The 226,732-nt window shown below is 66.3% G+C and carries 200 protein-coding genes and 1 tRNA gene (2 of these 201 running past the window's edge); 87 read left to right on the top strand and 114 right to left on the bottom strand.

All coding sequences use genetic code 11. The annotated features are described in order from the left end of the window. The 3 genes from ccoN to IY145_RS06710 form a co-directional block, all read right to left on the bottom strand. Positions 1–1,249, bottom strand: the 5' portion of a protein-coding gene (gene ccoN / locus IY145_RS06720) for a cytochrome-c oxidase, cbb3-type subunit I (RefSeq protein WP_196407491.1). The gene continues 407 nt to the left of window position 1, outside the view; only the first 1,249 of its 1,656 coding nucleotides appear in the window; its start codon is at positions 1,247–1,249; the stop codon falls past the left edge of the window. Between the two features lie 342 nt (positions 1,250–1,591). Next, positions 1,592–2,062, bottom strand: a complete 471-nt coding sequence (locus IY145_RS06715) for an SH3 domain-containing protein (protein WP_196407490.1) — start codon at positions 2,060–2,062, stop codon at positions 1,592–1,594. A 132-nt stretch (positions 2,063–2,194) separates the two neighbouring features. Beyond that, positions 2,195–2,536: a hypothetical protein gene (locus IY145_RS06710; RefSeq protein WP_196407489.1), complete on the bottom strand. Its 342-nt coding sequence runs from the start codon at positions 2,534–2,536 to the stop codon at positions 2,195–2,197. Between the two features lie 316 nt (positions 2,537–2,852). Between IY145_RS06710 and IY145_RS06705 the strand changes: the two genes are divergently transcribed. The 4 genes from IY145_RS06705 to IY145_RS06690 all read left to right on the top strand — a co-directional run bounded on the left by IY145_RS06705 (position 2,853) and on the right by IY145_RS06690 (position 17,624). Further along, positions 2,853–8,000, top strand: coding sequence for a hypothetical protein (locus tag IY145_RS06705; RefSeq protein ID WP_196407488.1), 5,148 nt, complete (start codon positions 2,853–2,855; stop codon positions 7,998–8,000). A gap of 65 nt (positions 8,001–8,065) precedes the next feature. Continuing rightward, positions 8,066–14,023: an MG2 domain-containing protein gene (locus IY145_RS06700; RefSeq protein WP_196407487.1), complete on the top strand. Its 5,958-nt coding sequence runs from the start codon at positions 8,066–8,068 to the stop codon at positions 14,021–14,023. A gap of 257 nt (positions 14,024–14,280) precedes the next feature. Further along, complete coding sequence (locus tag IY145_RS06695) at positions 14,281–16,371, top strand: transglycosylase domain-containing protein (RefSeq protein WP_196410439.1); 2,091 nt, start codon at positions 14,281–14,283, stop codon at positions 16,369–16,371. A gap of 122 nt (positions 16,372–16,493) precedes the next feature. After that, positions 16,494–17,624 (top strand): aromatic ring-hydroxylating dioxygenase subunit alpha, encoded by a 1,131-nt coding sequence (locus IY145_RS06690; RefSeq protein ID WP_196407486.1) that lies wholly within the window; start codon positions 16,494–16,496, stop codon positions 17,622–17,624. A gap of 44 nt (positions 17,625–17,668) precedes the next feature. Here IY145_RS06690 and IY145_RS06685 read toward each other — a convergent pair whose 3' ends face one another. The 6 genes from IY145_RS06685 to IY145_RS06660 all read right to left on the bottom strand — a co-directional run bounded on the left by IY145_RS06685 (position 17,669) and on the right by IY145_RS06660 (position 24,828). After that, entirely contained in the window at positions 17,669–18,682 is a 1,014-nt protein-coding gene (locus IY145_RS06685) for a hypothetical protein (RefSeq protein WP_196407485.1), read from the bottom strand. A gap of 131 nt (positions 18,683–18,813) precedes the next feature. Continuing rightward, entirely contained in the window at positions 18,814–19,866 is a 1,053-nt protein-coding gene (locus IY145_RS06680; RefSeq protein WP_196407484.1) for a lipocalin-like domain-containing protein, read from the bottom strand. Beyond that, entirely contained in the window at positions 19,856–22,318 is a 2,463-nt protein-coding gene (locus tag IY145_RS06675) for an ABC transporter permease (RefSeq protein WP_196407483.1), read from the bottom strand. The genes IY145_RS06680 and IY145_RS06675 overlap by 11 nt, the downstream gene beginning before the upstream one ends. Then, entirely contained in the window at positions 22,315–22,974 is a 660-nt protein-coding gene (locus IY145_RS06670) for an ABC transporter ATP-binding protein (RefSeq protein ID WP_210332746.1), read from the bottom strand. Before IY145_RS06670 ends, IY145_RS06675 begins: the two co-directional genes overlap by 4 nt. 64 nt (positions 22,975–23,038) lie before the next feature. Next, positions 23,039–24,037: a TonB family protein gene (locus tag IY145_RS06665; RefSeq protein ID WP_196407482.1), complete on the bottom strand. Its 999-nt coding sequence runs from the start codon at positions 24,035–24,037 to the stop codon at positions 23,039–23,041. Between the two features lie 290 nt (positions 24,038–24,327). After that, positions 24,328–24,828 carry a helix-turn-helix domain-containing protein gene (locus tag IY145_RS06660; protein ID WP_196407481.1) on the bottom strand — a complete coding sequence of 167 codons (501 nt, stop codon included), beginning with the start codon at positions 24,826–24,828 and terminating at the stop codon, positions 24,328–24,330. Positions 24,829–24,908: 80 nt separating this feature from the next. Between IY145_RS06660 and IY145_RS06655 the strand changes: the two genes are divergently transcribed. Beyond that, a complete protein-coding gene (locus IY145_RS06655) occupies positions 24,909–25,406 on the top strand; it encodes a PaaI family thioesterase (RefSeq protein WP_196407480.1) in 498 nt (165 codons plus the stop codon). A 32-nt stretch (positions 25,407–25,438) separates the two neighbouring features. Here IY145_RS06655 and IY145_RS06650 read toward each other — a convergent pair whose 3' ends face one another. The 7 genes from IY145_RS06650 to kdpF form a co-directional block, all read right to left on the bottom strand. Continuing rightward, positions 25,439–26,533, bottom strand: coding sequence for a M91 family zinc metallopeptidase (locus tag IY145_RS06650; protein WP_196407479.1), 1,095 nt, complete (start codon positions 26,531–26,533; stop codon positions 25,439–25,441). A 190-nt stretch (positions 26,534–26,723) separates the two neighbouring features. Further along, a complete protein-coding gene (locus IY145_RS06645; protein WP_196407478.1) occupies positions 26,724–27,533 on the bottom strand; it encodes a class I SAM-dependent methyltransferase in 810 nt (269 codons plus the stop codon). A 128-nt stretch (positions 27,534–27,661) separates the two neighbouring features. Further along, the gene (gene purD, locus IY145_RS06640) at positions 27,662–28,924 is read right to left on the bottom strand and encodes a phosphoribosylamine--glycine ligase (protein ID WP_196407477.1); all 1,263 of its coding nucleotides are present in this window, start codon (positions 28,922–28,924) and stop codon (positions 27,662–27,664) included. Between the two features lie 69 nt (positions 28,925–28,993). Continuing rightward, on the bottom strand, positions 28,994–29,611 hold the full coding sequence (gene kdpC / locus IY145_RS06635) for a potassium-transporting ATPase subunit KdpC (protein WP_196407476.1): 618 nt from the start codon (positions 29,609–29,611) through the stop codon (positions 28,994–28,996). A gap of 11 nt (positions 29,612–29,622) precedes the next feature. After that, on the bottom strand, positions 29,623–31,734 hold the full coding sequence (gene kdpB, locus IY145_RS06630; protein WP_196407475.1) for a potassium-transporting ATPase subunit KdpB: 2,112 nt from the start codon (positions 31,732–31,734) through the stop codon (positions 29,623–29,625). A gap of 14 nt (positions 31,735–31,748) precedes the next feature. Then, positions 31,749–33,458, bottom strand: coding sequence for a potassium-transporting ATPase subunit KdpA (kdpA, locus tag IY145_RS06625; protein WP_196407474.1), 1,710 nt, complete (start codon positions 33,456–33,458; stop codon positions 31,749–31,751). A gap of 37 nt (positions 33,459–33,495) precedes the next feature. Continuing rightward, positions 33,496–33,582: a K(+)-transporting ATPase subunit F gene (gene kdpF / locus IY145_RS06620; RefSeq protein WP_196410437.1), complete on the bottom strand. Its 87-nt coding sequence runs from the start codon at positions 33,580–33,582 to the stop codon at positions 33,496–33,498. A 555-nt stretch (positions 33,583–34,137) separates the two neighbouring features. Between kdpF and IY145_RS06615 the strand changes: the two genes are divergently transcribed. The 3 genes from IY145_RS06615 to IY145_RS06605 all read left to right on the top strand — a co-directional run bounded on the left by IY145_RS06615 (position 34,138) and on the right by IY145_RS06605 (position 37,798). Beyond that, complete coding sequence (locus tag IY145_RS06615; RefSeq protein WP_196407473.1) at positions 34,138–36,840, top strand: sensor histidine kinase KdpD; 2,703 nt, start codon at positions 34,138–34,140, stop codon at positions 36,838–36,840. A 160-nt stretch (positions 36,841–37,000) separates the two neighbouring features. Continuing rightward, on the top strand, positions 37,001–37,327 hold the full coding sequence (locus IY145_RS06610; protein WP_246721826.1) for a hypothetical protein: 327 nt from the start codon (positions 37,001–37,003) through the stop codon (positions 37,325–37,327). A 150-nt stretch (positions 37,328–37,477) separates the two neighbouring features. After that, positions 37,478–37,798: a hypothetical protein gene (locus IY145_RS06605; protein WP_196407471.1), complete on the top strand. Its 321-nt coding sequence runs from the start codon at positions 37,478–37,480 to the stop codon at positions 37,796–37,798. Between the two features lie 7 nt (positions 37,799–37,805). Here the strand turns inward: IY145_RS06605 and IY145_RS06600 are convergent, their stop codons facing one another. From IY145_RS06600 to IY145_RS06585, 4 genes are all read right to left on the bottom strand, one after another. Continuing rightward, positions 37,806–39,038, bottom strand: coding sequence for a hypothetical protein (locus tag IY145_RS06600; protein ID WP_196407470.1), 1,233 nt, complete (start codon positions 39,036–39,038; stop codon positions 37,806–37,808). Between the two features lie 119 nt (positions 39,039–39,157). Continuing rightward, positions 39,158–40,270, bottom strand: a complete 1,113-nt coding sequence (gene queG, locus IY145_RS06595) for a tRNA epoxyqueuosine(34) reductase QueG (protein WP_246722222.1) — start codon at positions 40,268–40,270, stop codon at positions 39,158–39,160. 14 nt (positions 40,271–40,284) lie between these two features. Further along, positions 40,285–40,977 carry a glutathione S-transferase family protein gene (locus IY145_RS06590; protein WP_196407469.1) on the bottom strand — a complete coding sequence of 231 codons (693 nt, stop codon included), beginning with the start codon at positions 40,975–40,977 and terminating at the stop codon, positions 40,285–40,287. Positions 40,978–41,229: 252 nt separating this feature from the next. Continuing rightward, complete coding sequence (locus IY145_RS06585) at positions 41,230–41,856, bottom strand: L,D-transpeptidase (RefSeq protein WP_196407468.1); 627 nt, start codon at positions 41,854–41,856, stop codon at positions 41,230–41,232. Between the two features lie 183 nt (positions 41,857–42,039). On the opposite strand from IY145_RS06585, the gene IY145_RS06580 reads away from it, so the two are divergent. Then, a complete protein-coding gene (locus IY145_RS06580; protein ID WP_196407467.1) occupies positions 42,040–43,086 on the top strand; it encodes a hypothetical protein in 1,047 nt (348 codons plus the stop codon). Between the two features lie 18 nt (positions 43,087–43,104). Here the strand turns inward: IY145_RS06580 and nth are convergent, their stop codons facing one another. Next, entirely contained in the window at positions 43,105–43,794 is a 690-nt protein-coding gene (gene nth, locus IY145_RS06575) for an endonuclease III (protein WP_196407466.1), read from the bottom strand. 44 nt (positions 43,795–43,838) lie between these two features. On the opposite strand from nth, the gene IY145_RS06570 reads away from it, so the two are divergent. Both IY145_RS06570 and IY145_RS06565 read left to right on the top strand, forming a co-directional pair. Then, positions 43,839–44,351, top strand: a complete 513-nt coding sequence (locus IY145_RS06570; protein ID WP_196407465.1) for a DUF2244 domain-containing protein — start codon at positions 43,839–43,841, stop codon at positions 44,349–44,351. Between the two features lie 47 nt (positions 44,352–44,398). Then, positions 44,399–45,259 (top strand): methylated-DNA--[protein]-cysteine S-methyltransferase, encoded by an 861-nt coding sequence (locus tag IY145_RS06565; protein ID WP_196407464.1) that lies wholly within the window; start codon positions 44,399–44,401, stop codon positions 45,257–45,259. 2 nt (positions 45,260–45,261) lie between these two features. Here the strand turns inward: IY145_RS06565 and IY145_RS06560 are convergent, their stop codons facing one another. Next, positions 45,262–45,912, bottom strand: a complete 651-nt coding sequence (locus IY145_RS06560) for a DedA family protein (RefSeq protein ID WP_196407463.1) — start codon at positions 45,910–45,912, stop codon at positions 45,262–45,264. A 129-nt stretch (positions 45,913–46,041) separates the two neighbouring features. Further along, entirely contained in the window at positions 46,042–46,482 is a 441-nt protein-coding gene (locus IY145_RS06555; RefSeq protein ID WP_246721822.1) for a hypothetical protein, read from the bottom strand. 417 nt (positions 46,483–46,899) lie between these two features. Here IY145_RS06555 and IY145_RS06550 point away from each other — a divergent pair, with 417 nt between their 5' ends. After that, positions 46,900–47,169, top strand: a complete 270-nt coding sequence (locus IY145_RS06550; protein ID WP_196407462.1) for a hypothetical protein — start codon at positions 46,900–46,902, stop codon at positions 47,167–47,169. Between the two features lie 69 nt (positions 47,170–47,238). Here IY145_RS06550 and IY145_RS06545 read toward each other — a convergent pair whose 3' ends face one another. The 6 genes from IY145_RS06545 to IY145_RS06520 form a co-directional block, all read right to left on the bottom strand. Further along, a complete protein-coding gene (locus IY145_RS06545; protein WP_196407461.1) occupies positions 47,239–47,679 on the bottom strand; it encodes a VOC family protein in 441 nt (146 codons plus the stop codon). A gap of 141 nt (positions 47,680–47,820) precedes the next feature. Next, entirely contained in the window at positions 47,821–48,015 is a 195-nt protein-coding gene (locus tag IY145_RS06540; RefSeq protein ID WP_196407460.1) for a hypothetical protein, read from the bottom strand. 190 nt (positions 48,016–48,205) lie between these two features. After that, the gene (locus IY145_RS06535; RefSeq protein ID WP_196407459.1) at positions 48,206–49,102 is read right to left on the bottom strand and encodes a radical SAM protein; all 897 of its coding nucleotides are present in this window, start codon (positions 49,100–49,102) and stop codon (positions 48,206–48,208) included. Positions 49,103–49,261: 159 nt separating this feature from the next. Next, complete coding sequence (locus tag IY145_RS06530) at positions 49,262–49,744, bottom strand: hypothetical protein (RefSeq protein ID WP_196407458.1); 483 nt, start codon at positions 49,742–49,744, stop codon at positions 49,262–49,264. An 18-nt stretch (positions 49,745–49,762) separates the two neighbouring features. Then, positions 49,763–51,796 (bottom strand): sensor domain-containing diguanylate cyclase, encoded by a 2,034-nt coding sequence (locus IY145_RS06525; RefSeq protein ID WP_196407457.1) that lies wholly within the window; start codon positions 51,794–51,796, stop codon positions 49,763–49,765. A 201-nt stretch (positions 51,797–51,997) separates the two neighbouring features. Further along, the gene (locus IY145_RS06520; RefSeq protein WP_196410434.1) at positions 51,998–53,818 is read right to left on the bottom strand and encodes a putative bifunctional diguanylate cyclase/phosphodiesterase; all 1,821 of its coding nucleotides are present in this window, start codon (positions 53,816–53,818) and stop codon (positions 51,998–52,000) included. 509 nt (positions 53,819–54,327) lie between these two features. Here IY145_RS06520 and IY145_RS06515 point away from each other — a divergent pair. After that, positions 54,328–54,840 (top strand): hypothetical protein, encoded by a 513-nt coding sequence (locus IY145_RS06515; protein WP_246721813.1) that lies wholly within the window; start codon positions 54,328–54,330, stop codon positions 54,838–54,840. Positions 54,841–54,883: 43 nt separating this feature from the next. Here the strand turns inward: IY145_RS06515 and IY145_RS06510 are convergent, their stop codons facing one another. Both IY145_RS06510 and IY145_RS06505 read right to left on the bottom strand, forming a co-directional pair. Further along, positions 54,884–55,267: a cell division protein ZapA gene (locus IY145_RS06510; protein WP_196407456.1), complete on the bottom strand. Its 384-nt coding sequence runs from the start codon at positions 55,265–55,267 to the stop codon at positions 54,884–54,886. A 9-nt stretch (positions 55,268–55,276) separates the two neighbouring features. Continuing rightward, positions 55,277–55,570 carry a DUF4164 family protein gene (locus IY145_RS06505; protein ID WP_196407455.1) on the bottom strand — a complete coding sequence of 98 codons (294 nt, stop codon included), beginning with the start codon at positions 55,568–55,570 and terminating at the stop codon, positions 55,277–55,279. 341 nt (positions 55,571–55,911) lie between these two features. Between IY145_RS06505 and gap the strand changes: the two genes are divergently transcribed. After that, positions 55,912–56,919 (top strand): type I glyceraldehyde-3-phosphate dehydrogenase, encoded by a 1,008-nt coding sequence (gene gap, locus IY145_RS06500; RefSeq protein WP_196407454.1) that lies wholly within the window; start codon positions 55,912–55,914, stop codon positions 56,917–56,919. A gap of 34 nt (positions 56,920–56,953) precedes the next feature. Further along, entirely contained in the window at positions 56,954–58,147 is a 1,194-nt protein-coding gene (locus IY145_RS06495; RefSeq protein WP_196407453.1) for a phosphoglycerate kinase, read from the top strand. A 98-nt stretch (positions 58,148–58,245) separates the two neighbouring features. On the opposite strand, the gene IY145_RS06490 is transcribed toward IY145_RS06495, so the two are convergent. The 9 genes from IY145_RS06490 to IY145_RS06450 all read right to left on the bottom strand — a co-directional run bounded on the left by IY145_RS06490 (position 58,246) and on the right by IY145_RS06450 (position 70,659). Further along, the gene (locus IY145_RS06490) at positions 58,246–60,930 is read right to left on the bottom strand and encodes a nitrate reductase (protein ID WP_196407452.1); all 2,685 of its coding nucleotides are present in this window, start codon (positions 60,928–60,930) and stop codon (positions 58,246–58,248) included. Continuing rightward, on the bottom strand, positions 60,930–62,555 hold the full coding sequence (locus IY145_RS06485; protein WP_196407451.1) for a sulfite reductase subunit alpha: 1,626 nt from the start codon (positions 62,553–62,555) through the stop codon (positions 60,930–60,932). Before IY145_RS06485 ends, IY145_RS06490 begins: the two co-directional genes overlap by 1 nt. Then, complete coding sequence (locus IY145_RS06480; protein ID WP_196410432.1) at positions 62,552–64,306, bottom strand: NirA family protein; 1,755 nt, start codon at positions 64,304–64,306, stop codon at positions 62,552–62,554. Before IY145_RS06480 ends, IY145_RS06485 begins: the two co-directional genes overlap by 4 nt. Positions 64,307–64,308: 2 nt before the next feature. Next, positions 64,309–65,523: an NAD(P)/FAD-dependent oxidoreductase gene (locus IY145_RS06475; protein ID WP_196407450.1), complete on the bottom strand. Its 1,215-nt coding sequence runs from the start codon at positions 65,521–65,523 to the stop codon at positions 64,309–64,311. Between the two features lie 12 nt (positions 65,524–65,535). After that, the gene (locus IY145_RS06470; RefSeq protein ID WP_196407449.1) at positions 65,536–66,327 is read right to left on the bottom strand and encodes an ABC transporter ATP-binding protein; all 792 of its coding nucleotides are present in this window, start codon (positions 66,325–66,327) and stop codon (positions 65,536–65,538) included. A gap of 13 nt (positions 66,328–66,340) precedes the next feature. Next, complete coding sequence (gene ntrB, locus IY145_RS06465; protein ID WP_196407448.1) at positions 66,341–67,237, bottom strand: nitrate ABC transporter permease; 897 nt, start codon at positions 67,235–67,237, stop codon at positions 66,341–66,343. A 14-nt stretch (positions 67,238–67,251) separates the two neighbouring features. Then, a complete protein-coding gene (locus IY145_RS06460; protein ID WP_196407447.1) occupies positions 67,252–68,577 on the bottom strand; it encodes a CmpA/NrtA family ABC transporter substrate-binding protein in 1,326 nt (441 codons plus the stop codon). Between the two features lie 340 nt (positions 68,578–68,917). Beyond that, positions 68,918–70,090 (bottom strand): CmpA/NrtA family ABC transporter substrate-binding protein, encoded by a 1,173-nt coding sequence (locus tag IY145_RS06455; RefSeq protein ID WP_196407446.1) that lies wholly within the window; start codon positions 70,088–70,090, stop codon positions 68,918–68,920. Beyond that, positions 70,087–70,659: an ANTAR domain-containing response regulator gene (locus IY145_RS06450; RefSeq protein ID WP_196407445.1), complete on the bottom strand. Its 573-nt coding sequence runs from the start codon at positions 70,657–70,659 to the stop codon at positions 70,087–70,089. The genes IY145_RS06455 and IY145_RS06450 overlap by 4 nt, the downstream gene beginning before the upstream one ends. 634 nt (positions 70,660–71,293) lie before the next feature. Here IY145_RS06450 and IY145_RS06445 point away from each other — a divergent pair. Then, complete coding sequence (locus IY145_RS06445; protein ID WP_196407444.1) at positions 71,294–71,593, top strand: DUF6156 family protein; 300 nt, start codon at positions 71,294–71,296, stop codon at positions 71,591–71,593. A 95-nt stretch (positions 71,594–71,688) separates the two neighbouring features. Here the strand turns inward: IY145_RS06445 and purB are convergent, their stop codons facing one another. Then, positions 71,689–72,996 carry an adenylosuccinate lyase gene (purB, locus tag IY145_RS06440; RefSeq protein ID WP_024878632.1) on the bottom strand — a complete coding sequence of 436 codons (1,308 nt, stop codon included), beginning with the start codon at positions 72,994–72,996 and terminating at the stop codon, positions 71,689–71,691. Between the two features lie 212 nt (positions 72,997–73,208). Here purB and IY145_RS06435 point away from each other — a divergent pair, with 212 nt between their 5' ends. The 3 genes from IY145_RS06435 (at position 73,209) to IY145_RS06425 (ending at position 76,244) form a co-directional block, all read left to right on the top strand. Then, positions 73,209–74,177 (top strand): phosphodiester glycosidase family protein, encoded by a 969-nt coding sequence (locus IY145_RS06435; protein ID WP_196407443.1) that lies wholly within the window; start codon positions 73,209–73,211, stop codon positions 74,175–74,177. 355 nt (positions 74,178–74,532) lie between these two features. Beyond that, positions 74,533–75,783 carry an FAD-binding oxidoreductase gene (locus IY145_RS06430; protein ID WP_196407442.1) on the top strand — a complete coding sequence of 417 codons (1,251 nt, stop codon included), beginning with the start codon at positions 74,533–74,535 and terminating at the stop codon, positions 75,781–75,783. Between the two features lie 140 nt (positions 75,784–75,923). Continuing rightward, on the top strand, positions 75,924–76,244 hold the full coding sequence (locus IY145_RS06425; protein WP_196407441.1) for a hypothetical protein: 321 nt from the start codon (positions 75,924–75,926) through the stop codon (positions 76,242–76,244). Positions 76,245–76,247: 3 nt separating this feature from the next. Here IY145_RS06425 and IY145_RS06420 read toward each other — a convergent pair whose 3' ends face one another. Beyond that, the gene (locus tag IY145_RS06420) at positions 76,248–76,763 is read right to left on the bottom strand and encodes a DUF721 domain-containing protein (protein WP_196407440.1); all 516 of its coding nucleotides are present in this window, start codon (positions 76,761–76,763) and stop codon (positions 76,248–76,250) included. Positions 76,764–76,813: 50 nt separating this feature from the next. Between IY145_RS06420 and mutY the strand changes: the two genes are divergently transcribed. Together mutY and IY145_RS06410 are read left to right on the top strand one after the other, a co-directional pair. Next, entirely contained in the window at positions 76,814–77,896 is a 1,083-nt protein-coding gene (gene mutY / locus IY145_RS06415) for an A/G-specific adenine glycosylase (protein WP_196407439.1), read from the top strand. Between the two features lie 22 nt (positions 77,897–77,918). After that, positions 77,919–78,182, top strand: coding sequence for an Imm74 family immunity protein (locus tag IY145_RS06410; protein WP_196407438.1), 264 nt, complete (start codon positions 77,919–77,921; stop codon positions 78,180–78,182). Positions 78,183–78,185: 3 nt separating this feature from the next. Here IY145_RS06410 and IY145_RS06405 read toward each other — a convergent pair whose 3' ends face one another. From IY145_RS06405 to IY145_RS06390, 4 genes are all read right to left on the bottom strand, one after another. Continuing rightward, a complete protein-coding gene (locus IY145_RS06405) occupies positions 78,186–80,732 on the bottom strand; it encodes a TonB-dependent siderophore receptor (protein WP_409455296.1) in 2,547 nt (848 codons plus the stop codon). A 134-nt stretch (positions 80,733–80,866) separates the two neighbouring features. Beyond that, positions 80,867–81,814 (bottom strand): FecR domain-containing protein, encoded by a 948-nt coding sequence (locus tag IY145_RS06400; RefSeq protein WP_196407437.1) that lies wholly within the window; start codon positions 81,812–81,814, stop codon positions 80,867–80,869. Between the two features lie 93 nt (positions 81,815–81,907). Beyond that, positions 81,908–82,408, bottom strand: coding sequence for an RNA polymerase sigma factor (locus IY145_RS06395; protein WP_196407436.1), 501 nt, complete (start codon positions 82,406–82,408; stop codon positions 81,908–81,910). Positions 82,409–82,554: 146 nt separating this feature from the next. Further along, positions 82,555–82,971 (bottom strand): hypothetical protein, encoded by a 417-nt coding sequence (locus IY145_RS06390; protein ID WP_196407435.1) that lies wholly within the window; start codon positions 82,969–82,971, stop codon positions 82,555–82,557. A 214-nt stretch (positions 82,972–83,185) separates the two neighbouring features. Between IY145_RS06390 and IY145_RS06385 the strand changes: the two genes are divergently transcribed. After that, positions 83,186–83,650, top strand: coding sequence for a hypothetical protein (locus IY145_RS06385; RefSeq protein ID WP_196407434.1), 465 nt, complete (start codon positions 83,186–83,188; stop codon positions 83,648–83,650). Positions 83,651–83,689: 39 nt separating this feature from the next. Further along, positions 83,690–83,995 carry a hypothetical protein gene (locus IY145_RS06380; protein ID WP_196407433.1) on the top strand — a complete coding sequence of 102 codons (306 nt, stop codon included), beginning with the start codon at positions 83,690–83,692 and terminating at the stop codon, positions 83,993–83,995. Between the two features lie 530 nt (positions 83,996–84,525). Here IY145_RS06380 and IY145_RS06375 read toward each other — a convergent pair. Further along, positions 84,526–84,599, bottom strand: a tRNA-Gln gene (locus tag IY145_RS06375). Between the two features lie 307 nt (positions 84,600–84,906). Between IY145_RS06375 and IY145_RS06370 the strand changes: the two genes are divergently transcribed. After that, complete coding sequence (locus tag IY145_RS06370) at positions 84,907–86,001, top strand: Ppx/GppA phosphatase family protein (RefSeq protein WP_409455321.1); 1,095 nt, start codon at positions 84,907–84,909, stop codon at positions 85,999–86,001. A gap of 4 nt (positions 86,002–86,005) precedes the next feature. Here the strand turns inward: IY145_RS06370 and IY145_RS06365 are convergent, their stop codons facing one another. From IY145_RS06365 to IY145_RS06355, 3 genes are all read right to left on the bottom strand, one after another. Then, positions 86,006–87,676, bottom strand: a complete 1,671-nt coding sequence (locus IY145_RS06365; RefSeq protein ID WP_196407431.1) for a porin — start codon at positions 87,674–87,676, stop codon at positions 86,006–86,008. A gap of 234 nt (positions 87,677–87,910) precedes the next feature. Continuing rightward, a complete protein-coding gene (locus IY145_RS06360; RefSeq protein WP_196407430.1) occupies positions 87,911–89,572 on the bottom strand; it encodes an OprO/OprP family phosphate-selective porin in 1,662 nt (553 codons plus the stop codon). A gap of 224 nt (positions 89,573–89,796) precedes the next feature. Next, positions 89,797–91,467 carry an OprO/OprP family phosphate-selective porin gene (locus tag IY145_RS06355; RefSeq protein WP_196407429.1) on the bottom strand — a complete coding sequence of 557 codons (1,671 nt, stop codon included), beginning with the start codon at positions 91,465–91,467 and terminating at the stop codon, positions 89,797–89,799. 625 nt (positions 91,468–92,092) lie between these two features. On the opposite strand from IY145_RS06355, the gene IY145_RS06350 reads away from it, so the two are divergent. The 3 genes from IY145_RS06350 to IY145_RS06340 all read left to right on the top strand — a co-directional run bounded on the left by IY145_RS06350 (position 92,093) and on the right by IY145_RS06340 (position 95,958). Then, on the top strand, positions 92,093–93,751 hold the full coding sequence (locus IY145_RS06350; RefSeq protein ID WP_246721808.1) for an OprO/OprP family phosphate-selective porin: 1,659 nt from the start codon (positions 92,093–92,095) through the stop codon (positions 93,749–93,751). Positions 93,752–93,903: 152 nt separating this feature from the next. After that, positions 93,904–95,565: an OprO/OprP family phosphate-selective porin gene (locus IY145_RS06345; protein WP_196407428.1), complete on the top strand. Its 1,662-nt coding sequence runs from the start codon at positions 93,904–93,906 to the stop codon at positions 95,563–95,565. Positions 95,566–95,730: 165 nt separating this feature from the next. Further along, positions 95,731–95,958 carry a DUF2093 domain-containing protein gene (locus tag IY145_RS06340; RefSeq protein WP_196407427.1) on the top strand — a complete coding sequence of 76 codons (228 nt, stop codon included), beginning with the start codon at positions 95,731–95,733 and terminating at the stop codon, positions 95,956–95,958. Here the strand turns inward: IY145_RS06340 and lpxK are convergent. From lpxK to IY145_RS06320, 4 genes are all read right to left on the bottom strand, one after another. Next, the gene (gene lpxK, locus IY145_RS06335) at positions 95,955–96,941 is read right to left on the bottom strand and encodes a tetraacyldisaccharide 4'-kinase (RefSeq protein ID WP_196407426.1); all 987 of its coding nucleotides are present in this window, start codon (positions 96,939–96,941) and stop codon (positions 95,955–95,957) included. The two genes, IY145_RS06340 and lpxK, sit on opposite strands and share 4 nt — an antisense overlap. Before the next feature lie 21 nt (positions 96,942–96,962). Continuing rightward, positions 96,963–98,240 (bottom strand): 3-deoxy-D-manno-octulosonic acid transferase, encoded by a 1,278-nt coding sequence (locus tag IY145_RS06330; RefSeq protein ID WP_196410429.1) that lies wholly within the window; start codon positions 98,238–98,240, stop codon positions 96,963–96,965. Positions 98,241–98,394: 154 nt separating this feature from the next. Further along, on the bottom strand, positions 98,395–98,646 hold the full coding sequence (locus IY145_RS06325; protein ID WP_196407425.1) for a DUF4170 domain-containing protein: 252 nt from the start codon (positions 98,644–98,646) through the stop codon (positions 98,395–98,397). After that, positions 98,643–99,461 carry a 3'(2'),5'-bisphosphate nucleotidase CysQ gene (locus IY145_RS06320; protein ID WP_196407424.1) on the bottom strand — a complete coding sequence of 273 codons (819 nt, stop codon included), beginning with the start codon at positions 99,459–99,461 and terminating at the stop codon, positions 98,643–98,645. Before IY145_RS06320 ends, IY145_RS06325 begins: the two co-directional genes overlap by 4 nt. 240 nt (positions 99,462–99,701) lie before the next feature. Here IY145_RS06320 and IY145_RS06315 point away from each other — a divergent pair, with 240 nt between their 5' ends. Further along, the gene (locus IY145_RS06315) at positions 99,702–100,235 is read left to right on the top strand and encodes a DUF6101 family protein (protein WP_196407423.1); all 534 of its coding nucleotides are present in this window, start codon (positions 99,702–99,704) and stop codon (positions 100,233–100,235) included. Here the strand turns inward: IY145_RS06315 and ubiA are convergent. Further along, positions 100,226–101,179, bottom strand: coding sequence for a 4-hydroxybenzoate octaprenyltransferase (gene ubiA / locus IY145_RS06310; RefSeq protein WP_196407422.1), 954 nt, complete (start codon positions 101,177–101,179; stop codon positions 100,226–100,228). The two genes, IY145_RS06315 and ubiA, sit on opposite strands and share 10 nt — an antisense overlap. Continuing rightward, positions 101,176–101,592, bottom strand: a complete 417-nt coding sequence (locus IY145_RS06305) for a hypothetical protein (RefSeq protein WP_196407421.1) — start codon at positions 101,590–101,592, stop codon at positions 101,176–101,178. The genes ubiA and IY145_RS06305 overlap by 4 nt, the downstream gene beginning before the upstream one ends. Positions 101,593–101,787: 195 nt before the next feature. Between IY145_RS06305 and IY145_RS06300 the strand changes: the two genes are divergently transcribed. Both IY145_RS06300 and IY145_RS06295 read left to right on the top strand, forming a co-directional pair. Next, entirely contained in the window at positions 101,788–102,534 is a 747-nt protein-coding gene (locus IY145_RS06300) for a 16S rRNA (uracil(1498)-N(3))-methyltransferase (protein WP_196407420.1), read from the top strand. A gap of 194 nt (positions 102,535–102,728) precedes the next feature. Next, the gene (locus IY145_RS06295; protein WP_196407419.1) at positions 102,729–103,037 is read left to right on the top strand and encodes a hypothetical protein; all 309 of its coding nucleotides are present in this window, start codon (positions 102,729–102,731) and stop codon (positions 103,035–103,037) included. A gap of 39 nt (positions 103,038–103,076) precedes the next feature. Here IY145_RS06295 and IY145_RS06290 read toward each other — a convergent pair whose 3' ends face one another. Continuing rightward, positions 103,077–104,450, bottom strand: a complete 1,374-nt coding sequence (locus IY145_RS06290; protein WP_196407418.1) for a glutamate--cysteine ligase — start codon at positions 104,448–104,450, stop codon at positions 103,077–103,079. A gap of 427 nt (positions 104,451–104,877) precedes the next feature. Between IY145_RS06290 and IY145_RS06285 the strand changes: the two genes are divergently transcribed. After that, on the top strand, positions 104,878–105,045 hold the full coding sequence (locus IY145_RS06285) for a Flp family type IVb pilin (protein ID WP_196407417.1): 168 nt from the start codon (positions 104,878–104,880) through the stop codon (positions 105,043–105,045). 23 nt (positions 105,046–105,068) lie between these two features. Here IY145_RS06285 and IY145_RS06280 read toward each other — a convergent pair whose 3' ends face one another. Then, positions 105,069–105,749 carry a DUF937 domain-containing protein gene (locus IY145_RS06280; protein ID WP_196407416.1) on the bottom strand — a complete coding sequence of 227 codons (681 nt, stop codon included), beginning with the start codon at positions 105,747–105,749 and terminating at the stop codon, positions 105,069–105,071. Positions 105,750–105,941: 192 nt separating this feature from the next. Between IY145_RS06280 and ispH the strand changes: the two genes are divergently transcribed. From ispH to rnhA, 3 genes are read left to right on the top strand one after another with little or no spacing between them, the layout of a single operon-like run. Continuing rightward, positions 105,942–106,913 carry a 4-hydroxy-3-methylbut-2-enyl diphosphate reductase gene (gene ispH, locus IY145_RS06275; RefSeq protein ID WP_196407415.1) on the top strand — a complete coding sequence of 324 codons (972 nt, stop codon included), beginning with the start codon at positions 105,942–105,944 and terminating at the stop codon, positions 106,911–106,913. Between the two features lie 36 nt (positions 106,914–106,949). Then, a complete protein-coding gene (thrB, locus tag IY145_RS06270) occupies positions 106,950–107,915 on the top strand; it encodes a homoserine kinase (protein ID WP_196407414.1) in 966 nt (321 codons plus the stop codon). After that, entirely contained in the window at positions 107,912–108,367 is a 456-nt protein-coding gene (rnhA, locus tag IY145_RS06265) for a ribonuclease HI (RefSeq protein WP_196407413.1), read from the top strand. Before thrB ends, rnhA begins: the two co-directional genes overlap by 4 nt. 165 nt (positions 108,368–108,532) lie before the next feature. Here rnhA and IY145_RS06260 read toward each other — a convergent pair whose 3' ends face one another. Next, positions 108,533–109,333 (bottom strand): protein-disulfide reductase DsbD domain-containing protein, encoded by an 801-nt coding sequence (locus tag IY145_RS06260; RefSeq protein ID WP_196407412.1) that lies wholly within the window; start codon positions 109,331–109,333, stop codon positions 108,533–108,535. 83 nt (positions 109,334–109,416) lie between these two features. On the opposite strand from IY145_RS06260, the gene IY145_RS06255 reads away from it, so the two are divergent. Next, the gene (locus IY145_RS06255; protein WP_196407411.1) at positions 109,417–110,151 is read left to right on the top strand and encodes a YqgE/AlgH family protein; all 735 of its coding nucleotides are present in this window, start codon (positions 109,417–109,419) and stop codon (positions 110,149–110,151) included. Positions 110,152–110,206: 55 nt separating this feature from the next. Here the strand turns inward: IY145_RS06255 and IY145_RS06250 are convergent, their stop codons facing one another. Genes IY145_RS06250 through IY145_RS06220 form a run of 7 tightly spaced genes read right to left on the bottom strand, consistent with a single transcriptional unit; the run spans position 110,207 to position 115,838 of the window. Beyond that, on the bottom strand, positions 110,207–111,505 hold the full coding sequence (locus IY145_RS06250; protein WP_196407410.1) for a glycosyltransferase family 2 protein: 1,299 nt from the start codon (positions 111,503–111,505) through the stop codon (positions 110,207–110,209). Positions 111,506–111,511: 6 nt separating this feature from the next. Then, positions 111,512–112,693 carry a glycosyltransferase gene (locus IY145_RS06245; protein WP_196407409.1) on the bottom strand — a complete coding sequence of 394 codons (1,182 nt, stop codon included), beginning with the start codon at positions 112,691–112,693 and terminating at the stop codon, positions 111,512–111,514. Beyond that, positions 112,690–113,487, bottom strand: a complete 798-nt coding sequence (locus IY145_RS06240; RefSeq protein WP_196407408.1) for an SDR family NAD(P)-dependent oxidoreductase — start codon at positions 113,485–113,487, stop codon at positions 112,690–112,692. The genes IY145_RS06245 and IY145_RS06240 overlap by 4 nt, the downstream gene beginning before the upstream one ends. Further along, on the bottom strand, positions 113,484–113,903 hold the full coding sequence (locus IY145_RS06235; protein ID WP_196407407.1) for a MaoC family dehydratase: 420 nt from the start codon (positions 113,901–113,903) through the stop codon (positions 113,484–113,486). Before IY145_RS06235 ends, IY145_RS06240 begins: the two co-directional genes overlap by 4 nt. Beyond that, entirely contained in the window at positions 113,900–114,316 is a 417-nt protein-coding gene (locus IY145_RS06230; RefSeq protein WP_196407406.1) for a hypothetical protein, read from the bottom strand. Before IY145_RS06230 ends, IY145_RS06235 begins: the two co-directional genes overlap by 4 nt. Next, positions 114,317–115,561: a beta-ketoacyl synthase gene (locus IY145_RS06225; protein WP_196407405.1), complete on the bottom strand. Its 1,245-nt coding sequence runs from the start codon at positions 115,559–115,561 to the stop codon at positions 114,317–114,319. It lies immediately after the preceding gene. Between the two features lies 1 nt (position 115,562). Continuing rightward, a complete protein-coding gene (locus IY145_RS06220) occupies positions 115,563–115,838 on the bottom strand; it encodes an acyl carrier protein (RefSeq protein ID WP_159730402.1) in 276 nt (91 codons plus the stop codon). Between the two features lie 191 nt (positions 115,839–116,029). On the opposite strand from IY145_RS06220, the gene IY145_RS06215 reads away from it, so the two are divergent. Both IY145_RS06215 and IY145_RS06210 read left to right on the top strand, forming a co-directional pair. Continuing rightward, positions 116,030–117,889 carry a methylmalonyl-CoA mutase family protein gene (locus tag IY145_RS06215; protein WP_196407404.1) on the top strand — a complete coding sequence of 620 codons (1,860 nt, stop codon included), beginning with the start codon at positions 116,030–116,032 and terminating at the stop codon, positions 117,887–117,889. Further along, positions 117,889–118,329, top strand: a complete 441-nt coding sequence (locus tag IY145_RS06210; RefSeq protein WP_196407403.1) for a hypothetical protein — start codon at positions 117,889–117,891, stop codon at positions 118,327–118,329. The genes IY145_RS06215 and IY145_RS06210 overlap by 1 nt, the downstream gene beginning before the upstream one ends. A gap of 307 nt (positions 118,330–118,636) precedes the next feature. On the opposite strand, the gene IY145_RS06205 is transcribed toward IY145_RS06210, so the two are convergent. Further along, a complete protein-coding gene (locus tag IY145_RS06205) occupies positions 118,637–119,479 on the bottom strand; it encodes an FkbM family methyltransferase (protein WP_196407402.1) in 843 nt (280 codons plus the stop codon). Between the two features lie 538 nt (positions 119,480–120,017). Next, positions 120,018–121,343 (bottom strand): L,D-transpeptidase family protein, encoded by a 1,326-nt coding sequence (locus IY145_RS06200; RefSeq protein ID WP_196407401.1) that lies wholly within the window; start codon positions 121,341–121,343, stop codon positions 120,018–120,020. A gap of 204 nt (positions 121,344–121,547) precedes the next feature. Here IY145_RS06200 and IY145_RS06195 point away from each other — a divergent pair, with 204 nt between their 5' ends. Genes IY145_RS06195 through IY145_RS06180 form a run of 4 tightly spaced genes read left to right on the top strand, consistent with a single transcriptional unit; the run spans position 121,548 to position 124,739 of the window. Beyond that, complete coding sequence (locus IY145_RS06195; RefSeq protein WP_196407400.1) at positions 121,548–122,105, top strand: sigma-70 family RNA polymerase sigma factor; 558 nt, start codon at positions 121,548–121,550, stop codon at positions 122,103–122,105. Further along, complete coding sequence (locus tag IY145_RS06190) at positions 122,102–122,740, top strand: NrsF family protein (protein WP_196407399.1); 639 nt, start codon at positions 122,102–122,104, stop codon at positions 122,738–122,740. Before IY145_RS06195 ends, IY145_RS06190 begins: the two co-directional genes overlap by 4 nt. Next, positions 122,734–123,474 (top strand): TlyA family RNA methyltransferase, encoded by a 741-nt coding sequence (locus IY145_RS06185; protein WP_196407398.1) that lies wholly within the window; start codon positions 122,734–122,736, stop codon positions 123,472–123,474. The genes IY145_RS06190 and IY145_RS06185 overlap by 7 nt, the downstream gene beginning before the upstream one ends. Beyond that, positions 123,471–124,739 (top strand): methyltransferase, encoded by a 1,269-nt coding sequence (locus tag IY145_RS06180; RefSeq protein WP_196407397.1) that lies wholly within the window; start codon positions 123,471–123,473, stop codon positions 124,737–124,739. Before IY145_RS06185 ends, IY145_RS06180 begins: the two co-directional genes overlap by 4 nt. A gap of 241 nt (positions 124,740–124,980) precedes the next feature. Here IY145_RS06180 and IY145_RS06175 read toward each other — a convergent pair whose 3' ends face one another. After that, positions 124,981–125,310 (bottom strand): hypothetical protein, encoded by a 330-nt coding sequence (locus tag IY145_RS06175; protein WP_196407396.1) that lies wholly within the window; start codon positions 125,308–125,310, stop codon positions 124,981–124,983. Positions 125,311–125,399: 89 nt separating this feature from the next. Between IY145_RS06175 and IY145_RS06170 the strand changes: the two genes are divergently transcribed. Then, entirely contained in the window at positions 125,400–126,770 is a 1,371-nt protein-coding gene (locus tag IY145_RS06170; RefSeq protein WP_409455295.1) for an FAD-binding oxidoreductase, read from the top strand. On the opposite strand, the gene IY145_RS06165 is transcribed toward IY145_RS06170, so the two are convergent. Continuing rightward, on the bottom strand, positions 126,748–127,392 hold the full coding sequence (locus IY145_RS06165) for a hypothetical protein (protein ID WP_246721806.1): 645 nt from the start codon (positions 127,390–127,392) through the stop codon (positions 126,748–126,750). The two genes, IY145_RS06170 and IY145_RS06165, sit on opposite strands and share 23 nt — an antisense overlap. Before the next feature lie 134 nt (positions 127,393–127,526). Then, positions 127,527–128,060, bottom strand: coding sequence for an invasion associated locus B family protein (locus IY145_RS06160; RefSeq protein WP_196407394.1), 534 nt, complete (start codon positions 128,058–128,060; stop codon positions 127,527–127,529). Between the two features lie 345 nt (positions 128,061–128,405). On the opposite strand from IY145_RS06160, the gene coxB reads away from it, so the two are divergent. The 11 genes from coxB to IY145_RS06105 all read left to right on the top strand — a co-directional run bounded on the left by coxB (position 128,406) and on the right by IY145_RS06105 (position 138,341). Then, positions 128,406–129,284 (top strand): cytochrome c oxidase subunit II, encoded by an 879-nt coding sequence (gene coxB / locus IY145_RS06155; protein ID WP_196407393.1) that lies wholly within the window; start codon positions 128,406–128,408, stop codon positions 129,282–129,284. A gap of 62 nt (positions 129,285–129,346) precedes the next feature. Next, positions 129,347–131,017 carry a cytochrome c oxidase subunit I gene (ctaD, locus tag IY145_RS06150; protein ID WP_196407392.1) on the top strand — a complete coding sequence of 557 codons (1,671 nt, stop codon included), beginning with the start codon at positions 129,347–129,349 and terminating at the stop codon, positions 131,015–131,017. An 86-nt stretch (positions 131,018–131,103) separates the two neighbouring features. Further along, the gene (locus IY145_RS06145; RefSeq protein ID WP_196407391.1) at positions 131,104–132,042 is read left to right on the top strand and encodes a heme o synthase; all 939 of its coding nucleotides are present in this window, start codon (positions 131,104–131,106) and stop codon (positions 132,040–132,042) included. Positions 132,043–132,054: 12 nt separating this feature from the next. Beyond that, positions 132,055–132,240, top strand: coding sequence for a hypothetical protein (locus IY145_RS06140; RefSeq protein ID WP_196407390.1), 186 nt, complete (start codon positions 132,055–132,057; stop codon positions 132,238–132,240). 7 nt (positions 132,241–132,247) lie between these two features. Continuing rightward, a complete protein-coding gene (locus IY145_RS06135) occupies positions 132,248–132,841 on the top strand; it encodes a cytochrome c oxidase assembly protein (protein ID WP_196407389.1) in 594 nt (197 codons plus the stop codon). Between the two features lie 112 nt (positions 132,842–132,953). Next, positions 132,954–133,817, top strand: coding sequence for a cytochrome c oxidase subunit 3 (locus IY145_RS06130; RefSeq protein WP_196407388.1), 864 nt, complete (start codon positions 132,954–132,956; stop codon positions 133,815–133,817). 203 nt (positions 133,818–134,020) lie between these two features. After that, positions 134,021–134,401, top strand: a complete 381-nt coding sequence (locus tag IY145_RS06125; RefSeq protein WP_196407387.1) for a DUF983 domain-containing protein — start codon at positions 134,021–134,023, stop codon at positions 134,399–134,401. Then, positions 134,391–135,119, top strand: a complete 729-nt coding sequence (locus tag IY145_RS06120; RefSeq protein WP_196407386.1) for an SURF1 family protein — start codon at positions 134,391–134,393, stop codon at positions 135,117–135,119. The genes IY145_RS06125 and IY145_RS06120 overlap by 11 nt, the downstream gene beginning before the upstream one ends. 138 nt (positions 135,120–135,257) lie before the next feature. Further along, positions 135,258–136,670: a threonine synthase gene (gene thrC, locus IY145_RS06115; RefSeq protein WP_196407385.1), complete on the top strand. Its 1,413-nt coding sequence runs from the start codon at positions 135,258–135,260 to the stop codon at positions 136,668–136,670. Between the two features lie 10 nt (positions 136,671–136,680). Beyond that, entirely contained in the window at positions 136,681–137,280 is a 600-nt protein-coding gene (locus tag IY145_RS06110; RefSeq protein WP_196407384.1) for a GNAT family N-acetyltransferase, read from the top strand. 281 nt (positions 137,281–137,561) lie between these two features. Next, complete coding sequence (locus IY145_RS06105; protein WP_196407383.1) at positions 137,562–138,341, top strand: WecB/TagA/CpsF family glycosyltransferase; 780 nt, start codon at positions 137,562–137,564, stop codon at positions 138,339–138,341. A 185-nt stretch (positions 138,342–138,526) separates the two neighbouring features. On the opposite strand, the gene hisG is transcribed toward IY145_RS06105, so the two are convergent. The 5 genes from hisG to rpsO form a co-directional block, all read right to left on the bottom strand. Further along, entirely contained in the window at positions 138,527–139,498 is a 972-nt protein-coding gene (gene hisG / locus IY145_RS06100; protein ID WP_196407382.1) for an ATP phosphoribosyltransferase, read from the bottom strand. Further along, positions 139,495–140,682: an ATP phosphoribosyltransferase regulatory subunit gene (locus IY145_RS06095; RefSeq protein WP_210332628.1), complete on the bottom strand. Its 1,188-nt coding sequence runs from the start codon at positions 140,680–140,682 to the stop codon at positions 139,495–139,497. Before IY145_RS06095 ends, hisG begins: the two co-directional genes overlap by 4 nt. Positions 140,683–140,727: 45 nt before the next feature. Further along, the gene (locus tag IY145_RS06090; protein WP_196407381.1) at positions 140,728–141,297 is read right to left on the bottom strand and encodes a hypothetical protein; all 570 of its coding nucleotides are present in this window, start codon (positions 141,295–141,297) and stop codon (positions 140,728–140,730) included. Between the two features lie 228 nt (positions 141,298–141,525). Then, the gene (gene pnp, locus IY145_RS06085) at positions 141,526–143,667 is read right to left on the bottom strand and encodes a polyribonucleotide nucleotidyltransferase (protein ID WP_196407380.1); all 2,142 of its coding nucleotides are present in this window, start codon (positions 143,665–143,667) and stop codon (positions 141,526–141,528) included. Between the two features lie 377 nt (positions 143,668–144,044). Then, the gene (rpsO, locus tag IY145_RS06080; RefSeq protein WP_018266720.1) at positions 144,045–144,314 is read right to left on the bottom strand and encodes a 30S ribosomal protein S15; all 270 of its coding nucleotides are present in this window, start codon (positions 144,312–144,314) and stop codon (positions 144,045–144,047) included. A 369-nt stretch (positions 144,315–144,683) separates the two neighbouring features. On the opposite strand from rpsO, the gene IY145_RS06075 reads away from it, so the two are divergent. Next, positions 144,684–145,493, top strand: a complete 810-nt coding sequence (locus tag IY145_RS06075) for an AEC family transporter (RefSeq protein WP_246721800.1) — start codon at positions 144,684–144,686, stop codon at positions 145,491–145,493. Positions 145,494–145,615: 122 nt separating this feature from the next. Here the strand turns inward: IY145_RS06075 and IY145_RS06070 are convergent, their stop codons facing one another. After that, positions 145,616–147,391 carry a symporter-like protein gene (locus IY145_RS06070; RefSeq protein WP_196407379.1) on the bottom strand — a complete coding sequence of 592 codons (1,776 nt, stop codon included), beginning with the start codon at positions 147,389–147,391 and terminating at the stop codon, positions 145,616–145,618. 134 nt (positions 147,392–147,525) lie between these two features. Between IY145_RS06070 and glpE the strand changes: the two genes are divergently transcribed. Beyond that, a complete protein-coding gene (glpE, locus tag IY145_RS06065; RefSeq protein ID WP_196407378.1) occupies positions 147,526–148,323 on the top strand; it encodes a thiosulfate sulfurtransferase GlpE in 798 nt (265 codons plus the stop codon). A 3-nt stretch (positions 148,324–148,326) separates the two neighbouring features. Here glpE and cobT read toward each other — a convergent pair whose 3' ends face one another. From cobT to IY145_RS06050, 3 genes are all read right to left on the bottom strand, one after another. Next, positions 148,327–149,340, bottom strand: coding sequence for a nicotinate-nucleotide--dimethylbenzimidazole phosphoribosyltransferase (gene cobT, locus IY145_RS06060; RefSeq protein WP_196407377.1), 1,014 nt, complete (start codon positions 149,338–149,340; stop codon positions 148,327–148,329). Between the two features lie 243 nt (positions 149,341–149,583). Continuing rightward, on the bottom strand, positions 149,584–150,339 hold the full coding sequence (locus IY145_RS06055; RefSeq protein WP_196407376.1) for a hypothetical protein: 756 nt from the start codon (positions 150,337–150,339) through the stop codon (positions 149,584–149,586). Between the two features lie 204 nt (positions 150,340–150,543). Then, positions 150,544–150,945, bottom strand: coding sequence for a GFA family protein (locus IY145_RS06050; RefSeq protein ID WP_196407375.1), 402 nt, complete (start codon positions 150,943–150,945; stop codon positions 150,544–150,546). Positions 150,946–151,296: 351 nt separating this feature from the next. Here IY145_RS06050 and IY145_RS06045 point away from each other — a divergent pair, with 351 nt between their 5' ends. Further along, a complete protein-coding gene (locus IY145_RS06045) occupies positions 151,297–151,938 on the top strand; it encodes a PadR family transcriptional regulator (protein ID WP_196407374.1) in 642 nt (213 codons plus the stop codon). A gap of 181 nt (positions 151,939–152,119) precedes the next feature. Here IY145_RS06045 and glmS read toward each other — a convergent pair whose 3' ends face one another. From glmS to glmU, 4 genes are all read right to left on the bottom strand, one after another. Next, positions 152,120–153,946 carry a glutamine--fructose-6-phosphate transaminase (isomerizing) gene (gene glmS / locus IY145_RS06040; protein ID WP_196407373.1) on the bottom strand — a complete coding sequence of 609 codons (1,827 nt, stop codon included), beginning with the start codon at positions 153,944–153,946 and terminating at the stop codon, positions 152,120–152,122. 222 nt (positions 153,947–154,168) lie between these two features. Beyond that, on the bottom strand, positions 154,169–154,528 hold the full coding sequence (locus tag IY145_RS06035; protein ID WP_196407372.1) for a HigA family addiction module antitoxin: 360 nt from the start codon (positions 154,526–154,528) through the stop codon (positions 154,169–154,171). A 14-nt stretch (positions 154,529–154,542) separates the two neighbouring features. Beyond that, positions 154,543–154,824, bottom strand: a complete 282-nt coding sequence (locus tag IY145_RS06030; protein WP_196407371.1) for a type II toxin-antitoxin system RelE/ParE family toxin — start codon at positions 154,822–154,824, stop codon at positions 154,543–154,545. Positions 154,825–155,095: 271 nt separating this feature from the next. After that, positions 155,096–156,460, bottom strand: a complete 1,365-nt coding sequence (glmU, locus tag IY145_RS06025; protein ID WP_196407370.1) for a bifunctional UDP-N-acetylglucosamine diphosphorylase/glucosamine-1-phosphate N-acetyltransferase GlmU — start codon at positions 156,458–156,460, stop codon at positions 155,096–155,098. Positions 156,461–156,698: 238 nt separating this feature from the next. Here glmU and IY145_RS06020 point away from each other — a divergent pair, with 238 nt between their 5' ends. Further along, positions 156,699–158,234 carry a glucan biosynthesis protein gene (locus IY145_RS06020; protein ID WP_196407369.1) on the top strand — a complete coding sequence of 512 codons (1,536 nt, stop codon included), beginning with the start codon at positions 156,699–156,701 and terminating at the stop codon, positions 158,232–158,234. Then, the gene (mdoH, locus tag IY145_RS06015) at positions 158,222–160,462 is read left to right on the top strand and encodes a glucans biosynthesis glucosyltransferase MdoH (protein WP_196407368.1); all 2,241 of its coding nucleotides are present in this window, start codon (positions 158,222–158,224) and stop codon (positions 160,460–160,462) included. The genes IY145_RS06020 and mdoH overlap by 13 nt, the downstream gene beginning before the upstream one ends. 62 nt (positions 160,463–160,524) lie before the next feature. On the opposite strand, the gene IY145_RS06010 is transcribed toward mdoH, so the two are convergent. Beyond that, the gene (locus IY145_RS06010; RefSeq protein WP_196407367.1) at positions 160,525–161,769 is read right to left on the bottom strand and encodes a glycosyltransferase family 4 protein; all 1,245 of its coding nucleotides are present in this window, start codon (positions 161,767–161,769) and stop codon (positions 160,525–160,527) included. 299 nt (positions 161,770–162,068) lie between these two features. Here IY145_RS06010 and IY145_RS06005 point away from each other — a divergent pair, with 299 nt between their 5' ends. Beyond that, positions 162,069–162,518, top strand: a complete 450-nt coding sequence (locus tag IY145_RS06005) for an FKBP-type peptidyl-prolyl cis-trans isomerase (protein ID WP_196407366.1) — start codon at positions 162,069–162,071, stop codon at positions 162,516–162,518. A 129-nt stretch (positions 162,519–162,647) separates the two neighbouring features. Here the strand turns inward: IY145_RS06005 and ahpF are convergent, their stop codons facing one another. Next, entirely contained in the window at positions 162,648–164,201 is a 1,554-nt protein-coding gene (gene ahpF / locus IY145_RS06000; protein WP_196407365.1) for an alkyl hydroperoxide reductase subunit F, read from the bottom strand. A gap of 205 nt (positions 164,202–164,406) precedes the next feature. Beyond that, positions 164,407–164,970, bottom strand: coding sequence for an alkyl hydroperoxide reductase subunit C (gene ahpC, locus IY145_RS05995; protein WP_024881072.1), 564 nt, complete (start codon positions 164,968–164,970; stop codon positions 164,407–164,409). A 147-nt stretch (positions 164,971–165,117) separates the two neighbouring features. Here ahpC and IY145_RS05990 point away from each other — a divergent pair, with 147 nt between their 5' ends. After that, positions 165,118–166,104 (top strand): hydrogen peroxide-inducible genes activator, encoded by a 987-nt coding sequence (locus IY145_RS05990; protein ID WP_196407364.1) that lies wholly within the window; start codon positions 165,118–165,120, stop codon positions 166,102–166,104. Between the two features lie 305 nt (positions 166,105–166,409). On the opposite strand, the gene IY145_RS05985 is transcribed toward IY145_RS05990, so the two are convergent. The 4 genes from IY145_RS05985 to IY145_RS05970 all read right to left on the bottom strand — a co-directional run bounded on the left by IY145_RS05985 (position 166,410) and on the right by IY145_RS05970 (position 170,270). After that, complete coding sequence (locus IY145_RS05985) at positions 166,410–167,393, bottom strand: threonine/serine dehydratase (protein WP_196407363.1); 984 nt, start codon at positions 167,391–167,393, stop codon at positions 166,410–166,412. 1 nt (position 167,394) lies between these two features. Then, complete coding sequence (locus tag IY145_RS05980; RefSeq protein ID WP_196407362.1) at positions 167,395–168,189, bottom strand: enoyl-CoA hydratase; 795 nt, start codon at positions 168,187–168,189, stop codon at positions 167,395–167,397. Further along, on the bottom strand, positions 168,186–169,577 hold the full coding sequence (locus IY145_RS05975; RefSeq protein WP_196407361.1) for a DUF2252 domain-containing protein: 1,392 nt from the start codon (positions 169,575–169,577) through the stop codon (positions 168,186–168,188). Before IY145_RS05975 ends, IY145_RS05980 begins: the two co-directional genes overlap by 4 nt. Positions 169,578–169,640: 63 nt before the next feature. Continuing rightward, the gene (locus tag IY145_RS05970) at positions 169,641–170,270 is read right to left on the bottom strand and encodes a hypothetical protein (RefSeq protein ID WP_196407360.1); all 630 of its coding nucleotides are present in this window, start codon (positions 170,268–170,270) and stop codon (positions 169,641–169,643) included. A 139-nt stretch (positions 170,271–170,409) separates the two neighbouring features. On the opposite strand from IY145_RS05970, the gene IY145_RS05965 reads away from it, so the two are divergent. Genes IY145_RS05965 through IY145_RS05955 form a run of 3 tightly spaced genes read left to right on the top strand, consistent with a single transcriptional unit; the run spans position 170,410 to position 172,098 of the window. Further along, positions 170,410–170,880, top strand: coding sequence for a MarR family winged helix-turn-helix transcriptional regulator (locus IY145_RS05965; protein ID WP_210332627.1), 471 nt, complete (start codon positions 170,410–170,412; stop codon positions 170,878–170,880). Positions 170,881–170,939: 59 nt separating this feature from the next. Then, positions 170,940–171,344: a DUF1398 domain-containing protein gene (locus IY145_RS05960; RefSeq protein WP_196407359.1), complete on the top strand. Its 405-nt coding sequence runs from the start codon at positions 170,940–170,942 to the stop codon at positions 171,342–171,344. A 40-nt stretch (positions 171,345–171,384) separates the two neighbouring features. After that, a complete protein-coding gene (locus tag IY145_RS05955; protein WP_196407358.1) occupies positions 171,385–172,098 on the top strand; it encodes a HisA/HisF-related TIM barrel protein in 714 nt (237 codons plus the stop codon). Positions 172,099–172,157: 59 nt separating this feature from the next. Here IY145_RS05955 and fae (IY145_RS05950) read toward each other — a convergent pair whose 3' ends face one another. The 5 genes from fae (IY145_RS05950) to mch form a co-directional block, all read right to left on the bottom strand. Then, a complete protein-coding gene (gene fae / locus IY145_RS05950) occupies positions 172,158–172,724 on the bottom strand; it encodes a formaldehyde-activating enzyme (RefSeq protein ID WP_246721798.1) in 567 nt (188 codons plus the stop codon). 259 nt (positions 172,725–172,983) lie between these two features. Beyond that, positions 172,984–173,493 (bottom strand): formaldehyde-activating enzyme, encoded by a 510-nt coding sequence (gene fae, locus IY145_RS05945; protein ID WP_018266692.1) that lies wholly within the window; start codon positions 173,491–173,493, stop codon positions 172,984–172,986. A gap of 138 nt (positions 173,494–173,631) precedes the next feature. Beyond that, the gene (locus tag IY145_RS05940; RefSeq protein ID WP_196407357.1) at positions 173,632–174,501 is read right to left on the bottom strand and encodes a triphosphoribosyl-dephospho-CoA synthase; all 870 of its coding nucleotides are present in this window, start codon (positions 174,499–174,501) and stop codon (positions 173,632–173,634) included. Next, a complete protein-coding gene (locus IY145_RS05935) occupies positions 174,494–175,465 on the bottom strand; it encodes a RimK family alpha-L-glutamate ligase (RefSeq protein WP_196407356.1) in 972 nt (323 codons plus the stop codon). Before IY145_RS05935 ends, IY145_RS05940 begins: the two co-directional genes overlap by 8 nt. Then, the gene (gene mch, locus IY145_RS05930; protein ID WP_196407355.1) at positions 175,419–176,396 is read right to left on the bottom strand and encodes a methenyltetrahydromethanopterin cyclohydrolase; all 978 of its coding nucleotides are present in this window, start codon (positions 176,394–176,396) and stop codon (positions 175,419–175,421) included. Before mch ends, IY145_RS05935 begins: the two co-directional genes overlap by 47 nt. A gap of 210 nt (positions 176,397–176,606) precedes the next feature. Between mch and IY145_RS05925 the strand changes: the two genes are divergently transcribed. Continuing rightward, entirely contained in the window at positions 176,607–176,801 is a 195-nt protein-coding gene (locus tag IY145_RS05925; protein ID WP_024881060.1) for a hypothetical protein, read from the top strand. A gap of 118 nt (positions 176,802–176,919) precedes the next feature. Here IY145_RS05925 and IY145_RS05920 read toward each other — a convergent pair whose 3' ends face one another. Then, the gene (locus IY145_RS05920) at positions 176,920–177,537 is read right to left on the bottom strand and encodes an FMN-dependent NADH-azoreductase (protein ID WP_196407354.1); all 618 of its coding nucleotides are present in this window, start codon (positions 177,535–177,537) and stop codon (positions 176,920–176,922) included. A 77-nt stretch (positions 177,538–177,614) separates the two neighbouring features. On the opposite strand from IY145_RS05920, the gene IY145_RS05915 reads away from it, so the two are divergent. Further along, positions 177,615–178,025, top strand: a complete 411-nt coding sequence (locus IY145_RS05915; protein WP_196407353.1) for a winged helix-turn-helix transcriptional regulator — start codon at positions 177,615–177,617, stop codon at positions 178,023–178,025. Between the two features lie 87 nt (positions 178,026–178,112). After that, positions 178,113–180,395 carry a hypothetical protein gene (locus tag IY145_RS05910; RefSeq protein ID WP_196407352.1) on the top strand — a complete coding sequence of 761 codons (2,283 nt, stop codon included), beginning with the start codon at positions 178,113–178,115 and terminating at the stop codon, positions 180,393–180,395. A gap of 7 nt (positions 180,396–180,402) precedes the next feature. Here the strand turns inward: IY145_RS05910 and hemH are convergent, their stop codons facing one another. The 4 genes from hemH to IY145_RS05895 form a co-directional block, all read right to left on the bottom strand. After that, the gene (hemH, locus tag IY145_RS05905; RefSeq protein WP_196407351.1) at positions 180,403–181,392 is read right to left on the bottom strand and encodes a ferrochelatase; all 990 of its coding nucleotides are present in this window, start codon (positions 181,390–181,392) and stop codon (positions 180,403–180,405) included. Then, positions 181,389–182,198, bottom strand: a complete 810-nt coding sequence (panB, locus tag IY145_RS05900; protein ID WP_196407350.1) for a 3-methyl-2-oxobutanoate hydroxymethyltransferase — start codon at positions 182,196–182,198, stop codon at positions 181,389–181,391. The genes hemH and panB overlap by 4 nt, the downstream gene beginning before the upstream one ends. An 86-nt stretch (positions 182,199–182,284) precedes the next feature. Next, positions 182,285–182,410 carry a hypothetical protein gene (locus IY145_RS26135; protein ID WP_281433663.1) on the bottom strand — a complete coding sequence of 42 codons (126 nt, stop codon included), beginning with the start codon at positions 182,408–182,410 and terminating at the stop codon, positions 182,285–182,287. Between the two features lie 82 nt (positions 182,411–182,492). Beyond that, entirely contained in the window at positions 182,493–183,065 is a 573-nt protein-coding gene (locus tag IY145_RS05895; protein WP_196407349.1) for a L,D-transpeptidase, read from the bottom strand. 200 nt (positions 183,066–183,265) lie between these two features. On the opposite strand from IY145_RS05895, the gene IY145_RS05890 reads away from it, so the two are divergent. From IY145_RS05890 to IY145_RS05870, 5 genes are all read left to right on the top strand, one after another. Beyond that, the gene (locus IY145_RS05890) at positions 183,266–184,480 is read left to right on the top strand and encodes a S9 family peptidase (protein WP_196407348.1); all 1,215 of its coding nucleotides are present in this window, start codon (positions 183,266–183,268) and stop codon (positions 184,478–184,480) included. 241 nt (positions 184,481–184,721) lie between these two features. Next, on the top strand, positions 184,722–185,177 hold the full coding sequence (gene rpsF / locus IY145_RS05885; RefSeq protein WP_196407347.1) for a 30S ribosomal protein S6: 456 nt from the start codon (positions 184,722–184,724) through the stop codon (positions 185,175–185,177). After that, positions 185,177–185,413, top strand: coding sequence for a 30S ribosomal protein S18 (gene rpsR / locus IY145_RS05880; protein ID WP_018266677.1), 237 nt, complete (start codon positions 185,177–185,179; stop codon positions 185,411–185,413). Before rpsF ends, rpsR begins: the two co-directional genes overlap by 1 nt. Positions 185,414–185,581: 168 nt before the next feature. After that, positions 185,582–185,980 (top strand): hypothetical protein, encoded by a 399-nt coding sequence (locus tag IY145_RS05875; protein ID WP_196407346.1) that lies wholly within the window; start codon positions 185,582–185,584, stop codon positions 185,978–185,980. Positions 185,981–186,202: 222 nt separating this feature from the next. Continuing rightward, entirely contained in the window at positions 186,203–187,270 is a 1,068-nt protein-coding gene (locus IY145_RS05870) for a sensor histidine kinase (RefSeq protein WP_196407345.1), read from the top strand. 5 nt (positions 187,271–187,275) lie between these two features. On the opposite strand, the gene IY145_RS05865 is transcribed toward IY145_RS05870, so the two are convergent. Both IY145_RS05865 and IY145_RS05860 read right to left on the bottom strand, forming a co-directional pair. Then, positions 187,276–188,142 carry an ATP-binding protein gene (locus tag IY145_RS05865; protein ID WP_196407344.1) on the bottom strand — a complete coding sequence of 289 codons (867 nt, stop codon included), beginning with the start codon at positions 188,140–188,142 and terminating at the stop codon, positions 187,276–187,278. A 523-nt stretch (positions 188,143–188,665) separates the two neighbouring features. Next, positions 188,666–192,874: an SEL1-like repeat protein gene (locus tag IY145_RS05860; protein ID WP_196407343.1), complete on the bottom strand. Its 4,209-nt coding sequence runs from the start codon at positions 192,872–192,874 to the stop codon at positions 188,666–188,668. A 401-nt stretch (positions 192,875–193,275) separates the two neighbouring features. On the opposite strand from IY145_RS05860, the gene IY145_RS05855 reads away from it, so the two are divergent. The 7 genes from IY145_RS05855 (at position 193,276) to IY145_RS05825 (ending at position 202,613) form a co-directional block, all read left to right on the top strand. Then, entirely contained in the window at positions 193,276–195,069 is a 1,794-nt protein-coding gene (locus IY145_RS05855; RefSeq protein ID WP_196407342.1) for an acyl-CoA dehydrogenase C-terminal domain-containing protein, read from the top strand. 235 nt (positions 195,070–195,304) lie between these two features. After that, the gene (locus tag IY145_RS05850) at positions 195,305–196,513 is read left to right on the top strand and encodes an acetyl-CoA C-acetyltransferase (RefSeq protein ID WP_196407341.1); all 1,209 of its coding nucleotides are present in this window, start codon (positions 195,305–195,307) and stop codon (positions 196,511–196,513) included. A gap of 25 nt (positions 196,514–196,538) precedes the next feature. After that, the gene (locus IY145_RS05845; protein ID WP_196407340.1) at positions 196,539–198,746 is read left to right on the top strand and encodes a 3-hydroxyacyl-CoA dehydrogenase NAD-binding domain-containing protein; all 2,208 of its coding nucleotides are present in this window, start codon (positions 196,539–196,541) and stop codon (positions 198,744–198,746) included. Further along, positions 198,746–199,792: an aldo/keto reductase gene (locus tag IY145_RS05840; protein ID WP_196410423.1), complete on the top strand. Its 1,047-nt coding sequence runs from the start codon at positions 198,746–198,748 to the stop codon at positions 199,790–199,792. The genes IY145_RS05845 and IY145_RS05840 overlap by 1 nt, the downstream gene beginning before the upstream one ends. A gap of 138 nt (positions 199,793–199,930) precedes the next feature. Next, entirely contained in the window at positions 199,931–200,749 is an 819-nt protein-coding gene (lgt, locus tag IY145_RS05835; protein ID WP_196407339.1) for a prolipoprotein diacylglyceryl transferase, read from the top strand. After that, the gene (locus IY145_RS05830) at positions 200,746–201,828 is read left to right on the top strand and encodes a class I SAM-dependent methyltransferase (RefSeq protein ID WP_196407338.1); all 1,083 of its coding nucleotides are present in this window, start codon (positions 200,746–200,748) and stop codon (positions 201,826–201,828) included. The genes lgt and IY145_RS05830 overlap by 4 nt, the downstream gene beginning before the upstream one ends. Next, positions 201,825–202,613, top strand: a complete 789-nt coding sequence (locus tag IY145_RS05825; protein WP_196407337.1) for a polyphenol oxidase family protein — start codon at positions 201,825–201,827, stop codon at positions 202,611–202,613. The genes IY145_RS05830 and IY145_RS05825 overlap by 4 nt, the downstream gene beginning before the upstream one ends. 45 nt (positions 202,614–202,658) lie before the next feature. On the opposite strand, the gene IY145_RS05820 is transcribed toward IY145_RS05825, so the two are convergent. The 3 genes from IY145_RS05820 to carA are packed head-to-tail and all read right to left on the bottom strand — an operon-like array spanning position 202,659 to position 204,521. Then, complete coding sequence (locus IY145_RS05820; protein ID WP_196407336.1) at positions 202,659–203,021, bottom strand: DUF86 domain-containing protein; 363 nt, start codon at positions 203,019–203,021, stop codon at positions 202,659–202,661. Beyond that, positions 203,021–203,314 (bottom strand): nucleotidyltransferase family protein, encoded by a 294-nt coding sequence (locus tag IY145_RS05815; protein WP_196407335.1) that lies wholly within the window; start codon positions 203,312–203,314, stop codon positions 203,021–203,023. The genes IY145_RS05820 and IY145_RS05815 overlap by 1 nt, the downstream gene beginning before the upstream one ends. Positions 203,315–203,330: 16 nt before the next feature. Next, positions 203,331–204,521, bottom strand: coding sequence for a glutamine-hydrolyzing carbamoyl-phosphate synthase small subunit (gene carA, locus IY145_RS05810; protein WP_196407334.1), 1,191 nt, complete (start codon positions 204,519–204,521; stop codon positions 203,331–203,333). Between the two features lie 135 nt (positions 204,522–204,656). Between carA and IY145_RS05805 the strand changes: the two genes are divergently transcribed. Next, positions 204,657–205,106 (top strand): GatB/YqeY domain-containing protein, encoded by a 450-nt coding sequence (locus IY145_RS05805; protein ID WP_196407333.1) that lies wholly within the window; start codon positions 204,657–204,659, stop codon positions 205,104–205,106. Positions 205,107–205,157: 51 nt separating this feature from the next. Here the strand turns inward: IY145_RS05805 and metH are convergent, their stop codons facing one another. The 3 genes from metH to IY145_RS05790 are packed head-to-tail and all read right to left on the bottom strand — an operon-like array spanning position 205,158 to position 210,786. Beyond that, positions 205,158–208,880 (bottom strand): methionine synthase, encoded by a 3,723-nt coding sequence (gene metH, locus IY145_RS05800; protein ID WP_196407332.1) that lies wholly within the window; start codon positions 208,878–208,880, stop codon positions 205,158–205,160. Then, entirely contained in the window at positions 208,877–209,773 is an 897-nt protein-coding gene (gene metF, locus IY145_RS05795) for a methylenetetrahydrofolate reductase [NAD(P)H] (protein ID WP_196407331.1), read from the bottom strand. Before metF ends, metH begins: the two co-directional genes overlap by 4 nt. Beyond that, on the bottom strand, positions 209,773–210,786 hold the full coding sequence (locus IY145_RS05790; protein WP_196407330.1) for a metalloregulator ArsR/SmtB family transcription factor: 1,014 nt from the start codon (positions 210,784–210,786) through the stop codon (positions 209,773–209,775). Before IY145_RS05790 ends, metF begins: the two co-directional genes overlap by 1 nt. Positions 210,787–210,917: 131 nt before the next feature. Here IY145_RS05790 and IY145_RS05785 point away from each other — a divergent pair, with 131 nt between their 5' ends. The 4 genes from IY145_RS05785 to IY145_RS05770 all read left to right on the top strand — a co-directional run bounded on the left by IY145_RS05785 (position 210,918) and on the right by IY145_RS05770 (position 219,088). Next, positions 210,918–212,111 (top strand): GGDEF domain-containing protein, encoded by a 1,194-nt coding sequence (locus IY145_RS05785; protein WP_196407329.1) that lies wholly within the window; start codon positions 210,918–210,920, stop codon positions 212,109–212,111. A gap of 269 nt (positions 212,112–212,380) precedes the next feature. Then, positions 212,381–215,695 carry a DUF2126 domain-containing protein gene (locus IY145_RS05780; protein ID WP_196407328.1) on the top strand — a complete coding sequence of 1,105 codons (3,315 nt, stop codon included), beginning with the start codon at positions 212,381–212,383 and terminating at the stop codon, positions 215,693–215,695. Beyond that, positions 215,685–218,204 (top strand): circularly permuted type 2 ATP-grasp protein, encoded by a 2,520-nt coding sequence (locus IY145_RS05775; RefSeq protein WP_196407327.1) that lies wholly within the window; start codon positions 215,685–215,687, stop codon positions 218,202–218,204. Before IY145_RS05780 ends, IY145_RS05775 begins: the two co-directional genes overlap by 11 nt. Next, positions 218,201–219,088, top strand: a complete 888-nt coding sequence (locus IY145_RS05770; RefSeq protein ID WP_196407326.1) for a transglutaminase N-terminal domain-containing protein — start codon at positions 218,201–218,203, stop codon at positions 219,086–219,088. The genes IY145_RS05775 and IY145_RS05770 overlap by 4 nt, the downstream gene beginning before the upstream one ends. On the opposite strand, the gene IY145_RS05765 is transcribed toward IY145_RS05770, so the two are convergent. Beyond that, positions 219,063–219,593, bottom strand: coding sequence for a restriction endonuclease (locus IY145_RS05765; RefSeq protein WP_246721796.1), 531 nt, complete (start codon positions 219,591–219,593; stop codon positions 219,063–219,065). The two genes, IY145_RS05770 and IY145_RS05765, sit on opposite strands and share 26 nt — an antisense overlap. Positions 219,594–219,936: 343 nt before the next feature. On the opposite strand from IY145_RS05765, the gene IY145_RS05760 reads away from it, so the two are divergent. After that, positions 219,937–220,926, top strand: a complete 990-nt coding sequence (locus IY145_RS05760) for a bifunctional riboflavin kinase/FAD synthetase (protein ID WP_196407324.1) — start codon at positions 219,937–219,939, stop codon at positions 220,924–220,926. Between the two features lie 39 nt (positions 220,927–220,965). On the opposite strand, the gene IY145_RS05755 is transcribed toward IY145_RS05760, so the two are convergent. Both IY145_RS05755 and IY145_RS05750 read right to left on the bottom strand, forming a co-directional pair. Continuing rightward, positions 220,966–221,250 carry a hypothetical protein gene (locus IY145_RS05755; protein WP_196407323.1) on the bottom strand — a complete coding sequence of 95 codons (285 nt, stop codon included), beginning with the start codon at positions 221,248–221,250 and terminating at the stop codon, positions 220,966–220,968. A gap of 38 nt (positions 221,251–221,288) precedes the next feature. Then, a complete protein-coding gene (locus IY145_RS05750; RefSeq protein ID WP_196407322.1) occupies positions 221,289–221,933 on the bottom strand; it encodes a glutathione S-transferase family protein in 645 nt (214 codons plus the stop codon). 151 nt (positions 221,934–222,084) lie between these two features. Here IY145_RS05750 and IY145_RS05745 point away from each other — a divergent pair, with 151 nt between their 5' ends. From IY145_RS05745 to IY145_RS05735, 3 genes are all read left to right on the top strand, one after another. Beyond that, on the top strand, positions 222,085–222,429 hold the full coding sequence (locus IY145_RS05745) for a DUF952 domain-containing protein (protein ID WP_196407321.1): 345 nt from the start codon (positions 222,085–222,087) through the stop codon (positions 222,427–222,429). Further along, positions 222,426–223,487 (top strand): quinone-dependent dihydroorotate dehydrogenase, encoded by a 1,062-nt coding sequence (locus tag IY145_RS05740; protein ID WP_196407320.1) that lies wholly within the window; start codon positions 222,426–222,428, stop codon positions 223,485–223,487. The genes IY145_RS05745 and IY145_RS05740 overlap by 4 nt, the downstream gene beginning before the upstream one ends. Positions 223,488–223,612: 125 nt before the next feature. Then, on the top strand, positions 223,613–224,041 hold the full coding sequence (locus tag IY145_RS05735) for a DUF1810 domain-containing protein (protein WP_196407319.1): 429 nt from the start codon (positions 223,613–223,615) through the stop codon (positions 224,039–224,041). Here IY145_RS05735 and IY145_RS05730 read toward each other — a convergent pair. Continuing rightward, complete coding sequence (locus IY145_RS05730; RefSeq protein WP_312030559.1) at positions 224,035–225,075, bottom strand: AMP-dependent synthetase; 1,041 nt, start codon at positions 225,073–225,075, stop codon at positions 224,035–224,037. The two genes, IY145_RS05735 and IY145_RS05730, sit on opposite strands and share 7 nt — an antisense overlap. Then, on the bottom strand, positions 225,072–226,732 hold the 3' portion of the coding sequence (locus IY145_RS05725) for an extracellular solute-binding protein (protein WP_196407318.1). It continues 160 nt past the right edge of the window; only the last 1,661 of its 1,821 coding nucleotides appear in the window; its start codon lies beyond the right edge, outside the window; the stop codon is at positions 225,072–225,074. The genes IY145_RS05730 and IY145_RS05725 overlap by 4 nt, the downstream gene beginning before the upstream one ends.

Below are 226,732 nucleotides of genomic sequence, written 5' to 3'. Positions count from 1 at the left end.
TGCCCCAATCGGTGTAATGTGACAGCGCATTCACCGCCTTCACCGACATCAGCGGGCCTTCGAAGGTCGACATTCCGTAGAAGGCGACGGAGACGACGAGCATGCGCAGCACAGGATCGGTGCGCAGGCGGTCCCAGGCGCCGGACAATGTCATGAGGCCGTTGATCATGCCGCCCCAGGAGGGCATCCACAGCATGATGGAGAAGGTCATGCCGAGCGTCTGCGCCCAATCGGGCAGTGCGGTGTAGTGCAGATGATGCGGACCGGCCCAGATGTAGAGGAAGATCAGCGCCCAGAAATGAACGATGGACAGGCGATAGGAGTAGATCGGCCGCTCGGCGCGCTTGGGCACGAAATAATACATTATGCCGAGAAAGCCCGCGGTCAGGAAGAAGCCGACGGCGTTATGGCCATACCACCATTGGATCATCGCATCCTGCACGCCGGACCAGACGATCACCGATTTCGGCGAGAAGATCGAGATCGGGATCTCGGTGTTGTTGCCGAGCACGAGAACGGCGACCGTCACGATGAAGGCGAGATAGAACCAATTGGCGACATAGATGTGCGGCTCCTCGCGCTTGGCCAATGTCGCGAGGAAGACGATGAGATAGACGACCCAGACCACGACGAGCCAGAGGATCGCATACCATTCGGGCTCGGCGTATTCGTGCCCGCGGGTGACGCCGAGCAAATAGCCGGTGCCGGCGATGAGGATGAAGAAATTATAGCCGAGCACGACGAACCAGGGCGCGAGATCGCCGGCGAGGCGCGTGCGGCAGGTGCGCTGCACGACATAGAAGGAGGTGGCGAGCAGCACATTGCCGCCGAAGGCGAAGATCACCGCCGATGTGTGCAGTGGACGCAGACGACCGAAATTGATCCAGGGCAGATCGAGATTGAAGGCCGGGAATGCGAGCTCCAGCGCGATATAGAGCCCGACGGCGAAACCGGCGACGCCCCAGAACAATGCGGCGAGCGCGCAAAAGCGGATCGGCCCGTAATTGTAATTCGGGCGTCCGTCGACGAGGCGCGGCGGCGGCTCCGCCTCGCGCAGCTCGAAGCGCTTCAACAGCGCGAACACTGCGACGGTCGAACCTGCCGCGAACAATGCGGCGTGGAACGCATAGGCGGGCGTATGCGCGCGCGATGCGACGAAGCCCGTCAGTGCGGCGAAAGCGATGAATAGCAGCGTCAACGTGGCTTCGGGAAGAGTGACGGATTTTGTAGGAACGTCGGTCGGCGCCATGGGAGGGATCCTCGCAGACTGGCGGGAAGGCGAGCGGCGCTTCGCGTCGCGCCGCATGTCTTTCGTCTTTGATCACGAGGGAGAGTCTATCGCTCGCGCGGCGATGCGATTTGACATCGATCAAGAAAAGCGGCTCGCGTCCCGCGCTGCGCACAAATGTCACAGGCGAATGAAAAACAGGGGTTATTTTCCGCGGAATTCTGGGACTTTCGAACGAGGGCGCCGCAGCGCGCGAACGTCAAAAAACGAGACGCGCGCTTATTTGTCGCAACATGAAGCGTAAGGCGCGCGCGAAAATTCGACCGGCGAAACGGCGCATTCGCAGTGATGAAAGTCTTCGAGTCAGAACCAGCCGAAGCCCGGCCGCCAGATCGCATTGCGATACCAAGGCACATGTCCGCCAGGAAAGCCGTAGCGCCATTGCACGGCGCTCGTTCCTTCATATTCCCATGGGCCCGTGTACCAGGGGCCGGCGGAGACATAAGGATCATAGAGCGGCGGAATGTCGCGGCGCCATACATAGGCGCCGAGCGGCGGCAGGATCGGCGTCTCCACGGGCCGCGCCGCGATATAGGCGAGCGCTTCTCTCGCCACATATCCGTCGGAGCCTGCGTACGAAACACGGCACCAGGCGGAGCGGCACGGGCCGACCTCGACGACAGCGAGAGCTGGAATGGCGAGAAGGGGCGTGAAATTCAGGCCCGGGCCGGAGCGCAGATTGACGACATCGCCGACTTTGGCTGGGCGCGCGCAGGCCTGCGAGCCGGCGAAGAGAGGGGCGGAGAAAAGGAAAAGAATGAAAGAAAAGCGCATGGGGCCTCGATCGAAACGATTTTTCGAAAAGATTCGATGAAAAATTCTATCATCGAATCGTCGAGGCCGCATAGCGGACGGCGCGCGGAAGCGTGTTCCGCGCGCCTTCGTCTTCGGGCGCTCGCCCTTCGATCACTCGAAGATGCGCAGCGGCGCGGAGATGAGGCCGACCGGAGCGGGAGCCGGCGCCACGACGACCGAGGTGACGACCGGGGTGACGATCACGGGACGAGCGAGCAGCGAATTGGCGATGAAGCCGATCCTGCCCGCATAGGCCACGCGCGACCAGCTGCCGATATGTCCCTGCACCTCGACGACCGTCTGCGGCGGTATGGCGAGAATGGGCAGGAAGCCGACGCCCGGACCCGAGCGGAAGGCCGCCAGATCGGTGACGACGCGCGGGAAGGCCGCGGCCGAGCCGACCGAGCCGAGGAGCGCGGCGACGGCGAGGACGGATGCGATTTTCGATTTCATTCAAGACCTCCGTAATAGGCATGCCTTTCGGCAATCATGAGCCTCACGTCGGCGCAATTAGCGCGCGGCCGGGCGCCCGACACGGGCTCGGCGCAAATTCACTTCTTCTCGAGGTTAACGGCGATGCGCGCGATCTCTTAGCGAAACGTCACATTTCGATCGCATTGTGCGCGGGCGCACGGCGGCGCCTCGAAAAAGCGCGCTTTCTTGGGTCCATCGAAGGCGCGCCGCGAAAACGAGTCCGGCTCGACTCGAAGAGAAGCGGCGGCGTAAGCTCGAGCGCGGCGCCTTTCGACGCGGCGGAGCGGAGGGTGTCATGTTGCGCATGATCGGGGCCTTGATTTTGAAGATCGTGACCGCTTTCGCGATTTCCTGCCTTTCGCTCGGCGCCTTCGTCTCCTATGCGGCTTCGGAGCCCGCGCCTTCCGCCAAGGCGCGCGTCGAGCAGCGCGCCGCCCCTGGCCGATTTTCGGCGAGCGAGCTTCCGGCCGACCGTGACGGCTTCTCTCTTTTGACGATTCCGGCGCCTGGCCGTTACGCCATTTCCGCGCATAGCGCCGCGGGCGTGGCCATTGGGCTCGTCGATATGATTTCCGGTCCGGGCGAGACGTCCGGCGCCGCCGGCCAGCGCGACGGCCGGCTCGATCTGCTGCTCGACGCCGGCGTCTATAAGCTGCGCGTCTCCGGCGCGAAGGGCGCATCCGGCAAGGCGCGCCTCGCCGCGGAGGCGTTTCAGGAACAGGGCGCGCGGGAGGCGCTCGCTGCGGGCAAGACCTATTCCGCTGAGCTCGGCGATCTCGCCCAGCGCAGTTTCTCGCTCGAGGCAGGGCCCTTAGGCCGCATCGCCGTCGAGGCGCTGGGCCGCGGCCTGCGTGATCTGCGTCTGTGGAAGGCGAGCGGCGAGCTCGTCGATCTCGTTCCCCAGCGCGCGATGATCGAGACGAAGCCCGGCCGCCCGATGACTCGGCTGCGCCTCGAGGGCGCGGTCGAGCCCGGCCGCTATGTCGCGACCGCCTATGGCGGCGAGCCGATCGTCTGGCCGGAGGGCGGCGGCGCGCAGCCTTTTCTCTTGCGCCTTCTCGAGCCGGGCTCGCTGGCCGCGGGCGTGGCGAATGGCGTCATCGGCCCCTTCGGCTCTGTGCGCTTCGAGGCGCCGGCGAGCTATGACACATTCCGCCTGGAGCTGCCCAAGCCCGTCGCCGCCCGCCTCGAGGCGCGGCGTGGGGAAGGCGCGTCGGCTTCCGCTCTCATCGACAAGACCAGCCGCGAGCCGATCGTCGTCGTCTCGCTCGGCGGCGACGGCAAGACCTCGGGCCGTATCGAAGTGTCCGGCCTCGAGGGGCAGGCTTTCTCCTTGCGCGCGTTGCGCCGGGCGAGCCGCGCGCCGATCGAGACGGAGGGGCCCAATCTCGTCGCCTTGGACGTGGCCGGCGAGGGCGCAGACGAAGTTCCGGCGACCGCGCTGCTCGCGCGCACGGAGAATGGCAAGACGCGCGTGCTCGCCGCCGATCTGCCGAAGCTGGGGGGCGGCCGCGCCTATCGCGGCAAGTTCAATCTGCGCGGGCCGACCACTCTGTTGTTCGAGGCGACCGACAGCGGCCCCGTGGCGATCAATGTGAAAGGGCCGCGGGTCCGCGCCGTCATCGAGCCCGCTTTCGGCGCCGCCGCGCCGCGCGCCGATGGGCGTCTGCCGAGCCGCTATGATCTTCAGGCAGGCTTTTATGCTCTCTCCCTCGAGCCGCTCGAGGGCGCGGTCGGCATCGTCGATCTGACGCTCGGCCCTCCCGGCCTCACGCCCGATCTTCCGCCGCCTCCGCCGGCCCGCGCCGTCATTTCCTTCGGCGAGCGGAAGCTCGACAAGAGCGGCTCTTATTTCATTCTCGCCAATGTCGCGCCGGGCCTGCTGACGGGCCCGCGCGTCATCGCGCTGCCCGCCGATCTCGAAAAAGGCGCCGCGCCTTTGTGGCGGCCGGCGTCGACGGAATATCTCCTGCCGGTCCGCACGCCGCGCGGGGGCAAAATTCTCACCGTCGACGAGAAGGGCGCGAGCGCGCCCGCCGTGATCGCCGAAGAGAGAATCGAAAACGACAATCGCTTCGCGACCATCCGTCTCCCGGCGCGAGCGGAGCCGGGCGCGCTCGCTCTCATCTATGCGCGCGATGTCGAACCGGCGTCCGCCGAGGCCGCGCAGGAGCGTCCGGCGACGACGATCGCTTCCGCCAAGCCGGCCTGGTTCGATCTCTCGCGAGACGAGACGCGAGAGTTCCGTTTCGATGTTTCCGACGGCGGGCTCTATCGCGTCGAGACGCTCGGGCGGCTGCAGACGCGCCTCTCGCTCGGCGCCGCTCTCGCGCCGCGTCTCGGCGAAGGCGAGGACAATGGCCCCGGCCATAATGCGCTGGTGACGAGCTATCTGCGCGCCGGCGCCTATCGCGCCGCCGTCACCGCGCGCGAATCCGCCGGCCATCTCGGCCTTTCGGTGAAGAGCGTGGCGATGGCGACGACGGCGCCCATCGTCGGCGAAGGCGCTGCGCGCGCGGCGCTCGACAGCGGCCGCGGCGCCGTCGTGCCGATCGACATTGCCGAGGATGGCCTCTATCGGCTCGATCTCCAGGGGCTTAACAAGGCGTGGCGCGCGCGGCTCGAGGAAGCCGACGGCTGGCCGCTCACCACGCCCGGCCCGCTCACGCGCCTCACGCGGCGTTTCGAGAAGGGAAGCTATCGCCTCGTCGTGCTGCCGGAGGATGTCGAAGGCCGCTTCGTCGCGCGCTTGCGCAAAATCGCGACGCCGGCGCCGCTCGCGGGACACGGCCCGCATGCGCTGCCCTTCGATCAGGCGCAAAGACTGCAATGGCGCGAGCCCCTCGCCAAGAGCGCGCCGCGCGATCCGGATATTTGGACCTTCGCGCTCGCGGGAGACTCCGATGTCGATCTCGACATAGGCGACGGCATGGTCGCGGAGATTTTCGACGCCGCGCGCAAAAGCGTCGGCAAATTCGCCGCTGGCCGCAAATTTTCCGCCAAGCTCTCCGCCGGCGCCTATAGCGTCGAGGCGAGGAGCCTCGCGCATGACGATCGGCTCGATTACCGCATCACGCTCGCCTCGAAGCAATTGCAGCCGGGCGCGCCGCGTTTCGTCGCATTGCCGGCGACCTTGCCCTTCGCCATCGCGCGCGATCGCATCGTCGATATCGCGAGCTTCGGCGACAAGGAGCTGATCGGCGCGCTCGAGGACGAGAATGGCGTCGTCGTCGAGCGGCTCGAGGGCCGCACGGAGGATTGGAACGTCTCGCTCTCGCGCCATCTGCCCGCCGGCGCCTATCGCCTGCGGCTCGACGAGCTGAAGGGCGCGCCGCAGCCCGCGCGCGAGGCGGAGGAGCAGAACGAAAGCGAAAGCGAGAACGCCGCCACGGAAGGCGAGCCGGCCGCCGAGGAGTTGGACGAAGCCGCCGAGCCCGAGGGCGTCGAGATTCGCCTCGCGCTGCCCGCCTCGGCGCCGGCGGAGGGACTGACGCTTTCAGGCGTGAAGACCGTGCCCGGCTCCGGCGCGCATGAGTTCGCGCTGCCGGCCGCGCAGGAGGGGCGGCTGATGATCGTCGCCGCGCAATCGACGCGCGAGACGGCGCTGTCGATCGAGAAGCGCGAGGCCGACGGACATTGGCGCGTCATCGGGCGCGAGCGTGGGCTCGCCCCTGTCGCCGCCTGGCCGGCGCAAGCCGGCGAATGGCGCGCGACCGTCTGGACGATCGGCGGCGCCGACGCGCCCGTTACGCTCGCCGCGCGCAGCCTCGCGCGCACGCCGCGCGGCTTCGGCGACATAGCGCTGGAGCCGGAGCCGATCGAGGGGCTCGCGACCAAAATTTGCGTCGGCCTCGTCGCGGCGCCTGCTTCCGCCCTCGTCGCCATCGGCGCTTCGCCGGCGTCGCTCGCCGCGGGCGCATCGGCCGGACATTTGCTCGCGCCGACTGCGGCCGGCGCGTTGGCGCCGCAATCGGAAAGCCTGTGGCTGTTGTCGCGCGAGGATTGCGGGGCCAAGGCGCGCGTGGCCTCCTTCGCGCCGAATGGCGCCGAGATTCCGCTCACCCTCGGCGAAGGCGAGCGCGCCGTGTTGCCTTCTGCGCCGCCGCCGGCCGGCAAGGCGCGGCTGTGGCTCGCGCGCTCGGCCTTCGGCCAGCCGGGCGTTTCGGCCGGGCGCGGTTTCGCCGTCGCGCCGGGCGTGGCGCTGGCGCTCGCCGGCAAGGAGCCGCCGCGCCTGTGGAACGCCGCCGGCCCCGAGCCGCTGCGCCTCACCGCGCAGGCGATCGACGTCGCCCGCGCCGCGCCGATCCGCGCCGGCGCGCTGTTTGCGGGCGTCATCCCGCCCTTCACCGCGCAGCCTGTCGCCTTCGACGGCGCCGGAGCGCTGGCGCTCGATCTTTCGAGCGGACTTGCCGCCTTCTCCGCTCCGGAGGAGGCGCGCGTCTTCGCCGGCTTCGCCGATGGCGCGCCGCTCTCGCGCCGGCTGGAAGGCGTCCGCGCGCTCTGGCTCGTCAATCTCACAGATAGGCCCGTCCCGGCGCGCGCGGCGGCCTCGTTCGAGCGCTATGAGCCGCTCGTGGCGGGCAAGGCCGTCAAGCGCTTCTTCGGCGCCGCCGGGGAGGCGGCGCATCTCGTCGAGGCGCAGCCGGGCGATCGGCTCGTCGTCGCGGGCGGAGAGGCGGTTTTCGTCGGCGCGAGTGGGCGCGTGTCGCGGGGCCGTTCGCTCGCCCTCGACGGGCCGGGCGAAGCGACGATCGCCCATGCGCCCGGCCTCGTCGCCGCCTGGATCGAGCGCGCCGGAAAATCGCCTTGGCCAGCGGCGGCGCGGCGCGATGTGGCGGCGTCCTTCGCCGCGACGCTCGACGGCGAGGCGCAGGCTTTCGCGCTCGATGTGAGCGCGCCCGTCGTCGTCGATATTCGCACGAGCGCGCCGGCCATCGTCGCCGTCACGCAGAATGGCGCGCGCGAGGTCGCGACCTTCCCGGCCGGCGTTGAGCTGCATCGTTACGCCGCGCCCGGCCGCGCGCTCGTCGAGATCTATTCGCCGCATGAGGGCGCGCTGTCGGGAGCGCTGAATATTTCGACGACGCCGGTCATTTCGGTGAAAGACGGCGTCAATGATCCTATAGCGCTCGGACCTGCGGGCGGCGCGCTCTTCACCTTCGAGGTGGCGAAGGCCGGCGAGATCGGCCTCGGCCTGCGCGCCGAGCCGGATCGCGCCGAGCTGCGTCTCTTCGACGCCGCGGGCAAGACGCTCGGCGAGGGGGCCGCGCAGATTCTCCGCCTCGAGCCGGGCCGCTATTTCGTCGAAGCGCGCGCGCCCGCCGACGCGCCGGCGACGACATTGCGCCTCGCCCTGCGCGGCCTCGCGCCGCCGCCCTCCGGCCCGCCGCCGGACGTCGTGGCGGAATTTCTGGAGAAGGCGGGAAGAAAGAGCGGCAGATGAATCCGCTGCTCTCTCTCGGCTCTCCTCATTCGACAAACGCCCTCAGTCCCATTCGAGGCTCGGCGATGAAACGCATCCGTTGTTTGTTCTCCAATATCTCCGCCGTCATCGCGAGCGCAGCGAGGCGATCCAGAGTCGCGGGGCGGCCCATGGATCGCTTCGTCGCCACGCTTCTCGCGACGACGGCCTTTCTCTTTCTGGCTTGTCTTTCCGTCTCCGCGCCGCTGCGCGCCGAGCCTGCGTCCTTCGACCAATTGCGCCGCGCCGATGGCGCGCGAATCGTGCCGGATAAGTTTCTACGCAGCTTCGATCCGATCACCATCTTCTTCGATCGCGACATCGGCCCCAAGGCGGGCGGAGCCGAAGACGCGCATGAGAAATTCGTGAGGCTCTCGGGCGAGCCCGCCGGCGAATGGCGCTGGATCGGCGCGCGCGCGCTGCAATTTCGCCCGGCCGAGCCGTGGAAGCCGCTTCAGCGCGTCGACATAGAAGCGGGCGCCGCCGCGACGCGGCTCGTCGCGCTGCTGCCGACGCCCACCTCCACCAATCCGACGGAGAGCGCCGAGCCGGTCGCCGATCTCGAGCAGATCACGCTGACATTTCCGGAGCCGGTGGACATTGCCGCGCTCGCGCGGCTGCTGACGATCGAATTGCGTCCGGCGCCAGGAATTTCTCCGCTCGGCGGACAGTTGTTGACGATGAAGGATTACGACATTCGCCCGCTCGAGCGTGCGGAGCGCAGCGCCGCGCAGAGCGTCGCCGTCCGGCTGCGTGAAACGGTGCGCGACGGACGCGTCGCCATATTGCGCCTGAAGCTCGCCGACGAGCCGGGCCTCGACGACGAGATATTCGAATTGCGCGCGCGCTCCGCTGCGCCTTTCGCCGTCACCGAGGCGAGCTGCGGCCGCGGCTGGAGCGACGACAAGCAGGATGGCGTGCTGCGCTGCGCCTTCGGCTATGCGGTCGCGCCGTCGTCGACGTCGTCAGAGGGAGAGGAGGAGTCCGCGCCTGTCTCCAATTATCAGCCGGCCAACCGCCGAAGGTTGACGCTGACCTTCTCCGAACAGCCCGACGAGATCGACATTCTGCGCGCGCGAGAGGCGCTGCGCATCTCGCCGCCGGTCGACGATCTCTCCGTCGAGATCGATCGCAAGCGGCTCAATGTCTATGGCAAGTTTCTCTCCGATCGCGTCTATGATCTCGTTCTCGCGCCGGGCGCGCTGCGCGATATTCGCAAGCGCGCGCTCGCCTCGCGCTTTGCGCAGCGCTTCGCCTTCGATCGCGACCGACCGGCGCTGGCGTGGGACGCCGCGCAGGGTCTCGTCGAGCGTTTCGGCCCGCAATTGCTGCCGCTGCGTGGACGCGGCTATGACCGCGCCGATATTCGCATTCATGCGATCGATCCGCTGGCGCGCGACTTCTGGCCCTTCCCCAAGAGCGGCGTCGAGACGGAGGATTCTCTCGCTCCGCCGCTGCCCGGCAATGAGCCCGCGCATTGGGGCGAGACGGATGCGCCCGAGGCTTCCGCGATCGCCGAGCGCATAAAGGCGCTCGGCTCGCCCGCCGTTTCCGCGCTGCTCGATCTGCCGATCCGCCGCAATGGCGCGGACGCCAAATTCGGTCTCGATCTTTCGAGCGAATTCGCCAAGATCGCCGGCGCCGGACAGCCGGGAACTTATCTGATCGGCCTGCGCGCCGTGGACGAGAAGAAGCGCCATTGGTTGCGCGCGCAGGTGACCGATCTCTCGGTGAGCGCGATAGAGGAGCGCGCGCGCGTGCGCTTCGCCGTCACCTCGCTTTCGACTGCGCAGCCCGTGGCCGGCGCGGAGGTGAGGCTCGAGGGCGTGACGGGCGATAAATTCATCACGCTCGCACGTGGGACGACCGATAATTCCGGCTTCTTCGCCTATGATCCCGGCAAGCGCGCGGAAGCCGATGTGCGCCGCATCGTCGTGACCAAAGGTCTCGACACGCTCGCCATCGACGCCAATGACGCGCCGTCCGAATATGCCCGCGAGAATTGGACGAAGCCCGACGGCGCCTGGCTCGCATGGACGTCCAATCCGCAAGAGCCGCGCAGGCAAGAGCCGCGCACGCTCTGCCATGTCTTCGCCGAGCGGCCGATCTATCGGCCCGAGGAGCCGGTGCATATAAAGGGCTTCGTGCGTTCTTATCGAGACGGCGCGGCGAGCGTCGCCAAAGCGGGCGGAACGCTCGTCGTCTCTGGCCCCGGAAATCAGGAATGGCGCATTCCGGTGAAGCTCGACGCGGCAGGGAGCTTCTATCACAAATTCGACGCGCAGACGCCCGCGACGGGCGATTACGCGCTGCGTTTCGAGCCGGACGGCGCCAAGCCCAAAAAGAGCGAAGAGAAGAAGGACGAGAAAAGCGAGGACGCCGACACGCCGAGCGAGAACGCCGAGGCCGAGGGCGGGACAGAGACCGCGTCCTGCGGACAGTTTCCGTTCAAGAAGGAAGCCTATCGCCTGCCGACATTCGAGGTCGTGCTGAATGCGCCGCAGATCGTTCCGCTCGACGGCGAGTTCAATGTCGATCTCGTCGCGCGCTATTTCGCCGGCGGGCTCGTTTCGGAACGGCCGGTGAAATGGCGCGCCGTGCAATTCCCGCATCTGTTTCAGCCGCCGGGACGCGAGGGCTTTTTGTTCTCGACCGACGCGCGCTTCTCCGGCGAAGGCAAGTTCAAATCCTCGCCGGTGCTGGAGCGTGACGCGCGCACCGACGCCGGCGGCGCCTCGCGCATGACATTCGACACGACGATAGAGCCGACGGCGCAGCCGCGCCGCTACTCGATCGAGGCGACCGTCACGGGCGACGATGGGCTGGACGTGCGCAATGTGCAGAATGTCATCGCCGTGCCGCCTTTCGTGCTCGGCGTGAAGGTTCCGCGCTATGTCGAGCGGCCCGGCGTGGTGACGCCGGAATTTCTCGCGCTCGACGGCAAGGGCGAGGCGGTCGAAGGTTTGCCGGTGACCCTGCGCTTCGTCAAGCGCAATTGGGTCTCGACTCTGCAGGCTTCCGATTTCGCGCAGGGCGCGGCGAAATATGTGACGCAGGTGATCGAGGAGACGATCCTCGAGCGCAGGCTGACGAGCGCGAAGGACGCGCAAAGAATCGAGCTGGAGGCGCGCGAGGCCGGCGTCTATGTCGTGCAGCTCGAGGCTTATGATCGCATCGGCCGTCGCCAGCAGGTGAGCGTCGATTTCTTCGTCGGCGGCAATACGCCGGTCACCTTCCAGCGTCCGCCGGCCTCCACCGCGACCATCACGACCGACAAGCAATCCTATGCGCCGGGCGAGACCGCGACGCTCATCGTCCAATCGCCGTTCCAGAACGCCAAGGCGCTGGCGATCGTCGAGCAACCCAATGGCGTGTTCGACTATCAATTCATCGACATCGCCAATGGCTTTGGCCGTTACACGCTCAATCTGCGCAAGGAGCAGACGCCCAAGCTCGCTGTGCATTTCCTCATCATGCGCGGACGCTTGAAGGATAGCGCGCCGGCGGCCACGTCCAATATCGACCAGGGCAAGCCGGTGACGATCGCCGCGACGAAATGGATCGAGGTGACGCCGGTCAAGAATATCGTGACGGCGAAGCTCGACTATCCCGCCAAGGCGCGTCCGGGGCAGGAGGTGGAGGTCACGCTGCGTTTGTCCGATGATCTTGGCAAGCCGCTCGCGGGCGAAGCGACCTTCTGGATGGTGGATCAGGCCGTGCTGTCGCTCGCCAAGGAGCGGCCGCTCGATCCGCTGCCGGATTTCATCGTGGAGCGCGAGACGAAGCTCGCCGCGCGCGACACGCGCAATCTTGCTTTCGGCAAGATTCCGCTGGAGGAGATTCCCGGCGGCGACGCCGGTCTCGACGAATGGGGCGCGGAGACCAATGTCAGCGTGCGCAAGAATTTCACGCCCGTGCCGATCTATCTGCCGAGCGTGAAGATCGGCGCCGACGGCGTGGCGAAGATCAAGGTGAAGCTGCCCGATACGCTCACCGTCTTCAAGCTGCGGGCCAAGGCGGTGAGCGGCGCCGATCGCTTCGGCTTTGCGACCGGCGAGATGCTCATCCGCCAGGAGCTCGTCGCGCAACCACTGCTGCCGCGCTTCCTGCGCTCGGGCGATACGCTCGATGTGTCCTTCATCGCGCGCGTCGTCGAGGGGCCGGGCGGCGGCGGCAAGGCTTCGATCGCCGCGGAGGGGCTGACGCTCGCGAATAACACGCAGCAGGCCTTCTCTTGGCTCGCGAGCAAGCCGGCGCGCATCGACATCGCCGCGAGCGTGCCGGAGCCCGTCCCCGGCAAGGAGAGCGCGAAGCTGAATTTCCGCGTGGAGCGCGACGCCGACCGCGCGCGTGACGCGGTGGAGATCGAATTGCCGATCCGGCCCGATCGTCTCCCGGTGCGGCGCTATGAGATCGTCGAGATCGCGCCGGGCGAGACGAAGACGCTGGCCGGCGCTTCGGACGAGGTGCGATCGGGTTCGTTCCGGCGCGACGTGACTCTCGCCGGCGATCCGGCGCTGGTGAAGCTCGTGGCGGGGCTGAATGCGCTCGTCGAATATCCCTATGGCTGCACGGAGCAGCGGCTCTCGCTCGCGCGCTCGGCGCTGGCCTTGAAGAGTTTCACGCCTATCCTTTCGGCTGCGGGGCTCGAGAGTCGCCTTTCCGGCGATGTGCGCAATACGATTCGCGCGATCGATCAGTCCGTCGACGCGGATGGCCTCGTCGCCTTCTGGCCGCGCTCGCGTGGAAATGTGTCGCTAACGGCCTGGGCCTATTCCTTCCTCGCCAGCGCGGAGCGCGCCGGCGAGCCGATCGACAAGCCGCTCGCCGACCGCCTCGCCAATGTGCTGAAACTGTCGCTGCGCTCGGATTATCCGCGCCTGCTCTCGGGCGAGGAATTGCGCGAGCGCGTCGAGGCGCTGATCGCGCTCGCCGAAGGCGGCAAGCTCGACGAGTCTTATGTGGCCGAGCTCTCGCGCCACGCCGATTTCATGGCGAGCGCCAGTGTGGCGGAGCTGACCCGCGCCGCCGCGCGCGCGCAGGCGGGCGATCGGCGCATCGTCGACGCTCTGCTCGACTCGCTATGGAGCCGCGTGAAAATTCTCTCGCGCAATGGCGTGCAATATTATGCGGGCCAGGCTGCGGACGGCGGCAATCCGGTGATTTTGCCCTCCGAGACGCGCGCGCTCGCGGAGATGGTGCGCGCCATCGCCGTTGCTTCGCCGTCGGACCCGCGCGCAGGCCTGCTGCGCGACGCGCTGCTGCGCTTGGGCGAGGGTGACGGCTGGGGCTCGACCAACGCCACCGCCGCGGCGATTGACGCGCTGGCGGAAGTCTGGCGGCGTCCGCGATCGCCCTTGGTCGTCGCGCTTTCACAGGAAGGGGCCGCGCCGGAGACGGTGACTCTCGACGCAAATGCTCCGGTCCTGCGCAAGACCAGCGGCGCGCCGTCGGCGCTGACCATCGCCAATCGCGGAACGGCGCCGATCGTCGCGCTGGTCGAGACGCGTCACGAGCCGAAAGTGAGCGGCGCCGAGGCCGAGCCCGTGAGTGAAGGCTTCGCGCTGACGCGCGAGATGTCGCTAGTGCGCAAGGCGGATGCGCCGCTCGAAAAAATCGCGGCGGAAAAAGGCGTCGTGAAGCTCCGCTCGGGCGATGTGATCGAAGAGACGGCGGAGCTCGTCAATCCACAGGATCGCACCCATGTGGCGATCTCGCTGCCGCTGCCCGCTGGCTTCGAGCCTTTGAACCCAAATCTCGCGACATCGCCCGTCGAGGCGCAGCCGTCGAGCGCGCCGACGCTCGCGCCGACCAGCGTCTCCTTCGGCGACGATCGCGTGTTCTACGCTTATGATTCACTGCCCAAGGGAACTTATCGCTTCGCCTTCCGCGCCAAGGCGCAGACGGCGGGCGTGTTCACCGAGCCGCCGGGCGTCGTCGAGACGATGTACAAGAAGGGCCTGCAGGCGCAGAGCGCCGGCAAGCGCGTCGAGATCGTGAAATGAGGAAGGCTCGCGACCTCCTTCTCCCGCTCGGCGGGAGAAGGCAGCCCTCGCGTCGGAGAGGATCGGATGAGGGCGCAGGCGGTTTCGCGGACCCTCATCCGTCGCGCATTCGCACGGCTCCTTCTCCCGCGAGTGGAAGAAGGAGGAGGCCCGCTCTTTTGTTATTTTTCTTCATCATTGTGGCGCTCGTTCCTTCCGGGTTTTTGATTCACACCGCGCTTTCCCGCACTTTTCTCACCGCTCCGCGGCCGACGCCGATGGTCTATGATCGCAACGGCGTCTTTCTCACGCAGATCGGCGCGCGCGACGCCGCGCGGATCGATTACGGCTATTGGCCGCTGCGCGAGATTCCGCCGCGCGTCGCGCTGGCGACGCTCGCGCTCGAGGATCGGCGTTTCTCGTCGCATCCCGGCGTCGATGCGCGGGCCGTGTTGCGCGCCGCTTGGCGCAATCTCACGGCGCGCGGGCGGCGCGAGGGCGCCTCGACCATCGCCATGCAGGTGGCGCGCATGCAGAATCCGGCGCCGCGCGGGCTTTCGGCCAAGATCATGGAGGCGGCGACGGCGGCGGCGCTCGTCGCGCGGCACGGCCATGACGCCGTTCTCGCGCATTATCTGCGCCTCGCGCCCTATGGCAATGGCAGCCATGGAATCGCCCATGCCGCGCGCTTTTATTTCGACAAGCCGGTCGAAGATCTCTCTCTCGCCGAGATCGCGCTGCTCGCCGCGGTTCCGCAATCGCCCGGCCGCATGAATCTCTTTCGCGAGAGCGGGCTCGTTCTCGCTCGCGCGCGCGCCGCTCGCGCATTGAATTATCTCGCGCGTGAAAATTTCGTCGAGCCCGCGCAGATCGCCCTCGCGACAAAGCAGCTGGCGACGCTGCGCCCTGTCGGCGCGGCGCGGCGGCCGGATGCGCTGCATCTTTCGCTTCGCTATGAGAGGCTCGCGCGCGAGGGCCTCGTCGAGCCCGTTTCGCCGCATGATCCGCGCATTGCCGCGACGATCGATCTTTCGCTTCAGGAGAAGCTCGCGCATCTTGCGCGGCGCTATCTCGCGCTCTGGCGTTCGGCCGGCGCGCGGCAGGTGGCGGTGATGGTGGTCGAGCGCGGCGCGGGCGGCGTGCTCGCCGACATCGGCTCCTCCGATTATCGCGATTGGCGCGACGGCGCGATCGATTTCACGCGCGCGCTGCGTTCGCCGGGCTCGACGCTGAAGCCCTTCGTCTACGCGCTCGCTTTCGAGCGCGGCGCGCTCGAGGCGACGGACCTCCTCGCCGACGTTCCCGAGGGCGCATCCGGCGTCAACAACGCCGATGGCGTCTTTCTCGGCCCCATGCTGCCGCGCCAGGCGCTCGCCAATTCGCGCAATGTGCCGGCGACCAATCTCATGCGCCGCGTCGGGCTCGAGGCCAATTTCCAATTTCTGCACGATCTCGGCCTGCATGATCTCGAGGCGCCGGCGGAATCCTTCGGCCTCTCCATGGCGATCGGCGCGCTGCCGACGCGGCTCGAGCATTTGATGCGCGCTTATGGCGCGCTCGCCGACGATGGCGTGCTGTCCGATCTCGTCTTCGCGAAAGAGCAGAAGCGGCGTCGCTCCATTCGCGTCATGTCGAGCGACACGGCGCGGCTGGTCACCTCGATGCTCGCCGATCCGCTGGCGCGCCTGCCGAGCTTCCCGCGCTATGGGCCGCTGGAATATCCTTTCGCTGTGGCGGTCAAGACCGGCACCTCGCAGGCCTATCGCGACGCCTGGACCATCGCTTTTTCGCGCAAAGCCATCGTGGGCGTCTGGATCGGACGCGGCGACGCCGGCGTGATGAATCGGTTGAGCGGCGCGTCTTCCAGCGCGCGGCTCGCGCATGCGGCGCTGACGCTCATTCACGGCGCGAGACCCGGCGAGATCGAGCAGGATTCCTTCCCGCCGCCGCAGGGCCGCGTTCCGGTGGAAATGTGTCTCACCGGCGGACGCAGCGACGGCCGCTGCGGCGAGACATTGGTCGAATGGGCGAAGCCCGAGAAAGCGCCGGCGACGCGCGTCGCCACGGGCGGCGAGGCGCGTTCGGCGCCGATCGAGGAAGCCGTCGAGCTCGCCGTCACGACGCCCGAGCATCATACGCATGTCTGGCGCAATCCCGAGCAGCCGGCGGCGTCGAACCGCCTCGCTTTGCGCGCTTCCGCGCCGCCCTCGGCAGAGCAGATCCTCTGGTATGTCGACGGCAAGCCGTTCCTGCTCGCCGACGCCGACAAGCCGGCGTTCTGGCCCATGCAGCCGGGAACGCATCGCATTCAGGCGCGTCTGCCGCTGCGGCCCGGCGCCTCGCGCGTGGTGGAAGTGACGATCGAGTGACGCGACCTGCGGGCCGCGCCGCCGTCGTGCGTTATTCTTATCGATCGATCAGAGGTTTACCTCGACTGCGTTTTTCATTAAGAGCCGAACTGCGCGAAACGCGGGCGTAGGATCGGGCGTTCATGGAATCGAGTATCGGGGAAGTGGCGGAGGCGGCGACGGCGCTCGAAACCGGGGCCGCGCATCGGGACATTCGCAAGACCGCTCTCGATCCGAATTTCTGGTATCCGGTCGCCCGCAGCGCCGAGGTGCGGGCGGGCAAGGCCCATTCCTGCTCTTTCGCCGGCGCGCCGATCGTGCTCGCGCGCGGCAAGCAGGGCGCGGCTTTCGCGCTCGAGGACCGTTGCGCGCATCGTCAGGCGCCGCTGAGCGCCGGCGTCGTCGAGGGCGAGCGGATACGCTGCGGCTATCACGGCTGGGCCTATGACGCGAGCGGCGCCTGCGTCTTCGTGCCCTATGCGGCCGAGTGCAGCCGTGCGGCGCCCGGCGTCCGCAGCTATCCATGCCGGGAGGCCTATGGCCTCGTCTTCGTGTTTCCGGGCGATCCTGCGCTGGCGGCGCTGGCGCCTTTCCCGGATGTTCCTTCGGCGAACGACCGACGCTACAAAATCCGCTATCTGAACCGACGCGCGCAGTGTCACTACAGCTTCATGCACGAGAATCTGATGGATATGAACCATCAGTTCCTGCATCGGCGGCTGATGGGCGGGATCAAGACCTATTTCCTCGGCAATCGCAGCGGCGATGGTTGGGCCGAGGCGACCTATAGTTTCCGGCGCGTCAGCGGTCGGCAGCCGCTCGGGGAAAATTTCATTCTCAATCGCGGACAATGGCGGTGGAAGCGCGCGCCCTTGTCGGCCGAGGCGCTGGCGACGCCGCCGGGCGACCGAATGGTGATCCGCACCGACTATCCCTATCAGTCGCTGAAATTCTGGATCGCGGGCGCGAGCGAGCCGGCGCTCGATCTGTGGAATTGCTACATACCCGTGGATCGCGCGCAGCGGATCAACCACACCTTCGGCATGATCATGATCAAGAGGCCGAAGCATAGGTTTCTGCTCGACCTCCTCTGGCCCGCCATCGTCTGGTTCACGAACGGCATCTTCGCGGAAGATCGCTGGATCTGCGAATTGGAGCAGGCCGCCTTCGATGCGCAGGGCGAAGACCGCAATCAGGAGATTTTTCCTGCGATCCTCGACCTGCGTAGAGTGCTCGTCGAAAACGGGCTGCCGCTGGAGACGAGGCGCGGCTGAGCAGGCGTTCGGGACGGCCGCAGCCTGTCAGAAGCGCGTCGCCGTCACGAGCGCAGCGGCAGATGCGACAGGCGGAAAAAGGCGGAGACGAGCTTCACCACGAGGCCGACGAAGCCCGAGCCGCCATAGAAGCCGTCCTTATTGAGCTGAACATAGACATAGGCGGGCCGGTCGGATCGATTGGTCAATTCGCAGACCAGGAAGCCCTCGCGTGCTCGCATCGATTCGAACAATATGCGCGTCGCCGCGGCGAATTCGCGCAGCCGCGTTCGCACGGCGGGCTCCACGGTCGTGGCCGTCGGCGCATCGCCGAGCCGCGCGGGCGCCGGAGCCGGATCTTCATCGTTTGGATGGCATTGACTCGTCGGCCGCAGCTTGGAGGCGATATTCTCCGTCGCGGCGATGACATTGCCGAGCGCGAAATCGCGGCTCTCGCCGGGCGCGAGGCGTTCGCACCAGACCATGGTGCGGCCGGAGAGGCAGAGGACCGCTTGTCTCGCCGCGCTCTCCAGCTTGTCCGTGCGATAGACGTAAGGCGCGCGCGCCCAGCTCATGGTGGCGGCGTCGCATGGCGTGGAGCGTATCGCCACCTCGGCCGAGGAGCACAGATAGGACGGCTGCAGAAATTTCAGCGCCGGCGCGCCTTCACGCGCGAGCTCGGAAAGATCGATCTTCTCGACGACATTGCCGTCGCCGGCGGAGAGGAGAATCTGCCGTTGATCGCCGAGCGTGGAGACGCGGTTGAGGCGCACATCGCCGCCGCCGCAGAAAATCTGCAGAAAGGCCCGCCCCTCATTGGCGATGAAGGATCGGCGCGGAACCGTGTGCGGGCTCTGGCGCGGGACCGTCTTGACGCCCGGCCAGCGGCAGACGGAGCGATTGGGGCGATCGAAGAAGGCGCTGTTGGGCCCGAGCGTGACGACGAGTCCCTCCTGTCCCTCGAGCAGGCGAAAATCGCTCTCGCCCTCGGAGAGGATCAGACGGTCGCGGCTGAAGAAGGGATTGCGCGTGAAAGTGCGCAGGCCGAGGTCGAGAAAAAAGGTCGGCGACAGATACATGCGAAAAATCCCCTTGGCGGGCGACCGCCTAGCGGCGCCGGCGAGAGCGGTGCGTCAGAAGAATGCGACCCGACTATGGATAGAGCCGATGACATTCGGATCAAGCTTCGGCAGTCGAAAAAAGCCGAGCTTCAGTATCCGGTCATTTCGAGATAGCCCTCGCCGCTCTGTGAGCCGGCGAAGGAGATCGGCCCTTCGAAATAGCCGACGCTCGTCCCCATGAAGCTCTGCGAATTGAGAGGCTTCGTGTCTATGTCGAGACGAAGGCTCTTCACTTGCACGCGCCAGCGCGTCGGCAGCAGGCGGCCGGAGACGAGGCTCTGCTCGAGCGGCTCGAGGAAAATATCGTCGCGCGAGAGCGTTCGCGTCGCGCCATCCGCGGCGATGTAGCTGCCTGCGTGAAAGGCGAGCGACGCATCGCTGCGCAGGCGAAACAGCATGAGCTCGGCGCCGTTCTCGAGATGCAGCGAGAACCAGTCCCAGCCTTTCTGATCTGCGGCGAGCGGACGGCTGCTCCATTCATGGTCCATCCAGGCGCGGCCCGTGACCTTGCGCTCGACTCCGTCTATGGCCAGAGCGCCTTCGACGGAGAAGAAGGGCTGGCTGTAGTAATAGGAGGCCTGTCCGCTCTCGGATTTGCGACTGTAGCCGGCTTCGCCATGCAAAGCGAGCGGCTTCTCGGCGGACAGCGCGAGGGAATAGCGAAAGCGCGGCGCGACGGCGGTGATTTCGCCGCCGGAGAGATTCGGCTCTTTCGCGGAAAACGACCAATTATCGATAAAGGCGCGGAATGGCGCGGTCTCGACGCCCGCCTGTCCGACGCCGCCGCGCGCACGCGTCTCGGCGAAGAGATGCAGCGTCTGCGTCGTCACGGCGGCGTGCGCGACATAGGCTTGCGGCGTGTCCCAGCCCTCGCCGTCATGCGGCGCGCGCGCATGGCGGAACAAGGTCCATTGCGCGCCATAGGCGCGGCCGGACTCGTCCTTCAGATTGGCGGTGAGATACCACCATTCGATACGAAATTGCGGATGCGCGCCATGATCGCGCGGAAAGACGAGAGTGTGGCCCGGCGCGGGCTCGGCGAAGCCCTGAGCGTCATCGCCGAGGCCGGCGAATCCCGCCGCGCGGGCGGAGGCGCAGAGCGCCAGCGTGAGGAGCAGGGAGACGAATCGCTCAGCGTTCATTGGCGAAGACCGCGAGCAGTGTCGCCGGCGCGACGCGCGCGAGACGGCGAATGGGCAGGAGCGAAGCGAGCGCCGCGGTGAGCAGCGCCAGCGCGAAGACTTGGAGCCATTGCGCCGGAAACAGATGAAAGGGCAGGCGCCAGCCAAAGGCGCGAACATTGACGATGGCGACGAGATCATAGGCGAGCGCGAGGCCGAGCGGCACGGAGACGAGCGCCGTCGCCGCTGCGAAGAGAGTGACGCGCGCGAATTCGAGCAGCGCGAGGCTGCGTCGCGAGACTCCCGCAGCCCAGAGCGGCGCGAGCTGCGGCGCGCGCGCGGCGGCGAGAGTGGTGAGGCTCGCAAAGAGCGCGATGGCCGAGACGACCAGCGTCAGCGCGTCGAGCGCCGCTGTGACCGCGAAAGTGCGCTCGAATATCGTCATCGAGCGCTCCTTCAGCGCCGCCTGATCGATGATGCGCGCGACGCCCGCGCCGAATTCCGCCTGTAGTGCGAGCATGATGTCGGGCGCGTCCGCGGGCAGCGCGCGCAACATGTAATCGAGCCGGCGCGCGTCCGGCCAGCGCGCCGCGAGCGCCGCGTGATCGACGCGCGCCTGGCCCTTGGCGGCGCCGTAATCGGGGTAGATTCCGACGATCTCGACGCGCCAATCGCCTTTGGGCGTCGGTATCTCCAAATCGGAGCCGAGTGCGAGGCGAAGGCGTCGCGCGAGCTGCTCGCTGATCAGCGCGCCATCGCCGCGCGCGACGCGATCCCAAGCGTCGGCGCGCGCCTCGAGCAGTGGGAAATGCGCGCTGAAGGTCTCGTGCGGCGGCGCGCCGACGAGCTCGACGGGCCAGGAGCGCAAAGTCGTTCTCGCCTTGCACAGAGGCAGAATGGCGGCGACGTCTTTGCGCGCGGCGAGCCATGGCTCGATGCGATGCGCCTGCGTTTCGCTCGAGGCTTCGAAGTAGACTTCGGCGACGAGGCGCTCGTCGAGCCATTGCGCGAAGGTGCGACGAAAACCCTCGACCATGGAGCCGACGCCGACATTGGTGGAGAGCGCGAGCAGCAGCGCCATCAGCGCCAGAGAGAGGCCGGGAAGCTGTTGCAGCGCATCGGCGAAGAACCATTTGGCGAGCGGGCCGCGCGCGCGTCTTTCGCCGAGCCGCAGCAGAGCGGCGAGCGGCAGCGGCAAGGCGAGCGCCGCGCCGAGCAGCAGTCCCGCCATGGAGACGAATCCCGCCTCCAGCCCCTCGCCGAAGAGCAGCGCCGCCGCCGCGCCCGCGAGCGCCAGCGCGGCGAGCGCCCCTTGTCGGAGCAGCCAATGACGCTGCGCCTCGCGCCAGGCGAAAGGTTGCGCAATGGCGAGCACGGGCAGGCGCAATGTCTTGACGAGGCCGCTCGCCGCGGCGATCGCGGCGCCGACGAGCGCCATGCCGATTCCGGACGCCCACCAAGAGGGCGCGAGGCCGAGCGCGCCGTCGAGCTCGGCGCCATAGAGGCCCTCGAGGCTCGCGGCCATATCCGGCAGCAGAGCGGCGGCGATGAGATAGCCGCCGACCATTCCCGCGGCGCCGGCGAGAAAGGCGAGAAGCATCAGCTCCGCGACCAGCGCGAAGGCGAGCGCGCGCAAAGATGCGCCGATCGCGCGCAAAGTGCGAATGATGGGCAGTCGCTGCTCGAAGGCGAGGCCGAAAGAAGCGTGCGCGATGAACAGCCCCACCACATAGGCGAGAAGGCCGAAGGCGGTGAGATTGAGATGGAAGCTGTCGGTGAGCTTGGCGAGCTCCGGCGCCTCGTCGGCCTCGACGCGGCGCAGAGCCCCGCCGCTGAGACTTTCCAGCGATGGCGCGTCGGGCGCCGGCTCTTCGGCGAGAAGGAGGCGCGACAGACGCCCATGTCGATGCAGCAGGCGTTGCGCGACCCCTATGTCGACGACGATCATTCCCGGCGCGAGATCTTTTTCGATATGAAGCGGCGGCAAAAAATCCGCTTCGCCGAGCGTCGGAGCCGCGCCTTCGGCCAGCCCCAGCGCGCGCAATGTCTGTGGCGAGACCAGCGCGCGGCCTGGCGGGCCGAGGAAATCATTCAGATCCTCGCCGCCCGGCATTTTGTAGCGCGAAATCTGCGGCAGCGTCAGCGGCTCGACGCCCAGCAGGCGATAGCTCTTGTCGCCGAGGCGGATCGTTCCCTCGAGCACGGGCGAGACCTTCCAGCCCGCGCGCCGCAATGCGACGAACATATCCTGCGCAAAAAATCCGCTGCTCGCCGGAACGAGGCTCGGCGCGGCGCCGACGCCGAGCGCGCCGGCCGCGCGGTCGTAGCTGCGGCGCGCCTGATCGTTCAGCGCCGCGACTCCGCTCCACAGGGCAGTGGCGACGGCGAGCCCGACGAAGAGCGCGGCGAATTGGCCGGGCCGCCGCCGCCAATGACTCGCCAGCGTCGCGAGAGCGTAGAGGAATTGCCTCACGGCTCGACCAGCCTTCCGGCTGCGAGCGTGGCGCGGCGGTCGAGCCGCGCGGCGAGGCGCGCGCTATGGGTGACCATCAGCACCGCCGCGCCGGCCGTGGCGGCGAGCTCGAGCAGCAGATCGAGCACGGCGTCGCCGGTGGCTTCGTCGAGATTGCCGGTCGGCTCGTCGGCGAGCAGCAGCCGCGGGCGCGGCGCCAGCGCGCGGCCGACCGCGACGCGCTGCTGCTGGCCGCCCGACAATTGCTCGGGATAGCGGCCGAGCAGCCCCGCGAGGCCGAGGCGGCGGGCGAGCTCGTCGCGCCAGCTTTCGTCGAAGCGTCCCGCGAGCCGCGCCTGCAGAGCGAGATTGTCGCCGACGGTGAGGCTCGGCACGAGATTGAACTGCTGGAACACGACGCCGAGCGTCTTGCGGCGCAGCGCCGCGCGGCCTTCGTCGTCGAGCTTCGTCACCTCTATGTCGTCGACATGGATGGCGCCGTCGTCGGCGTGGTCGAGTCCGGCGACGAGATGCAGCAGCGTGCTCTTGCCGCTGCCCGACTCGCCCATCAGCGCGAGGCTCTCGCCGGCGTCGAGCGCGAGGTCCACGCCGCGCAGCACGGGCAGCGGCCCCTGCGGTCCGAGATAGGACTTGCAGAGGCCCGTCACTCGCAGCAGCGGCGATTGCGCGCCTTTTTCTGTCACGTCACGCGCCGGCGCCGACACTAGGCTCAAAACGACCTCATTTCGGATCGAAGTGGAACTGAATTCCGCGCGGATGGCCATAGGGCGGCGCGGGAAAAGGCGCGGCGCGGCGCACGGCGGCGAGCGCGGCGTTGTCGAGCTCGGGATAGCCGCTCGAGCGATAGACCGCCTGATGAGTGAGATGCCCCCCCTCGTCGATGAAGAACACGACGACGCCGTGATTGGGCGTCGTCTTGTTGCGCAAGGGCGGCGGCACATTCATATGCGGCATTATGAGTCCGAACAGCACCGAGAGATAAGTGGTCTTCGCCGTGCCGCCGCTCACCGGCGCAGTCTTGGAGGAGCCGGAGAGCTTGAAGTCCGGCAGCGGCTCCAGCGAGGCGAGCTGATCGGCGATGGATTTGGGCTTGGGCTCGGGCGAAGCCTTGATCTCGACCTCGCCCTGCTTGTCGTCGAGCCGCGCCTCCAATTGGGGCTGCGCCTGCTCGACGATCTCGGCGTCGGCTTTGTCCTCCTCGGCCTTGGGCGTGGCGGGCTCGGGCTTCGCCGCAGCGGCCTGCTGCTTTTGCGGATCGGCCGATTTCTCCGGCGCGGGCTTGGCGGCGCGCTGCTCGTTCGGCGGCTCGCGGCGGGCGGATTTGGTCTCCTGATCCGGCGCCTCGCGGTCGAGCTTCTCCTGATTCGGCGCGCGCGGCGCGTCGAAGGCCGGCTTTTCGTCGTCGACGAGCTTTTGCGGCGGCGGGGGCTTCTGCTTCTGCTTTTCCTCGGGCTTGGGCTGCTCTTTCTCGGGCTCCGGCTCGGGCTGCGGCTGCTCCTGCGGCGGAGGCTGCGGCGCCTCGGCGACCACCTCCAGCGGAATCTCCTGTTCTTGTGCCGGATTTTCGCGCGGCAGCAGCAATTGCTCGAGCAGAAGGGCGACCAGAACGACGAGGTGGATCAGGGCCGACAGGATGACGGGCGCGAGCGGGCGCCTCGCAGGCGCCTCGTTCTCGGGCTGCGTTGTCAGACGTTCGGCCGGGTCCGCTCTCAAGCTCATGTCAGAAGCGACATTCGAACGCCGCATTGCGGAAAAACGACGGCGAAAGCTTTGCGTTCGATCCGGCCCGGATGGACGCGCCGCCCGCCCCCATTCCGCGAGATGTTCCGGCGGCGCCGGACGCGACGTTCGAATATTTGCGCGTCATCGAGCCGGCGATCCGGAAAAGATGAGAGAGAGCATTCACACGAAACCGGCCGCAGGTTCAACCCCCGTTCGAGCCGCTTCGGCCGGCCCGGCGCGCGTGATTCGCTGCGCCGCAGCGACGATAGCCGGCCCCTGGAGGCGCGTCATCTCGGGAGTATTTCCGAAGCCGCGGCCGCCAAACGGCGCCGGACTCTTTCGTCCGCGCCCGCGCCCGGCTCGATCCGCACCTCCTCCGGCGCCAGTTTTTCGCCGCTCGCCGCGGTCACCCGCAGCGTGGCGATCTCCTCGCCGGTCGCGCGCTCCAGCAGGCGGAGCGGCGGGCCGGCCGCCGCGGCCCAACGATCGCCCCATTGCATCAGCGCGATCAACACCGGGAACAGGTCGCGCCCCTTTTCGGTCAGGCGATAGTCGCGCGGGTTGCCGCGTCCCGGCGCCTCCACGCGCTCCATGACCCCGCAGGCGACGAGCTTCGACAGCCGCTGGCTCAGCACATTTTTGGCGATGCCGAGATTGCGCTCGAATTCTCCGAAGCGGCTCGCGCCGAGAAAGGCCTCGCGGATGATCAGCAGCGTCCACCATTCGCCGACGATCTCCAGCGCGCGCGCCACGGAGCAGGTCTGAGATGGAAATAGATCGTTCTTCATCGTGCTCGCCGAGCGGATTTGGTCTCTTGACGAAACTAAATATATGACGCAGTTTTTGCCGGCCAGAGGGGAGCAGCCTCATGTCCGACGAAACGCAGTCCTATGTCGCCGGCGCATTGCCGCTGGAGCGCCTGCAATCGATGAGCGGATTGGAAGTCGTCAGAGCCATGGGCGAGGGCGCGCTGCCTGTCCCGCCCTTGATGCTCTATTTCGGCTTCCGTCCCGTCGAGATCGAGAGCGGGCGCGTCGTCTTCACGGCGACGACGGACGAGCGGCATTATAACCCGCTCGGAACGGTTCATGGAGGATATGTCGCCGCTCTGCTCGATTCGACGATGAGCTGCGCCGTGCATACGACGCTGCCGCCCGGGCAGTTCTATACGACGCTGGAGTTCAAGGTGAATTTCACCCGCGCGATCTCCGCCGCCGCCGAGATTCGCGCGGAAGGGAATGTGCTGCACCAAGGCCGCAGCGTCGCGACAGCGGAAGCGCGGCTCTATGATGCGCGCCAGCGGCTCCTCGCCCATGCGACGACGACTTGCATGATCTTCGCCGCAGTCCACGCGCCGAGCGCGTAGCGGCCCCGCGTCCGCCGCCCCGCGCACGGCGATCAAGGCTGGTGGCGACGCTCATATTCCCGGATTGGATTGAACTTGGGCCGGCTTTCGGGAAGCAGCGACAAATCGCGATAAAAGCCTCGTTGCGTGCTTTTGAATCGCGTGATCAGAGCCTCCGGAGACATGCTCGTCTTGCCCGGATTGCCATAGAACGCATCTGGATCCCTCATTATGTCCCAGTTCTTGGGCGGGGCCGCGATCACATAGAACATCGGCTCGCCATTCACCTCTATCTTGGTCGGTCGGCCGCCGGGGCCGTCATAGGCTCCACGCAGAGGCGCGCCTTTTTCGGACAGATAGAGATTGGTCAGCATCGTGGCGAGATATTCTTCCTCGTTTCCATAGCCGCCGCCTCCCTCGACCGGGAGCCGCGTCTGCAGGCCGCGCAGCTCCCGCGTCACATGGACGAGCTCATGAAACAGCACTTCGTCTGGTCGTGATCCAGCGAAGGAGGAGTCTTTCGCCAGCCAATCCGCGGGCGAATAGTAGAGCAGGACATCGGCGCCTCTGCCTGTGCCGACGCCGCCTTCTGGCTCATTGTCGTCGCTACGCACAGGCGCGCCTTTCGCATAGGAATCCGCATCATTGCCGCGCAAGCCGTCGCTCACATATCCGAGGTTCGTCTTGGGAAAAATCGGCCGCGGCGAGGCGTTGAGCGGGCCGGGTAGCAGCACATGCGCCCAATGGTCGTGCGGCATGATGGAGACGGAGCGACGCTTATTGGCGGCGATCTCCCCGAGCAGCGCCTGCCCGGTCTTGCCGCCGCGGATCGGCGCGAATGCTTCGACGACATCCTGCTGATATTCATGCGCCGCAAATCGGTATTCGTGAACGACTTGCTGGAATGGACGCTGGCGGATGGCCGTGCGTTTGAAATGTGGTTGCGACGAAGCGAGGAATCGCGAGGGGCCGGGCTGGCTGTAAGTGGCGAGCCAATCGGGCAAGGAGTAATAGCGCACGAAAATATTGGGATAATTCTTGTCGAGCGGCGTCGAGGCGGCGCGAAGCAGCTCCCGCGCCATGCCCGGCTGCGCGTTTTTCTGCACGAAATCGGCGGCTTCGTCATAATCCCAGCTGTCGTCGCTCATGACTTGGCTCCTTACGATATTCCGATCGACATGCGTCGCAGGGCGGCTTTTTCGATCGTCGAAATGGCGTTCAGGCAAATTTCGTCATGCTCGCCGAATGGCGTAGCTCATTGGAGCATTCCAGCTTCACCATGGCGATAATAGGGCCGATGCTCGATCGCGTTCTTTTTGGCTTCGCCGCGGCCTCTCGTCAGGCGAAGGTCACGCGCGTGATCGCGGGGACGCGCTCGCGCCAGAAAGCAAAGCGCGAGAGCCATCGAAACACGAGCCCGCGCCACCCGCGATAGAGTCGGTAATCGAAAGTCTCCACCGTCTCGATCACCGCCCAGCTTCGCATCGTCGGCTCGATCTCGCTGCGGTCAACTCCCCAGGGCATGGGCGGAATGGTGAAATTCGGCGTGAGCCTATGGCCTTTCAGCGTCGCTTTCGACAGCCAGCGCGGAACATGGTCGAACAGCAGCTGCGCTTTCGGAAAGCGCAGCGCCATATCGCGCAGCAGCGACGCGGTTTCCTCGGGCGGAAGATACATGAGCAGGCCTTGCGCCGTGACGAAGACAGGGCGCCCGCGCGGAACCTCGTCGAACCAGCGGCGGTCGAGCGCGCTCAGCGCCACATGGCGATGGCGGTCATCGGGCTTTATGAAGCGTTCGCGTATGGCGATGGATTCCGGCAGATCGACGGTGATCCACAGCGCTGCGCCATTGTCGGCGATGCGAAACCTGTGCGTCTCCAATCCTTCGCCGAGATTGACGATCACGCCATTCGGATGCGCTTTCAAAAAGGCGCGTATCTCAGTGTCGAAGACGACGGCGCGGCTGGCGTGCGAGGGCTGCGCCTTTCCGAAGCTCGCTTCATAATCGTAATCGAGCGCGCGATAGATTTCGACGAGCTTTTGGTCATGCAGCAGGCCATCCGCGCGCAACGCCTCGCCGGCGCGATTGTGCAGCGTCCACAACATGGTCTCCGGCACGCCGGTGAGATTGGGCTCGATCTTGTCCATGTGGCCTCCTCATAACGACCGCTCGCGTGCTAGCGTTTCCAGCCGAAGTGGACACCGGTTCGGCGTTGGAAACGCGTCAAAACAAAAGCATAGAGTCTTTCCGTGTTTCAATGAAACACGGAAAGACTCTAGATCGCGCGCCAGCCAATGTCGCGCCGACAAAAGCCCTCGGGCCAGTCGATCGCTTCGACGCCCTTATAGGCGAGCGCCTGCGCCTCGCGAACAGTGTCGCCGAGCCCGGTGACGTTCAGCACGCGCCCGCCGGCGGCGACGAGCTTGTCGGCGTCCCGCCGCGTGCCCGCATGGGTGACGACGACGCCCGCAATTTCGCTGGCGCGCGCGACCCCTTTTATTTCCGTGCCCGTCAGCGGCGTTCCCGGATAGAATTTCGCCGCCAGCACGACGGTGAGCGCGGTCTGCGGCGAGAAGCGCAGCGGCGCATCCGGCAGCGCGCCTTTCGCCGCGGCGAGCATGAGCTCGAGGAGATCGTCCTCGAGACGCGGCAGCATCGCCTGCGTCTCCGGATCGCCGAAGCGCACATTGAATTCGATCAGCTTCGGTCCCTGTTTCGTCAGCATCAGCCCGACGAAGAGCACGCCTTGGAAAGGCGCGCCCATTTCGCGCAGGGCGCGCAGCGTCGGCGCGACGATCTCGCTCATCACGCGCGCTTCGATCTCGGCGGTGAAGCAGGGCGCCGGCGAATAGGCGCCCATGCCGCCGGTGTTCGGCCCGGTGTCGCCGTCGCCCGCGCGCTTGTGATCCTGCGCCGAGGCGAAGGGCAATGCGCGCGTCCCGTCGCAGAGCACGAAGAAGGAGGCCTCTTCGCCCTCGAGCTTTTCTTCGATAACCACCTCCGCGCCCGATTTGCCGAAGGCGCCGGAGAACATGGAGTCGACAGCGCGCTCGGCCTCCTCGAGCGTCTCGGCGACGACGACGCCCTTGCCTGCGGCCAGGCCGTCGGCCTTCACCACGATCGGCGCGCCTTTTTCACGCAGATAGGCGAGCGCCTTCTTCTCATCGTCGAAGCGCTGGTAGTCGGCGGTCGGAATAGCGTTGGCTCGGCAGAGATCCTTGACGAAGCCTTTCGAGCCTTCGAGACGCGCGGCGGCCTTGGATGGGCCGAACACGGCGACGCCCTTTTCGCGCAGCGAATCGGCGAGACCTTCGACGAGCGGCTGCTCGGGCCCGATCACGACGAGCTCGATGGTCTTTTCCGCGCAGAAACGTGCGACGGCGGCGTGATCCGAGGCGTCGAGACGAGCGAGCTCCGCGACCTCCGCCATGCCCGGATTGCCGGGCGCCGCGTAGAGTCGCGAGAGAAGCGCGCTTTTCGAGAGAGCTCGGGCGATCGCATGTTCGCGGCCGCCGGAGCCGATGAGCAGGACATTCATCGCATGATCCGGATAAGGTGACGTCGCCCCTTCAATAGGGCTTCGCGCCTCCGGACGGAAGAGGGCGGCTCACCGCGACGCCTGCGCTCGCGCGAGCGTGTCCAGCGCCAGATTGAGCGCGAGCACATTGACGCGCGGCTCGCCGATGAAGCCCATGAGCCGCGCCTCGACATTCGCTTCGACGAGCGCGCGCACCCGCGCCTCCGGCAGGCCGCGCGCCGCCGCCACGGCCGCGGCTTGCGCCAGCGCGAAGCGCGGCGAGATATGCGGATCGAGACCCGAGGCGGAGGTCGTCACCGCGTCGGCCGCGACGACATCTATGCGTCCCGCCGCGAATTCCGCCTCTATCGCGGCGTCGACGCGATCGATGAGCTTTTTCGACGTCGGGCCCAGATTGGAGCCGCCGGAATTGGCGGCGTTATAGGGCGCGTCGACGGTCTTGCTCGAATCATTGGGGTCCGGCGCCGTGGTCGCCGAAGGGCGGCCGTGGAAATAGCGGTCGGACGCGAAATTCTGGCCGATCAGCGCGGAGCCGACGACGATGCCCTCGCGCTCGACGAGGCTGCCATTGGCCCGCTCCGGAAAGGCGAGCTGCGCTATGCCGGTTATCGCCAGCGGATAAGCGACGCCGGTGAGCAGGGTGAATAGGACGATCATCACGATCGCCGGACGAATATGCGACGACATGGGAGGTTTCCTCAAGCGAGATGAAGAGCGGTGACGATGAGATCGATGATCTTTATGCCGACGAAGGGGATGATGACTCCGCCGAGCCCATAGATCAGCAGGTTTCGCCGCAGCAGCGCCGCGGCGCCGACGGGCCGATAGGCGACGCCTTTCAGCGCGAGCGGAATGAGCGCGACGATGATCAGCGCGTTGAACACCACCGCCGACAGGATCGCCGATTGCGGCGAGGCGAGCTTCATCACATTGAGCGCGTCGAGCTCTGGATAGGTCACGACGAACAGCGCCGGGATGATAGCGAAATATTTGGCGACGTCATTGGCGATGGAGAAGGTCGTCAGCGAGCCGCGCGTCATCAACAGCTGCTTGCCGATGGCGACGATCTCGATGAGCTTGGTCGGATCGCTGTCGAGATCGACCATATTGCCCGCTTCGCGCGCCGCCTGGGTGCCGGTCTGCATGGCGACGCCGACATCGGCCTGCGCCAGCGCCGGCGCGTCATTGGTGCCGTCGCCGCACATCGCGATGAGGCGGCCGCCCTGCTGCTCCTTGCGTATATAAGTGAGCTTGTCCTCTGGAGTCGCTTGGGCGATGAAATCATCGACGCCGGCTTCCGAGGCGATGGCCGCCGCGGTGATGGGATTGTCGCCCGTCACCATCACCGTCTTTATGCCCATGGCGCGCAGCTCCGCGAAGCGCGCCTTTATGTCGGGCTTGATGATGTCCTTCAAATGCACGACGCCGAGCAGCCTTCCATTTTCGCTGACGGCGAGCGGCGTGCCGCCGGCGCGCGAGATGCGCTCCACGGCGCGGGTGAAATCTTCGGGCGCGCGGGTTTGCGAATGTCCGGCGCGCTCCAGAATTTCCGCGACGGCGCCGCTCATGCGCGCGGCCGCGGGGGCGTCGCGTTCGCCGCTCGCATCGGTCTGCGCGAGTATGGCGTCGACGGCGCCTTTGCGCAGGGAGCGGCCCGGCAGATCGACGCCGGACATGCGCAGATGCGCGGTGAAGGGCACGACGCGCGCGTCGGTCCCGAGCTCCGGCGCCGCGAGGCCGTAGCGGCTGCGCGCCAGCGCGACGATGGAACGTCCCTCCGGCGTCTCGTCGGCGAGCGACGCCAACAAGGTCGCCTCGGCGAGCTCGTGCTCGCCGACGCCGCCGACTGCGATGAATTCATCCGCCATGCGATTGCCGAATGTGATGGTTCCGGTCTTGTCGAGCAGCAGCGTGTCGACATCGCCCGCCGCCTCCACCGCGCGTCCCGATGTGGCGATGACATTGAAGCGGATGAGCCGATCCATGCCGGCGATGCCGATCGCCGACAGCAAGCCGCCGATCGTCGTCGGAATGAGGCAGACGAGTAGCGCCGCGAGCACGGTGAGCGACAGCACCGTTCCCGAGTAATTGGCGAGCGGCCACAGCGTCACGCAGACGATGAGGAAGATGATCGTCAGTCCCGACAGAAGGATCGACAGAGCGAGCTCGTTGGGCGTCTTCTGCCGCTCGGCGCCCTCGACGAGCGCGATCATGCGGTCGATGAAGGTCGCGCCTGGCGCCGCTGTGATCTTCACTTCGATCCAATCGGAGAGCACGCTCGTGCCGCCCGTGACGGCCGAGCGGTCGCCGCCGGCCTCGCGAATGACTGGCGCGGATTCGCCGGTGATGGCGGATTCGTTGACGGAAGCGACGCCGGCGACGATCTCGCCGTCGCCGGGGACGAGATCGCCCGCTTCGACGAGCACGACGTCGCCGATTCGCAAATCGAGCGCCGAGACCGTCTCGACAGCGCCGCCTTTGCGCAGCTTCGCCTTGGTGTCGCTGCGCGTGCGGCGAAGCGCGTCGGCCTGCGCCTTGCCGCGCCCTTCCGCCACCGCTTCCGCGAAATTGGCGAAGAGCACGGTGAACCATAGCCAAGCGGCGATCTGGCCGGAGAAGAGCGTATCTCCATCCTTCGCGACGAGATCGCGAATGAAGAGGATCGTCACCACGGCGGAGACGACCTCCGTGACGAAGATCACCGGATTGCGCGCGAGCGCGCGCGGATCGAGCTTGCGGAACGCGTCGATCGCGGCGCGGCGCAGTATGGCCCGATCGAATAGGCCGGGAGCCGATATTTTCGAAGACATTGTGCGAACTCCGTTCAGAAGAGCTTGCCGGCCTGCAGCAGGAAATGCTCGACGATCGGGCCGAGCGCGAGCGCAGGGAAATATTGCAGCAGATAGAGGATGATGATGACGCCGATCAGCAATCCGACGAACAGCGGACCATGCGTCGGGAAGGCGCCGCTCGACGCCGGCGCCCGTTTCTTCTGGGCGAGCGCGCCGGCGATGGCGAGCACGGGGATCACATAGGCGAAGCGGCCAAACGCCATGGCGAGGCCGAGCGTCGTATTGTACCAGAGCGTGTTGCCGGAGAGCCCCGCGAAGGCCGAGCCATTATTGTCGGTCGTCGAGGCGAAGGCGTAGAGAATCTCCGAGAGCCCGTGCGGGCCGGCGTTGCTCAGGCTGTCGAGCGCTGTCTTCAGCATCACCGAGGCCGCCGAAAAGCCCAGCACGCAGAGCGGATAGACGAGCACGGCGAGCATGGCGAGCTTCATCTCGCGCGTCTCGATCTTCTTGCCGAGATATTCCGGCGTGCGGCCGACCATGAGGCCGGCGACGAAGACGGCGACGATGACGAGAACGAGGAAGCCATAGAGACCCGCGCCGACGCCGCCGGGCGCGATCGAGCCCATCAGCATGTTGAATAGCGGCACGAGTCCGCCGAGCGGCATGAAGGAATCATGCATGGAATTGACCGCGCCCGTGCTTGTGCCGGTCGTCGCGGCGGCGAAGAGCGCGCTGGTGGCGACGCCGAAGCGCACTTCCTTGCCCTCCATATTGCCGGGCGACGGATCGACGCCGATCTCGGTGAGCAACGGATTGCCGCCAGCCTCGGCCCAATAGGCGACGGCGACGCCGGCGACGAGCACGATCAGCATGGTGATCGCGATCGCGCGCCCCTGGCGAATGTCGCCGACGACGCGGCCGAAGGCGAAAGCGAGCGAGAAGGGAATGACGAGCAGCGCGAAAATCTCGAGCGAATTGGTGATGGCGTCGGGGCTCTCGAAAGGATGCGCGGAATTGGCGTTGAAGAAGCCGCCGCCATTGGTGCCGAGCTCCTTGATCGCCTCCTGGCTGGCGACCGGGCCGATCGAGATGATCTGCTTGGCGCCCTCGAGCGTCGTCGCCTCGAGCGAGCCTGCGAGCGTCTGCGGAACGCCGAGCGCGGCGAGGGCGAGCGCGAAGACGATTGCGAGAGGCAGCAGCAGATAGAGAATGGAGCGCGTGAGATCGACCCAGAAATTGCCGACCGTCGGCGATTCCACGCGCGCGAATCCGCGCGCCAGCGCGAAAGCCATTGCGAGGCCGGTCGCGGCCGAGACGAAATTATGCACGGTCAGCCCGAGCATCTGCGTGAGATGGCTCATCGTCGTCTCGCCGGCGTAATTCTGCCAATTGGTGTTGGTGACGAAGCTGATCGAGGTGTTGAAGGCGAGATCGGGCGGAACCGGATCGAATCCCTGCGGATCGAGCGGCAGCAGATGCTGAAAGCGCTGCAACGCATAGAGCGAGGCGAAGCCGGCCACGCTGAAGGCGAGCATGGCGATCGCATAGGAGAGCCAGCTCTGCTCGCGCGCCGGATCGACGCCCGACAATTTGTAGAAAAGCCTCTCGACCGGCGAGAGTATCGGCGAGAGAAAATTGCGCTGGCCGGAGAGCACGCGCGCGACATAGGCGCCGAGCGGAACGGCTGCGGCCAGCACGGCTGCGAGCACGATCGCGATTTGCGCCAGACCGATGGCGTTCATTTGAGGATCCTCTGACAAAGTTCGTGACGAAGGCTCGTCAGAATTTTTCGGGATGAAGAAGCGTGTAGAGGAGATAGGCGCCGAGCAAGACGGCGACGCCCAAGCCGAGCGCGGGTTCGAACATGGGTTTGTCCTTTCACAATCTTCCGCAGAAACGCGCATAGGCTCCCATCAGCGCGAAGAAAATGGCGCTGAGGCCGAGATAGGCGAGATCGAGCATGGATCGGCTCCTGTGTGAGGTTCGAGAGTTACGCCTTCGCGAGATTCCTGTTTGCTGTCCGCCCCATGCCGGCGTATCGCGCCCTCATCTGGCGGCGACGGCGCAAAAGCAGAACGAGGGCTCGCGCGCGCGTCATTTTCGGTCTGCCTGGCTCTGCCGTCGGCGTTCGGTCCCAGGCGCTTCGATAGATGCGCCAAGCTGCGGCATAGGCTGCGACGAGCGACAGGGCGGCGATCGCCGCGCTGATGATTTGGAACATTCTCGCGTCTCCTGAAGGGTCGACGGCGCCAGCATGCGCCGCAAAGCCGTAAGGGAGCCATTCGCGATTCGACCGATCGTATAAGGGCTTCATAAAGACTGGGCGTAAGCGGGGAAATTTCGAGCTCGCGCGCTTGCGCGGCCGGCGCGCGTTGCGCATCTTGTTTCGTTGGAGCACGAGCGTTGCGAGAGCGGGGGAATATGGCGGAGGCGGGAAACGATTTCGAACGCCGGCCGGACCCGGATGCGCTGCTCGCGCTCGCGGATCGGGAGAAGCGCGGCAAGCTGCGCGTCTTTGTCGGCGCGGCGCCGGGCGTCGGCAAGACCTACGCCATGCTGGCCCGCGCCCGCGCGCTGAAGGCCGATGGCGTCGATGTCGTCATCGGCCTCGTCGAGACGCATGGGCGGCGCGAGACGGAGGCGTTGGCGGAAGGCCTCGAGACCTTGCCGCGCCGCAAGATCGACTATCGCGGCCGCACGCTCGAGGAATTCGACGTGGACGCGGCGCTCGCGCGTCATCCGGCGCTCATCGTCGTCGACGAGCTCGCGCACAGCAATGCGCCGGACAGCCGCCACCCCAAGCGCTGGCAGGATGTGGAGGAGCTGCTCGATTTGGGCGTGGACGTCTGGACCGCGCTCAACATTCAGCATCTCGAGAGTCTCGCCGATGTGGTTTCACGCATCACGGGCGTCGCCGTGCGCGAGACGGTTCCCGATCGCGTTTTGCAGGATGCGGCCGAGGTCGTGCTCGTCGATGTGACGCCGGACGAGCTGCTGCAGCGATTGAAAGAGGGCAAGGTCTATGTGCCCGATATGGCGCGGCGCGCCGTGCAGCATTTTTTCACGCCGCGCAATCTCACGGCGTTGCGCGAGCTGGCGCTGCGCCGCACGGCCGAGCGCGTCGACGATCAAATGGTCGACTATCTGCGGCAGAACGCCATAGAGGGCCCTTGGGCGACGTCGGAGCGGCTGCTCGTCTGCGTCGGCGGCGACAGTCTGGCGGAGCCTGTCGTGCGCGCCGGCGCGCGCCTCGCGACGGGACTCAATGCGCCCTGGATCGCGCTGCATGTCGAGCGTATCGGGGAGGAGGAGCAGGATGCAGAGCGCACGCGACGCATCGACGAGGCGCTACGTCTCGCCGAGCGTCTCGGCGGAGAGGTCGAGCGCGTCGCCGGGCGCGATCTCGCCGGCGAGGCGCTGCGTTTCGCGCGGCGAGAGAACATCACGCAGATCGTCGTCGGCCGCTCGCGCGCGGGGCTTTTCGCGCGGCTGAGACGCAAATCTTTGACCGACGAGATCGTGCGACGCTCCGCCGACATCGCCGTGCAAGTGATCACCGACGGCCACGAAAAAGCGGCCGAGCAGTCGCGGCGGCCAGCGTCGCATCCTGCGCATGGCGAGTTCTGGCGCGGCGTCGGCGCGACGCTCGCCTCCGTCGCTTTCGCCACTCTCGTCGCATGGCCGCTCGATGCTTGGTTGCGTCTTCCCAATCTCGGGATGATCTTTCTCGCCTCGGTCGTGTTCTGTGCGCTGGCGGCGGGCGTGTGGTCCGCGGTCGCGGCCTCGATCCTGTCTTTTTTCGCCTTTGATTTCTTCTTCGTCGATCCGCGCTATGAGCTGACCATTTCGCAGCCGCACGAATTCCTGTCGCTGCTGGTCTACACTTTGGTCGCCATAGTGACGGGCACGCTCGCCGGCCGTGTGCGCGAGCAGTCGCGCGCCATGCGCGCGCGGGCGGAGGCGGCGCAATCCTTGTTCGAATTCTCGCGCAAACTGTCGAGCGCGGCCTCGCTCGACGATGTGCTATGGGCCGCGGCCGTGCAGGCGCAAAAGGCGCTCGACGCGAAATGCGTGGTTCTGCTCGTTCCAGACGAAGGGGAATTGACGATCTCCGCCGCCTGGCCGCCCATCGACCAATTGGACGCCAAGGAGGCCGGCGCCGCGCGTTGGGCCTTCGAGCGCGCCGAGCCCGCGGGATTGCGCAGCGGCACGCTGCCCAACATACGCTTCGCGTTTCGCCCGCTGGCGACGACGCGCGGCGTGGTGGCGGTGATCGGGCTCGAGCCGAAGAATGCGGAGGAGACGCCCTCGGCGCAGAGCGAGAGAATGCTGACCGCCATTCTCGAGCAGACGGCGATCGCCGTGGATCGCTCGCTTCTCGTCGGGGAATCGGTGCGCGCCGCCGCGCTCGAGGAGAATGAGAAGCTGCGCACGACGCTCCTCGCCTCGCTCTCGCATGATTTGCGCACGCCGCTCGCCTCCATCACCGGAGCCGTCACCAGCCTGCGCCAGCTCGGCGATCGGCTCGCGGATGCGGATCGGCTCGACCTCCTCGCCTCGATCGAGGAAGAGGCGGCGCGTCTGTCCCGCTTCGTCGTCAATCTCCTCGACATGTCGCGCATCGAATCGGGCGCGCTCGCGCCCCGCCGGGAACTCGTCGACGTCGGCGATGCGGCGCGCGCGGCGGTCGAGCGCAGCCGGAAGGAATTTCCGCAGCTGAAAGTCTCGGTGAGTCTCGCGCCGGACTTGCCGGCGATTCGGGGCGACGCCGGCCTGCTCGGGCAGATTTTGTTCAACCTGCTCGACAATGCGAATAAATACGGAGGGGGCGCGGCCTCCGTCTATGCGCGCCGCGAGGGCGCCGATCTGCTGGTCACCGTGACCGACGAAGGGCCGGGCGTGAAGCCGGGCGATCTCGAGCGCATATTCGAGAAATTCTACCGCGGCGGGCGCGTCGACGGCCGCAAGGCGGGCACTGGCCTCGGCCTCTCCATCTGCCGCGGCCTCGTCGAGGCGATGGGCGGAACGATCGTCGCGCAGAGCCCGGCGATCCGCCGCAAAGGCACGCGCATCGTGCTGCGTTTTCCCGTTCCCGAGCAGCCGCGTCGCGGCGCTGTGGCGTGAGCGCATCGCCCGGCGAAAATCGCACGGGCGTGAGCGGCACGGCCACGTTTTCGCCGTTCATTTACGTTTTCTGGTTTTCATCGACGCGCTCGGCGCGCGCAAGGGAGCGACTCGGGGACACAGCCGTCCGAGCGAAGCCCCGGAGGTCATGGAGAAAGTGATGAAGGAGATTTCGGCACGGAAAATCGCGGGCGCCTTCGTCGCGCTCGGCCTCGCCGCGGCGCCGATCGTGACGGCCGCGCCGGCCGCAGCGGGAGATCCCGGCGCGGCCATTGCAGCGGGCATCGGCGGCTTTGCGCTCGGCGCGCTCGCCGGCGGCGCCGCGCGTCCGGTTCCGCCGCCGCCGCCCTATTATGGCGCGCCCGCCTATTATCCGGCGCCCGTCTATGAAGCGCCGCCGCCCTATCGCTGCTGGCGCGAGCGTCGCCCGTTGTTCGACGAATATGGCGTCGTCGTCGGCTATCGCCCGACCCGCGTCTGCGAGTGAGGCCGGGGCGAGGCTCCGCTCTCGCCTTTCGGATTCTACGGCTCCTGCAACCAATGCCGACGTCGCCGCGTTACAGCCCATGAGAGGCGCGGCCGACGCTTCGGGGAGATTTCTTCGCTCCCGTCGGCTCATCGCCGGGAGCGTCGAATCATGGCCGTATCGAGCAATCCCTCCACGACCCTCACGTCGCGAATCCTTCTCGGCGTGACCATCGCCGTCAACCTCGGCGCGGCCGTCGCCGCCACTCCCTCGCTCGGGGCGCGCTCCGAAGCTCCCGCCGTCCCGGCCCCGATCGAGAAAGCAGCTTTCGGCGACAGCGCGACGGCGCTGCGTCCCTTCGGCGAAGGGCCGGCCATTCTGGTCGGCCGCGCCTATGGCGCCGATGACGAGGATTGCGTGCTCGCGGTCACGCGCGTCGAAGGTTCGGACGGTCAGGTCAGCGTCGCCCGCGGAATCGCCTGTCCGCAGTGAGCGGGCGTCACCGCACGACGATGCGGCCCATGCCCCAATTGGGCTCGACGCGCGGACGCCGCGTGCGGAACTGCCCTTTCAGCACCAGAGCGAAGGCGATGGCGTCGAGGCCGGCGAGCGTCAGCCACCAGAGCTGCTCGGCCGCCGGACCCAGCACGCTGATCGTCAGCCCCGTCGCCAATCCGCCGAGCAGGAAGGGCGCGAGCACCGGCCGCGTCCGCCCGATGACATAAAAGGCGCGGGCGACGATGGCCGCGAGGCCGAGCGCGCCGAGAACGCCGAGATCGAACCAAACCTGGAACAACAGGCTGCGCGGCGTGTCCGGATAGAGATAATGGCCGGCCACGCCGAACACGGCCGCGCCGAAGCCATGGCCGATGAGCAGTCGCGGCCCGTCATTGGCGATGATCCGGCCCCAGGTCTCGAGCGGCGCGGCGAAGGCCGGCAGACGCTCGGGCGCGGCGAGATGCAGCAGCATCGGCGCGAGCGGCGCGAGCAGGATCAACGCCGCCGAGAGGATCGCCAGAATAGAGCCGGCGCGCCGCGCCTTGCCGAAGGACAGCGCCAGCACGAGCGCGCCGACGATGAGCGCCGGCAGCGCATTGGGCGCCCGCGCCAGCAGGCAGGCCGCGACGCTGACGAGAGCGACGACGGCGGCGGAAACCCAGCGGCCGCGCAGCGCCAGCGCGCCGAGCGCCGGCCAGATCGCCAAAGCGAGGCCGAGACCGGCGCGCTGCAAGGCGTTGCTGTCGAGATCGACCGGCTGATCGCCGCCCCCCGCCGAGAGAAGAGCGACCGCCGCGAGCGCCGCCGCGGCGGCTCCGGTGCCGATCGGCAGCAGATTGAGATTGGAGGTTTTTGTGCGCGTGGGCAGCAGCGCGCAAGCGGCCGCGACGAGCGCCAGAGTGGCGGCGCTCTTGGCGAATCGCTCGGCCGGTCCGGCGCTGAAGGGCGTCCAGGCGAGGGACAGCCCGGTCCAGCCGACGAAGAAGAAGGCGGCGAGGGCGGTCGGCGTCAGCGCCAGCACGGCGATCTCCCGCAACCGGCGCGTCCCCGGCGCGAGACTCGCGGAGAGCAGCAGCAGAGCGGCGCCGATCGGCAGCAGGATATAGATCGTCTGCCGCGTCAGGATCGGCGCGAGCTGGGAGATGATGAACAGCAGCATGATGCTGAGGCGCGCCAAGAGGCGCGCCGCCTCGGCGGCCGGATCGTCAATTGTGCGTCGCGATACATTGGACATGGCGGCGGCGTTCGGCATAGGGCGCGAGCCTGAAAGGCGGCGCGGAGAACTCTACTGTTTGTGGTTCGGCGAATCCATGGATTCGCCGGCGTTGCGCCGCGGCAATCTGCGTCGCGACGTCACTTTTTCGAGAAGTGTGTCTCTTTTGCCCACTCCTCGCGTACGGAGCCGTCGTCCTCGCCGGGGAGAGTCTTCCCGGCGATGGAGGAAAAATCTCCCGCCGGCAAGAGGCGCGCGAGCGCCCAGACGGCCGCCCCGCGCGCCAGCGGCGACGGGTCACCGAGCAGCGGCTCGACCGCGGCAGCGAGCGCCGGAATTTTCGAATTGCCGATCGCGATCGCCACATTGCGCCGAAAACGGGCGTGGCCGAGGCGCTTGACCGGCGTTCCCGCGAATAATGCGCGAAAGCCCGGATCGTCGAGCGCGGCGAGATCGGCGAGGGCGGGCTCGGATAGCTCCTCGCGCAGAGCGAGCTTGGCGTCGCGCGTCGCTTGCGCGAATTTGTTCCAGGGGCAGACGGCGAGACAATCGTCGCAGCCGAACACGCGATTGCCGACGGCCTCGCGAAACTCGCGCGGAATCTGGCCCTTGTGCTCGATGGTGAGATAGGCGACGCAGCGTCGCGCATCGAGCCGATAGGGCGCCGGAAAGGCCTTGGTCGGACAGATGTCGAGGCATTTGCGGCAGGAGCCGCAATGGTCCTGCTCCGGCGTGTCCGGCTCCAGCGCGAGGTCGGTGAAGATCGCGCCGAGCAGCAGCCAGGAGCCGAAGCGCCGCGAGACGAGATTTGTGTGCTTGCCCTGCCAGCCGAGCCCGGCGGCCTGGGCCAGCGGCTTCTCCATCACCGGCGCGGTGTCGACGAAGACCTTGACCTCGCCGCCGCCCGCCCGCGCCAGCAGGAAGGAGGCGAGCTGCTTCAGCCGGCCCTTGATGACCTCGTGATAATCGCGCCGGCGGGCGTAGAGAGAGATCGCGCCGCGATCGGGCTTCGCCAGAGTCGCCAGCGGATCGCCTCGCGCGCCATAATCGACGCCGAGCATGACGATGGAGCGGGCCTGCGGCCACAGCGCTTCGGGCGAAGCGCGCCGATCGGCGGTCTCCTCCATCCAGCTCATATCGCCATGGGCGCCGACGGCGAGCCATTCGGCGAGACGCTCGCCGGCCTTCGCCGGAGCGTCGGCGGGCGTGATGGCGCAAAGATCGAAGCCGAGCTCGAGCGAGCGGCGGCGCAGCGCCTCCTCGAGGGTCAGAAGTCCAGCTCGGCGTAGACCGGCCCCGGCGTCATGCCCGGCGTGCGATCGGCCAGCAGGGGACGGAAGGCCGGCCGCGACTTGATGCGCTGATACCAGTGCTTGACCGTCTCGTCTTCGTCCCATGGCACGTCGCCCAGATAGTCGACGCAGGAGAGATGGGCCGCCGCCGCGAAATCCGCATAGGTCAGGGATTCGCCCGCCAGCCAGCGCCGCGCCTCGGTCAGATAGCCGATATAGCGGATATGGGGACGCAGATTGGCCCGCGCGACCCGCAGCAGGTCCATATCCGGCGCGCCGCCGCCGATCTCCGCGGCGAGAAAGCGTTTGTAGACTTTCTCCGTGACCAGATAATTCGTCACCTCTTCGAAGAATTTGCCGTTGAACCAGTCGATCAGCCGGCGCGTCTCGATGCGCTCGCGCAATCCGTGCGGCATCAGCCGCAGGCCGGAGAAATCCGGCGGCAGGCAATCCTCGAGATATTCGACGATGACGCTCGCGCCCGGAACCACGGTTCCGTCGTCGTCGACGAGGACCGGCGTTCGGCCGGCCGGATCGAGCGTCAAAAACTCCCGCCGCCGCTCCGCCGCTCTCTCCTCGATCAGCGTCGTCTCGATTCCGTATTCGGCGAGAATCAGCCTCACGAAACGCGAATGGGGGCAGAGCGGATGATGATAGAGTGTGGGCATGGAGCCGTGAGGTGACGGCGAAACGCCGGAACATGGGACGGGCCGCGCCGAAGCGGAGCCGTCCGTATATGTCGGCGCGCGCGGCGCGACAAGCGCGGAGATTGTGCGCCGCACGCGTCGGATTTTGCTCCAATTGGTTGAAAATGATCCGCTTTGCGCCGGCCTGCCGGGGCGCCTCCGCCGTCTTCCGCAATCCGCCTTTTTTATGGGCGGTGTTAATGAAACGTTTCTGTTCCATGGCCGCCGGCGCGCTCACAGGACGATCACCTGCGCGCCGAGCTTCACGCGGTCGAAGAGATCGCTCACATCCTCGTTGAGCATGCGGATGCAGCCCGAGGAGACCGCCTGTCCGATCGACCAGGGCTCGTTGGAGCCGTGGATGCGGAACATGGTGTCGCGCTCGCCCGAATAGAGATAGAGCGCGCGGGCGCCGAGCGGATTGTTCTCGCCGCCCTCCATGTGGCGGGGCAGGTCGGGGCGTCGCTTCATCATGGCGGCGGGCGGCGTCCAATCGGGCCATTGCGCCATGCGGCCGATGCGGGTCTGGCCGTTCCAGGCGAAGCCCTCGCGGGCGACGCCGACGCCATAGCGCATCGCGCGGCCGTCCGGCAGCGAGAGATAGAGCTGGCGATTCTTGGTGTCGACGGTGATGGTTCCCGCCGGCTGGCCGGTCGGATCCTCGACCAGAGCGCGGGTCGAGGTCGGATATTCGCGGGCGACGCGAGCGTCCTGCGTCGGCGCTGCGACGGAGCGGCCCTCGAAGAGCGCGAGGAAAGGATTGCTCTCGGCGCGGGCGGCCGGAGCGACGACGATCGCCGTCGCGGCGACGGCGGCGAAACAAGCGGCCGCGGCGCCGCGGGTCGAGAATGCGAAGCTCATCACGTCCTCCCGTTTCGTTCGGATGTTCGATGGCTTCGATGTAGCCGGAGCCTGGCCGCTGAGACGTGCGGCCGCGCACATTGCGGCGCGCCGCGTGACCGCGGCGAGTGCGCGAATCTTGCGTGCGTGGGCGTCGCGTACTACGGTGACGATATCTGTTATTTTGTTTTCAGGAGCAAAATTATGCTCGATACGCCCGCTCCCAAGGGCAATGAACCCTTGGACTATCCCGATCCGATGCTCGCGCATTTCTTGAGCGCGCTCGATGTACGGATCAAATCTCTCGACTTCGAGATCGACGAGCGCGGCCAGCCCATTCTCGACGAGGTGCGCGATCGGCTCGCCAATTTTCCGATCATCGGCTCCGAGCACTCCACATGGAACGAGGCCTATCGGCTCGAGCGGCTCCTCGCTCTGATCGAGCCGCCGAGCCGCTTGTTCGCGGAGCTGACGCGCCGCACGCAGGAGGCGATTGAGGAAGGCGTGCCGACAGCGGTCCGATTGAAGGAGACCCTCGAGGATGCGAAGAGAACCCTCGTGGATACGGCGCAGCCTCCGAAGCTGAGAGGCGACGCCGTCGCCGCCGCGCGCCTGCTGCTGCTCGACGCATTGGAGGAGATTCACTGGTCGGCGCAGCGCAAATTCTATGGCCGGCCGCTGCAAAAGGCGGCGACGTCGCGCACGATCAATGTCGGCATTCTGACGTTCTTCCTGTTCCTCGCGCCTTATCTCTACATCTATTTCTATCATGTGCTGCCGGAGAAGAACGACGGCCCCTTCCTGCCTTTCTCCTGGTTCCCGGCCTATACGGCTTTGACCGCGGGTCTGTTCGGGGCCTTTTTCAGCCGGCTGATGTCCTTGCAGTCGAGCGGCAATAATCTCACGCTCGGCGTGCTGAAGGATGCGCGGAACTGGAGCTCGATCCTCTCGCGCGGCGTCGTCGGCATGTGCGGCGCGCTCATCGTTTTCTTCTTCCTGCAGTCGAAGCTTCTTGGCGGCACTTTGTTTCCAGATTTCGCCGAGCTCGGCCTCGCCATCACCAAATGGCCGCATGCGACCGCCAATGGCCAGCCGGTCGACGGCTTTCACTGGCTGCTGATCTTGCCGAATCAGCAGCTCGCTCTGCTCGTCGTCTGGAGCTTCCTCGCCGGCTTCTCGGAGCGGCTCGTTCCCAATGTCCTCGCCTCGACGGAGAAGACGCTGTCGGACGCGATCAACAAGACGAAATAGGCCGCGCCAGGGCCCGGCTCAGATCGTCTTGCCCTCGAAGCGGCAGAGATCGGCGATGATGCAGCGCGCGCATTCCGGCCGGCGCGCCTTGCACACATAGCGCCCGTGCAGGATCAGCCAGTGATGGGCATGCAGCTTGAAGCGCTCGGGCACGATTTTCTCGAGACCCGTCTCCACCTGCTCGACCGTCTTGCCCTTGACGAGCGGCAGGCGGTTGGAGACGCGGAAAATATGCGTGTCGACCGCGATCACCGGCACATGAAAGGCGATGTTGAGCACGACATTGGCGGTCTTGCGGCCGACGCCCGGCAGCGTCTGCAGCGCCTCCCGGTCGCAAGGAACCTCGCCGCCGTGCTTCTCGATCAGCTGCGCGCAGAGGGCGATGACATTCTTCGCCTTGGTGGGATAGAGGCCGATCGTCTTGATGTAGCCGCGGAGCCCTTCGACGCCGAGCGCGAGCATCTTCTGCGGCGTGTCGGCGATCGCGAACAGAGCGCGCGTCGCCTTGTTGACGCCGACGTCGGTGGCCTGCGCGGACAGCACCACGGCGACGAGCAGGGTGAAGATATTCACATGCTCGAGCTCGCCTTTGGGATGCGGATCGGCCGCCTCGAGACGCGCGAAAATCTCCTCGATACGGGCGGCGTCGCGGCTGCGCGGCGATGCGGGGCGCCGCGCCTTGGCGAGCGGGCTCTTTTCGTTCGGCATAAAGGCGTTATAACTCGACGAACCGGAGAACGAAAGGCGGCGGCGTGACGGCGAGCGCTCCTTCGGCGGAAGTCATTGCGGCGGAAGCCATTTATCAGACGCGGCTGATCCCGCATCGCTCGATGACGCTGCGACAGGCGCATGTGTTCATCCTGCTGTTCGGCGCGGGGACATGCGTGCTGTCGGTTCCCTTTTATATTCTCGGCGCCTGGCCGGTGGTCGGCTTCATGGGGCTCGACGTGCTGGCGCTCTATGTCGCGCTTCGCGTGAGCTTTCGTTCGGCCAAAGCCTTCGAAAGCCTCAGCCTCACCCCCTTCGAGCTCGTCATCGTCAAGAAGAGCGCCTATGGACTGCGGCAGGAGCGGCGCTTCGACACTTATTGGCTGCGGCTCGAGACGGAGGAGGACGAGGAGTTCGGCATGCAGCGCGTGCTCATCGTCTCGCGCGGCGAGCGCGTCGAGATCGGCGCTTTTCTCGCGCCGGAGCAGAAGGCGGCGCTCGCTGGGGAGCTGTCCCGCGCCTTGGCGACGGCGAGGCGGGGGCCGGTCTATTCTTGAAACCTTTTCGGGTGGCGGCGTCCGCCCGCGCGCGCCATGATGCGCGCATGACTCTGCGCTCCGCATCCTACTCCCCGACGCTTCCCGCTCCCGCCGATAGATGGCCGGAGGAGGATTATGCGACGGTCGTGGAGACGATCCGCTTCCTCGGCGAGACCGGGGGCCGGCCGCCCTCGGTCGCAGAGACGGCGCGGGCCGTGGGCCTCGCAGAACCGCAATTGCGCGTTCTGCTCCGGCGCTGGGCCGGGCTCTCGCCCGAGGCCTTTCTCGAGGCGTCGACGCCGGGCCACATTCGCGCGCTGCTCGACGCCTCCCCCGCGCTCGGCGCCGCGCGGGCGTCCGATCTCTTCATCGCCTGCGAGGCGCCTCCCGTCGGGGCGTTCGAGCGGGGTGGGGCGGGGCTCGCAATGGGTTATGGCTTCCATCCCTCGCCCTTCGGCGAGGCGGTGCTGATCGCGACGGAGCTGGGCCTGATGGGCCTCGGCTTCGTCGAGGGCGCGCGCGAGGCCGTGCTCGAGGATTTCCGCCGCCGCTGGCCGAAAGCGGGATTCTCGCAAGACCAGGAGGCGACCGCGCCTTTCGCGCTTCGGGTCTTCGATCCGGCGCAATGGCGGCCGGAGCGTCCCCTGCGCCTCGCCTTCCTCGGCTCGGCCTTCGACGTGGCCGTATGGGAGGCCCTGCTGTCGATCGAGATGCGCCGGGCGACCACTTATGGGGCCATCGCGGCGCAGCTCGGCAAGCCCCGCGCCGCGCGGGCGGTGGGGGCCGCCGTCGGGCGCAATCCCGTCTCCTTCGTCGCGCCCTGCCATCGCGTCTTCGGGGCGAGCGGCGCGCTCACCGGCTATCATTGGGGGCTCACGCGAAAGCAGGCGATCATCGCCTGGGAGGCGGGACTCCCCGCAGGATAGCGTCACGCGCGCCGGTCTATGCGCGCGAAATGCGCCTCCGCCTCTCTGGTCAGCCGCTCCTCGTGGATTTTCCAATAGCGCCACAGCACGAAGGCGCCGATGACGGCCCCGCCGAGGCCGATCCAGCCGACGGGCCCGGCGATCCGGTGGATGGCGGCGCCGAAAACATAGCCGCCGAGGCCGAAGACCAGCGACCAGCATATGCCGCCCGCGGCGTTGTAGAACAGGAACTTCAACGGATCGAAGCGATTGGCGCCGGCGAGCACGGCCGCCAATATGCGCAAAAGCGCGATGAAGCGGCCGAAAAACACAATGGAGCCGCCCCAGCGCATGAAGAGATATTGCCCGAGCCGCAATTGCGGCGGCCCGACGCCGATATGGGAGCCGTAGCGCATCAGCAGCTTCACGCCGAATTCACGGCCGATCCAAAAGCCGACATTGTCGCCGAGTATGGCGCCCGCCGCCGCGGCCGCTATGACGAGCCAAATATCTATATTGCCCGAGTGGCCGGCGTAGATCGCAGCGCCGACGAGCGTGGTCTCGCCGGGGAGGGGAATGCCGGAGCTCTCGAGCGCGACGACGATGAATATGGCCCAATAGCCATAGGTCGTCAGAATCGAGACAATCTGAGCTTCGTCGATCAGTCCTGACATCCGCCGCCTCTGTCTCTCCCGCGCAGGGGCGGCATTGTCGCTGCCGAAGGGGCCCCGGGCAAGAGCGCGCGGAGCAAGAGCGCGCGGGGCGATACACGCGGGGGGTGGGGCGAGGGCCGGGGGCCGCCGTCAGCGCGCGTCGAGACGCGCGGCGCGCTGCAGGCGGGCGACCCCGTCGAAGGAGAGGCCGCCGTCGCGCCGAACGAAAGGCAGCTCGAAGCCCTTCACGGCGTCGGCGAATTGCGCGCCGCCTTCCAGCGCCTTTTCGACGACCCGGCGCAATCCGCTCAGGATCGGCTGATCGGAGCCGATCATCTCGCGGGCGAGCTGCGCGCGCTCCATCTCATCGGCCCGCAGCGCGAAGTCGCGCACCACCACGGCCACCAAGCGCCCTTCGCTGACCCCATTCTCCAGCGCAACGGCGCGGACTCTCTCGGCGAAAACGCCTCCGATGCAGAATGTCGCGGCCTGCGCGACCTTGTCGTTCGAGCATGAATGGATGAGATCGGTGACGAGCATGACCTTTTCTCCGTCCTGCGAACGAAACTCTCCTGCTCCGTCGGAATGCATCTTCGGAATTCCCGTCTCTTTATGCGGAATCTGTGCGTCGTATTGTCGGCTTCCCTTCGAAACGCCGTCCCGCCGCATATCCTCAGGCGCCGACGCAAAAGCCGGACCAAATTTTCCGATATTTTTCGACGTCTTTCTCCGCATCGTTCCTCGCCGTTATATCGTCGCAAAACTGGATTTCATTTGAATCTGTTCGGTCATTCCGGCGTCCTACGCCTCGCCGCGTAAGCAAAACGTCGTAGAAGTGAAAAGGTTTCATCGCGCTCCGCCCGCGCGAGACGGATGAAGTGGCGGCGAAGGCCTTGCCGGCCGTCGAAGCGGCGCAATTTCTGAGGAGAGAGTCCGCGCGGATGGGGCGCGCCCTGCGCCCGTCACGTCGGCTCTCGAGGAGGAATGTCGATGGAACGTCGCGCTTTTATGAAATTTTTTGTCGCCGGCGCGGCGGCGGCGCTCGCCGCCGGCCCCTCGCAGGCGCTCACCTCGGTCGCGCCGCTCGACGCTCCGCGGGCGCAGGAGCCAGCCCCGCAGGCCGCCGTGGCCACGCAGGAGGATATCGATCGGGCGCAGGTCGAAAAGACCTATTGGTATTACCGCCGCCGTGTCTGGCGGCCGCGCTGGCGTCGCCGCTTCTACCGGCGCTATTACCGGCCGCGCTTCTGGCGTCGCCGCCGTTACTATTATTACTGAGCGCGCGCCCGAGCAGGCGTTCGTCGCTTGGTCGACGAACGCCTGCTCGATCGAAGCCTCGCTCGGCGATCACCAGGAGCCGGTGTTCGGCATGGAGCTCCAGGGCTCGGCCGGCGGCAGCGGCGCGCCCTTCTGCAGCAGCTCGATCGAAATCTGATCGGGCGAGCGGACGAAGGCCATAAAGCCGTCGCGCGGCGGGCGGTTGATGGTGACGCCGGCGGCCTGGAGCCGCGCGCAGACGGCGTAGATATCGTCGACGGCGAAGGCGAGATGGCCGAAATTGCGGCCGCCCGCATAATCATGCTCGTCCCAATTATAGGTGAGCTCGATCAGCGGCGCGCCCGCGCCCTTCGCCTGCGGAAGATCGTCCGGCGCGGCGAGATAGACGAGCGTGTAGCGGCCCTTCTCGCTCTCGGCGCGACGCACCTCGACGAGTCCGAGCTTGCCGCAGAAGAAGTCCAGCGAGCTGTCGAGATCGCCGACGCGGATCATGGTGTGGAGAAATTGCATGTTTGCGCGCCTTTGGTGCGGTGGGAGGAGGCGAGCATAGCCTCCCCGCCGCCCCGACGCACGCGCCGATCGGCGATCTAGAATCTTTTGTTTCGACGCGTTTCCAACGCCGAACGGGCGTCTGCTTCGGCTGGAGACGCTCTATTGGTGGGGCGGAATCTTCAGCGCCGTCTCGAGCGCGATGATCATCGGAATGATCGCTTCCTTCTCCTGCTCGATCGTGCCGAATTGGGCGGATTGCAGCCTCTGCTCGACCTCGTGGATAGTGAACAGGCGCCGCTCCAGGACAATCAAGAGCTCCTTCGCGATCTGCGGCTCGAGCTCGATCTTGATCATGCGCGCATCTTCCCCTCTCGGCTTTTGCTTTGACGCGTTTCCAACGCCGAACCGGTGTCCACTTCGGCTGGAAACGCTCTAATGGTCGACTCGCCGCGCCGAGGGCTTTCGCGTCTCGATTCTGGTCGACCGAGCGCATCATGACGGCGATCGTCGGGGGACGCTGTGCGCCAGCGCATATTGCGAAGCTTCAGAGACCGCGCGCCCAGGCCGGCCGCAGCGGCGCCGTCTCCGGCGCTGCGATGGCGGCGCGCAATTGCTCGAGCAGGCGCGGCTTGTCGGCGCCGAGCGTGCCGCGCAGGACCAGCCAATTGGAGGCGTGGTCGCTGCGGAAGACAGTCCGCTTCAATTCCAGCCGCGAGAGGAGAATTTCTATCTCGCGCAGTAGGCCCGCCACGTCGAGAGGCGCGAAATCGGGGAATTTGCCGCGAAACCGCGCTTCGCCCGCGGGGAAGCTGACGACGAGCGTGGCGAGGAACTCCGGCTGGGCGGCATTGAGCAGAGCTGCCGAATTGACAGCGTGCTGTTCGCTGAGCGACGCGCCGCCGAGGCCGTTGAGAATCATCACCGAGCGCTTGATTCCGGCCTCGCCGAGCTTCTCCAGCGCCTCTTTCGTCGAGGCGAAGGTCTCGCCCTTGTCGACCCGGGCGAGCACGTCGTCATCGCCCGATTCCGCGCCCACATAGACGAGCGACAGGCCGAGCTCGGCGAGTTGGCGCAGCTCGGCGACGGATTTGCGGCTCACATTGCGCGGCAGGCAATAGCTCGACACGCGGCGCACGCCGGGCAGCTCGCGGCGGATCGCCTCGAGAATGGCCGCGAGACGACGCGTGGACAATGTCATGGCGTCGCCATCCGCCAGAAACACGCGCGCCACCGAGGCGCCGTAGATCTCGCCGCAGCGCTTGATGCTCTCCATCACCTCCGCTTCGTCGCGGGGACGGAAGCGCTTCTGCGGCGCGGTGTACATCTCGCAGAAAGCGCAGCGGTTCCACGAGCAGCCGTCGGTCACCGGGAGGATCAGCGATTCCGCTTCGCTCGGCGGGCGAAAGACGGGCTCGACATAGCGGATGGGGGCGTCGGTCATCGCGCAAGTCTAGCGTCTTTCCATGTTTCATTGAAACATGGAAAGACGCTAGATTTTTGCTTTGACGCGTTTCCCACGCCGAACCGGCGTCCACTGCGGCCGGAAACGCTCTGACCCGAGGACGGCGAGAACGTAAAATATCCTCGCCGCCCCGCCGCCTCAGTGGCGGATGTCGAATTTGATCGGCGTGCGGCCGTCGGTCGCGCCGACTTGATCGGCCGAGGAGGAGGCCTCCGAGGCTTCCGCCGCCGCTGTCGCCTGCCGCTGGACCTTGCCCTCGGCGGCGGTCGGCTCGATGGCGTCGAGCGGGGGCCTGTGACGGAGCGAGCGCCGTCGCGGCGATGCGGGCCGCCCCGCGGGAGCCGTCCGCCGTTCCGCTCGTCGTGCGGGCGGCCGCTGCGGCGCGCGGGCGTGGGCCGTTTTTGTCTTTTTCGGTTTCGCCTGGCGCGAAACCACCGTCAGAGCGCCGATGTCGGTTTGTCCAAGCGCTTCGATCGGCGCAACCGCCGCGATGACGAAACCGATCGCGAGCGCCGCCGCCTGCGCATTCCAGATGTTTTTTGCTATTTCCCCGAATCCGAGCTCTAGCCTGTGACCGAGGCCGAGCGGTGACAGCTCCGACAAAAGATCGAAGTGCGACATATATGTCCTACCTCGGCCTCATGTTCCCGGGCCGGAGACGATGCGATATTGGTTTCTGCCGCTCTCCTTGGCGTGATAGAGCGCGCGGTCGGCGCGCGCCAGCATCGGGTCTGGCCCCTCCATCTTCGATGTGAACAGAGCGACGCCGACGCTGACCGTGGCGCGCAGCTCTCCGCCCGGCAGAGCGTAGGGGGTGGCCGCGAGCGCGCAGATTTTCGCAGCCATGGCGGCCGCGCTCGCTTCGTCGCGCGCTTTGGATTGGAGGATAGCGAATTCGTCGCCGCCGAGCCGCGCGACGACGTCGCCGGCGCGACAACGCCCTTTCAGCCGCCCGGCGAGCGCTTCGAGCAGCGCGTCGCCGCTCGCATGGCCCAGCCGGTCGTTGACCTCCTTGAAATGGTCGACGTCGATGTAGTGCAGCGCGAAGGGCTTGCCGCCGGCCTCGGCGTTCGCGAAGGCGCGGCGAAGCGCGTCGATGAAGCTTCTGCGATTGGCGAGGCCGGTCAGAGCGTCGGTCTGCGCGAGAATCGCGATCTGGTCCGCGACTTCCTTGCGCTCGGTCACGTCGAGCGCCACGCCTTCGATCAGTTGCGATCGCCCGGAGCGGTCGCGCGCGGCATAGCGGGCGTCGAGCCATCTATAACCGCCGTCGCGTCGCCGAAAGCGAAATTCCACCATTCCGCCGCGTTTTCCGTCCGCGGCCGCCCGCGCCAGCGAGGCGCCGACCTTTTCGAGATCGTCGGGATGAACGCAATTGGCGAGGCTGCTCGCGGGGTCGGTGAGCTCCCAAGGGTCGTAGCCGAACAGCGCGATGTTGTGGGACACATAGACCAGGCGCGGCGTGCGGCCGTCCATTCGCAGACGGAACAGCAGCGTCGGGCTGCGCTCGACCACCTCATTGGCGTCGCGGAGCCTGTCGACATAGCGCTGACGCGCGACCGAGCCGCCGATGATGTCGCCGAGTATGCGCAGCGCGTCGATCTCGGCCGCTTTCCACTGGCGTTCGGTCCGGCAGTCTTCGACCTCGACCCATCCCCATGCGGCGTCGTCGACGACGATTGGCGCGAACAGCGCGGAGCGCACGCCGGCGCGCTCGAGAAAGGCCTTGGCGGGGCCGGGGTCGAGCGCGCGCGTCGCGGCCGACACCGGCCGGCGCTCCGTCAGCGCGGCGAGTAGCGGATCGGACAAAAAGGCGCTGCGCGTCTTGTCGACCTCGAAAAACGTCGCGTCCAGGGTGAGCGGAGACTCGGGCCTCTGCCAGAAATGGAGCAGGGAAGGGGGGCCGGTCAGCGCCGAGCCGGATTCGAAGACGAGAATGCGGTCGGCGCCGATCGCCGCTCCGACGGATTCGAGCAGGTCGGGGATCGCGGCAGCGCTGGGGGTCGCGGTGGTCAGCTCGGTCGCCGCGGTCGAAACGGCGTGAAGCAGGGCGTTTCGCTGATGGAGCGCCTCTGACAGCGCTTCCTGCAGCAGTCTGCGTCGCGACACGGACACCAGCCAGCCATTGGCGCGCAAGCCGAGGATGATCAGCACGGCGGTGAAGGCGGTGAGCAGCGCGCCCATCGCCGCAGCCGTGGGTTCTCCCCGCGTGAAGAGCGCGATGATCGGCGGCGCGACATCCGGCGCGATGAAACCGAACATCGCCGGCAGATAGGACGAATTGGTGAGGACGGCGCCGGCCGCCATGCCGCCGGCGGCGAAGACGACGAAGGCGTGGTAACCCGCGTCGGGCGTCAGCCATAGCACCGACGAAGCGGCTCCCCAAAGGCAGCCCGTGAGCGTCGAGCCGAGCGCCCAGAGCGACAGAAAGCGCCGCACCTCGTCCGGGGAAGACTGTGAGGCGCGAAAGTGTCGCGCATGCGCGACGCGCGCCGTCACCACTGCGACGAAGGCGAGAAGCCAGGCGGCGATCTGCGCGCCCGAGTAGAACTCATGGAAAATACCCGCGACGATTACGGCGTTCACCGCATTGAAGACGAGAACGGACTGGCCCTCGGCGAGCATCTGCGCCTGATCCGCTCGGATCGAGGCGCCGAGGGTCTCCGGATCCAAGATTTCTTGCTCTTCGGAACGCGAACCGCGCCCAATACGATACATGGTTCGAACTCCGACGCGCCGCGGACAGAGGAAACGCAATTTTTGCCGAAATGTCCCGAATAGCTTTTCGGCAGCGAGGGAAATGTCTCTGCTCGGTCGTTCTCGCCTGCATATAGCGCGCTCTTCGGCGACGTCTGCGCGACCCTTGTCGCCCGCTCACGCGAGCGACAAGGGCGGATGCGCGTCGCCGCCGATTGCTTCGACGCCTCCGAGAAAGGCGTTCAGCGGTTTCGGCGAGCTGATCACGAAGCCTTGAATCTCATCGCAGCCGAATTGGCGGAGCATGCGTAGCTGCGCGTCGGTCTCGACGCCCTCGGCCGTCGTCGTTATCCCGAGATCATGCGCGAGAGCGATGATCGTCTTCACGATCGTCGCGGCGCGCGGACTGGTCTCCGCGTCCTGCGCCAGGGGCCGGCCGATCTTGATGCGATCCGCCGGAAGAGCGTGAAGATGCGCGAGGGCCGAGCCGCCGACGCCGAAATCATCGAGCGCGACGGAGACGCCGAGCGCGCGGATCGCCGTCAGACACTCCAGAGCGTCCTCATTGTCGACGAGCCGGACCGATCCGGCGATCTCGATCTCCAGCCGGCTCGGGTCCATTCCGGAAACGGCGAGCGCCTCGGCGACGTCTTGCGCGAAGCCGGCCTTCTCCAGCTGGACTTGGCCGACATTGACGCTGACTCGCGCGTCTGGGGATAGCGTGGCCGCGGAGGCGCAGGCCTCGTTCAATATCCAGGCGCCGATTTCGTATAAGAGGCCGGCCTTCGTCGCGACGGGGAGGAAGTCCTCCGGCGTGCGGAGGCCGTCGCGCGGATGCCGCCATCGAAGCAGCGCTTCATATCCGCAGACGCGCGTGACGTCGAGCGCGACGATCGGCTGAAAATGCAGCTCGAACTCGCCGTTGGCGACGGCCTGCTTCAAATCCTGCCAAATTCGCCGATTGGCCGCGATCCGCGACTCGATCTCGGGATCGAAGAAGCGAAAATGGCCGCGGCCGGTCGACTTGGCCTCGTAAAGAGCGAAATCCGCCTTCCGCATCAGCGTCCGCAGATCATAGCCGTCCTCCGGCGCCCGCGCGATGCCGACGCTGACGCCGACCGTCGCCATCGCCTCGTCGAGGTCGAAAGGGGCGGCCATCGCATCCATCAGCCGCATGGCGAAGCCGCCGATATCCGCGGGGGAGGCGGCGTGAGACTGAACCACGGCGAATTCATCGCCGCCGATGCGGGCGACGATGTCGCCCTTGTTCACGATCGAGGAAATGCGCTCGGCGACCGATTTGAGCAGAATGTCGCCGGCGCGATGCCCGAGCGTGTCGTTGATCTCCTTGAAACTGTCGAGGTCGATGCAGTGGATGGCCGCGCCGAAGCCATTCGCGACCGCGGCTGCTATCGCGGTCTCGCCATGCTGCTCCATAGAGGCGCGGTTGGCGGCGCCGGTGACGGCGTCGAAATAGGCGAGCCGATGGATGTGCTCCTTGCGCTCCTGCTGCTCCAGCGCGATGGCGCAAAGATGCACGCAGGTCGAGACGATGGTGCGGTCGAGCGAGCTCGCCCCCCGGCAGGACCGATAATAAAAGGCGAAAGTGCCGACGACGCGATCGTCGGAGGCGCGAATGGGCGAGGACCAGCAGGCGCGCAGCCCGAGCGGAAGCGCCAAGGCTCGGAAGGCGACCCAGCGGGGATCGTTCTCTATGTCGGTGACCTCGATGGGCTCGCCGAAATAGGCCGCGGCGCCGCAGGAGCCGGCGTCCGGCCCCGCGCGCATGCCGTCGAGCGAGCTCGAATAATGATCCGGTAGGCTCGGCCCCGCCAGAGGATGCAGCCGGCCCTCGCGGTCGACGGTCAGCACGGAGCAGATGACATCGGGCGCGAGCCGCTCGGCGCGTCGACAGAGCTCATTCATCGCGTCTCGCAACGGCCTGCTGCGCGCCAGACTCTCGAGCACCTCGTGTTGAAGCGCGCGAAGACCCTGCATCGTGACGTTAGAGCAGCAATTCTCACAGTCGAGTTCGAGCATTGGCCTCGCCCTTGAAGAATTCTTATCCTTTTTCATCGCATCTCGACCGTATCTATAAGATTTTGAAGTGATCTCCTTCGATAATTCACGTCTCGACGATAGTTGCGGGAATGAAAATAACGCGCCGACGCCCTCTGGGCGAATGTCGTGCAAAGCATCCGCTTCGGCCGAAGGGTATTATTGCATGTCCGCGCCCTGATGTGTAGCGCAGAGCTAGAGCGCAATTTCTTTCTGTTGGATCAATAAGATCGCCCAAGGGCCGGCGTCTCGCGCCAGCTTCGTTCACGCTCGGCGGCGAGCCCGCGAAAAATATGTGCGAGCCTCGTGAGGCGAGATCGCGAGGCGAGATCGCGAGACTTGCCTTAGCTACGTCGATGCCTCAGTCTTGCGCAGCCGCGGGCGGCGGCCGACCCACGGAGACGGGCGCGCCGTCACGAGACAACGACCCGTCGGCATGGGAGAAAAACATGTCGAAATTCGCCACACTGGCTCTGGCCGTCCTGATCTCGGCGCCCTTCGCCGCCGCTCCGGCGCGAGCGGTGGAGATCAGCCCCTTCTTCCCTCTGCCCAATTCCTTCGACGTCAAGGGGCCGATCAAAGACGGCGTGCTCGCGCAGCAGATTTCCTGGCTGGACGACGGCATCGCCGCGATCGAGAAAGCCCGCGCCGGGACCACCGCCCCGGAGAAGCTCGCCGAGCTCGACGCGCAGCTCGCCGCGGCGGTCAAGGAGCGCGATATATTGAAGGGCGACGCGGGCGGGCGCGATGTCGAGCTCGCGCGGAAGAATCTCGTCGTCACCAATCTCAACCGCTGGATCAATGCGCTCGCCCGCAAGGCGACCGAGCAGCTCAAGATCGCCATCCTCAAGGACGGGGCGGAGCGCGACGCGGCGGAACGCCGGCACATCCAATTGTCCCAGCAGGCGGACGATCTGGAGAAGGTCAAGCACGATCCCGCCTTCGAGGCCTGGGGTCGCTGAAGGTAGGTCGCTGAATGTCCCGGGCCGCCGAAGGCTCGGGCCGTCAGAGATCGGGGGGCGCGTCGCCGCCGCCGGACTGCAGCTCTCGGGAGAGGCGCTCGACGCGTGTCGTCGCATCCTCGAGCGCAGCGGCGATTTTTTCCTCGAGAGCGGCCTCGGCGTCTTTCGCCGCAGCCTCTTTCTCCCGCAGCGCCGCGAGCTCCGCCTGCGCCGCCTCGAGCTTGCGCGTCGCGATCGACGCCTCGTCGGCGAGGGTGAGCGCCGCCATCACGGTGATGCGCTGCTCGCCAATGTCGCCGAAACCCTCGCGCAATGACAGTATCTTGGCTTCGACGAGCTTGGCGAGCTCGTCGATATGCGCTTCCTCGCCATCCTCGCAGGCCATGCGATAGGTCCGGCCCGCGATCGTCACCACCACATGCGCCATTCGCCGCCTCTACGTCTCCGTCTGGTCGTCATCGCCGAGCACGGCGCGAATGCCGAGGCTCGTGCGGTCGAGACGCGTCAGCACCTCGTCGCGCGCTTTTTCCAGCGCGCTGTTCTGGGCGAGGGCGGCGTCGAGCTCGAGGCCCAGCCGGCTGCGGTCGTCCTGCATGACGGCGAGCTCCTCCTCGAGATCGGCATGCGACAGCTCGGCCTCGATACGGCGCGTGACAGTCTCCTCCAGGCGCTCCAGCGCGCCGGAGAGCCGCTGCAGCGCGTCGTCGAGCCTGTGCGGGACTTGCGTCATATGGAAACCGGACCGATCACGATTAGATACCCCTTACGAATCGTCTTCTCCTAGCATGAATCGCGCAAATCCCAATCCGCGCGGCGGGGCTGCGAGCGCTTTCCGCCCGATTGGAATCGTTCGATCGACGAGAACTCGCTGCAAATGAAAAGCCGGCCCGGAAGCGACCGGCGGCCGCGTTGACAGGGGGGCGCGACCTGTTATCAAGCCGCTCATTCGAGCAGGCGCTCGCCGCCGGAATAGGCGCCAAATCCGCAGCAGAACGGGCATAGCCCCGATTCGGGGCGATTTGCCGGCCGCCCGAGGCCCGCCCGGGAGAGCAGACGAGAAGGAGCACCGCTATGGCCGTGAGAGTGGCGATCAACGGGTTCGGACGCATCGGACGCAATATTCTTCGCTATATCGTCGAGACTGGCCGCACCGACCTCGAGGTGGTGACGATCAACGATCTCGGCTCGGTCGAGACCAACGCCCATCTCTTGCGCTATGATTCCGTGCATGGCCGCTTTCCGCGCGAGGTGAAGGTCGATGGCGATTCGATCGACGTGGGCTTTGGGCCGATCAAGGCGACGGCGATCAAAAATCCGGCCGAGCTGCCCTATGAGGCGCTCGGAATCGACATAGCGCTCGAATGCACGGGGCTCTTCACCGCGCGAGACAAGGCGAAGGCGCTGCTCGACGCCGGCGCGAAGCGCGTGCTGGTCTCCGCTCCCTCCGAGGGCGCCGACATCACCGTCGTCTATGGCGTCAATCAGGACAAGATCACGAAAGACGATCTCGTCGTCTCCAACGCCTCCTGCACGACCAATTGCCTCGCCCCCGTCGCCAAAGTGCTGAATGAGGCGGTCGGCATAGAGCGCGGCTTCATGACGACGATCCACTCCTACACGGGCGACCAGCCGACGCTGGACACGTTCCACAAGGATCTCTATCGCGGCCGCGCCGCGGCGCTGTCGATGATCCCGACCTCCACCGGCGCGGCCAAGGCCGTGGGCCTCGTGCTGCCGGAGCTGAAAGGCAAGCTCGACGGCGCCGCGATCCGCGTGCCGACGCCCAATGTCTCGGCCGTCGATCTCAAATTCGTGCCGGGGCGCAAGACGAGCAAGGAGGAGATCAACGCCGCCATCATCGCCGCCGCCGACGGGCCGCTGAAGGGCATTCTCGGCTACACCGCCGACAAGAATGTCTCCATCGATTTCAACCACGACCCTCGCTCGTCCATCTTCCATCTCGATCAGACCAAGGTGATCGAGGGCGAGCTCGTTCGCATCCTCTCCTGGTACGACAATGAATGGGGCTTCTCCGGCCGCATGACGGATGTCGCCGCGACGATCGGAAAGCTCATCTGAGACGATTTTTCCTCGTTAACCGGGAAGCACAGCCATGCCGTCTTTCAACACGCTCGATTCCGCCGATCTCGAGGGCAAGCGCGTCCTGTTGCGCGTGGACCTCAATGTGCCGACCGAGAACGGCGTGGTCACCGACAAGACGCGCATCGAGCGCGTGTTGCCGACGATCGAGGATATTTCGAAAAAGGGCGGCAAGGTGATTCTTCTCGCCCATTTCGGACGGCCGAAGGGCGAGCGCAAGGACGAGGATTCGCTGAAAGTCGTCGTCGCCGCGATCGAGGAGACGGCAAAGCGCAAAATCGCCTTCGCTGATGATTGCATCGGCGATGTCGCGCGCGCGGCGATCGCGCAATTGAAGAACGGCGATATTCTGCTGCTCGAGAACACGCGCTTCCACAAGGGCGAGGAGAAGAACGATCCGGCCTTCGCCGCCGAGCTCGCCAAGCTCGGCGACGTCTATGTCAATGACGCCTTCTCGGCCGCGCATCGCGCGCATGCTTCGACGGAAGCGCTCGCGCATCTTCTGCCCGCCTATGCCGGCCGCACCATGCAGGCCGAGCTGCAGGCGCTCTCCGAGGCGCTGGAGCATCCCGCTCATCCCGTCATGGCGATCGTCGGCGGCGCCAAAATCTCCACCAAATTGGAGCTGCTCGGCAATCTGATCCGCAAGGTCGATATCCTCGTCATCGGCGGCGGCATGGCCAATACTTTCCTCGCCGCGCAGGGCAAGCCTGTCGGCAAATCGCTCTGCGAGCATGATCTGCTCGACAAGGCGCGCGCCATTCTCGCCGAGGCGCAAACATCGAAATGCGAAATCGTGCTGCCGATCGACGCGACGGTCGCGCAGAAATTCGAGGCCCATGCGCCCTCCCATATCGTCGCGATCGAGCATGTCGGCGAGAGCGACATGATCCTCGACGTCGGGCCCAAGAGCATCGCTCATATCGAGAGCCTGCTCGCCAAGACCAAGACGCTCGTCTGGAACGGACCGCTCGGCGCCTTCGAGCTGCCGCCCTTCGACGAGGGCACCAACGCCGTCGCGCAGACGGCGGCGCGACTGACGGTGGAAGGCGAGCTGCTCTCCGTCGCAGGCGGCGGCGATACGGTCGCGGCGCTCAATCAGGCCCATGCGGCGCAGGAGTTCAGCTATCTCTCGACCGCGGGCGGCGCCTTTCTCGAATGGCTCGAGGGCAAGGAGCTGCCGGGAGTCGCCGCGCTGCTGAAGTAGCGCCGTCGTCATCGTTGCGAGCCGGAGGCGAAGCAATCCAGGTGTCGCGGGCGGGCCCGTGGATCGCTTCGTCGCTATGTTACTCCGTTGACGGCGCGCTACTCCTCGCAGCATGCGCGCGCCGCCGCGATGGCGCGTTTCAATTCTGGAATGCAGGAGCCGCAATTCGTGCCGGCGCGCAGTTTCGCGCCGATCTCGGCGACGCTGCGGGCGCCTTGCGCGATCGCTCTGTCGATCGTCTTTGCGCCGACCCCGAAGCAAGCGCAGACGGTCGCGCCCTCCTCCTGCGCCCCATCGGCCGCGCGTCCCGAGAGCAGCGCTTTGCGTTGCTCGATGGTGAGCCGTTCTTTCTCGAACAGCGCGCTCGCCACGTCGAAGGCGGCCCGCGCGTCCTGCCTCCCGACGAAGAGGCACAGATCGACGCGCTGCTCGCGAAAGCGCGCCGCGCGATAGACGCCGCGCGCTTCGTCGAGATAATCGGCCGCATTCGCCCCGTCGCCGAGCGACGCGACATAATCGCGCCACACGCCGAGCCCGGTGTCCGAGGCGAACAAAAGGCCATGGCCGTCGGCGACGGCGACCTTGGTTCCGAGCTCTGCGAAAGCCGGCCGAAGCGGTGCGCGCGAGAGCAGGAAGCCGCGCGATTTGAACGCGACCGCGTCTATGCGCGCCGGCGTCGCCTTCGCCTCCGGCTGTCCCGAATGCGGATCGGTGATCGCCGCGACGAGCGCGCCGACGCGCGCGAAGGACGATGTCTCGTCGCTCCAATGAATCGGCGCGAACAACTGCCCGCGCCGCTGCCGATCGGTGACGGCGACCGCGAGCATACATTCGCCGTGACGCGTGGAGACGCGCGCGAAGCCGCCGTCGACGAGGCCGAGCGGCGCGGCGTCCGCCGGATGAATCTCGACGAAGGGAAAGGGCAAATGTCGCGCGAGGCGCGGACTCTTTCCCGTGCGCGTCATCGTGTGCCACTGGTCGCGGATGCGCCCGGTGTTGAGCCGAAAGGGAAAGGCCGCCGAGGTCGAGGTTTTCAGCGCGGGACGCTCCGGCGCGACGAAGCGCGCCTTGCCGTCGGCGGTGAAGTAACCGCCCGCTGCGAAAAATCGCTCGCGTCCTTTCGTCTCGCCGGCGCGGATCGGCCACAGCGTCGGGGGCAGCGCATCGAAGGCCTCGTCGGAGAGTTCCGCGAGTCCGCCTATGTCGAAGCTGCGTGCGCCGTCATTCTCGAAAGCTGAGAGCGCCGCATGCTCGCGAAACACATCCGCCGCCGAGCGAAAGCCGAAAGCCTCGCCGAAGCCCATGCGCTCCGCGAGCGCGCTGACGATGCGCCAGTCCGGCTCGGCCTCGCCGGGCGAAGGCAGAAAGGCGCGCTGGCGTGAGATGCGCCGCTCCGAATTGGTGACTGTTCCCGATTTCTCGCCCCAGGCCTGCGCCGGCAGCAGCACATGCGCGCCGGCGCCGATCGTGTCGTTCGACAGCACATTGTCCGAGACGACGAAGAGATCGAGCTTTGCGAGCGCGGCGCGCGCTTCGTCCGCCTGCGGAAGCGAGACCGCGGGATTTGTTCCCATCACCCATAGCGCCTTGATCTTTCCGCGCGCTATGGCCTCGAACATCTGCACGGCCTTGAAACCTTCGCGCGTCGCAATGCGCGGCGCGTTCCAAAAGCGCCGCACGCGATCGATCTCGGCGTCGGAAAACCCCATATGCGCGGCGAGCTGATTGGCGAGGCCGCCGACCTCGCGCCCGCCCATGGCGTTGGGCTGCCCGGTGAGCGAGAAGGGCGCGGCGCCCGGCTTGCCGATGCGCCCGGTCGCGAGATGACAATGAATGATGGCGTCGACTTTGTCCGTTCCCTGCGCGGATTGATTGACGCCTTGCGAAAAGGCGGTGACGACCTTCGGCGTCGCGGCGAAAAGCTCGAAGAAGGACGCGACGTCCACTTCGCGAAGGCCGGCGGCCGCGGCTGTCGCCGCGATTGTCGGCGCGATCTCGCGCGCGGCCGCGAGCGCTTCCGTGAAGCCCACTGTGTGACGCGCTATGTAATCGTCGCAAGTCGCGCCGTTGGCGACGAGATGCGCGAGCAGGCCGCAAAACAGCGCGACATCGCCGCCGGGCGCGATAGGCAGAAACAGATCGGCCTCTTCCGCCGTCGCCGTGCGACGCGGATCGATGACGACGAGCTTCGCGCCGCGCTCCTGCTTGTTGCGCAATATGCGCTGGAACAAAATCGGATGACACCAGGCCGCGTTGGAGCCGACCAGCACGATGAGATCGGCGCAGTCGAGATCCTCATAGCATCCCGGCACGACATCGGCGCCGAAGGCGCGCTTGTGTCCGGCGACCGTCGAAGCCATGCAGAGCCGCGAATTGGTGTCGACATTGGGCGAGCCGATGAAGCCCTTGATGAGCTTGTTGGCCGCGTAATAATCCTCGGTCAACAATTGGCCGGAGAGATAGAAGGCGATCGCCTGTGGCCCATGCGCGTCGATCACGCGCTGAAAGCCTCGCGCGACATGGTCGAGCGCTTCGTCCCAGCTCGCGCGACGTAGCTCCGCGCCGGAGCGGATCATCGGATGCAGCAATCGCCCTTCGAGCGATAGCGTCTCCTGCAAGGCCGAACCTTTGGAGCACAGCCGTCCGAAATTCGCGGGATGCTCCGGGTCGCCGGCGACCGTCGCGCCGCCGCGCCCGTCCGGCGTCGCCAGCACGCCGCAGCCGACGCCGCAATAAGGACAGGCGGTCGCGACGGAAACGCTGCTCGGATCGACTCTCTGCATCAATAGACATCCTGTCGATAGCGGCCGTTCTTCTTCAATTCCGCGACGAAAGCGACGGCCTCGTCGGTCGAGCGTGCGCCATATTGCGCGACAATGTCGACGAGCGCGCGTTCGACATCCTTGGCCATGCGCTTGGCGTCGCCGCAGACATAGATATGCGCGCCCTCGGCGATCCAGGCGAAGAGATCGCGGCCGACTTCGCGCATGCGATCCTGCACATAGAATTTCTCGGCGCCGTCGCGCGACCAGGCGAGCGACAGGCGTGTGAGCAGGCCACAAGATTTCATCGCATTGAGCTCCTCCGCATAGAAGAAATCGCAATCGCTGCGCTGATGGCCGAAGAACAGCCAATTGGCGCCGCGCGCGCCGATCGCCGCGCGTTCCTGCAAAAAGGCGTGGAATGGCGCGACGCCCGTGCCGGGGCCGATCATGACGATCGGCGTGTCGGGATCATTCGGCAGCGAGAAGCCGTGCGATGGCTGAACATAAACTCGCGCCGGCGCGCCGCTGTCGATGCGTTCGGCGAGGAAGGTCGAGGCCACGCCTTTGCGTTTGCGCTTGCCGATCGTATAGCGTACCGCATCGACGGTGAGCGACACGCGTCCCGGCGCCGTCTTCGGCGAGGAGGAGATGGAATAGAGGCGCGGCTGCAAAGGCTCGAGCGATTCGACAAAGGCTTCCGCATGTGGCCGCACGCCCGGAAATTTCATCAGCGCCGCCAACACATCGAGATCGGCTGCGTCCTTGTCCGGATCTTCGCCCTGCGCCAGCGCGCGCGCTTTGGCGCGCGTCTCGCCTCCGGTGAGGAAGGAGACGAGCTCGAAGAGACGATCCGGCGCCGGCGCGAGCGAGCAATCGTCGCGCAGCGCGTCACGCAGGCTTTTGCCGTTTACCGGCGCGAGCGGCGAGGCGCCGATCATGGCGATGATCTGATCGACGAGGCCGAGATCATTCTGCGCGAACACGCCGAGCGAATCGCCGACAGCGTAATCGAGACCGCTGACGGAAAGATCGAATTCGACATGCCATGTTTCTTTTTCAGACGCAGGCTTGTTCAGTCGCCGCCGCGACAAGAAGTGAGCGTCGACGGGATTGTCGCGCGAATGGCCGGGCGCGGACGTCGGATGCGAGTCTGAAGGCTCGCTGCCCAGTCCCGGCTCTGGACCGCGAGCCTTCAGGCTCGCATCCTCGGCGGACGGCGCGGAATAGAGCTCTTCGGCGAGCGTCCTCAACATGCGCGCGGTTTCCTTGCCGCCCGGCGCGCAGAGATTGAGCCGCTGCTCCTTGTGGGCGAACAGCGCTTCCGCATAATTGTGGCAGTCATAGCCGCATTGGCCGCAGTCTTGCTGCGCCATGGCGGCCATTATGCGTCGTCGCAGCGGATGCCCTTGCGCGAGCGTCATGCGCTCCTGCAATCGCATCGTCTGATCATGCCAAGGCGCGGCGCCGTCGTCGCCATTGCCCGCGATCGCCGTATTCTCCGCCGGCGACAAAGTGACGACGCCCGCGTCGTTCATCGATATCAACTCGGCGAAGAATCCGTTGAGCCAGACGCGCTGCTCATCGGAGAAAGGCGCGGAAGGCGGAATGAGCTCGAGCCGTTGCGGCCGCGTGATCTCGTTCATTTTTCGGTCTCCGCGAAGAGTCGTTTCAACGTCTCTAAATCGTGGCGCCGCGTGAAGGCGGCGAAGCTCTCCTCAGCCGTCGCGCGATGCGCGAGATAGGCGCGCAAAATGCCCTCGACCTTGCGCGGCGCGTCTTCCGCTGCGACATTCTCGAATAATTCGCGGGCGATCGCGCCTTCGGCGCCGAAACCGCCGCCGACGACCATGTGATAGCCTTCGACTGTGTCGCCTTCGTCATTGATCGCGACGCGCGCGCCGATGAGGCCGATGTCGCCGATATAGTGCTGCGCGCAGGAGTGACGGCAGCCGGTCAGATGTAAGTTGATCGGTGTGTCGATCGCGATTTGCTTCTCGCAATGAGCGGCGATTTCGTCGGCGTGCCGCTTCGTGTCGGCGGCGGCGAAGCGGCAGCCCACATTGCCGGTGCAAGCGACGAGGCCGGCGCGGATCGGCGAGGCCTTTGTCGAAAGGCCGAGCGCTTCGATCTGCGCGACCGCCTCGTCCACGCGGGAGTCGGGAACGCCGGAGATCAGCAGATTTTGCCAGACGGTGAGCCTTATGTCGCCGTCGCCAAAGGCGCGCGCGATGTTCGCCAGGCCGCGGACATTGTCGCTGGTCAGCCGGCCGAGCTTCAGCGCGACGCCGAGCCAGTTCTTTTCCACCTGCTTTTGCGCATGCACGCCGATATGGGCGTGCCGGTCGAAGCCGGGCCGCGGCGCGATCGCCGCCGCGGGCGCGCGCAGAAGGGCGCGGCCGAGCCGCTCTTCGACGAGCGTCAGGAATTTTTCGAAGCCCAAGCGATCGAGCACATATTTCAATCGCGCCTCGGCGCGATTGACGCGGTCGCCGGTCGCGATGAAGACGCGCACTATGGCGTCTGCAATTTCGATGGCTTCGTCCGGCCGCGCGATGACGCCGGTCTCGCGCGCGAGATCTTTGTGCCCCGTAATTCCGCCGAGCGCGAGACGGAAATAGATTCCCGGCTCGAGGCCATGTCCGTCGACGATCTCGACCGCTCGAAAGGCGACGTCATTGGTGTCCTCGAGCACGGCGATGCAGCCGGCGCCGTCGAAAGCGATGTTGAATTTCCGCGGCAGGCCGAAGAGAGAGCGATCGTTGAGAATGTGGAAATGCAGCGCGCGCGCCAGGGGACGCGTGTCGATGAGCTCTTGGCGATCGATTCCGGCGGTCGGAGTTCCGGTGATATTGCGAATATTGTCGGCGCCGGCGCCGCGCGTCCACAGGCCGAGACTCTGCACGCCCTCGATCATGGCGACGGCGTTCTTCGGCTCGATCTCGCGAATCTGGAGGTTCGCGCGCGTGGTGACATGCAAATAGCCGCCGCCATGACGATCGGCGAGATCGGCGAGGCCGGTGAACTGCCAATGAGTGAGGCAGCCATTGGGAATCCGCAAGCGACACATGTAGGAGCTCTGCGTCGGCGCGACGTAGAACAGCCCATGATAGCGCCATCGGAAATTATCGGCGACCTTCGGCGGCTCGTTGCGCTTCGCTCGAGTGGCGAGACGCGCATAGGCGTCGAAAGGATGCTCTTCGCGTTTGATTTTTTCTTGATCGTTGAGCTTGCCGCCGCGCGCGACAGCGCGATCCTGCGCCTCCAAATGGATAGCGTCCGGGCCGATAGGCGTGTCTTTCGTCGGCGCCGGGCCGCGCGTCGCGCGCGAGGCCTGAAAGCCGGAGGCGAAGCCTTCGAGATAGCGCTTTTGTTCCGCTGTGAAGTCGCCGGCCATGCTCACGCCGCCTTTCTGTCGCAGAGCGCGCGGCCGAAGATCAAAGCGTCGCGCCATTGCGCTATGTCGGCCTGCGAGCGAATGAGCTCGAGGCACGAAAGCGCTGCGCTGGCGTCGCCGACGAGCACGGCGCCGACGAGGCGGCCATCGTCGATGACGAGCTTCTTGTAGAGACCGAGGCCGATGTCCCGCCAGGAGACAGTTTCGCCGCCGTCGCGTCCGAGAAAATCGCCGGCGGAAAAGACACTGACGCCGGAGACTTTCAGATTGGTGGCGACGATGCTTCCCTCATAGATGTCATTTTCGCCGCAGAGCCGCGCGGCGAGGATGCGGGCCTGCTCATAGGCGGGCTCGACGAGGCCGTAGCAGACGCCTCTGTGCTGCGCGCATTCGCCGAGCGCGAATACGCTGTCTATATTCGTCTCCATATGATCGTTGATGATGACGCCTCTTTGCGTCTCGACGCCGGCGCTTCGCGCGAGCTCCATATTGGGCGCAATCCCCGCCGCGAAGACGACGCCCTCCGCCTCGAGCCGGCGGCCGTCGGCGAATTCGACGCCACGAACATGATCGTCGCCGATTATGCGGATCGTATTCGCTTCCAGCAGCGTCTTTATGCCTTTGCTCTCGATCGACTGCTTCAACAACTCGGCCGCAGGCGCGTCGAGCTGTCGCTCCATCAGCCGCTCCGCGACATGCGCGAGCGTCACCACGGCGCCGGACTTTGTGAGGCCATAGGCGGCTTCGAGACCGAGCAGGCCGCCGCCGATGACGACGATCCGCTTGCGCTGCGCGGCCATGCGCTTCAGCGCGTCGACATCGGCGCCGTCACGAAACACGCAAACGCCGGGGAGCTGCGCGCCGGGCAGGGTGAGACGCAGCGCGCGCGAGCCGGTGGCGAAAACGAGCTTCGAAAAGCCGATGTTCTCACCGCTTTCGAGCGACACGCGCTTTGTCGAAAGGTCGATAGCGCGGGCCTTGCGGCCATAGAGCAGTGTGACGCCGTGGTCGCGCCACCAGCTCGTGGGCTTCAACTCGATTTCCGCCATCTCCGTTTCGCCGGCCAGCACTGAAGAGAGCAGCACGCGATTATAGGCGAGGCGCGGCTCCGCGCCGATGACGGCGATGGCGTATCGGCCGAGCGCGCGTTTCGACAATTCGTCGACGAGGCGCGCGGCCGCCATGCCATTGCCGATGATGACCAGAGGCTCGCTCATCGTCCGCTCGCCTCACGCCGCTTCGACATAATGATGACGCTCATAGAGGAATTGCAGCACGCGGCGTCGGCATTCGAGATAGACGGGATCGGCGGCGAGCTCTAGCCGGTTGCGCGGGCGCGACAGCGCGACGTCGAGCGTCTCGCCGATCGTGGCGCAAGGGCCGTTCGTCATCATCACGATGCGGTCCGACAGCAGCACGGCCTCGTCGACGTCATGGGTGATCATCATCACCGTATTGCCGAGCGTGCGATGCAGCGCCATCACTCGATCTTGTAGATGCGCGCGCGTCAGCGCATCGAGCGCGCCGAAGGGCTCGTCGAGCAAAAGCACCTTCGGCTCCATGGCGAGCGCGCGGGCGATGCCGACGCGCTGCTTCATGCCGCCGGAAATCTCGCTCGGACGCTTGTCCTTCGCATGCGTCATCTGCACGAGCTCGAGATTGTGCATCGTCCAATCATGTCGCTCGGCGCGGTTCTTTTTGCCCGCAAAGATCTTGTCGACGCCGAGGCGCACATTGTCATAGACGGAGAGCCAGGGCAGCAGCGAATGATTCTGGAACACGACGGCGCGATCCGGCCCAGGCGTGTCGACCTGACGATTTTCCAGCACGACGCCGCCGGCGGTGGCGGTCACGAGGCCGGCGACGATATTGAGCAGAGTGGATTTGCCGCAGCCGGAATGGCCGATGATCGAGACATATTGTCCCTTCTCGACCGAGAGATCGACAGCCTCGAGCACTTTTGTCGCGCGGGCGCCGGTCGTGAAAACTTTGTCGACGTGATCGATGCGAAGATAGCTCATCGAAATTCCTTTCTCAGGAAGCCTGCGCGCCGCGCGTGGCGATGGCGCCGATCGCTGCGACGATGCGGTCGAGCACGAAGCCGGTCACGCCGATATAGGCGAGCGCGACGAATATGTCGGGCAGACGCGAGGAGTTCCAGGCGTCCCAGATGAAGAAGCCGACGCCGACGCCGCCGGTCAGCATTTCCGCTGCGACAATGGCGAGCCAGGACAGGCCGACGCCGATGCGCAGGCCCGTGAAGATGTAGGGCGCGGCCGAAGGAATCATGATCTTCCAGAAGAACTCGAATTGATTGAGCCGCAGCACGGCGGCGACATTGCGATAGTCCTGCGGAATATTGCGCACGCCGACAGCAGTGTTGATGATGATCGGCCAGATGGAGGTGATGAAGATCACGAAGATCGCGGATGGATAGCTGTCTCGAAATGCGGCGAGCGAGATCGGCAGCCAGGCGAGCGGCGGCACGGTGCGTAGAATCTGGAACAGCGGATCGAGGCCGCGCATCGCCCAACGCGACTGTCCGACGATGACGCCGAGCAGCACGCCAGCGACGCTGGCGAGTCCGAAGCCGATGCCGACGCGTTGCAGAGAGGTGAGAACACGCCAGCCGAGGCCGATGTCCTGTGGCCCCGCGACGAAGAAGGGATGCAGGATGAGATCATTCGCCTCGCTCCATATGCGCGAGGGCGACGGCAATGCAGATGTCGGCTTGATGCAGATGAGCTGCCATAGGCCGAGCAGGATCGCGAGCACGATCAACGGCGGCAGAACCGCAGCGAAGAAGGCGTGGATATGCGCGCGATGTTTCTCGATGAGCGGAATGCGTCGGCGCGCATAGAGCTCGTCGATCGAACGATCGTCGCCGGGCGTTACGTCGACGAGATCATTCTTGGTGATGTGCATCGTCATTTCGGCCTCTTCGGTCACACCTGCGCGCGCTTGATGGACAGGCTTTTCAGATAGGCTTGCGGATTTTCCGGATCGAAAACCTTGCCGTCGAAGAAGGTCTCCTTGCCGCGCGACGTCGACGCAGGAATCTCTTTCGCGGCGACGTTGATCGACTTCGCCGCCTCGCGCCAAATGTCTTCTCGATTCACCTTGTCGACGAGCGCCTTGATATTCGTCGTCGACTCGAGCTTGCCCCAGCGAATGTCCTCGGTCACGAACCAGGCGTCATGGCTTTTGAAGGGATAGGAGGCAAAGTCGCGCCAGAATTTCATAAATTGCTTCGTGCCCTTCTCTATGCGGCCATTGCCGTAATTGAGGTCGCCTTTCAGGCGGCCGAGGATGTCGGCGACGGGCACGTTGAACCATTGGCGCTTGCCGACGATGTCGGCGAGCTCCGCCTTGTTCTCCATTTTGTCGCACCATTGCTGCGCTTCCAGCACAGCGGCGGTGAGCGCGCGTGCGGCGCGCGGATTCTTGTCCACCCAATCGGCGCGCATGCCGAGCGCTTTCTCCGGATGCTTCGCCCAGATCTCGCCGGTCGCGCAGGCGGTGTAGCCTATGCCCTGATTGGCGAGCTGCTCGTTCCAGGGTTCGCCGACGCAAAAGGCGTCCATATTGCCGACCTTCATATTCGCGACCATCTGCGGCGGCGGCACGACGATCGTCGAGACATCCTTGTCGGGATCGACGCCGGCGGCGGCGAGCCAATAGCGCAGCCACAGATCATGCGTGCCGCCGGGGAAGGTCATGGCGACCTTCACCTCTTTGCCTTCGGCTTTCTTCTTGGCGAAGGCCTCGCGCAGCGCGGAAGCGTTGGTGGTGATCTTCAGATCCTTATATTCATTGGCGACGGAAATTCCCTGCGCGTCGAGATTGAGGCGCGCGAGTATGTACATCGGCGTCGGCGCATTGTTCTGCGTCACTTTTCCCGTCGAGATGAGATAGGGCATGGGCGTGAGAATATGCGCGCCGTCTATGCCATTGGCGGCGCCGCCGAGCACGAGATTGTCGCGCGTCGCGCCCCAGGACGCTTGTTTCGTCACTTCGACGTCGGGCATGCCATGCTTGGCGAAAAGGCCTTTTTCTTTTGCGATTATGAGCGGCGCGGCGTCGATGAGCGCGATATAGCCGAGAATCGCTTTTGTCGTTTCCGGCCCCGAGCCTTCCGCGAAGGCGCCGCCGGGAAAGGCCGTGCGTATGGCGGCGAAGCTCGCCGCGGCGCCGGCCGCGCCGCGCAGCAGCGCACGACGATCCAATGCCGTCGGGGATAGGAGCTTCGTTTCGCTTGTTTCGTCTGTCATCGTCACCGTCGTCCTCTTCGCGCTCGGAGCGCTTCGGTTAGGGCGAGTCGGCGCCGTCTTCTCGTCGACGGCGCGAAACGCAAAAAAGCCGCTTGCCTGGAAGAGGGCGCATGTAGCGCTAGCTCCCCGGGACAGCGGCGTTGCTGGTTCGTCCGTCGTTGGACTGAGAATGATGCGCAGGGCGCATCGTTGCGAAGATAATTGCAAGTCGCGCGCCAAATGGCGAAATCGGCGAGATCGCTTACAAATCAACGAAGTGTGATCGAAGCGCGCCTGCGGAGGCCGACGAGTGAGCCGGCGCCTTGCACAATCGGCGGGCGCCGAGCCGATAAAAAACAGGCTATGGCGCGCGGCGAATGGGGAAAGCCGACAGATAGGCGGCGATGTCGCGATCCTCGAAGGCCGGTCCCGAAAAGGCGCCGATCGCATCGCCGGATGGCGGCGTCGGCACGGCGACCGAGGGCAGAGCGGCGTCGAAGAGATCGGCGCGGAACACGGCTTTTGCCGCGTCGAGAAGGGCGGGTGAAACCGGCGCCTGTCCCCAGCGCGCCATTTGCGCATAGAGCCATGCGGCCTGCGTCGGGTCGGGTCGCTCGGCGCCTTCCTGGCCCAGCAGGAGATAGCGCGCATTCTCGCGCGTCGCGCCGTCCGGCGTCACTTTGAGACGGCCCTGCAGCGTCCGCACTATCACTTGCGCATCGACGCCGACGCGGTCGGGCCGCGCGAGCAGAGCGGCGACCTCATGCGGATCGGCCTCGGAGACGAAGCGCGCGGCGCGATGCAGGGCGCGCAGCAGCGCGGCGACGACTTGGGGATGCTCCAGCGCGAAGCGCTCGCGCATGGCCAGCGATTTTTCCGCGCAGCGCGAGAACAGCTCGACCGAAAAATGCAGAATATGTCCGACGCCGAGATCGACAGCGACCGAATTCCATGGCGCGCCGACGCAGAAGCCGTCGACATGGCCCTGCGCGAGACTGCCGACCATATAGGGCGGCGGCAGCACGACGAGCCGTACATCCTCGTCCGGATCGACGCCGCCGGCCGCCATCCAATAGCGCAATTGGTAATTATGTCCCGAGAAGGGGAAGGTCATGCCGAAGGTCAAGGGCTCGGCTCGCGCGGCCTTGCGATCGGCGACGACGCGCGCCAGCGCTCTGGCGGTGGCGAGCGGATCGAGCGCGTCGCCGTCGAGCTGCGCCGCCATCGCCGCATGCAGCGACGGCGATACGGTGATGGCGTTGCCATTCATGGCGAGATTATAGGGAGCGACGATCGGCGTCTTCACATGGCCGACGCCGAGGCTCGAGGCGACGGTGATGGGCGCCAGAAGATGCGCGGCGTCGAACATGCCGATATTGAGCTTGTCGCGCACATTGGACCAGGAGACCTCTTGCACGAGCTCGACGTCGAGTCCCTCTTCAGCGGCGAATCCCTTGTCGACGGCGACGAAGAGCGACGCGGCGTCCGCGAGCGGAATGAAGCCGATGCGCAAGGTTTCGCGCTCCGCGGTCATTTGAACAACTCCGAGGCGGTGATGATCGCCTGGGCGATCTCGAAAATCTTCTTCTTCTCGCGCATGGCCGTGCTGCGCATCAGCCGATAGGCGTCCTCTTCACTGAGATTTTTCGCCTTCATCAACAGGCCCTTGGCGCGGTCGATCGTCTTGCGCTCCTCGATCTCAGATTTGGCGCGCGCCAATTCGTCCTGCAGATGCGAGAAGGCGTTGAAGCGCGATATGCAGAGATCGAGGATGGATTTGATGCGCTCTTTCTTCAGCCCATCGACGATATAGGCCGAGACGCCGGCGTCGACCGACGCTTGTATGGAGGCGCTGTCGCTCTGATCGACGAACATGGCCACGGGCCGGCGCACGGCGCGGCTCACTTGGAACATCTGCTCCAATATGTCGCGGCTCGGATTTTCGAGATCGATGAGGATGACATCCGGATCGATCGCATAGATGCGCGCGAGCAGGCTGCGCATTTCCGCGATGCGCTCGACATTGGTGAAGCCGGCCTCGCGCAATCCGTCCTCGAGGATCGCCGCCCGCACGGGACTCTCATCGACGATGACGATTTTCAAATCGACGCCTCCGCGACGCTGCGCCGCAGGCAGGCGCTAGCGAATATGCGGACGAATTTCAAATGATTTCGGCGCTGGGCCAGGGAGCGTGGACCTCGTAGCGGAGCCGACGAGAGAAGGCCCCGCAGCGCTGAGGCTGGCGGGGCCGCTTGGCTTTCGCAGAATGCGAAATGTCCAGAAAGATCCAGATTCGGAGTTACGGGAGGCGTCGCGCTTGGCCTTCGCGTTCTGCCGCCCGTCGGGATGTCACGAATGTCGGCGCTCGAGGAAATCAGCGCTCGATTTCTCCGCCGCGCCATCGACCTCGGCTGAGGTCAGAGGGTGTGACCCGGTGGCGTCATGCTCCTCTCGCATGTATCGCTCGACTTAGGCCTGCGTGCGTTGCCACGCCGGCCCGCCTATCGCGCTCTCATCCTTCGAGGTCCCGCTCGATCTGTCCGCCTTCGGGCTGGGTTTTCGCCGCGGCCCTCGGCTTCTGTGACGCGATGATGAAATGTTGATCTCGATTCTCGGATTCGTCAAGGGACAAATCCGTCGCAGCGAGGCGGTTTTCTTTTTCCGCGCATCGCGCTAGGCCATGGCTCCAACGAGGCTGGCCGGGCGAGCGCCGGACGGCCCGCGGGGAGAAAAACGCATGAGCACGGAAGCCGAGGATTATCGCTATTTTCTGACCTACAGCGGCGTGGGGTTGCCGCTCAATTTGATGTCGCAGCTCGACCCCAATGATCTCAACAACCGCAACACTTATTTCCGCGCGCGCTTCGATGGCGAGGAGCGGCTGCTGGTCTGCGAGAAGCTCGTCTATGGCGAGGTGGAGCTGAGCCACACGTACGAATATCGCGCCGAAGGCGGCCTCGCCCGGGCGCTCATCGTGATGGGCGAGGACGAGACCGAGGTTCTGTTCGACGAGAATGGCAAACAGACGATGGCGTGAGGGCGGCGCACTCGCGCCGCATCGAATGCGAGCCTTAAGGCTCGCGGTCCTTTGCGCTCCTTGGACCGCGAGCCGTCAGGCTCGCATCGCGGATGTCACGCCTTGCCGAACACGCGATCGAAGATCGTGTCGACATGCTTGAAGTGATAGGCGAGATCGAACAATTCATCGAGCTCCGCGGGCGAGAGCTTCGCGCTCACCTCGGCGTCGGCGCCGAGCAGCTTGCGGAACTCGCCTTCGCCGCGCCACACCGGCATGGCGTTGCGCTGCACCAGCGAATAAGCATCCTCGCGTGAGACGCCCTTTTGCGTCAGCGCCAGCAGCACGCGCTGCGAATGCACGAGCCCGCCGAGGCGGTCGAGATTCTTCTGCATATTCTCGGGATAGATCATGAGCTGATCGATGACGCTGGTCAGACGTGAGAGCGCGAAGTCGAGCGTCACTGTCGCGTCGGGGCCGATATTGCGCTCGACGGAGGAGTGCGAGATATCGCGCTCATGCCACAGCGCGACATTCTCCAGCGCCGGCGTCACCATGCCGCGCACCAGCCGTGCGAGGCCGGTGAGATTTTCGGTCAGCACCGGATTGCGCTTGTGCGGCATTGCGGAGGAGCCCTTCTGCCCGGCCGAGAAATATTCCTCCGCCTCCAGCACTTCCGTGCGCTGCAGATGGCGAATCTCGATCGCCAGCCGCTCCACCGATGACGCCACGACGCCGAGCGTCGCGAAAAAAGCGGCGTGACGATCGCGCGGAATGACCTGCGTCGAGACAGGCTCCACCGCGAGGCCGAGCTGCTTGGCGACATGCTCCTCGACGCGCGGATCGACATTGGCGAAAGTGCCGACGGCGCCGGAGATGGCGCAGGTTGCGACCTCCTTGCGCGCGGCGACGAGGCGCTCGCGCGAGCGGGTGAATTCGGCGTAGGCTTGCGCGAGCTTCAGGCCGAAGGTCGTCGGCTCGGCGTGAATGCCATGCGAGCGGCCGATCGTCGGCGTATATTTATGCTCCAGCGCACGGCGCTTTATCGCGGCGAGCAATCCGTCGACATCGGCGATCAGAAGATCGGCGGCGCGCGCCAATTGCACGGCGAGGCAGGTGTCGAGCACGTCGGAGCTGGTCATGCCCTGATGCACGAAGCGCGAATCCGGGCCGATGAACTCGCCGAGATGGGTCAAAAAGGCGATGACGTCATGCTTGGTCACGCGCTCGATCTCGTCGATGCGCGCGACGTCGAAAGTGACGAAATCGGCCTTGTCCCAGATCGCCTTGGCGCTCTCCTTGGGGATGACGCCGATCTCGGCGAGCGCGTCGCAGGCATAGGCCTCGATCTCGAACCAGATGCGAAAGCGCGTCTGCGGCTCCCAAATCTTCGTCATCTCGGGGCGGGAATAGCGGGGGATCATGGGCTTGGGCGTCCTTTGGGAAAAGTCTTCGCGCGGCCAGGGCGGCGGGAAGAGGTTCGTTTAGGCCCTTATGCCGGCGGAGTGAAGGGGGCGGGGCCGCTTCGGCTTCTTCCTGTCTTCGTGGTGAACAAGCGGCAAAGACACGAAGCTCTCGAAAATAGGCGCCGAAAAAGCCGCAAAGCTCGAGCATGAGGTTCGTATAGGAGGCGCTCATGCGCAAGATTTTGATGGCTAGCGTTCTTGCTGCTCTGTCGATAGCCGTCGGCCTCGCCGTCATCTATTTTCGGAACGGAAGCTATGGCTTCAACGCCGTGCTGCGGCGGGGTGTCTCGATCTGGGTCGCGGTGGACGCCATCGATTCTCGCCTCACCCGGAGCGTGCGCTACGCCCTCGCGCATGATTTCACACCGGAGTCGGGCGAAATCCATTGGATGACGCGCGCGCCGGGCTTCGAGACCGCCGAAATGCCGGTCCTCGTCGAGGGAAAAGAAGCAGACAGGCTCCTTCTCGCCCGCGTCGACCCGCGGCTCTGGCGAATTTCCGTTCATAATGAGCCTTCCGGCAATCGCCACCTCGACGATTGGATGCGTGATCTTCACGCGACGCTCGTCATCAATGGCAGCTATTTCGGCTCGAAGGGCGAGCCGGACACGCCCTTCCGCAGCGAAGGCGTCGATCTTGGCCCAGCCGATTATGTCGCGACCCACGGCGCTTTCGTAGCCGCGCCCGACTCAGCCCGTCTCGTCGATCTGAAGGACAAGGACTGGCGCGACGTTTTCCTCGGCGCCGACAATGCGCTCGTTTCCTATCCGCTGCTGCTCGACGAGAGCGGAGCGACGCGCGCCAAGCCGTCGCAATGGCTCGCGAGCCGAACCTTTCTCGCCGAGGACCACGCCGGCCGCATCGTCCTCGGGACGAGCGAGGATGCATTGCTCACGCTGGAAAAGCTCGCAGCATTGCTGCATGCGACGCCGCTCGATCTGAAGCTCGCGCTCAATCTCGACGGCGGCCCCGTCTCCTGCCAGGCGATTGCGCTCGGCGATTTTCGCCGCCGCCACTGCGGAACGATGGAGGTGCAGGCGAAAGGCGGCGACATTCGCCTGTTGCAGCCCCTCGTCCCGGGCGGGGACATGTGGGGGTTGCCGGTCGTCGTCGCCATTCGCCCGGCGGCGCCTCGGTGAGGACCGATGTGCAAATTGCCGTCGGCGCTTGCGCGCTGGCTCTCCGCGGCGGGGCATGAGGAGCATGTCGGGACGTTGGTCTCGGAGACGCCAGCGACAGTTCGATCTGGAGCTATCCCTCGCAGCCGACGCCGTCGTTATCGTCCAAAGACGAGGATTTTGTGCAGCGGAAAGCGCTCGAGAGTGGCGGCAAAGCCTCATCGAGGTAATTTGAGCCGCCTTCGCCGGCCGGACCGCTGGAATTCGAGCCCGCCCTGGCCGGAATATTGCTGCGGATGAACCGACGCCCGAGCTGGCGTTTCCCGGCTCGCGCCGCCATATTCCGCTTTCGAAAGCGTTTTTCTCGGAGGGCCTTATGCAGCAGACCGCCGATGTCGCCGTGCTGGGCGCGGGAATGGTCGGAGTCTCGGCCGCCCTGCATCTGCAGGCGCGCGGGCGCGAGGTGGTCCTCGTCGACCGCCATGGCGCGGCCGGGCTGGAGACGAGCTTCGGCAACGCCGGGCTCATCGAGCGGGCCTCGATCTTCCCTTATCTCTTCCCGCGCGACTTCGGCGATCTCCTGCGCTATGCGCTCAATCTCTCTCCGCAGGCGCATTATCATCTCTCGGCCCTGCCCAGCGTCGCGCCCTGGCTGTGGCGCTATTTCCGCGAGAGCGCGCCGGAACGCGCCAAGCGCCACGCTCTGGACGCGCTGCCGCTGGTCGAGCGCTGCCTCGAGGAGCATGACGCGCTGATCCAGCTCTCGGGCGCGGGCGACATCGTGCGCCGTACCGGCTGGATCAAGCTCTATCGCAGCGAGAAGAGCCTCGCCAAAGGCGTCGTCGACGCCGCCCGTCTGCGCGATTTCTCACTGCGCGTCGAGGAGCTGGACGCCGCCGGCCTCTCGGCGCTGGAGCCCGATATCGCGCCTGTCGTCGGCGCCGTGCATTTTCTCGACACGGCCTCGGTCGCCGATCCTTGCGCGGTGGCGCAGGCCTATGCCGCGCTGTTCCAGCGCCGCGGCGGGCGCTTCCTCGCCGGCGACGTGCGCGCCCTCGAGCAGACGCGCGACGGACATTGGAGCGTGCCGACTCACGATGGCGCGCTGATCGTCCGCGACATCGTCGTCGCGCTCGGCCCCTGGTCGGACCAGATATTCCGCCCGCTCGGCTATGATCTGCCTTTCGCGGTCAAGCGCGGCTATCACATGCATTACGCAGCGGCGGAGGGCGCGCGGCTCTTCCATCCGGTGCTCGACGCCGACAATGGCTACGTATTGGCGCCGATGACGCGCGGCGTGCGCCTCACCACCGGCGCCGAATTCGCCCGCCGCGACGCGCCGCCGACGCCCGTGCAGGTGGACAAGGACGAAATCCTCGCCCGCACGCTGTTCCCGCTCGGCGAGCGGCTCGACCCCAAGCCCTGGATGGGTTGCCGGCCCTGTTTCCCGGACATGCTGCCGATCATCGGCAAGGCGCCGCGCCATCAGGGGCTCTGGTTCGACTTCGGCCATCAGCATCATGGCTTCACGCTGGGGCCCGTGAGCGGGAGGCTGCTGGCCGAAATTATGACCGGCGAGGCGCCCTTCACCGATCCGGCCCCCTACGCGGTCGAGCGATTTCGATAAATTCGCTGCGGAATTTTCCCGCCGGATGAGCGACCATAGGCGCAGTGATTCGCCCATGCGTCGATGATCGATCGCCGCCTATTTTTTCAAAGTGTCCGCGTCCCATGCGGGCGAGCCGATCTTTTTCAGCGGAGACGACTATGAAGCTCTCGGCATTTTTTCTCGGCGCGGCGCTCGCGCCTTTTCTCCTGCAACCCGCGGCGGCCGTCGAGGTCGCCGTCATCTATGAAGGTTTTCCGGGCTATGCCGGCTGCAAGGAGCGCGCCGACATGCAGCGCGTCATCGAGCTCGCCGAGCAATATGATCTCGAGGCGGCGCGGGAGATCATCCGCCGCGGCTTGAAGAGCAAGGATTGCCGCGTGCTCGGCGGCGACATCATCGTCGAGCTCATCCCGCCCTTCAGCCGGCTGGTCAAGGTGCATATGAGGGGCGATCCGGACGCTTATTGGATACTCCAATAGGCGTCACGACGCGGGCTTGGCCAAAGCGCGCTCGCCCAGCGCGACCAGCGCCGCCCTCAGCCGCTCGTCGGCGACCCCTTCGGTCACAGCTTCGGCCTGCCGTCGCGCGGCGAGGTCGACGGGCGGTTTCGCGGGCCGGACCCGGCGGGGGAGCAGCGGCTCCTGCTTCATCGTCACCTTGGCGACGCAGCGCCAGCCGAGATGGGTGTTCACGCGCTCGATGATGGCGGCGCTCATATGCTGAATGTCGAGGCCAAAGCCCGGCTCGACGCGCAGCGCCAGCGTCGCCGGCTCGTCTTTCTTCTCGGCCGGGCGGTTCTTGGCGCGCGGGGGCCATTGCAGCTTCATCGGCTCGCATATGGCGGCGACGCGCGCGCCGACGATCGCCTCCCAGCGCAACAGCAGCGACGACTCGCTGAAGCCCTGGCGCGCGGCCAGCGGGTCGAGCGCCTTGTCGACGAATTCGCCGAGCGAGCGCGACTGCCTGGATTTCGAGCGCCCCGTGGCTGGTCCGGCCATGCTCTCTCCTTGCGTGATCGCATCCGATCTCGTTAAGGACAGGTTAGCCCATGTCGAGAGCTTCCGCCAAATCATCCGCCGAAACGCCGCCGCGGCCCGACCCGCGCGCGCTGCTCCTCTGGTACGACCGTCGCCGGCGCGATCTGCCCTGGCGCGCCGGGCCGGGCGAACGCGCCGATCCTTACGCCGTCTGGCTGTCGGAGATCATGCTGCAGCAGACGACGGTGGAGGCGGTCAAACCCTATTTTCACGCCTTTCTCGCGCGCTGGCCGAGCGTCGCGGCGCTCGCCGCCGCCCCGCTCGACGAGGTGATGAAGGCCTGGGCCGGCCTCGGCTATTACGCCCGCGCTCGCAATCTCCACGCCTGCGCGCAGCAGGTGGCTTTCGAGCGCCAGGGAATTTTCCCGCAGGACGAGGCCGAGCTGCTCTCACTGCCCGGCGTCGGCCCCTATACGGCGGCGGCGGTGGCGGCCATCGCCTTCGATACGCCCTGCGTCGCCGTGGACGGCAATGTCGAGCGCGTCGTCGCCCGTCTCTTCGCCATCGACAAGCCGGCGCGCGAGGCCAAGCGCGAATTGCGCGAAAAGGCGCAGACGTTGCTTCCCCCCGCTCGCGCGGGCGATTTCACCCAGGCGCTGATGGACCTCGGCGCGACGGTCTGCACGCCGCGTGGGCCGCGCTGCGATCTCTGCCCCTTCGCTCCGGCCTGCGCGGCCGCGCGGCGCGGCGAGACGGAGCGCTTCCCCGTCAAGGCGCCGAAGCTGGAGAAGCCCCTGCGCCGCGGCGCCGCCTTCGTGCTGACGAGCGGCGGCGCCGTATTGCTGCGCACGCGGCCGGCGCGCGGTCTGCTCGGCGGCATGAGCGAATTTCCTTCGACGCCGTTCCGCGTCGATTTCGACCCCTCGCGGGCGGGCGCTCATGCGCCTGTCGCGGCGCGCTGGCGGGCGCTGCCCGGCGAGGTCGAGCATGTGTTCACGCATTTTTCGCTGCGTCTGACGATATTTGCCGCGACGCTTCCGGCGCCGCCCCAAATCGAGAACGGCCGTTGGACGCCGCTCGCGCGCCTTTGCGAGGAGGGGCTTCCGACCTTGATGCGAAAAGTGGCCGTCCGGGCCGGTTTGATTGTAGAGTGAGCGCGAAAGCGGGAGCATCGGCATGGCGCGACGCAGTGCGATCCAGATCGAGATGACGGAGGGCGCGATCCGCATCCTCTCCGGCGGGCGCGTTCTGACGATCGCCAATTCGGCGCCGCCGCCGGACGCCGACGAGGACACGGATTTCTTCATCCGCCTCGACGACATCGACCATTGGGACGCGCCCGACGAGGAGGTCGTCATCGACATCGTCGAGCTGCAGAGCATTCTGGAGGCGATAGAGGAAGAGCTCGAACGCCACGGGCTCAGCGTGACGTTCGAGTGAGCGTCAGAACTCCACCCGCAGCGAGCCGAGGAATGTGCGCGGGGCGCCGGTCTGGATGGTGTAGCGGTCGTAAGACGCCGGAAAATACCGCGCATCGCCGATGTTCTTCACATTCAGCTGACCCGTGACAGTGAGGCCGGCGATCTGCGTCGTGTAGGAGATCATGCCGTTGACGACCGCATAGCCCGGCACGACGAAGCTATTGGCGTTGTCGCCGAGATAGCTCTCGGAGACCGACACGCCGGCGCCGAGACCAAGGCCGCGGAAATCGCCGTCCGCATCATATTTCACCCAGAGATTTCCGTAATTGCGCGGACTCCCCGCCAGCTTCTTGCCCGTGACGGCGAGCTGGGTCGTGATGAGGGTGAGCGGATTATAGGAGGGCGATCCCTCCACCGTACGCACATCGTCATGCGTATAATTGGCGATCACGCTCCAATTGTCGTCGATGCGGCCGGTCAGATCGAATTCGAAGCCCTGGCTGCGAGCCTTGCCGATCAGCAGCGTATTTCGCGTGTTCGTCGGATCGGTATAGGGGACGTTGGACTTGACGATGTCGAAATAGGCCATCGTCAGCGAGAGGCGCTTGTCCAGGAGCTCCGCTTTGACGCCTGCTTCATATTGCTCGCCTTTCTGTGGAGCCAGAGGCGCGAGATTTTGCGTCGTGCCATTGTTCGCGCCGAAGGACTGCGTGAAATCGCCAAACAGCGAAATCCATGGAAGCGGCTGGTAGACGACGCCGACGCGCGGGCTGAAGGCGTTGGCGTAGACGTTCACGTAAGAGGCGCGTGCGGCATAGTCGGACGTTCCGATCTTGTTCGAGCCCGTTTCCGTCCAGTCGTAGCGTCCGCCGAGCAGCACATGCACCGAATCGTCGAAGAAGGAGAGCATGTCCTGGCCGTAGACGCCGGTCCATTTCTGTCCCGCCACGCCGTAGCTGGCGATCCCTCGATAGGGGTTCTCGGCCAGCCAATAGGTGGGCGCATAAATATTGATCGCGCTGATCGGGCTCGTGAAATAGGTGAGGTTCACGGGTAGGTAGGTTCCGAAATAGTCGTATCCGAGCAGCACGGAATGCTCGATCGGCCCGGTCGTGAAATGGCCCTTCAGATCGACATTGGCGCCGAAGCTGTCCTCGCCATAGCCGGGCAGGAAGTTCACGGTGCGGTTCATCACGCCCGTCGCCTGATTGACGCCCAGTATCTGGAGATTCTCGTTTCTCGTGTCGATATGGTAATAGCTGAGCCGGTTCGTCAGGCTCCAGCCGGGAAGGAATTCGTAAGTCGCGTCATAGGCGATGCGCTTGCGCTCGAAGTGGTTGGGAGTCGATTTCATGATGGACGGCTCGCCCAAATATCGGCTCACCGGAATATTGGCCGGAGCGCCGCCGATCGCAGGGAAGATCGGATAATCGTCGACATAGGTCTTGTTCTGATATTCGAAGTCGATGTTCATCTTGAATTGTTCGATCGGACGAATTGTGATCGTCGGCGCGATGAAGAGATTCCGATCGGTCACGAAATTGCGATAGGAATCGGTGCTGTAGAATTCGCCGTTGAAACGGTAGAGAACGCTCTTTTCGTCGTTCAGCGGCCCGGTGGCGTCGAGCGTCGTTCGTGTCCCGCCGAAGGATTTCACCTGTTGGTTCAATGAAAAATAGGGCGTCTCGAGCGGACGCTTGACGACCAGATTGATGATGCCGCCGGGCTCGCCTCTGCCGAACAGCATGGCGGCCGGACCTTTCAGCACTTCGATTGATTGAAGGTTGGTCGTGTCGAGATTGCGCAGCCTGTATTCCATCAGCCCGTTCTTGTAGACGTTGCCGACGGTGCTATAGAAGCCTCGCACCTTGAACAGCTCGATGCCGCTGATGCCCTGCGTCACGCCGCTGACATTGGAGAGCAGCGCGTCGTTGACGGAAATCGCCTGCTGATCGTCCATCGTCTGGCGCGTCACCACCTCGACGGCGATGGGCGTCTTCAAGAGCGGCGTGTCCACCTTCAATGTCGCCGGCGCGCTCGCGGCGTTATAGCCTGTGTAGCGATCGCCCGGCCCCGGCGCCGGACGGCCGCGCGCGCCATCGCTACGTCCGTTCGTCGCCGCGCCAATGTCGATCGCCGGCAGCGGCGTCGCCGCGCTCGCGTCGGTCCGCGTCCCGGTGTCGTTCTGCGCCAGCACGATCGAGACGGCCTGCCCGTCGCGCGAGAATTCATAAGTGAGGCCAGTGCCGGCCAGCAGCGCGCCGAGCGCCTCGCGCACAGAATAAGCGCCGATGAGCCCCGCCGTCCTCAGACCACGCGTCATGCGCGCGTCGTAGAGAACATGAAGATCGTTCTCGTCGGCGATGACATTCAGCGCCGAGGCCACCGAGCCGGCCGGAATACGATAGGTCTGGATCGCGCCCGATCTCTCCTGCGGCGCAATGGCCGCCTGGGCCGGCGAGTCCGAGACTCCCGTTCCTGTCATGAAGGCGCCGAGCGCCGCCGTCGCGACCGCCGAACCCATATTCCCTCTGCCTTGTCGCTCGCCGCGCGCCGACTTGCTCGCCATGTCCCCGCATCCCTCTCGATCGTCCGCCGGGGCGCCCGAAAGGCCCCCTGTCTTGCTGGACGCGGTCGATGAGGAAAACGAAACGTCGCGGAGCAAATTTATTTTCGAGAAGGGCCGAGCGAGGCGAAAAATCCTCACCCGTGAAGCAGGATCAGATAGTCGGTGACATGGAATGCGCGCAGGCCGAGGAAGGCCTCGATCTCGCGCAGCGTCTGGGCCGGATCCTCGGCGTCGAAAACGCCGGTCACGCGCCGCGCGCAGCTCGCGCCGCCGAGGCAATAGACATAGCCGCGCCGGTGTCGCCCGAGCGCGGCGAGCACTTCGCTGAGCGGCCTGTTCTCGAAGATCAGCTTGCCGCGCCGCCAGGCGGTGGCGCGCTTGACGTCGACGGATTCGGGCGCCCGGGCGGCATGGTCGGCGGCAAAAGCGCTCTGGGCGCCTTCCTCGACGATCACCGCGCCGCCGCCGCTCGCGACCTCGACGCGATGCTCGGTGACGGTGACGCGCGCCTCGTTCTTGTCCACCGCGACGTCGAAAGCCGTGCCGAGCGCGGTCACCGCGCCGCCGGCCGCCTCCACGACGAAGGGCCGCGCGGCGTCCGGCGCGACCTGAAACCAGGCCTCGCCCTCGAGCAGCGTCAGCCGCCGCCGGCCGGCCTCGAAATGCAGCGAAATGGCCGATCGCGCGTCGAGCTCGACGCGCGATCCGTCCTCCAGCGTCACGCTCTTGCGATCGCCCACGCCGGCGTAGATATCCGAGCGCAGCCAGGCGGAAAGATCATCGAGGCCGATGAAAGCGACGAGGCCGAGGGCGGCGGCGATCGTCATCGCGCCGGCCAGGAGCGGGCGCTTCGTCGTGGGAGGGCGGCGCTCCGCGGGCCGATTCGGCGCGAGACTCTCCACGAAGCCGCACATTTCGGCCATATCGTCGAAGGCCGCGGCATTGGCCGGGTCGGCCGCCCGCCACGCCTCGAACGCGGCCTTCTCGCTCGCCGAAAGCGCGCCCGCTCGCAGCCGTATCCACCAGTTGACGGCGGCGCTGCGCGGACTGTCGTGCTCGAAACCGTCGTTATAGTCAGTCATTCGTCACGGCCATCGATCGGCGCGGCGCCTCGGGAGATCCATATCTCATAGGACGCGCCGAAGCCGAAAATGAAACGAGGCGGCGAGATAAAATCAATCGAGCGCCGCCCGGCAGCGCAGCAGCGCGAGGCGCAGATGCCGGCGCGCCATCGTCTCGGAAATGCCGAGCCGCCGCGCCGCCTCGTTCAAGGACGCGCCCTCGTGCATGACGAGCAGGCAGACCTCCCGACACCGCGGCGGCAGCGCCTCGATCGTCTCGAGCACGATGCGGGCCTTGCGGCCATGATCGACGAGCTCCTCCGGCGACGCGTCCTCCGAGGGCGTCTGCTCGGGCGGGTCGCCGAAATCGAGATAGCGGGTCTCGGTCTTGCGGCGACGCGCGAAATCCTTGGTGAGATTGACGGCGATCTGCTTCAGAAAGGCGGTCGAATCGACGACGGTTTCGAAGCGTTCGTGGCGCAGCGCGCGCACGAAGGTCTCCTGAAGCAGATCGGGGGCCTCCTCGCGTCCGACCCGGCGCGCCAGAAAGGTGAGCAGGCCCCGTTTGTTGCGAAGGAAAAGCTCGCGGAACGACAAGAATTTGATGTCCGACATTCGCAGCGTCCGATGCGTGCGGGAAGGGTGGCGACGGGGAGAGTGGCGGCGCGAGGAGCGCGGCCCGGCCAATCGGCGGTCCATCACGACCGCGCCGCGAAAGCTGCGCGAGGCGTTTCTCGGCTCCGTCGCGGGGATCGGCGCGATCAGGGAGCCAGCGGCGGCGCGCGCGAGGACCAGGAACTGGTCCAACCCGAGGGGAAAAGCGCCGGGGCCTCGGCGAGCCGCAGCAATGGCGCGGTCGCCGATCGGGGCGCCAGCGCGTCGACGCGCCGCGCTGGCGCGACAGCGGCGTTTTGCGCGGAGCCGTCGCAAGCGGCGGGGCACATGTCGCAATGATGGCGCCCATCCGCGGGCGTCGGCGCCGGTCCGCCGTCATGCGCGACGGATCGGCAGAGCTCGGCGGCGCTGGCGAGGGACGCTCCGGCGTCGGGGCTCGCAAATTCGGCGCGCCCGCTCGCCGAGAAGACAATGGCGAGCGCCAGCGTGAGAAAAAGCCCTGCGATCCCGTTCGACACGAGCGCGCGCGCCATCCACCGCAAACGGGGCCAGATCTTCACCATGCCGGAAAGGGTCCACGATCGGGGGACGTCCGTCAAGAGCATAGGCTCAGAGCGTAGTCTCGGCGCAATCGCCATCGCCCGAGGAGGCGGCGCAGCCGCAGTCTCAAAAGCATGAGGGCGAGCGCGCGGCGATTTGGCGCGAAATGTGCGTGATCCGGCTCGGACCCGGTGTTTTGGTCGGGTTTCCAACGTCGAAAGCTATAAGGAGCTCGTCTTGCCGTCATTGCAAGAAACCCGCGCCGTCGTGACATTGGCGCCCGCCAAGCCTACCGGATTAGCCGATCTGGGCGCCCCATTGGTCGACGCTATCGCGGTCAAGAAGGGCCGCGCGCACGAATTCCCGCAACTTCTGGCGGATGGCGCAATCGGTCGCCGCTTCCAGGATCTTCGCGTCATCGGGATCAAGACAGAGGAAGGCGGGGTCACTTCCGCCAAATTCTTCGTCCAATTCGAGGTGTTCGGCGACAATACGGCGGCGCCGACGAATGGGGTGGGTTTCGAGGCCGCGCTCTTTGCGGGCTCGCAGCAATTGGCCAGCCTGTCGTCGAGCAGCCTGTTCCTGCCCTACGCCAATTTTTGGTATCCGAACCGCTTCGTGTTCGAGGTTCCGGCAGAGGACTTCGATCGAGCCGACCGTTTGGAGTTCGTCGCGAAGCCCGAGGAGGTTCGCGTCGTCTAACCGCGGAGCGATCCGGCATCCCATGTCGAGCGAGGACGCATGAGTTATCCCCTCGTCGAGCGCGTGTCGCATCGGCTGTTCGGCGATATGCTGCGGATGATGTTGAGCGAGCAGGTCTATTTCGACCTGACCCTCGAAGAGGGCCGGACATTGTCCCGCAATTTCACCGCCTTGGCCTATGACTGGCGGCGCGCCGATTTCATCTATCTGAGCCCAGTCGGAGGCGACGTCGAATTCTCGGCCGCAGTCACCAAAGACGGCGTTCACGTAGAAACGGCGAATGGACGCCATCATTTGAGTTGGGACGATGTGACGGAGTTGGCGGAGCGGTTGGCCGTGGAGTGAGACGGTCGTCGCTAGAGCTTTTCCAGCCGAAGTGGACGCCGGTTCGGCGTTGGAAACGCGGAAAGACTCTCGGCCTGTTTCCGATCTGATCGGATCGGAGACAGGTCTAGATTTTCGTTTTGGAGCGAATTCTGATCGCTAGAAGGATTCCGCTCGAGTGGAAAGCGCTCCGAGAGAGGGGGCGTGAACGTCCCGCGAGAGGCGAATAGAGCCGAGGCGAAGAAACGCCGGCGCCTCTCGATCGAGCTTTTCGAAATCCTCGGCCCGCCTGCGGTGAAGACCGAGCCTAAGAAAAATTTCTTTCGACTCCGCGCGGAAGCCGAGCCCTTTCGCCGTGTCGGAGCGCAAGATGATCTCGGTGACGAGGCCAGGCCGAGGCTATCTTCCGGGCGTCGCGAAACTGCGGTTCCCGATATCCGCCATGAGAGCGAACGGCTTTCGCCGAACATCGCGCTCAGAGCGAGCCGTCGTCACGATAGAGCGCGAGGCCCTTTCGCAAGGGCTTGGCGCTACGGGGATTTAAACGAGTGTGGCTGGGGGACCTGGATTCGAACCAAGATTAACGGAGTCAGAGTCCGCTGTTCTACCGTTGAACTATCCCCCAACGGTCCGCGCGGCGAAGCGGCGCGTCGCGCTGATCTAAAGAGAGGGCTCGCGCCTGTCAACATGATCGCTGCGGTTCGGCCGCCGATCGCCGCGTTCTTCCCTAATGTCCGAGCTCACGCTGGGAAAACGCGCGCCTTGGCATTCGCGCCGGCCTTGCTACACTTCCGGCGATCGGCCATGAGAGTCGTCGTTCGTGAGACGGAGACCGGCGGCGCGGCGGCGCGAATGGAATAGGTCGGTCGGGAGGCGGGTTGAAAAAACCGGAACATTGGGGCGGGGGTCTCGGCGGCGGCGGTGGGCCGCGCGTGGGCGCCGGGTCGCGCGCGTCCGACGACGGATCGAGCGATCCCGCCCGCAATTGCGCCAGCGGCTCGCCGCAGGCGCGCGGTAATCGCGCCCTCTCGGACGAGCGCCGCGACGACCATGTCTATGCCGCGCTCGATCTCGGCACCAATAATTGCCGGTTGTTGATCGCGCGGCCCGAGCAGCGCTCCCGGCGCAAGACCGACATGCTGCGCATCGTCGACGCCTTCTCGCGCATCGTGCGGCTCGGCGAGGGCATGGGCGCTTCGCGCCGCATCAGCGAGCCGGCGATCGAGCGCACGCTCGACGCTCTTGACGTCTGCCGCGAGAAAATGAGCGGCCGCGGCGTCTCCCGCGCCCGGCTCATCGCCACACAGGCCTGCCGCGCGGCGGAAAACGGCGCCGAATTCGTCGAGCGCGTGCGTGAGCGCACCGGCCTCCTGCTCGAGGTCATCGACCGCGAGACCGAGGCGCGCCTCGCCGCCCGCGGCTGCGGCTCGCTCGCCGACCCCCGCGCCGAGAGCATATTGCTCTTCGACATCGGCGGGGGCTCCACCGAGCTCGTCTGGCTGACGCGTGACGCGCGCGGCTGTCAATTGCGCCATTGGATATCGCTCGAGCTGGGCGTCGTCTCGCTCGCCGAGCGCTTCGGCGGCAGGAGCGTGAGCGCTTCCGTCTATGAGGCGATGACCGCGCGCGCGCTCGAGGCCGTCGCCGCCTTCGCCGAGCGCACGGCGGCGGAACGGCGCTGCGAGCGTTTCCACCTGCTCGGCACCTCCGGCACGGTGACGACGCTGGCCGGCGTGCATCTGGGCCTCGAGCGCTACGACCGCTGGCGCGTCGACGGTCTCTGGCTCTCCGACGAGGACGCCACGCGCGCGATCGATTCGCTGCGCGCCATGGATTTCGACCAGCGCGCCGCCAATGGCTGCATCGGTCCGCAGCGCGCCGATCTCGTGCTCGCCGGCTGCGCGATTTTCGAGGCCATTCGCCACTTCTTTCCGGCGACCCGCACGCGCATCGCCGATCGTGGTCTGCGCGAGGGCATGCTGCTCGAGATGATGGAGGCCGACGGCGCCTTCGCGCGCGAGAGCTGAGGCGTCAGAACGAGCGTTGCAGGCGCACACGGCCCTCCACGGTGGCGTTCGCGCCCTTGTAGGAGGGAAGGCCCACCGACCACAGCGCTATGTCCGGCGCGAGGCCCACCGGCCGGCTGTGGTGATTGTCGCGCAGATACATGAGCTCGCCGCCGAGATCGAAATTCTTGATCGGCGTCCAGATGAGATTGGAGCCGACGCGATATTCGGTCGTATTGACCGCGCCGACGCCGCCGCCGAAATCGGCTATCGCGTTGCGGCTGTAGTAGAGTTCCATCAAGGAGCCGAAGACTCCCGAGGAGAGCGTCGGCGTCCAATAATGCTTGAAGGCCGCCAGCGCCACCCAGCCGGTCGACTTGTCGCAATGGGCGGCGGCGGTCCAGATGCAGTCGAAGCTCAGAAACTCCCAGCCATTGCTGGCTTTGACGCCGCCATTGCCATAGCCATAGAAGGCGTTGCCATTCACAGGGCCGCCGTTGAAGCTCAGATTATTGCCCATCAGATAGCCGACCGCGCCGCGGGCGTAGGTTCCCTGCACCCATAATTTGTCGCCCTCGGGGAAAATATCGGGGGCGAATTTGTCGAGATTGAACTGCCAGCCGAGCTGGGCGGCGTAGCCATAGTCTTCCTGCGAGACGGCGGGGATGGCGGTGCCGAGCGGCGCGCCGGTGACCGGAGTCGCCACCGAGGCGTTGCGCGTATAGGTGGATGTGCGCAGCTGATGCGCCGCGCCGGATATTTGCACCGCGCCCCATGGCTGGTCGATGCGAAAGGCGGTGACGATCTCGGGGATCTGCACGCCGTCCGGCACACCCGTGAAGCGCGTGCCCCAGGCCGCGGCGGCGGCGTTCGCAGCGGCCCCCGTGAGGCCGTAGACCGCCGCAATGTAATTATAGGCGCCGATCGTCGAGCCGATGAAGCCGCGCCGCGAGACATTGTCCTCCAGGGAAAAGGTGAGGGAGACGCCGTCTCGGAAACTATAGGTGTAGGCGAGGGCGCCGACAGTGGCGTTGGAGCCGCGCAGCGCCTCCCAATCGATGTTGTCCGTGTAGAAATCGAAGAAGGACTGCACGCGGCCGGCGGTCAGGCCGCCGAATTGCACAAACGCCTTGTTGAGGATCGTCGTCTCGCGCGCCGTCGTGCGGAACACATTGCCGTTGGAGAAATTGGCGGCGCCGAAATATTGCGAGCCGCTGATCGAGCCCGTCGCCGCGCTGCTGTCCGAGCCGAACTGCGATTCGAGCCGAATGAAGGCGCGCATCGTGCCGTAATCGGTCGGCGCGCGGGCGTCCATCTCCAGCCGGCCGACGCCGACGAAGCCGCTATTGTCGCCGCTGCGTGGATTGGAGTAGCCGAGATTGGGCACATGGCCCGGTATGCCGAGCGGATTGGCGCTGACGCCCGGGCCGAAGGCGACAGGATTGTCGGTCGCGATAATGTTGCGCGACATGCGGTAGGAGGTGCTCCACGAGCGCCATTCGGCGACGGCGGCGCCGCCGATGCGCAGACAGGTGTTGTTGCCGGGGATGTAGAAAAACGCCGAGCCATATTGATCGCAGATGCGAACATATTCGACCGGCGCGGCCTGTCGTTTCGGGAGCTCTTCGGCGCGCGCCGCGGCGACGCAGTGCGCGACTGCGGCAAGGCCGACGGAAAATCGAGCTATATTAGACATATTTGGAATCCGTCGAAGCAACGTCAATCGAATTACGCATTTACACCTAGGTAAATGTATCGATTACCGACGCTTCGCCGAATCGGCGATGGGAACGTCTTAATTTATTATTGTATTTCCTGCATGACGGAAATGGTCTCGGCCGGATCGAGGCGCGTGAAACGACGACGGCCGCCCGTGAGGGGCGGCCGCGCGCATTGGGGAGCGTTCTGTAATACGCCCGGACCGAAGGTCTCACCAGTAGATCTGGGCTCTGGCGAGGAAGAGGCTCGGGTGGTCGCCATTGAGGAAGGGGCGGTCCGACGGGGCGATCAGCGTCAGCGTCTTGGTCCAATTGGCCTGGAAGCGCACGCCTTTGACCGGATACCAGTTCAACGCGACGGAGAAATTGTCCTGGCGTCCGCCGAGCGTCGCGGTGCTGGCGAGCGCCTTCTGCGCGGCGTTGCCGGCCACGGTCGCCGCATAGACGAAGCCGCCGTCGACGAGACCGCCATTGTTGAGATTGATCTCGCTGTAGCGCGCCGCCAGCTCGAAGGCGCCATAGCCGCCCTTGTTCAGCGGGTTCTTGATCTGAACCTCGCCGAAGCTGCCCGGCGTGTTGAAGTCCTTGTCATAGCCCTTGTAGGAGGCCGCGCGCGACTCGCCGGTCAGGAACAAGGAGCCCAAGACGTAATAGCCGCTGTAACGCAGGCTGCTTCCGCCGCCATTGCCGAAGAGGAAGGCGTTGGTGGTGTCCCGCTCATATTGGGCGGCGATATATTCGCCCTGCAGCGAGACCGGGCCATAGGCGGCGGCGGCTTCGAATCCGTAATTATACGAATATTTCAGGCAGCTCGAGCGCCGCGCGAAGGGCGCGCTGAGCAGGCCGACGCCGGTGGTCGCTATGTTGAGGCTGGCCGCCGAGGCGCCGCAGGAGAGATCCTGGGCCGCGGAGACGCGGGTCAGAGCGCCGCCGCCGCCGAGCACGTCGGTCTCCTCGCGCTCGGAGGATTGGCCGGGGCGCAGATTGGCGGCGTCGGTGGCCGCGGTGGTGTTGTTGGGCTTGTGATATTTGAACGAGGCGCCGAGATGGAGCAGCTTGTCCTCTTCCACGATCGGCGCATAGACGCCGCGCACCGCCGCATCCCAATATTGCGATCCGCCCGTGGGCGGGGCGGTGGCCGTGTCCTGCGGGCTGGTCGAGAATATGCCGGCCTTGACGCTCCATTGCTTGTCGCCGACGGCGACCGCCGCGCCGATATGGCGGCTCGGCGAGAGGACGGAGGGCAGCGAGCGCTCGATGAAGGTGAAATATTTCGACGATTCGGTCGATTCGAGGCTGAAGGGCTCTCTGAAATTGCCGATCTGGAAGGTGACCGGCTGCGAGCTGATCTCCGGCGGCAGGAATTTGTCGCGATAAGCGAAATAGAAATCGCGAATGCCGGCGACGCCGGCGCCGGTGAAGTCGTATTGGATCTTGTAGAACCAATTCTTGAAGGCCTTGCCCTCGACCTCGAGGCGGGCGCGGCGGAAGCCGACATTGGAGCGGGAGATGGTGTCCGCCGAGGAGGCGAAGCCGCCGTCGACCTGGAGGTGCCCGCCGACCTTGAAATTGAAGTCCTGATCCTCGGTCTCGACGAAGAGGCCGTTGCGGAAGGAGATGAAGACCGGCGGCGGCGCGTTCGTCGCCGGCGCGCCCTTGGCGGAGTTCAGCGCGTTCTTGACCTGGGCGGTGGACTTGGCCTGATCGGCGACCTTGGCCTCGAGCCGCTTGAGCTCCGCCTTCAACGCCTTGATCTCGCTCGCCGTATCCGCTAGCGCCGAGGCGGGAACGCCCAGCAGCCCGCAGAATGCGACGAGCGCCACGCCGCCCGAGAGGCGCGCGGCCAAGCCGCTTGTGTCGCCGTGTTTCTTCATGATCGTCCCCATATGAATGGCTCAGTAAAATTCCTTAATCATAGACTATAGGGGATGACTAGAGAGATAGCGCGAGCGTCGCCTCAGTCTCCCCAATTCCCGCGCTTCTGTGGCGGAAATGTCACGTTATAGACATCGGTTCTATAACGAAAAAGGCCGCCCCGAAGGGCGGCCTCTTCTCGATCGAAACGTCTCGCCGGGCCTGCGAAGGCCGGCGTTTTCGCTCACCAGAAGACCTGGGCGCGAGCGATGAAGGCGTTCGGATGCTGGCCGTTGAGATAGGGACGGTCGGACGGAGCGACGAGCGTCATCGCGCGGGTCCAATTCGCCTGCAGGCGAACGCCCTTGTCCGGATACCAGTTGAGGCCGACCGTCAGATTCTCCTCGCGGCCGCCGATCGTGCCGGTCTTGCTGAGAGCCTGCTGGAGGGCCGAGCCGGCGCCGAGCGTCGCCGAATAATTGTCGCCGGTGACGCCGCCATTGTTCAGATTGAGCTCGCTGAAGCGAACGGCGAACTCCCAGGCGCCGAAGCCGCCCTTGCTGAGCGGATTCTTGATCACGACATCGCTGAACGTGCCGGGGGTGTTCCAATCCTTGTCATAGCCGCGATAGGAGGCGGCGCGCGTCTCGCCGGTCAGGAACACCGAACCGAAGACGTAATAGCTGCTGTAGGAGAGGCTCGATCCGCCGCCATTGCCGAGCAGCAGGCCGTTGACCGGATCACGCTCATATTGGGCGGCGACATATTCGCCCTGCAGCGAGAAGGGACCGTAGACCGCGGCGGCTTCGAAGCCGTAATTATAGCTGTATTTCAAGCAGCTGCTGCGGCGGAAGAAGGGCGCGAAGGCGAGGGCCGCGGCCGGGACGGCCGTATTGAGACTTCCAGCGCCGGCGGCGCAGGACAGATCCTGAGCGGTCGGCACGCGAATCAGAGCGCCGCCGCCGCCGAGAACGCCGAACTCGTCGCGGGTCGCCTGACCGGGGCGCAGGAAGTTCGCATCGGTCGCGGCGGTCGTGTTGTTCGGCTTATGATAGAGGAAGGACGCGCCGACATGCAGCAGCTTGTCTTCCTCGAGGATCGGCGCATAGATCGCGCGCACCGAGGCGTCCCAATATTGCGCTTCGCCGGTGGGCGGCGCGGTCGTGGCGTCCTGCGGGCTGGTGGAGAAGAGGCCGCCCTTGACGGCCCAGTTCTTGTCGCCGACGCCGACCGACGCGCCGATATGGCGGGCGGGGGTCAGCGCCTCGGTCATGGCGCGCTCGATGAACACGATGTGCTTCGACGAGTTGAGCGTCTCCAGGCCGAAGGGCTCGTATTGATTGCCGACCTGGAAGGTGACCGGCTGCTTGGTGATCTGCTCGGGCAGCAGCTTGGCGCGATAGGCGAGGAAGGCGTCGCGAATGCCGGCGGCGCCGGAGCCCGTGAAGTCGTATTGGAACTTGTAATACCAGTTCTTATAGGCCTTGCCCTCCACCTCGAGGCGAGCGCGGCGGAAGCCGACATTGCTCGCGGAGAAGGTGTCGGCGCGACCGCCGAAGCCGCCGTCGACCTGGATGCGGCCGCCGATCTTGAAGTCGAAGCTCTTGTCCTCGGTCTCGACATAGAGGCCGTTCTTGAAGCTGACGAACACCGGCGGCGGGGCGTTGCTCGCCGGGGCGGACTTGGCCGAGTTCAGCGCGTTCTTGACCTGATGGGTCGTCTTGGCCTGCTCGTCGAGCTTGTGCTCGAGCCGCTTCAGCTCGGCCTTGAGCGCCTTGATCTCGCTCGACGTGTCGGCGAGAGCCGCCGTGGGCGCGCCGAACGCGCCGAGGAGGGCGATGGCGGCCACGCCTCCCAGCAGCTTCGAAGGCGTCGCGCCTTTCGCGATCGTCTGAACGTTCGGTACCTGTGTCATGTTCGTCAGCCTCTAGCCTTGAATTGATTACCGCTATGGCAGCGCTAGAGGCGTTTTGTGACACATTCATCACAAAAGACTGGGGCGGCGAATTGTGACGGCGGTTTGTACGTAAGGTGTGGCCCAAATGCCACGCGGGCGGGGCGAGCGCTTGTGACCGCAAGCTCGATATAAACCATTTAAATCACAACAATTTTGTGCCGTCTCCCATGCTTCGACGATGGATATCCGCGCGGCGATGGCGGGTCCGTAATATCGTCGCACCACATATTCTGCGCGCCCCGATCGTGGCCGATCGGCAACACTTACGTGAAAAACCTTACGTGACGCCGACTCGGGCCTTGCGCAAACGGCCAATCGAAATGTAAGACAATTACATGTAGCGAGTCTAAAGAACATTTCGCCTGTCGAAGCTCATCAGACGAGCGGAGTTGGCGGGAATTTAGGCGTCATCTGTCGATTAACAGGCAAATGGCGCAATTGTCGAGCGTTGCGCGTGTCCGCTTCGGACCGGGAGACTTGTCGTCGATGCGAGATGTTCATTCGATCGAATGAAATTCCGCCCGGCGAACAGAAATCCGGACCGTTCACGCCGAGCGCCGAACGACGAGCGCAGGGGGCTTTGATGAAAGAACAGAAAATCGAGTCGAAAATGGCGCAGCGGCTCTCGGGCGGCGTGGCGTTCGTCGCTTTTTGCGGGCTGCTGGGCGTTCCGGCCGCGGCGCTGGCCGACACGGCGAGCGAGATCAAGGCGCTGAAGGAGCAGCTCAAGCGGCTCGAGGCCAAGGTCGCCGATCAGGCCAAGACCAATGTCCAGGTCAAGAATGCGCTGAATTCCGCCAAAACCCTGCCCGGGCTCGTCGCCCCGCCGCCGGTGTTCGTCAGCTTCAAGAACGGCCTCTTCGTCGAGACCGAGGACAAGGCGTTCAGCTTCAAGATCGGCGGCCGCATCCAGACGGATGGCGGCTTCTCGAGCTCGGCCGACACCATGTCGCGCAGCAATGTCGGCTTCCGCCGCGCGCAGATCTGGATCGAAGGCAAGGCCTATAAAGACTGGTACTACCGGTTCCAATATGATTTCACCAACACCGGCGTGACCGGAATTCGCGACGCCTATCTGGCCTATCGCGCCAAGCTGCTGCCGGAGGCGATCTCCAAGCAGCCCGTCACCTTCCAGATCGGCAATTTCTTCGAGCCGTTCAGCATGGAGACGAACAGCTCGTCGAGCAACATCACCTTCCTCGAGCGCGCGCTGCCGACCGTCCTCGCGCCGAGCCGCCATACGGGCGCGGCCGTCACCGTGGGCGACAAGACTTGGTCGGTGAAGACCGGCATCTTCTCCACCTCGCCGCAGGACACTGCGGTCGCTCCGCCCACCGGCGGCGCGCAATATTGGGACGCGGCGGTGCGCGCCACCTATGCGCCCATTCAGGAAGAGGACAAGCTGCTGCACATCGGCTCGTCCTTCCGCTATCACAAGCCGAACGATACGACGGCCGCCACCAATGCCGCCTTCCTGCGGCCGGGCGCCGGCACGGAGCGCGAGGAGGCGGATATTCTGGGCGGCAGCGGAACCTGGACGCGCGTGTCCGCCGCTCAGGATTTGACTTGCGCCGCCTCCGGCAGCCTGGCGACGAGCGCGACCGGCCTCGGTCTCCTGTCCGCGCCTTTCATCCTGAAGAACGGCTGCTTGAAATACGCTTATAGCTACGGTTTCGAAGCCTCCGCGGCCTATGGCCCGGTCTCGCTGCAGGGCGAATATATCGCCACGCGATACGAGCGCGATCCGGTCAACGGGCTCCTGCTCGGCAATGGCGGCGGCTCCAGCCTCCAATACAGCGGCTACTATGTCCAGGGCTCTGTGTTCCTGACCGGCGAATCGCGCGCCGCCTCCTATAATGGCTACGACAAGAACTACTTCACGCCCGGCACGATCGGCCCGGTCCAGATCAAGGATCCCGTCAACAAGGGCGGCTGGGGCGCCTGGGAGGTCGCGGCCCGCTTCAGCGAGCTCAATCTCAACAATGGCGGGGTCGTCGACGGCAATTTCGTCTATGCGGCGACCGTGGCCGGCTCGGCGCTTCAGAAGGCGCTCGCCAGCACGGCGACGCTCGGCGGCCGCCAGGAAAATCTGACGATCGGCTTGAACTGGTATCCGGTCAACGGCTTCCGTCTGCAGGCCAATTGGACGCGCGCGATGACGATGGTCGCGCCCTCCGATCGTCCCTTCCTCAATGGAGACCATCCGAGCTTCTTCCTCGCCCGCGCCAACGTCTTTTGGTGAGAATCGACGCAGAAGCTCGATCGACGCAATGGCCGCCCCTCGTGGGCGGCCATTCGCATTCGAGGGGGCCCTCTTTCCTCTGCTCTCGCTAGGCGAGCCTCGCTCGAGCCAGCCGTGATTAAAAGCCAGGCTGGCGATCGGGGGGAACGCGCATGCTCGGCGGAGGCGAAGCTCATGGATGGCGCAGCGGCGGCGCCATCGTCACGCTCGCGCTCGCGGCGGCGTTGGGCGCGCCCGGCCCGGCGCTGGCCGATACGGCGAGCGAAATACGAGCGTTGAAGGCCGAGCTGAAGCGTCTCGAGGCCAGGCTCGACTCCCGATCCGTGACGCATGAGGCGACGACGCATCCGAATTCGACGAAAGCCGCGCCGGCCGCGAACGCCCCGCCGCCCGTCTTCGTCAGCTTCAAGAACGGCCTTTTCGTCGAGAGCGAGGACAAGAGCTTCGACTTCAAGATCGGCGGCCGCATCCATATGGACGGCGGCTTCGCCAGCTCCGCCGACACGATCAGGCGCAGCAACGCCGGCTTCCGCCGCGCCGAGCTCGAGGTCGCCGGCCGCGCTTACGGCAATTGGATCTATCGCTTCCAATATGATTTCGCCACCGCCGCCGGCGGCGTCGCCGGCATCCGCGACGCCTATCTCGCCTATCGCGCAAAACTCCTTCCCGGCTGGATCAGCGCGCAGCCGGTCTCCTTGCAGATCGGCAATTTCCACGAGCCCTTCGGCCGGGAGGTTCTCGACGGCGACAAGCATATGACCTTCATCGAGCGGGGCCTCGCCGCCAATCTGGGGCCGGCCCGCCACATAGGCGCGGCCGTTGGCGTCGGCGACGAGAGCTGGGCGCTCAAGGGCGGCATTTTCTCGACGAGCCCTCAGGATACGGCGACCGCTCCGCCCCCAGGCGGCGCGCAATATTGGGACGCCTCGGCGCGGGCGATCTATGCGCCCGTTCACGAGGAGGACGCGCTCGTCCATCTCGGCGCGGCCTTCGTCTATCACCGACCGAACAGCTCGACTGGCGCGACCGACGCCACCAATCTCACGCCGGGCGCGTCTGGCTTCGAGCGGGAGCTGACCGGAATTCTGGGCGCAGGCGGCGCGACGGTCCGCGTGCCGGCGGCTCAGGATCTCTCCTGTGCGGCCTCGGCGGCCACGCTCAATGTCGCGACGACCGGCGCCGGCCAGCTCGTCGCCCCCTTCGTTCAGCGGCCGAGCTGCCTGAAATATTCCTATAATTACGGCTTCGAGGCCGCCGCCGCCTATGGCCCGGTCTCGGTGACGGCCGAATATGTCGGCGCGCAATATGAGCGGGATGCGCTGCTCGCCTTTCTCTATGCGAATGGCGGCGGATCGCGGCTCCATTACAGCGCCTATCAAATCGCCGCTTCGCTGTTCCTGACCGGCGAATCGCGCGCCGCTTCTTATGACGGCTATGACAAGAACTGGAGCTCGCCCGGCACATTCGGCGATGTGAGGATCAAAAATCCGCTGAACAAGGGCGGCTATGGCGCCTTCGAGGTCGCCGCGCGCTATGACGGGATCGATCTGAACAATGGCGGCGTCGCTCCCGCGAGCTTCGTCTATCTGGCGACGGCCACGGGCTCGGCCGCGCAAAAAGCGATCGCCAATACCGCGACGCTGGGCGGACGGCAGGAGAATCTGACGGTCGCGCTCAATTGGTATCCGGTGCGCGGGGTGCGATTCCAGGCCAATTGGACGCGCGCGATGACGCTGATCGCGCCCTCCGATCGTCCTTTTCTCAACGGCGACCACCCGAGTCTTTTCCTCGCGCGCGCCCAGGTCTTCTGGTGAGTCGGGGGCTTTCGGCGCGGCGAAACGCCGTCCCGACGACGCAAGCTCGGCCGTTTACATGCGATTCGGCCTTGCCAATCGCGTCTCTCCTATTGAAAATCCGGCATGACCTCGTTTATTTCGTCAGTGCGCCGCCTCACTGAGCGCGCGAGACGCAGGATTCGTATGAACCGGTTCGAACGACAGCCGCAGGCCGCGGTCGAGGCCGAGGTCGAGTATCGCGACGGCGATTTCCGCATTCGCCGCCCGGGCGCCTATGTGCGCTGCGCGGTGACCGGAGAGGCCATCCCGTTGGAAGAGCTCCGCTATTGGAACGTCGACCTGCAGGAGGCCTATTCGAGCCCCGAGGTGAAGCTCGTCCGCATCGGCGTCGCCTTCCCGCCGAAGTCTTAGTCGCGCGCGACGGCGCTGCGCAGAAGATCGCGCAACGCTTCCGCCTCCTCGAGGACGAGCTCGACCGGCAGGACCGCGACGCGCGCACGTATCGCAGCGCCGAGACGCGCCGCGTCTTTTTCCGTCGTGACCAGAGTCGCGCCGAGGCGTTCGGCTTCTCGCGTCAATGCCGCGATTTCGCGCTCCGTATAGAGATGATGATCCGCGAAGCTGCGCGCGCCGACCAGCGCGACGCCCGCGGCCCGCAGCGTCGCGAAAAATTTCTCCGGCCGGGCGATCCCCGCAAAAGCCAGCGCTCGCTCACCGGCGAGAGCGCAGGGGAGGGGCGCGAGGCGGGCGCGTAGAACGGATTTTCCGGCCGCCCGCGCCCGATGGGCGACCGCCTCTCCGGCCACGCCCTCCCCGATGAGGAGGATCGCATCCACGGCGGCGAGCTGGCGCTGCAGCGGCGCGCGCAGCGGGCCGGCGGGCGGGCAAAGCCCATTGCCGGCGCCATAGAAGCCGTCGACGACCGCCAGAGCGAGATCGGGCTCGAGCCGCCGGCTCTGCAATCCGTCGTCCAGCACCAGCGTCGTCGCCCCGAGCATACGCGCGAGCTTTGCGCCCGCCGCGCGATCGACGCCGACGATGGTCGGCGCGCGCCACGCCAGCAACAGCGCCTCGTCTCCGACCTCGCAAGCCGAGTGGATTTGCGGATCGACGAGGAAGGGCGCGCCGCGGGCGTTTCGGCGGCCATGGCCGCGGGTGAGAAAGAAAGGCCGCTCTCCCGTTTCCGCGAGCAGCGACGCAAGGGCGAGCGCCGCCGGCGTCTTGCCGTCGCCGCCGAGCGTCAGCCCGCCGACGACGATCGTGGGCAGATCGGCGCGCGCGCCCGGCCGCGCCATTCGCGCCGCGGCCACGGCCCCATAAATCGCGCCGAGCGGCGCCAGCGCTCGCACGAGCGGCGAGGCCGGCGCGCGCCGCCAGAACTCAGGCGCGCGCATTTTCGATCGCGCGCCGCGGACTCATCTCTGCTCGAGCGCCGATTGTGCGAGATAGGGTTCTATCGCGGCCATTATGCTCTGCGATGCGCCGCCGAGCTTCTTCACCACCTCGGCCCCCGCCCGCCCCATCTTGCGCATGCGGGACGGGTCGGAGAGCAGAAATTGCAGCGCGCGCGCCAGCGATTCGGCGTCGGTCACGCGGGCGGCGGCGCGAGCGGCGGCGAGCTCGGCGTAAATATCGGCGAAATTCTCGACATGCGGCCCATGCAGAATCGCGCAGCCGAGCTTGGCCGGCTCGATCGGATTATGGCCGCCCTCTGCGGTGAGCGATTTGCCGGTGAAAACCACGCTGACTGCGCGTAAAAACAGGCCGAGCTCGCCGACCGTGTCGGCGACATAGATCTGCGCGCCGCGGCGGGGCTCGCCGTCGCGCGAGCGCAATCCGACGTCGAGCCCGCGCGCTCGGGCGAGAGCGGCGATCTCCGCGCCGCGCTCGGGCTTGCGCGGGACGATGATGGTCAGCAGCGATGGAACCTCGGCGGCGAGCGAAAGATGCGCGTCGATCGCGATCTCTTCTTCGCCGGCATGGGTGGAGATCGCCGCCCACACCGGCCGGGCGCCCACCGCGCCGTTGAATTCGGCGAGCTTGCCGGCGCCGACGGGGGGCGGCGGCACGTCGAATTTCAGATTGCCGCAGACGCGCACGCGCGGTGCGCCGAGGCCGAGATAGCGCGCCGCGCTCTCGGCGTTCTGCGCGAGGCAGAGGTCGATCTCGCCGAACAGCGTTCGCGCGCCGCCGGGCAGGCGCCGCCAGCGCGCAGCGGAGCGGCGCGAGATGGTGGCGTTGACCAGAACGAGCGGCAGCCTGCGCGCGTGAATCGCGCGGATCATATTGGGCCACAGCTCCGACTCGGCGAAGAGCACGATATCCGGCCGCCAATGCTCGAGGAATCTCTCGACGAATTGCGGCGCGTCGAGCGGGAGAAATTGATGCGTGGCGCCGGCCGGAAGCCGCGCGCGCAGCACTTTGGCGGAAGAGACCGTGCCCGTGGTGACGAGCACCTCGACGCCGCGCTGGATGAAGCGCTCGACCAGCGGCAGCAACGCGAGGCTCTCGCCGAGACTCGCGCCATGCAGCCAGACGAGCCGGCCGGCGGGACGCTCGAGGCCGGGAGCGCCCATGCGTTCGCCGAAACGCTCCGGGTCTTCCTTGCCCTGTCTCGCGCGCCAGCTCAGCACTGCGCCGGCGAAAGGCGCCAAACCGATGGTCAGCAACCGATAAATCGTCAAGACCGGCATCGACGCCCCGGTGAAACTCGCCAGTGTCGCGACGGCCGATTCCACGGCGCGCCGCTCGGCCGGCTCGCGCCGGCCTCGAATGAATATTTCGATTGCGGCGGCCGGCCAGTCGGCCGCGCGCAGACGATCGGCCGCGCCGAGGGGCGATATTAGCTCAATTCGCGTCGGGATCGAGGAGGCTGTGCAGCTGCACGACGAAATAGCGCATATGGGCGTTGTCGACCGTCGCATGCGCTTTCGCCTTCCAGGCGGCGAGCGCGGCGTCATTGTCGGGATAGATGCCGACGATGTCGATTTTCGACGGATCGCGGAAGGCGACGCCCTGGAGGTCGACGAGCTCGCCCCCGAAAACGAGATGCAGCGCCTGCTTCGGCGCGCCGCCGTCCTGTGTAGTCGTTTCGCTCATATGACGCCCTTCGAAACGGCCCGCGCCAAGGCGAGACTCTCCGGAAAGATTGCTTGCGGCGCGGCGACCAGCATGTCGCGCCGCAGTTGCGGACGATTGTAGCGCAAGGGAACGCCCTCGAGCTCGGACAAAACGCCGCCCGCCTCGGTGAGTATCACATCGGCCGCGGCTATGTCCCAGTCTTTCGAATCCGCGGAAGCGATGGTCAGATCGTTGCGGCCGGAGGCGACGTCGGCGACGCGTAAAGCGAGCGAGGGCGTGCGGTCCTGAATCTCGAATTTATAGGCCGAGCCGGCGAAACGGGCGGCGAGGCCGCGCGGCGCCTCGAGGCGCGCGCCCGTCAGAACGGCGCGCTCGGCGACGCGGATCGGCGCGCCATTGAGCGCCGCGCCATGGCCGGCGGCGGCGGCGAAAGTCCATTCGAGCGCCGGCGCATGAATGACGCCGAGCGCCGGCCGTCCCGCCTCGATGAGCGCGATCGACACGGCCCAGCGCGCGTCGCCGCGCAGAAAGGCCTGCGTCCCGTCGATGGGATCGACGACGAGGAGCCGCGCGCGAGAGAGGCGCTGCTCATTGTCGGCGGTCTCCTCGGACAGCCAGCCGGCGTCCGGGAACAGCGTGAGCGCCGCCTCCTGTAGGAAACGATCGACGGCCATATCGGCCTCGGTCACCGGCGAGCCGCCGTCCTTGTAGAAGACGGCCGCGCTGGTCTTCTCGCCCGGCCGGAAAAAGGCCATGGCGATCTCGCCCGCTCGCCGCGCGACGGCTTCGAGCAGCGGCAACTGAGCCGCGAAGTCGGTTCGAATGTCGGCCATTACGACAGTCGTTAAGCGAGCCGGGCCCGCCCCGCAAGGCGCCTTTTTTCGGCGAATTGCCTCGAATTTCGACGGTTCTGTTTTCCCACTGCTAACCCAAAGCTCCAGAATCGGTCGAAAAGGCAATGGTTTACAGGGGATTCACCAGCCTTGTTAGCGAGCTCTGGCGAGACCGTCGCCCAACATGCGCCTCAGAAAACGCGAGACCAACGCGAAGATCACAGTTCGAGGAGCGAGCGCATGTTCGAGACGGGCAGCATGGCGGAGACGCCGCTTCAATTCGCCGTTCAGCGCGATCGGCGCGCCGATGGCGGCCAGCGCCAGGTGCGCGTCGGACGTCGCGACATTCTGATTTCGAGGCGGCTCGGCGGAATGTCCATGCTCATCAGCGTGCCGGTGCGCGCCTATCGCGGCGTCGCGCTGGATGTCGAGCCGAGCCTCGACGGCGGCGCCTCCTATCGCCTGTCGCTCGCGCATAACGATCCCGATCTCGACATCGTCCTCACCGAGACGGCGGATGGCGGCGCGATCTCGGCGGATTGGAAATATTGGGCGTCCTATCTCGATCTGCCGCGCCTCGCCGCGCGCGGCGGGGATTTCGAGACGGTCGATCCGCGTCTCGGCGGCGTCGCTCTGCGCGAGACGATCGCTCGCCGCAAGAATACGACGGTCGCGCTGCGTCGTCCGCGCTTCTGCGCGCGCCGCAAAGAGGGGAATGAGGCGCTGACGGCGACGGTCCACCGCGAGGAGCGTGAGATCGTCTGCTACGAGTAAGCGAGGATCGCAGCCTGCGCCGCGAGGCCGGCGAAGAGCAAGAGGCCGGCGTCGCGATTGGAGCGGAACAACATCAGCGCGACCTGAGGCGAGGCGGCGTCGCTGGTGCGATGGACCTGCCAGGCGAGATGCGCCGCATAAGCGGCGAGGCCGATCTGTGCGGCTCCGCCGACCTCGGCCGAAAGCAGCGCGAATTCGGCGAAAACGACGGAAGCCAGATAGAGCGCGCCGACGGCGAGACGCACATGCGCGCCGAACAGCAGAGCCGTCGAGCGCACGCCGGCGATGGCGTCGTCGCGCTTGTCCTGCAGCGCATAGATCGTGTCGAAGCCGATCGTCCACAGGATCGCCGAGGCGTAGAGGAAGACCGCCGGCCAGCCGAGCCCGCCGGTCAGCGCCGTCCAGCCGAGCAGCGCGCCATAGGCGAAAGCGAGCCCCAGAACCGCCTGCGGCCAGGAGGTGAAGCGCTTGGCGAAGGGATAGATCAGCACGATCAGCGGCGAAGCGAAGCCGAATGCGATGGTGACGCCGTTGAAGGACAGCAGAACCGCGAGGCCGACGAGACATTGCAGCACGAGAAAGACGATCGCCGCGCGCAAGGAGACGCGCCCGCTGGCGAGGGGACGAAGGCGCGTGCGCTCGACCTTGGCGTCGATGTCGCGGTCGACGATGTCGTTATAGGTGGAGCCGGCGCCGCGCATGGAGACCGCGCCGATGAAAAAGAGGAGGAGATGCCAAAGTCGCGGCGGGTCGCCCAGCGCCGCGGAGGCGAGCGCGCCGCCCTGCCAGCAGGGAAGCAGCAGTAGCCACCAGCCGATCGGCCGATCCAGGCGGGCGAGCTGCACATAGGGGCGGAGAGGCTCGGGAGCGAGCCGCCAGAGCGGATGGTCCGCGACGGCGTCGGGCAGTCGCCGCTCCTCCTGAGGCCGTTCCGCGGCGCTCACAATGGGCCGGAGGGGAGCTTCTGCGCCTGCGGGCCGATGCCGGCGGCCTGTTCTTCCTGCATCTTCTTGGCTTTGGCGGCGACGGCGCAGGCCTGAGCCGCGAAAGTCTGTGTCTTGCTGCGCGCCTGCTTGAAGCCGTCGACCATAGGATCGGGAATGTTGCACCATTCCTTGTTCTTATCGATATAGGCGGCCATCTCCGTCTCTATGGAGACGAGCTTGCGCGCCACCGGACAGGCGGCGACCGGGTCCATCTTGCCCTTGGACGCCTTGCCGATATTGTTGAGCGTCTGAATCTGCGACATGCGCCGCTGCGAGAGCTTCTGGAAGTCCTCCTGGCAGGATTGGGCGAGGGCCGTCTCCGCCCCCGCCAGCGCGAGAAGAATCCCCAAAATCGGCGCGCCGGCGCTCATGCGCGCAATTCCGCGCGCTTTGCGCGCGTTCCCGCTCTCAATCTGCGCGTTCCGGCTTATGGCCGTCATGGCGGCGATCCCCTTCATGGTTCAAGAGGTCTTAGCAAGAGACTTGCGCCTGTTGCAAGCATCCGGCAGTTTCGCGGACAAAGCGGCGGCTTGATGGCGCCCCGTCCCTCATCCTCGGGAAAGCTCGTGTCACACTATGATTTTTCCGCGCAGCGCCTTTTCGTCGATGCGCGCCTCGAGGCCGGGGCGCGTATCGTCCCGGATGCCGATCGGCTCAATTATCTGTTGAATGTGCTGCGCCTGCGCGAGGGCGACGCGATTTTGCTGTTCAACGGGCGCGACGGGGAGTGGCGGGCCCGGCTCGAGGAGGTGGCGCGGCGCAAGGCGATTCTCGTTCCGGTGGAGCGCCTGCGCGAGCAGACCGCGAGCGCCGATCTGCATTATTGCTTCTCGCCGCTCAAACATGCGCGGCTCGACTATATGGCCCAGAAGGCGACCGAGATGGGCGTCTCGCGCCTCGCGCCTGTCATCACCCGCCGCACCCAGGCGCGCCGCGTCAATCTCGAGCGGCTCGCCGCCAATGTGGTGGAGGCGGCGGAGCAATGCGGCGTGCTCAGCGTGCCGGAGGTCGTCGAGGAGCTCTCGCTCGAGGCGCATCTCGCCGCGCGGCCGGCCGGGCGGCTGCTCGTCTTCTGCGACGAGGACGCCGAGGTCGCCGATCCGATCGCCGCCTTGCGCGCGGCGCCGGAGCATGAGGGCGTCGATGTGCTGGTCGGCCCGGAGGGCGGCTTCGATCCCGCCGAGCGCGAGGCGATTCTCGCCGCCGCGCCGCTCATCGCGCGTCTCTCGCTCGGACCGCGCATCCTGCGCGCCGACACCGCCGCCGTCGCGGCGCTGACCCTGGTGCAGGCGGCGCTCGGAGATTGGCGTTGACGGCGCGCGGCGCGACACGATCCTGCCACTATGTTCGACTGTATTGGAACTAAGTGGTCGCCGTCGCGTGACCTCTCGCGTCGAAGCGTGCGAAGTAACGAGTTGGTAAACATCGGGCGGCAACATCGAGAGGGGGCGCGACATCGCGTCGACTCGGGTGTTGCGATGCGAGAATTTTCGAGGCTCATCTGCGAATGACAGTTTTCACCGCCGAACCGTTCGGGCTCGACGTTCGCCGCGTTTTCGCCTGCCTCTGCCTGTGCGCCGCAATGGGCGCGCCGGCCGCGCAGGCGCAGACGACGGGCTCCGTTCCCTCCGGCGGGCGCTGCTCTCGTTTCGGCGAGGGCTTCGTCCCGGTCTCCGGCTCCGACAATTGCGTGCGTCTCGGCGGCCATGTGCGCGCCGGCGGCCTCGGCGGCCCGGCGGGGTCGCAGGATGGCATGCGGCCGATCGGCCATTCCTATGTGCGCGCGCCAGGAGCGCCCGGCCTCTACGCACGCTGAGCGCCGCCCGCGCGGTTCAGGCGCGGGCGTCGCACATCGTCACAACACGCAATCCTCGAAGGCCGGATCGACCGAACGGCCCCAGCGTCCGTGATAGGCCTCGAGCCGCTGCTGCGCCAGCGTGCGGCCGCTCTCGGCGATCTCCTCCAGCGGCGCGAGATAAATGGTCTCGTCCTGTCCCTGCGCGTCCAGTCTCGCTCTCCGGGCGAGGCCGCCGCGGGCCAGCGCCAACATGTCGCGGGCGATGTCGAGCGCCCGGCGGCCGCGGATGCGCGCCTCCAGCGCGAGGCGGGGAACGTCGGCCCGTAGGGCGTCGCGCTCCTCGGCGCTCCAGCCCTCGATGAGCGCCAGCGCGCCGTCCAGCGCGGCGCGGTCGTAGAATAGACCGACGAAGAGCGCCGGCAGGGCCGCCATATGCGAGCGCGGGCCGCCGTCGGCGCCGCGCATCTCCAGATAGCGCTTCAGCCGGGCCTCGGGAAAGATCGCGCCCAGATGATTGGCCCAGTCCGACATTGTCGCGCGCTCGCCGGGCAGGGCCGCGAGCTTGCCGTCCAAGAGGTCGCGGAAGCTCGCGCCGGCGACGTCGTGATAGACCTCGCCGCGCTTGACGAAATAGAGCGGCACGTCCAGCGCATAATCGACATAGCGCTCGAAGCCCATGCCGGGCTCGAAGGCGAAAGGCAGCATTCCGGTGCGGTCGGCGTCGGTGTCGCGCCAGATATGCGAGCGCTGCGACAGCACGCCGGCCGGCTCGCCGTCGATGAAGGGCGAATTGGCGAAGAGCGCGGTGACGATCGGCTGCAGCGCCAGGCCGACGCGCAGCTTGTCCACCATGTCCGTCTCGGAGACGAAGTCGAGATTGACCTGAATGGTCGCCGTGCGAAACATCATGTCGAGGCCGAGCGAGCCGACCTTGGGCATATAGCCGGCCATTATGACGTAGCGCTGCTTGGGCATGGCGGGCGTTTCGGCGCGCCGCCATTTCGGGCTCGCGCCGAGATCGAGAAAGGAGACGCCGAGCCGCCGCGCGATGGGCTCCAGCGCCGCGAAATGGACGTCGAGCTCGGCTTTCGCGTCGTGAATCGTGGGCAGCGGCGCCCCGGACAATTCGAACTGGCCGCCCGGCTCGAGCGACACGGCCCCGAGGCCATGCGGGTCATAGAGGCCGATGATCGCTCCGCGATCGGTGATCGGCTCCCAGCCCAGCGCCGCGCCGAGCCCCTCGAGCAGATCCTTGATCCCGCCGGCCGGGCCCTCATAGGGGACGGGCGCGCGGCTCGCCCCGAAAAACGGGATTTTCTCATGCTCCGTGCCGACGTTGAGATCGTCGGGCGTCTTGATCCCAGCCTCGAACCACTCCACGAGCGCATTGCGCGACGTGATCGGCGTCGTATCGTTTACGTCGCGAGCCATCAGCAACTTTCAGTGAGGACCGGCGCGAAGATGGCGCGGCGGCCAGTATTTGTCGACATCCCTTCCGGCGGGCGCGAAAGGGCGGGCGCGAACGACAGCGCTTCCGGCCCAGGCGCCGAAGCAATATGCGTTCCGGCTGCTGAATTGGCGGAAAAGCCGCCCGCGCGCAAGACCGCCCTGGAAGACCGCCCTGCAAGACCACGCCACAAGACCACGCCACAAGACCACGCCGCAAGACCGCGTCGCGAGACCGCGTCGCGAGACGGCCCCGGCCGCGCGAGCGCCGGGTGAAGGGAGGCTTAACCCTTTCGAGACGAATTATGCTTATCTTTCGGTTACCGTCCCGATCGCGCTCCCGTTGCGGGGACGCGGCCGGGCGCGACGAGGCGACGCTCGTCTCGGCCGGACCGTTCGAGGAATTTGCCCCATGCCGAATTGCCTGCGCCGATTCTTGGCCGACGAACGCGGAGCGACGGCCCTCGAATATGCGATGATCGGCTTCTTTCTCTCGATCGTGATCCTGGGGGCGACGCGCATTATCGGCACCAAATTATCGGCCGCCTATTATCTGCCCGTCGCCAATAATCTGACCTGAGGCCGCGATCCGAGCGCTCGGGGTCAACTCTTCGCCGAGGCGAAAATCCGCGCCAGCAATTCGTCGAGTCCAGCCTGCCCGTCGGCGTTGGCCGGGGGCGTGAGCGTCTCTCGGATATGATCCCGCGCCGCGTCGAGCGTGTCCGCGGCCTTCGCCGGCGTGGCCGCTTGCGGCTGCGCGGCCGGCTTATTCCCGAACAGGGATCCAAAGAGTGCGCTCAGCCAGCCGCCCGAGGGGGCCGCGGGCGTGGGGGCGGGCTGTTCCGCGGGATGGCCGACGCCCTGGCGCTCCAGCGTGGAGCCGAGCCCGCCGGCCGCGACGGAGACGAGAATCGGCAGCAGCCGCTGCAGCACATCGGCGCGCAGCCCGCTCTCGCGCGCAGCGAATTGCGAGACCTCGCCGGCGGCCGAGGCGGAGCCGAACAAATGCGCGACAATGGCGTCGCCCCCTTCGACGCTCGCCTGCGAATGGGCGTCCTCGGCGCTCTCGAAGGCGGCGCGGTGGGCGGAGTCGTTGGCGGCGTCGATGACCGGGCGCAGCGATTGCGGCTCCTCGGCCGCATTGCGCAGCGCCGCGACCAGCGCGGGCAACAGCGCTTCGACGGCCGATCGCGTCTGCCAGGATGCGAGACCCAAGCGATCAGAGAGATTTTCGATGATCTGGCCGCCTTGGGCGGACTGTATTATATCGACGATATTCGACATATTCGCCTCCGTCCCCTCGATGGGCCGCGAGACACTCCGGCATTCGCGCGGCCAGTCTTCGTCGATCGCCTGTCTAGCAGATTTTCGGGCGGGCCGCGAGGGAGCGGACCCTCGGCTTGACACCTATCCCCACGCGGGACATCACAGCGCGGCGCGCTTCGGCCGCCCCCTTCGATAGAGAGGCGCTAGAGGATGAATATTCAGCACCGCCCGTCGCAGAAGCCGCCGTTGAAAATTCTTCTGTGCTCGCCGCGCGGCTTCTGCGCGGGCGTCGTGCGGGCGATCGACGCGGTGGAGCGGGCGCTCGCCAAATTCGGGCCGCCCGTCTATGTGCGCCACGAGATCGTCCACAATCGCTATGTGGTCGAGGCGTTGAAGGCCAAGGGCGCGATCTTCGTCGAGGAGCTCGAGGAGGTGCCAGACACGTCGGCGCCGGTGATCTTCTCCGCCCATGGCGTCGCGAAATCCGTCTCCGCCGAGGCCGCCTCGCGCAATCTGCTCGCCATAGACGCCACCTGCCCACTGGTGACCAAGGTCCATCGCGAGGCGGAGATTCATCACAAGCGCGGTCGCAAAGTGTTGCTGGTCGGCCATTCCGGCCATCCCGAGGTGGTCGGCACCATGGGCCAGCTGCCGCCGGGCGCGGTGGTGCTCGTCGAATCGGTCGCGGCGGTGTCGGAGCTGCGGCTCGAGGGCGAGGCCAATCTCGCCTATGTGACGCAGACCACTCTTTCGCTCGACGATTCGCAGGAGATCGTGAGCGCTTTGACGCGGCGATTCCCGCAGATCGTCGGTCCCCATAAGGAGGACATCTGCTACGCGACGACCAATCGCCAGGCGGCTGTCAAGCAGGTCGCGCCACAGGTCGACGCGGTGATCGTCGTCGGCTCGCCCAACTCCTCCAATTCGCAGCGTCTGCGCGAGGTGGCGGAGCGCGCCGGCGCGCCCGCGCAGCTCGTCCAGGGCCGCAGCGAGATCGATTGGCGCATGTTCACCGGCATAGCTTCGCTCGGCATCAGCGCCGGGGCCTCGGCGCCCGAGGTGCTCGTCGAGGAGATCATGGAGGCTTTCGCCGAGCGTTACGAAATCTCCGTCGAGACCGTGTCCGCCGCGCTGGAGGATGTCGCCTTCCCCTTGCCCAAGGAGTTGCGCGCGCTCGCCTGACGCGCGTCTCGCTTTCCTCCAACCCGCGCGGAACTCATGGCCGTCTACACGGATGTCGACGACGAGGAGCTGATCGCCTTTCTCGCCGGTTATGATCTCGGCGCGCTCTTGTCCTGCAAGGGCATCGCCGAAGGGGTCGAGAACTCCAATTATTTCCTGCATACGAGCGCCGGCAGCTACATTCTCACGCTCTATGAGAAGCGCGTCGCGGAGGCCGATCTGCCCTTCTTCCTCGGGCTGATGGAGCATCTTTCCGCCAAGGGCCTCACTTGTCCCCAGCCGGTGCGCGATCGCGCCGGCGCGGCGCTCGGACGGCTGGCGGGCAGACCGGCGGCGATCGTCACCTTTCTCGACGGCTATTCCATCCATCATCCAGAGTCCGCCCATTGCGCGCGGCTCGGCGAGGCGCTCGCGCAATTGCATCTCGCGGGGGCGGATTTTCCGCTGCGCCGCGCCAATGCGCTCTCGGTCGGCGGCTGGCGGCCGCTCTATGCGCCTTTTTCCGCGCGCGCCGGCGAGGTGGCGGAGGATTTGGGGGAGATCGTCGCCAGCGAGCTCGAGTCGCTCGAGCGCGATTGGCCGAAGGGGCTGCCGGAGGGCGTCATCCACGCCGATCTTTTTCCGGACAATGTGTTCTTCCTCGGCGATCGCGTCTCCGGCCTCATCGACTTCTATTTCGCCTGCGTCGATTCGCTGGCCTATGATCTCGCCATCTGCCTCAACGCTTGGTGTTTCGACGCCGCCGGAAGCTATGACGCCGACAAGGGCGCGGCGCTGCTCGAATCTTACGCCCGCGCCCGCCCGCTGTCGGCGGCGGAAGTGGAGGCCTTTCCGCTGCTCGCCCGCGGCGCGGCTCTGCGCTTCCTGCTGACGCGCTTCGTCGATTGGCTGGACGTGCCGGCGGGCGCCTTGGTGCGGCCCAAAGACCCGCGCGAATATCTCGCGCGCCTGCGCTTCCACAGGACGATCCGCGCCGCCCGCGACTATGGCCTGCGCGCGTGAGTGGGCGCGTCGCAATTTGGACCGACGGCGCCTGCTCGGGCAATCCGGGCCCGGGAGGCTGGGGCGCGATTTTGCGCTTCGGCGAGCGGGAGAAGGAGATTTGCGGCGGCGAGACGGGGACCACCAACAACCGCATGGAGCTCACCGCGGCGATCGAGGCGCTGGAGGCGCTGACGCGGCCCTGCCATGTCGATCTGCACACCGACTCGCAATATGTGCGCGACGGCATCACCTCTTGGCTCAAGGGCTGGAAGGCGCGCGGCTGGAAGACGGCGGACCGCAAGCCGGTGAAAAACATGGACCTTTGGACGCGTCTCGACGCCGCGGCCGAGCGTCACGAGGTGGCCTGGCATTGGGTGCGCGGCCATGCCGGCGACGAGATGAACGAGCGCGCCGACGCCCTCGCCCGCAAGGGCATGGCGCCGTTTCAGTCGCGATCGAAATTGCGATGAGCGCGGGCCGTCGCCCCCTTGTCGAATGAGACTCTAAATACCATTTTCATCGGAGCAGAGCTCTTCTTCTACTCCGGGCGCGGCCGGTGGCCGCGCCTTTTTTATTGCGCCCAAAGGCTCGATGCTTTTGTTTCGACGCGTTTCCAACGCCGAACCGGAAACGCTCTATTCCAGCGTCAACGGCAGCTCGAGCCCGCCGCTCTCGGTGCGGATCGTCGCGCGGGCGTCTATGGCGCCGTCCTGCTTGCCTTCGCCGAGCTTCAGCTCGAAGCCGCCCTTGCCGTCGGCGGCGCTGTCGATGATGAAGGGCTCCGGCGCCTCGACGAAGACATCCGCCGCCCGGCCGGGTCCGAGATAGCGCAGCCGCCAGGCCCCCGCGCCGGCGCGCGCGACCTCCACAAATTGCTTCGCCTCGCCGGCGCCGATCGGGCGCGGAACCAGCGCCTCTGCGGTCGCGAGCCGCGCCGCGAAGGGCGAAGCTCCTGTCGTCGGCAGAGCAAGAGAGAGCCGGGCCTTGGCCGGCAGGCAGATTTCCGCGCAGGCGGCATAGTTCAGCGCCAGCTTCACCACGACGGGCTTTCCCGCCTGCTTCGGGGTGACGCGCAGCGGAAAAATCAGGCTCTCGTCATAGCCCGCGACCGTCATCCCGGCTTCGACGATATGTTTGGGCGCCGGATAGAGCGTCTCCACGGCGGCGACATTCTCCGAGGCGGAGAAGTCGAAGACGGGCGGCGCGCCGGCGTCGCCGGGACTGCGCCAATAGGTCACCGTCCGCGGATCGAGCGCGATCTCGACGCCGAGCCGATAAACGCCGCCGCTCGGCGCGCCAGCCGAGAGGAGACGCGCGGACGAATGCGCCGCGCGGGCGGGCGGCGAGGCGAAGTCCGCATCCTGCGCCTGCGCGCCGGGCGCCGAGGCGAGGAGGGCCATGGCGAGCGCGGCCGTCGTCGGATTTGCGATGTTCATGGACCCTCGGGACGCCCCCGCGCCACTTTTTCCTTGGGCGAACGGCGCTTGTTATGAATGGGCGCCGAGCGTAGTATGACCCTATGAGCCCGGTCGGCAAGAAACAAGGCCTGGAGAATTCGGCCGTTCGCGCAGCGTCGCGGTCCGCGGGCTCGCGCTCCGCCGGTTCCTCTGTGCCGATCATCCGGGGCCCCGAAACAGGGCAGCAGGACCGTAGCGCTGGCTCCAAATCCTCCGGTCGGCGCTATCTCGACGGGCAGATGCTCGTCGCCATGCCCGGCATGGTCGATCAGCGATTCGCCCGCTCGGTCGTCTATCTTTGCGCCCATTCGGAAGATGGCGCCATGGGCATTGTCGTCAACCAGCCCTCGCAGGTCCGTAATTTTCCCGATCTTCTGGTGCAGCTGCAGATCATCGCGCCGCAGGAGCGCATCAGCCTGCCCAAGGAGACCGAGACCATTCAGGTGCTGCAGGGCGGCCCGGTGCAGACCGACCGCGGCTTCGTGCTGCATTCCTCGGATTTCTTCATCGACAATTCGACGCTGCCGATCGACGACGGCGTCTCCTTGACCGCGACGATCGACATTCTGCGCGCCATCGCCGCCGGCGAGGGGCCCAATCAGGCGCTGCTGGCGCTGGGCTACGCCGGCTGGGATCCCGGCCAGCTCGAGAATGAGATCCAGCACAATGGCTGGCTCAACTGCCCGGCCGATCCCGCCATTCTCTTCGACACCGACCTCGAGTCGAAATATGCCCGCGCGCTGCGCCTCATCGGCATCGATCTGGCGCGGCTGTCCTCGGCCGCCGGCCATGCGTGAGTGAGCAGCGAGTAGAAAAGTTTCGCTCGCTACTCACCAGTCACGATTCACTCTTTCATTCCGCTTCCTGAATCGTCGGCGCGGCGGGCGCATGTTCCGTCTTGGGCGTGCGCTTGAAGGTGGATTTGCGGCCGCGCAGCGTCTGCAGGATTTTCGCGCCATTGGAGAAGGCGAGATAGATCATCAGCGGCGGCACCGAGACCATGGTCTTCACATAATCGGTCAGCGCGCCGCGCTTCAGCGCCAGATAGGGCAGAAGCGTGAAGCCGAGCACGACGACCAGCGTCTCGAGGAAGATGAACTCCAGCACCGGCAGATAGGGCGTCAGCGAGCCGCGCAGGATCACGCCGAGCAGCAGAGCGATGAGGCCGATCGCCGCCGTCGGGAAGAAGATCTGATGCACGATGAGCACGATGGCGGCGACGCGCCGGGTCAGCGACCAGGGCGCGTTCCACAGCGGCAGCACGGTCTTCTGCGCCACTTGCACGAAGCCGTTGGACCAGCGGCGCTGCTGGCGGCGATAGTCGCGCAGCCCCTCCGGCACCTGGCCGGGGATGGGCGGCTCGGAGACGAAGATTCCGTGCCAGCCGCCGAGCGCCGCGCGCACGGTGAGGTCCAAATCCTCGCAGAGCGAATAATCCGACCAGCCGCCGACGGCGTCGATGGTGGCGCGGCGCCAAATGCCGCCGGTGCCGTTGAACTGGAACAGCCAGCCGGCGAGCGCGCGCGTGCGCTGCTCGACGAGGAAATGCCCGTCCTGCACGAGACCTTGCGCACGCGTCAGCCAGTTCTTGCGGTAGTTGGAGAATTCGCAGCGCGATTGCACGAAGCCGGCGCGATCGTCCTTCACCAGCAGCGGCACGGTGCGGCGCAGCCAGTTCGACGGCGGGCGGAAATCGGCGTCCAGCATGGCGACGAAAGGCGCGTCGAACAGCTTCAGCCCCTCGGCGCAGGCGCCGGCCTTGAAGCCGGAGCGATCGGCGCGGCGCACATGATGAATGTCGACGCCCTTGGCGCGCAGCTCGATCGCCACCGCCTCGGCGCGCTGGGGCGTCTCGTCGGTCGAATCGTCGAGCAATTGAATGTGCAGCCGGTCTTTCGGCCAGTCGAGCTCGGCGACGCAGCGCAGCGCCTGCTCTGTCACCTCGGCCTCGTTGAACACGGGGATTTGCAGCAGCACATGCGGCAACTCCTCCTCGGCCAGGACGATCGGCTCGAGGTCGCGCGCGCCGCGCAACTGGTCGAAGAGGAAGCGCGCGATGATGGCGACGAAGCCCGCGCCGATCAGGATCATGATCAGCGCCGCGATCAGCCAGACGCTATCGACGAGAAACTGCAGAAGAGCGAGGATCAAGCGGTTTTATCCTTCTTCCTTCGCGACCCGCGGCTCCGTCGCGGCGGCCGTCTCGCCGCAGGAGCGCGTGTCGATCGTCGTCCTGGCCCAGACGACCTTGGTGGCGGTCCAAGCGTGCAGCCACACTGCGAACATCAATCCCTCGCGCGCCAGGAAGATCACCGGCGCGGCCCAAGATACTTTCCAGCCCTTGGCGATGGAAAGCAGCGTCTCCGTGCTCAGCCACAAGCCAAAAGTGACGGTCAAGGTCGTCGCCGGCGTGACTCCGACGAGCGGGGCCCCGATCGCCGCCGCCGCAAAGGCCGGCAGCGCCTGGCAGAAGGGCTCGGCCAGAAAGGAGAGAATCTCGTCGTCGCGGCGCACGACGCTCCAGCGCAATTGCCGATTGTAGATGTCGAGCAGATTGCGCTCGCCGAGCTCCTGGCGCACCAGTCGATGCGAGAAGACGGTGCGCAGCTTGATGCGGCTCAGCGCCTTGGCGGTGGCGTTGTCCTCTCCCACCGTATGCGCGATCGCGCCGAAGCCGCCGGCGCGCAAAAAATCGCTGCGCCGAAACAGCATGATCTTGCCGACTCCGAAGCCGCCGCCGAGCGCGGAGGCCGCGAACAACATGCGCTGATGCGGGCCGTTCATGATGCCGGCCTCGACATGGGCGGCGAAATTCTCCGGGCGCGCGGCATAGGGGATCGCGCAGACCATGCCGACGCCGGGCTTCAAATGCCGCATCGTCTCGACGAGATCGTCCGGCTCCAGCACGACATTGGAGTCCTTCATGAAGATCACATCGTTGTGTGCTTCGTTGAAGGGCGCGAACAGATTGTCGACCTTGGGGCTCGCGGCGAAACGCGCCGTGGAGTGGAGAATGCGCGACGGAATCTGCGGATGGCGCGCGAAAATGTCGCGCATGGCGGCGATGGCGGGCGAATCCGCCTCCGTCGCCGAGGCGAGCGCTTCCATCTGTGGATATTTCTGCGCGAGGGCCGATTCCTGCGCCCGCTCGAAGCCCTGGTCGAGCATTTTCACCGGCAGGACCAGCGAGACGGGCGGTTGCTCATCGCTGGTCCCGCGCCGGGCGATGAGCCAGGGATGAACGAAGGCCGCGAGCGACGAGAGAAGCAACAGCAAGGCGGAGCAGGCCCAGAAGACAGCCGACAGAACGACGAGCCAAAACAAGATGCTGTCGATCACGGCTCCTCCCGTTCATGGGTCTGAGGCACGGCCACTTCGAAGAGCCGCATGACCGAATCGACGGCGTGGGGCGGCAGCATCGCAAACAGCTTCATCGCATAATAGACGAACAGCGGAAAGGCGATCACCGCCGCGCGCTTCTCGAGGCCGCGCGCGATGATCTCCGCCGCCCGCTCGTCGCTCATTTTTCCCGCCTGCGGCGCCTTGAGCTCGGCGTTCATGGGCGTCGCCACGAATCCGGGCACGATGAGGCTCACATGCACCCCATGCGGCCTGAGCGCGCCGCGCAGGGAATCGGCATAGAGGTGAACGGCCGCCTTGCTGGCGCAATAGGCCGGAGAATAGGGCAGGCCGCGCAGCCCGGCCATGGAGCCGACGATGGCGATCTGGCCGCGCCTGCGCGCCGTCATCGCCTCTATGGTCGGCTCGACCGTGTTGAACACGCCGAGCACATTGATCGACAAGGTCGCGCGCACCGCCTCCGGGTCTTCGGCGATCTGGCCGGGGGAGAGGCCGGTGGAGACGCCGGCGTTGGCGACGACGAGATCGAGCGGATCGCGCGCGTCCGCCTCGGCGATGCGCTCCGCCATGGCGCGGCGGTCGCGCACATCGGCGATGGTCACATCGGCTTGCGCGCCCATGGCGCGGCATTCCGTCGCGACTGCCTCCAGCCGAGCCGCGTCGCGCCCGAACAGCGCGAGGCTCCTGCCCTCCTGCGCATAACGCAGCGCCAGCGCGCGGCCGATGCCGCTCGACGCGCCGGTGAGGAGAATGCGTCTCGCCCCGCGCTTCACGGGCGGAACTTTCGCGGCGGAGCCATCAGCGCCTCGCCGACGATCGCCGGCGCGCGCGCCTCGCCATAGGCCAGAAGTCTCAAGAACACACCCTCCTCGGGGGACGAGCGCAGCACCCGGCCGGTGAGCGTCACCGGCTCGCCGCGCAGCACCGGCTGCACGAATTTGCCGGAGAGCCGAGCCAAAAACAAATCGCGCCGCCAGGCGGAGAGCAGGGGCTCGAAGGCGGCGAGAAGCTTCATGCCATGGACCGGCGGCGCGGGAAAGCCGATCGCGCGGGCGAGATCATCGTCGAGATGCAGGCGGTTGCCGTCGCCGGAGGCTGCCGCATAGGCTCGCAGCGCCGCGGCGTCGAAGGGGCCGATCCGCCAGTCCGGCAGACGTTCGCCGACAGCGGGCAGGCGCGCGCCGCTCACGGAACCGGCTCCATGCCCGCCGGGCGGGGGAAGATGCGCAAGAGCGTCTCGGCGTGCAGGCGCGTCTCGCCCGCCAGCGTCGCGAGGCTGGCGTTGACCGAAAGGCGCGGCGGCTCGGCCTCGCGGCGCAGCGACACGGTCAAGTCATAGCTCTCGCCGACGCGCAGCGGCGCGAAATAGTGGAAGCTCTGCGATTCATGCACCGGCACCACATCCTCGCCCGCGAGAATATCGCGGATCGCGGCGTCGATCTCCTCGGTCGTCAGCCAGACGGCCGGAAAAGCGACCGGCACGATCTTCTCCAGCGTGTCGGGAAAGCCGATCTCGCGGCGGTAGCGGATGACGCGCTCTTCATCCGCGCAGACGCGCAGCGGGCCGATGCGCGTCTCTGCGCTTTCGGGCTCTGCGGCCATTCACGCCCCTCCCGCGAGCGCGCGGACGATCAGCACGGCGTTGATGCCGCCGAAGGCGAAGGAGTTGGACATGGCCGTGCGAATCTCGATCGGCCGCGCCACATTGGGGATGGCGTCGATCGGGCAGCGCGGGTCGAAATCGAGGAAATTGATCGTCGGCGGCGCGATCTGCTCCTGCAGCGCGCGGATCGTCAGCGCCAGCTCGAGCCCGGCGCTGGCGCCCAGCGCATGGCCGTGGATCGGCTTGGTCGAGGACACCGGCAGGCGCGCCGCGCGCTCGCCGAACACGCGGCCGATGGCGGCCGATTCGGTGATGTCATTGGCGTGCGTCGCCGTGCCATGGGCGTTGAGATAGTCGATGGCCTCCGTCTCGAGGCCGGCGTCGGCGAGGGCCGCCTGCATCGCGCCGGTCATTCCGTCGAGATCGGGCCGCACGAAATCCTTGGCGTCGCTCGTCGTGCCATAGCCGGCGAGCTCGCAGAGCGGCGCATGGCCACGCTTTTGGGCCGATTCGAGCGTCTCCAGCACGAAAACCGCGGCGCCTTCGCCGAGACTCATGCCGTTGCGGCCCATGGAGAAGGGGCGGCAGAAATCGGGCGTCATCACGCGCAGGCCTTCCCAGGCGCGGATGGTTCCATTGATGACGCAGGCCTCGGCGCCGCCGACGATGGCGCGGTCCATGAGGCCGAAGCGGATCATCTGCGCGCCGAGCCCTACCGCCTGGCTCGCCGAGGAGCAGGCGCTGCCGAGCGCGAAAGTCGGCCCATTGGCGGAATAGCGCATGCCGAGAGTCGTCGGCGCGGCGCTCGGAATGAGGCGCGGCACGCTGAACGGATCGGGCCGGATGCGCTCCTGGTAATAGTGGCGCAGGCCATTGTCGATCGTCGTCATCCCGCCGATGCCGGAGCCGACGATGACGCCGACGCGCGGGCCGGAGAGCTCCTCGCGCGCAAAACCCGCCTGGGCGACCGCTTCATCGGCCGCCACCAGGGTGAATTGCGTGAAGGGGTCGCAGAAGGTGAGAAGCGCCTTCTCGAGATATTTGGCGGGGTCGAAATCGGGCACCTGCGCCGCGATCCGGATGCGCCCGTCGTAAGGATATTCGGTCACGAGGGGCCGGACTTGCGAGATTCCGTCTCGGGCCGCCGTCCACAGCGCCGCGGTTCCGACGCCCGCCGCCGAGACCGTCCCCATTCCCGAAATCACCACCCGACGCTCGCCGACGCCCCCGGACGAAGCGGCCATATTATTGTTTCTCTCTCTCTTTCAGCACATATTCCGCGATGGCGTCGATCAGACCCTCGACATTCTTGGCGTCCTGCAGCGCGCCATCCATCGGAATATAGACGTTGAACTTTTCCTCGAGGGCGGTGAGGATCATGACGATATCGACCGATTTCAGGCCGAGGCTCTCGATCGTCGCGTCGGGCGTGACCTTGGTGCGGTCGATCATCCCCTCCGAAGCGATGACCTCGACGATCTCTTCGACGAGCTTGGCCTTTTCCTGCGGATCTTCAGCCACGTCCACCTCCGTTCAGGGTCATTCAGCCAGTCGGACCGCCTCCCGAGGGCGGGCGGCGCAGCGTTCTCGTTAAGGCGCCGCGCCGTGAAAATAAAGCCCGGCGCCGACGAAGGCTGCGGATATGGGTGGCGGCAGGGCCCGCTTCATGCAAGAAGACGCCCGCAACCCCGTCATTTGTTCGAGGCTCGCTCATGAGTTTGCAAGACGCGCCGCTGGCCGGCGTTTTTCCACCGGGAAACGAGGAGGACTGGCGTAAAATCGTCGATCGGGCGCTCAAGGGCGCGTCCTTCGACCGGCTGACATCCAAGACCTATGACGGCGTCGCCATCGCGCCGCTCTATCCGCGCGCCACGGCGCCGGGCCCGCGGGCGCTGCGCGCCGCGCCCGGCCGCTGGTCCATTCTCGCGCGCGTCGACCTCGCCGAGCCGGATGCCGCCAACGCTTTGGCGCTCGCCGATCTCGAGGGCGGCGCCGACGGATTGCACATTGTTTTCGCCGGCGCCCAGGGCGCCTATGGGAGCGGCCTGCTCGACGACGGCGAGGAAGCGCTCGCCCATGTCTTCGACAAGATCCGCCTCGACTACGGAATTCCCGCGCTGGTGGAGTTCTCCCCGCGCGCTCCGAAGGCCGTCGACGCGCTGCTGCGCCTGCTCGACCGCGCCCATATAGCGCCGGGCGTCACGCGCCTGTCCTTCGGCCTCGATCCGCTCGGCGCGCGGGCGCTGCACGGCTTTTCGTCAGCTCCCTGGGGGGGGGAGGAGAGCAAGGCCTTCGCGCAGCGCGCCAAGAGCCTCGCCGACGCCGGCTATCGCTTCGGGACCGTCGCGGCCGACGCTCGCGTGATCCATGCGGCCGGCGGGACGGAGGCGCAGGAGCTCGGCTTCGCGCTCGCCGCCGCGCTCGCCTATCTGCGCGCGCTGGAGGAGGGCGGCCTGCCGCTGGAGGAGGCGCGTTCGCTGCTCGCCTTCCGCCTCGCGGCCGACGCCGACGAATTCGTCGGCATCGCCAAATTCCGCGCGCTGCGCCGCCTGTTCGCCCGCGTCGAGGAGGTCTGCGGCCTTTCGCCGGCGCCCATCTATGTCCATGCGGAAACGGCGTGGCGCATGGTGACGCGACGCGACCCCTGGACCAATCTGCTGCGCGCGACGCTCGCCGCTTTCGGCGCGGCGATCGGCGGCGCCGACGCGATCAGCGTGCTGCCTTTCACGCAGGCGCTCGGCGCCCCGGATGATTTCGCCCGCCGCCTCGCCCGCGACACGCAGCTCGTGCTGCAGGACGAATCGCATATCCACGCCGTCGACGATCCGGCGAGCGGCTCGGGCGGCATGGAGACGCTGACCGAGGCGCTCTGCGAGCGCGGCTGGGAGGAGTTCCAGCGGCTCGAGGCCGAAGGCGGCCTGACGACGGCGCTGGAGAAGGGCTCTTTCCAGGGCCGCGTCGCCGAGGTCGCGGGCAAGCGCGCGCAAAGCGTCGCGCGGGCGCGCGACAAAATCACCGGCTGCAATGCTTTTCCGGACATTGGCGAGGTGCCCGTCGCCACGCTGGCGCCCTTCGATCCCGCGCGTTTCGACGCATCGGCGCCAAACGGAGCCGTGACGTCGCCGCCGCTGCGGCCGCGCCGTCTCGCCGAGCCTTTCGAGGCGCTGCGCGCGCGTTCCGACGCGGCGCTCGCGGCGAAGGGCGCGCGGCCGCGCGTTTTCCTCGCCAATCTCGGCTCCGTCGCCGTTTTCACGGCGCGGGCGAATTTCGCCAAGAATTTCTTCGAGGCGGCCGGCATAGAGGCGCTGTTCGGCGAAGAGGGCGCGGATATCGTCGCCGCATTCCGCGCGAGCGGCGCAAAACTCGCTTGTGTCTGCTCGTCCGACGCGATCTATGCGGAAAAAGCCGCCGAGGCGGCGCGCGATCTCGCGGCGGCCGGGGCGCGGGTTTATCTCGCCGGGCGGCCGGGAGAGCTCGAGACGGCGCTGCGCGCGGCGGGCGTTGCAGAATTTATTTACGCTGGCGGCGATATGTTCGACACGCTGCAACGAGCGTTCGAGGAGGCCGGGTGATGCGGGGGCTGGTTCTCTCCATTTTGGGTTCGATGATTTTGACGGGCGGAGCGCAGGCCGCTCCGCGCGAAGCGACGGGCGCCGCCGCCGAGGCGGGACGCTTCGACGGGGCCTGGACGATCGAGGTCCGCACGACCGTCGGCTCCTGCCCGGCGCTGCTGCCTGATGCGATCGAGATCAGCGGCGATCTCCTCGTCGGCACCAAAACCGTCGCGGCGACGCTGGCGAGCGGCCGCATGGCGCATTGGGGCTATGTGGAGGGCGACGGCGCGATCATGACGCGTTTCACCTCACAGGGCGGCCATGTGGCGCGCGCCCATGGCAATTTGCGCGGCAATGCGGGCCAGGGCGCCTGGTCCTCTTCCACCGACATGTGCGGCGGCTCCTGGCGCGCCCATCGCGGCGGAGCCCAGCGCGCTGAGCGGAGCGCGGTGAACTGAGCGCGCACTCCCGCCTCCCCGCGGAAGGCGATCACGAGCGTGCGGTCCGCGCGATATGAACGACGCGATTGGTTTCGAACAGCGCTTTGGAACGAACGCACACAATTGCGCGCGATCTTGGTCTCTTGCAGTCGACCGGCGGCCGTGAGGCTTTCCTTACGCTGATCTCGACGCAACCGGCCCGATCTTGGCCGTCGGAAGGCGGGCTACGAGCCAGCCGGACGACCGCGATCGGATCGGCGTTCTGCTTCCCGCGCGCCATTTCTCGCGAGCTGGGACTCGACTTTGGCGGCCCGGCGACGCTCGCCTATCGCGATCCAGGCAGCCCTGCGACGTAGGAGAGGTAAGAGTTCGTAACCGAGAAAACTCTCCCGATCCGCGGGGATGTCGGATGGATTGCGATAAATTGCCAGGGATTGGAGGTGCTCTCCCACAATTCCTCTGTGAATGGCATTCCGCTGATAGAAAATAGAAAATATCCGAATCTTTTGAAAAGATTGAAAAAGTCTTCTTTTGAATACCCAAATCTTTCTGCGGCCACTCCTCTTCCGTTTTCGAAAACAATAATGGGCTTGCTGTGCTCTAGTATTCTTGCGCCACCGAGCAGTGCGTTATACTCCGCCCCTTCGATGTCGAGTTTGATGAGAGTGACGCTCTCGGCTATTTCATCGTCCAACGTCGTGGTCTTGACGCTGATACGATTGCATGTGGAGGTGTCCCCGCTCGCAGGACGTAAGCTGGACAGTCCGTCTTCATTCGGGTAAGAAAAAAATTCTACTTCTGCGCCAGCTTCATTGCAGACGGCCTTGTTTATCCATTGTATGTTCGAGAATCCCATGTTTATTCGCTGGGCTTTCGCCATCATTTCTGGCACAGCCTCAAAAGAGTATACTCGACCTGTGGGTCCGCAACGGCGGGCCATGACTTTCGTGTGCTCGCCTCGATTGGCGCCGCAATCTACAGCTATGTCTCCCTGCTGAAGAACAGACGCGTAGATTGCTAGCGAAACTTCCTCATTCATCGAGCCCCAGTAATCATTTATCATGTATTCCGTATTAATTCTATGAATCTCGTGATAAAAGCGTTCAGGAAGACTGTCCCTTTTCAGCTCGAGTGAAGTTTCGCTGCCGCGAGCTAGAATGTCCGTCATATGGGTTCATCTCCTTTTGAAGAGGGCGCGGCGTTTCTGATTCGGAAACTCGGGCCAGGATTTGGTGGGTATGCCACACGAGAAATTTGAGGTGTTCCTAACATGACCTATGTGCGCCGTCCACGGATGCCGGTCGTTGGTTGGAGCGGCATAGTCGCGTAATTGTTCGAAAAAATTGTGAGGCTGCGCGCCGTATTCTCCTACGCGCGTGAACGGGGAGCGCGAGAGAGGCGAGAGGTCGAACGAGGAAGGACGCGCCGCATCTAGAGCGCCATCCGATCCAATAGGATCGGATGGCGCTCTAGCTTTCTTTGGAGCGAATTCTGATCGATCGAACGATTCCGTTCGATCGGAAAGCGCTTTAATGCGGCGGCGAGACACGCCGGGCTTGATTTGAGCCGGCTGACGATCGCGCGGCGACCGACGCGCCGGAGGCGGTGGCGCGATGCACGGCTCGAAACGAGTGCGCTTTCCGACTTGCTCGAAGACTGCCGCTCGCGCGCCTATTCCACGGGCAGCCGAGCGCGCCGGCGCCTGCTCAGTTCTCTTCTTCGCCGAACACCGGCAAGAGCTGCGAGGAGCGGGCCGCCTGCCGGGAGGCGACCGGCGTCGCCGCGGGCGCGGATTGCGGCAGGGCGGCCGTCAGGCCGAGGCCGTCGCGCTGATAAATATCCTCGCGGAACTGCATCACCCCGTCCGGCGCTCCCCAGGCGGTGACATAGACCCAATAGACCGGCACGGCGGGCGTGATCCTCACATCGATGCGCTCGCCGGAGCGGATCGCCTCGTCGATATGGTCGCGGTCCCAGCCGGGCGTCTCCTTCAGCAGCCAGGCGACATAATCGCGCACATTCTGCAGGCGGATGCAGCCGGAGGAGACGAAGCGGAAATCATCGCCGAAAATGCCCTTGGCCGGCGTGTCGTGCATATAGACGCCGTAAGGATTGGCGATGTCGATGCGAACCACGCCGAGCGAGTTGAAATCGCCGCCCGTGTCCTGGCGGAACTTGTAGTTCAGCGCCTCCAGCGAGTTCCAGTTGATCTGCTGCGGAGGGAGCTCGACGCCCTCCTTATTGTAGACGCGGATGTGATTGTCGGCGAGATAGTTGGAGTCCGCCTGCATCTTCGGGATCAGATCCTTGCGGATGACCGATGCGGGCACGGTCCAGAACGGGTTGAAATTGATCTGGATCGCCTTGGTCTGCATGACCGGCGACTGGCGGTCGATCTTGCCGACGCCGGCGGTGTGATGGGTGACGACATAGCCGTTCTCCACCGTCTCCACCGAGGCGGCGGGGATATTGGCCGTCACATAGCGATTGCCGAGATCGCGCGAGAAGCTGCGCAGGCGCACGAGATTGGTCTCGAGCTGACGCAGGCGCAGCTCGGCGGACACGTTGAGCGCGGCGAAGGTCTGCTGCGCGACGACGCCGGTGGCGTTGACGCCGTGACGCGCCTGGAAGCGCCGCACCGCGGCTTCCACGTAAGAGTCGAAGACGGGGCTCGCGCCCGCCTCCGCGCCGATGTCGCCGGAGACGATGAGGCGGCGGCGCAGCGCCGAGACGGCGGGCCCGTTGGAGCCGAGGCGCAGCTGCTGGCCGGCCGGCACCATGGGCCAGCCGCCGCGCGCGACGATGTCCTGCAGCTGCGTGATGGCGGTCTCGGTCGCCGCCACCGTCTGCGCGGAGAGAATGGGGGTCGTCGAGCGCGAGACGGTCAGCTTCGGATCGGCGTCGTAGCGCTGCGCCCATTCCGCCTGGCCGTCATAGGCGTCGTTTGCGGCGATCGCGCCCGGCGCTGCGGCGCAGGCGAGCGCGAGGACGAGAGCATTGCGCGAAAAGGCGGACTTCGAAAACCTACGCAAGGGGAGCTCCAATCCGACTGCGCCCTCGTCGAGGGCGAGGCCGCGGTCGCGCGGCGCGTCGATAGATTTGCGATTCTTTCGTTAAGAAGGCGCGAATAGTCCGGCGTTTTTGTGACGCGCTGCGAAATTCGCGAAGGCGCTCGACGCAGGCCCTGCGCATGACGTAACGAGAGGGCGCTTTTTCACGAATGGCAAGGTGGACGTTTGGGATCGCCGAGAGCCGAGGAGGAATGGGCCGTGCTGATGCGCGCCGCCATAGCGGGCGATTCCGGCGCCTATAAACGGCTGCTCGTGTCGCTGACCCCGGCGCTGCGCGGAATTGCGCGGCGCGATTGCGCGCGTCTCGGCCTCGATGTCGGCGAGGCGGAGGATGTGGTGCAGGAGACGCTGCTCGCGATCCATTTGAAGCGCGACAGCTGGGACATGGGAAGGCCGATCGGCCCGTGGATCATGACGATCGCGCGCAACAAGCTCGTCGACGCGCGCCGAAGGCGCGGCGCCAAGGCGCCTTTGCCGATCGACGATGCGTTCGATCTCGCCGCGCCCGAGGCGGCGGACGACGGGCTCGACCGGCAGGACGTCGACCGCTTGCTCGGCGAGCTCGGCGAACGCCAGCGCGATCTGGTGCGTTTCCTGTCGATCGACGGCCATTCGGTGAAGGAGGCGGCCGATCGCCACGGCATGAGCGAGGGCGCGGTCCGCGTGGCCCTGCATCGGGCGATCAAGACTCTGGCGGCGCTCTATCGGAAAGGCGAGAAATGAAAACGGAAGAGCTGATCGGCGCGCTCGTCGCGGACCATTCGCGCTCGCGTTTCCGCTTCGCGCAAATTTTCGCGCTGTCGCTCGCGGCCGCCGCTCTCGTCGCGGGAATCGCGCTCGTCTTTTTCGTCGGCGTGCGGCCCGATCTCGGCTCCGCGATGCTGAGCCTGCGCCTGCTCGCGAAATTCGCCGTGACGCTCAGTCTGCTCGCGGCCGGCGTCGGCCTGCTGCGGCGTCTCGCGACGCCGGGCGTCGAGCTCGGCTATTGGCGTTTCGCGCCGCTTCTGGCGCTCGTCGTGCTCATCGTCGCCGTCGTCCTCGAGCTTTTCGCCGCGCCGGCCGGCTCCTGGGGCGCACGCCTCGTCGGGCTGAACGCGCGCGCCTGCCTGCTGCTCATTCCCTTCATCGCGATCGGCCCGCTCGCAATCCTGCTGCTCGCGCTGAGGCGCGGCGCCCCGAGCCGGCCGGCGCTCGCCGGCGCCGTCGCCGGACTCGTCGCGGGCGCGCTGGCGGCGAGCTTTTATGCGGCTCACTGCCAGGACGACAGCCCGCTCTTCGTCGCGGTCTGGTATTCGCTGGCCATCGGCGTGGTGGCGCTCATCGGCTCGGCGCTCGGTTCGCGACTGCTCAAATGGTGAGCGCGCGAGAGCTGCTCCGGGTCGATGTGGCGCTGTGTGAGCGCGGCCTGTTCGAGAGCCGCGCCAAGGCGCGCGAAGCCATTGTCGCCGGCTTGGTGGAGGTCGACGGCCGCAGGATCGCCAAGCCCTCGCAGCTGGTCGCGCCCGACGCCGAGATCGTCGCGCAGGCGCCGCATCCTTACGTATCGCGCGGCGGCGTGAAGCTGGCTCATGCGCTCGAGGCTTTCGGCGTCGACGCGAAAGATTGCTATTGCCTCGATGTCGGAGCCTCCACGGGCGGCTTCACCGACGCTCTGCTGCGGGCGGGCGCGCGCCATGTCGCCGCGGTGGACGTCGGCCACGATCAATTGCATGCGAGATTGCGCGCCGACCCGCGCGTGACCTCTCTCGAAGGGCTCGACGCGCGGGCTTTGACGATGGCGCATCTCGACGAGGCGCCATCGTTGATCGTCGTCGACGCGAGCTTTATTTCGCTCGCTCTCGTTTTGCCTTCTGTGCTTGCGCTCGCCGCCGAGGGGGCGCAAATCGTCGCTCTGGTCAAGCCGCAGTTCGAGGCCGGCCGCAAGGCGGGGAAAAAAGGCGTCGTGCGCGACGAGACCATTCATGCGCAAGTCTGCGCACGCGTTCGGGAGGAGGTCGAGGCGCTCTCCTGGAGCGTTCTCGCGCTGATCGCCTCGCCGATCGAGGGCGGCGACGGAAACCGCGAATTTCTTCTTCATGCAAGGCGGATGTGATGCGGCGGCTCGTCATCGAACGTTTGGGCCATCGCGGCGAGGGCGTCGCCCGCGCGGAGGAGGGGCTCGTCTTCGTGCCCTTCGCTCTGCCGGGCGAGACCGTGCTCGTCGAAGCGGAGGGCGAGCGCGCGCGTCTCGTGGATATCCTCGAGCCATCGCCGGATCGCATCGAGCCCTTCTGCCCGCACTATGGAATCTGCGGCGGCTGCGCCGTGCAGACGCTGGCCGAGCCGGCCTATGCGCGATGGAAGCGCGGCCTCGCCGAGACGGCGCTGCGCAACGCCGGCCTCGATTGGCCCGTCGAGCCGCTCGTCGACGCCCATGGCGCCGGGCGCCGGCGCGTGACCTTCCATGCGCGCTACGAGAAAAGCGAGGCGCGCGTGGGCTTCATGCGCGCGCGCTCGCATGATCTCGTCGAAATCGACGCCTGTCCATTGCTGGAGCCGGGCCTCGTCGGCGCCCCCGCCGCGGCGCGCGCTCTCGCGCAGGCGTTGGTCGGGCGGGGCAAGCCGCTAGATATCTCCGTCACGCTGACGACGGGAGGGCTCGATGTCGATATTCGCGGCGCCGGCGCGCTCGAGGAGCGCGAGACTCTGGCGCTGCTCGAGCTCGCCGAAAGCCTCGATCTCGCCCGTCTCGCCAATCACGGGCGGCTGGTGACTCTGCGCTTCCCGCCCGGCGTGATGGTCGGCAACACGCAAGTCTTTCCGCCGCCCGGCGCTTTTCTTCAGGCGACGGCCGAGGGGGAGGGGGTCATCGCCCGCCTCGTCGCGCAGGGCGTCGGCGAGAAGGCCAAGAGAATCGCCGATCTCTTCTGCGGCGTCGGCGCCTTCGCGCTGCGGCTCGCGGCGCGCGCGCAAGTGACGGCCGTCGATTCGGATGTGGCGGCGGTGGAGGCGCTCGACCGCGCCGCCCGCACGGCGAGAGGGCTGCGGCCGATCTCGGCGCAGGCGCGCGATCTGTTCCGCCGCCCGCTGGACGCGCAGGAGCTGAACCATTTCGACGCCGTCGTCTTCGATCCCCCGCGCGCCGGAGCGATGGCGCAGGCGCAGGCGCTCGCAGGCTCCGCCGTGCGCCGCATCGTCGCCGTGTCCTGCGATCCGCAGAGCTTCGCGCGTGACGCCGCAATTCTGAGCAAGGGCGGGTATGCCGCCAAATTCATCACGCCGATCGATCAATTTCGGCATTCGCCTCATCTCGAGGTCGTCGCTCTCTTCGAGCGGTCGGCGGAGGCCGCGCCGCGCCGGCGGCTGCTGTCGCGCTAGAGTGTTTTTCGAGCGAAGTGGGAACCGGTTCGCGTGAAGAAAACACGACAGAACAAGGAGATCTAGAGTCATTCCGGTTCAATCTGAACCGGAATGACTCTAGAATCTCTCCGCGTTTTCAACGCCGAGCCGGCATTCACTTCGGATAGCGCGTTCCGCTCGAACGGAATGGTTCGAGCGATCGGAATCCGGCCTTCGCCGGCCCTAAGCTTTCGTCGACGCTCGCCAAGAGCGCGTTTTTCTACGTATGTTCACTTATGGCGGAATGGGCCGGGAAACCTAGATTCTCACAATGCCTTTCATGTGACAAAGAGCGGATTTCAGAAAGCATTTCGGGACTGGGCAGGTTATTTTTCTTGCCAGCCCCGGCGAGTTGGGCATAGGATTTGCGTCCATGTCCAGCATGGGGAGCCGGCTCCTCGAGGGTCCAGGCTCGAATCTGGAAGGAGATGGTCACATGAATGCGCTTCTCGCCGCGACATTGTGCAGTATCATCCTCGGCGGACTTCCGGTCGCCGCCGCCGCTTATGTGCGGGTCCGCCGGTCGGATGAAGCGCGTCGTCGTCGCCACTGGTGACTTTCGGAGCAAGGTGACCTTCTCTGACCGCCGTCGAAAAAGGACGCGATGACACGGCGCTGCTCGATCGGCTGAGCGCGATCGTGGGATCTGTCGGCGTCATCGTCGATCCTGCGGGCATGGCGGCCTATCTCTGCGAGCCGCGCGACGCCTTTCACGGCCGCGCTCTCGCCGTCGTCAAACCGCGAAGCGCCCGCGAGGTCGCTTCCGTTCTCGCCCTCTGCGACGAGGCCGGCGTCGGCGTCGTGCCGCAGGGAGGCAACACCGGGCTCGTGGGCGGCCAGACGCCCGATGAGAGCGGCGCGCAAATCCTGTTGTCGCTGCAAAAGCTCGACCGCATCCGCGAGGTCGATCCCGCCTCCGATACGATGACCGTCGAAGCCGGCGTCATTCTCGCCAACGCGCAGGCCGCGGCGGAGGCCGTTGGCCGTTATTTCCCGCTCTCGCTCGGCGCCGAAGGCAGCTGCACGATCGGCGGCAATCTCGCGACCAACGCCGGCGGCGTGCATGTGATCGCCTATGGCGCGACGCGCGATCTCGCGCTCGGGCTCGAGGTGGCGCTCGCCGACGGGCGGCTCCTGTCCGGACTCTCCAAGCTGCGCAAGGACAATACGGGCTATGACCTCGCCCATTTGTTCATCGGCTCGGAGGGCACGCTCGGAGTCATCACCGCCGCGACGCTGAAGCTCTTTCCGCTGCCGCGGTCACGCGCGACCGCCTTCGTCGGCCTCGCCGATCCGCGCGCCGCTCTGGCGCTGCTGGGGCTCGCCAAGGCGCGCGCCGGCTCGGCGCTGGTCGCCTTCGAATTGATCCCGCGCATCGGCGTCGAATTCGTGCTGCGACATATCAGCGGGGTTCGCGATCCGCTCGCCGGCGCGCACGAATGGCATGTGCTGATCGAGCTCGCTTCGCCCGCCGAGAGCGGCGTCGAGGAATTGCTCACCGAATTGCTCGGCGAGGCGCTGGAGCAGGGGATCGCCGAGGACGCCGCGCTCGCCGCGACGCTCGAGCAGCGCGCCGGCCTCTGGAAGCTGCGCGAGACTCTACCCGAGGCGCAAAAGCCGGAGGGCGGCTCGATCAAGCACGATGTCTCCGTGCCGCTCGAATCGATCCCCGCCTTTCTGGAGGAGGCGAACGCCCTCGTCACGGCGCATGCGCCCGGCGCGCGGCCGACGCCCTTCGGCCACATGGGCGACGGCAATATCCACTACAATGTCTCGCAGCCCGAGGGCGCCGACCGCGCCGCCTTCCTCGCCCGCCGCGAGGAGATCAACGACATCGTGCATGGGCTGGTGACGAAATATGCGGGCTCGGTCTCTGCCGAGCACGGCGTCGGCGTGCTGAAGCGCGATCTCTTGCGCAAGGTGAAGGATCCGGTGGCGCTCGGGCTGATGCGCGCGATCAAATCGGCGCTCGACCCGAGAGGAATCCTCAATCCGGGGAAGCTTCTGTAGGGGTGCGGGCGTGGCGCTTGCGGCGCTTTTGCGCCGGCGCGGCTTTGTCGGCGGCGCCGCCTTCGAAGCCCACGAGAATCTCATAGTCGTCGGCAGCCTGCGCGCCGAGATAGGGGACCGACAGCGGCTCCGAGATCACGCGGAACTCGCCGCGTGCGGCGCCTGCGGGCACGCTCGCCGAGACGTGATAGCTCTTGGAGGCGAGGATCGATTCGTCCTTCTGCCGCCGCGCGGCGATCTTCAGCGTGCCGGAAAACGAGCCCGGCTGGCCGGTGGGGCCGAGCACGGCCGCCCCCTCGACGCCGACCTTGATGAGAATCTGGTCTCCTGAAACCGAGCATTCGCGCGCAAGATGCAATAGCGAGAGCTGATAGCGAACCGAGGAATTATCCGCCCCCGGCGGCGCGCGCAGCGTGGCGGCGCCGGTGTCGATGAGGATCTCGGGACAATCGACCGCTGCGCCGGGCGCGGCCTGCACGGGCCTGTCCGACTTTTGCTGCTCCGTCTCGTCGCCGCCGAAGACCGAGAGGGGATTGGGAATGTCGAAGGCGCGGGCTCCACCCGCCGCGAGTCCCGCCGTCAGCGCGGAAATCGAGAGAATCGTGAAAAAGCGCGGCATCATCCGTCCCGTGTCCATCGGCCTTTCACCCTCTGCTCGAAGTCTTGCTTTGCTCGAAGGCTCGCGCTTGCCCCCGGCCCTCTCCCGCGGAGCGGGGGAGGGGCGCTCCATCCCTCTCGACGCACGCCTTACCGCCATCACGGCAGTTTGGCGAATCCCTCCTTGAAACCGGCCAGCGACAGCGGCAGGCCGACGCCCTCGTCCGGAGTCAAATAGATGACGAAAGTCGCGGTCTTGCCGTTCTTGAGTTGATCGACGAGCGCATCGTCCATGACGACATCGGCGACGCAGCCGGAGGGCAGGCAGCGCACGAAGCCCGTGTCGCCGATGCGGGTCTTGTCGATGGTGAGGCCGAGGCCTTTGATGAGAAGCACATTGAGCGGCGCGATGACGCGCAGCAGCCGGCTCTTGCCGTCGCTCGTCTTCAACACGACGACGACCAGATTGACATTGGCCTTGTCCTCCGCAGCCACGCTCTGAATCAGAGCGCATTGCTCGGCGGCGGCGCCGGCAGGCGTCTCGCAGCGAATCTCCCAGTCGCCAAATTTGGATTTGACCGCGCCTTGCGCGGTGGCGGGCGAGGCCGTCGCCCATGCTGCGACTGCGAAAACCAGCCCCGCGACCACATGTCGCAACCTCGCGAGCCGGAGAACGGCGGCGTGCGGCCTCATTTTCGCTCCATGTTTCGTTCGATGCGGATTCAAATGGCCCTTAGCGTCGAAACCCGGCCAAAACTGGGCGTTGCGAATAATCTCGAGGTTGGGGCTCTGCGTAGCAAATGGCCGGCGCCTGTCAAGCGGTAGGGCGCCGACGCCGCAATTTTGCGCATAGGGGGGTGGCGCGACTTTTTGTCAGGCAGACTGTGGCGCCGCAGCGATTGCGCGGCAACGCCGTTTGTGGTTGAACCCGCGTGGGAATACCTGACGGGCCGGATTTGTGGCGGGTTCGGCTCGATCAAAACAACCGGATAACAGAATCATAACGACCTTGTTCCTGAGGTCCGAGAGGCGATCTTCATGCTCATCGGCAGACGACCCACATTCCGCCGCGCAGCCTTGACGGCCGGCGCCATATGTTCCCTCCTCCTGCTCGCAGGGGTCGCATCCGCCGAGGTGTTGGGCCAGCCCACTCCGGGCGGCCTAGGCCTCCCGGCGACGGTGACCGAGGTCGGCGCCGAGACGCAATTTTTTTATAATGTCGTTCTGCTTCCCATCATCAGTTTCATCGGTCTCTTCGTTCTGGGTCTTCTCATTTATGTCTGCTGGCGGTTCAACGAGCACGCCAACCCCGTTCCCTCCAAGCTGACGCATCACACCGGGCTGGAGATCGTCTGGACGCTGGTGCCGGTGCTGATTTTGGTGTTCATCGCCATCCCCTCCTTCCGTCTGCTGGCGCATCAGATGGAGATCCCCGAGCCGAAGGTGACGATCAAGGTCACCGGCAATCAATGGTACTGGTCCTACGCCTATCCGGAGGATCAAGGCGGCGGCTTCTCCTTCGATCAGTTTCTCAAGCCCGACGCGGATCTGAAGCCCGAGAATGGCGACGTCCGCCTGCTCTCGGTCGACAATGAGGCGGTCGTGCCGGTCGGCGAGGTGGTCAAGCTGCAAGTGATCGCCTCGGATGTGATCCACTCCTACACCATTCCGGCCTTCACCATCCGTATCGACGCGGTGCCCGGCCGTCTCAACGAGACATGGTTCAAGGCCGAGAAGGAAGGCCTCTTCTACGGCCAGTGTTCGAAGATCTGCGGCAAGGATCATGCGTTCATGCCGGCCGCCATCCGCGTCGTCTCCAAGGAGAAATACGCCGAATGGCTGGTCGAGGCGAAGAAGAAGTTCGCCAAAGCCGACGACGGGCGCGTGCGCGTCGCCGTCGAGCGCGACGCCCGCTGAACGTCGAGCGATTTTCCGAGCCGTAACGAACACAACCCGAGCATTCTCCGAGGATCACGACCATGGACGCCATCTCGACCGCCGAGGCGGGGGCTCACCACGACCATCCCACCGGCCTGCGCCGCTATCTCTTCTCGACCAATCACAAAGACATCGGCACGCTCTATCTGATCCTCGCCGTCGTCGGCGGCCTCATCGGCTTCCTGATGTCGATGGCCATTCGCGCCGAGCTCGCCCATCCGGGCATTTCGGTCTTCCCGGGCATTTCCGCTCTTCTGCACGGGACCGATCCGACCAATCTCGACGCCGCCAAGAACCTCTATAATGTGTTCATCACCGCCCATGGCGTGCTGATGATCTTCTTCTTCGTCATGCCGGCGCTGATGGGCGGCTTCGCCAATTGGTTCGTGCCGATCATGATCGGCGCGCCGGACATGGCCTTCCCGCGCCTCAACAACATCTCCTTCTGGCTGCTCGCCGTGGCGCTGGTGCTGGTGGTGCTGTCGACCTTCGCGGAGGGCGCGCCGGGCTCGCTCGGCTTCGGCGGCGGCTGGGTGTTCTATCCGCCTCTGTCGTCCAACACGGGCCATCCCGGCCCGGCGATGGATTATGTGATCCTGTCGCTGCATCTGGCCGGCGCCTCGTCGATCCTCGGCTCGATCAACTTCATCACCACCATCTTCAACATGCGCGCGCCGGGCATGACGCTGCACAAGATGCCGCTGTTCGCCTGGGGCATGCTGGTGACGGCCTTCCTGCTGGTGCTGACCCTGCCCGTGCTCGCCGGCGCCATCACCATGCTGCTGACTGACCGCAACTTCGGCACCACCTTCTATGATCCGGCCGGCGGCGGCGATCCGATCCTGTTCCAGCATCTGTTCTGGTTCTTCGGCCATCCGGAAGTCTATGTTCTGATCCTGCCGGCCTTCGGCATCATCAGCCACATCGTCTCCACCTTCTCGCGCAAGCCCGTGTTCGGCTATCTCGGCATGGCCTACGCCATGGTGTCGATCGGCTTCCTCGGCTGCATCGTGTGGGCGCACCACATGTATACGGTCGGCCTGTCGCTCAACGCGCAGCGCTATTTCGTCTTCGCCACAATGGTCATCGCGGTGCCGACCGGCATCAAGATCTTCTCCTGGATCGCGACCATGTGGGGCGGCTCGATCTCCTTCCGCGCGCCGATGTGGTGGGCGATCGGCTTCATCTTCGTGTTCACGCTCGGCGGCGTCACCGGCGTCGTGCTGGCGAACGCCTCGGCCGACCGTCAGCTGCACGAGACCTATTACGTCGTCGCCCACTTCCATTACACCATGTCGCTCGGCGCGGTGTTCGGCGTCTTCGCGGGCTTCTACTACTGGTTCCCGAAGATGACGGGCTACATGTACAACGAGACTCTGTCGAAGGCGCATTTCCTGCTGCTCTTCGCCGGCATCAACCTCGTCTTCTTCCCGCAGCATTTCCTCGGCCTCGCCGGCATGCCGCGCCGCTACATCGACTATCCGGATGCGTTCGCGCTGTGGAACTATTGGTCGTCGGTCGGCGCCGCCATCGCCGCGGTCAGCGTCCTGCTCTTCTTCTACACGGTCGCGGAGGCTTTCCTGCGCAAGCGTGAGGCGGGCAATAATCCGTGGGGCGTGGGCGCGACGACGCTCGAGTGGACGCTGTCCTCGCCGCCGCCCTTCCATCAGTTCGAGACCCTGCCGCGCATCACCGGCTCGGGCCATCACTGACGCGATTCGTCGGGCCGCGGCGCAATGGCGCGGCCCGACGACATGAACGATCCGATCTCCCCGAGGACGTTGGAACGAGAACGAGAATGAGCGACGCCTCCTTCATCATCGACGACGCTTCGGCCCCGCGCGCGCCCGTCGCGGCCCCCGGCGATTATTTCGCTCTGCTGAAGCCGCGTGTGATGTCGCTCGTCGTGTTCACGGCGCTCGCCGGCATTCTGCTGGCGCCCTCCGCGCCGCACCCCTTCCTCGCCTTCGCCTCGCTGCTCGCCATCGCCGTCGGCGCCGGCGCGTCCGGCGCGCTCAATATGTGGTACGACGCCGATATCGACGGGCTGATGACGCGCACGCGCCGCCGTCCGATTCCGGCGGGCCGGCTCGGCCGCCAGGAGGCGCTCGCCTTCGGCCTGTTCCTGTCCATCATGGCGGTGTTCACGCTCGGCCTCGTCGCCAATTGGCTGGCCGCGGCGCTGCTCGCTTTCACCATCTTCTTCTATGTCGTCGTCTATACGATGTGGCTGAAGCGCTCGACGCCGATGAATATCGTCATCGGCGGCGCGGCCGGCGCTCTGCCGCCCGTCGTCGGCTTCGCCGCGGCGACTGGCGCCGTCGATCTCTCCAGCGTCGTGCTGTTCGGCATCATCTTCATGTGGACGCCGCCGCATTTCTGGGCGTTGGCGCTGGTCAAGCGCGAGGAATATGGCCGCGCCGGCATTCCCATGCTGCCCAATGTGCGTGGCGAAACGCGCACTCGGCTCGAGATTCTCGCCTATTCCATCGCGCTCGCGCCCATCGGCGTCGCGCCCTATCTCCTGGGTTTCGCCTCGCCGGTCTATGGCGTCGTGGCGCTGCTGCTCGGCGCGACGCTGATCGCCTGCGCCATCGAGGTCTATCTGCGCCGGGACGGCGAGCCGGCGCGCCGCGCCGCGATGCGCCTCTTCTTCTTCTCCATCGTCTATTTGTCCCTATTGTTCATGGTTCTGGTGGTCGAGAGGCTTATTGTCCTCTCGTCCTGGCTCGCTTGAGCGGAGGAACCCATGACGATCGGTCGACCCGAAGACACATCCGAGCGGCGAGAGGGCGTCGTCCTCACGCCCGAGCAAGCGAAGAGCCGCCGCGCGCGCAACATAGCGATCGGCGTCGCCGTGGCGCTATTCGTGGCGCTCTTCTATTTCGTCACCATTGTGAAGCTCGGCGGCAACGTCGTTCCGCGGGCGGGGTGAGGTCGGCATGAGCGAGGATCGCACAGAGAAACAGGGCGGACGCCGCGCCGGCAAAGGCGCAGGGATGCTGCTCGTCGGCTCCGTGGCCATGCTGGTCCTGTCCTTCGCCTCGGTCCCGCTCTATCGCGCCTTCTGCTCGGCCACGGGCTATGGCGGCACCACGCAGGTCGCCAAGCTCGCGCCGGCCAAGCCCGGCGAGCGGCGGCTGGGCGTGCGGTTCGACGCCAATGTCGCGCGCGATCTGCCCTGGCGCTTCGAGCCGGAGACGCCCCGCATCGTGGTCCGCACGGGCGAGACGGCGACGGTCTATTACAAGGTCGTCAATCTCTCCGATCGCGAGACGAGCGGCGTCGCCGCCTATAATGTCAGCCCGGACCAGGCCGGCGCCTATTTCGACAAGCTCGCCTGCTTCTGCTTCTCGGAGCAAAAGCTCGCGCCGCATGAGAGCGCCGAATGGCCGGTGGTGTTCTTCCTCGATCCGGCGCTCGAGGCCGACGAGACGATGAATCGCGTCGAGGAGATCACGCTCTCCTATTCTTTCTTCGCCACCAAGAAGCCCAAGGAGGCGGCGAGCGAGCAGGCGACGAAGCCGAAGTCTTGAGAAGAAAACGAGAATGCGACGGGGGGCGTCCGCGGCGGGGCGAACCATCCCTAGCGAATGGAGCCCAGTGAACGAGACCGGCCCGGCCGGCGAAATCTCGAGGATAATGAACATGTCGGACGGACACGCGAAACCAAATCACGATTATCATCTCGTCGATCCGAGCCCGTGGCCGCTCGTCGGCTCGATCGCCGCGCTGTTCACCGCGATCGGCGCCATTTATTGGATGAAGGGCCTGCCGCTGCTCGGCGTCAAGATCGGCGCCCCGCTCCTGTTCAGCGCCGGTTTCGCGGGCATTCTCTTCACCATGTGGTCCTGGTGGGGCGACATCATTCGCGAGGCCGAGCACGAGGGGCATCATACCGCGGTCGTGCAGCTGCATCACCGCTATGGCGTGATCCTCTTCATCCTCTCCGAGGTGATGTTCTTCGTCGCCTGGTTCTGGGCCTTCTTCAATTCGGCGATCTTCCCGGCCGATCCGCAGATGGTCACGCGCACCGAGCTGTTCCAGGGCGTGTGGCCGCCGCATGGGATAGAGGTGCTCAATCCCTGGCATCTGCCGCTGCTCAACACGCTGATCCTGCTGACCTCCGGCGCGACGCTCACCTATGCCCACCACGGCCTGCTGCACAATGATCGCGGCGCGCTGAAGAAGGGCCTCCTCGCCACCATCGCGCTCGGTCTCATCTTCACCTGCGTGCAGGCCTATGAATACGCCCATGCGCCCTTCGCCTTCAAAGGCTCGGTCTATGGCGCGACCTTCTTCATGGCGACCGGTTTCCACGGCTTCCATGTGATCGTTGGCTCGATCTTCCTCATCGTCTGCCTCGTGCGCACCTATGTCGGCCAGTTCAAGCCCGAGCAGCATCTCGGCTTCGAGTTCGCCGCATGGTATTGGCACTTCGTCGACGTCGTCTGGCTGTTCCTGTTCGCCTCCATTTACGTGTGGGGCAACTGGGGCGGCCATATGGAATGAGCGACCGGGCCCATTTCGGCTTCTGAAAGAAGCGCCGGCGGGGAACGTCGGCGCTTCTTACGTTTCGACGCCCTCTCGCCCTCGCTAGAGTCTTTCCGTGTTTCATTGAAACACGGAAAGACTCTATGCTTTTGTTTTGACGCGCCTCCAACGCCGAACCGGTGTCCACTTCGGCTGGAAACGCTCTAAGGGATAGGACAATCATGGCCGCCGACGAATATCCTCCCGTCTCGCCCTATGTCGCCGGCCTGCTCGGTCGCTGCCCGCGCTGCGGCAAGGGGCATGTGTTCAGCGGCTTCCTGGAGCTCGCGCCCGCCTGCGAGGTCTGCGGGCTCGATCTCGCCTTCGCCGATTCGGGCGACGGGCCGGCCGTTTTCGTGATGACCATCGCCGGCTTCATCGTCGTCGGCGCCGCGCTCTATGTCGAAGTCGCCTATTCGCCGCCCTATTGGGTGCATGGGCTGATCTTTCTGCCGCTGACGGTCATCGTCTGCGCCGGCCTGCTGCGGCCAGCCAAGAGTCTGCTGATCGCGCTGCAATATTTCAACAAGGCGGAGGAAGGCCACAGGGCCGATGAGAACTGAGGCGCGCGCTCTTCTCGGGCCGGCGCTCTTCACCGCGGTCATGGTGGCGCTGCTCGCCGGCCTCGGCGTCTGGCAGCTGCGTCGCCTCGCCTGGAAAGAGGCGCTGATCGCCCGCGTGGAGACGCGCGCCGCGGCCGCGCCGGCCGAGGCCCCGCCGCGAGGACAATGGACGAATCTCTCGCCGAATGACTATGACTTCCTCCATGCGCGCATCTTTGGCCGTTTCGATCTCGCGCGCGAGGCGCTGATCTTTTCGCCGCCGCCGTCGGGCGCGGGCGTGGAGCCGGGCTATCGCGTGATCACGCCCTTCCTGCTCGACGACGGCGGGGCCGTGCTCGTCGATCGCGGCTTTCTGCCGCTCTCCCTGCGCGGGGACGCGACGCGCAAGCGCGAGCCCTCGGGCAAAATCGCGCTCACCGGCCTGCTGCGCGGCCCGCAGGCGCGCAATCTCTTCACGCCCGCCGATTCGCCGCAGGAGGGGCTTTTCTACACGAGCGACGCGGGCGCTCTCGCCGCCTATCTGAACCTTTCCGACGCCGCGCCTTTCATTCTGGAGTTAGACCCCGCCGCGCCGGCGCATGGCCTGCCGCGCGTCTATGATCACAATATCGAGCTCGCCAATAATCACCTCTCCTACGCCATCACCTGGTTCTCGCTGGCGGCGGCGGTGGCCGGCGGCTTCGCCTTCTATGCGGCGGGGCGGCTGAAGCAGCGCTGACGCGGCCATTCGTCGCGCGCGCGGCGTCTCGGCGACGAAAACCCCGCGAAGACGCAAAGGGCGCGAAGACCGGCTCTCGCCCACTTTCGGCGCCTTCGGACTTTCCCGGCGCCCGGTCGGCGGGTTAGAAGAGACGCCGTGCGCTACATATCCACACGCGGCGAAGCTCCCGAGCTCGCCTTCGAAGAAATTCTCCTCGCCGGCCTCGCCTCCGACGGCGGTCTCTATGCGCCCATCTCCTATCCGGAGCTGGGGCGCGGCGACATCGCAGCTCTCGCCGGGCTTCCCTATGAAGAGGCGAGCGCGCGCATCATCGCGCCTTTCCTCGGCGAGGCCTTCACCGGCGAGGCGCTGCGCGCGCTGACGCATGGCGCCTATGCGGGCTTCCGCCATCGCGCCATCGCGCCGCTGACGCAGATCGCCGAAAATCTCTTCGTCCTCGAGCTGTTCCACGGGCCCACGCTGGCGTTCAAGGACGTCGCCATGCAATTGCTCGGGCGCATGATGGATGCGGTGCTGGCGAGACGCGATCTGCGCGCCACCATCGTCGGCGCGACCTCCGGCGACACCGGGGCGGCGGCGATCGAGGCCTTTGCCGGGCTGGAGCGCGTCGACGTCTTCATCCTCTATCCGCATGAGCGCGTCTCCAATGTGCAGCGCCGGCAGATGACGACGGTGGCGGCCGACAATATCCACACCATCGCTCTCGAAGGCTCATTCGACGACGCGCAGTCGATCTTGAAATCGCTGTTCCGTGATCGTCCGTTCCGCGAGAGCGTCGGACTCGCGGGGGTCAATTCCATCAATTGGGCGCGCGTCGTCGCGCAGACGGCCTATTACTTCACCAGCGCCGTCGCGCTCGGCGCGCCTGCGCGCGAAGTGAGCTTCGCCGTCCCCACCGGCAATTTCGGCGATGTGCTCGCGGGCTATGTGGCCAAGCGCATGGGCCTGCCGGTCGGCCGCCTCGTCATCGGCACGAACGCCAATGACATTCTCGCGCGCACGCTCGCGACCGGGCGCTATGAATTGCGTGAGGTGACGCCGACGCAATCGCCGTCCATGGATATTCAGATCTCGTCCAATTTCGAGCGTCTGCTGTTCGACGCCTATGGTCGCGACGCCGCGCAGATTCGTGGGCTCATGGGCGCGCTGGAGCAGTCGAAGGGCTTCACCGTCGCTTCGGCGCCGCTCGAATCCATTCGCGCCGAGTTCGAGGCGAGCTCCGCATATGAGGCGGATACGACGGAAGAGATCGCCCGCACCTATCGCGAGACCGGCTATATTCTCGATCCGCATGCGGCGACCGGCGTGCATGCCGCGCGAAAGCGTCTGGCCATCGACCCCTCGACTCCGATCATCTCTCTGGCCACCGCCCATCCGGCGAAATTCCCGGATGCGGTCGAGAAGGCGATCGGCAAGAGGCCGCCGCTGCCCGAGCATCTCGCGCATATTCTGACCGCGCAGGAGCGCTTCACCGTGCTCGACAATGATGTGACGAAGGTCGCGACCTTTATTTCCGAGCGCGCCCGCGCGGCGCGCGCAGCGGCGTGAGAGGACGGCCATGGCGCTCTTCGGCCTCGTCCCCGCCTATCGCGATCTGGCGCTGCGCGGCGATGGCGTCTATCTCCGCGGCTCGGAGATGCGCGATTTCGTCGCCTGGGCCTCGCTCCGGGAGCGCAGCCGCGCCTTTTTGACGCCCTGGGAGCCGAGCTGGCCCTCGGATGATCTCACCCGCGCGAGTTTCCGTTATCGCGTGCGTCGTCATGCCGAGGAGATGGCCCGCGACGAGGCCTATTCCTTCTTCGTCTTCCGCGAGGCGGATGATGTTCTCGTCGGCGGGCTGACGCTCGGCCATGTGCGGCGCGGCGTGTCCCAGGCGGCGACGCTCGGCTATTGGATGGGCGAGCCCTATGCCGGCAAGGGCTATATGTCCCGCGCCGTGCGGGCGGCGCTCGACTACGCCTTCAATCGTCAACGCCTGCACCGCATAGAGGCCGCCTGCCTGCCGTCCAACGCCGCCTCTATCCGCCTATTGGAGCGCAATGGCTTCAAGCAGGAGGGCTTCGCGCGGGCCTATCTCAATATCAACGGCCAATGGCGCGACCATCTCCTCTTCGCCCGGCTCGACAGCGATCCATCGCCGGTGGGCCGGCCGGTCTGAGCCGGCCGCGCAATTGTCGTCATTCGAGGCAGGCGGCAGGCCTCACCCGGAGTCCGGGACAATGATTCGATAGCGCCGCGTCATTGCGAGCGCAGCGAAGCAATCCGGGGCCGTGGGGCGGGAATGACGCCCCTCTCGCGGCGGGACGCGTCCTCAGCGCGTTTCGAATCCGCACAGCCGAGCCCCGATTTTCTCTGGCACACATCTCTCAGCCTATCCTTCGACATTGCCATCCGCGTTTCGAAACGGGACGGCAAGGCGTAAAAAAGGGTAGCGTATTCATGTCGTTCCAGCGTAACCAGGCGTTCCAGGGCATCGAGGAGGTCATCGTCGGCGGCGCGCGCATCGCGCGTCTCGATCTCGCCGAGACCGCGCGGCTGATGATCGAGGCGGCAGGCCGCCCCGCGCGGGAGAGCGGGCCCTTTTATCTCACCTCCGTCAATGGCGAGGTGCTGGCGCGCCGCCGCGCCAGCCGCGATTTCGCCGAGCTCGTCGATCGAGCCGATCTCATCAGCGCCGACGGCCAACCGCTCGTCTTCGCCTCCCGTCTCCTGGGCGCGCGGGCGCTGCCGGAGCGCGTGGCGACGACCGATCTCTATCCGCTCGTCGCCCAAATGGCTGAGCGCGAGGGCGTCACCTTCTACCTCTATGGCGCGACGGAAGAGATCAATCGCGCGACCTATGAGGTCACCAAGCGCCGCTTTCCGGGCCTGCGCATCGTCGGCCGCTCGCATGGCTATCTCAGCGGCGAGGAGCTGGAGCGCAAGATCGACGAGATCGACGAGCTCGCGCCCGATATCGTCTGGCTCGCGCTGGGCGTGCCGCGCGAGCAGGAATTCGTGGCCAAGTGGAGCGATCGCCTTGGAAACGTCAAAGTGATCAAGACATCTGGGGGCCTGTTCGATTTCCTGGCCGGCGCCAAGAAGCGCGCCCCCAAGTGGATGCAGAAGGCTGGCCTGGAATGGGCGTTCCGTCTGCAGCTCGAGCCCGGCCGGCTGTTCTTGCGCTATGTGACGACGAATCCGATCGCGTTGCTGTTGCTATTACGCCACACGCATTGACCGTCCTCGCACATCCGCCGGCGCGTCGAAGCCGGCGGGCGTCCGAAGCCGCTTTGTAACGAGTTCGGCTTTCGGGTCCCCGGCGCGTCGCGCCACTCCGCCAGCGCCGGGGACGAAGCCGATTATCGGCGATTTCTCAAAATGGGAAAGAGTGACGGCCTTCGACTCTTCGGGCTAAAACCCGGTCAAATCCGCCCCTGCAGCCGGCTCCACAGCGCGTTTTCGGCGCTGAACACATAGTCGAGCCGCGCGCTGGTCACCGTCCGCGCGCCTTTGGCGATCAGCCAATCGGCGAATTGCGGCGCGGACTCCGCCGGGGCCGAGAAAGTCGCGAAGCCGCCGTCGCCGCGCTCGCGCAATTCGACGGAAAATTTCTCCGCCGCCTCTGCGATCAGCGCATCGTCCAGCGCGGGCAGGCGCGCGCGGATCTCGCGCGTCGTACGCGCCAGCTCCTCGGCGGCTATGCGCGAGAGAATGATTCGCGCCGCCTCCCGCGCCCGCGGCGTCCAGGGCGCGGCGAGCGAGGCGACGAGATTGGCCTGCGAGCGCAGGATCACGCCATCATCCAACGTCTTCAGCGCATTGGCGACGAGCGTCGCGCCAGTGGTGGTGATGTCGACGATGAGATCGGCGGAGCCCGCCGCCGGCGCGCCTTCGGTGGCTCCGGAGCTCTCGACGATGCGATAATCGCCGACCGCATGCTTGGCGAAGAAGCGGCGCGTCGTATGCACATATTTGGTGGCGACGCGCAGGCCGCGGCCATGGCGGGCGCGAAAGCCGGCCGAGACATCGGCGAGATCGGCCATGCTCCGCACATCGATCCAGGCCTGCGGAACGGCGACAACCACATTGGCCTTGCCGAAGCCGAGCGGCGCCAAAATCTCCACCTTGCTCGCCGCATCGGGAATCGTCTCGCGCACGAGGTCTTCCCCCGTCACGCCGAGATGCACGTCGCCGCTGGCGAGCCGCGCTGTGATCTCGGAGGCCGAGAGAAAGGCCGCCTCCGCGTCCTCGACGCCGGCGAGCTGGCCGCGATAGTCGCGCGCCCCGCGGCCCTGCGTCACCTCTATGCCGGCGCGGGCGAAGAAGGCGTTGGCGTTCTCCTGCAGCCGCCCCTTGGAAGGAACGGCGACGATCAGTCTGTCGGTCGGCGTCATGCCGCGCGTCCTTTGCGCGCCGTGAGGCGATCGACCCATATGGCCGCGCCGACGGCGGGTATGTCCTGTTTGGCGCCGAGCGTCTTCAGCAGGCGGTCGTAGCGGCCGCCGCCGATGAGCGGCGGACCGGCGGGCTCGAGACGCGCCTCGAAGACGAAGCCCGAGTAATAATCGAGCCGCCGCGCGAAGCTCGCCGAGAAGCGCACGCGCTCCAGATCGACCCCGCGCGCGGCGAGAAAGCCCGAGCGCGTGTCGAGCGAATCGAGCGCCGCGGAAAGATCGAGCGAGGCGTCGGCCGCGAGCTTGCGCAGCGCCGCGGAGGCCTCGTCGATCTGGCCCTGCACGGCGAAGAAGGCGTCGACCAGCGCATGGGTCTCGGCGCTCACCCCAGCGCCGCCGGCGAGAGCTGCCTGATCGAGAAAGCGCTCGGCGATCTCGCCGGCGCTGCGGCCGCCGACCGGCGATATGCCGGCGATGGAGAGCAGATCCTCGACGAGCGCGCGCGCCTCTTTGGCGTCCACTTTCTCGAGCGCGGCGAGCACGCCGGCGTGCTCCTTGCCATTGGCGGGGGGAGCGAAAATCTCGGCGAGGGATTCGCCGCGGGCGTGTCCCGTCTCGAGGCGCCGGCGCCAGGCGGGCGGCAGGTCGAGCCGGTCCAGAAAGGTCGAGACGAGGCCGGCGTCGCCGGTCTCGACATCGAGCGCGCCGCCGCCCGCATCGGCGGCGGCCTCGAGCGCGGCGGCGAGGATTTCGGCGTCGGCGGCCTCGCGATCGTCGCGGCCGAAGCTCTCGAGCCCGGCCTGCAACAGCTCGCCTGTCCCCGCCTCGCCCTCTGCGGGGAAGCGGAACACCGTGCCGCCATAGGCAAAGCTGGCGGGCGCGGCGGCCGCCGGCGAAGCGAGATAGGCGAGGCAGACGGGAATGGTGAATTCCGGCCGAAGGCAGACGTCGGCCCCGGCGGCGTCGCTGGTGAGATAGAGGCGGCCGCGGAAATCCTCGCCCGAGCGGTCGAGGAAGACGCCGGCCGGCTGCAGGATCGCCGGCTCGCAGCGGGCAAAGCCCGCGCGCTGGAACGACGCCAATATCGCGTCGAGAGCGTCGCCGCTCGAAAAATCGGTTTTCGCCGCCTCGTTCACGCCTTTGCCCCTCTTTTGCGGCCCTTCCTTAGCAAGGGCGGAGGACATTGGCATCCGCTTTCCGGAGGGAGAGTGAACGAAGCGCCGGCGCGGTCAGAACTTGCACTCTTTCGGCAGCTTCTCGTCCGACCAATCGGCGAGCGGAATGGTCTGCGCCTTGATCTCCAGCTTCTTGCCGTTGCGCGTCCCCTTGCCGGAAAGGAAGTTGAGATCGCAGCTTCCGCCGGCGTTGGGGTCGAGCGTGTCGCGCGCCGTATAGGTGAGGCCGGCCACGACAAGCGCGCCATTGCGGCGCACCACTGTCAATGTCTGGCTCCAGCGGTCGCGGCCGATCGAGTCATTCTCGGATTTGACGAGCAGCGAGCCTTTGTCGTTCACGGCGAGCGAGGGCCGCGTTCCCGCCATGGAGCCGGCCCAGGCGGCGTTCTTCTTCACCAAGCTCGGCTTGGCCCCGGCGACGAGCGCGTTCCGCTCGAGGCCGAGATAGACATAGAGATCGGCGCCGTCGTCGAGATTGTCGACGAGCAGAGCCAGATCATAGCCGCCGCCATCCGAGAGAAAGAGCGTCGTCGCCGAGAGCACGCGCTCGAGGCCGGGCGTTTGGGCGAGAGCGGGGAAGGGGGCGAAAAGGACGGCGGCGAGAAAGGCGAGACGAAAGCGCATTCGAAAAAAGCTCCGATGAAATCGGTCGCTGAGCGGGCCCTCATCCGACCCGGCTTTGCCGGGCCACCTTCTCCCGCAGGCGGGAGAAGGAGTCGCGCGTCGAGACCGCCGTCTCAGCTCCGACATACTAGAACAGAAGGGCGTTTCCTTCTCCCGCTTGCGGGAGAAGGTGGCCCTTGCGAAGCAAGGGTCGGATGAGGGCCCGCCGGGCGAGCCCTATCTGTCGTGTCACTCGCCGGCGTTGGCGGCCTCGGCCTTTTCCTTGGCCTCGAGGTCTTCGCCGGTCTGCTGATCGACGACGCGCATGGAGAGGCGCACCTTGCCGCGATCGTCGAAGCCGAGCAGCTTCACCTTCACCTTGTCGCCTTCCTTCACCACATCAGTCGTCTTGTTCACGCGCTGCTTGGAGAGCTGCGAAATGTGGACGAGGCCGTCCTTGGCGCCGAAGAAATTGACGAAGGCGCCGAAATCGGCGGTCTTCACCACGGTTCCCTCATAGATCTGGCCGACCTCCGGATCGGAGGCGATCGACTTGATCCAATTGATCGCCGCCTTGATCGAATTGGCGTCGGAAGAGGCGACCTTCACCGTGCCGTCGTCCTCGATATTGATCTTGGCGCCGGTCTTCTCGACGATCTCGCGAATGACCTTGCCGCCGGTGCCGATCACTTCGCGGATCTTGTCGGTGGGGATCTTCAACGTCTCGATGCGCGGCGCGAACTCGCCGAGCTCGGCGCGCGAGGTGGTGAGCGCCTTGGACATCTCGCCGAGGATGTGCAGACGGCCGTCGCGCGCCTGGGCGAGAGCGACGCGCATGATCTCCTCGGTGATGCCGGCGATCTTTATGTCCATCTGCAGCGAGGTCACGCCTTCCGACGTGCCGGCCACTTTGAAGTCCATGTCGCCGAGATGATCCTCGTCGCCGAGAATGTCGGACAGAACCGCGAAGCGCTCACCCTCGAGGATGAGGCCCATGGCGATGCCCGCCGTCGGCTTCTTCAGCGGCACGCCGGCGTCCATCAGCGCGAGCGAGGAGCCGCACACCGTCGCCATCGACGAGGAGCCGTTGGATTCGGTGATCTCCGAGACGACGCGCAGCGTGTAGGGGAATTCGGCGGCGGCCGGCAGCATCGGGCGAATGGCGCGCCAGGCGAGCTTGCCATGGCCGATCTCACGGCGGCCGGGCGATCCCATGCGGCCGGTCTCGCCGACGGAGTAGGGAGGGAAGTTATAGTGGAGCAGGAAGCGCTCCTTATAGGTTCCCTCGAGCGAGTCGACGAATTGCTCGTCCTCGCCAGTGCCGAGCGTCGCGACGACCAGCGCCTGCGTCTCGCCGCGGGTGAACAGCGCCGAGCCATGCGCGCGCGGCAGCACGCCCACTTCGGCGACGATCGGGCGCACCGTCTTCACGTCGCGGCCGTCGATGCGAATGCCGTCGTCGAGAATGTTCCAGCGCACGACCTTGGCCTGCAGATCGTGGAAGGCCTCGGCGACCGCCTCCTTGGAGAATTGCGCCTCGCCTTCCGGCAGCAGAGCGGCGAACACCTTGCCCTTCACCGCGTCGACGGCGGCGTAGCGGTCCTGCTTGACGGTGATCTTATAGGCATGCCGCAGCTCGGCCTCGGCGAGGGCGGCGACGGCCGCGTTCACCTCGGACTTGTCGACCACCACGAGGTCGCGCGGGTCTTTGGCGGCGCGCTCGGCGAGGCGAATGATCGCGTCGATCACCGGCTGGAAGCCGCGATGGCCGGTCATCACCGCCTCGAGCATCAGATCCTCGGAGAGCTCCTGCGCCTCCGATTCGACCATCAGCACGGCGTCGGAGGTGCCGGCGACGACGAGGTCGAGCGTCGAGAGCTTGGCTTCCTCAATGGTCGGATTGAGCTTCAACGCGCCGTTGATATAGCCGACGCGCGCGCCGCCGATCGGGCCCATGAAGGGAATGCCGGAGAGCGTCAGGGCGGCTGAGGCCGCGACCATGGCCAGAATGTCCGGATCATTCTCGAGGTCGTGCGACAGCACGGTCACGATCACCTGGGTGTCGTTGCGATAGCCGTCGGGGAACAGGGGGCGGATCGGACGGTCGATGAGGCGGGAAATCAGCGTCTCGCGCTCGCTCGGGCGGCCTTCGCGCTTGAAGTAACCGCCGGGAATGCGGCCGGCGGCGAAGGCTTTCTCCTGGTAGTTGACGGTCAGCGGGAAGAAGTCCTGGCCGGGCTTGGGCGCCTTGGCCGAGACGACGGTCGCGAGCACGGTGGTCTCGCCCCAGCTGGCGAATACGGCGCCGTCGGCCTGACGGGCGATCTTGCCCGTCTCGAGCACCAGCGTGCGACCCGCCCAGTCGAGCTCTTCGCGATGGATCTGGAACATGTCTTTCGTCTTTCTCTCATGACGCGCCTCATCGCGCGTCGGTGCGGGCGAGGCGTCATGGGCAAGACGGCGAGAGGCTGCGGGGCGGGATTTTCGAGACGCGAAGCCGCGAACGCTTCGAAATATCCTCGCCGCAGCGTCCGGCGATCCTGCCATGACGATCCTGCCGAGGGTACGGCGGCGCGGCCCTATGCCGCCCGCCGAACGATGGGGAAGGGCCGCCCTTTCGCGCATCCCTTCCGGTAATGAAGCGGCCGACGAATCGATCGGCCGAACTCTCTTTTCATACGCGAAATCGCGGCGAACCGCGATCTCGCTTTCTGTCGGCCTCTTTCGAGGCTCGCCCGCCGGGCGGGCGTGAGCTCAGCGGCGCAGGCTCAGCGGCGAATGCCGAGACGCTCGATGATGGAGCGGTAGCGCGGCTCGTCCCTCGACTTCACATAATCGAGCAGCTGACGGCGCTGCGACACGAGCTTCAAGAGACCGCGACGCGAATGATTGTCCTTCACATGGGTCTTGAAATGCCCGGTCAGATTGGTGATGCGCTCGGTGAGGATGGCCACCTGCACCTCGGGCGAGCCGGTGTCGTCCGGCTTGGTCGCATATTCCTTGATGAGCGCCTGCTTGCGCTCTGCCGTGATCGACATCGGTAAAGTCCTTTTCTGATGGTGGTTGGTCCGCAGGCCGCGGCCGGGGCCGGGATGTCGTCCAGCGAGGGTCGCCGCGAGCGGAGCCGCCCAGGCAAACCCGAGCGCGCGAGCGGCTTATAGCAGAAAAGGGGGGGAAGGATAGGGGCGCGGCTCCGTGCCGGCCGGGGGCTGGTTCGACCCCGCGTCGCTACGGGGCGAAAGAGAAAACTCTGCTCGTCGTGGCGGGATATCGAGCGATTATTTCCGCCGGAAGCGCTCCAGCAAGGTTTTATATCCATTTGATCGCTGTCACAAATCATCAGTATAACAGTCACTTGAAGGTCTTTGTCCGCTTGGGCCCCGCCGGGGTGAGGAGACGCATTTTACATGTCGGCCGTTCTCACGGCGCTCGCGCCGATTTTCCTTCTGATCTTTCTGGGCTATGCGCTCCGCCATCGCCGCCTGCTGGCGGAAGAGTTCTGGCTTCCTTGCGAGCGGCTCAATTATTTCTGCCTGTTTCCCTCGCTGATGTTCGCTCAGATCGGGACGGCCGATCTCGCCGATTTGCCGCTGCGCGCCATCGCCGCGACAGTGCTCGGCGCGGCGACTGCGGGCGGGGCGCTGATCTTCGCCGGCCGGCTGTGGCGTCCGCAGGCCGGGCCGACCTTCTCCTCCGTCCTGCAAGGGGCGGTGCGACCCAATACTTATGTCGGCGTCGCCGCGGCCTCCGCCGTTTTCGGCCGGCCGGGGCTGATGGCGACATCCATCGCCATCGCCATTGCCATTCCGCTGTTCAATATTCTCTCGATCCTGATCCTCGCCCTCTATGGCGAGCAGAAGAGCGCCGACCCGCGTCGTTTGGCGCGCTCGATCGCCGGCAATCCGGTGGTCGTCTCCGTGCTCGCAGGCGCGCTGGCGAATGTGTCGGGTCTTCCTCTGCCGGCCGTCGCGCTCGACACGCTGCATGTTCTGGGCGCCGCCTCTCTGCCGCTCGGCCTGCTCTCGGTCGGCGCGGGTCTCGATCTCGGCGCGGCGCGCGTCTCTTTCGGCCCCGTGCTGCAGTCCTCCGCGGTGAAGCTCGTCGCTCTGCCCTTCTTCGCCTATTGGATCGGGGCGGGGCTCGGATTGGACGACGCGACGCTGAGCGGAATGGTGCTGTTCAGCGCGCTGCCCTGCACGCCGTCCGCCTATATATAATGGCGCGTCTGCTCGGCGGCGATCATCGCGTGGCGGCCGGCATCATCAGCGTGCAGACGCTCGTCGCCGGCGTCACCATGCCTTTGGCGTTGGCGCTCTCCGGCGGCTGATCCGGCGGCGCCTCAGACGCCCTTGTCCTCGCGCAGCACATTTCCGTCGCCGCGCAGAATTTCATCGACGAAATTGCGCGATTCCGGCGTCTCTTGCGAAAAAGCCTCCGCCGAAAAGCTTCCGGCGAGCAGACCCGCGATGGCGCCGCAGAGGCCCGCCCAGGCCAGCTGCTCGATGTCCGGCGGCGCCTGGTCGAAGACGAGCGTCACCGCCATGGTCGCGAGGCCGGCCAATTGGCCGATCATCGCGTCCCGGTCCTGAGCGCGCGCGAACAGCGCGAGGCCGACGAGCGGAACCAGACCCGCCGCCGACAGAGCGAGCGCGATCCCGACCAGAGTGCGGGCGTCTATGGCGTTGGCGGCGCTCGTCGCCGAGCCGAGCGCCGTGACCCCGACCAGCGCCAGCCGGGTGATCGCGAGGCGGCGGCTCGTCAGAGCGGATTCGGCGCGCAGCCGATAGAGCGCGTCATGGCCGACGGCGGCGGCGCAGGCGTGCAGGCTGGCGCTCGCCAGCGCGAGGCCCGCGGCGATGATCCCGGAGGCGAGCAGGCCGGTGAGCGCCGCGCCGAGCTTGGCCAATTGCGGCAGACCGCCGATGAGATATTCCGCGCGCACGGAAATATCCGCGGGGCGCAGCGGCGCGCCCGGCGGCAGCTTGCGGACGAGGCAGGCCGCGCGCGCCTGCGCCGGACCGTCGACCTTCGCGCCGCAGATCTGCACGAGATCGTGGGCGCTCGCGGAATAGATGGCGTCCGGCAGCCGCTCCGGCGTCTGGCCGACGACGACATGGGAGACGATCAACGCCGAGGAGGCGACCGTCGCCGTGATCAGCGCCGCCGCGACTAGCGTCCAGAACATCGCCGCGACGCCGGCCCGTCGCGCCGCCGCCGCGTCTTTCGTCGCCACGGCCGGGGCCAGGGCGGGCGCCAGCGTCGCCAAGCCGAGCGCGAGACCGAGCGCCGTGGTGATCTCGAGAGCGAGGGGCGCCGGCCGGGCGAGCCGCCAACTCTCGATGATGCGCGCCGCCTCGCTCCAGGCGGCCTCGTCGCCGACGAGCGGCAAGGGAGTCGGAAAGCCTTCGAGCATCAGGGCGATCTGCGGCAGGGCGAAGCCCGCGATGAGCACGCCGGCGGCGGCGCAGGCGCTCCACAGCACGCCGCCGACGCCGCCCGGCCCGGCGATCAGCAGGATCGCCGCGCCGATGAAAAAGGCCGCGAAAGGCCGTCCCGCGCCGGTGAAGCCGACCAGCGCGTCCACCGCCGTCTGATAGCCGGCCAGCGCGACGATCGCCGAGGTGAGAGCGGCCACGACGATCATGCCGAGCCGCGGCTCCATGCGGGAAAAGCGCGCGGCCAGCAGGTCCGAAAGCGAGAAGGCCCCGGTCTTGCGCAGCATCGGCCCCGTCGCCGCGCCGATGAGCGCGACCCCGAGCAGCAGGCCGAGCGTCACGCCGAGCGGCGAGCCGGCGCCGGTGAGCCGCGCCGCGAAAGGCGCCGCGAGGCCGGCGACGAGCGCCGCCTGCGCGAAGCCGGCGTAGGCGGCCGGCGCCGCCCGTCCCGCGGCGTAGTAGAAGGAGACGCGCATCGAATGCAGTAGGAAACCGAGCGCCGCCAGAGCGACGACGGTGAAATAGGGTGAGACCAGCGCCACCAGCCGCTCCGGCGCGCCGACGCGGTCGAGCAGAGCGACGAGTCCATAGGCGGAGGCGAAAGTCGCGATCGCCAGCGCGATGCGGCCGTCGAGCCTGGCCCGGTCCTCGAAATTCTCCTCCTCCGCCGAATTGCGCATGGCTCGCCTCCTCCCGCGAGCCTAGCCGAGCGAGGCGCCGAAAACCAGCGCGCGCGGTCCCTGAGACGCGGCTCGGCGTCTGTTGGCCCCGACTTCGCATGTCCCGCGGGCGATCGAAAGGGAGAGATGCGGCAATGCAGCAGGCGAGTTTTCGCAGGATCGACGTCACCATGGCGCGCGATATCATCGGCCGCGGCCGCGCGCTCGTCATCGATGTGCGCGATCCGGAGTCTTTCGCGCGCGGGCACATAGACGGGGCCGAGCTGGCGACGCGGGAGAACATCTCCTCCTTCGTCACGCTGACGCCGAAGGACCGGCCGGTCGTCTTCTGCTGCTATCATGGCAATTCCAGCCAGGCCTACGCCAAATATTTCGTCGAGCAGGGTTTTCGGGACGTCTACAGCCTCGACGGCGGCTATGAGGCCTGGGCGCTGGCCGAGCGGACCGCCCCTGCGTCCGTCGCTTTGAGCCCGGCGCTCGAAGCCTTCCTCGCCGAGCACGGCTTCTCGCCCGGCGACGTCGCGGGCCGAAACAAGGACAATGTGACGCCGCTGATGGTCGCCGCGCGCGTCGCGCCGCCCGCGCTGGTCGCCGAGCTGCTGCAGGCGGGCGCCGATCTCCATGCGACCAATGTGGACGGCAATCAGGCGCTGTGGCTCGCCTGCGTCGGCGAGATAGAGGAGAATATCGCGCTGCTGATCCGCGCCGGGATCGCCATTCAGCACATAAATGTGAATGGCGCGACGCCGCTGATGTTCGCCGCCTCCTCGGGCCGCGCCCGCGCGGTGGCGCAATTGATCGCGGCGGGCGCCGACCCCTCCTTCGAGACCGATCTCGGACTCACGGCGCTCGACATGGCCTCGACGAAGGAATGCCTCGATCTGATGCGCGCGGAGGTGAAGCGCCGCAAGGCCGCGGCGACTGCGCCGTGAGGTTCACGCGTCCTTGCCGCTGACGCCGGCGCTCGAGAAGGTCGCCATGCCGCTGTGGCAGGCGAGCGCCGCCTTGACGAGGCCGATCGCCAGCGCCGCGCCGGAGCCCTCGCCGAGCCGCATGCCGAGATCGAGCAGCGGCTTTTTGCCGAGCCGCTCCAGCACCTCTCTATGCGCGCCCTCCGCCGACACATGGCCGGCGAGGCAATGGGCGATCGCGTCCGCATCCATGGCGTGCAGCAGCGCCGCCGCGGCGCAGGCGACATAGCCGTCGAGCAGCACGGGGACGCGATTGCGCCGCGCGGCGAGAATCGCGCCCATCATGCCGGCGATCTCGCGGCCGCCGAGCCGGCGCAAGATTTCCAGCGGATCGGACAAATGTCCGGCGTGGAAGTCCAGCGCCGAATCGATGACGGCGTTCTTGCGGGAAAGGCCCGCGTCGTCGAGGCCGGTTCCGCGCCCGGTCCAGCGGCTCGCGGGGCCGCCATAGAGCGCGGCGTAGATCGCCGCCGTCGAGCTGGTGTTGCCTATGCCCATCTCGCCCGGCGCGAGCAGGTCGATCCCGCCGTCTGCCGCCTCCATGCCATAGAGCAGCGTGCCGGCGGCCTCGCGCTCCTCCATCGCGGGGGCCTCGGTGAAGTCGCGCGTCGGATGGTCGAGCGCCAGCTCGAAGACTTTGAGGCCGATTCCATGGGCCTTGCAGATTTGATTGATCGCCGCGCCGCCGGCGGTGAAATTATCGAGCATCTGCCGCGTCACGGCGGCGGGAAAGGCGGAGACGCCCTTGGCCACGACGCCATGATTTCCCGCGAAGACGGCGACGAGCGGCCGCTCGATCGCAGGCGGGGCGCGGCCCTGCCAGGCGGCGAGCCATTCGACGATCTCCTCCAGCCGCCCGAGCGCCCCCGGCGGCTTGGTGAGCTCGGCGTCCCGCCGCCGCACGGCGTCGACGCTGTCGCGGCAGGGGGAGGGGAGGTCGGCGAGGAGAAGGCGGATGTCGTCGAAGGGCGTGCTCATGCGGCGTGGGTGGCGCATGGCGGGGGCGGGAGTCAAGCGGGGGAGGGGAAGCAGCGCGATCGGGTGAAGGTTTCCTCATCCTGAGGAGCCCGCCCAGCGGGCGTCTCGAAGGACGAGGAAACCTTCATGCGGCGTCTACTGGAGCTCGCCCTCGTGCTACGTTCACGAACGGCGAGGTCGCGCCATAACCGGTCGTTCGCCCGCAGGGTTCCATACTGGCCGGCTAAGCGAATTTATTCGTTGTTACTTACCCTCACAGGGGCTGGCCGCGTGACTTCGCGCCGCGGCGACCGCTTCCGGGATCGGTCTGGTCATACACCACCAATGATCGGCAGAACCGTCTTCACCGTGAAGGGGAATCTGACCGTGCAGGCCAATCATCCAAGCAGTAAATCCTTCGTTCATGGGACTCTGTACCCCGGAGTATCTGAAGCTGCCGCGCCCCAGGTCGCAATTCACGCGGGGCGCTTCTGGAGGGAAGAGATGGGAAACGCTGGCCCACACGGAGGCCTCAGCCTCGGGGCGGATCATGGACACGTCAGGGGCCATTTCATGAGGAAGCGGCTTGCCGTAGTGATGACGATAGAGGCCCTTTACAATTAACTGTAAGAGTCGGCTAATCTTGTCGGCATCGATCATAATTGCGTGCATCGGCTGCAAAATTCCGTTGATCTTAGTCAAAACTGGCGGCGCATCGATGTTCAACTCTTTCCGAAGCTTCCGGTTCCGATCAAGCCGAGGCTGGACTTTCTCACGGCGATAGCGGTTCGCTTCTGGGTGTCTGCTTCCGATCAAGAGTGTACTACCGATGTAAAGCTCAAGCTTGGACTTTTCATTATTGCAACATTTACATGCAGCAACTTGAGGTATCCGCAAGCCCGCCCCGCGCTCAGTGTCGAGGAAAAACGATGTTGCAATGACATGGTCGTTGGTTGATGAGCAGCTAGGCTTACCGCAGTAGGCACAATCCTTCCCTTTGTATCGTTTGCTAGCGCCCATGTCCTATTGTCGCCTCGTTTAGCCACGGTGAAAAGAGCCGAGTTAGACTTTTGCAGTGATATAAGTGCGATGGTATTTGATCCACAAACCACATGCAGCGAGCCCTTGTCATCCACACCGGTGCCCGTGGCTATTCAGCGAACGTCCCCTTCGGGTCACGAACGGAAATTCAAACCGAAACTCCCCTGCGTGCATCGCCCACCCCTAAAACCACAAATCCCGCACACATCGCCCATCCCCCGGCAGATCGTCGAATGTCTCCAGCCCGTCGAAATAATCGATCGCCAGATTTGCCACCTCTTCCGGCGGCGCGAGGCGGAGATTGACCGCCATGCGGCGGCGGCCGTCCGCGTCGAGGCGCAGGCCGCGCCAGCACAGCACGCAGCCGCAGGTCGGACAAAAACGGATTTCGAGAGCGGGCGCGGCCACGCCGATGCGCGTGTAGGCGCGGGTCTCGCCGAAAATGCGAATCCGCTCGCCTTCGTAATCATAGGCCCATAGCGCGCCATAGCGGCGGCAGAGCGTGCAATTGCAGGCGGTGGCCGAGCCGGGATCGCCCTCGAGCGTCCAATGGGCGGCGCCGCAGTGACAAGAACCTTTCAGCATCGGGCCCTCCTATCCGAAGGGCGAGTGTTGCGAGAGGTTTCGCATTGTCAATTCGCGCGATGACGGCCCCAGGGCCCCGAATCCAGGTCGACAATCCCTTTGCCGCGTCATGCCCGCGCTCGTCGCGGGCATCCACGCCGTGACATTGCGGCACGCGGGGAGAAGGGGCGGCGATGTTCCGCTCATGTTCTTCGCTTTCAGGGTCGGCGCGGCGTGGATGGCCGCGACGAGCGCGGCCATGACGTTGGAAAGCGCTCACCCGAGTTCGGAGCCTCGAATTTCAGGCGCGGGGCTTGACCAGATTGTTATAAGATATATCTTAGATACGTCTAAACAAAAGGAGACATATTTATGAACCATCGACACAGGCACTGGGGTCCGGGCGAGCATCCGGCGTTCGAGCAGATGCGTGGCATGCGCGGCGGAAACGACGAATCCTTCGGCGATCGCGGACGCGGGCGTCGCGGTTTCGGTCATGGTGGATTCGGTCATGGCGGTTTCGGTCCCGGCGAAGGCGAGCGCGGCGGCCGCGGGCGGCGGCGCATGTTCGAGGGCGGCGAGCTGCGTCTCGTCATCCTGCTGCTGCTCGAGAGCGAGCCCCGGCACGGCTATGACATTATTCGCGAGATCGAGACGCGCACCGGCGGCGCCTATGCGCCGAGCCCCGGCATCGTCTATCCGACGCTGACTCTGCTCGAGGAGCTGGGGCAAGTCGCGGTGCAGGCGACGGAAGGCGCCAAGAAGCTCTATGCGATCACGTCGGCGGGCTCCGCCCATCTGACGGAAAATCGCAAGGAGGCGGAGGCGGCGCTCGCCCGCTTCGAGGCGCTGCGATCCAAGAGCGCATCGGTGGACGCCGGGCCCGTCTTCCGGGCGATGGGCAATCTGAAGACCGTGCTGGCGCAAAGGCTCGGCGGCGAGGCCGATAAGGAGCTGCTGTTCCAGGTCGCCGATCTCATCGACGAGGCGGCGCGCAAGATCGAGCGGCTGTGACGCGACTTCGGGTCGAGCGCCGCGCCTCGCGGCGAACTCACCCCTTCATCCTGAGGAGGCCCCGAAGGGGCCGTCTCGAAGGATGGGCCGCCGCGCCTCCTGGAGCATCCTTCGAGGCTTTTTGCGTTCCGCAAAAAGCGCCTCAGGATGAGGGCGTGGGTGTATTCGAGCCAAACGCGCTTCACTCCACCGTCACGCTCTTCGCCAGATTGCGCGGCTGGTCGACATCCTTCCCCATGAACACCGCCACATGATAGGCGAGCAATTGCACGGGGACGGCATAGACCAGCGGCGCGAAGGCGCCGCTCATGTCGGGCAGCTCGATGAAGCCGGCGAGCTCGGCCGCCGCGGCCTCGCGCGCCGCCGCCGAGCCGATGAGGATGAGATGGCCGCCGCGCGCGGCGACCTCCTGTAGATTGGAGACGGTCTTCTCCAGCGTGGCGTCCGGCGGCGCGAGAACGATCACCGGCATGGCGTAGTCGATCAGCGCGATCGGCCCATGTTTCAGCTCGCCGGCCGCATAGCCTTCCGCATGAATATAGGACAGCTCCTTCAGCTTCAGCGCGCCTTCCAGCGCCAGCGGAAAGGCGCCGCCACGGCCGAGATACAAAACGCTCGACGCCCGCGCCACATCGCGGGCGACCGGCTCGACCAGCGCCTCGCGGGCGAGGGCGGCGGCCATCTGGCCCGGCGTCGCCGCTAGCTCGCGCACCAGGCGCTTCTCCTCCGCCTCGCTCAGCACGCCGCGGGCGCGGCCGAGCGCTATGGCGAGGCAAGCGAAAACGGCGAGCTGGCAGGTGAAGGCCTTGGTCGAGGCGACGCCGATCTCCGGGCCGGCCAGCGTCGGCGCGATCGTGTCGCTCTCACGCGCGATCGTCGAGGTCTCGACATTGACGATGGAGAGAATGTGCTGGCCCTGCGCCTTGGCGTAGCGCAGCGCGGCGAGCGTGTCGGCCGTCTCGCCCGATTGCGAGACGAGGATCATCAGCCCATTCTCGGCGAGCGGCGCCTCGCGGTAACGAAACTCCGAGGCGATATCGATGTCGACCGCGAGCCGCGCATAGCGCTCGATCCAATAGCGCGCGATGAGCCCGGCGTAATAGGCCGTGCCGCAGGCGGAGATGGTGACGCGCGAGAGCTTTTTGGGATCGAAGGGCAAAGCGAAGGGCAGGCGCACCTCGCCAGCGGAGAGATCGAGATAATGCGAGAGCGTGCGGCCGACGACCTCGGGCTGCTCGTGAATCTCCTTGGCCATGAAATGGCGGAAATTGCCCTTGTCGACGAGGAAGGAGCCGGCCTGCAACGGCTGTCGGCGGCGCTCGGACTCTTTGCCGGAGGCGTCGTAGAAGGTGATCTTCTCGCGCGTCAGCACGACATGGTCGCCCTCCTCGAGATAGGCGATCTGCCGCGCGAAGGGCGCGAGCGCCAGCGCGTCCGAGCCGAGATAGACGCCCTCGTCGCCCCAGCCGGCGGCGAGCGGAGCGCCGCGGCGCGCGCCGATGAGCAAATCCTCCTCGCCCTCGAAGAGGAAGGCGAGCGCGAAGGCGCCATTGAGCCGAGCGAGCGTGGCCGCAACCGCCTCGCGCGGCCCGGCGCCCTTGCTGCGCTCCTCGCCGACGAGATGGGCGACCACTTCCGTATCCGTCTCGGTGGCGAAGACATGGCCCTTGGCGGTCAGCTCCTCGCGCAATTCGCGGAAATTCTCGATGATGCCATTGTGGACGACGGCGAGCCCGCCGCTCGTATGCGGATGGGCGTTGGTCTCGGTCGGGCGCCCATGCGTCGCCCAGCGCGTATGGCCGATGCCGCTCGTCCCCAGCAGAGGCGCGGCCGCGAGCTTCTCCTCGAGATTGCGCAGCTTGCCGCTGGCGCGAAGGCGCGTGAGCTTGCCTTTCTCGAGCGTGGCGATTCCGGCAGAGTCATAGCCGCGATATTCCAGCCGCTTCAGCGCCTCGACCAGGGAGGGCGCGACCGGCTCGCGTCCGAGAATGCCGACGATGCCGCACATGAAAATGTCTCCTCGGTCGAAGCGCCACGGTGCGAGCAGACTAGCCCGCTTCCGTTACGATTATCCTAGACAGAGCATTAGGGCATTTCTCGGAGCCGGCGAGAAGCACGAGCGATTCCTTCTCCCGCCTGCGGGACAAGGTGGCCTCGCCATAGGGCGTCCTCGAGGACGCCCGTGCTTTGGCGGGGTCGGATGCAAGGGTCGCTGCGGTTTTCGGTTCGGCTATAATTTTTTTGCGATCGATGATGCTGGGCGGGCCCTCATCGCCGCCGTCGCCTCGAACCGCGTGATCTTCGCCAGCTCGGCGCTGGCGGCGCTCTCGACCGTCGCCAACTCATAGCGAACCTGTAGGTTCAACCAGAATTCCGCCGTTGTGCCGAAGAAGCGGGCCAGCCGCGCCGCCGTGTCGCCGGTGATCCCGATCTCTTCACTGGCGATGCGCTCGATTCGCGTCCGAGGCACGCCGCAAGCCTTGGCGACGCGCCCGGCGGATAGGCCGAGCGGCTCGAGGAATTCCTCCCGTAGCACTTCGCCCGGGTGCATCGGCGGAAGCGTCTCGACGATCTCCATCTCGCTCGCCATGGTTCTACTCCTACTCAGTGATAGTCGACGAACTCGGCCTGTTCGGCGCCGGCGTCGGTCCAGACAAAGCAGATGCGCCAGCGGTCGTTTACGCGGATCGAATGTTGTCCGGCCCGATCGCCGAACAGCGCCTCGAGCCGGTTGCCCGGCGGAATGAGCAGGTCGTCGAGCCGAGCTGCGGCGTTGAGCATTTCCAGCTTGCGCCGCGCCACCTTGAACACGTCCGCGGGATATCCCTTCGGAAGCCGCCCGCGGAAAAGAGCCTCAGTCGCCGGATCCCGGAATGATCGGATCATGAGCAGCCTTGTTACCGGCCTTTATGTATCGCTCAGCGATACGGAAAGCAAGACGCTTGTATCACTCGTAGATACGTTTGGTGGGGTTGGGGGTATCGCTCCCGGCGCTTTCGCGGAAATTTTCGTCCCGCGCCGAGGACCAGCCGCAAAGGGACCGAACGCGCTTTAGCCAGTCACCCGAAAAACCCATGTTTTCCCGGCAAAATGACCGGTGACCGACCCTCGCTTCGCGTGACCCTTCTCCCACGAGTGGACGCTCGCGGGAGAAGGGTCACGCGCCGGATTTTTTCGCCTTCTGGACGCGGCGGAAGCTCTCCGCCCAGCCGGCTTTCTCCATCTGGCGGCCACGGGCCACGGCGAGCGCGTCGGCCGAGACGTCTTTGGTGACGACCGAGCCGGAGCCGACATAGGCGCCGGCGCCGATCGTCACCGGGGCGACCAGCGCGGAATTGGAGCCGATGAAGGCGTTTTCGCCGATAATCGTGCGATATTTGAAGAAACCGTCGTAATTGCAGGTGATGACGCCGGCGCCGATGTTGGAATGCGCCCCTACGGAGGCGTCGCCGATATAGGTCAGATGATTGACCTTGGCGCCGACGCCGATCTCGGCTCCCTTGATCTCGACGAAATTGCCGATCTTGGCTTCGGCCGCGAGCTTTGCGCCCGGCCGCAGCCGCCCATAGGGGCCGACCGAGGCGCGCTCGCCCACCACCGCCCCCTCGAGATGGGAATAGGCGTGGATCGTCGCGCCATCGGCGATCTCGACGCCGGGGCCGATGACGACGCCGGGCTCGATCGTCACATCGCGGCCGATCTTCGTGTCATAGGAGAGGAACACCGTCTGCGGCGCGATCAGCGTCGCGCCGCCCAGCATGGCCGCGCGTCGCAAGCGCTCCTGGGCGACGGCCTCGGCGCGGGCGAGCTGGGTGCGGTCGTTGACGCCGAGAACTTCCTCCTCCGCGGCCAGCACCAGCCGCGTCTCCAGCCCCGCCGCCGCGGCGCGCGTGACGATATCGGTGAGATAATATTCTTTTTGGGCGTTGGCGGCGCCGACGCCATCCAGCAGCTCGAGCGCCTTCGCCCCGGCGATGGCCATCAGCCCGGCGTTGCAGAGCTGGCAGGCGCGCTCGGTCTCGCTCGCGTCCTTCTCCTCGCGAATGGCGAGGGGGCGGCCCTCCGCGTCGCAGAGCACGCGGCCATAGCCGAAGGGGTCGGCGGCCTCGAAGGCGAGCACGGCGACAGCTGCGCCCTCGGCGAGGGCCGCGCGCAGGGCCGCGATCGTCTCGGCGCGCACCAGCGGCGTGTCGGCGAAGAGCACGACGATATCGTCCACGCCCGAGGCGAAGGCGGCGCGGGCCGCCAGAACGGCGTGGGCGGTGCCGAGCTGCTTCTCCTGGACGAAGATTTTCGCGCCCGGCCGCAGGCGGAGGGCAGCGCCCGCCACATCGTCCTTTCCGGCGCCGATGACGACGGCGATCTCGTCGAGCGCCGCCGCGGCCGCCAGAACATGGCCGAGCATGGACCGCCCCGCGACCTCGTGGAGGACTTTGGGCCGGCGGGATTTCATGCGCGTGCCCTCGCCCGCGGCCAGAACCACGGCGAGGGAGCGACGGTCGGTCGGTCGAGCTTGCTCCATGTCGCGGCGCGGCCTCTATCTGCGGGCGGGGAGCGGAGGCCCCGCGCCGTTTTCCTCACGTTCATATTCGTCTTGGCAGATTCGCCGGCAGGCGGGCAAGCGCCGCCTCGGCGCGAGGTTTCCGCCGCGCAACCAAAAAAGAAAGATTCGCGTTCCGATCATCGTCCTTTCAGGTATATCCGATAGACAAGTCCGCCGCTTCTTCCACTTACTCGTCAGTCACGGGTCCCGGTCCCGCATGTTCGTACGCAGAGACCTGTTGAAAGCCACTTTGACCGCGCTCGCCGCCGGCGTCCCCGGCGGCCGCGCCCTCGCCCAATCGGCTCCGCCGGCCCCGCCGCCGGGGCCCGCTCTATTCGGCCGCGAGGTCGTGGTCGAGCTCGCCCGCGCGCTCGCCAAGCGGCCTTTCGCCGCGCCGGCCGCGGAATTGCGCGATCCCTTCGCCAATCTGACCTATGAGCAATATGTCGGCATAAAGACCCGGCCGGGCGCGGCCATATGGAGCGGCGAGAATCGCGGCTTCTCGGTCGAGCCGTTGCATCGGGGCTTCATCTTCGGCGCGCCGGTGGAGCTCTATGTCGTCGAGGACAAGATCGCCAAGCGAATCGGCTATGACCCGGCGAAATTCGACTATGGCGCTCTGAAGGTCGGCGACAGATCGCCCGATATCGGCTTCTCCGGTTTTCGCGTGCTCTCCCCGCAGGGCGGCGGCCCGGACACGGAGCTGGCTCTGTTCCAGGGCGCGAGCTTCTACCGGGCGCTGGCGCGCGGCCAGACGCTCGGCGTCACCGCCCGCGGCCTCTCCATTCGCACCGCCGATCCGCGCGGCGAGGAGTTTCCCGTCTTCCGCAGCTTCTGGATCGAGAAGCCGACGCTCGCCGACAATGCGCTGGTCATTCACGCGCTGCTCGATTCGCAGAGCGTGACGGGCGCCTATCTGTTCACGCTGCGTCCGGGCGAGGCGACGATCATCGATGCGGAATTCACTTTGTTCCCGCGCGTGACGATCGATCATCTGGGGCTCGGCGGCGCGGCGGCGGCCTCGCTGTTCACGCCGCTCGACCATCGCCGCTCGGACGATCCGCGGCCGAGCGTCGCCGAGACCAATGGGCTGCAAATGCTCACCGGCAAGGACGAATGGCTGTGGCGCCCTGTCTCCAATCGCGACACGCTGCAGATATCGGCCTTCGTCGACGCCAATCCGAAAGGCTTCGGATTTTTGACGCGCGACCGTGACATCGAGACCTATCAGGACGACATACAGCACTGGGAACTGCGCCCGTCGCTCTGGGTGGAGCCGATCGGCGATTGGGGTGAGGGCTCGGTGCAGCTCGTCGAAATTCCCTCCGAATCGGAGGTGAACGCCAATATCGTCGCCTATTGGCGGCCCAAGCAGCCGCTCGCCGCCGGCAAGGAGGCGACTTTCGCCTATCGGCAGTTCTGGTGCTGGAGCCCGCCCGCGCGTCCGCCTTTCGCGGTCGCCGTCTCGGCTTTCGGCGGCCGCTCGCCGACGCCGAAACTGCGCCGTTTTATCGTCCAGTTTGCGGGCGACAATCTGGGCGATCCGCAGCGAGTCGCCAATTTGCGGCCCGCCTTGACGACATCGCCGGGATCGGCGACGAACATTCGGGCCTTCGTCAATCCGAAGGCCAAGACATGCCGCGTCGTCTTCGACGTCGATCCTGCCGGCGAGACCTTCTGCGAGCTGCGCCTCGTCCTCCAATCGGGCGACGAGCCGATCAGCGAAACATGGCTCTATAGATGGACGGTGTAGCTCTCTCTCTCGTCGAACCCGTTCCGCCGGACGTCGTCGCCCCGCCGCCGCCCGTCGATCCCGCCGCCGCTCCGCCCATGCCGCCGGAGCGCCGGCTCGAAATGCCGACGCAATCGTTCCGGCGCCGCGAGGCGAAGGAGCGTCGCCGGCTCGCGGCGCCGCAGCTTTGGCGCACGCCCTGGATCTCGCGATTCATCACCTTCGGCGGCGGACTCGCGCTGACCGTCTATGGCGGCCTCGAGATGTATCGCGTCATCGACGTCGGCGGCGTCACCACGCTGAAATGGGCGCTGCTCGCGCTCTTCGTGCTGAACTTCTCCTGGATCGCGCTCTCATTCGCCAGCGCCGTCGTCGGCTTCTTCGTGCTGCTCGTCGCGCGCCGGCCGCCGCCGCCGCCCGAAGCGCTCGCGGCGCGGACAGCCGTGGTGATGCCGATCTACAATGAAGCGCCGAGCCGCGTTTTCGGCGCGCTACAGGCCATTTTGCAGGATGTCGAGGCGACCGGCCTCGGCGCGCATTTCGACTGGTTCTTCCTCTCCGACACCACCAATCCCGACATATGGGTCGCCGAGGAGCGCGCCTTCGCCGCCATGCGCCGCAGGCTGGGGCCGCAGGCGCGCGTCTATTATCGCCGCCGCGAGAAGAACACGAGCCGCAAGGCCGGCAATATCGCCGATTTCGTCACGCGCTGGGGCGGCGCCTATGAGCATATGGTGGTGCTCGACGCCGACAGCCTGATGGCCGGAGGCGCCATAGTGCGTCTCGCCGCGGCGATGGAGAAGGATCCGGACGCCGGCATTATTCAAACGCTGCCGCTCATCATCAACCGCAACACGCTGTTCGCGCGCGTGCAGCAATTCGCCGCGCGCATCTATGGCCCGATCATCGCCGCGGGGCTCGCGCAATGGATGGGGCGCGACGGCAATTATTGGGGTCACAACGCAATCATCCGCACGCAGGCCTTCGCGCATCATTGCGGTCTGCCGAACCTCAAGGGCCGTCCGCCTTTCGGCGGGCATATTCTGAGCCATGATTTCGTCGAGGCGGCGCTCATTCGCCGGGCCGGCTACGCCGTCTATATGTTGCCGACGCTCGGCGGCTCCTATGAGGAGAGCCCGCCCTCGCTCATCGATCTGTCGATCCGCGACCGTCGCTGGTGCCAGGGCAATCTGCAGCATTCGCGCATTCTCTGGGCGCGCGGCTTCCATTGGGCGACGCGCCAGCATTTCCTCACCGGAATTTTCGGCTATCTCACATCGCCGCTGTGGCTCGCCCAGCTGCTCGTCGGCATCGTGCTCGTCTTTCAGGCGAGCTATTTCCGGCCCGAATATTTCACCGCCAAATTCACGCTCTTCCCGGTGTGGCCGCGCTTCGACGCGGAGCGTTCGCTGGCGCTGTTCGCGCTTACGATGGCGATCCTGCTGGCGCCGAAACTCCTGGGGCTCATCCTCGCCATGGTCGACCGCGAGACGCGGCGCGGCTCGGGCGGCGTTTTGATGCTCTTGGTCTCGACCTTGTTCGAGGTGCTGATGTCGGCGCTGCTCGCGCCGATCATGATGCTGATCCAGACCGGGCATGTGTTCCACATATTGTTCGGCTTCGACACCGGCTGGGATCCGCAGCGGCGCGACGACGGCTCGGTTCCCTTCAACGCCATCGTGCGGCGGCATCAGTGGCATGTGGCGCTCGGCGTGCTGACTCTGGTCGCCGGCCTCATGATCTCGCCCTCGCTCGTCGCCTGGATGTCGCCGACGATCGCCGGCCTCATTCTGGCGATCGGCATTTCCTTCATCACCGGCCAGCGCTGGCTCGGCCTCGCCTTCCGCCGCGCCGGCGTGCTGGTGACGCCCGAAGAGACGACGACGCCGAAGATCGCGCGCCGCGGCCGCGCGCTGCATCGGCTGCTCGCGCGCGCCGGCCAGGACGAGGAGAATTGCCTGCTGGCGATCCACGGCGATCCCGAGCTGCGCACATTGCACGAGGCCTGGCTGCCGGCGCGCCCGCCCCGCAAGCGCGGCGTCGTTTCCGCCGATCGCGCGATGGCGGAGGCCAAGCTCGCCGACGCCGAATGCCTAGAGGATGCGGTGGAATGGCTCGATCGCGGCGAGCGGCTCGTCGTGCTCGGCGACCGCGCTCTGCTCGGCATGCTCGCGCGCCTGCCGCGCCGTGCGGAGAAAGAGGCCGAGGCCGCGACGCAAGACGCCGACGCGGCGCGATTGGCGAGCTGAGGGGGCTGGCTGTCCCGCCGGTGACGACGAGCGAGCCTCAGAGGCTCGCCCGGCAAAGATTGTCAGGCGGCGAGGCGTCGCCGTGACATGATCTCCTCATAGACGCCGAGGATGCGCTCGACATGGCGATCGAGCGTGGGCGGATCGCGCCAATAGACGTCATGCGCGCCGGCCGACAGACGCGCGACCAGCGCATCGTCCTTCAATCGCGTCAGCGCGCCGGCGAGCGATTCGGCATTGCCGCTCTCGAACCACAGGCCGGTCTCGTCATCCGCCACTTCCTCACGTCCGGCGCAGACGTTCGAGACGACGACCGGCGTTCCCATCGCCTGCGCCTCCATCACGGTGAGCGGCTGGCCCTCGTACCAGAGCGAGGGGAAGACCAGCGCCCGCGCCGCGCGCATGTGCGCCCGGACCTGCGCCGGCGGCAGCCAGCCGAGGAAACGCGCCTGCGGAACGCGCGCGCGCAACTCCTCGGCGATCGGCCCGTCACCGATGAAGACAGGCGTGACCCCGGCGCGGGCCGCCGCCTCGGCGAAGAGAAAGGCGCCCTTCTCGGGCGAGAGGCGGCCGACGAAGATGTAATCGCCGGAGGCGGGATCGCTCTTGCGCCCGAGGTCTTCCGCGTCGACCGGATTGGAGATGCGGTGCAGCCGCACGCCCTTGGGCAGATAGCGGCCGATGATCTCTTCCTGATAGTTCGAGATGCAGACGTAATCGGAGAAGAGCTCCGCGAGCTTGGCGTAATCGCGCGCGAAAGTGAGGCGGGCGCTGCGCCAGATCTTGCGCGGATAATTGACCGCGTCGCACGCCGTCGCCCAGCAGGCCGCCGAGAGCGGCTCGAGCGGGCAGAGCTCATGCTTCTTGTAATTGTAGAAGCCGCCATTGGGGCAGAACAGGAAATATTCATGCAGCGTATAGACGCGCGGCAGGCCAGAGGCGCGGATCGGCGCGGCTATGGACGGCGACAAGGCCTTGGCCCAGCCATGCACATGCACGATCGTGTCGTCTTTCGGCAGGCGGGCCAGCAACTCGCCGAGCGCCTGCGCCGCGCGCTGATTCCATGTGCCCTGAATGGCGGCGGCGGCGCGCGAAGGATTGCCGAGCAGGTCGTGCTGGCCGAGGCAGACGACCTCGACTCCGGCCGCGGCGAGTCGCTCGTCCACCGGCGCGGCGGAGGCGAAGACGATGGGCCGCGCGCCATGGGCGGCGAGCCCGAGCGCGCTCTCGATCGCCACTTTGGCCTGGCCGCCGGTCACGGAGGCGTGGTCGATGCAAATGACGACAGTCGGCGCGAAGGCGGCCATGGGGACTCCGGAGAAAAGCTCTGGCGCGACCTTAGGCCTCGAGCCTTAAACCCACGTAAGCATTCCCCCGCGCGCCCGCTCTAACACAGTCGGAGCGAAGGAAAAAATTCGCGTCCGCTACGGTCTCGCCGGCTCCGAGCGGCGAATCGTTCGATGCGTCGCGCAGTGCGAATTTGGAAGATCGCCGCAGCGTTTCGCGCAGGATGGCGGCCGTGTTGACACCTGCGCGCCTCGCTGGCAGACAGGGCCGCGCTATTGACGAGAGCGCAGCCCCGCGCCCTAATCCTCGAGGATCCGACATGCGCGCCGCTTTCCGTCCCTACGCTCTCGCCGCCTTCGCGCTCGCCGCCGCGGCGCTCCTCGCGCCCGCGCAAGCGCAAAGCCCTGCGACGACCACCACCGCCACCGGCGTCAAGATCACCGACACGAAAGTCGGGACAGGCGCCGGCGCGGAGCCGGGGCAAATGCTGAAGATGCATTACACCGGCTGGGTCTCGCAGAACGGCGCCAAGGGCAAGAAGTTCGACAGCTCGCTCGACCATGGCCAGCCCTTCGAGTTTCGCCTGTCCGCCGGCAAGGTGATCGCCGGCTGGGATCAGGGCATTCTCGGCATGAAGGTCGGCGGCAAGCGCACGCTCGTCATTCCGCCGGAACTCGGCTATGGCGCGCGCGGCGCCGGCGGCGTGATTCCGCCCAACGCCACGCTCATCTTCGATGTCGAGCTCATCGAGATCAAAGGTCAGATCTGACCGGCGCGGGCCGGCGCTCGATCGCGCGCCACCGTCACTGCGAGCGGAGCGAAGCAACCCAGAGACGAGGGGCGCTCTGGATTGCTTCGCGGCTCACGCTTCTCGCAAAGACCGAGAAGCGAACTCGCATCACATCCGCATGAGATGGTCGAAGGCCGACAGCGCGGCCGTCGCGCCTTCGCCCATGGCGATGACGATCTGCTTATAGGGAACCGTCGTCGCGTCGCCGGCGGCGAAAACGCCCGGCGCGGAAGTGTTGCAGCGGCGGTCGATCTCGATCTCCTTATAGCGCGTGAGCGTGACGGCGCCGTCGAGCCATTCGGTGTTCGGCAATAGGCCGATCTGCACGAACACGCCTTCCAGCTCTATGTTGCGCGTCTCCTCGCTCTCGCGGTCGCGATAGACGAGCCCCGTCACCTTGGCGCCGTCGCCGAGAATCTCCCTCGTCTGCGCCGAGACGAGAATCGTCACATTGGGCAGCGAGCGCAGCTTCTCCTGCAAGATTCCGTCGGCGCGCAGCTTCGCGTCGAATTCGAGCAAGGTGACATGCGAGGCGAGGCCGGCGAGATCAATGGCCGCCTCGACGCCGGAATTGCCGCCGCCGATCACCGCCACGCGCTTGCCCTTGAACAGCGGCCCGTCGCAATGCGGGCAATAGGCGACGCCTTTCGTCATATATTCGGTCTCGCCGGGCACATTGATGCGCCGCCAGCGCGCGCCCGGCGCCAGAATGATCGTCTTCGATTTCAGCGAGGCGCCATTGGCGAGCTTCAGCTCCGCGAGACCGCCGGCCTCGGCTGCGGGAACCAGCGCGGAGGCGATCTGGCCGTTCATCACATCGACGGAATATTCCGCGACGTGGCGCTCCAGCGCCGCCGCCATTTGCGGCCCTTCCGTGTGCGGAACCGAGATGAAGTTCTCTATGCCCGCCGTGTCCTGCACCTGGCCGCCGAAACGCTCCGCGACAATGCCGGTGCGCACGCCCTTGCGCGCGGCGTAGATCGCCGCCGCCGCGCCCGCCGGGCCGCCGCCGACCACCAGCACGTCGAAGGGCTCCTTGGCGGAAATGGAGGCGGCCTTCTTCTCGCCCGCGCCGGCGTCGAGCTTGTCGAGAATCTGCTCGAGCGTCGCGCGGCCATGCTGGAAGGGCTCGCCGTTCAGATAGACGGCGGGCACGGCCATTATGCCACGCTCCTCCACCTCCTTGGGGAAGAGGCCGCCGTCGATCGCCACATGGCGCACGCGCGGATTGAGCGCCGCCATCGTATCGAGCGCCTGCACCACCTCGGGGCAGTTCTGGCAGGTGAGCGAGAAATAGGTCTCGAAGCGATAATCGCCGTCGAGCGCCTTTATGCGCGCGAGAGTGTCGTCGTCCTCCTTGGGCGCATGGCCGCCGACATGCAGCAGCGCCAGCACGAAAGAATTGAACTCGTGTCCGCCCGGAATGGCGGCGAAGCGCAGGCCGATATCGGCGCCCTGGCGCTCGATCGCGAAAGAGGGACGGCGCGAATCATCGTCGCTGCGCACATAGGAGATATTGTCCGAGACGCTCGCGACCTCCTGCAGCAGCTCGGCGAGCTCTGTGGATTTCTCGCTGTCGTCGAGCGAGGCGCGGAGCGTGATGGGCGTGACGATGCGCGCGAAATAGGCCTGCAACTGGGTTTTCAGAGCGGCGTCCAGCATCTTCGACTCCCGATTTTCGAGAATAATCCCCTCACCCTGAGGAGCCTGCGCAGCAGGCGTCTCGAAGGGGGCGCCGCAGCGCGTTCTGGAGCATCCTTCGAGGCTTTTTGCGTTCCGCAAAAAGCGCCTCAGGATGAGGTAGGGGAATTTTCGACGGCCTCGAGGCGCCTCCGGCCGGCGAACCGGCCGGAGGCGTGAAGCGAAATCAAATCTTGCCGACGAGGTCGAGCGAGGGAGCGAGCGTCTTCTGACCCTCTTCCCACTTGGCCGGGCAAACCTCGCCCGGATGCGCCGCGACATACTGCGCCGCCTTGATCTTGCGCAGCAGCTCGAGCGCATTGCGGCCGACGCCGCCGGCGTTGATCTCGACGATCTGAATCTTGCCGTCCGGATCGATGACGAAAGTGCCACGGTCGGCGAGGCCGGCCTCTTCGATCAGCACGTCGAAATTGCGGCTCAGCGTCAGCGTCGGATCGCCGACCAGCGGATACTCGATCTTGCCGATCGCCGGCGAGGTGTCGTGCCAGGCCTTATGAGCGAAATGCGTGTCGGTCGAAACGCCGTAGATCTCGACGCCGACGGCCTTGAAGGCCGCATAATTGGTGGCGAGGTCTTCGAGCTCGGTCGGGCAGACGAAGGTGAAGTCGGCCGGGTAGAAGAAGAACACCGACCACTTGCCCTTGAGCGTGGCCTCGGTGACGTCGACGAATTTGCCGGCGTGGAAGGCGGTCGCCTTGAACGGCTTGATCTCGGAGCCGATGAGAGACATTCGTTTTCTCCTTAGCTGGTGGAGCGCGTCGGAGGCGGATGGTCCGCGCGCGTCTGGGGAAGACGCGCGGAACCTAATGGGGTTTCATCATCGATAAAAGCGAAAAAAACAGGCTGCAATAATCGAGTTTGACGATATATATGGCGCATGGCGGTCTTGCCCACACTTCGGCAGCTGCGTTTTCTGGTCGCCGTCGTCGACGAGCGGCATTTCGGCCGCGCGGCCGAGGCCTGCCTCGTCGGCCAATCGACGCTGAGCGCCGGAATATTGGAGCTCGAGCAATTGCTCGGCGTGCGCCTCTTCGAGCGCACCAAGCGCAAGGTCTCGCCGACGCCGGTCGGCCGCGAATTGGCCGAGCGCGCCCGCACGCTGCTGCGCGAGGCGCAGGATATCGTCGAGCTGGCCCGCGCCGCCCAGGCGCCCATGTCCGGGCCTTTGCGGCTCGGCGTCATTCCGACGATCGGGCCGTTTCTGTTTCCGCGCGTGCTGCCGCGACTGCGCTCCGCCTTTCCCGAGCTGAAGCTCTATCTGCGCGAGGAGCAGAGCGAGCCGCTGCTGGCGCGTCTCGACGCCGGCGAATTGGACGCTGCCGTGCTGGCGCTGCCCTATCCTTCGCGCGGCATGGAGACGATCGACATAGGCGTCGATCCTTTCGTCGTCGTCTGCCCGCCGGGGCACAGACTGAGCCGTCTGTCGGCGGTCGGCCATGACGATATGGCGGCCGAGGATCTGCTGCTGCTGGAGGAGGGCCATTGCCTGCGCGATCATGCGCTCGCCGCCTGCGCGCTCGAGGGCGCGCGGCGCAATGTCGCCTTTCAAGGCACCAGCCTCTATACGCTCGCGCAAATGGTGGCCAATGGGCTCGGCGTGACGCTGCTGCCGCAAATGGCGCTCGACGCCGGAATATTGCGCGGTCTCGATCTCGTCGTGCGGCCGCTGGCGGGCGAGGCGCCCTTCCGCCGCATCGGCCTCGTCTTTCGCGCCTCCTCGGCGCGCAAGGAGACATTCCGCCGCCTCGCGCGCGCGCTCGAAGGGTTTTTGGCGGAGGCGGCGATCGAAGAGAAGGCGAAAGTTTCTGCGACGCCTGCGCGTGGCGAGCGCAAGAGCGCCGCGGGGCCGCGTCGACATAAGTGACGTGCGACGACGCTATCGAATGCACACATCCTCGCCCCCACGACGTCTTGGCCGGGCTTGTCCCGGCCATCCACGCCAACACGCCGCGTGGCTTCTCGGAAGGTTGGCGTGATGTGGAAGTTCCGGCGACCTCTACCGGGCCCTGCCACGAACCCGCCCGACGCAAGCCGAAATCAGTCTATTTCCTCAAATTTTTCAGCCGCTTGGCGTGGATGGCCGGGACAAGCCCGGCCATGACGGCCGTTGGGTTCGCTATGTGTGAATCCGATTATGCGAAAGCGGGGAAAGGTGAGGGAGGGGGCGCTTCAGCTCGAACGATCGAGAATCGCCGCGAAATCTTTCCGATCGACATTGCCACCGGAGGCGATGACGACCACCGTCTTTCCCGCGAAGCGCTCGTGCTCGATCAACGCGCAGGCGAGCGCCGCGGCGCCGCCGGGCTCCAGCACGATGCGGAAATGTTCGGCGGCGATGCGCATCGCGGCTTCGACTTGCGCATCGCTCGCCGCGAGCCCTTGCGCGTTGCAGGCGAGCAGAATGGGCAGCGTGTGACGGCCGGGAGTCGGCGCGAGCAGAGCGTCACAGATCGAGCCGGTGAGCGCGGCGTTCGCCTGCGCGGCGCCGCTCTCCAGCGAGCGGCGCATATCGTCGAAGCCCGCGGGCTCCGCCGTGAACATCAGCGGCGTGCGCTCGAAGAGTTGCAACGTCAGCGCAATGCCGCAGGCGAGCCCGCCGCCGCTGCAGGCGGCGATGATCGCATCCGGCGCAATGTCCTTTGCGCGCGTCTGCGCGAAAATCTCGAGGCCGATGGTTCCCTGTCCGGCGATGGTGCGCGGATCGTCGTACGGGTGGATGAAGCGCAGCCCATCCTGCTCGGCGAGGCGGCGCGTCATCGCGTCGCGATCATTGCTCAGCCGATCATAGAATTCGACGCGCGCGCCGAGCGCCTGCGTGCGCTCGAGTTTTACGCGCGGCGCGCCGCGCGGCATCACGATCGTCGCTGAAACGCCCATCGCGCGCGCGGCGAAAGCGACGGCCTGCGCGTGATTGCCGGAGGAGACGGCGATGACGCCGCGGCGGCGCTCCTCTTCCGTCAATTGCAATATTTGATTGAAGGCGCCGCGCAGCTTGAAAGCGCCGATCGGCTGCAGATTTTCCGCCTTCACGAGCAGATGAAAGCCGATCTCTTCGTCGAGCAGCGGCGCCGTGAGCAATGGCGTCGTTTCGACATGCGGAGCGATGCGCGCGGCCGCGGCTTCGATGTCGGCGAGAGTGAGCGGCGCAGTCATTTCAACTCCCTTTGAATTTCGGCTCACGCTTCTCGAGAAAAGCCGTGCGGCCCTCGGCGTAATCGGCGCTGTCGAAGCAGGCGGCGGTGAGCCTCTCGCAGTCTTCCGCCGAAAGCGCATGCGGCAATCCCGCGGCGCGTCTTATCGCCGCCTTGGCGGCGCGCAGAGTGAGCGGCGCATTGGCGGCGACGCCTTTGGCGATATTTGCGATGGCCTGGTCGAAACTCTCCTTCGGCAGCACGCGCGAGACGAAGCCCGCCGCGCGCGCTTCCTCGGCGTCTATGCGCCGCGCTGTGAAGAACAGGTCCATCGCCGTCTGCGGGCCGACGGCCGCGACGACATAGCTCATGGCTTCCGGCGGATAGCCGACGCCGAGCCGTCCCGCCGGAATGCCGAACACCGAGCCTTCCGCCGCTATGCGCAGATCGCAGGCGGCGGCGAGGCCCATGCCGCCGCCCATGCAAAAGCCGGCGATCGCCGCGATCACCGGCTTGCCCAGTCGCGACAGCGCGTCGAAGGCCTCGACATTGGCTTGCTCATAGGCGCGTCCGCCTTCCGCCGTCGCGCGCACGGTGGAGAATTCCGAAATATCGGCGCCGGAGCAGAAGGGGAGATTCGGCGCGCCGGTCAGCACGACGACGCGCACGGTCTCGTCCGCGTCGAGTGCTGCGAGCAGCGAGGGCAGGGCGCGCCACATGGAGAAGTCGAAAGCGTTGCGGCGCTCGGCATTGTCGATGAGGATGCGCGCGACGCCTTCCGCGATGACGGCGTGCAGCTTCGATGTCGAATCATTCATCGGCCTTTGTCGCTCCCTTGGGATTCGTCATTCGCCCGCGCGCGCCAGGCGAGGAATTCTGCGTGATCGCATGTGTTGCGCGCGGCGTAGAGCATGGCGAAGGAGGCCATGGCGTCGTCGAAGACCGCGCTCTTGCCCATATAGCCGCAGATGATGGCGGGGTCGGCCGAGCGCGCATGGGCGCGCGCCAGCACGCGGCCGCAGAGCGTGGCGTAATCGTCGAGCGCATGTTCCTCGAAGAGCTCCGCGACCGAGTCGAGGCGCCGGTTCTTCAAATGACGCACGTAGAAATGGCGGCCCGTGGCCTCGTCCTTCGTCCAGCCGAGGAAGAGATCGGTCGAGGCCTGCATCACGCGCTGGCCATGGACGACGCGCTTGCCCTGCGGCTCTTTCCATTGCGCCGCGGCCTCGGGCGCGAGCCGCGCCAGCACGGAGGGGCGCGCCTCCTTGAGCTGCAGGAACAAGGGCTCGTCGTCCGCAGTGGCGAAGAGGCCGATCGCGCAAAATGTGCCGACGCTGCCGACGCCGACGACCTTGAACGCCGTATCCGACAGCTCGTAGCGGCGCAGCAGCGCGACCACTTCCGGATTGAGCGTCGCGCCGCAGCCCGCGAACATGGCGGGTATGTCGAAACGCGTCGCGACGTCGCCACCATTGCCGACATGATAGATGAGCGGCGGGCGCTCCTCTATGCGCAGGCCCATGGGCGTCGATTCGAGATGCGGGAAATTCTCGTCCTCGCGGTCGGGCCGCGTCGCCGCGACGAGCCCGCGCAATTTGCGCGCGAGGCGCTCGTGCAAGCCGTCCGCTATATGGACGAGATCGATGCGGTCGCGCCACGCCTTCAGCGGCGAGAGGCGAGAGAGGCTGCGCATATGTTGGCGATAGCCCCGCGCCGCGAGCTCGGCGGCGTGGCGCGCGCGCTTGTCGGAACGCCCCGCATCGAGCGCGGCGACGGCGAAGCTCGCGCAGAGGCGCCGCAGATCGACGGTGAAGTCGATATTGGGCAAGGTCTCGTCGAAATCGTTTATGTCGAAGAGCACATTGCCCTCCGACGACAAGAGCGCGCCGAAATTCATCAAATGGCAATCGCCGCAAGATTGCGCCGCGAGGCCCGGCGTCGGCAGAGCGGCGAGGTCTTCCGCCATGATCGAGGCCGCGCCACGCAGGAAGGCGAAGGGCGAATGCGCCATTCGTTCATAGCGAATGGGCAGCAGCGAGGCGACGCGTCCCGCGTCGGTGGCGGCGAGTATGGCGGTGGGGTCGCGCTCTACGGGCGAGAAATCCGCGAGACTCTCGCGCGGCGCGAAACGGCGCCGCTCCTTGCCCGCGGCGTAGCGCTCGGCGAAAACACGATGGCGCGAAGACACGGCTCTATGATCCTGCATCGCAATTCTCCGCGGCGTAAGTTCTTCGAACGAAATTTCCGCAGCGACGCGCTCTAGCGAATTCTAATCGATCGCCGCCTCGATCACGCGCGCCAGAGCGCCGAGCCTCTGCTCGATGAGCGCCGGCGTCTCACAGACATAGGATAGCGCATGGCGCCGCTCGTCGAAGACGCGCAGATCCCATTGCAGGGCCTCGCTGGCGTCCTTGAGCTTTTGCGCATCTTGCGAGGCCTTGTCCTGTGAGGCCTTGTCTTGCTCGGCGCGCAGAGTCTGCGTCTCCTCGCGCAGCCTATCGGCGAGCTGCTTCTGCTTCGCGCCATAGCGATCGAGCCCTGCGAGCACCGCATGGCGCTCGGCTTCGAGCGTGTCATAGACGCCGGCGAACAGCGCCGTCAGCCGTTCCTTGCGCTTGTCCCCAGCCGCAGTGGCGAAGTCTCCGACGAGCTTTTGCGCCGTCTCTATCGGCGTGCGCCGCGCGCTGATGCGGGCGACGAGATCGCCGAGGGCGGCGTCGTCGCGCCAGCTCGTGGCGCCGTCGATCGACGGCCCGGTCCAGACGCCGGCGACGGCCACGCTCTGCACCTTCACTTGCCGGCAGGGCCAATCGCTCTGCCCCGCGGCTTGCGGCTGCGCATGCGCCGCGCCGGCGCAGCAAAGAGCGAGAGCCAGAGAGGCGAAGATGGAACGCTTCATGGGGGACGATCTGCGGCTGTGGGCGAGGAGCCTTCGTTTACGCCTTTTTGCGGCGCGCCGCAAAGGCGCGCGAAATGTCTCACATTCACGAATCTGGTTGACTAGGCAACCATCTAGATTTAGTTTCCTAGGAAATCATATGAGGCTCTCGCTCGTGTCTTCTCGCGTCTCCCGGCTCACCGACCATCTCGGCTTCTGGCTGCGGCAAGTCTCGAATCACGTGTCGCATGGCTTCGCGCGAAAGCTCGCCGACAAGGATGTCACCGTCGCCGAATGGGGACTGATGCGCGTGCTGTACGGCAGGGAGCCGAGCGCTCCGAGCCGGTTGGCGAATGAGATGGGACTGACGCGCGGGGCGATCACGAAGCTCGCCGATCGCCTGATCGCCAAAGCGTTCGTCATTCGCGAGGCCAGCAAGAATGACGGGCGGGCGCAAACGCTGAGGCTCACAGCCAAAGGCGCCAAATTCGTGCCGGAGTTGGCCGCTCTCGCCGACAAAAACGAGATCGAGTGCTTCGCGCATCTCTCCGATGACGACCGACGCACGCTCCAGCGCATTCTCGGCGAGACCGTCGCGCGACTCGGCCTCACCAAAATGCCTCTCGACTGAAGTCTTTTGTTTTGATGCGTTTTCAGCGCCGAACCGCCCCCTCGAACGAAGGAGAGCTCATGACTACGCCGCTATCCGAAATCGCCGAAAACTGTCTGCGCGCCGCCGAAAGCGACAGCATGACATTTCCCGAGATCGTGGGAAAGCTGATGCATGCAGGGTTCGAGAGTTATGCGATCGACTTCCGCCGCGCGACGGCGACCTATTATTCGCCCGATGGCGACAGCATCGCCCTCCCGACGCGTCGTCATCGCACGCCGATCGCCGCCTCTCTGGACGCCGCCGTCGTGCAGGCGGCGATCAGGGAGGCCCAGCAATCGGCTCCCGGCTACACATATTCGGGGTTCTGCGAAAAGGTGATGGCCGGCGGCTGCTGTGGCTATGTGGTTTCCTTCTCCGGGCGCCGCGCCGTCTATTTCGGGCGCACCGCCGAGACCCATGTCGAATGTTTCCCGCAAGGCTGAGGATCGCGCGCCGGCGGACGATCCTCTATAAGGCGCGCCTATGCGGATCATTCCGGTCATCGATCTGAAGGGCGGCCATGTCGTGCGGGCCTTTCGCGGCGAGCGCGCGTCCTACGCGCCGATCGTCACGCCGCTCGCCGCCGGCAGCGCGCCGGAGGCGGTCGTCGCCGGATTTCTGCGCTTGCATGATTTCGATACGATCTATGTCGCCGATCTCGACGCCATAGAGCGGCGCGGCGATCACGGCGCGGCGATCGATGCGCTGGCGCAGCGTTTTCCGCAAATCTGTTTCTGGGTCGACAATGGCGCCGAAAGCGAGCCTGCCGACTCGCGGTCCGATGCGGCGCCTGGACCGCGAGCCTTCGGGCTCGCCAATCTCTTTCCCGTCATCGGCAGCGAAAGTCTCGCGCAGAATGTCGCCCCCGATCTCTCGCATGAGGCGCGCGCCATTCTCTCGCTCGATTTTCGCGGCGACGCCTTTCTGGGGCCCCGCGATCTGTTGGATAATCCGCAACTCTGGCCGCCGCGCGTCATCGCCATGACTCTGGCGCGCGTCGGCGCCTTCGCCGGGCCAGACCTCGCGCTATTGTCGTCGCTGGCGCGCCGCGCGCAGGGCAGGGAAATCTACGCCGCCGGCGGGCTGCGTGATGCGCGCGATCTCGAGCGGCTCGCGCAGATCGGCGTCGCCGGCGTGCTCGTCGCCTCGGCATTGCATGACGGGCGGCTGTCGCGAGACGATCTTCGCAGCGCATAAAAAGAAAGAGGAGCCGCGATCGGCGGCTCCTCTTTGGTCGATAGACATATGTCCGCGCCTTACTCGGCGGCGGCGAAGGGGTGCTTGGCGGTCACGCGCTCGGAGAGCACGCGAGAGGCGCTCGGATCGCCCTTCAGCGCGCGGGCGATGGCTTCCTTCGTGGCGCGATAGTTGAAGTCCTGGATCTTCTGATCGTCATTGGCTTCCCAATGAATGAACACGCCGACCGAAATGAAGAGGTCTTCGGCCTGCTCGATCGGGATGATCCCTTCCGCGACGCTGTCGGCGACGGCCTTGGCGACGCCATACTGCGCCGGGCCGAACATCTGAACGGCCTGCTTGGCGTTCTTGATGGTCACTTTGTTGAAGAGGATCGTATAGGGCTTGACCAGAAGGTTCGGCGCGACGACGGCGAGCAGAGTGGTGAAGCCGTCCTTATTGTTGACCAGCGCATTGGCGAAGGCCGTCTCGGCGGAGCTGCCGCGCGGTCCGATCAGCAGGTCGATATGCGCGACCTCATTGCCCTCGCCGACGAGCGATTCGCCGACCAGAAGTTTCGGCGTGGAGGAACCGGCGCCGGCCTTCGGAAAGAGGGCGCCCAAAATCTTATCCAGTATCGAAGCCATATTCGATTTCCTTTCGGTCTGTTCGTCACGCCTTGGCGGCGTTGTTCTCGGCCTGCGCGAGGCCCCCCAATCTCGCTGCAACTTCCGTCAGGAAGCCGACTGGTGACGCGCCGACCGCGGATCGATTCGCTTCAATTCGAGTCGACGAAGAGGAGCCGCGGACGGCTCCTCGAAAATCACGGCGACGGGCGCCGCATCGCAGCGAAGCTGCGGCGCGCGGGATGCGCGCCGTCGCTCGCCAGCCGACCGAGCGATGAGCTCAGTTGGCGCCGAAAGGATGCTTGACGTCGTTGCGCTTGGCGACGACCTCGGCGGCCTTCGGCTCGCCCTTGACGGCGCGCGCGATGGCTTCCTTCGTGGCCTGATAGTTGTACTCCTGGATCTTCTTGTCGTCGTTGGCTTCCCAATGGATGAACACGCCGACCGAGATGAACAGGTCATCGGCCTCGGCGAGCGGGATCACGCCTTCGGCGACGGAGTCGGCGACGGCCTTGGCGACGCCGGCCTGAGCCGGTCCGAACATCTGAACGGCCTGCTTGGCGTTCTTGATGGTGACCTTGTTGAAGAGGATCGTGTTCGGCTTGGCCAGCAGATTCGGCGCAACGACGGCGAGCAGCGTGGTGAAGCCGTCCTTGTTGTTGACGAGCGCATTGGCGAAGGCGGTCTCGGCCGCGCTGCCGCGCGGTCCGATCAGGAGGTCGATGTGAGCGACTTCATTGCCTTCGCCGACGAGCGACTCGCCGACCAGGAGCTTGTTGATCAGGGCCATGTTTCTTCCTTTCGATAAACTCGACTTATCGCCCGCGCGGCTGCCGACGCGGGCGCCTCCCTCTGTCTCGCCGGCGTCAGGCCGAAATGCGGCCGAGCCGGTCGAGCCGGTCGCGAGACCATCTCGCGCGGCGCGAACTCAACCATTTTTGTGGACGTTCGGCAAGATGGCGAGCAGATAATCGACAAAAAGCGCGGCGACCGTCAGGTCCGCGCAGGCGCCCGGATTATAGCCGCTTTTTTTGAGAGAACGATCCAGTTCCAGAGCGATCCGAAACATGGAGTCTCTATCGTCGACGGCGTCTAGAAGAGAAGCCGCTTCTTGAAAGCGCGTCAAGGTCTCTTTGGCGACTTTTTCGCCGAATTTCCGCTGGATATGCGTGTCGGGAAATTGTCGCGCGTAAGTCATGAAGAGATGGAGCGTCGTCATCGCCCTGTCGTGGCCGCGCGCCCTGGAGCGCCTTATCGCCTCTCGGCCGACCACAAAAATCTCGGCGAATCCATTCACATATTGGCGCGCCACGAGGTCGCGATCGGCGGCGAGCGCCATCGCCTCGCGCAAGGAGATTCGCGCCGGCTCGGTCACATCATGCTGCGGCGCGGCGCCGAGTCCGGCGGGCGAGGCGCGTAAAATCGCGCGAAAAGCGAGATCGGCGTCGGCCGAATCGAGCGCGCCCAGCGTCGCCGCCAGTCTGTCGGCGAGGGGGGCGTCGCCCTCCTGCATCGCCGCATGAGCGAGCGGCGCGCAGAGCAGGACGATGCCGAGATTGGTGTTGCAGCCGACGCGCGCCCAGGTCGCCTCCACCGCGTCGAGGATGCGGGCGCCGACGCGCGCGCCGGGCGCGCTGAGGCGCGGCGCGGCGGCCTTCGCGCTGGCGACGAAATCCTGCGCCTCCATGCCATGGCCGGGGGCGAATATGTGGACATTGCCGGGCTTGGGCGCGGCGAGCTCGTCCTCGCAGGCGGCGATGAAGGCGCGCGCGATTTGTTCCGAAAGGGACTCAGCCATGGGCGCGGCGCGCGGCGGCGCCGACCGCCGCCATTATGTCGCCGGCGATGCGCTCGGCGATCTGGAAAGGGGTCACGCTCTGCAGCCCGCTCCATCCCGGCATGCTGTTGACCTCCAGCACCATGGGCAGGCCGTCCGCGCCGCTGATGATGTCGACGCCGGCGAAATCCGCGCCCAGGGCGGCGGTGGCGCGCAGCGCCAATTCGCGCTCGCGCGCCGTCGGCTCGCAGGCGCAAGGCTTTGCGCCCTGGCGCACATTGGTGATCCAGCGCCGCGAGCGCCGCCGCATCGCGCCGATGATCTCGCCATGCGAAACGAGAATGCGCATATCCTCGTACCACACGTCCCGCGGCGGGACGAAGCGCTGCAGATAGAAGACGCCGCGCGCTTCTTCCTTCGTCGGCAGATCCTCCTCGCGGCGAATGAGCTTCAGCCCCCAGCCCTGCGCGCCGAACAGCGGCTTCAGCACTAGCGGCGCGAGCCCGCATTCGCTGCGGATGATGCGCAGCGCCTCGCTGCGCGAGCCGGTCACGAAGGTGGCGGGAGTCGGGATGCGCGCGGCGGCGAGCAGAAAGCTCGCGGCGGATTTGTCGGTGCAGCGCTCGATCGCGCGCGCGCTATTGACCAGCGGAACGCCGAGCGCGTCGAGCGCGTGCAGCACGCCGAGCCGCAGCGTGATCGTCTCCAGCGAGCCGTCGCCGATCGCGCGCACGACGGCGGCGTCCGGCAGGCCGCCGTGAAAGCCTGGAATGGCGAGCGCCTGCGGTCGTGTCGTGTCGATCTTGCAGGCGCCGAGCCGCACGGGAATGGCCCGCGCGCCGTGACGCGCGAAGCCCTTGATGAGGCGCTCGACATGCCAGTCGAGCTCGTCGGTGAAGATCGCGATGCGCGGCGCCCCCTCACGGGGGCGCGCGGGCTCAGCCGAAAGAGGCTTCGAGCAGTTTTTCGTCGATGGCTCCGCCACGGAAAGTCTCGCCTGTCTCCACTGCCGTCACGATCGCCTCGGCGGGCGAGAACAGGCTGGGGTCGATCTTGTAGAAGTCGCCCTTATACGCTTTGAAAATTTCCGCGAAAGGCTGTCCGTAGTCGCGCGAGGTCGAGCTCGGCAGTTTCTCGGCCAGCTCCTTGGCCGCCGCCGCCGATCCGCGCACGAAGAGATGGGCGCGGCCGGAATAGATGATCGCGTCATTGGTGCGGCCCATGGCCGTGACGAAATCCGGATGCGGCGGCGAGAGCGGCGCGGCAGCGATGCCGTCCACAATATGCTCGAGCGGGAATTTCAGCTCATGCGCCTTGTGCAGCGCCACCTCGAGCACGCGGCCGACCACCTGCACGCTGCCGGCGAGGCTCTGCGTCGGCGCATAGATGAAGGCGAGCTTGTCGGGAGAGACGCCGCAATCATTGGCGACCTTGGCCACGACGGCCTCCGGCGGCGGCGCGCCGGCCTCGAGCACGATGGTCGAGCGATCGGCGGAGTCCTTGTAGGGAAGCTCCTGGAACAGCGCCTCCTTGCGCGCCAGCGAACGGCCGGGGCCGGAGCCGAGCGCGAAGAATTTCTCATGGGAAAGGCTCCAGCCGGCATATTGGCTGGCGAGGCAGGCCACGACCGGGTCATTGCTGGAGACAGTCAGCCAGAAGGGCCAGTTCTTCTGGCCCGGCGCCGGCGAGAGCGTGACCTTGCCGAGGCCGCCGAGGCAGATTTCCGTGAGCAGAAGGCCCGCGTCCAGGCCGCCGGCGACTTTGGCGCCGGCGTCGATCAGCAGCTCTCCGAGGCTTCCGCGCGAAACGGCGAGGCGATAGCGCTCCACTCCCGCGACGAGCCGGTCGACGATCTCGCCCGCCAACACATTGACGCTCGCCGTGGCGCGCCCGCTCGTATCCAATGTCCCTGTCACGTCTTTTGTCCTCGATTGGGGACCGGCTCCCCGCGCCGGCCGAAATTGCGGCGCGACTTTACTAAGCTTTCGTCCCGGGCGAAAGCCGCGCCGGGCGAAAGGCCTGTCACTCCCCCGTCAAGAGACTCTCACGAGAGCATTACACGCCGCTGCTAGAGAGAAGGCGTGATGCGGCGTCGAGAGCGACTCTTTTCTCGAGGAGAAGCGCAAATGGCCGACAATATCGCGGAAAAGTCCGGCGAGGCCGGCAAGAAGGACAATAACACTGGCAAGCTGATCGTCGGCGGCATAGCGGCGGTCATCGGCGGGGTGGTGGGCTATGGCCTCCTGGGCGGCCCGGCCATCCTCGCCAGCGCAGTGGTTTTCGGGTTGATCGGGGCGGCGCTGGGCTCCGTGTTCGACTGAACGCGTCGGTTGCGTGTGGCGTCGCGAGTCGCCGCCAATTCGGCGGCAGAGTAATTATAGAACCAAGCAATTTTCCCCTCAGGTCGCGGCCCCGCGTCTCTCCGCGGGGCCGTTTTTTTCACGCGGCCGCGAGTGCGGCGATATCGCGGCGGGCGGCGGCGAGCGCCTCCTTCTTCTGCGTCTCGCCGAGGGCGACGCCCTCGGCGCGGATGAAGGCGAAATCGGTCACGCCGAGATTGCCGAAGGTCGTGCGCAGATAGGCCTCCTGATGGTCTTGCTCCGAACGCGCGGAATCCGCGCCGTAGAGACTGCCGCGCGTCGAGACGACGATGACGCGCTTGCCGGCGACGAGCCCCTGAATGCCCGATTGCGTATAGGCGAAGGTCTTGCCGGGGACGACGAGATGGTCGATCCAGCCGCGCAATTGCGTGGGAATCGAGAAATTATACATTGGCGCGCCGATGACGACGATATCGGCCGCGAGAAACTCCTCGAGCAGCTCGCGAGCGGCCGAAAGATCGGCCCGCAGGGTCGCATCCTCGGGCTCCGCGCCACTGGCGCGCGCGAAAAACAGGGCGCTGGAGAGCGTCGGCGGCGCCACGGCGGCGACGTCGCGATAGGCGATCTCGAGGCCGGGAATATCGCCACGCAACTTGTCCACCAGCTCGGCGGTGAGGCTCCGGCTCAATGATTTTTCTCCGAGAATGCTCGAATCGACGTGCAAAAGGCGGGTCATGGGGCTCGCTCCTGGTATAAACTGGTAACTTAGGCTAGTTTGCTCCCTGTCGCCGGGACGCGCAAGGAGGCACATTTTTGGAACGCGGTCACATTCATGTTCCCGCTCAATGCGGGCGCATCGCGGCCATTCTGTCGCGGATCGGCGACAAATGGACGGTGCTGGTCGTCGAATCGCTCGGCGACGGGCCTTTGCGCTTCAACGAGCTGCGGCGGCGCATCGGCGGCATCTCGCAGCGCATGCTGACTCTGACGCTGCGCGCGGCCGAGCGCGACGGTTTCGTCACGCGCACGGTCTATCCCATAATTCCGCCCCGCGTCGATTATGAGCTGACGCCGCTCGGCCGCTCGCTGCGCGAGCCGCTGCATCGGCTCGGCGATTGGGCGCTCGAACATGTCGAGACGATAGAGGACTCGCGGCGCCGCTTCGACGCCGAGGCGGAAAAGCAGGCCGCTGCGCCACGGCCGCAGCGCGCTGTCGGCGCCTGAGCGCGCCACCGCGGCCTTCTCCTTTGCGCTTTTGAAAAAATCATGCGCAATGCGGCGCGAGTGAGATTCGTCGGAGTGAGCCCAGAAGTGACCGAGCGTCCGCAGACCAATGTTTCCTATGGCGCCGCGGCGCTCGTCTTTCTGGCGGCGGCGGTGGTGCTCGCCTTTCCTTGGGCGTCCGGCCGGGTCACGATCCCCTGGGACGCCAAGGCGCATTTCCAGCCGCAATTCGCCTTTCTCGCGCATGCGCTGCATTCGGGCCAGTCGCCCTTCTGGACGCCCAATGTCTTCGCCGGCTCGCCGCAGGTGGCCGATCCGCAATCGCTGATCTTCTCGCCCTTCTTCCTCATCGCCGCCTGGCTCGTTCCCGAGCCCTCTTTCGCGCTCGAGGACGGCATCGTCTTCGCCATGCTGGCGATGGGCGGCCTCGCCTTCATCGCCTATTTCCGCGATCGCAAAATTTCGGCGGAAGGCGCGCTGCTCTGTGCGCTGGCTTTCGCCTTCGGCGGCTCGGCCGCCTGGCGCATTCAGCATACGGGGCAGGTGATGAGCCTCGCCTGGTTCCCCGTGACTTTGTTCCTGCTCGCGCGCGCGCTCGATCGCCGCTCGGCGCAATGGGGGGCCTATGCGGGCGTGGCGGCGGCCTTTCTCGTGCTCGGACGCGATCAGGTCGCCTTTCTCGAGGTTCTCGTCCTCTCGGCCTACGCCGTCTTCCGCGTCTTTTCCGACGACGCGAAGATTTCCACAGCCATCGCGCCGCTCGCGGCCGGCGCGGCCTGCGGCGTCGCGATTATCATCGTTCCGCTCTTGCTGACGATGGAGCTGGCGTCACAATCCAACCGGCCGGCCATCGATCTCGAAGGCGCATTGCGCGGCTCGCTGCATCCGGCCTCGCTCCTCACTTTCGTCTCGGCCAATCTCTTCGGCACGGATGGTCCGCTCGCGAATTTCTGGGGCCCGCCCGCGCTGATCTTCGGCTCGCCGGATCTCTTCCTCGCCCGCAACATGTGCGACGTCTACATCGGCGCGCTGCCGCTGGTCGCGCTCATCGCCCTGGCGCGGCATGGCCTGCCGTCGAATCGGGAGATCGGTTTCTTCACGGCGACGGCGCTGGCGCTGCTGCTCTATGCGCTCGGCCGTTTCACGCCGGCCTTTGCGCTGATGTTCCATATTCCCGGCGTCGATCTCTTCCGCCGTCCGGCCGACGCCACTTTCCCGCTTTGCGCCGTGCTCGCCATTCTCGCGGGCTTTGGCCTTCATGTCGTCGCCAATGCGCCGAGCAAGCCGCCGCTGCGCTTCCTCGCGGCGGTGCTGGTCGCGCTGTTCGCCCTCGCCCTTCTGCTCGCCTGGAGCAAGGACCATCTCGCCGCCGCTCTATTGCCGCTCGCCGAGAGCGCCGGCTTCGTGGCGCTGGCCTCTCTCGTCGTCGCTTTCGCGCCCTGGCTCAGGGCGCGTCGCTATGCGCTGCTCGCCGCGGTCGGCGCGACGATGACGCTCGATCTCGCCTTCAACAACGGCCCCAATGAATCGACGGCGCTGCCGCCGCAGAATTTCGACGTGCTGCGCGAGGGCACGCAAAACGACACGATCGCTCTGCTGCGCGCGCGCCTCGCCGCGACTGCGGCGCCGGACCGGCGCGACCGCGCCGAGCTCGCGGGCATCGATTTCCACTGGCCCAACGCCTCGCTGGTGCATGGCTTCGATCAGGAGTTCGGCTATAATCCGGTGCGCCTGCGCCTGCTCGAGGATGCGACTGGCGCCGGCGATCATCTCGCGCTTCCCGATCAGCGCGTCTTCTCCAAGCTCTATCCCTCCTATCGCTCGACGCTCGCCGATCTCATGGGGCTGCGCTTCATCGCGACCGGCGTGCCGATCGAGGAGATCGACAAGAATTTGAAACCCGGCGATCTCGAATTCATCGGGCGCACCAAGGACGCTTACGTCTATGAGAACAAGCGCGCGCTGCCGCGCGTGCTGCTCGCAACCTGCGCCTCGCGCGCCGATTTCGCGCAGATGATCGAGGATGGCGTGTGGCCCGATCTCGATTATCGCGCCAGCGTGCTGCTGGAGGAGCCGCCCGTCTGCCGCCATTCGCGGCCGGAGGAGGGGGAGGCGAGCGGCGCGCGCATCCGCTCCTATGCGAATACGGAAGTCATCATCGACGCCGATGTTCCGCATGGCGGCGGCTATGTCGTGCTGAACGATATTTTCCATCCGTCCTGGACGGCGCAGATCGACGGCGAGCCGGCGGATATTCTGCGCGCCAATGTGATGTTCCGCGCCGTCGCCGTGCCCCAGGGCAAGCATGAGGTGCGTTTCGTCTTCCGGCCCTTCGACGAGCTGTGGCGGCGGCTGACGGGGCGGCGCTAGATCGCCGTCACACCCAGCCCGACAATTCGCGCCGCGCGATCGTCTCCAGCGCGCGCAGCCCATCCTCGCTGTCGTTGAGACAGTCGAGCCGCGCGAATTTTTCGCCGCCGGCGTCGAGATAGGCATGGCGCAGCTCGGCGCCGATCTCCTCCAATGTCTCGAGACAATCGGAGACGAAGCCCGGCGTCAGCACGGCGACGCGCTTCACGCCGCTCTGCGCCAGCTCTTGCAGCACATTCGCCGTATAGGGCCCGGTCCATTGCGTGCGGCCGAAGCGCGATTGAAAGGCGAGCCGCAAATGCTCGGCCGACATGCCCAGCTTCGCGCGCAAGAGATCGAGCGTCGCCTCGCAATGGCGGCGATAGGGATCGCCGCGATCGATCTGCGCCTGTGGCAGGCCGTGGAAAGACGCGATCAGAATCTCGGGCGTAAAATCGAGCGCCGCCAGCTGCGCGCGCGTCGAATCCGCGAGTGCGTCTATATAGGCGGCGTCGTCGTAGAAGGGCGGAACGATGCGCAGCGTCGGCTGCTCGCGCAGAAGCGCCAGGGCGCGCGCCGCATCGTCGAAGACGGAGGCCGTCGTCGAGGCGGCATATTGCGGATAGAGCGGGAACAGCAGAATGCGCTCGCAGCCCTTTGCGCGCAGCGCGTCGATCTTCTCGCCGATCGAGGGCCCGGCGTAGCGCATGGCGAAATCGACGATGACGCCCGGATCCGTGAAGCGCGCGCCGAGCTTTTCCGCCTGCGCGCGCGTGATCGTCTTCAGCGGGCCTTCGTCGCGCTCCATGTTCCAGACCGAGCGATAGGCGCGCGCCGAGCGGCGCGGACGAAAGCTCAGCACGAAGGTCTCGAGAATCGGGCGCCACAGCACAGGCGGCAGATCGACGACGCGTCGATCCGACAGAAACTCGCGCAAATAGCGGCGCACCGACCAATAATCGGCGCCCTGGGGCGTGCCGAGATTGACGAGGAGAAGGCCGATTCGAGACGCGCTCATGCGATGGTCTTCTCGAAAGCCGCGAGCTCGGCCGCCTCCAGTGAGAAGCCGTTCTCCTCGGCGGGGAAGCGCCCCTCGCGCACGTCACGCGCGTAAGCCGCGACGGCCTCGCGCAGCGCGGCGCCGAGCAGGGCATAGCGGCGATTATGCTTGAAGTCGCGCGTTCCGAGGGCGGCGAGATCATGCACGACCAGCACTTGCGCGTCGCAATCGGCGCCCGCGCCTATGCCGATCGTCGGCGCGCGCAGGCGCTCGCTGATCTTTGCCGCGAGCTCGCGCGGAATGAGCTCGAGAACGAGAAAATCCAATCCCGCGGCGTCCAGCTCCAGCGCATCGGCGAGGAGCTTCGCCGCCGCCGCGGCCGTCTTGCCCTGGCGGCGCTTGCCTTCTTGATGCTGCGACTCGAGCCCGATATGGCAGCACACGTCATGGCCTTCGCGCTTCAGCGCGCGCAGGATCTCGGGCCGCGCGCCTTCGAATTTCACGCAATCGGCGCCGGCCTGCGCGAGCCGCGCGGCGCTCTCCAGCGCCTGCGCCTCTGTCTCATAGGTCGCGAAGGGGAGATCGCCGATGAGATAGACGCCCGGCGCGCCGCGGCGCACGGCGGCGATATGATGCGTCATATCGCCGAGCGTCACCTCGCGCTCGCTGGCGTAGCCCAGCACATTCGTGCCGACGCTGTCGCCGACCATGACGATATCGACGCCCGCCTCGACCTCGATCCGCGCCGTCGGCGCGTCATAGGCGGTCAGCACGACGAATTTCTCGCCGCGCTGCTTCATCTCGACATAATGGCCGGCCGCCATCTGCTCACCTTCGCTGGACCCCGCCGCTCGCGAGCGAGGACGGGCAGAGCGCTCTATAGAGCAAACGGCGCCGCTGAAAAAGCGGCTCAGCGCGAGCAGGCGTGCGGCAGCAGCGGCAGGCGGATGTCCTGCAGCTCGTAGGTGCATTTGTCGCAGCCCGTGAGCAGCGCATAGGCGGCGACGAGGCCCGCCAGAATGCAGAACTTGCGCATGACCGTTTTCCTCGAAACTCTAAAGAACGCCGCCTCTACGATGGAGGGAGGCGGAGTTGATAGCTCGAGAAGGGCCCCCCTGTCATTTCAGCACGACCACGCGGGTTCCGATCTTGACCCGGTCGTAGAGGTCGGCGACGTCGCGGTTGGTCATGCGGATGCAGCCGGAGGAGACGGCCTCGCCGATGGTGTCGCCCTCATTGGAGCCGTGGATGCGATAATCGCTGGAGCCGAGATAGAGCGCGCGGGCGCCGAGCGGATTGTCCTGGCCGCCCTCCATATGGCGCGGCAGGTCGGGCCGGCGCTTCAGCATGGCCGCGGGCGGGCGCCAATCCGGCCATTCGCGCTTGGCGGTGATCGTCTTCACGCCGGACCAGGTGAAGCCCTCGCGGCCGACGCCGACGCCATATTCGATCGCCTTATCGGGACCGAGCACGTAATAGAGCCGCCGCTCCTTGGTGGAGACGACGATGGTGCCCTTTTTGTATTGGGGATGGCGCCAGACGACGGTCTGGCTGGGGATGGATTGCAGGCGGAAGTTATTGATGAAATCCGCGACCGGGCCGCGATCCAGCGGATTGGCGGCCAGCGCCGGCCAGGAGGCTGCGAGACCGAGCGCGAGCGCGCCTGCGAAACGAATATGGTGCGAGAACATGCTTCAGCCTTCTCCTGCCACGGTTGGGCCCCGTTTGTCGAAAGGAAATGCGGCCGAAATGGGATGGCGAGACAATGGCCTTGCCTCCTCGCGGCGCCGCGCGGTCTCGCAAATGCCTCGTCTACACGGCGCATTTACCGCCGGACGATAGCTCAGGGGAGCAGACGTGTTGCTCATCCGCAAACCGAAAAGGCTCCTTCATGTCGAAAGTTCTTCGCGCCCTGTCGTTGTTCGCGGCGTTGCTCTGGGGAGCGGCCGCGGGGGCGGCTCCGGCCTCGCGAAATGCGCCGGAGCAAGTCTCCTCTGGAGTGAAATACGAGTTTCTGGCGCGCTGGGACGTTCATCGCCTGAACCAGATATTGGAGACCGACACGCCCAAATTCGCGGGCGTCCGAGTGGCCTACACGCCGGCGCGCAATGCGGTGAAGCTCTATCGCGTCACTTATCCGTCGGTCATACCGGAGAAGGGCAATGCGCCGACCGTCGCCTCGGGCCTGCTCGCCATCCCGGACACGAAGGAGACCACTTTCCCCCTGGTCTCCTATCAGCATGGCACGGTCTATGGGCGCCACGAGGTTCCGTCCTTCGCCGAGGAGTCGCCCGAGACACAGCTGATGATCGCGCAATTCGCGGGCCAGGGCTATGCGATGATCGGCGCCGATTATTTCGGCCTCGGCGTCTCGCAGGAGCCCGAGGGCTATATGGTGAAGGCCAGCCATCAGCAGGCCTGCTATGATTTGCTGGTCGCCAGCCGCAGCGTGCTCGACCATCTGAAGCTGAAGAGTGACAAGCTCTTCCTCTCGGGCTGGTCGCAGGGCGGCTTCGTCACCATGGCCTTTCTGGAGAAGCTCGAGAGCGCGGGCGTTCCCGTTCAGGCGGCCGCCACCGCCAGCGCGCCGCTCGACCTCTTCGCCGCCATGGAGGGTTTTCTCGACTTCCCACGCCCGAACGACGCCGTCTGGCTGAACAGCATCTTCATCCTGTCCGCTTTTTCCTATGAGAACTACTATGGCGTTCCTGGTCTCGCCCGCTCTTTGTTCGCCGAGGACTATTATGAGATCGTCAAAAAGGCCTATGACCGCCAGCCCTTCGATCCGGCGGCCATTCCGGCCGATCTGCGCAAGCTGATCCGGGCGGATTATTTCGACTCGCATTATTTCGCCAATTCGGCCTTCGGACGCTTGATAGCGGCGACGCAGGCCTATCGCTGGGTGATAAAATCGCCGGTCCACAATTATTACGGCGAGGCGGACGAGGCGATCACTCAGGGCGTCGGCCGCATGGCGATGACCTATGCGCAGGCCATGGGCTCGGGCAATACCGTCGTGGAGGCGGTCTCCACCGGGCCGACGACGCATCGCGGCACATTCGCGACCGCCGTCCCGCAGTGGAAGGCCTGGTTCGACGGCCGCTGAAGGGCGGCCGGCCCTGAACTGTCGAAGCGTCCGCACTTGCATCCTGCGCCCGCCCCGCTATAAAGCGCGCTTCGCGACGCTTCCGGCCGGAGGCTGAACGGAAGGCCTTCGGCTCCGTCCGAGGTTGGGTTCGCCCGTCTTCCCGTGTCTCCGCCTTCGAACTTCCCGTTCGAGCCTTTCCCACGAGGCTCGGAGGGCTCTGCGCCGAGAGCGGCTCGCGACAATGAGGAAAGGCAAGAGAATGGCTCTCTACGAGCATATCTATCTTGCGCGTCAGGACGTCTCGCCCCAGCAGGTCGAAGCGCTGACGACGCAGTTCAAGGGCATCATCACCTCGCTCGGCGGGAAGGTGTCCAAGACCGAATATTGGGGCGTGAAGTCCCTCGCCTATCGGATCAAGAAGAACCGCAAGGCGCATTTCACCCTTCTCAACATCGACGCCCCGCCGGCGGCCCTGGCCGAGGTCGAGCGTCAGGAAGGCCTGAGCGAGGACATTCTGCGCTTCATCACCCTGCGTGTCGAGGCGCTGGAGGAAGGCCCGTCCGCGCAGCTTCGCAAGCGTGACGACGATGATCGCGGCGACCGCCGCGGCCCCGGCGGCCCGCGCCCCGATCGTGGCGATAGAGGCGACCGTGGCGACAGGGGCGATCGTCGCCCGCGCCGTGACGAACCCCGCGCCGAAGGAGAGACATTCTGATGAGCGCCGCAGCCCGCCGCCCCTTCTTCCGCCGCCGCAAGTCCTGCCCCTTCTCCGGCGCCAACGCCCCGAAGATCGACTATAAGGACACGCGCCTGCTCTCGCGCTACATCTCCGAGCGCGGCAAGATCGTGCCCTCGCGCATCACGGCCGTCTCGGCCAAGAAGCAGCGCGAGCTGGCCCAGGCCATCAAGCGCGCCCGCTTCCTCGGCCTTCTGCCTTATGTGATCCGCTGATCTTTCCGGATCGGAAGTTTCGAACGGCCGCGCCTCGGGCGCGGCCGTTTTTTTTTGTCCATCGGGCAATCATCCCGATGCGATCCGGGAATAAGCCCCGAGCGAAAGCGGGACATTCGCGCGATAACGACTCCTCATCGTCCAATCGATAGCGAGGAGACTTCGAAGGTGGAAATCCTGCTCATCGGCTCAGCGGCCTGCATGACGGCTCTGATCACGACCGCTTGGCTCATGACCTTGGCCAAATGGTTTCCGATCGCCGGCCTCGACGCTCTCGTCATCGACTATAAGACGATGATCCGCGCCCATATCGATTACGCGATGATGGCGGGCTTCGGCGTCGCTTTCTACGGCTCCGGCGTGGAGCTCCCGATCGTCGCCTGCTGGTGCGTGGCTGTCGGCGGCTTCACCAATCCGACCGTCTTCACCATCGCCGCTTTCGATCCGAATTTCTGGGACAAGGCGATCTGGAAAATCTACACGGCGGCGACCTTCGTCGTGACCTCGGTCGGCTTCCTGTGGATCGCCTACGCCTTCGTCGGTCATGCGCTGAGACATTGGGCGTGATCGGTTTGTCAGAGTTGAATCGAATTGTCGAAGAACTCCATCCGATGTTTCCTGCATAGCCGAAGTCTTCGTGAGGATTCGTGCGAGACGGCGCGAATTTCTTCTTTACCTCGGCGGGGCCACAGGCCAGTATCGGCGCAGGGAGACTGCGTCCGGCGAGACGAGAACTCGACAATGCGCGCGGAAAACCGCGCTGCGGCCGGACGTGACGAAGGAGGGAGAATGCCGGAGGCCGCGACGGCCGACGACTGGCGTCGACTCGTGTTCGACGAGACGGTCGCGGGACTCGTGCTCATCGACCAGTTCGGCACTATCACCGGCGCCAACGCCTGGGCCTGCCGCATGTTCGGCTTCGAGGCCGAGGCCGAGATCATCGGCATGCCCATTTTCCGCTTGTTGCCGGAGGCGTCGCCTCTGGACGCCGGCCTCGGCCTCGGCCTAGAGGGCGTGCGGCGCGACGGCGTGCGTTTTCCGGTCGACGCGCGCTTCACCATGATCGAGCGCGACGACGAGACGATCTTTCTGGCGACGGTCGTCGATCTGCGCGGAACGAGCGCCGAAGAGGCCGCGCTCATCGCGCGCGCGGAGGAGCTCGAGCGCGTCAACGAACGGCTCGCGCGCTTCGCCTTCGTCGCCTCGCAGGATCTTCAGGAGCCGCTGCGCAAGATCGCCGTTTTCGGCGATCTGATGGAGGAGGCGATCCTGCGCGGCGACAATGACGAGATCGTCCACGCCAACGCCGTCATGCGTTTTTCCGCGCTGCGCGCCCGCGCGCTGGTGCAGGATCTTCTGTCCTTCTCGCGCATAGTGAACGACGAGCTCGAGCTGGCTTCGCTCGATCTGCGCGCCGCGATCGAGCTCTCGCTCGCCGCATTGTCGCCGACGATCGCCGAGACCAAGGCGCGGGTGGAGATCGATCTGCCCGCCGTCGCGATCGAGGCCGACGCCACGCAATTCCAGCGGCTCGTGCAGAATATTCTTGCCAACGCCATCAAATACAGAAAGCCGGGCGAGCCGGCGACGATCGACATAAGGGCCTTTCGCGACGAGGCCTCGCTCTGCCTCGCCATCGCCGATGACGGCATCGGCTTCGAGGCGCAATATGCGCAGAAGATTTTCGAGCCGCTGAAGCAATTGCACAGCAAGGTGGAGTATCCGGGCTCGGGCGTCGGCCTCGCCATCTGCAAGGCGATCGCCGATCGCCATGGCTGGCGCCTCAGCGTCGAGGCGCAGCCCGGCCTCGGAGCGACCTTCTTCATCGTGCTGCCGGCGCGTGACGCGGGCCGATAGAGGTTTCAGCCGTCGAGCCGCTTGCCCAGCCGCCCGGCGAGATCCTGCACATATTGCCAGGCCACGCGTCCAGAGCGGGCGCCGCGCGTGATGGACCATTCGAGCGCCTCGCGCTCGATCGTCTCACTGGTCGCATCGAGCCCGTGATGGCGCGCATAGCCGAACACCATGGCGAGATAATCGTCCTGCGCGCAATTGTGGAAGCCGAGCCACAGGCCGAAGCGATCGGAGAGCGAGACTTTCTCCTCCACCGCCTCGCCGGGATTTATGGCGGAGGAGCGCTCGTTCTCCATCATGTCGCGCGGCAGCAGATGGCGGCGGTTGGAGGTGGCGTAGAACAGCGCATTGCGCGGCCGCCCCTCGACGCCGCCCTCGAGCGCGGATTTCAAGGATTTATAGCTCGTCTCCGCGCCGTCGAAGGAGAGATCGTCGCAAAACAGCAGAAAGCCGAACGGCTTTTCGCGCAATGTCGCGAGGAGTGAGGGCAGGCTCTCTATGTCCTCGCGATGGATTTCGACGAGCTTCAGCGGACGCTCGTTCTGCGCCTCGCGCGCGATCGTCGCATGGACGGCCTTGACGAGCGAGGATTTGCCCATGCCGCGCGCGCCCCACAGCAGCGCATTATTGGCCGGCAGGCCACGCGCGAAGCGGCGCGTGTTGTCGATGAGCTGATCGCGCTGCCGCGCTATGCCCTCGAGCAGCGAGAGATCGACGCGATTGACCTCGGCGACCGGCGAAAATTCGCTGCGCGCGGCGCGCCAGACAAAGGCCTCGGCGGCGGAAAAATCCGGCGCGCGCGGCGACGGCGGGGCGAGCCGCTCGAGCGCGGAGGCGATGCGCTCGAGCAGAGCGAGTTTGTCCTTGTCCGACATGAGGGCTCCTCGGCCGCGGCGTTGCGGCCGAGGGACTTATAGCAGAGGCCGTGGAGGGGCGCTCGCGATGTGAGCCCCGCGCACGCGGGCGACTCGCGGGTGGTCGCGTCGCCATCGCGGGGGTCGAGGAGGAGGATCGCCGTCGCGAAGAGCGTCGCGAGCTCGGCGTCGCCATGGGCGCAGGAGATCGGGCAGAAGAGGCAATGGCCGGGCCCGTCGGACCGCGTCGGCGCGTGGCCGCCGTCGGTCATGGGCCGGCAGATCTGGCCCGCCGCGGCGAGCCCCGGCTGCGACGGCGCGGCCGGGCCTCCGAATAGGCGAGGGCGAGCGTCTGCAACAGCAGCAAAGCCGCGAGTCCCCTCGTCACGAGCGCGCGCGATCTGCCGCGGGCCGGGCCGAAACTTCGCCATAGCGGCAGGGTCGGCAATGGCGCGAGGGGCGTCGAGACAGAAAACGCCTCGCGGCGGGCGCGAGGCGTCGAATTTCTCGTCGCTGTCGCCGCGGCGACACAGTGCCCGGCTTTTTAGAGCGCGGAGACCTTCGGCTTGCCGGCGGGCTTGGTCTCCGGCTTGATCTCCGGCTTGGCGGGGGCCCTGGCGTTCTCCCAGCCGCCGGGCGGAGGCGGCACGTCATTGGCGGCGCTGTCCGGCTGCTTCGGGCGGAAGCCCTCGACGAGCGCCTTGGCGGCCGCGAGGTCTTTCGAGTCGAGGCGGGCGCGCACTTCGTCGCGCTTCTTGCCGGCGTCCTCGTCGCCCTGCGTGGCGGCGGCCGAGAACCACAGATAGGACTGCGTCAGATTCTGCGGAACGCCGAGCCCGCGGGCGCAGAGTATGGCCAGATTGAACTGGCTGTCGCGCACGCCATATTCGGCCGCTTTGCGGAACCATTGCGCCGCCTGACCGTAATCCGGCTTGCCGTCGCCGCCGCCCGCGAAAAGCACGGCGAGATTATGCATGGCGCGGGCGTTGCCGGCCTCGGCCGCGCGCTTGTACCAGGAGAGCGCCTGCCCATAGTCGCGCTCGACGCCCATCCCCTTCTCATAGATGGAGCCGAGCCGATATTGGGCCGGAGCGAGCCCCTTGCCGGCGGCCTTCTCGAACCATTGATAGGCGATCTTCGGGTCGCGCGGCGCGCCGCCGCGGCCTTCGGCGTAGCGCAGGCCGAGCTCATATTGCGCATTGGCGTCGCCGGCGGCGGCGATCTCCTTGATCGTCGCGAGCACATCCTGTCGCGGCGTCGCGGGAGGCGCCGCCGTGGAGGTTCCGATCGCGCCGACCGGCATAGGATCGACCGTCTGGGAGCCGAACCGGCCGGGGGCCGGCGCCTGCGGATTGGGAGAGAAGGCGCCGACGCCAGAAGCGCCGGGCGCGAGAGCCGGAACGCCGAGCGATTTCGGCGCAGCCGGGGCGAGGGCGGGCGCTCTGGTCGGCTCCGCTGCGGAGACGGCGGCGGCCGGAGCCGCAGTCGTCGTGGCGCCGGCTCCGTCCTTGGCGGTCGGCTCGGCGGCGTTGGCGGAGGCCTCCGTCGCCGGCTTCTCGGCGGCGGCCGTCGCCTCTTCCGGCTCCGCCTGAACGGCGGAGGCCTGCGGCGCGGGAGAGTCGAGCGTCACGCGAGCGATCTGATAGGCGCCATAGAGCAGGACCAGCACGCCGACGCCGAGCAGCAGTGGCCGCCGGCGGGATTGCAGCGCCGCGCCGACGGCGGTCACGCCGCCGCCGCTGGCGGCCACGCGTTCGGGCTCCGGTTTCGCAGCGCGCTCGGCGGCGACTTTTTTCGCGGCCTTGCTGCCCTGCGCCGCGGCGGCCTGGGCGTCGACCGCGGCCTGCTGGGCGGCGCGGCGCGCGGCCGCGATGAAATCCTGCTGCACGGAGCCGGAGCGATCGTCCTCGCGGGTGATGGTCGGCTCGCGGCGCGGACGACGGTCGCCCGGCTCCAGCAGTATATCCTCGACATCGCCGACCGGCGCCGCCGGCTTCACCCGCGCGGCGCGGCGCGGATCGGCGCCGTCCTTGGCGCGTTGCGGCTCCGTTGCGGCGGGCTTGACCTTGCGCAGATCGGTGAGCTCGTCCTCGAACATGGAGAGGCGTTCGACGACGCGCTGCAGCGTCTCATGCACGGCCGCGAGCGTCTGATTGGTGCGATGGCCCGCCTCGTCCTGGAAATTACGAAGCTCGGCGAGCTCCTTTTCCAGCGCGTCCTGCAGGCCGCCCTGTGCGGTCGCGTCGCGCAGCGCATCCTGCGCCGCCTCGCGCGCGGCGATCTCGGCGACGCGCACGGTGGTGCTGCGCGTCTCCTCGACCTTGGTCGCCAGCGCGCCGAGCGCGCGCTCGATCGCGACGAAGGAATCGCCGTTCATGTCGGAGCGGTCGAGCCGTTCCGCGAGTCGGCCGATCTGCTGCTCGAGCGCGGTGAAGGTCGTGCGGTCGGCTTCCGGATCGAGCGCCGCGTCCATCTTGTGCGCGAGCTGTCCGACGAGCTCCGCCAATTGCAGATTGGCGTCGTCGGCGCGCCGGCGCGCGGTCGAATCGATGCGCGCGGCGAGCTCGGCATGGACATGATCGATGCGCTCGGCGAGCGCGCGCATCTGGTCCGCGCCCGCGGATTTCTGCGCGTTGGCGGCGACCGGCTGGAGCCGCTGCTCGAGCTTCTCGATCTTGCGGCCGAGCTCGTCGAAACCGGGATGGACGATTCTCGCCTCGGTCGCCGCGTCGATCTTCTCGGCGAGCGAGGTGAACAGCCGTTCGAACTGGTTCGGATCGACGCTGGAGCCGCCGCGCTCCTTGCGTTTGAACTCCGAACGCAGCTCGTCCATATTCTTGGCGATCTCGCGCAAATGCTCGGAATCGGCGGATTTCTGCGCGCTCGCGGCGACCGGCTGGAGTCGCCGCTCGAGCTTTTCGATCTTGCGGCCGAGCTCGTCGACGGGGTGGACGATCTTGGCTTCCGCGGCCGCGTCGATCTTCTTGGCGAAAGAGGCGAAAAGCTGCTCGACCTGATCGACGTCGACGCCCGAGCCGCTGCGCTCTATGCGCGCGGCGAGCGATTTGTGGACCTGCTCGATGCGCTCGTGGATCTCGTCGAAGCGCTTGGCGCCGCCGGACTTCGTCGAGACGGAGTCGAGCTTGACGGCGAATTCCTCGAGCCGGCGCTCGAGCGCGGCGAAGGAGCCGCCGATCTCGGTCGAGACGATCGAGCGAATGCCGTGGATGAGCTCGCTCACATCCTTCGCCGTGGCGACAGTTGCGCCGGCGGCGCCGAGCTCGTCCACCTGCGTGGTCAGCGCGGCTATGCCGGCCTCGAGCTTTTCGATCGGCAGCGGACGCCGGGAGACGGCCTTCAACAGTTCGTGTATCTCGCGCGTCTCTCCAGCGATCTCGTCGAGAGCGGCGCGGTCCGCGCCGCCTTCGGCGTGATGCTCGGCGAGCTTGTCGCCGAGCGATCGCACTTCCTCATAGAGAACGGCGACGATGCGGCTCGGATCGAGATCGCGCAGAATCGAGCGCAGATCGGCGGCTAGCCGCTCGACCGGCGCCAGCACCATATCCTCGACGCCATAGAGACGCTGCGCCTCGACGCGCGCGGTGAGCTCGCGCAGGGCGGTCTCGACGGCGGCGACGGAGGCGCGCGGCGCGAGATCGACGAGCGCGCGGGAGAGCCCCTCGAGATCGCAGCGCAATAGATCGATCTGGGCGACGACGGCCGCTTGCTGCTCGCCTTGAACGTTCTGCTCGGCGCGGGACGCCGCGAGCTGGCGCGAGAGCGCCTCGATCGATTCGGCGAGGCCGTCGAAGATCGCCGGCCGCGCTTCGCTCGCGCGCCGTGCGACGGCGAGCTCGCCGTCATGGCCGCTCGCTTGCTCCTCGAGCGCGCGTTGGCGTTCGGTGATCTCGGCGACGGCGTCCGCGAGCGGCCGCCGTGTCGCGGCCCGGCGCTCGCGTTCCGGCTGAGCGTCGCGCTCCTGGCGCCTTTCGTGCTCCTGGCGCCTTTCGTGGTCTTGTTGAATTTCGCGTTGCTGGCGCCGACGCGATTCCGCGAGGCGGCGCTCCTCGGCTTCTTCGTCGAGCCGCGCCGCTATGTCGGCGAGCCGCTGGTCGAGGGCGCCGAGCGCGCTCTCGAATTCATAGGCGCGATCGTCGTGCGACAGGCTGTCTATGCGCGCCTCGAGCCGCGCCAATGCATTGCGGATCGGCTTGACGCCCTCGTCCGGGCGAGTGGAGACGCGCTCCTCGATCCGCCCGAGTCGCTCCATCACGGCGCCGATATCGTCGCCGAGGCGGGCGCGGTTCGAATGATTGCGGTCGATCAGCTTGGCGAGGCCGGAGAGGGCGTTCGCCGTCTTGCGCTCGCTCTCGGCGGAACGCCGTTCGAAGAGGGCGACGGCGTCGTCGACGATGGCTTTGGCGTCGATCTCGCCGCGGCCGCGCCGCGGCGCCGGGGCGAAATCATCGTCCGGCTCGTCGTCGCGCATGTCGCGCCTCGGCGAGGCGTCGCGCCGCAGACGGCCGCGATCCGTGCGTCCATAGATGCGCGAGCGCAGAGCGCGCCGGCGCGCCGGCGCGGTCGGCTCGTCGTCATCGTCGGCGGGGGCGCGATCGTCGATAATTGCTTTTTCTTGGATCACATCGTCGAGCCAATCGGAAAGGCTCTTGCCCGATCGTCGCGCCGCGGCGCGTGCGACGTCGCGGGTTTCGTGATGTATACCCTTGAAGCTGAAGGGAAATGCCTCTGTCATCGGATATCCGGCGGGCTCGACCCGTGCAGGCGTGAGGAAACTGGACGAGCGAAGACTCGAGGCGCGAATCGCGCCGGAACGCTTTGATGGCGGGGGGGCGCCGTCGCGAGGGACTTTCCTTCGAACGAGGTAAATAAATAGTTAATGCTTGTGTGGAGCCGACCGCAGCGCGGCCTATTGCGCGAATGGGGACGGCTCTCTACCTATTGCTGCGCGAGGCGTGCGTCGCGGACCTATGATTCGCACATAGAATGAAACACTTGGCCGTCGACCCCCAACTTTGTTCGACGTCGCGTTTTCGTAACCATGAGGGGCGCATTATCGTCGACGAGCCGGCCGACCACCGGGAAAAACGCCTATATCGGAAGAATACCTAACAGATCCGCGCAGGGAGGGCTCTCATGCCGATCTTCAAGGCCCCGGTGGACGACACTCTTTTCCTCTTGAATGACGTTCTGCACTTCGAGCGCTACGGGAATCTGCCCGGATTCGCCGACGCGACGCCTGATGTGGTGGCGCAGATCGTCGGCGAGGCGGGAAAAATCTGCGAGGAGCGGCTGCAGCCTTTGAACCGCAGCGGCGACGCGCAGGGGTGCCGCCTGGAGGCTTCTGGCGACGTCTCGACGCCCGTGGGCTTCAAACAGGCCTATGCGGACTTCGTCGCCGGCGGCTGGATCGGATTGGCGGTTCCGCCAGAATATGACGGACAAGGCCTGCCTTATACGTTGGCCCTCGTGATGAATGAATTCGCTTCCGCGGCCAATATGGCTTTTGCGATGTATCCGGGCCTGACCCAGGGCGCGCTGGCCGCGCTGCTGCGCCACGGCGACGAGGAGCAGAAGCGCCTCTTCGCCCCGCCCATGGCGGCCGGCCGCTGGACCGGCACGATGAATCTGACGGAGCCGCAATGCGGCACCGATCTCGGCCTGCTCACTACAAAGGCCGCGCCGCGCGAGGACGGTTCTTACTCCATCACCGGACAGAAGATTTTCATCTCCGCGGGCGAGCATGATCTTTCCGAGAACATCATCCATCTCGTGCTCGCACGCATAGAGGGCGCGCCGGCGGGGGTGAAGGGCATCTCCCTTTTCATCGTGCCGAAATTCGACGTGGCGTCGGACGGTTCTCTCGGTCCGCGCAACGCCGTGCGCTGCGGCGCGCTCGAGCATAAGATGGGCATTCACGGCAACGCCACATGCGTGATGAATTATGACGGCGCGAGGGGCTTTCTGATCGGCGAGCCCAATCGGGGCCTCAATGCGATGTTCGTGATGATGAACGAGGCGCGGCTCGGCGTCGCCGTGCAGGGCCTCGCGCAATCGGAGGTCGCCTATCAAAATGCGGCGGCCTACGCCAAGGAGCGTCTGCAGGGCCGCGCGCTCTCGGGCGCGAAGAATGCGGCCGGCGCGGCCGATCCCATCATCGTGCATCCGGATGTGCGGCGCGGCCTCATGGAGATGAAGGCCTTCAACGAGGCGGCGCGCGGCCTCGCCCTCTCGGCGGCGCTCGACAGCGACATCGCCCATCGCTCGCAGGACGCCAAGGCGCGTCAGGCGGCGGAGGATCGGCTCGGATTGCTGACGCCGGTGCTGAAGGGCGTGCTCACCGATCTCGGCTTCGAGAATGCGGTGAAGGCGCAGCAGATCTGGGGCGGCCACGGCTACATAGACGAGAATGGCGTCGAGCAATTCGTGCGCGACGCCCGCATCACCATGATCTATGAGGGCGCCAATGGCATTCAGGCGCTCGATCTCGTCGGCCGCAAGCTGCCCAAGGACAATGGCCGCGCCGCCATGGCCTATTTCGCCGAGGTGAATGAATTTGCGAGCCGCGAGAGCGCGGACGAACGAATGAAGCCCTATGTCGATCCGTTGAAGGCCGGCCTCGGCGATTTGCAAAAGGCCACGATCTGGCTGATGCAGAATGCGCTCGCCAAGCCGGACAATGGCGCGGGCGCGTCTTATGACTACATGCATCTCTTCGGCCGTGTCGCGCTCGGCTACATATGGGCGCGCATCGCCCGCGCGGCGCTCGACAAGAAAAAGGAGAACCCCGGCGACGGCGCCTGGCTCGACGCCAAGCTGACGACGGGCAAATTCTATATGGAGAAGATGCTGCCCGAGACGGGCTTCCGTCTCGCGCGAATCACGGCGGGCGTCGATACGACGATGAGCCTGCCGGCGGAGATGTTTTGAAAAAGGGTGGTGAATGAGTAGGCGAGACTGCAGCCCTCGCCCTCATGCCGAGGAGCGCCTGCAAGGCGCGTCTTAAAAGCACGAGGGCGAGCTCCAGAAGGCGGCGCGTGAAGGTTTTCTGATCCTTCGTCCTTCGAGACGCCGGCGCCGCCGGCTCCTCAGGATGAAGGATCAGAAAACTTTCATTCGTCGACCTGGGTCTCGTTTCACGCTCCCGAAGAGAACGGAGTTCCCTATGCCCGAAGCCTATATCTACGACGCCGTGCGCACGCCGCGTGGCCGCGGCAAGCCGGACGGCGCGCTGCATGAGGTGTCGAGCCTCGCCCTCGCCGTCACCGCTCTCGCCGCGCTGAAGGAGAGGAACTGTCTCGACGGCGCAGGAGTCGACGATGTGATCCTCGGCTGCGTCGATCCGGTCGGCGAGGCGGGCGGCGATATCGCGCGCGCGGCGGCGATCTCCGCAGGCTATGGCTATGAGGTTCCCGGCGTGCAGATCAACCGCTTCTGCGCCTCGGGTCTCGACTCGGTGAATTTCGCCGCCGCGCAGATCATGTCCGGCCAGCACGAGCTGACCATCGGCGGCGGCGTCGAGAGCATGAGCCGCGTCGGCATCGGCGCCTCGGGCGGCGCCTGGCCGGTCGATCCGACCATCGCCATTCCCTCTTATTTCATGCCGCAGGGCGTCTCCGCCGATCTCATCGCGACGAAATACGGCTTCTCGCGCGATGATGTCGACGCCTACGCCGTGCAGTCGCAGCGGCGCGCCGCGCGCGCCTGGGAAGAGAAGCGCTTCGCCAAATCCATCGCGCCGGTGAAGGACGTCAACGGCCTCACGATCTTGGAGCGCGACGAGCATATGCGTCCCGCGACCGATATGCAGTCGCTCGCCGCGCTCAAGCCGTCCTTCGCCTTCTTCGCCGAGCAGGCGGGCTTCGACGCCGTCGCCATTCAGGCGCATCCCGATGTCGAGAAATTGACCCATGTGCATCACGCCGGCAATTCGTCGGGCATCGTCGATGGCGCGGCCGCCGTGCTGCTCGGCTCTCGCGAGGCGGGCGAGCGTCTCGGTCTGACGCCGCGCGCGCGCCTGCGCGCTTTCGCCAATATAGGCTCCGAGCCGGCGCTGATGCTGACCGGGCCGGTGGATGTGACGAAGAAGCTGCTCGCCAAGGCCGGCATGAGCTTCGCCGACATCGATCTCATCGAGGTGAACGAGGCTTTCGCCGCCGTGGTGCTGCGCTTCATGCAGGCTTTCGGCCTCGACGATGCAAAAGTGAATGTGAATGGCGGCGCCATCGCGCTCGGCCATCCGCTCGGCGCGACGGGCGCGATGCTGGTCGGTACGGCGCTCGACGAATTGGAGCGCAGCGGCAAGGCCACGGCACTGGTGACGCTCTGCATCGGCGCCGGCATGGGCACGGCGACGATCATCGAGCGCGTGTGAATTTCAAGCCTGCGGGAGTGACCCGATGAACCTCGTCAATTTCCGTTTCGAGACCGGCGCCGACGGCGTCGCTCTGCTCACCTGGGACAGCCCCGATCGCTCGATGAATGTCATCACCTTCGAGGTGATGGACGAGTTGGAAAAAGTCATCGACGAAGTGGCGAGCAATCCGCAGATCAAGGGCTGCGTCATCACATCGGGCAAGCCGGCCTTCTCCGGCGGCGCCGATCTCTCCATGCTGCAGAAGAGCGCGGTGGAATACGCCAAGGCCGTGCGCGAGCAGGGCGAGGAGGCTGCGATGAAGCAGTTCTTCGAGGGCGCGCGCAGATTGTCGCTGCTCTATCGCAAGCTCGAGACCAATGGCAAACCCTTCGCCATCGCCATTGCCGGAACCTGTCTCGGCGGCGCCTTCGAGCTCGCGCTCGCTTGTCATTATCGCGTGCTCGCCGATACGGAGAAGACCAAGGTCGGCCTGCCGGAAATCAAGGTGGGATTGTTCCCCGGCGCCGGCGGCACGCAGCGCGTCGCGCGGCTGATGCAGACGGGCGACGCCCTGCAATTGCTGTTCAAGGGCGAGCAATTGAAGCCGGCGAAAGCCAAGGCCGCCGGACTCGTTCACGAACTCGCGCCGGAAGGCGAGATCGTCGAGCGGGCGCGCGCATGGATCGTCGATGGCGGCAAGGGCAAGGCGCCGTGGGACGTCGAAGGCTTCAAGCCGCCGTCGGGCCGTGTGTTCTCGCCGGGCGGCATGATGGTGTGGCCCGCCGCCAACGCCATCTACCGCCGCGAGACCTTCGACAATTATCCGGCCGCCAAGGCGATTTTGCATAGCGTGTTCGAGGGGCTGCAATTGCCCTTCGATCTCGGCCTGCGCGTCGAGGCGCGCTGGTTCGCGCATATTCTGCGCTCCAAACAAGCGGCGGCGATGATCCGCTCGCTGTTCCTCTCCAAGAATGAGCTGGAGAAGGGCGCGCATCGGCCGAAGGAGATTCCGCCGGCGAAATTCGCCAAGATCGGAGTGCTGGGCGCCGGCTTCATGGGCGCGGGCGTCGCCTATGTCAGCGCGCTCGCCGGCATAGAGGTGGTGCTGATCGATCGCGATCAGGAGAGCGCCGACAAGGGCAAGGCCGTCATCGACAAGCTCATCTCCGGCCAAGTGTCACGCGGGCGCGCCACCGCCGCCGACAAGGAGGCGCTGCTTTCGCGCATCACCGCGTCGCCGGATTATGAGAAGCTCGCCGGCGCCGATCTCATCGTCGAGGCCGTCTTTGAAGAGCGCGGCGTGAAGGCGGAAGTGACGAAGAAGGCGCAAGCGATCGTCGGTCCCGATGTGATCTTCGCCTCCAACACCTCTACTCTGCCGATCAGCTCGCTGGCCGAGACGTCCCTGAAGCCGGAGAATTTCGTCGGCATTCATTTCTTCTCGCCGGTCGAGAAAATGCTGCTCGTCGAGGTCATCCGCGGCAAGAAGACGAATGACCGCGCCGTGGCGACGGCGCTCGATTTCGTGCGCGTCTTGAAGAAGACGCCGATCGTCGTCAACGACACGCGCGGTTTCTACGCCAATCGCTGCGTGCTGAATTTCGTGCGCGAAGGGCACATAATGCTCACCGAAGGCGTGCCGCCGGCGATGATCGAGACCGCCGCGCGCATGGCCGGAATGCCGGTCGGCCCGCTGTCGCTCAATGACGAGATCGCGCTCGATCTCGCCTGGAAAATCCATCTCGCGACGAAGAAGGATTTGGGCGAAGCCGCCGTCGATCCGACGCAGGAGCGCGTGCTGCATTTCATGGTGGAGCAGGAAGGGCGCCTCGGCCGCAAGAACGGCAAGGGATTCTATGATTATCCGGCGAGCGGCAAGAAGAGCCTGTGGCCGGGCCTGTCCGCGCTCGCCGATCAAAAGCTCGATCCCGACGCCATAGATGTGGAGGAGCTGAAGCAGCGCTTCCTCGTCGTGCAGGCGGTGGAGGCGGCGCGCGTCTTGTTCGAGGGCGTCGTCACCGATCCGCGCGAGGCGGATGTCGGCTCCATTCTCGGCTTCGGCTTTGCGCCCTTCACCGGCGGCACGCTGTCTTATATCGATGGCGTCGGAACCGCGGCCTTCGTCGCCATCTGCGACGAGCTCACGCAGAAATATGGCGAGCGCTTCGCCGCGCCTGCCGAGCTGCGCGATATGGCGAAGAAAGGCGAGAGCTTCTACGGCAAATATGGCGCGCAGGCGAAGGCGGCGTGATGCGTTACAATCAGCTCGGCCGCACAGGCCTCTTCGTCTCGGAAATCTGCCTCGGCGCGATGACGTTCGGCGAGGCGGGCGGCGCCGGAATCTGGGGCGCGATCGCCGATGTCGATCAGCAGGCGGCGACGCGCATCGTCGAGCGCGCATTTGCGGCCGGCGTCAATTTCATCGACACGGCCGACGTCTATTCCTTCGGCCGCTCGGAGAAAATGGTGGGGCAGGCGCTCGTCGATCTCGGCGTGAAGCGCAAGGACGTCGTCATCGCCACCAAATTCTATGGCGAGACCGGCGCCGGCCCCAATGATCGCGGCGCCTCGCGCGGGCATATAATGGACAGTGTCGAGACGAGCCTCGAGCGCTTGCAGACCGATCACATCGATCTCTATCAAATCCACGGCAATGATTCGGTGACGCCGATCGAGGAAACATTGCGCGCGCTGGACGATCTCGTCTCGCGCGGGCTGGTGCGTTACATCGGCCTCTCCAATTGGCAGGCGTGGCGCATCGCCAAGGCGCTCGGCGTCTCAGAGCGGCTGGGCTTTGCGCGCTATGAGACGGTGCAGGCCTATTATTCCATCGCCGGCCGCGATCTCGAGCGCGAGATCGTCCCGCTGCTCACGGAAGAAAAGCTCGGCCTCATGGTGTGGTCGCCGCTCGCCGGCGGATTGCTCTCTGGCAAATATGGCCCGGGCGCGCCGGAGGGCGCAGAGGGCCGCCGCGTCTCCTTCGATTTCCCGCCCGTCGACAAGGAGCGCGCCTTCGCCTGCGTGGCCGCCATGCGTGAGATCGGCGCGATACATTGCGTCAGCGTCGCCGAAGTGGCGCTGGCTTATGTTCTCGCCAAGCCCTTCGTCACCAGCGTCATTATCGGCGCCAGGCGCATCGATCAGCTCGAGCAAAATCTCGCCGCAGTGAAGCTGAAGCTCTCCGCCGACGATCTCGCGGGGCTCGACGCCGTGAGCGCGCTCCCTGCGGAATATCCCGGATGGATGTTGGAGCGTCAGGGCGCCTTTCGCCGCCCCGGTCCCTTCGAGGCGAAGTGACCGCGGGCCCATTTGCCCTTTCGGCGTCGAAATCGCGGCTGATTTTTCGCTTCTAGGCGCATTCCGAGCGCGCCGGCGATTCCGTTCGCGTAAAAAGCGCTCTAATCTCGCCGCTATCGGATGCAACCACGAGTCGTCATGCCTATTCTCGCGCTCCCCTTTCCGATGATCGACCCGGTTCTCGTCGAGCTCGGACCGCTGCCCATACGCTGGTATGCGCTCGCCTATATCGCCGGGCTCGCGCTCGGCTGGCTCTATGCGCGCAGGCTCGTCTCGCGCGAATATTTGTGGGGAAAGACGGCTCATCCCTCGGCGGAACGCCTCGACGATCTGCTCGTCTATGTCGCGCTCGGCGTCATCATCGGCGGACGTCTCGGCCATGTGCTGTTCTATGAGCGTGCCTTCTACTTCGCGCATCCGGAGGAGATCGTCAAAACCTGGAAAGGCGGCATGGCCTTTCACGGCGGACTCATCGGCGCGATCGTGGGCATGACGCTATTCGCATGGCGCGAGAAGATTTTTGCGCTCACCATCAGCGATATTTGCGCGACCGTCGCGCCGATCGGCATTTTCTTCGGCCGGCTCGCCAATTTCATCAAGCCGGAGATGTGGGGCCGCGAGAGCGATGTTCCCTGGGCCATGGTGTTTCCCGGCGCCGGCGACGCGCCACGCCACCCGAGCCAGCTCTATGAGGCGGGGCTCGAGGGCGTCGCGCTCTATATTCTGCTGGCCATCGCCGCGCAGCGCGGGGCGCTGAAGCGGCCGGGCCTCGCCACGGGCCTGTTCGGCGCCGGCTATGGCGTTGCGCGCATCATCAGCGAATTCTTCCGCGAGCCGGATCATTCGGAGGCGCTGGACAATGGCCTCACAATGGGCATGGCGCTGTCGGCGCCGATGATATTGGTCGGCGCGGCGCTCATTCTCTATGCGTTGCGCCCGCAGCGAGTCGAAGCATGAGCGCTTTGCACGAAGACATTGTCGAGCTCATCGCGCAGGAAGGGCCGATCACGCTCGAGCGTTACATGTCGCTCGCCCTGTCGCATCCGACCAAGGGCTATTACATGACGCGCGATCCTTTCGGCGCGGGCGGCGATTTCGTCACCGCGCCGGAGATCAGCCAAATGTTCGGCGAGCTCATCGGCCTTTGGGCGCAGGAGGCGTGGCGCGCGGCGGGCGCGCCTTCGCCGACGCGTCTCGTCGAGCTCGGGCCGGGACGCGGCACGCTGATGGCGGACGCTCTGCGCGTCGCGCGCATCTCGCCGGATTTTCTCGCCGCGATCGACGCGCATCTCGTCGAGACGAGCCCTGCGCTCGAGGCGCGGCAACGGCAGACGCTCGCCACGGCGCCGACGCATGTCTCCTGGAGCGCGGATGTCGCGCATGTTCCAGAGGGGCCGGCGATCATTATCGCCAATGAGTTTTTCGACGCGCTGCCGGTGCGCCATTTCGTGCAGACGGAGCGCGGCTGGAGCGAGCGGCTCGTCGGCCTGGACGAGAGCGGCGCGCTAGCCTTCGGCGTCGGCGAGCGCATGGAGCCCGATCTCACCGTCGCGGCGGCGGAAGGCTCGGTGATAGAGATCGGCGCGATCGGCGCGCGCATCATGCGTGACATCGCCGCGCGTCTCGTCGCGCAGGGCGGCGCGCTGCTCGTCATCGATTATGGCTATACGCAGACGGCGCTGGGCGAGACATTGCAGGCGGTGGCGCGCCACGCCTATGTCGATCCGCTGGAGGCGCCGGGCGAGGCCGATCTCACCGCCCATGTCGATTTCGCCGCGCTCGCGCGCGCAGCTGCCGCGGCCGGCGCGAAAGTGCAAGGGCCGGTGACGCAGGGCGCGTTTCTGCGCCAACTCGGCGTCGTCGAGCGCGCCGAAGCTTTGAAGAAGCGCGCGACGCAGGAGCAGAGCGCCGAGATCGACAGTGCGCTCGCGCGTCTCACGGGCGCGGGCGATCCCAAGCGCGACATGGGCGAATTGTTCAAGGTCATCGCCGTGACGCATCCCGACATGCCGTTGCTGCCAGGGTTTTTCCAATGACGGACACGATGGAGGCGCTCACTGCGCTCGGCGCCGGAAATCTCGCTCTGCCGGGCGTTCGCCACGCTTTCTTCACGCGCCTGGGCGGCGTGTCGGAGAGCGTTTATTCCTCGCTCAATGGCGGCGTCGGCTCCAGTGACGATTCCGCGCGCGTCGCCGAGAATCGCGCGCGCATGGCGCGGCGCCTGAGCGCGGAGGCGCATCGTCTGCTCGTGCCCTATCAGATTCATTCGCGCGACGCGCTTTACGTCGCCGAGCCTTGGGGCGAGACGGAGCGGCCGCGATGCGACGGCCTCGTCACCGATGTCGAAGGCTTGGCGCTCGGCGTCACCGGCGCCGATTGCGGCATGCTGCTCTTCGCCGATGCGAGCGCCGGCGTCATCGGCGCCTGCCATGCGGGATGGAAGGGCGCGCTTTCCGGCATGATCGAGGCGACGATCTCGGTGATGGAGACGCGCGGCGCGCATCGCGCCGATATTCATGTCGCGCTCGGCCCGGCGATCGGCCGCGAGAGCTATGAGGTGGGCGGCGAGTTCGTCGAGCGGTTCCTCGCCGAGGATGCGGGCTTTGCGGGCTTCTTCACGCATTCGACGCGCGAGGGGCATTCCATGTTCGATCTGCCGGGCTTCATCACGCGGCGCGTCGAAACGGCGAATGTCGCCTCTTTCGAGAATTTGCGCATCGACACTTACGCCGATGAGACGCGCTGCTTCAGCTATCGCCGCAGCGTGCATCGCAAGGAGCCGGATTACGGGCGGCTCGTGTCGGCGATCGCGCTGGGGTGAGGGCAGCGCTTACGCGGCGCCTTCTTATTCTCGAGCCGGATCGTTTTATTCTCGAGCCGGATCTTTTCGTACGGCTTCGAACTCTTCGCGGCAGACTTTCTCCAAGGGCTGGAGATCGCTCTGCGCGAGCTTCCACAGGACGGCTGCGGCGACCGTCTCGTAGCTGTGCCTCAGCACATTGCCGATGCCAGCCACCTTGCGCCAAGGAATTTCTGGATGACGCGCCTTCAGCTCATCGTCGAGATGGCGGCTGGCTTCGGAGATGATCTCGACGCCTCGCTCGACGAGCCATTGCCGCCGCCAATCGGCTTCGAAATCTTCGAGCGAGGCCTCGGCCATGCACTCGTGAATGTGCTCTATCGCTTCGATGATGTCCTGCAGGCGCGGAACGTTCGAAGGGATCGCCATCAGAACACGCGCAACGCGGTTTCTTCGATCCGCTCCCGCAACGCCTTGTGCAAGCTGTCGCGTGTCATGATGTCGACCGGGCTCCCGAGAAGGTCGCAGGCATAATCCTTTAGATCCATCAGCTCGAAAAGGCCGAGCTCGCCTTTTCGATAGTCGAAGAACAAATCGACATCCGATGTGGAGCCAGCTTCGTCGCGAGCGGTCGAGCCGAACAAATAGAGACTGAGCACACCGAGCCGCCGCAGCTCGGCTTCATGCGCTCTCAATCGTTCCATGGCCTCGTCGCGTTTCATGGCTTTCTCTAGCGGCTCACGCCCGCGCCTTCTCCATCATATCGACGAAGCGCGCGAAGAGATAATGGCTGTCCTGCGGGCCGGGAGAGGCCTCGGGGTGATGCTGCACGGAGAAGGCGGGGCGGTCGGCCAGCGCAATGCCGCAATTGGAGCCGTCGAACAGCGAGCGATGCGTCTCGGTGACATTGGCCGGCAGGCTGTCGCGATCCACGGCGAAGCCATGGTTCATCGAGACGATCTCCACCTTGCCGGTGGTGAAATCCTTCACCGGATGATTGGCGCCGTGATGGCCCTGCGGCATTTTCTGTGTCTTGGCGCCGACGGCGAGCGCCATCATTTGATGGCCGAGGCATATGCCGAAGGTGGGAACCTTCGCCGCCAATAGCTCGCGAATGGTGGGCACGGCGTATTTACCGGTCTCGGCCGGGTCGCCCGGCCCGTTGGAGAGAAACACGCCATCTGGCGAGAGTGCGAGAATGTCCTTCGCGCTGGTCGTCGCCGGCACGACGATCACCTCGCAGCCGGCCTCCGCCAGCAGGCGCAAAATGTTGCGCTTGACGCCATAGTCCACGGCGACGACGCGGAATTTGATCCCGTCGCGCTTGCCATAGCCAGAGGCCTGCCGCCAGACGGTTTCGTCCCAGTCGTAGCGCGCGGGCGCGGTGACGGAGGGCACGAGGTCCATGCCGTCTATGCCCGGCCAGGCGGCGGCCTGGGCGCGCAGCGCCGCGAGATCGAAGACGCCGTCCGGCGCATAGGCGATGACGGCGTTGGGCATGCCCTTCTCGCGGATCAGAGTCGTCAGCGCGCGCGTGTCTATGCCGCAGAGGCCGATGATTCCCCGCGCGGCGAGCCATTCGCCCAGCGGCCGCAGCGCCCGATAATTGGACGGGTCGCTCGACGGCGCCGCCACGATGACGCCGCGCGCGCCGGCCCGGTTCGCGAGATCGACGGTCTCGACATCCTCGTCATTGACGCCGACATTGCCGATATGCGGAAAAGTGAACGTGACGATCTGCCCGGCGTAGGAGGGATCGGTGAGGATTTCCTGATAGCCGGTCATGGCGGTGTTGAAGCAGACCTCGCCGACGGCCGAGCCCACGGCGCCGAAGCCGAAGCCGAAAATCGCCTCGCCGCTGGCGAGGACCAGAACCCCCGTGTGGACCGGAACCGTCCAACCCGTCGCTTCGTCTTGATCCGGGCTCATCCGCGCTCTATGCCTCACCCTCATCCGCCGGCGCGCCGCCATCGGGCGCCCGCCATCCCTCGAAAAATCTAGATTGCCGCGATCCCTTCGGATCGCAAGCACGTCTAGAACATTTCACTGCGAAGTGGAAATACAATGCGCGAACGTTTCACGGCCGACCTCAAGACGGCGATGAAGAGCGGTGAAAAGCAGAAGGTCGAGACGATCCGCATGATCACTGCGGGGCTCAAGGATCGCGACATAGAGGCGCGCGCCACGGGCAAGACGCTGGGCGACGACGATATTCTCGCCCTGCTGCAGAAAATGGTGAAGAGTCGCCAGGAATCGGTGGAAATCTACGAGAAGGGCGGCCGCCCCGAGCTCGCCGAGAAGGAGCGCGCCGAGATTGCCGTGATCGCGGCCTATCTGCCGCAGCAGCTCGGCGAGGCCGAGGTCGCCGAGGCGATAAAGGCCGCCATCGCCGAGACCGGCGCCGCCTCGATCAAGGATATGGGCAAGGTCGTCGCCGCGCTCAAGGCGAAATACACGGGCCGCATCGATTTCGGCAAGGCGAGCGCCGCGGTCAAGGCGGCGCTCGGCGGCTGACGGGCGCGGCTTCCCTTCTCCCGCAGCGCGGGAGAAGGGACGACGGTCGCCTCACTCCGCTGGTTCGGCGACGCGGGTCTCGTAATTGAGCACAGGCGCGAGCCAGCGCTCGATCTCGGCGACGGAGACGCCTTTGCGCGCGGCGTAATCCTCGACCTGATCGCGCTCCACTTTGGCGACGCCGAAATAATGCGCCTGCGGATGCGCGAAATAGAGCCCGTTGACCGATGACGCCGGCGTCATCGCATAGCTCTCCGTGAGCGTGACGCCGGTGCGCTTGGTGGCCTCGAGCAGGTCGAAGATCGTCGCCTTCTCCGTATGGTCGGGCTGCGCCGGATAGCCCGGCGCCGGACGAATGCCGCGATAATCCTCCGCGACGAGCTGCTCCGGCGTGAACGTCTCATCCGCAGCATAGCCCCAGAATTCGCGGCGCACGCGCGCGTGCATGCGCTCGGCGAAGGCTTCGGCGATACGATCGGCGAGCGCCTTCACCATGATCGCCCCGTAATCGTCATTGGCGCGCGCGAAGCGCTCGGAAATCTTCGCCTCCTGCGCGCCGGCGGTGACGACGAAGGCGCCGATGTAATCGGCTCTGCCCGAGCCTTCCGGCGCGACGAAATCCGACAGCGCCACATTGGGCTTGCCGTCGCGGCGCGTGAGCTGCTGGCGCAGCGTGTGCAGCGTCGCCAGCCGTTCGACGCGGCCCTCGCCGGTGTAGAGCGCGATATCGTCGCCCACCGCATTGGCGGGCCAGAAGCCGATGACGGCCTTGGGATTGAACCAGCGTTCCTCGACGATGCGCGCGAGCATCGCCTGCGCATCCTCGAACAATTGCCGCGCCGCCGGCCCGCGCTCGGGATCGTCGAGCAGAGCCGGATAGCGGCCCTTGAACTCCCATGTCTGGAAGAAGGGCGTCCAATCGATATAGGGAACGAGCTCGGCCACATCGTAAGAGGCGAAAACGCGCGCCCCGAGGAAGCTCGGCTTCGGCGGCTCGTAAGCGCTCCAATCGATGGCGAGGGCATTGGCGCGCGCGGATGCGAGGGAGACGCGCTGCTTGTCGATCTGCGCGCGCGCATGGGCCTCGGCGACCTTCTCATATTCCTCGCGCGTCTTGGCGACATAGGTTTCGCGCGTCGTCAGCGACATCAGCGCCTGCGCGACGCCCACCGCGCGCGAGGCGTCGGTCACATAGACGGCCTGACCCGCCGCATAATTGGGGCTGATCTTCACCGCCGTATGCACGCGGCTCGTCGTCGCGCCGCCGATGAGCAGCGGCACCGAAAAACCTTCGCGCTCGAGCTCGGAGGCGACGAAGCACATTTCGTCGAGCGAGGGCGTGATGAGGCCGGAGAGGCCGATGATGTCGACCTTCTCGGCTTTCGCCGTCTCGAGAATTTTGGCGGTCGGCACCATCACGCCGAGATCGATGATCTCGAAATTATTGCAGCCGAGCACGACGCCGACGATGTTCTTGCCGATGTCGTGGACGTCGCCCTTCACCGTCGCCAGCAGAATCTTGCCGGCGGTGGAGCGCTGCTCCTTATTCTCCTCCATATAGGGCAGGAGATGCGCGACGGCCTGCTTCATCACGCGCGCCGATTTCACCACTTGCGGCAAAAACATCTTGCCCTGGCCGAAGAGGTCGCCGACGACATTCATGCCGGCCATCAGCGGGCCTTCGATGACGTCGAGCGGGCGCTTGGACGCGAGCCGCGCCTCCTCCACATCCTGCTCGACATAATCGGCGACGCCATTGACCAGCGCATATTCGAGCCGCTTCTCGACGCTCGCCTCGCGCCAGGCGGCGTCCTTCTCCGCCGCCTTGGCGCCGGCTCCCTTGAAGCGTTCGGCGATCTCGACGAGACGCTCGGTGGCGTCCGGCCGGCGATTGCGCACCACATCCTCGCAGGCCTCGCGCAACTCGGGGTCGATCTTCTCATAGACGGCGAGCTGGCCGGCGTTGACGATGCCCATATCCATCCCCGCCGCAATGGCGTGATAGAGGAAGACGGAGTGCATCGCCTCGCGCACCGGCTCATTGCCGCGGAAGGAGAAGGAGAGATTGGACACGCCGCCCGAGACATGGGCGTGCGGCAGAGTGGTTTTGATCGCGCGCGCGGCGTCGATGAAGTCGACGCCATAATTGGAATGTTCTTCGATACCCGTCGCCACGGCGAAAATATTGGGGTCGAAGATGATGTCCTGCGGCGGGAAGCCCACTTGCTCCACGAGGATCTTATAGGCGCGGCCGGAGATCTCCACTTTGCGCGCGAAAGTGTCGGCCTGTCCCGCCTCGTCGAAGGCCATCACGACGACGGCGGCGCCATAGCGGCGCACCTTGGTCGCCGCCTCGATGAATTTCTCCTCGCCTTCCTTCAGCGAGATGGAGTTGACGACGCCCTTGCCCTGCAGACATTGCAGGCCGGCTTCGATCACCTCGAATTTCGACGAATCGACCATCACCGGCACGCGCGCGATATCGGGCTCGGCGGCGAGCAGATTGAGGAACTCGACCATCGCCTTTTTCGAATCGAGCAGGCCCTCGTCCATGTTGATGTCGATGACCTGCGCGCCATTGGCCACTTGATCGCGCGCGACATCCAGCGCCGCGGCGTAATCGCCGGCGGTGATGAGCTTGCGGAATTTGGCGGAGCCCGTGACATTGGTGCGCTCGCCGACATTGACGAAGGGAATGTCCTTGGTCAGCGTGAAAGGCTCGAGGCCGGCGAGACGCAGCAGCGGCGCTATGGTCGGAATTGCGCGCGGCGCGACGCCCTTCACGGCGCCGGAGATCGCGGCGATATGTGGCGGCGTCGTGCCGCAGCAGCCGCCGACGACATTGACGAGACCGGACTTGGCGAATTCGCCGACCAACTCGGCCATATATTCCGGGCTCTCGTCATAGAGGCCGAACTCGTTCGGCAGGCCGGCGTTGGGGAAGGCGCAGATGCGCGTGTCGGCGATGCGCGACACCTCGGCGATATGCTGGCGCATCTCGCGCGCGCCGAGCGCGCAATTGAAGCCGATAGAGAAGGGCTTCGCATGTTGAATCGAGTTCCAGAAAGCCGCCGCCGTCTGGCCGGAGAGCGTGCGGCCGGAAAGATCGGTGATTGTGCCGGAGATCATCACCGGAAAACGCGTGCCGATCTTCTCGAAAGCGTCCTCCACCGCGTAGATCGCCGCTTTGGCGTTCAGCGTGTCGAAGATCGTCTCGATCAGCAGAATATCGGCGCCGCCCTCCAACAGGCCGAGCGCCTCTTCGAGATAGGCGGCGCGCAGATCGTCGAAAGTGACGGCGCGAAAGCCGGGATTGGAGACGTCCGGCGAGATCGACGCGGTGCGATTGGTCGGGCCCATGGAGCCGGCGACGAAGCGCGGCACGCCAGTCTCGCGCGCCACCTCGTCGGCCGCGGCGCGAGCGAGGCGAGCGCCTTCGTAATTGAGCTCATAGACGATGTGCTCGAGGCCGTAATCCGCCTGCGCGATGGAGGTGCAGGAGAATGTGTTGGTCTCGATGATGTCGGCGCCGGCCTCGAGATAGGCGCGATGAATCGCCTTGATCGCGGCGGGCTGCGTCAGCGTCAGCAGATCATTGTCGCCGCGCAGATCTTTGCCGTGATCCTTGAAGCGCTCGCCACGGAAGTCGGCTTCCGTGAATTTGTGGCGCTGGATCATCGTGCCCATGGCGCCGTCGAGCACGAGAATGCGCTCGCTCGCCGCCGTCTCCAGCGCCGCGAGAATCTTCGGTCCGTGGTTCTTGTCGAAACTCATGCTGCGACTTTCTCGGTGACAGGGCGCACGCCCAGAAGATGGCAGATCGCGAAGACGAGATCGGCGCGATTATTGGTGTAGAAATGGAATTCCTTCACGCCGCCTTCGGCGAGGCCGAGCACCTGCTCGGCGGCGACAGCGGCGGCGATGAGCCGGCGCGTCACCGGATCGTCGTCCAAACCCTCGAAGCGATGGGCGAGCCAGTCGGGCACGCTCGCGCCGGCCTTGCGCGCGAAATTGGCCGTCTGCTTGAAGTTCTGCACCGGCATGATGCCGGGTACGATGGGAATTTTGATTCCCCGCGCGCGCGCCTTGTCGAGAAAGCGGAAATAGACGTCGTTCTCGAAGAAGAATTGCGTGATGGCGCGCGTCGCGCCGGCGTCGATCTTCGCCTCGAGCGCGTCGAGATCGTCGTCGATCGTGCGGCTCTCGGGATGACCTTCGGGATAGGTGGAGACGGAAATCTCGAAATCGCCGATCGCGCGAATGCCGCGCACCAGCTCCGTGGAGCTGCGATAGCCTTGTGGATGCGGCTCGAATTTCGTGCCGACGCCGGTCGGCGGATCGCCGCGCAGCGCGACGATGTGGCGAACGCCGGCGTCCCGATAGCCGCGCACGATATCGTCGATTTCGCCGCGCGCGGCGGAGACGCAGGTGAGATGCGCGGCCGGCAATATGTCGGTCTCGGCGACGAGCCGCGCGACGATATTATGCGTGCGCTCGCGCGTGGAGCCGCCGGCGCCATAGGTGACGGAGACGAATTTGGGCTTCAGCGGCGCGAGGCGCGCGATCGAATCCCAAAGTTGAATCTCCATCTCCGGAGTCCGCGGCGGGAAGAACTCGTAAGAAATGTCGAAATGGCCCGTCGGCCAGAGGCTGCGATTGTCGGACATCAGGCGGTCTCAAAGCTCGCTCGGGGAAGGGGATCGGCGATGACGCGCGGATCGCGCGCCAGCCACAGGGAAACGGTGAGCTTCGCGCCGTCGTCGGCGGAAGGCGCGAGGTCGCGGTGACGCAGAACCTGGAGCCCCGCCTGCTCGAGCAGCGCGGCGACCTCCTGCTGCGAGAAGCCGAGGCGGCGATGCGCGTGCTCGTCGCGCAAAGTCTCCTCGCGATGCGGCGCGAAATCGACGACCAGCAGACGGCCGCCGGGCGCGAGCGTGCGCGCCGCCTCGCGCAGCGCGCGGCCGGGATCGTCGAGATAATGCAGAACCTGATGCACGATGACGAGATCGCAGCTGTTGCGCTCTATGGGCAGCGCATACATGTCGCCCTGGCGCAGCTGCACATTGCGCGCGCCGGCTTTCTCCAGCCGTCCGCGGGCGACGGCGAGCATGGCGGAGGAGAGATCGACGCCGACGGCCTGCTCCGCCTGCGGCGCGAACAGCTCCAACATGCGGCCCGTGCCGGCGCCGAGATCGAGCAGCCGGCGCAGGGGCTTCTCGCCCACAGCGTCGCGAATGGCGGCCTCGACCTGCGCCTCCGGCACATGCAGCGAGCGGATCGCGTCCCATTCGCGCGCATGCTCGGCGAAATAGCGGGCGGCGGCGTCGGCGCGGGCCTGCCGCACCTCGGCGAGCCGGGCGCGGTCGCCGGCGATGCGCGGATCGAGCGGATCGAGCCAGGAGACGACGCTGCGGGCGATCTCGCCCGGCGCGTCGGCCGCGGCCAGACGGAAGAAGGCCCAGGCGCCCTCGCGGCGGCGCTCGACGAGGCCGGCCTCGACGAGCAGCTTCAAATGGCGCGAGACGCGCGGCTGCGACTGGCCGAGAATGGCGACGGCCTCGCTCACGGTCAGCTCCGTTTCCGCGAGCAGGCCGAGCAGGCGTAGCCGTGTCTCCTCGCCGGCCGCATTGAGGGCGGCGAGCGCAGGTTCGAGCGGAAGGGGGCGTCGAGCGTCTGTCATGGGCTTCGCTGATTAGATATAAAGATATCTATATACGTCGCCTAACGGGAAATCAAGACGCGGTGTCACTTCGCCGTCGCTGGACATCGAAACCGCCGGCCATAGATGAGTCCTCGTTGGCGGCGGTGTGCATGTGGCGTCGGCTAGGACAAACGTCTCGAAACTCGACGCGGCTACCGGACGCCGCTTATGTCGAGCTGGTCGACATGGTCGCGCGCCCGGTCATGCCGGTCGCCTTCATGGGCGTCGCTCTGGCCTGCGTCGGCCTGCTGCTCGCCGCGCGCAAACACGATGTCGCGCTCCTCGTCCTGACGCTCGCCGCGATCGCTTTGGATATAGCGAGCATTTTCCTGGTTCTCGCCTATCAGCGGCGGACCGCGGTCGCGACCATCCTGGCCGACGAGGCGCGGCTCTGGGAGCGCCGCTACGCCATCGGCCTCTTCACTTTCGCCGCGCTGCTCGGCGCGGTAAATGCGCGCGCGCTGATGATGGCGCATCCGCCCGACTCGTCGCTGGTGCCGATGCTGACCTCGGGATTGGCCTTCGTCTTCGCCGGAGGCGTCGTATCCAATGTCGCCTTCCGCCCTCGTCTTTGCGCGATCGGCCTCGCTCTGTCGGCGACGCCGACGGTCGTCGGCTTTTTCGACCGCGCGACGCAGGCGACGGACATCCATGTCGTCCTCGGCTTCGTCTTGCAGGCGCTGCTTCTCTCCGCCTTCGCCGTCGTCGGCCTCATATGGGCGTCGGCCACTCACGCGGCGACGCGCCGGCAGATCATCTCCAAGCTCGATTTCGCGAAAATGGCGCGACGCGACGATCTGACCGGCCTCGCCAACCGCATCGAATTGCGCGAGCGTTTCGACGAAGCCTTCGCGGGCCTCGCAGACGACGAGCTTCTGGCGATCCATTGCCTCGATCTCGACCGATTCAAGGCGGTCAATGACGCCTATGGCCATTTGACCGGCGACCAGCTGCTCTGCGCCGCGACGACGCGCCTGCTGACCATGGTGCGGCGCGAGGATACGGCGGCGCGCCTCGGCGGCGACGAGTTCGTGGTGATCCAGACGGGCGTCCGGCACCCCGACGAGGCGCTTCTGCTCGCGCGTCGAATCATCCGCGTCGTCGGCGCGCCCTTCGAGATCGAGGGGCGGAACATTCAGATCGGCGTCAGCATAGGCGTCGCTCTCGCGCCCCGTGACGGCGCGACCCTCGAGCAGCTCACCGCCCGCGCCGATGCGGCCCTCTACAGGATGAAACGCAGCGGGTGCGGCGGCGTCGTCTTCTCGGACGAGCCTCCGCCGTCCTCCGCCGCGAATGATTCATGAGCGTCGCGCCGGAGCTGGGGGTTCGAAAAACTCCAGCTTTTTCTATAAAGTCCAAACGACGACCGTTCGGCGCCGGAGCGAGGGACGGTGTTTGGAGAAGGCGGCGCCGAAACACTCGGCGCCCGCCGCCCCGGCAGCATGCGTCATGCGGTAATTTCCGGCAATGAGCTGCGCTTTTCGGCGTGCGCGATTGACAGGCCGGCGAGCGCATAAGCTAATCGCTCGTCGCCCTTTTTTCCGGCGTCGCTCCGATGAGGCGAAGCAGCTCCGTGTCGATCAAGGTCGCGCTCCACCATCTCACCCACTACAAATATGATCGGCCGGTCGCGCTCGGGCCGCAGGTGATCCGGCTGCGGCCGGCGCCCCATTGCCGCACCCGCGTGCCGAGCTATTCGCTCAAGATCGCGCCGGCCGATCATTTCATCAATTGGCAGCAGGATCCTCATGGCAATTGGCTGGCGCGCCTCGTTTTTCCCGAGAAGGCGGAGGAATTCCGCATCGAGGTCGACCTCCATGCCGAGATCGCCGTCTACAATCCCTTCGACTTTTTCGTCGAGCCCTATGCGGAGACCGTCCCCTTCGCCTATCCGGACGAGCTGCGGACCGAGCTCGCTTCCTGCCTCGAGGTGGAGCCGCTCGGGCCGCTGACGAAGGCCTTCATCGACGCCGTGCGCCCGTCCGAGGCTGTCGCGATCGTCCCCTTCCTCGTCGATCTCAACGCCAGGCTTCAGCGCGACATTCGCTATGTCATCCGCATGGAGCCCGGCGTGCAGACGCCGGACGAGACGCTCGCCGCCGGCACTGGCTCCTGCCGCGATTCGGCCTGGCTGCTCGTGCAGATATTGCGCAGCCTCGGGCTCGCGGCGCGTTTCGTCTCCGGCTATCTCATCCAATTGAAGGCCGACGTCGATCCGATCGAAGGGCCCAAGGGAACCGACCACGACTTCACCGATCTGCACGCCTGGGCCGAGGTCTATATTCCCGGCGCCGGCTGGATCGGCCTCGACGCGACCTCGGGCCTCTTCTGCGGCGAGGGCCATCTGCCGCTGTGCAGCGCGCCGCATTATCGCTCCGCGGCGCCGCTCTCCGGCGTCGTCGAGCCGGCGGAGGTCGAGTTCGGCTTCGAGATGCGCGTGCAGCGCATTCGCGAGGCGCCGCGCATCACCGCGCCCTTCTCGGACGAATCCTGGGGTCGGCTCGACGCGCTCGGCGAGAAGGTCGACGCGGATTTGCAGGCCCAGGACGTGCGCCTCACGATGGGCGGCGAGCCGACCTTCGTCTCCATCGACGATTTTCAAGCGCCGGAATGGACGATCGCCGCCGTCGGCCCCACCAAAAAGGCGCGCGCCGACGATCTCGTGCGGCGATTGCAGCAACGCTTCGGCAAAGGCGGATTCCTGCATTACGGGCAGGGCAAATGGTATCCGGGCGAGAGCCTGCCGCGCTGGGCCTTCGCGATCTATTGGCGCAAGGACGGCAAGCCGGTCTGGCGCGACCCCGAGCTCGCGGCCCGCATCGGCGCGTCCGAGGCGCCGACTGCGCAGCAGAGCGAAGCGTTCACCGTCGATCTCGCCGAGCGGCTCGGCCTCGAGCGGGGCTATGTGATCCCGGCCTATGAGGATCCCTCGCATTGGCTGCTGAAGGAAGGCGCGCTTCCGGTCAATGTCGATCCGCTCGATTCGAAGATCGACGACGCCGAGGAGCGCGTCCGCATGTTGCGCGCCTTCGAGCGCGGCTTGGCCAATCCGGTGGGCTATGTTCTGCCGGTGCAGCGCTGGAACGCGCGCGCCGATCGGCGCTGGGTTTCGGAGCGCTGGCCCCTGCGGCGCGGACGGCTCTTTCTCGCGCCGGGCGATTCGCCGATCGGCCTGCGCCTGCCGATCAGCTCGCTGCCCTGGGTGCCGCCGAGCGCCTATCCCTATTCCTATCCGCAGGATCCGACCGAGCCGCGCGGCCCGCTGCCGGACCCCGCCCTTTTAGGGCAGATCTATGAGAGCCGGGCGCTTCAGAACCGCCAGGAGTCGAAGGATCGTCAGGAGCCCAGCGAGCAGCTCATCGTCGAGGGCGCGGTGCGTACGGCGCTCGCCATCGAGCCGCGCGACGGCGCGCTCTGCGTCTTCATGCCGCCGGTCGAAACGCTCGAGGGCTATCTCGAGCTGTTGACTGCGGTGGAGACGACGGCGAAGGCGATGGACCTTCCGATCCATATCGAGGGCTATCCGCCGCCTGTCGATCCGCGCCTCGAGGTCATCAAGGTGACGCCCGACCCCGGCGTCATCGAGGTGAACATCCATCCGGGCGACACATGGCGCGACGCCGTGGCGACGACGACCGGCCTCTATGAGGATGCGCGGCAGGCGCGGCTCACCGCCGACAAATTCCTCATCGACGGGCGCCAGACCGGCTCGGGCGGCGGCAATCATGTCGTGCTCGGCGGCAGGACGCCCTTCGATTCGCCCTTCCTGCGCCGTCCGGACATATTGAAGAGCCTGGTGCTCTATTGGCAGCGCCATCCCGCGCTCTCCTATTTCTTCTCGGGCCTCTTCATCGGCCCGACCAGCCAGGCGCCGCGCGTCGACGAGGCGCGTCACGACGCGCTCTACGAGCTGGAGATCGCCATCTCCAATGTGCCGCCGGCGGGCGAAACGAATTTCCCGCCCTGGCTCGTCGATCGGCTGTTCCGCAATCTGCTCGTGGACGTCACCGGCAACACGCATCGCGCCGAAATCTGCATCGACAAGCTCTATTCGCCGGACGGGCCGACCGGCCGGCTCGGCCTCGTCGAGTTCCGCAGCTTCGAGATGCCGCCCGACGCGCGCATGAGCCTCGCGCAGCAATTGCTGCTGCGCGCGCTCGTCGCCTGGTTCTGGCGCGAGCCGCAGCGCGGGGGCTTCGTGCGTTGGGGCACGGCGCTGCACGACCGCTTCATGCTGCCGCATTTCGTTTGGCGCGATTTCCTCGACGTGCTCGGCGATCTGCAGGGGGCGGGCTACGCTTTCGAGCCGGAATGGTTCGAGGCGCAGAAGGAGTTCCGCTGCCCGCTCGCCGGACGCGTCGAGCATGGCGGAGTGGAGCTGGAAATCCGGCAGGCGCTGGAGCCCTGGAATGTGCTGGGCGAGGAAGGCGTCGCCGGCGGCACCGCGCGTTTCGTCGATTCCTCGGTGGAGCGCGTCGAGGTGAAGGCCAAGGGCTTCGTCCCCGGTCGGCACGTCATCGCCTGCAACGGCCGCCGCGTGCCCATGACCAGCGCCGGCGCCTCGGGCGAGGCGGTCGCGGGCGTGCGCTTCAAGGCCTGGCAGCCGCCCTCGGGCATGCACCCGACCATCCCCGACCATGCGCCTCTGACCTTCGACGTCATCGACAGCTGGAGCGAGCGCTCGCTCGGCGGCTGCGTCTATCACACGGCGCATCCGGGCGGTCGCAGCTACGACACTTTTCCGGTAAACTCGCATGAGGCGGAGGCTCGCAGGCTGTCGCGGTTCCAGGATCACGGCCATACGCCCGGCAGGGTGCGGCCGCCGCGCGAGGAGCCGGCGGGCGAGTTCCCGCTGACTTTGGACCTGCGGAGGAATTGTGCCGGCTGAGCGGACGATCGATGCGAGCATGGGAGAGGCGGCGCGGCGCGTCGCCTCCTGGATCGCCCGCTATGCCCCGCCGGAGGGTGTGCCGGACGAGCTCGTCGGGCCGGACGGGCGCGTGCGTCCCCATTGGGCGAGCCTGCTCGACACCCTCGGGGGTTTGAGCCGCGAGGATATAGACGATCGCTTCGCCGCAGCGGGACGGCGCATCCGCGACATGGGCGTCTCCTATCGCGTGCTCGGCGAAACCAAGGAACGCACTTGGCCGCTCAGCCGGCTGCCGCTGCTGCTGCCGCAGGCCGAATGGCGGGAGATCGCCGAAGGCGTCGCCCAGCGCGCCGAGCTTCTCGACATGGTGCTGCGCGACGCTTATGGCGAGCAGCGCCTCGTCAAGGAGGGGGCTATGCCGGCGGCGGTCGTCGCCGGCTCGCCCGATTATGTCCGCGCCATGAGCGGCGCGACGCCGCCCGGCGGCCGCTGGCTGCGCTTCTACGCCGCCGAGATCGGCCGCGGGCCGGACGGGCGCTGGTGGGTGCTCGGCGACCGCGCCCAGGCTCCTTCGGGCGCCGGCTATTCGCTCGAGAATCGGTTGGTGATGGCGCGCACCTTTCCGCGCCTCTATCGCGATATGAGGGTCGAGCGGCTGGCTCCCTTCTTCCGCGATTTTCGCGCCGCCCTCGCCAAGGCCGCGCAGCAGAAAGACCCGCGCATCTGCCTGCTGACGCCGGGCCCGTTCAGCGAATCCTATTCCGAGCAGGTGAGCCTCGCGCGCTATCTCGGTTTTTTGCTCGTCGAGGGCGCCGATCTCGTCACCAGCGAGCGCAAGCTCCATGTACGGACCATCGCCGGGCTGAAGCGCGTCGACGTGGTGTGGCGCAGGGTCGACGCCGATTGGTGCGATCCGCTGGAGCTGAACGCCGCCTCGCATCTCGGCGTGCCGGGCCTGCTCGACACGATTCGCGAGGGCAATGTCACCATCGCCAACATGCCGGGCGCCGGCCTCATCGAATCGCGCGCTCTGCTCTCCTTCCTGCCGGCCATCGCCCGTCGCCTGCTCGGCGAGGATCTGCGCCTCGCCAATATCGCCACCTGGTGGTGCGGCCAGGACGAGGCCCGCGACTCCGTGCTCGCCTCGCTGCAGGACCGCGCCGTCGCGCCGGCTTTCGGCGAGCAGCTCGCCGGCTTCCCCGGCCGCCGCGTCGCGCTGGGCGCCGAGTTCGACGCCGCCGAGCGGGCGCGTCTCACCGAGGCGATGCGCGCCCGCGGCATGGATTATGTCGGCCAGGAGGTCGTGCAGCTCTCGACGACGCCGGTCTGGAAGGATGGCGCGCTGGTTCCGCGCCCCTTTGCGCTCAGAGTCTTCGCCGCCGCCACGGCGGATGGCTGGCGGGTGATGCCGGGCGGCTTCTGCCGCGTGTCGGACCGGCTCGACGTGCGCGCCATTTCCATGGGGGCGGGGGCGCAATCGGCCGACGTCTGGGTGCTCGGCGACCGGCCGACCGACAATTCCACTCTGCTGCCGACGAGCGACGACATAGAGATCGTCCGCATGGTCGGCGATCTGCCGAGCCGCGCCGCCGATAATCTCTTTTGGATGGGCCGCTATTTCGAGCGCGCCGAGGCGACGCTGCGGCTGGTGCGCTCTCTGTGCAATCGCCTCACCGAGGCGGACGCGCCCAATTACAGCGGCCGCCAGCCGATCGAGCGGCTGGAGCGGCTGCTGCTCGCCTGGGGCGCCGCGCCGACGCGCAGCCCGCGGCTCTCGGCGACGGAGCTCGCTCTCGCCGCGGCCGGCGGCTCGGAGACGGCGGGCTCGGCGCTCTCCATCGCGCGCGCGGCGAAATACGCCGCCTCCATCGTGCGCGAGCGCCTGTCGCAGGACATTTGGCATCTCGTCGGCCGGCTGGAGAGCCGCCTCGACGAGCTGGCTCCGGGCCTCGCCTCGGAGCCGGCGATTCTCGAGGGCGTCGAGCAATCGTTGCACATATTGGCGGCGCTCTCCGGCCTCGTCGACGAGAATTTCAACCGCGTCGCCGGCTGGTCCTTCCTCGATCTCGGCAAGCGCGTCGAGCGGGCGATCAACGGCTGCCGCTTCGCGCGCCAATTCGCCGACGAAGGCGCGACGATCGACAGTCTCGACACTCTGCTCGAGCTCATCGATTCGCAGATCGCCTATCGCTCGCGCTATCTCTCCGGCGCAGCGCTCGCGCCGGCGCTCGATATGGCGGTGCTCGATCCCTTCAATCCGCGCTCGGTCGGCTTCCAGATCGCCAAGATCGAGGAGCATCTCTCGGCCCTGCCGACGCTGCGCCATGACGGGCTGCTCGAGGCGCCGCGCCGCCTCGCGGTGAAATTGCGCGCCGAGATCGAGGTGGAGAACGCCGCCGAGCTCGACGTCGCCAAAATCTTCGCCTTAGAGCAACGCTTGATGAGTCTTGCGGATGCGCTCGCCGCCCGCTACTTCCTGCAGGGCTCCAATGCGGCGCATTTCGAGGAGCCGATCCGGTTAGCGTGATCTACGACATCACCCATGTGACGACCTATAGCTACGAGGCGCCCGTCGCCGCGGCGCGCTGCGCTTTGCGTCTGTTGCCGCGCGACGACGCCGGCCAGCGCGCCCTCTTCGGCCGCATCGATGTGACGCCCGGCCCGCGCGACTGGCGCGAGCGCGTCGATTTCTACGGCAATCGCGTGGCCGAGGCGCAGATAGACGCCCCCCATGTGAAGCTCGGCATAGCGATGAGCGCGCGCGTGCGCGTCGAGCGCGCCGCCCCGCCGCAGGAGGCGCGGACGCCGCCTTGGGAGGCCGTGCGGGCCGAGGCTCTGGAGACGCCCTCGCTCGGCCCGGACGCGCCGGCGCATTTCGTGTTTCCGAGCCGTCTCGCGCCGCTCTACGAGCCCGCGACCGCCTATGCGCGCGAGAGCTTTCCGCCGGGGCGTCCCATGCTCGCGGGCGCAGCGGAGTTGATGCGGCGGATCAAAGCCGATTTCGTCTATGATCCCAACGCCACCCATGTCGCCATGCCGCTGGCGCGGGCCTTCGAGAAGCGCAGCGGCGTCTGCCAGGATTTCACCCACATAATGATCGCCGCTCTGCGCGGGCTTGGCCTGCCGGCTGCCTATGTCAGCGGCTATATCCGCACCATTCCGGCGCCGGGCGCAGCCAAGCTCGAGGGCGCCGACGCCTCCCACGCCTGGATTTCCATCTGGTGCGGGCGCGAGTTCGGCTGGCTCGGCGTCGATCCGACCAACGCCATTCTGGCGCTCGACGATCATATCGTCATCGCGCAGGGCCGCGACTATGCCGATGTCTCGCCGATCGACGGCGTGATTTTCGCCGCTGGAAAGCAGAAGCTCGACGTCAGCGTCAGCGTCAAGCCGATAGAAGCGGCCGCCTGAGCAGCCGATCGATCTTCGTCAGCTCCGAATGATGCAGCAACAGCACTTCATTGGAGGCGGCGAGCTGCACGGCGCTCGGCGTGTAGCCCTTGGTGGCGACGACGATTCCGCGCTCGGCCTCCTCATGGGCGATCGCCGCGACGATCTCCTGCACGGCCCTGTTGCCCACCGGCTTCGAATATTTCTTGCACTGGACGACGATCCGCCGCTTGCGCTTTTCCGCGACGATATCGACGCCCTGATCGCCGCTCAGCCGCGTGACCCGCGCGCTCCAGCGCGCCTCGCGCAGCAGCGCCGCGCAGAAATGCTCGTAATCCTCCGGGCTCATCGCCTCGCTATATTGCGGAAAGGCGATCTCCTCATAGGCCAGCACGGCGAGATGCAACACGCCGACAAAGGCGAGCGCCATCGCCACGGCGCCGGCGACATGCGGCCAGAGCCAGCCCGCGGCGGCGGCGAAGACGATGATAAAGGCGAGGCATCGTCTCTTTCTGTTGCGCGTCATCGCTGTCGAGATCGCCTTTCGCCCGGCCGAAAGGGGCGGTGCCGCCATGCAAGGGGAGAATCGTTAATTTGCCGCGAAGAAGAGGCTCTTACGGTTCCGAGACGATCGGTTGAAGACGCCCTCATCCTGAGGAGCCCGCGAAGCGGGCGTCTCGAAGGACGCGGGCGGCTTCATTGCGCTGTCTACTGGAGCTCCCCCTCGTGCTTCGAGACGGCTCCTGCGGAGCCTCCTCAGCATGAGGGGGAGGGTTGCGCAGCGGTCTCGCAAGCGCTGCGACCCTCTCGCTCTGGACATGACGCGTCATCCGAACCAAAGTGAGCCGGCTCCTGCACCGCACAAAGCCTTGGACGCCGCCTTGTCTTCCGCGCATCCCTTCATCGTCGCCCGAGATCCGCTCGCCCCGCCGCCGGGGCTCGAGGGGGCAGTCGTCGCCATCGGCAATTTCGACGGGTTGCACCGCGGCCATCGTGGCGTCATCGCCCATGCGCAGGCGCTGGCGCAAAAGCTCGGCAAGCCCTGCGCGCTGCTCACTTTCGAGCCGCATCCGGCCGATTGCTTCGCGGGCAAATCTGTCATCTTCCGCCTGACGCCGCCGGACGCCAAGGCCGCGCTGCTCGCCCGCCTCGGCCTGGACGGGATGGTGATCCTCACTTTCGACGGGGATTTCGCCGCCCGCCCGCCGCGCGAGTTCACCGAGGAGATTCTCGCTCGAAGGCTCGGCGTCTCGGCGGCGGTGGCGGGCTATGATTTCTGCTTCGGCGCCAAGCGCGCCGGCAATCCCGAATTTCTGCGCGCCGAGGGCGAGCGACTCGGCTTTCAGGTCGAGATCGTGCCGCGAATCACGCAGGACGAGGCTGGGAGCCTCGAGGCAGTCTCCTCCACCGCGACGCGCGAGGCGCTCGCCGCCGGCGATGTCGCGCTGGCGACGCGGCTGCTCGGCCATCCTTATTTCGTCGAGGGCGTCGTCGGCAGAGGCCGCCAGCTCGGCCGCACATTGGGCTTCCCGACCGCCAATATCGCGCTCGACCCCTCGAGCAAGCTGCGCCACGGCATTTATGCGGTGACGCTGGAGGCGGATGGCGTGCTGCGCGAGGGCGTCGCCAATTTCGGCCGTCGGCCGACGGTCGAGGCGGAGGGCGCGCCGCTGCTCGAGGTCTTCGTCTTCGATTTCGACGGCGATCTCTATGACAAGACGGTGGAGGTCGCCTTCATCGGCTTCATCCGCGGCGAGGCGAAATTCCCCTCGCTCGACGCGCTGACCGCGCAAATGCGGGAAGACGCGGCCAAGGCTCGCGAGATTCTCGCTCTGAGACCAGCAGCCTCCTCATCCTGAGGCGCTTTTTGCGGCACGCAAAAGCTTCGAAGGACGATATCACCCGAGCAGAACGGCGAGGATCTCCTCGAATTCTTGCCCGAGCGGGCCGGTCGCGGGCGGCCTGCCGGCGCGAGCGTACCAATAGCCGGCGTTGCCGAGATCGCCTTCCCTGCGATGCAGATAGGCGTGGACCCACATGGCCTGCGTCTCGGCGGACGTATCGACGCATTTATGCGCGCCGTCCCAATCCCCCTTGGCGTCGCGCCACAGCGCGAGCAGCGGCGGCGAGAGGGTAGGGGGCGTCTCTGCGGCGAGGGAGGCGTGGAATTGGGCCGGGGTCATGGGGGGAAGATAGGTGCGAAGTGGGCGGAGCGCATCTCTCATCGCCCGGCCAGCTGCGCGACCCATGCTTTCGTGGCCTGACAGGTTTCCATGGCCCGCTTATAGGCTTCGCGTTCGCTGGTGCGGGTCACATAGGCTCGCTCCGCTTCGCCGAGGGTGAAGCAACCAGTTCTTTCGGCGAACTCCAGGGCGTAGGTCACCGAAATGTCGGCCGCGGTGAAGCTGTCGCCTGCGAGATAGGGCGAGCGCGCGAGGCGCCGGGTGACCAATCCCAGCCGGTTCGTAAATAGCTTCAGCGCCTTGGCTGCTCCCCAATTCTGCCGATCGGCCTCGGGCGCGAGATTGCGGCTGACGACGACGAGATACATCGAGGCGGCGAGGCCGGCTTCGCCGAGGTGGAGGAATTGCTGATACGCCGGGAAAGCGGGATCGTGCGGGTCCGGCGCGAGCGGCGTCGGCCCATAGCGCGCCATCAGATACTCCATGATCGCGATCGACTCGACCATGGTGACGTCGCCATCCTGGATCGCGGGGATGAACCCGGCGGGGTTGACGGCCAGATATTCCGCGTCGTGCTCGACGCCGACCAGCAGGTCTACGGGCCTCAGCCGGTATGCGAGACCCATCTCCTCCAGCAGCCAGACGACCCGGAACCCTCTCCCTTCGCCGAAGACGGTGATCATCCCTCGAAATCCTTCGTTGGCTCTCGGCTCGACTTGGTCGCTCGATCATAGCACCAACGCGACTGGCTGAGCAGCCGGTCTGCGGCGCCGCGGTCGTTTGCAGTCGATGACCGCTTTCCGACCGAGGCCGACGCCTGCTATCTCTCGCCCCATGACCCTCATCTACAAACTCCTCCCCGCTCTCCTCTGGCGTGAGGCCGAGGCGGCGGGCGTTTTCGCCGGCGCCGGGATCGATCTTGCCGACGGTTACATTCATTTCTCGACCCGCGCGCAGGTCGAGGAGACGGCGGCGCGCTATTTCGCCAATGTCGCCGATCTCCTGCTCGTCGCCGTCGAGGCCGAGCCTCTCGGCGACGCGCTGAAATGGGAGCCCTCGCGCGGCGGCGATCTCTTCCCTCATCTCTACGGAACGCTGCCCGTCGCCAGCGTCGCCAGCGTCGCGCCGCTGCCGCTACGTGACGACGGCGGACATGATTTCGCGGGGCTCCTCGAATGATCGAGGTCTTCTTCGGCGATCTCGCGACCGCGCTGTTTCGCCGCCTGCCGCCGGAGACGGCGCATCAGGCGACGATCGCCGCCTTGCAGCTGATGCCGGCGCCGCGGCCGCCGCGCGACGATGTGCGCCTGGCGGTCGGCGCCTTCGGCCTCGATTTTCCCAATCCGATCGGCCTCGCCGCCGGCTTCGACAAAAACGCCGAGGTTCCCGACGCCATGCTGGCCATGGGCTTCGGCTTCACCGAGGTCGGCACGTTGACGCCGCTTCCGCAGGCCGGCAACGCCCGTCCGCGCGTGTTTCGGCTGGCCGAGGATCGCGGAATCGTCAATCGCTACGGCTTCAACAATGTCGGCCATACGCTCGCTTATGAGCGGCTGCTCGCCCGACGTTCGCGCGGCGGAATCGTCGGCGTCAACATCGGCGCCAATAAGGACGCCGCCGACCGCATCGCCGATTATGAGCGCGGCATTGCGGCCTTCTCCGAGCTGGCGAGCTATTTCACCGTCAATGTCTCCTCGCCCAACACGCCGGGCCTGCGCGATCTGCAGGAGAAGACGGCGCTCTCCGAGCTTTTGGCGCGGGTTCTTTCGGCGCGCGAGCGGGCGAAGCGCCGCCGCCCCGTTCTGTTGAAGATCGCGCCGGATCTTTCGTTGGAGCAGCTCGACGATGTGGTGAGCGTCGCGCGCGCGCGAGAGATCGACGGGATGATCGTCTCCAACACGACGCTGGCGCGGCCGGACGCGCTCGTTTCGCGTTTCGCGAAAGAGGCGGGCGGGCTCTCGGGCGCGCCGCTCTTCGATCTCTCGACGCGAATGCTCGGCGAGACGTTTTTGCGTGTCGAGCGGCAGTTTCCGCTCATCGGCGTCGGCGGAGTCGATTCGGCCGCGACGGCGCTGGCCAAGATCGAGGCGGGCGCGAGCCTAGTGCAGCTCTATAGCGCGCTCGTCTATGAGGGGCCGGGGCTGGTGGGGCGCATCAAGAGCGGGATTCTCGACGCGCTCGAGCGCGAGGGCGCCGCGCTGGCGGCGCTCGTGGGTCGGCGGGCGGGGGCGAAGTAACGGGCCGTCCCGCGCCTAGAGTCTTTCCGTGTTTCGTTGAAACACGGAAAGACTCTAGGCTTTTGACGCGTTTCCAACGCCGAACGGCATCCACTTCGGCTGGAAACGCTCTATGGAGGCGAAACATGTCCGACGACGATGTTTTCGACCTACGCCGTTTCGTCGAGGCGCAGGCGCCGGTTGTCGAGGAGGTCGTGGCGGAGCTGCGCGCGGGGCGCAAGCGGACCCATTGGATGTGGTTCGTCTTTCCGCAGATCGAGGGGCTCGGCTCGAGCCCCATGGCGATACGCTACGCGATCCGCTCGGCGGCGGAGGCGCGCGCTTTTCTCGCGCATGAAACGCTCGGCGAGCGGCTGCGCGCCTGCACGAGGCTCGTTCTCGCCGCGGGCCGTCCGCTCGCCGAGATTTTCGGCGCGCCGGACGATCGCAAATTCAAATCCTGCATGACATTGTTCGCCGCCGTCGCGCCGCAGGAGACGCTTTTCGAAGCGGCGATCGAGCGCTGCTGCGCCGGCGCGCGGGATGTGGCGACGCTGGAGCGGCTCGCTCAATAGGTCGCGCGGCCGGAGGCTCCCCGCGCCGTGGGACGGATTGCGCCGTCGGCGCCGATTTCGACGATCGGACAGGAGTAGGGATGCGAGGGCTCGAAACCTTGCTCCTCCTCGCCGGCGCGGTGGACGGCGATGCAGGCGAGCACGGCGCCGCTCGTCAGCAGACCGGCGGCGTCGAGATCGGCCATCACCGCGCGCGGCGCGACGAGGCGGACCGGGCCGAGCGCATCGAGCGCCGCGAGAAAAGCGGCGCCGTCGAAGGGCGAGAGGAAATGCAGCGCCGCGCCGGAGAGCAGCGAGGCGAGCGGCCCCGCGACGAGCCCGCCGATCGACCCCGGCGAGACCAGCGACAGCAGCGGCGCCGAGCCATTGACATGCGCCTTGGCGATGAGGCCGAGGCTCGCGGAAATGAGCCCCGCCTGCTCGTGGAATTGCGGCGCGCCATATTGGTCGAGCGCGCCGATCAGCACTTTCTTGCTCGGGGCGGCGCGCGTCGCCGTGGGCGAATCGTTCTCGTTCCGCGAGCGCGGGCCGAAATCGACGGCGCCGTCGATCGTCCCCGGGCCGAGCGAGCCGATGAGCCGCACCGAGGGCGCCTGAGAGGCGACGCCGAAGACGAGCTCCTCGAGGCTCTGGCCGCCGACCGAGGCCGGCGCGACGAGGGCCGCGGCCGAGACGGCCCGCGCGCCCGCCGCCAGAGCGCCGATCGAGAGGCCGAGCGGCGCCGCGACGGGCTCGAGGCCGGCCGAGATGATTCCGATGAGCGTGACGAGCGTGGCCGAGCTCGGCGCAGCGAAAAGAAGGATGCGCTCGCCGGGCTGGAAGTCGAAGCCGCGCAGATCGGCGCGGAAGGCGGCGACGCGGCGGTCGAGCTCGGCGTGGTCGAGCTCGGCGCCCGTCGACGCATCGCCGGCGGCGATGCGCGCAGGGCGCAGCCGGGCGGCGCCGGCGATGAGCGCATCGAGGCCGAACATGGTCAGCGGATGGGCGCGCGCGAGGGCGCCGTCGCGGCGGCCGGCGCTGTCTGCGAGGTTCACGGCTCCGTCCTCCACCAGGTCTCTAGCGTGGCGCCAAACAAGGGAGAGTAGCGGGGCAATGTCGACGGCCTCGCGATTTTGGTCGAATGAGCGATCCATTGCGTCGAAGAGTGAAAGAGCGGCACGATGTAGAAACCGGAGAGCAGCGCGCGGTCGTAGGCGCGCACGGCGGCGACGAAATCCTCGCGCCCGCGAGCGGAAAGCAGCGCCCGGATGAGCGCGTCGATCGCCGCAGAGGAGGCTCCGGCGAGATTATAGGAGCCTTCTTGCGCGGCGCTTACGGAGCCCCAGCGCATGCGCTGCTCATTGCCGGGCGAGGCCGAGGCGGTCCAGGTCCCGAACATCACGTCGAACTCGAATTTCTGGCGGCGGCGTTGATATTGCACTTCATCGACGAGGCGCACGTTCGCCGTCACGCCTATGCGCTGCAGCGAGGAGGCGAAGAACAGCGCGAGCCGCTCCTGATCGCGATTGGCGACCATGATCTCGAAGGAGAGCGGGACGCCGTCTTTCGCGAGCTGATTGTCGACGAGCTTGTAGCCGGCCTCGCCGAGCAGCTCCAGCGCATGGCGGGCCGGCTCGCGATCGCGGCCGGTGCCGTCATGGACGGGCGGGCGCCAGCGTCCTTCCAGAAAATCCTCGCGCACCGCGCCGGGGAAGGGGGCGAGCAGCGCGCGCTCCGCCTCGCTGGCCGGGCGGCCGGTGGAGGCGAGCTCCGATTCGTCGAAGAAGCTCTTGGTGCGCGTGTAGAGGCCGGAATAGAGATTGGCGTTGATCCATTCGAAATCGAACATGAGGCCGAGCGCCTCGCGCAGGCGCGCATCGGCGAACATCGGCCGCCGCGTGTTGAAGACGAAGCCCTCCATGCCCTTGGGGCCGGGGCTCGGCAGCGTCTCGACGGCGACGCGCCCGTCGCGCACGGCCGGGAAGTCATAGCCGCTCGCCCAGCGCGTGGTGTTGGATTCCTCGCGATAATCGACGACGCCGGCCTTGAAGGCCTCGAACAGCGAATTGGCGTCGCGGAAATAATTCACGTCGATCTGATCGAAATTATAGAGGCCGCGCTGCATGGGCAGGTCCTTGCCCCAATAGGAGGGGTCGCGCTTCAGCACCAGCCGCGCTCCCGGCTCGATATCCTCGACGACATAGGGGCCGGAGCCGATGGGCGGCTTCAGCGTTGCGTCGGTGAAATGCTCGACGTCGGTCGCGTGTTTCGGCAGCACGGGCAGAAAGCCGAGGATGAGCGGCAGCTCGCGATCATTGGCGCCGGTGAGATCGAAGCTGATCGTCTGCGCGTCCGACGTCTCGACGCGCTTGACGAGGCCATAGGCGCTTCTCTGCTGCGGGCGTCCCTTGGCCTTGAGCAGCTCGAAGGAGAACAGCACATCCGCCGAGGTGAGCGGCGCGCCGTCCGAGAATCGCGCGCGCGGATCGAGACGGAAGGTCACATGCTCGCGCGAATCATCGACCTCGATCGAGCGCGCGAGGACGCCATAGACGGTGAAAGGCTCGTCCAGAGAGCGCGCCATCAGCCGCTGAATGACATTGCCCTCCAGCCCCTGCGCGGTGGAGCCGGCCTTGAGGTTGAAGGGATTGAGGCTGTCGAAGGCGCCTTGCAGGCCGATTCGCAGCCGTCCGCCCGGCTTGGCCTGCGGAT

Source organism: Methylosinus sp. H3A (genome assembly GCF_015709455.1).
In the GTDB taxonomy this organism is placed as follows: Bacteria; Pseudomonadota; Alphaproteobacteria; order Rhizobiales; family Beijerinckiaceae; genus Methylosinus.
The sequence above is the reverse complement of the archived record's forward strand: the minus strand, read 5'-3'. Positions and strand labels throughout refer to the sequence as shown.

Excerpts from the sequence above, each read along its gene's own strand:
- IY145_RS05955 (WP_196407358.1), top strand. The coding sequence starts at position 171,385 with ATGCGGATCATTCCGGTCATCGATCTGAAGGGCGGCCATGTCGTGCGG.
- IY145_RS05870 (WP_196407345.1), top strand. The coding sequence starts at position 186,203 with ATGCCGGAGGCCGCGACGGCCGACGACTGGCGTCGACTCGTGTTCGAC.
- IY145_RS06320 (WP_196407424.1), bottom strand. The coding sequence starts at position 99,461 with ATGGCCGACATTCGAACCGACTTCGCGGCTCAGTTGCCGCTGCTCGAA.
- purB (WP_024878632.1), bottom strand. The coding sequence starts at position 72,996 with ATGATCCCCCGCTATTCCCGCCCCGAGATGACGAAGATTTGGGAGCCG.
- IY145_RS06045 (WP_196407374.1), top strand. The coding sequence starts at position 151,297 with ATGAACCATCGACACAGGCACTGGGGTCCGGGCGAGCATCCGGCGTTC.
- IY145_RS05865 (WP_196407344.1), bottom strand. The coding sequence starts at position 188,142 with ATGTCGGACAAGGACAAACTCGCTCTGCTCGAGCGCATCGCCTCCGCG.
- IY145_RS06345 (WP_196407428.1), top strand. The coding sequence starts at position 93,904 with ATGCTCGGCGGAGGCGAAGCTCATGGATGGCGCAGCGGCGGCGCCATC.
- IY145_RS05820 (WP_196407336.1), bottom strand. The coding sequence starts at position 203,021 with ATGGCGATCCCTTCGAACGTTCCGCGCCTGCAGGACATCATCGAAGCG.
- IY145_RS06705 (WP_196407488.1), top strand. The coding sequence starts at position 2,853 with ATGTTGCGCATGATCGGGGCCTTGATTTTGAAGATCGTGACCGCTTTC.
- IY145_RS06110 (WP_196407384.1), top strand. The coding sequence starts at position 136,681 with ATGGCGCTCTTCGGCCTCGTCCCCGCCTATCGCGATCTGGCGCTGCGC.
- hemH (WP_196407351.1), bottom strand. The coding sequence starts at position 181,392 with ATGAGCGCGTCTCGAATCGGCCTTCTCCTCGTCAATCTCGGCACGCCC.
- kdpF (WP_196410437.1), bottom strand. The coding sequence starts at position 33,582 with ATGTTCGAACCCGCGCTCGGCTTGGGCGTCGCCGTCTTGCTCGGCGCC.
- IY145_RS05805 (WP_196407333.1), top strand. The coding sequence starts at position 204,657 with ATGCGCGAACGTTTCACGGCCGACCTCAAGACGGCGATGAAGAGCGGT.
- IY145_RS06395 (WP_196407436.1), bottom strand. The coding sequence starts at position 82,408 with ATGTCGGACATCAAATTCTTGTCGTTCCGCGAGCTTTTCCTTCGCAAC.
- IY145_RS06325 (WP_196407425.1), bottom strand. The coding sequence starts at position 98,646 with ATGAGCGAAACGACTACACAGGACGGCGGCGCGCCGAAGCAGGCGCTG.
- IY145_RS06295 (WP_196407419.1), top strand. The coding sequence starts at position 102,729 with ATGACAGTTTTCACCGCCGAACCGTTCGGGCTCGACGTTCGCCGCGTT.
- IY145_RS06685 (WP_196407485.1), bottom strand. The coding sequence starts at position 18,682 with ATGTATCTGTCGCCGACCTTTTTTCTCGACCTCGGCCTGCGCACTTTC.
- thrB (WP_196407414.1), top strand. The coding sequence starts at position 106,950 with ATGGCCGTCTACACGGATGTCGACGACGAGGAGCTGATCGCCTTTCTC.
- IY145_RS06565 (WP_196407464.1), top strand. The coding sequence starts at position 44,399 with ATGACTCTGCGCTCCGCATCCTACTCCCCGACGCTTCCCGCTCCCGCC.
- hisG (WP_196407382.1), bottom strand. The coding sequence starts at position 139,498 with ATGACGCCGACCGACAGACTGATCGTCGCCGTTCCTTCCAAGGGGCGG.
- IY145_RS05895 (WP_196407349.1), bottom strand. The coding sequence starts at position 183,065 with ATGTTCTCGCACCATATTCGTTTCGCAGGCGCGCTCGCGCTCGGTCTC.
- IY145_RS06455 (WP_196407446.1), bottom strand. The coding sequence starts at position 70,090 with ATGACCGCGGAGCGCGAAACCTTGCGCATCGGCTTCATTCCGCTCGCG.
- IY145_RS06380 (WP_196407433.1), top strand. The coding sequence starts at position 83,690 with ATGAGTTATCCCCTCGTCGAGCGCGTGTCGCATCGGCTGTTCGGCGAT.
- IY145_RS06695 (WP_196410439.1), top strand. The coding sequence starts at position 14,281 with ATGGTCTATGATCGCAACGGCGTCTTTCTCACGCAGATCGGCGCGCGC.
- IY145_RS06125 (WP_196407387.1), top strand. The coding sequence starts at position 134,021 with ATGGCCGCCGACGAATATCCTCCCGTCTCGCCCTATGTCGCCGGCCTG.
- IY145_RS05920 (WP_196407354.1), bottom strand. The coding sequence starts at position 177,537 with ATGACCCGCCTTTTGCACGTCGATTCGAGCATTCTCGGAGAAAAATCA.
- IY145_RS06365 (WP_196407431.1), bottom strand. The coding sequence starts at position 87,676 with ATGTCTAATATAGCTCGATTTTCCGTCGGCCTTGCCGCAGTCGCGCAC.
- cobT (WP_196407377.1), bottom strand. The coding sequence starts at position 149,340 with ATGAGCACGCCCTTCGACGACATCCGCCTTCTCCTCGCCGACCTCCCC.
- rpsR (WP_018266677.1), top strand. The coding sequence starts at position 185,177 with ATGAGCGCCGCAGCCCGCCGCCCCTTCTTCCGCCGCCGCAAGTCCTGC.
- IY145_RS06305 (WP_196407421.1), bottom strand. The coding sequence starts at position 101,592 with ATGAGCGCCGGCGCGCCGATTTTGGGGATTCTTCTCGCGCTGGCGGGG.
- IY145_RS05970 (WP_196407360.1), bottom strand. The coding sequence starts at position 170,270 with ATGAAGCGTTCCATCTTCGCCTCTCTGGCTCTCGCTCTTTGCTGCGCC.
- IY145_RS06185 (WP_196407398.1), top strand. The coding sequence starts at position 122,734 with ATGGTGAGCGCGCGAGAGCTGCTCCGGGTCGATGTGGCGCTGTGTGAG.
- rpsO (WP_018266720.1), bottom strand. The coding sequence starts at position 144,314 with ATGTCGATCACGGCAGAGCGCAAGCAGGCGCTCATCAAGGAATATGCG.
- purD (WP_196407477.1), bottom strand. The coding sequence starts at position 28,924 with ATGAATGTCCTGCTCATCGGCTCCGGCGGCCGCGAACATGCGATCGCC.
- IY145_RS06490 (WP_196407452.1), bottom strand. The coding sequence starts at position 60,930 with ATGCAGAGAGTCGATCCGAGCAGCGTTTCCGTCGCGACCGCCTGTCCT.
- IY145_RS06230 (WP_196407406.1), bottom strand. The coding sequence starts at position 114,316 with ATGGCCGCAGAGCCCGAAAGCGCAGAGACGCGCATCGGCCCGCTGCGC.
- rpsF (WP_196407347.1), top strand. The coding sequence starts at position 184,722 with ATGGCTCTCTACGAGCATATCTATCTTGCGCGTCAGGACGTCTCGCCC.
- IY145_RS05990 (WP_196407364.1), top strand. The coding sequence starts at position 165,118 with ATGGCGGTCTTGCCCACACTTCGGCAGCTGCGTTTTCTGGTCGCCGTC.
- metH (WP_196407332.1), bottom strand. The coding sequence starts at position 208,880 with ATGAGTTTCGACAAGAACCACGGACCGAAGATTCTCGCGGCGCTGGAG.
- IY145_RS05745 (WP_196407321.1), top strand. The coding sequence starts at position 222,085 with ATGACCCTCATCTACAAACTCCTCCCCGCTCTCCTCTGGCGTGAGGCC.
- IY145_RS06520 (WP_196410434.1), bottom strand. The coding sequence starts at position 53,818 with ATGCAGGGTCTTCGCGCGCTTCAACACGAGGTGCTCGAGAGTCTGGCG.
- IY145_RS06410 (WP_196407438.1), top strand. The coding sequence starts at position 77,919 with ATGGCGCGACGCAGTGCGATCCAGATCGAGATGACGGAGGGCGCGATC.
- ispH (WP_196407415.1), top strand. The coding sequence starts at position 105,942 with ATGAATATTCAGCACCGCCCGTCGCAGAAGCCGCCGTTGAAAATTCTT.
- IY145_RS06680 (WP_196407484.1), bottom strand. The coding sequence starts at position 19,866 with ATGAACGCTGAGCGATTCGTCTCCCTGCTCCTCACGCTGGCGCTCTGC.
- IY145_RS05755 (WP_196407323.1), bottom strand. The coding sequence starts at position 221,250 with ATGACCCCGGCCCAATTCCACGCCTCCCTCGCCGCAGAGACGCCCCCT.
- IY145_RS06610 (WP_246721826.1), top strand. The coding sequence starts at position 37,001 with ATGAAGGAGATTTCGGCACGGAAAATCGCGGGCGCCTTCGTCGCGCTC.
- IY145_RS06050 (WP_196407375.1), bottom strand. The coding sequence starts at position 150,945 with ATGCTGAAAGGTTCTTGTCACTGCGGCGCCGCCCATTGGACGCTCGAG.
- IY145_RS06430 (WP_196407442.1), top strand. The coding sequence starts at position 74,533 with ATGCAGCAGACCGCCGATGTCGCCGTGCTGGGCGCGGGAATGGTCGGA.
- IY145_RS06055 (WP_196407376.1), bottom strand. The coding sequence starts at position 150,339 with ATGGGCGCTAGCAAACGATACAAAGGGAAGGATTGTGCCTACTGCGGT.
- IY145_RS05980 (WP_196407362.1), bottom strand. The coding sequence starts at position 168,189 with ATGAATGATTCGACATCGAAGCTGCACGCCGTCATCGCGGAAGGCGTC.
- IY145_RS06340 (WP_196407427.1), top strand. The coding sequence starts at position 95,731 with ATGAACCGGTTCGAACGACAGCCGCAGGCCGCGGTCGAGGCCGAGGTC.
- IY145_RS05750 (WP_196407322.1), bottom strand. The coding sequence starts at position 221,933 with ATGATCACCGTCTTCGGCGAAGGGAGAGGGTTCCGGGTCGTCTGGCTG.
- IY145_RS06665 (WP_196407482.1), bottom strand. The coding sequence starts at position 24,037 with ATGAGCTTGAGAGCGGACCCGGCCGAACGTCTGACAACGCAGCCCGAG.
- IY145_RS06400 (WP_196407437.1), bottom strand. The coding sequence starts at position 81,814 with ATGACTGACTATAACGACGGTTTCGAGCACGACAGTCCGCGCAGCGCC.
- IY145_RS05860 (WP_196407343.1), bottom strand. The coding sequence starts at position 192,874 with ATGACAGAGGCATTTCCCTTCAGCTTCAAGGGTATACATCACGAAACC.
- IY145_RS06435 (WP_196407443.1), top strand. The coding sequence starts at position 73,209 with ATGCGCAAGATTTTGATGGCTAGCGTTCTTGCTGCTCTGTCGATAGCC.
- IY145_RS05830 (WP_196407338.1), top strand. The coding sequence starts at position 200,746 with ATGAGCGCTTTGCACGAAGACATTGTCGAGCTCATCGCGCAGGAAGGG.
- IY145_RS05850 (WP_196407341.1), top strand. The coding sequence starts at position 195,305 with ATGCCCGAAGCCTATATCTACGACGCCGTGCGCACGCCGCGTGGCCGC.
- IY145_RS06470 (WP_196407449.1), bottom strand. The coding sequence starts at position 66,327 with ATGAGCTATCTTCGCATCGATCACGTCGACAAAGTTTTCACGACCGGC.
- mutY (WP_196407439.1), top strand. The coding sequence starts at position 76,814 with ATGTCGAGAGCTTCCGCCAAATCATCCGCCGAAACGCCGCCGCGGCCC.
- IY145_RS06020 (WP_196407369.1), top strand. The coding sequence starts at position 156,699 with ATGTTCGTACGCAGAGACCTGTTGAAAGCCACTTTGACCGCGCTCGCC.
- IY145_RS06510 (WP_196407456.1), bottom strand. The coding sequence starts at position 55,267 with ATGGCGCATGTGGTGGTGACGATCGCGGGCCGGACCTATCGCATGGCC.
- gap (WP_196407454.1), top strand. The coding sequence starts at position 55,912 with ATGGCCGTGAGAGTGGCGATCAACGGGTTCGGACGCATCGGACGCAAT.
- IY145_RS05785 (WP_196407329.1), top strand. The coding sequence starts at position 210,918 with ATGTGGCGTCGGCTAGGACAAACGTCTCGAAACTCGACGCGGCTACCG.
- IY145_RS06255 (WP_196407411.1), top strand. The coding sequence starts at position 109,417 with ATGAGCCCGGTCGGCAAGAAACAAGGCCTGGAGAATTCGGCCGTTCGC.
- IY145_RS06715 (WP_196407490.1), bottom strand. The coding sequence starts at position 2,062 with ATGCGCTTTTCTTTCATTCTTTTCCTTTTCTCCGCCCCTCTCTTCGCC.
- IY145_RS06160 (WP_196407394.1), bottom strand. The coding sequence starts at position 128,060 with ATGAGGCCGCACGCCGCCGTTCTCCGGCTCGCGAGGTTGCGACATGTG.
- IY145_RS06390 (WP_196407435.1), bottom strand. The coding sequence starts at position 82,971 with ATGGTGAAGATCTGGCCCCGTTTGCGGTGGATGGCGCGCGCGCTCGTG.
- IY145_RS06515 (WP_246721813.1), top strand. The coding sequence starts at position 54,328 with ATGTCGAAATTCGCCACACTGGCTCTGGCCGTCCTGATCTCGGCGCCC.
- IY145_RS06605 (WP_196407471.1), top strand. The coding sequence starts at position 37,478 with ATGGCCGTATCGAGCAATCCCTCCACGACCCTCACGTCGCGAATCCTT.
- kdpB (WP_196407475.1), bottom strand. The coding sequence starts at position 31,734 with ATGTCTTCGAAAATATCGGCTCCCGGCCTATTCGATCGGGCCATACTG.
- IY145_RS05815 (WP_196407335.1), bottom strand. The coding sequence starts at position 203,314 with ATGAAACGCGACGAGGCCATGGAACGATTGAGAGCGCATGAAGCCGAG.
- IY145_RS06590 (WP_196407469.1), bottom strand. The coding sequence starts at position 40,977 with ATGCCCACACTCTATCATCATCCGCTCTGCCCCCATTCGCGTTTCGTG.
- IY145_RS06210 (WP_196407403.1), top strand. The coding sequence starts at position 117,889 with ATGCGGGGGCTGGTTCTCTCCATTTTGGGTTCGATGATTTTGACGGGC.
- IY145_RS06445 (WP_196407444.1), top strand. The coding sequence starts at position 71,294 with ATGAGCACGGAAGCCGAGGATTATCGCTATTTTCTGACCTACAGCGGC.
- IY145_RS05825 (WP_196407337.1), top strand. The coding sequence starts at position 201,825 with ATGACGGACACGATGGAGGCGCTCACTGCGCTCGGCGCCGGAAATCTC.
- IY145_RS06075 (WP_246721800.1), top strand. The coding sequence starts at position 144,684 with ATGTCGGCCGTTCTCACGGCGCTCGCGCCGATTTTCCTTCTGATCTTT.
- panB (WP_196407350.1), bottom strand. The coding sequence starts at position 182,198 with ATGGCGGCCGGCCATTATGTCGAGATGAAGCAGCGCGGCGAGAAATTC.
- IY145_RS06600 (WP_196407470.1), bottom strand. The coding sequence starts at position 39,038 with ATGTCCAATGTATCGCGACGCACAATTGACGATCCGGCCGCCGAGGCG.
- ctaD (WP_196407392.1), top strand. The coding sequence starts at position 129,347 with ATGGACGCCATCTCGACCGCCGAGGCGGGGGCTCACCACGACCATCCC.
- carA (WP_196407334.1), bottom strand. The coding sequence starts at position 204,521 with ATGAGCCCGGATCAAGACGAAGCGACGGGTTGGACGGTTCCGGTCCAC.
- IY145_RS06505 (WP_196407455.1), bottom strand. The coding sequence starts at position 55,570 with ATGACGCAAGTCCCGCACAGGCTCGACGACGCGCTGCAGCGGCTCTCC.
- kdpA (WP_196407474.1), bottom strand. The coding sequence starts at position 33,458 with ATGAACGCCATCGGTCTGGCGCAAATCGCGATCGTGCTCGCAGCCGTG.
- IY145_RS05985 (WP_196407363.1), bottom strand. The coding sequence starts at position 167,393 with ATGACTGCGCCGCTCACTCTCGCCGACATCGAAGCCGCGGCCGCGCGC.
- IY145_RS06135 (WP_196407389.1), top strand. The coding sequence starts at position 132,248 with ATGAGCGAGGATCGCACAGAGAAACAGGGCGGACGCCGCGCCGGCAAA.
- IY145_RS06480 (WP_196410432.1), bottom strand. The coding sequence starts at position 64,306 with ATGGCCGGCGACTTCACAGCGGAACAAAAGCGCTATCTCGAAGGCTTC.
- IY145_RS06030 (WP_196407371.1), bottom strand. The coding sequence starts at position 154,824 with ATGATCCGATCATTCCGGGATCCGGCGACTGAGGCTCTTTTCCGCGGG.
- glmU (WP_196407370.1), bottom strand. The coding sequence starts at position 156,460 with ATGGAGCAAGCTCGACCGACCGACCGTCGCTCCCTCGCCGTGGTTCTG.
- IY145_RS06475 (WP_196407450.1), bottom strand. The coding sequence starts at position 65,523 with ATGAGCGAGCCTCTGGTCATCATCGGCAATGGCATGGCGGCCGCGCGC.
- IY145_RS06530 (WP_196407458.1), bottom strand. The coding sequence starts at position 49,744 with ATGTCGCACTTCGATCTTTTGTCGGAGCTGTCACCGCTCGGCCTCGGT.
- IY145_RS06005 (WP_196407366.1), top strand. The coding sequence starts at position 162,069 with ATGCGCGCCGCTTTCCGTCCCTACGCTCTCGCCGCCTTCGCGCTCGCC.
- ahpF (WP_196407365.1), bottom strand. The coding sequence starts at position 164,201 with ATGCTGGACGCCGCTCTGAAAACCCAGTTGCAGGCCTATTTCGCGCGC.
- IY145_RS06535 (WP_196407459.1), bottom strand. The coding sequence starts at position 49,102 with ATGACCGACGCCCCCATCCGCTATGTCGAGCCCGTCTTTCGCCCGCCG.
- metF (WP_196407331.1), bottom strand. The coding sequence starts at position 209,773 with ATGTCCGACAATCGCAGCCTCTGGCCGACGGGCCATTTCGACATTTCT.
- IY145_RS06645 (WP_196407478.1), bottom strand. The coding sequence starts at position 27,533 with ATGGACAAGATCGAGCCCAATCTCACCGGCGTGCCGGAGACCATGTTG.
- kdpC (WP_196407476.1), bottom strand. The coding sequence starts at position 29,611 with ATGTCGTCGCATATTCGTCCGGCGATCGTGATGATCGTCCTATTCACC.
- IY145_RS06495 (WP_196407453.1), top strand. The coding sequence starts at position 56,954 with ATGCCGTCTTTCAACACGCTCGATTCCGCCGATCTCGAGGGCAAGCGC.
- IY145_RS06120 (WP_196407386.1), top strand. The coding sequence starts at position 134,391 with ATGAGAACTGAGGCGCGCGCTCTTCTCGGGCCGGCGCTCTTCACCGCG.
- IY145_RS06105 (WP_196407383.1), top strand. The coding sequence starts at position 137,562 with ATGTCGTTCCAGCGTAACCAGGCGTTCCAGGGCATCGAGGAGGTCATC.
- lpxK (WP_196407426.1), bottom strand. The coding sequence starts at position 96,941 with ATGCGCGCGCCTGAGTTCTGGCGGCGCGCGCCGGCCTCGCCGCTCGTG.
- IY145_RS05960 (WP_196407359.1), top strand. The coding sequence starts at position 170,940 with ATGACTACGCCGCTATCCGAAATCGCCGAAAACTGTCTGCGCGCCGCC.
- IY145_RS06145 (WP_196407391.1), top strand. The coding sequence starts at position 131,104 with ATGAGCGACGCCTCCTTCATCATCGACGACGCTTCGGCCCCGCGCGCG.
- ntrB (WP_196407448.1), bottom strand. The coding sequence starts at position 67,237 with ATGACGATGCACATCACCAAGAATGATCTCGTCGACGTAACGCCCGGC.
- IY145_RS06330 (WP_196410429.1), bottom strand. The coding sequence starts at position 98,240 with ATGCCGGTCTTGACGATTTATCGGTTGCTGACCATCGGTTTGGCGCCT.
- fae (WP_246721798.1), bottom strand. The coding sequence starts at position 172,724 with ATGGCTTCGATACTGGATAAGATTTTGGGCGCCCTCTTTCCGAAGGCC.
- IY145_RS05740 (WP_196407320.1), top strand. The coding sequence starts at position 222,426 with ATGATCGAGGTCTTCTTCGGCGATCTCGCGACCGCGCTGTTTCGCCGC.
- IY145_RS06280 (WP_196407416.1), bottom strand. The coding sequence starts at position 105,749 with ATGTCGAATATCGTCGATATAATACAGTCCGCCCAAGGCGGCCAGATC.
- IY145_RS06130 (WP_196407388.1), top strand. The coding sequence starts at position 132,954 with ATGTCGGACGGACACGCGAAACCAAATCACGATTATCATCTCGTCGAT.
- pnp (WP_196407380.1), bottom strand. The coding sequence starts at position 143,667 with ATGTTCCAGATCCATCGCGAAGAGCTCGACTGGGCGGGTCGCACGCTG.
- IY145_RS06190 (WP_196407399.1), top strand. The coding sequence starts at position 122,102 with ATGAAAACGGAAGAGCTGATCGGCGCGCTCGTCGCGGACCATTCGCGC.
- IY145_RS06355 (WP_196407429.1), bottom strand. The coding sequence starts at position 91,467 with ATGACACAGGTACCGAACGTTCAGACGATCGCGAAAGGCGCGACGCCT.
- IY145_RS06585 (WP_196407468.1), bottom strand. The coding sequence starts at position 41,856 with ATGAGCTTCGCATTCTCGACCCGCGGCGCCGCGGCCGCTTGTTTCGCC.
- IY145_RS06660 (WP_196407481.1), bottom strand. The coding sequence starts at position 24,828 with ATGAAGAACGATCTATTTCCATCTCAGACCTGCTCCGTGGCGCGCGCG.
- IY145_RS06315 (WP_196407423.1), top strand. The coding sequence starts at position 99,702 with ATGTTCGAGACGGGCAGCATGGCGGAGACGCCGCTTCAATTCGCCGTT.
- IY145_RS05925 (WP_024881060.1), top strand. The coding sequence starts at position 176,607 with ATGGCCGACAATATCGCGGAAAAGTCCGGCGAGGCCGGCAAGAAGGAC.
- ahpC (WP_024881072.1), bottom strand. The coding sequence starts at position 164,970 with ATGTCTCTCATCGGCTCCGAGATCAAGCCGTTCAAGGCGACCGCCTTC.
- IY145_RS06350 (WP_246721808.1), top strand. The coding sequence starts at position 92,093 with ATGAAAGAACAGAAAATCGAGTCGAAAATGGCGCAGCGGCTCTCGGGC.
- IY145_RS06485 (WP_196407451.1), bottom strand. The coding sequence starts at position 62,555 with ATGAACGAGATCACGCGGCCGCAACGGCTCGAGCTCATTCCGCCTTCC.
- glmS (WP_196407373.1), bottom strand. The coding sequence starts at position 153,946 with ATGTGCGGCATCGTCGGCATTCTCGGACGCGAGCCGGTCGCGCCCTCC.
- IY145_RS06700 (WP_196407487.1), top strand. The coding sequence starts at position 8,066 with ATGAAACGCATCCGTTGTTTGTTCTCCAATATCTCCGCCGTCATCGCG.
- IY145_RS06580 (WP_196407467.1), top strand. The coding sequence starts at position 42,040 with ATGCTCGATACGCCCGCTCCCAAGGGCAATGAACCCTTGGACTATCCC.
- IY145_RS06090 (WP_196407381.1), bottom strand. The coding sequence starts at position 141,297 with ATGCGCTTTCGTCTCGCCTTTCTCGCCGCCGTCCTTTTCGCCCCCTTC.
- IY145_RS06405 (WP_409455296.1), bottom strand. The coding sequence starts at position 80,732 with ATGGCGAGCAAGTCGGCGCGCGGCGAGCGACAAGGCAGAGGGAATATG.
- IY145_RS06070 (WP_196407379.1), bottom strand. The coding sequence starts at position 147,391 with ATGCGCAATTCGGCGGAGGAGGAGAATTTCGAGGACCGGGCCAGGCTC.
- IY145_RS06545 (WP_196407461.1), bottom strand. The coding sequence starts at position 47,679 with ATGCAATTTCTCCACACCATGATCCGCGTCGGCGATCTCGACAGCTCG.
- IY145_RS06710 (WP_196407489.1), bottom strand. The coding sequence starts at position 2,536 with ATGAAATCGAAAATCGCATCCGTCCTCGCCGTCGCCGCGCTCCTCGGC.
- IY145_RS06205 (WP_196407402.1), bottom strand. The coding sequence starts at position 119,479 with ATGACGGACATTCTAGCTCGCGGCAGCGAAACTTCACTCGAGCTGAAA.
- IY145_RS06225 (WP_196407405.1), bottom strand. The coding sequence starts at position 115,561 with ATGGCCGCTTCGTCCGGGGGCGTCGGCGAGCGTCGGGTGGTGATTTCG.
- IY145_RS05765 (WP_246721796.1), bottom strand. The coding sequence starts at position 219,593 with ATGACGCGCAACAGAAAGAGACGATGCCTCGCCTTTATCATCGTCTTC.
- fae (WP_018266692.1), bottom strand. The coding sequence starts at position 173,493 with ATGGCCCTGATCAACAAGCTCCTGGTCGGCGAGTCGCTCGTCGGCGAA.
- IY145_RS06285 (WP_196407417.1), top strand. The coding sequence starts at position 104,878 with ATGCCGAATTGCCTGCGCCGATTCTTGGCCGACGAACGCGGAGCGACG.
- IY145_RS05890 (WP_196407348.1), top strand. The coding sequence starts at position 183,266 with ATGTCGAAAGTTCTTCGCGCCCTGTCGTTGTTCGCGGCGTTGCTCTGG.
- IY145_RS06690 (WP_196407486.1), top strand. The coding sequence starts at position 16,494 with ATGGAATCGAGTATCGGGGAAGTGGCGGAGGCGGCGACGGCGCTCGAA.
- lgt (WP_196407339.1), top strand. The coding sequence starts at position 199,931 with ATGCCTATTCTCGCGCTCCCCTTTCCGATGATCGACCCGGTTCTCGTC.
- IY145_RS06540 (WP_196407460.1), bottom strand. The coding sequence starts at position 48,015 with ATGATCAAGATCGAGCTCGAGCCGCAGATCGCGAAGGAGCTCTTGATT.
- IY145_RS06215 (WP_196407404.1), top strand. The coding sequence starts at position 116,030 with ATGAGTTTGCAAGACGCGCCGCTGGCCGGCGTTTTTCCACCGGGAAAC.
- IY145_RS05845 (WP_196407340.1), top strand. The coding sequence starts at position 196,539 with ATGAACCTCGTCAATTTCCGTTTCGAGACCGGCGCCGACGGCGTCGCT.
- IY145_RS06095 (WP_210332628.1), bottom strand. The coding sequence starts at position 140,682 with ATGTCCTCCGCCCTTGCTAAGGAAGGGCCGCAAAAGAGGGGCAAAGGC.
- IY145_RS06035 (WP_196407372.1), bottom strand. The coding sequence starts at position 154,528 with ATGGCGAGCGAGATGGAGATCGTCGAGACGCTTCCGCCGATGCACCCG.
- IY145_RS06165 (WP_246721806.1), bottom strand. The coding sequence starts at position 127,392 with ATGATGCCGCGCTTTTTCACGATTCTCTCGATTTCCGCGCTGACGGCG.
- IY145_RS06260 (WP_196407412.1), bottom strand. The coding sequence starts at position 109,333 with ATGAACATCGCAAATCCGACGACGGCCGCGCTCGCCATGGCCCTCCTC.
- mdoH (WP_196407368.1), top strand. The coding sequence starts at position 158,222 with ATGGACGGTGTAGCTCTCTCTCTCGTCGAACCCGTTCCGCCGGACGTC.
- IY145_RS06655 (WP_196407480.1), top strand. The coding sequence starts at position 24,909 with ATGTCCGACGAAACGCAGTCCTATGTCGCCGGCGCATTGCCGCTGGAG.
- IY145_RS26135 (WP_281433663.1), bottom strand. The coding sequence starts at position 182,410 with ATGCGCAAGTTCTGCATTCTGGCGGGCCTCGTCGCCGCCTATGCGCTG.
- IY145_RS05735 (WP_196407319.1), top strand. The coding sequence starts at position 223,613 with ATGTCCGACGACGATGTTTTCGACCTACGCCGTTTCGTCGAGGCGCAG.
- IY145_RS06615 (WP_196407473.1), top strand. The coding sequence starts at position 34,138 with ATGGCGGAGGCGGGAAACGATTTCGAACGCCGGCCGGACCCGGATGCG.
- IY145_RS05790 (WP_196407330.1), bottom strand. The coding sequence starts at position 210,786 with ATGACAGACGCTCGACGCCCCCTTCCGCTCGAACCTGCGCTCGCCGCC.
- IY145_RS06425 (WP_196407441.1), top strand. The coding sequence starts at position 75,924 with ATGAAGCTCTCGGCATTTTTTCTCGGCGCGGCGCTCGCGCCTTTTCTC.
- IY145_RS06550 (WP_196407462.1), top strand. The coding sequence starts at position 46,900 with ATGAAATTTTTTGTCGCCGGCGCGGCGGCGGCGCTCGCCGCCGGCCCC.
- IY145_RS06555 (WP_246721822.1), bottom strand. The coding sequence starts at position 46,482 with ATGCATTCCGACGGAGCAGGAGAGTTTCGTTCGCAGGACGGAGAAAAG.
- IY145_RS06360 (WP_196407430.1), bottom strand. The coding sequence starts at position 89,572 with ATGAAGAAACACGGCGACACAAGCGGCTTGGCCGCGCGCCTCTCGGGC.
- IY145_RS06650 (WP_196407479.1), bottom strand. The coding sequence starts at position 26,533 with ATGAGCGACGACAGCTGGGATTATGACGAAGCCGCCGATTTCGTGCAG.
- nth (WP_196407466.1), bottom strand. The coding sequence starts at position 43,794 with ATGCCGAACGAAAAGAGCCCGCTCGCCAAGGCGCGGCGCCCCGCATCG.
- IY145_RS06560 (WP_196407463.1), bottom strand. The coding sequence starts at position 45,912 with ATGTCAGGACTGATCGACGAAGCTCAGATTGTCTCGATTCTGACGACC.
- IY145_RS05940 (WP_196407357.1), bottom strand. The coding sequence starts at position 174,501 with ATGGCTGAGTCCCTTTCGGAACAAATCGCGCGCGCCTTCATCGCCGCC.
- IY145_RS06460 (WP_196407447.1), bottom strand. The coding sequence starts at position 68,577 with ATGACAGACGAAACAAGCGAAACGAAGCTCCTATCCCCGACGGCATTG.
- IY145_RS05840 (WP_196410423.1), top strand. The coding sequence starts at position 198,746 with ATGCGTTACAATCAGCTCGGCCGCACAGGCCTCTTCGTCTCGGAAATC.
- IY145_RS06290 (WP_196407418.1), bottom strand. The coding sequence starts at position 104,450 with ATGGCTCGCGACGTAAACGATACGACGCCGATCACGTCGCGCAATGCG.
- IY145_RS05975 (WP_196407361.1), bottom strand. The coding sequence starts at position 169,577 with ATGCAGGATCATAGAGCCGTGTCTTCGCGCCATCGTGTTTTCGCCGAG.
- IY145_RS05855 (WP_196407342.1), top strand. The coding sequence starts at position 193,276 with ATGCCGATCTTCAAGGCCCCGGTGGACGACACTCTTTTCCTCTTGAAT.
- IY145_RS06010 (WP_196407367.1), bottom strand. The coding sequence starts at position 161,769 with ATGGCCGCCTTCGCGCCGACTGTCGTCATTTGCATCGACCACGCCTCC.
- coxB (WP_196407393.1), top strand. The coding sequence starts at position 128,406 with ATGCTCATCGGCAGACGACCCACATTCCGCCGCGCAGCCTTGACGGCC.
- IY145_RS05965 (WP_210332627.1), top strand. The coding sequence starts at position 170,410 with ATGAGGCTCTCGCTCGTGTCTTCTCGCGTCTCCCGGCTCACCGACCAT.
- IY145_RS06140 (WP_196407390.1), top strand. The coding sequence starts at position 132,055 with ATGACGATCGGTCGACCCGAAGACACATCCGAGCGGCGAGAGGGCGTC.
- IY145_RS06420 (WP_196407440.1), bottom strand. The coding sequence starts at position 76,763 with ATGGCCGGACCAGCCACGGGGCGCTCGAAATCCAGGCAGTCGCGCTCG.
- glpE (WP_196407378.1), top strand. The coding sequence starts at position 147,526 with ATGCAGCAGGCGAGTTTTCGCAGGATCGACGTCACCATGGCGCGCGAT.